The following is a 230,686-nucleotide window of genomic DNA, read 5'->3' on the forward strand; positions in this document are numbered from 1 at the left end:
TGATAATGCTTCAATGGAGAATTTTTTTGGAATTATGAAACAAGAAATGTATCATGGTGAGACATTAGTTTCTTATACAGAACTGAAACAAAAAATTAAGGGGTACATTGATTACTATAATAACGACCGAATAAAAGTAAAATTGGCTGGCTTAAGTCCAGTACAATACCGAACTCAAACCAACCTAATAGCAGTATAACTAAAACTCTAACTTTCAGGGGTCACTACCCGATTGGCAGATTTTTTTATTTTCGTCATTTTAAGGGGTTTGAAAAAATTCTACCAGTTAAAGATATACAGATTGTCAAATGCCTTCTAAGCTCTTAAAAGAGTGACTATATGTCTTCATTCAATTGTAAAGTATGGACAGCGGGGGAAAAGGAACTTTTTCAAGCGAAGATTAAGGTGCACACCAATATTTTTAGCTAGCCTTTTAACGTTTTTGAAAGAGGTCTTAAAAAAGAAATAACAACAATAAGCATTTACGTAAGGAATAATTATAGAGTAAGATTATTGATGGGGAATTTACTGTTAAAGGTCATTCTATTCCGTCATGGGAGGTATTTATTATTGAATGGCTTCATAATGGAAAAATATATTATTCTTGCTTATAGATAAAAAAAACCCTAGAAACGATGTTATATACGTTTCTAGGGTCCTTATCATCGCTATTTATTAAGCGATTTAATTAACGAGAGTAGAACTCAACGATAAGTGCTTCGTTAATTTCAGCTGGAAGTTCAGAACGCTCTGGTAAGCGGTTGAATGTTCCTTCTAGCTTGTCAGCGTCGAATGTTAAGAAGTCTGGTACGAAGTTACTTGCTTCGATAGCTTCTTTAACAATGCTAAGGTTACGTGATTTTTCACGTACACCAATTGTTTGACCAGCTTGTAAACGATATGATGGAATATCTACACGGCTTCCATCTACAGTGATGTGACCATGATTTACAAGTTGACGAGCTTGACGACGAGTACGAGCTAAACCAAGACGATAAACAACGTTATCAAGGCGAGATTCAAGTAAAATCATGAAGTTTTCACCATGTTTACCTTGGAATTTAGCAGCGATGTCAAATAAATTACGGAATTGACGCTCAGTTACACCGTACATATGACGAAGCTTTTGTTTCTCTTGTAGTTGAAGACCAAACTCAGAGATTTTTTTACGTTGATTAGGACCGTGTTGTCCTGGAGCGTAAGGACGCTTTTCTAATTCTTTTCCTGAACCGCTTAGTGAAATACCAAGACGACGGGATAATTTCCAACTTGGACCAGTATATCGAGCCATGAATGACTCCTCCTTTAATGTTTTTATTTTGTTGTAAAATAAAAACAGGTATGAACAGCATTTATGTGCATTATATTTTCATGTACCATCGCCCTTGCAGCAAAGGGTTACTCGATACACCTCAAATGAGGAATAAAATACGAACATAAGGTATTCATATAGGCTGCATTATTTTACACAAAGAACATTATATGATTTATGACAATAAGAGTCAAGTGTCATTTGATTTTAATGTTAGGAATTTGCTGTAAATGAAAGCTGTTTTTTAACATTAGCAATGGAATATTATTATTTATACAGAAATTTTTTACTGTGATATAATTTATTGTAAGGATAAATTATGTTTTTTAAGATAATGAAAAAGAGTGATAATGTTGCAAGAATCAAGACGAGAGAGGAATATTCGATATAGTCTAGTTAGCTTTTTTTTAGTGATAACGTTTATAGGATTTACCTGGAACAGTAGGACCGATTCTATTCATTCTTTGGATAAACAATCACTTCAAGTACTGGTATTAAGTGAAGGGAACAAAGATGAAAACCCTACTGTAGTAGTAGCTCGCGAAAATGAAGCGGAAAATTATTTAATTATATACGAAGTAGATACTCAAGACCGTTTTCGTTTTCTTGTAAAAGAGCAAATGATTGTGAATGGAACTGTTTCTGCTTTAAAGAAGCAAAACAGTAAGGAGAATGGCTTTTGGGCACTTATAAATGGTGATTGGACGTTTTATAATTCCTCGATGGCGAAGAAGAGTGTTCACTTCCAAGGTGAAGATGGTTTAAATGGAAGTGATGTACCATTTGAGATGATAAATGACGAGGTTAGCCTCATTAATGAAGAAGTCTCCTTTTCAAATGTGAATATGGAAAAGCTTCAGTCGATTCACCTATTAGATGAAAACCAAGCAGCATGGCTCATTGTGTATGAACAAAAATTTGAAGTAGCCAAGAAGTAAGCCTCTATGGGGTTAGGATTATACGTTAGATGTAGGTGGTAAAAATGGTCATAAGAGGAATTGAAGTTCTACAGAAATATAAATCTGAACTTTTTGACCTTATAAACGAATTTGAATATAAAGAATATAAAAATACCGATTGGTTAACGAAATGGACCTTGATTATCCAAGAAGTATTCAATATGAAAGGTGTTACCTTCTACCTTAGAAAAGAGAAAATATTCAAAGAAATGAGACCTTTACATAGTAACAAAGAAAAAACGGTGACGTTACAAGAGGTAATGGAGTTATTTCCTGATGACTCTTTAATTAATACAGAAAATTTGGATAAATATAGTCAATTCTCCTCTTTTTCGCAAGTGATTCTACTGCGTTCAATGACAAATGAACCTATTGCTCTTTTATGCTTCAAGGAGCGATGGGAAGCAATAGGAGAAATTAATCTTTCGAATTTTGTAGCGGAATTTTGTCACAGTTCAAGCGGGTTAATGAATAAATTGTTGACAATAACGGAAATTATCGAAGAGGAAGAACGCTATCGTGAATTGTTTAAGGTAACAGAGACTTTTCATTCTTCTATGGAAGTAGATACACTACTAGATGAAATTATCACAACGCTTCATAAAGTATTTCCATCGTATTCGTCCAAATTACTTTTATCAAATGATCACCAACATTATGCAGATGTTAGAATTCAAAATTTTAATTTTGACACTGCTACCTCTGCAGCAATGGAAAGTTTTGTGAACGGGGTCATACAGGTAGAGAGTAATCTAAATTCAGGAAATACTGTTTTTTACGCACCTTTAAGAGGGAAGCAAGGGATATATGGTGTGATGCAAGTTAGTTCACAACATGAGAAGTTGTTTCAAAAAAAAGAGATAGAATTCATAAAGTTATTAGCTTACACAGCAGGAAGCGCATTAGAAAACGCGAAGCTATATCAGCAGTCCAAGCAATTAATTTCAGATTTGCAATTAATAAATGAGACATCTCACCGTTTAAATTTAAATCTAAGGCTTTCTGAAACTTTAGCATTTTTAAACACTCAAATTCAGAAGTCTTTTAAAACTTCGGACATAGGGTTTGTCTTTTTAAAGGACAGCAAGGAGCGCTTTAAAATCTTACCGGGAAGCAGTGATTTGTTTAGAACAGGGAATGGGATAGAGTATATTCATTTAGTTGAAGCTCGAATGTCAAAAGGAAATGACCCTCTGTTTATCGGTGATTTAAAAGGAAAATATGGTCAAAGTAATTTGGTATTTCGTTCTATTATGGCTGTTCCGATGGTGCAGCATAGCGAAATGATTGGTTTTTGTCTCGTTTTGCATCAGGAACCTTATTTTTTCTCGTATGATATGTTTAAGCTATTACAATCATTTATTCACCATTCAACATTAGCGTTAACAAACTCGATGTTAAGAGAAAAACTAGAAGAGATGGTCATTACAGACTACCTTACTCAGTTATACTCACGCTATCATTTGGATGAATTTATTGAACGTTCTATAAGAGAAGATACAAGAGGTGTTTTGCTATTAATAGATATAGATGATTTTAAACATGTAAATGATACATATGGTCATCATATTGGTGACAAGGTCCTTATTCAAGTAGCAAAACTGTTGAAAGAAACCGTGACAGGTAAAGGTCTAGGAGCAAGGTGGGGTGGCGAAGAAATGGCTGTTTATTTTCCACAATCTCGAATTAATGATGTGATTCAAATTGCTCAAGATATTGTGGAGGAAGCTTCGCGGAAAACCCAGCCCCCAATCACGGTTTCTTGTGGCTTAGCAGGATGGGATTGTGGTCATCCAGTTTCATCTATGAATTTATTCATGCAAGCGGACGAAGCTTTGTATGAGGCAAAAAGGGAAGGGAAAAACCAAGTAATAATTAGAGGATAATAAAAGGTTTGATAGTGAAATCACTTATGTTTAGTGTATTTTATTTTCACTATTTTTCCTTTTTTTGTGATAGAATGAAAACGGTTACAAAAAATAGGGGGAATACGATGACAAAGGGGAAGCGAAAATTCGAAACAGCAGTCATTCATCACGGTTATTCATCTGAGAATCACAGCGATAGTTTAGCACCACCGCTATATCAAACGTCGACATTTACTTTTGATAGTGCAGAGCAAGGAGCAAGACGCTTTGCTGGTGAAGAGGAAGGCTATATTTACTCAAGACTTTCAAATCCTACGGTAAATATGCTAGAAGAAAGACTAGCTTTGCTAGAAAGAGGAGAGAAAGCTTTAGCTTTCAGCTCAGGTATGGCAGCGGTATCAGCTGTGTTATTGACGTTAACAAAGGCCTCTGACCATATTGTTTGTTCACAAGGAGTCTATGGATGTACATTTGGATTATTACAAATGATGGAAGAGAAATATAATATTACTCATGATTTTTCTAATATGAGTACAAGAGAAGAGATAGAAAGCGTTATTCAACCAAACACAGCCTGTATTTATGTAGAGACACCTATCAATCCTACAATGAAACTCATTGATCTTTCTTTAATTGTAGAGGTAGCAAAGGAAAGAGGAATTCCCGTTATTGTGGATAATACGTTTTGCTCGCCATATTTACAAAACCCTTTGGAAATTGGTTGCGATATAGTTGTTCATAGCGCTACCAAATACATTGGAGGGCATGGGGATGTGATTGCTGGAATACTTGTTGGGAAAACAGATAGGATGATAGATATTCAGTCGACCACTCAAAAAGATATCGGTGGAGTTATCTCTCCGTTTGATGCCTGGTTGCTATTAAGAGGGTTAAAAACGTTGCCGATAAGGATGGATCGTCACTGTGAAAATGCTGAAGTCATCTTTGCATACTTGAAATCACACCCACTCGTAGAGCAAGTTTATTATCCAGGGGACCCTGATTCTGAAGACTATAGTATAATGAAAGCACAAATGAGAAAAGCAGGTGGACTTATTTCTTTTGAAATAAAAGGTGGAAAAGAGACCGCACAACAATTTATGAACTCCCTAAAGTTAATAAAAATAGCGGTTAGCTTAGGGGACGCGGAATCATTGATACAGCATCCAGCTACTATGACACATGCGGTTGTCCCTTCGGAAGAGCGAGAAAAAATGGGTATTTCCGATCGTTTATTAAGATTGTCCGTTGGGTTGGAAGCGACGGATGATATTATAAATGATCTTGATAGAGCATTTAGTACTGTATTAACAATGCAAGAGTGCTGACTGACGAAAACAACATATTACATAGCCAATACTGCTCAATACATCACTATAAAAAGTGATGTATTTTTTTATAGTACAGAGTGAAAATTAATTATTCTCTTAAATTAGAGTTTTGGGGGAAGGTGTAGGAAATAGGATAAAAAAAGATAGTACAACTATACTCATTGCACTATCTATGACAATTCAGTTAGTTAGATTCGAGACGATTCCATCTATAGGAGCTCTTCTAAGGCTTTAACGAACTCTTTCAACATTTTTTCATCAATCTCATCAAAGCGGTCTGTTATAGGTGAGTCGATATCTAATACGCCAAATACTTTACCGTCTTTGTATATTGGTAGAACAATTTCGGAATGAGTTGCTGCATCACATGCAATATGACCGGGGAATTGATGAACATCCGATACACGATAAGTTTTTTGTTCTTTTGCTGCCGATCCACAAACACCTTTTCCTAGCGGAATTCGGATGCAGGCAGGTAGTCCTTGGAACGGTCCTAAAACAAGCTGCTCATCTTCTAAAAGATAAAACCCTACCCAGTTGACCTCTTGTAAAAATTGGTTAAGAAGGGCGGATGCATTACTTAAGTTTGCTACAACATTTTTTTCGCCAGCTAACAAGGCTTGTAGCTGCTTAATCACCAATACATAATTCTCTTCTTTAGTACCTGAATAATTTTCTACGTTAAACATGCTAAAACCTCGCTTTTCAACAATTTTCATACATTATATGCTCATTTTAGTCCGTTGTTAAGGGAATTGTCGAGCAATTGATAAAGGAATAAGACAAGTGGGAAAAGAAGTTATTTTTAATTAAGGATGATTTGTTTCGATAATCAAAATACCTTTCAGATAGTTTTAGCACACGAATCAACAATAATCAACTAAATAGCATGAAATGGGGAAAAAGAAATGAATAAGGTTGTATCGAGTACAAGAGAGAAAATAATGACAGCTGCTATCTATCTTTTTAATACAAAAGGGTATCATGGAACATCTGTCCGTGATATTAGCTCGAGAGCAAATGTAAATGTAGCGAACGTATCTTATTATTTCAAAGGAAAACAAGGTCTATTAGAAGAGTGTTTTACTCGTTTTTTTGAACCATATTTGCTGATTATTGAAAAGGTAATAAAAAAGATTGATGAGGAGCGAGCTGATAGATTATTGCTAGAAGCGATAAAAAATATTTTGACTTTTCAAAGTCAGCATCATCATTTGTCTCGTCTAGTGTTGCGGGAGATAACAGTTGATTCACAAGTAACGAGAGAAATTTGTTCGTCTTACTTAATGAAAGAGCGTTATTACTTAAAATTATTTTTTGAAAAAGGAATTCAACAAGGTGTTTTCTCACCCTTTCCAATTTCATTTGCAGTCGTCCATTTGAAATCGCTATTGTCGATGCCGTTTATTAATAAGCAATATATGGAAGAAGTGTGGAACTTATATCCCCATGATAAACTCTTTACGGATCGATACTTTTTATCTATTCAAATGTGGATTAATAAAGTTCTCCTTAAATCGAATATCGTCCATCAGGAGCCATTGTCGGCAATAGTCAACCAATAACAACATACGAAATAATTTGAAAGTTTGGTATTTTGACCCGTTATGGAGGATACCAAACTTTTTTATTGTGCATTATTTAAGTGATTTTTTCAGAATCAAATTGACTATTTTACTATTATCTAATTTCTTTTATGGTCTTAACAAGTTATAATATAAAGATGTCATTATTTTCGTAGATTTAAAGTGAAAGTAAGAAAGACTTCAAAAAATTAGAATTTATTCGTCAAAAATTGGCATGAACATGGTATCATTAAACAATAATATACAATTTTAGATCGTGTTTAATATAAATGAACAAGCGAGAACAGGAGGCTTATGATGGGACTACTTATTGCCAGCATCTTATTCATTATTATCATCTTTAGTATAAGCACTTTCTTACGTAGAAAGCATTATCAGGAAGTAGACGCTCTAGAAGGTTGGAAGGTAGACATCATGAATCGGCCTGTACTGGAGGAATTGTCGAAGGTTAAACAGCTAAATATGACAGGAGAAACCGAAGAATTATTTGAAAAGTGGCGTCAACAATGGGAGGAAATCTTATCAGTTTCGCTACCAAATGTTGAAGAGTTCTTATTTGACGCGGAGGAGCATGCGGATAAATTTCGTTTAAAGAAAGCCAAACTTTCTACAACTAATGCAAGTATTTTACTACAAAGGATCGAGAAAGAAATAGAAAATATTCTGGAAGAGCTTTCTGAGTTGGTAGGAAGTGAAGAGAAAAACCGTGTTGAAATCGAAGAACTTAACCTCCAATTCCAAGAGTGTCGAAAACAGTTACTTGCCCATCGCCATCAGTTTGGTGAAGCAGCTTCATCTTTAGAAACCGAATTAATGGAAATTAAGCAAGTATTTGATTCTTTTCAAGAACTTACAAATGCAGGAAACTACCTTGAAGCACGAGAACTCTTACATACATTACAGCAACAATATGAGAGCGTGGCATTAAAAATAGAAAAAACCCCAGATTTATTAGCTCAATGTCAAACTATTTTACCTTCACAATTAGATGAGATTCAGAATGGGTACATAGAAATGAAGGAACAGGGGTATACGTTAGATCACCTTGAAATTGAGCAAGAGGTTCAAAAATACATAGATGAATTGAAAAAAATGAGAGCAAAGGTGTCAGACTTTGATGTTATAAAGGTTGAGGAAACGATCACAACGATAAAAGAAAAAATCCAATCCTTATACGACCTTTTAGAACAAGAGGTTAATAGTAAACATTATGTTGTGCAAAATGAGCCTGAAATTAAGCAATTGCTTGATGAGTTACGAATCGAGAATGATGTATTAAAAACGGAAACAGATTTTGTTCAACAAGGTTATCGATTAGAGTCTGAGGATCTAGATACACCAAGAAAATTGGAAAAACAGCTTCATATAATCTTGAACCGTTACAACAAATTCGTGAGCGGTGTGTCTGAGCATGATGTTGCCTTTTCATTTATTAGTGATGAGCTAAAAAAGATAAAGGAAGAACTGAATCAAATACGTGAAAATCAAACGGAATTTGCACAGCACCTTCAAAATTTAAGAAAAGATGAAATGGATGCAAGAAATAGTATTTCTGAATTAAAGATAAAGTTAAGTAAGGCCATTAGAATGATTTCAAAAAGCAATGTACCTGGACTGCCTGAAGAATATGAATTGCTATTAGACCAGGCTAAAGAGCATGTAGAAAATGCTGTTCAGTCTTTAAATGAAAAGCCGCTGAACATGAAAAATATTCAGGCCTTTTTAACTGAAGCATCTGACTCGATTACAGATTTTTATGAGAAAACAGAGGAGTTAGTAGAAAAAGTATTACTTGCTGAAAAGGTAATCCAATACGGTAATCGATACCGAAGTCGGTATAGTACTGTTGAAGAAGGCTTAAATTCAGCTGAAGCTTCCTTTAGAAGCTATCAGTATCAAACTGCGTTAGAACAGGCAGCAGCTACTGTTGAAGAAGTTGAACCTGGTGCTCTAAAGAAAATTGAGTCATGGGGAAGCGAGGGAGTATCATGAGAAAGGGCATCCTATTAATGGGAGCTACTAGTTTCGTTGTATGGATGGCAGTGCTTTTTATAATGCTTTTTCCACCTAGAGAAATTGAAGTGTCTTCCACAGCAGCGTCGGCTAGTCAAAGTGAAAATATATCAAAGGCAGCAATAGAGGGTCAATTAGAGAAAGACAGCGTGAGTGAAAACGCTGAAGAAGCTTTGCAATTTGTGGATATTTCCCCTTTAGTAGAAACAAATGGAAAAATTAGCATAGATCAGTTAATCCAATATGTAAATGAAAGAAAAAACTAGCTTACTTGCTAGTTTTTTCTAATTTCAACCCCTTAATAGAGATCCATTATGTGAAAACCCAACTATCTATATTAAAGTTGACTACTATAGTTCGACTTGGTAAATATGCATGGGTTTCTTTAAGTAGAAAACAAAATCTGCATATGATAGGATTAAATGACCATAAAAATGTTCGATAAAATGGTGGTGAATGAATTGATTTATCTTGATAATAGTGCAACAACAAAACCTTACGAGGAAGTATTAGAGACATTTTTAAAGGTAAGTAGTAGCTATTTTGGAAATCCCTCCTCTTTGCATTCTCTAGGTGGAAACATAGAAAAATTACTTGAGCAAGCAAGAAAGCAATCGGCTTCTTTACTTGGAGTAAAGGGAAATGAAATATTCTATACTTCTGGTGGAACAGAGTCCAATAATTTAGCGTTAAAAGGAGTGGCACTTCACTATCAAAAACGTGGGAAACATATTATTACTTCCTCTATTGAGCATCCCTCAATCAAGGAGACGTGTCAACAATTAGAAGAACACGGTTTTGACATTACATATTTGCCTGTGAATTCTTTTGGTAGAATAAATCCTGATGATGTTGAAGCAGCCTTACGGAATGATACGATATTAGTCTCTATTATGCATGTTAATAATGAAGTTGGCACTGTTCAACCTATTAAACGAATTGGAGAGTTACTTGCAGATAGACCGAGGACACTCTTTCATGTTGATCATGTACAAGGGGTAGGGAAGGTACCGTTGGACTTTTATGAATGTCATATCGATTTATGCTCCTTGTCCGCACATAAGTTTCATGGTCTTAAGGGAACAGGCCTATTATTTGTTAAAGAAGGCCTTAAGCTATCGCCACTTCATTCAGGTGGGGAACAAGAAAGAAGGCTCAGAAGCGGTACAGAGAATACGGGAGGAATAGTAAGTTCAGCTAAGGCTCTTCGATTATATTTACAAGAAGCAAACGAAGGAAGAGAAAGATTACGTCAATTAAATAGTTATGTGAGAAAACAACTAAGTGAGATGGAAGGAATAGAAATTCATTCTCCAGATGAAAACATTGCACCACATATTGTGAATTTTTCGCTCCTTGGTTTAAAGGGAGAGGTTCTGGTTCATGCATTTGAGGAAAATGATATATATATTTCTACTACAAGTGCTTGTTCATCAAAACAAAAAAAACCTAGTTCTACATTATTGGCAATGGGGAAAAGTATAGAAAAGGCAGATAGCGCAGTGCGAGTAAGTTTATCCTTTCACAACACCCAAAAGGAAATGGATACGTTTATTAATGTACTTCGCCATATTCAGATGAAATACGCTAATGTTATAAGGAGAGCTAAATAGATGAATTATGAACGTATACTGATTCGTTACGGTGAAATATCAACAAAAGGTAGAAATAGAAATCAATTTGTAAGTAAGTTGAAGGGAAATATTGTTCGACTGTTTAAAGATATGCCTAACCTTCATGTGCAATCCACACGAGATCGGATGCATATATTATTGAACGGAGAAAACGGTGAAGAAGTAATGAAACGCCTTCGGACAGTTTTTGGTATTCAATCTTTTTCTCCTGTTATTAAAACAACTCAAAGCCTAGAAGAGATTCAATTAGCGGCTCTTGAACTAATGAAGAAAGCCTACCAGGAAGGGTGTACTTTTAAAGTATCCGTCAAAAGAGCAGATAAATCATTCTCATATGATACGAATGAACTAAATCATTTAGTAGGTGGCTTTATTTTACCTAAAATTGAGGGACTCACCGTTAATGTAAAACAACCTGATATTAAACTTCATATTGAGATAAGAAAAGAAGGTGTGTATCTTTCAAATGAAGTGATAGAAGGTGCAGGTGGGATGCCAGTAGGAACAAGTGGAAAGGCGATGCTCATGTTATCTGGTGGTCTTGATAGTCCTGTTGCTGGCTATATGACGATGAAAAGAGGAGTCGAACTTGAAGCAGTTCATTTTCATAGTCCTCCGTTTACGTCTGAGAGGGCCAAAGAAAAAGTGGTGGAATTAGCTCGTCAGTTATCTCCTTTTAGTGGGAGCATCAAGCTTCATATTGTCCCTTTTACGGAAATTCAACAAACCATTCATGCACAAGTACCAGAAAACTATACGATGACGTCTACGCGTAGAATGATGTTGATGATTACCGATGAAATTCGGAAACAACAAAACGGCTTAGCTATTGTAACAGGAGAAAGTCTAGGTCAAGTTGCTAGTCAAACGTTAGATAGTATGTTTGCAATAAATGATGTTACGTCAACACCTATCATTCGTCCACTGGTTACCTTCGACAAAACGGAGATTATTAACATAGCACAGGATATAGGAACGTATGAAACATCCATTTTACCTTACGAGGACTGCTGTACCATTTTTACACCACCTTCTCCTAAGACAAAACCGAAAAAAGAAAAAGTGGAATATTACGAGAGCTTTGTTGATTTTGCTACGCTTATAAGTGAAGCTGTTAAAGAAACAGAGACAGTCACATTAAGTGTGAAAAGAAATGATGTTACTGAAAATGTACTAAATGATTTATTGTAATCCCTTATAAAGAATGGAAAAAGGTAAAGTAGGAACAATTACCAATTTATTATTCGAATGAAGTCATGTGTTTTCGCACATTCTATACTCACAAGGAGGTGAAAACACATGGCATACAACAATAATTCAAATCAATTAGTTACTCCACAAGCTCAACAAGCGATTGACCAAATGAAATATGAAATTGCGTCTGAGTTTGGCGTTCAATTAGGTCCTGATGCAACATCACGCGCTAACGGTTCTGTTGGTGGTGAGATTACAAAGCGCCTAGTTCAAATGGCTGAGCAACAAATTGGTGGAGGATACCAACAACAATAAGGTAAGAAAGAAATTAAATAATATGGCTACAGGAAGCGGGAAATTCCCGCTTCTTTTTGTTTTACATACTTAGTAGTTTTTGCAAGTGTCACCGTAATATTTTAAAAGAGGTGGGAATGAGTGATAAAATTAGCTGCTTTGAAATACTAGAAGATAAACTGTATGCGCAGCTTTAATCCTCACCTGAATTTCGCTACAATAGAGGAAAAGAGAACAGACAGTAGTACTGCCTGTATATTTCATATGTGAGGGATTTAGATGGGAACTTTATGGTACAACGGAAATATTTATACAATGAAAAAAGAAGGAGAAAAGGTAGAAGCCGTTTTTACCAAAAATGGAAAAGTGATAGAAACTGGCTCACTTCATGTATTGAAAGAGAAATATCAAAGTCATCGTTTTAAGCAAGAGGATTTAAAAGGAGCTACGATGATTCCTGGTTTAGTTGATAGCCATATGCATCTCATTGGTTATGGTGAAAAGCTACTTCGTTTAGACCTGTCTAAAATGACTTCTAAACAGCAGGTACTAGATGCTATAAAAGAAAGAGCTGAAATAACTTCAACAAATGAGTGGATAATAGGAGAAGGTTGGAATGAAAATTTATGGAGCCCACCCGAGGTTATTGTAAGGGAGGAGCTTGATGCGATTGCCCCAAATCATGCTGTTTTACTAAAGCGAACATGTCGGCATGCATTAGTCGTAAACTCGAAAGCATTAACTCATGCCAGTATTAATGAGGAAATTCAATCTCCCGTTGGTGGAGTAGTAGGTCGTGATGATCATGACAAACTAAATGGTGTATTTAAAGACAAGGCACAAGACTTAATATTCGATGCACTTCCTCCCGTTTCTAAAAACTACTTAGAAAAAGCTTTAAAAAAGGCTATCGACAGTTGTTGGAGTCTCGGCCTAGTCGGTGTCCACACAGAAGATATGAGCTATTATGGGGGCTTGCAACAAACTTATGATGCATTTAATCAAGTTATTAATAAAGAAGGTCGCCCTTTCAAGGCTCATTTGCTCGTGCATCATGAAGTTATTGATGAATGGAAATCTGCTGGACATTCATTTTTATCTGGAGAAAAATATCTCGAGTGGGGAGCGATGAAAATATTTGCCGATGGTGCCCTTGGAGGGAGAACGGCCCTATTAAGCCATCCCTATAATGATGATCCAACCACCAATGGTGTTGCCATACATTCACAAGAGGAGCTAACCAATTTAGTGAAAAAGGCAAGATCTATAAAATTACCGGTAGCAGTTCATGTCATTGGTGATTTAGCCTTTCAATATACTTTGAATGCAGTTAAGAAACATCCAACGACCGAATTAAGGAGAGATCGTTTTATTCATGGGCAAATCTTGCGTAAGGAATTAATTAATGAGGCGAAGGGTCTTCCTATGATTATTGATATTCAACCTCAATTTGTCACTTCAGACTTTCCGTGGGTGATAGACCGCATTGGGGAAGAAAATATGACCTATAACTATGCTTGGAAAACATTATTATCAGAAGGAATCGTTTGTGCAGGAGGGTCTGACTCTCCGATTGAGGAAGTGAATCCTCTATTAGGGATTTATGCAGCAGTTAGCCGTCAGGTGAAAGTAAACGGGGACTTTGTTACGTTTCAACCAGAAGAGAGACTTTCTCGCTTTGAGGCGATTAGCCTTTATACAAAAGGGAGTGCAATTGCTGCTCACCATGAATTGAATAGAGGAATAATCGAAGAAGGGTATGAGGCAGACTTTACAATATTTGTTGAAGATCCATTCACAGTGAACGTGAACGACCTCCCTCAATTAACGGTTTTCATGACAGTTGTTGATGAGGAAATTGTCTTTAGGAAAAATTAATGTTCTTACTGATCGTATACTTAGGAGGAAAGTACGGTCAGACTTAATTATTTCTTTACTCTTTCATTGAAATTGAAGCTGGTAGTTATCATGTAATAATTGGTTCGGCTTGATATTACTCTTTGAAGAAATGATGGAATAAGGTCCTTGGCAGGTGGGTACAAGACGAAGGTGAAAGGTTCGTGCATGCCCCCACCTGGAAAGGACTTCTTTAAGGTGGAAATATACTAGACAATGGTTCATGTAACGATAATCAAATTTTCGTCAAACTCATCAGTTCAACTCTTTCTGAGCTTATTAGGTATTCTGCTTTTTTGGCACTGTTATCGTTGTTCCATTTATAAAAATGTTCTCTTCACTTTTTCCCAGAATGAATTGTCTTTAAGCTTAACGGTTTTAATTACTTTACCACTTAATCCTATTTGAATGTCTTGTACATGCTGAATACTTAATGCTTCGTTATCCATGCCCATTGTAGGGTAATCGTTTCCATCTTGAACGACTTGAAGGGATAGACTTCGTTGTCCACTTAAAATAAAGGAGGATCCAAGCGTTCGATACCGGTTATTATTTAAGGATGCTAACTCACTTACTTGAATACATGGAAGCATTGGGTCTACAACAGAGCCATTCACAGACTTATTATAGGCGGTGCTTCCTGTGGGAGTCGCAATTAACATTCCATCTCCGCGGAATGTTTCAAAATGTATATCGTCAATAAATACATCAATAACGAACGTTTTAATAATACCTGAACGAAGGCTAAATTCATTTAAACAATAGAAGGATGTTTGGTCATTAACTTTTACTTCAATGGTAGGGTAACGTCGGATTTCGATTTCTTCAGCTAACATTGCTTGAATCATTTTTTGCTGATCATCTAATTGAAAGTCACAGTACATACTTAAGCTCCCTGTTGAAGAGATTCCAGCATACAAACAGTCTTCTCTAAAGCCTGTTTTTCGAACCGCTTGTAAAAAGGTCCCGTCTCCACCAACACTAACGATAATGTTGGCTTTATCAGGAGAATCTAATATATTAAAATTGTACTTTCTAGCTAAATCTTTTAGACCGTTAAGATGTTGTAAGGTTTCCTGATCACTTCTTGTATAAAAGTACATATTTCTTCGATCTGCCATTTTTTACCCCTCCGAATGTAAGTTATCTTTCAAAAAAAGGATTAAATTTGATAGAATATTGTAGTAGTTCTAGAAAATAGGTGAAATAATGTTAATTAATGTCCCTATATAATAATCTTACCATGAAAATGAAACTCATTCGTAAGCGAAACGTATTTATAGGTGACTTATTTAAGGAGGATATTATTGATGAATGGAAAGCGCTGGTTGGCATTAGCCTTAGCTGCAGGATTATTTTTCGTATCTATTGGAGTTAATTTTGTTTCTTCACTACTATTTGGAGACATTTTTTCCGGTTTGGATGTTGAAGAGACGTTCGGAGAAGAGATGCTCGGAGAAGATGTTATTGAAGATGGTAATCCGCTAAGTAAAATAGCGGTGTTAGAAGTTGATGGTGTCATCCAAGATGGGGGAGATGCATCCTCCTTTTTTGAAAGCGTAGGTTATAATCATCAATTTTTTATGGAACAACTTAAGTCGGTGAAAGAGGATTCATCTGTTAAAGGAATTATTTTAAGTGTTAACACGCCAGGTGGCGGGACAGCAGAGAGTGCCCAAATTCATGAGATGTTAGTGAAAATAAAAGAGGAAACAGAGAAACCATTGTATGTTTCCATGGGATCAATGGCTGCATCAGGAGGTTATTATATTTCTGCACCTGCGGATAAAATTTTTGCAAGCCGTGAAACGATGACAGGGTCACTTGGCGTTATTTTACAAAGCATCAATTATTCTGGATTAGCAGAAAAGTATGGAGTCGAATTTGTAACAATCAAGAGTGGACCTTATAAAGATATATTGAGTCCAAGTCGCCCGGTATCCGATGAAGAGAAAAAGATATTGCAAGATATGATAGATAATTCTTATGAGGCCTTTGTTGATGTAATTGCTGAAGGTCGAGGGATGGATGAAAAGAAAGTAAGGGAATTAGCGGACGGTCGCATTTATGATGGACTTCAAGCGAGAGAAGTCGGTTTAATTGATGAATTTGGTTATTTGGACGATGTTATTAACGCTATGCGTAATGACCATAATTTAGAAGGAGCACAAGTTATTCGTTATGAAGACAGCGTTGGGTTCGGGTTAGGCTCACTATTTGAATTGTCAGCTCAGAAATTCATTGGACAGGATTTTGAAGCGACGGCTTTAATGAAAATATTAGGTAACCCTAATTCACCTAGACTATTGTATTTATATTCAGAATAAGGAGGAATGAGTAATGTCAGACAACCAACTATATGAATCTCATCCTCCCGAGGAACGAATTGAGGAGCAGATTGAAATACTTAAGAAACATGAGACATTCGTGTATGCTGGCTTTTGGATGAGATTGTGGGCATACGTGATCGATTTAATCGTAATATGGAGTATTAATGGTTTAGTTATTTATCCAATTTTTAGGCTATTTAATTTATCACTTGATAATACTAGTTTTTTTTCAGCGATTACAATTACAACGACCATTACGTTTTATGCGTATTTTGTGTTGATGACAAAGTTTTTTCAACAAACGCTTGGGAAGATTATCTTTGGCTTAAAAGTAGAAACGATTGAAAGAAATAAGCTAGATTGGGCCACCGTATTATTTCGCGAGGTTTTTGGTCGCTACCTCTCGGTGACCATTTGGTTGCTGTATATTGTGATTGCTTTTACGAAGAGGAAGCAAGGAGTTCACGATCTGTTAGCAGATACAACAGTAGTTCATGAAAGAAATGCGTACTTAATTCAAAAGCAAGCATAATTGTATGAGAAGCAGTGTCAATTTTCAAGCAATGAAGGTAGAATAATACACTAATAAATAGCATTATGGTGGATAAAATGAAAAATAATTGAGATTGTAGATATTTATGAAAGCACCTTTGTAGAAAGGTGCTTTCATTGTTGTTTTTATTGAGTATTTACCACGGGGCTTTTCATTTATAATTAATGATTCCACTTTTTCTCCTTCTAAAGTAAATCTCATTTTACTATAAACTATTTTTTATTGAAGTGAGAGGAAGTTCAATTTGTCGACACTTCTTGAAAAGGCTTTCTCCTTTTCAAACTTCATCGTGTAAAGTAGGGGGAATATATACAAATCAATAGAGGTCAACCCTTCGTTTATGCACCCTCCATGAAATATTTATTTTCGCTCAACATCTTCAAGTGTTTCATCCGGCTATTTTCATAAATCTGAAATAAAACCTTCCTGTTGTCATTCTGAATTAAAACTATGCACATTTGCCTACTGTCCAATTGAAACATACACCTGAATAGAAGAACTTTTGAACCCTTCTATTATTAAGCAATGGATTTTTCATAAAGAAAGGTTTATTTGGATACTTATTCGTTCATAATGCTAGTTGAAGGAGGAGAATCTCATGGTTTGGATAGTCGGGATTGTGACATTCATTTTTTTAGTTATTTTCGCGATCATTATGACAAAATTAACGATTTATATTTCCTTTTATCATGGGAATGATAATGATCATTTTTCCTTAACATTTCAAGCATGGGGTGGATTAATTCGTTATAAAATCAATGTCCCACTCATTAAAATAGACGAGGATTCGGCCTCCATTGTTTTAAAAGAAGAAGTGGAAAATGAGAGTGGTAACGGTGATCAAACAAAAAATGAAGAAACAAATAAAATTACCCTAAAGGATTTTTTAGCAAGTTTCCACGATATGAAAGCCATATTAGAACATGTGATTGGTTTTAATAAAATTGTAAAGTCGTTTTTAGCTAAAGTAAGGGTAAAAAATATAGAATGGCAGACTGTCATAGGGACAGGTGATGCTTCATCAACAGGTGTTGTGGTTGGAGGCATATGGAGTATGAAAAGTATCATTGTAAGCATAATTAGTAAGGCAATGAAACTACAATCCATGCCTATCATGACCGTTCACCCTTCTTTTCAAAGAATGATCATCCAAACGAAGTTTTCATGTATGATTCAATTTAGAATCGGACAAGCTATATTTGGAGGAATGAAGATTATTCGATATTGGAGAGGCGGAAAGGTACGGTTCAAGTCAAAGTCTTTGTCTATGCTTTCTGGGGAAAAGCATTCAGTATGAGTAAGGAGGAAGAACAATGTCTGATCATCCAATTGAAGGGTTAATGACCACAGCAATGGAAAGCTTAAAAGAGATGATCGATGTAAATACTATTATTGGAGACCCTGTTGAAACTCCAGATGGTAGTGTGATTTTGACTGTCTCAAAAGTCGGGTTTGGTTTTGCTGCTGGTGGAAGTGAATTTATAATTGATAGTAAAGGGGATAATAGTGGCCAAAGTAGTACTAAGCAGCCATTTGGTGGTGGAAGTGGAGGAGGAGTATCAATTACTCCAATTGCTTTTTTAATTGTAAACGCTAATGGAGTTCAAATGCTACACCTCGATGAAAACACTCATTTATTAGAAAGAATTTTAGACTTAGCTCCTGGAGTAGTTGAAAAGATTCAGGGAATGATGTCGAAAGACGATGGAAAGAAAAAGCAACATGATGAAAAAAAGCAAGATATTGATTTATAAAGCCAATGGGTTCTCGTATGATAAGAGAACCTTTTTTATGGGTAAAAGTTAAAAGGTGAAATAAATTGTATAGTCTACCTAATGTCGTATTCAACATCTGTACGGTTTTTGTTCAAAATATTTGCAGAATGATATTTCTTTTCAGTAATATAGGAGGTGAACAAAAAACAAGGAGGTTTTTTTATGGCGAATATTACGTTTAAAGGAAATCAAGTTACATTACTTGGAAATGAAGTGAAAGTAGGAGACAAAGCTCCGAATTTTACAGTTTTAGCGAATGATTTATCTCCCGTTACTTTAAGTGATTCAAACGGAAAAACTCGAATTATTTCTGTTATTCCATCTATCGATACAGGGGTTTGTGATGCTCAAACACGTCGATTTAATGAAGAAGCATCAAAACTTGAAAATGTTCAAGTATTAACCATTTCAATGGATTTGCCTTTTGCCCAAAAACGTTGGTGTGCTGCGAATGGACTTGAAAATGTTCAAGTGCTGTCCGACCACAGGGAAGTTTCTTTTGGGGAAGCTTACGGCGTACACATAAAAGAGCTTCGTTTATTAGCTAGAGCAGTGTTTGTCATTGATGAAAAGGATGTCGTTCAATACGTCGAATATGTTAGTGAAGCAACAGACCATCCAAAGTATGATGCAGCCATTCAAGTAGCAAAAAGTACGATCTAATAATTTTCTACATAATGAAAATGTCATCATTCCTAAAACTCCGGCTTGTACGGGGTTTTTCTTTGACTATTTTAAGATGACATGTAAAATAATAGTTTAGAATGAGAATGGAAAAGAGGGGAAGATAATGACATCTTCATCAGTGGAATCATTATTTAATGTTTTAGACGAAACGGCACTTATCTTACAGGAAGAGCTGTCGATAACATATTTAGAAGCAATTGCTGAAACAGCAGAAAACCTATTTCAAGACGGGATTCTTCAAGATGAATTAAGTGACATTTCGAAAAAAAGAATAACAAAGAAATATCAAGAAGTAAATTTAGAAAAATTTCATACAGAGGAAATTAGAAAAGCCTATCAACTTTCAATTCTAAAAGGCATGAAAGAAAATGTTCAACAGAATCATCAAATGACACCAGATTCAATTGGTTTAATGATGAGTTACTTAATCGGAAAATTTTTAAGTGAACATCGTTCTTTTTCCGTTCTTGACCCTGCTGTAGGAACTGGAAATTTACTTTCAACTATTATAAATGGTTTATCACCAAAGGAAATATCGGCAATTGGTATTGATGTCGATGATTTATTAATTAAACTAGCTTTTTCTGGTGCAAACTTGCAAAAGCAGCAAGTACAGTTTTTTAATCAGGATTCACTAGAAGCGCTATTTGTTGACCCTGTAAATGCGGTTGTATGTGACTTACCGGTAGGATATTATCCAAATGATATTCGTGCATCTGAATATGAACTAGGTTTGAAAAGTGGTCATTCTTATGCCCACCATTTATTCATTGAACAAAGTGTTCAGCACACGTTACCAGGAGGCTATTTGTTTTTCTTAATTCCTAACGGACTATTCTCCTCGCAATATTCAGAACAGCTACACACATATTTACAAAAGCATGTACATATACAAGGGGTTTTACAACTCCCTCTTTCAATGTTTAAAAGTGAACAAACGGCAAAGAGTATTCTTATCATGCAAAAGAAAGCAGAGGGTGTGAAGCCCCCTAAACAAATACTTCTAGTCGATCTTCCAAAACTATCTAACCATCAAGCGATGGAAAATATTCTTGTGAAAATTGATCAATGGTTCAAGGAGTATAAATAAGCAGGAAAATAATGAAAAAACTACTCAATAGGGATGAGTAGTTTTTTTGTTGAAAATAGAAAAAAAGGAAAAAAATATCATTCTTAATAATCTGAATACATTTTATTTTTAATTGAAAACGATACCAAACAAAGTAGTAGTTGAAAATGAGCGTATACAGTGATTAAATGAAAAATTGAGAGATAGAATTGTGCAGGAATGAACAGACTATTCGAGAATACGTTAGTTATAAATAGAAGGAGCGGAATTACACATGGCAAAGGTTATTGCAATCAATGCAGGAAGTTCATCTTTAAAATTCCAATTATTTGAAATGCCTGAAGAAAAGGTTATTACAAAAGGAATCATAGAACGTATTGGATTAAAAGATTCCATTTTTACAATTTCCGTTAATGAAGAAAAGCAAAAAGAAGTAACAGATATTCCAAACCATGAAGTAGCAGTTAAAATGCTATTAAATAAATTAACAAGTACTGGAATTATTGAGTCGCTTGATGAGATAGAAGGGATTGGACATCGTGTAGTACACGGAGGAGAAGTATTTAGTGATTCTGCCATCATTACAGACGAAGTGTTAATGAAAATTGAAGAATTATCTGATTTGGCTCCTTTACACAATCCAGCAAACATTACAGGTATTCGGGCCTTCCAACAAGTATTACCTAATGTCCCTGCAGTAGCAGTATTTGATACAGCATTTCACCAAACAATGCCAGAAAGCTCGTATTTATATAGTCTCCCTTACGAATATTACAAAGAATTTGGTATTCGTAAGTATGGTTTCCACGGAACGTCTCATAAATATGTTTCGCAACGTGCAGCTGAAATGCTAGGTCGTCCAATTGAACAACTTCGCTTAATTTCTTGTCACCTTGGAAATGGGGCAAGTATTGCAGCCATTGAAGGTGGAAAATCGATTGATACATCTATGGGATTCACTCCACTTGCTGGAGTAACAATGGGAACGCGCTCAGGGAATATTGACCCTGCTTTAATTCCATTTATTATGGATAAAACAGGGAAGTCAGCAGATGAAGTATTAGATGTATTAAATAAAAAATCTGGAATGCTAGGAGTTTCTGGATTTTCTAGTGATTTACGTGATATTGAAGTAGAATCTGAGCAAGGAAATGAGCGTGCCGAGCTTGCTTTAGAGGTATTTGGAAATCGTATCCATAAATATATTGGTTCTTATGCTGCTAGAATGTACGGAGTAGATGCGATTATTTTCACAGCAGGAATTGGAGAAAATAGTGATGTAATTCGTGAACGTGTATTAAAAGGACTAGAGTTTATGGGCGTATATTGGGATCCATCTCGTAATAAGGTCCGCGGTGCGGAAACTTTTATTAACTATCCTCACTCACCTGTTAAAGTTTTAATTATTCCAACCGATGAAGAAGTAATGATAGCGCGTGATGTTACACGTTTATCTCACTAATTGACAAAACCTTCTCTTTATTATTTAGGGAAGGTTTTATTTTTGACTGAATTGTTTAATAGGGTGAAGTACATAGATATGGTATACTTTACAGTAAATAATAGGAATGGGGGAGTTGGTTTGAGTTATTCGGAACGTGAAGAAAGCATACTAGAAGAGTTAGAACGTTGGAAATCTAAGCTTTATAGTTATGAAACAAATGATTTAGAGAATACATACGATAAGTGGATCGAAGCTGCTTTTTCTTCATTGCCTGACGAAGTCAATGAAAAGATTTTTCAAAATTTAGATACTTTTCTTTTTCATCTTCACTCCCTTTTGCAAGGATCTCAAATGCAAAATGATGCAAGAGAAAGCATTCTTGCAACTGCGAGAGTTTTTCAAGATAACATTGCGGTAGTTGAAGACTTGCGAAATTTAACGATTGACCAGCTCCATTATATAGCTGAACAGCATGCAGGAAGGCATCGAATGTATTCCTTTATTCAGGGAGGAATAACTGGAACTGGAGGCTTCGTAGCGCTTGGAGCAGATTTTCCTGCGATAGCTGTTATCAACCTTCGAAGTATCCAGCTTATATCAATGTCCTACGGGTATGATGTACAAACCCCTTATGAAATGATGACATCACTAAAAGTGTTTCATGCAGCAACCCTTCCTAGTCGTTTAAAAGCCTATGGCTGGGAGGAATTAATTACTGATTTGAATAAAAAAGAAACATACTTTTTTGAAGAAAATGATACGCTAACAGATCATTCTTGGCTTGAAGGGCCTATAAAGCAGTTAATGAAAGGGTTAGCTATTTCTATGTTTCGGAAGAAAAGGTGGTCAGGATTGCCTTTACTGAGTATGGCAATCGGAGCGGGCGTTAATTACCAATTAAGCCGTAAGGTGACAGATTTTGCAGAAAAATATTATCAATATCGCTATTTGCATGAAAAACAAATGGTATTGAACAACTCAGTAGAAGAATAACGTTTTATAATAAGGAGATTGAGTGATATAAGAATAATGGAATTTTTCCTAATTCAGGTTGGAGTATTCGGGGTATATCTTATTCCATGAATTCGGCAGCTACTCTTTCTTGTTTTAATAAAATTATGGAAAAAGTGAAAAGTTGAACTTTTCAAGTTTAAATAGATGAAATCAGCCAAGATTCCATCATTGGAAATTGGCTGTTTTTATTTATCTGTTATAAGTGGTTGGGTTCTATACCATAGCCATAAATCATTAATTTTAGAAGCTAGTTCTGCAATCTCCTCGTTAAGTTGACATGATTTTTCGAATTCATCTTCGTTTGATAGAGCTTCTTGCTTTTCATTAATGTTTATTTCAATCGCTTTAATTAATTCCGGTATATTTCCACGACACTTCTCCCAAAAACTTAAAATACTTTGCTGCTCTTTAGATGAATAGTGTGAAAGGATAATTTCTTGATTAGGAAGATTTATTTTTAAGCGAGGGTTGTAAGTAAATAGAAAAGATATATTCATTCTTATCGCCTCCTTCTTTATTGTAAATCAGCCCTCATGTAAGAGACAATAAAAAGATGTTAACTTAAGTAGTTTTGGAAAAGAAAGCGACTTAATAAGTTTTTACATAATTGGAATTAGGTAAGGTAAAGAAGGTAATCTCCTTAAGGAGATTACCTTCTTTATATCATAATTAATCCTTTTTAGTTCGAACGACAAGCACATCGCATGTTGCAGAGCGGGTAATATGCTCGGACACACTACCGATGAAAAACCGTTCTACTGCATTCAAACCTGTTGCGCCACAAACGATTAAGTCAGCTTCTACTTTTTTTGTTGCATCTCTAGAAATAATAACTTTTGGGGAACCATAGTCAATTAAGGTGTGAACTTTTCTAACTCCTGCTTCGTTCGCCTCATTTTCGTATTCACCTAACAATTCTTGTGCAAATCTCTCAGCTCTTTGTCCTACAGTTTGATCATAAGCTTCTACTGTAGCAAAACTCCTTGTGTCAATGACATGAATTAAAGTCAAGCTTGCATCGTTGCGCTTGGCAATTTCAATACTTTTTTTAAATGCCCACTCAGCTTCTTGTGAACCGTCAACAGCTACTAAAATATTTTCGTATGATAAGTTCATTCTTTACCTCCCCCTTTGCTTTCATTTTACTATATTTTACCTAGAATATCTGTTAACAAATTTCGAAAAATAAATACTGTTCTTCACATTGATTAAGGGAGGAAAATGTCAATGAAAAAAGATCGAAAAGATAACATTACATTTGAAGAAAATGCTGTCAATCAAGTGAGCCAGCAAATTATGAATTCTTATACGAGTGGGGCAGTAGGCGGACCTATTGTAAACCTAGAACAAGATAGTCAAGATGAGATAGAGGATGGAGAAAAATACGAATAATTAGTCCCTTTGGAAAACATCATGCCAATAAGGCATGATGTTTTTTGAATATAATAAAATTATTTTAAAAAATATCCTTGTTTTTAACATAAAAGAAGAATTTTGAAAACTATATCCTCATATCGCATATAATATATTGATCTAAACAACATCGATGACAAAGTAAAGTTTCTCTCTGAAAATTTATTAAGTGAATAATAAAATTAGCTCATTAATAAAGATATTTTTTGTGGAATTTGTTAAAATGTAAGTGCTTACATTTTTAGAAGTAAATTAATATTCCAATCTTTAAACCATAATGGTATAGTAATTATGGAATTTTCCGTTTTTGAAGACAGATAGAATATTAGGAGGTTACGTGTATGCGTGTCGGTGTACCGAAGGAAATTAAAAATAACGAGAACCGTGTAGCGATGACACCATCAGGAGTGGTGAATTTAATCCAATCCGGTCATGAAGTATATATTGAGACAGAGGCAGGTTTAGGGTCTGGGTTTACTGATGACGTTTATGTACAAGCTGGGGCTACTATCGTATCATCTGCTAAAGAAGCATGGTCGATGGACATGGTGATGAAAGTAAAAGAACCACTACCGAGCGAATATGTTTTTTTTCGTGAAGGGTTAATTCTTTTTACATATCTTCATCTAGCACCAGAGCCTGAACTAACAAAAGCATTAATTGAAAACAAGGTAGTTGGAATTGCGTATGAAACGGTTCAACTTCCTAATCGTTCACTTCCATTATTAACACCAATGAGTGAAGTAGCTGGTAGAATGTCTACTCAAATTGGTGCGCAATTTTTAGAAAAAATTCATGGTGGTAAAGGAATACTTCTATCTGGGGTACCAGGTGTGCAAAGAGGCAAGGTGACGATCATTGGTGGTGGAGTGGCTGGAACTAATGCCGCTAAAATGGCTATTGGCCTTGGAGCACAAGTTTGTATCATTGACCTTAATCCTGACCGTCTTCGCCAATTAGATGATATTTTTGGAAATGATGTTACAACGTTAATGTCTAACCCTTATAATATTGAGCAAGCTTTAATGGATTCAGATCTTGTGATTGGAGCTGTCCTTATCCCAGGAGCAAAAGCACCAAAGCTTGTAACGGAAGATATGATTAAAAAGATGACTCCTGGTTCTGTCGTTGTTGATATTGCGATTGATCAAGGTGGTATCTTCGAAACAACTGATCGTATTACTACACATGATGATCCAACGTATTTGAAGCATGATGTGTTGCACTATGCAGTAGCGAATATGCCAGGTGCAGTTCCGAGAACATCTACCATTGCTTTAACAAATGTAACGGTACCATATGCCGTCCAAATCGCGAATAAAGGGTACAAGAAAGCTTGTTTAGATAATGAAGCTCTTCGAAAAGGAATCAATACACTGGGTGGATATGTAACATACCAAGCTGTTGCTGAAGCTCATGATTTGTTGTATTCCGATGTCATGACCCTTTTAGAACAGCAATAAAGGAACACGTCATGTATAAATAGGTAAAAAATAAAAGAGGGAGCTTCTACTTATGTAGGCTCGCTCTTTTTTTATGTTTCATGGTACCTTTACTGATATAAACATGTATTCCACTATAAAATAATTCAAACGATATACGATTTTAATTTACTGTAGATTATGAGATAGACAAAATGATAAGAACGGTTCTGTTGCAGGATTTTTATTATACAACTAGAAGTTATTGGACGTAACTAAAAAAGGAGGAGAATAGATGGATATTTCTTATCACGGTCATTCTGTAGTCAAAATTATTTCCGGGGGAAAAGTAATTTTAATTGATCCATTCATAAAGGGGAATGAACTTACAGATTTAAAAGTAGAGGAAGAAGCTCCAGACGTCATTATTTTAACACACGGTCATAACGATCATGTAGGTGACACAATTGAGCTTGCCAAAAAGAAATCTGCTCTTGTCATAGCAAATTTTGAAATAGCGACCTATTTAAGCTGGCAAGGACTTCAAACTCATGGTATGCACATAGGTGGAGCACATACGTTTAGTTTTGGAACGGTTAAGTTAACACAAGCTTTTCATGGTTCTTCTTTTATAACCGATAAAAAAGAAATGATCTATATGGGAATGGCAGCTGGCATATTATTTAAAGCAGAGGGAAAAACGATTTATCATGCAGGAGACACGTCATTGTTTACTGATATGAAGTTAATTGGAGAATACAATGATATTGATGTTGCGTTTTTACCGATTGGTGATAATTTTACTATGGGTCCCGAGGATGCTGCGATAGCGTCAGAATTTCTTCGAGCTAAAACAGTAGTACCGATGCATTATAATACTTTCCCACCGATCAAACAAAATCCACAATCATTTATTGAGCGTTTACCAAGTGGAAATGGTGTCATTATGAAGGCTGGGGATGAAATAAAGTTATAAACGTTGGAGAGTTCCTTTGAAGAGGGACTCTCCTTCTTTTTAATCTAAAGGAAAAAAAGAGAAAGACAAGCATACATATTAAACAATGAGGAAAGGGGGAGATATGATGAAGCAACGATATTTATTATGTTTTTTATTAGCAGGAGCGATGTTGTATTATGCTGCTCCAAGGTTAACGCTTTCCATTAGTGGTATTGAAGGTTATTTTTCAATAGCATGGTTAGCATTTGCTTTCATTGTTTTAGCAGGAAATCTTACTGCTATGCTTTTTACTAAGCCTGTCAAAACAAAAAGTAGTAAGAAGCGAGCTAAGACACTCCAAAGGAATAAGATGAAATCATTGGGCATGTAACCATAAATTGAATCTACGAGCTTTTCACCTTATAATAGAGTTAACTTATAAGCTCGGTTTGGAAGGTGAAAAGCTTGGCAACAAAACATGAACAGATTTTATTGTATATTGACTCATTACCGGTTGGAGAAAAAATCTCCGTTAGACAAATTGCAAAGGAATTAACGGTGAGTGAGGGAACAGCGTACCGGGCCATTAAAGACGCAGAAACAAAAGGCTATGTAAGCACGATTGAACGAGTAGGAACGATTCGTATAGAACGTAAGAAAAAAGAAAATATTGAAAAACTCACGTATGCAGAAGTCATTAACATTGTAGATGGTCAAGTACTTGGGGGAAGGGCAGGCTTACACAAGACGTTAAATAAATTCGTAATCGGTGCGATGAAATTAGATGCTATGATGCGTTATACAGGAGCAGATAATCTTTTAATTATTGGAAACCGAACGAAAGCGCATGAACAAGCATTACGAGCAGGTGCTGCTGTATTAATTACAGGTGGATTTGATACAGATGACGAGGTTAAGCAGCTAGCAGATGAACTTGAGTTACCAGTTATCTCTACAAGCTATGATACGTTTACTGTCGCTACTATGATTAATCGAGCGATTTATGACCAGTTAATTAAAAAAGAAATAGTTCTAGTAGAAGACATTTTAACACCTCTTGAAAATACAGTGTTTCTATCACTAGAAGATGAGATCGCACGATGGCATGAACAAAAAAATACAACCTCCCATAGTCGCTTTCCGGTTGTAGATGAGAATATGAAGATTCAAGGAATCGTCACATCAAAGGATATTTTAGGGAAAAGCCACGACTTGATGATTGAAAAGGTGATGACGAAAAATCCAATTACGATGCATTTAAAAACGAGTGTTGCCTCAACCGCACATATGATGATATGGGAAGGAATTGAAGTATTGCCTGTCGTTAATGATCAGTATAAACTTCAAGGAATTATTAGTCGCCAAGATGTTCTAAAAGCGCTTCAGGTGATCCAACGCCAACCACAAGTTGGTGAGACTATAGATGATACGGTGACGAATTCTATACGTGTTATGGAGAACAAACGTGGGGAAAAGCTTTATCAATTCCACGTGTCGCCGCAAATGACAAACGGCCTTGGAACGATTTCATATGGGGTGTTAACGACTCTTATGACAGAAGCAGCTAACAGAGCACTAAAGTCATTGAAAAAAGGCGACTTGGTTGTAGAGAATATGACGGTCTATTTTATCAAACCCGTCCAAATAGAAAGTAATATTGAAATATATCCAAACGTATTGGAAGCAGGCAGGAAATTCGGAAAGGTAGACGTAGAAGTCTATAATGAAGGAAGCATTGTAGGGAAAGCACTAATGACATGTCAACTAATCGATAGAAGCTGACTCGATTTGGCGTTGTGATGGGGATGGTAGTAAATAGAAAAAAGAAGACAATCTTAAGATTGTCCCCTGCTGTTCGTTCTTCTGTTATCTTCGAATTCTTGTAAGTAGAGAGGTAAATAGTGTTGGTAAACTTTCCAACCACCATAAATACTACTTAGACCTGTAAGCATAAATATAGCTGCAATGATATACGTAAAAGTAGTTTGATAAAGGAATATTTGATTTAATCCGAATGTAGAAATAAATAATCCAAGAGCCATACTCGACTTACCATTCAGGAATTTCTTTTCTAATGGTAATTTAGAACGGAACCTCTTAATTATATAAAATACATAAAAAGATAATGAAAAAATAGTTAAAATAACCAGTACTTGCATTCAGTTGACCTCCAATTTTACACAGCTGTTCGTACCTATTGTAACCTTTTAACGACAGAAATCCAAACAGTAACTAGAATGATAAAGGAGAAAAATCAATGAAAACTCAAATATTAGAGACGATTAAACGTTATGACACGATTATTGTTCACAGGCATGTCCGACCAGATCCTGATGCTTACGGTTCCCAAGGAGGGCTTGTAGAAATATTAAAAGCATCTTTTCCTAATAAATTTATCTATGCAGTGGGAAAGGAAGAAGCATCGTTACATTATATGAACCGACTTGATGTAATAGATGATGAAGTTTATTCTGGTGCATTGGTCATCGTTTGTGATACGGCGAATGAAGAGCGTGTTTGTGATACCCGTTATACGTTAGGAGATCAATTAATAAAAATTGATCATCATCCAAATGAGGATCCTTATGGAGACTTATTATGGGTGGACACTTCTGCAAGCTCGTGTAGTGAAATGATCTATGATTTTTATTTAGCTGGGAAAGACGATGGACTTGTAATGACTGATGATGCGGCTAGATTACTTTTTGCAGGTATTGTGGGAGATACAGGACGATTTTTATACCCTAGTACAACACAAAAAACGTTTGATATCGCAGGGGAACTGATTCGCTACGACTTCAATCGAAACGAGCTGTTTAATGAAATGTATGAAGTGGATGCAAAAGTGTTAAAACTTCAGGGGTACATTCTTCAAAACTTTGAAATGAAACAGAACAACATTGGCTCCGTAAAGTTAACGAAGGATTTATTGCAGGAATTTAGGGTGCTTCCAGCAGAGGCTTCACTCCTGATTGGCTCATTAGGCAGTGTGAAAGGTATCAGTGCTTGGGTGTGCTTTATTGAAGAAGATGATCAAATTCGTGTAAGGCTACGCTCAAAAGGTCCTGTTATTAACAAAGTCGCAAAAAAATATAATGGGGGAGGCCACCCTCTAGCAGCTGGTGCATCCATTTATTCTTGGAGTGAGGCTGATCACGTTATTCAAGACTTAGAAGATGCCGTTATCCACTATAAACAAGAGTAAGCTTTTAAAACAAGACCAAGCCCATTATTAAGAGGCTTGGTCTTATTTTAACTATAAGTAATCATTTTTTTATCGAAAAAGGAATGATAAAAAAATGATTACAATTCTTCAATCTAGTCGCAATTCAATGAAGACTTCAATCGTTGTGAAATAGTAGATTTCCTTTATTACTAGCCGGTAGCGTTTGTCATTGATTTTTAAGATTTTATTTTCAAGCATCTTTTTAAGTACTTGTTTTGATTCGAAAACGGTTTCAAGTTTCTTGGCAACAAGGGAGTGCAAATCTTCTTTTATCGCTTGTTCAGCCTGATCGATGGTTAGTGATTCGTTAATAAAACCATATTTAGGACCATTCGTAATGGTAACGTTCACTTCTTGAACGGTTAGAATATCTTGATTTAGCTCATTAAGTTTTTTGACATCCTCTTGCCAAATTTTTATGTCTCCCTCTAACTCTTTAATTGTTCTCTCTTGTTCAATAATCTTTTTAGATTGCTTTTCCTGCATAGTGCCAAACATGAATAAAAAAATTAACCAACTTATAATGCCACCAATGACGACGCCAGAAAAAAACTTCTGCCATAGTGGTGAGCGATAATAGGGTGGAATACGCATTAGGAAATATGTTCCTGTGTTAGCCATTCAATAATCGTCGCTCCTGCCTGTGCCCCACCTAAAGCAGATAAAATTAATAAAAATTGTTTGAATAAATCTAGTGTTTTCCCATCCAAAAGTCCTCTTTCAAAACTGTACAGAGTGTCAAATGTTCCTCCGATTGCTGCGATAATCGCCCATATTCGTAATATTTTCGAGAGTCTGTCCATTTCTATTAATGCCGGCTGCCCCATTAAAAAAGAACTAAATGCCCCTAAAAAAGACCCTCCTAATAGAACGCCGAATGCAATGAAAAAGCTCTTGAAAAATTCAGGGAAAAAAGCTTCTGTCATAAACATCATCCTTTTTTCGTGATACTACAATATATGGGACTAGGTTCATAATTATGATGTGTGTGAAAAGGAGAACATATTTTCTTTTTTTCTTCCAATTGCCTATAATAAAATTAAAATACTAAAAAGGATGAGAGTGATCATGTCATTTGTTCACTTACAAGTGGCAAGCGCTTATAGCTTGCTGACGAGTACGATTGATATACATAAGTTAGTGTTAAAAGCGAAGAACTTGGGATTTAAGGCGCTAGCTTTAACAGATCGTAATGTTATGTATGGTGCAGTACCATTTTATAAAGAATGCCAAAAGCATGGAATAAAACCGATCATAGGATTAACAGCAGATGTCAAAATAAATGAAACAGATCGTGCCTTTCCGCTTGTCCTTCTAGCAAAATCAAATACAGGCTATCAAAATTTATTAAAAATATCTTCTGTGATTGGAACAAAATCTCAGGAGGGTATATCGGCACGCTGGCTCAAAGGGTATGGAAAAGGACTCTATGTCTATACCCCTGGTCTTGATGGCAAGATTGAACAGTTACTACTACAGAATCAAATGGAGGAAGCGGAAGAAACGGTAGTTCAATATAAGCAATTATTTGAACCTAATTCATTTTTTCTTTCCTTACAACATTATGAAAAAGAGGAAGAACGGAATGTCCTTCCATTGTTAAAACAGCTAGGACAAAAAACACGAACACCTTTACTCGTTACGAATCCTGTAAAGTTTTTAGAAAAAGAGGATTCTTTTGCTTATGAATGCTTATTAGCCATTGGGGAAGGTGTAAAGCTTTCAGATGAAAATCGTTCGAAAGTGTCTTCCGAAGAACACTATTTAAAAACAACAGAGGAAATGGTAGAGCTATTTCATGATGAAGTAGATGCACTTGAAAATACGATGACCATTGCCAATGTATGTGACGTCACCATGGAATTTGGTCAATCATTATTACCGACGTACCCTTTGCCAGATAACGTAAAGGCAAAGAATGAGCTGAAGAGACTTTGTGAAGAGGGATTACAGAAGCGAAAACCGAATAGTACAGAAGAGTATAAGGGTCGATTGCAATATGAATTGGATATCATCGATAAAATGGGTTTTTCTGATTATTTTCTTATCGTATGGGACTTTATGGAGTTTGCACGGAGGAAAAGGATTATAACTGGTCCAGGTCGTGGTTCTTCAGCAGGCTCCTTAGTTGCTTACTCATTGTTTATAACAGATGTAGATCCGTTGCAATACAACTTATTATTCGAACGATTTTTAAATCCTGAGCGTGTGACAATGCCAGATATAGATATAGATTTTCCAGACCATCGCCGTGATGAGGTTATATCATATGTTGTTCAAAAGTATGGGAAACTTCATGCCAGTCAAATTATTACGTTTGGTACGTTTGGTACAAAAGCTTCTCTGCGAGATACTGCTCGTATTTTTGGACTAAATTCGAAAGAACAGGAGCGTTTGTCTCGACTAATCCCGTCAAGGATGGGCATAACTTTGAGAGAGGCTTATCAGGAATCTACAGGCTTGCAGAAATTTGTAGATGAATCCTTACATCATAAGCGACTGTTTCATACTGCCTTAAAGCTTGAAGGGTTACCTCGGCATACGTCGACTCACGCTGCTGGTGTCATAATTAGTGATGTCCCCTTAGTTCAGCTCGTCCCACTCCAGGAAGGGACGAATGGTGTCTATTTAACACAGTATCCAATGGATATTTTAGAAAGCATTGGATTATTAAAAATGGATTTTCTAGGATTACGAAATTTGACGTTGCTAGAAAGAATTGTGGATCTTATTCATAAGGCATCAGGAGAAAAAGTGGATTTGAACGGGATTCCTTATCAAGATAAAAAAACATTTTCGTTATTGTGTAGAGGAGAAACAACTGGGATTTTTCAACTTGAATCTGATGGAATGCGAAATGTCTTAAAAAATTTGCGGCCTAACTCCTTTGAGGATATAGTGGCGGTAAACGCATTGTATCGACCAGGTCCGATGGAAAATATTCCGCTGTATATTAGAAGGAAGTATGGAGAAGAGGCAACAATCTTTCCTCACCCTGACTTAAAGCCTATATTACAAAATACGTATGGTGTTATTGTTTATCAAGAGCAAATTATGCAAATTGCATCTAAGATGGCGGGTTTTACATTAGGAGAAGCAGATATACTTCGGCGTGCCGTTAGTAAAAAGAAAAAGGAAGTACTGGATGAGCAAAGGCAGTATTTTGTCTCAGGTGCTTTAAAGAAAGGGTATTCAGAAAATATAGCTCATGTGATCTATGATCTAATCGTAAAGTTTGCTAACTATGGTTTTCCTCGCAGTCATGCAGTTGCCTATAGTATGATAGCTTATCAACTAGCATACTTAAAAGCTCATTATCCAGCCTATTTTATGGCTGCATTATTAACATCTGCGATTGGGAATGATGATAAAATCGTGAATTATATTCACGAAACGAGGCAAATGGGGATTTCCATATTACCCCCTTCTATTAACAAGGGTAGCTTTCCGTTTACGGTAGAAAAGGAAGGATTGAGATTTAGTTTAGCGGCCATTAAAGGAGTGGGGCGCAGCGCTTTGCAAGCAATTGTAAGCGCTAGGAAAGAACAACCGTTTCAGGACCTATTTGATTTTTGTTTAAGAGTATCTGGAAAAGCAGTAAACAGAAAAGTACTAGAATCCCTTATCTTTGCAGGTGCACTGGACGATTTTGGACAAGATCGTGCAGTATTGTTAGCAACGCTTGATGTGGCTCTTGATCATGCTGAGCTTATTAAGCCAAAAGATGGTGAATTTGTTTTATTTGATGATGAGGATTCACTGTTACTGAAGCCTAAATATGTTGAAGTAGAGTCAATGAAATTAGAAGATAAATTATCGTTTGAAAGTCAATCTACGGGACTATTTTTATCAGCACACCCAGTGTCTATGTTTAATCATCTGATAAGTCGTCTCAACGCCGTACATATAGTCGATATACCACTTGGTAAAAAAGAGGTCGGGGTCATTATTTATATTAATGATATTAAAACAATCCGGACGAAAAAAGGGGATGTTATGGCTTTTATGACGGGAAGTGATCATACAGGTCAAATGGAAGGGGTTGTTTTTCCAGATACATACCGTAAATTCGGAAAGCTATTAATGCAAGGGGCTTCCCTTTACATTACTGGACATATGGAGGAGAGAAAAGGCAAGCGGCAATTTATTGTGAAAAGCACAACGAGCATAGAGCAAGCAGAGGAGCTTGTAAAGCAGCATCAAAAGTTATATATAAAACTTCCAGTCGAACTGAATGAGGTAGAGGTAATGGAAGAGATTCAAGTAGCCCTCCTGAAGTATAAAGGAACTACTCCAGTTGTTGTCTATTTTGAAAAAGAGAAACGATCAATTCAGCTTGCATCACAATATTTCGTAAGTGTTAATTCAAATTTATTAGAAGAAATAAGAAGAATAATTGGACAGAATAATTTAGTAATTAAATAAATTTTTCTTTACTTGTTGTCATCTTTTGATATACTTTGATAGTGAATCATGTGGTCTGACCACTATAGAAATGTATATACATCTCTGTCTTTAATTAAAGGAGTGAACGTTTTGTCATTAAGAGAAGAAGCGCTGCATATGCACAGAGTGAACCAAGGAAAACTTGAATCCAAGTCAAAAGTGGAAGTGAAAAATGCAAAGGATTTAAGTTTAGCATACTCACCCGGTGTAGCAGAGCCATGTAAAGTAATATATGATAAGCCAGAAACAGTATATGAATATACTATGAAAGGTAATATGGTTGCCGTTGTTTCAGATGGAACTGCTGTTTTAGGCCTTGGGAATATTGGACCGGCAGCTGCCCTTCCCGTAATGGAAGGAAAAGCCGTTTTATTTAAAAGCTTTGCAGGCGTTGACGCTTTTCCGATTTGTTTAAACACAACAGATGTAGACAAAATTATTGATACAGTGAAATTAATGGAGCCAAACTTTGGTGGCGTCAATTTGGAAGACATTGCTGCTCCAAATTGCTTTGTGATTGAGGAGCGTTTAAAAAAGGAAACAAACATTCCAATATTTCATGATGATCAACACGGAACAGCGATTGTGACAGTAGCAGGTCTTATGAATGCATTAAAACTAGTTGACAAGAAAATGTCTGAAATTAAAGTGGTTGCTAATGGAGCAGGTGCGGCTGGAATAGCGATTATTAAATTGCTTTACGCATATGGTGTCAGAGATATTGTAATGTGCGACTCTAAAGGAGCTATTTATGCAGGCAGACCAAATGGAATGAATTCAATTAAAGAAGAGGTAGCCAGGTTTACGAACCGAGAAAAACAAGCGGGGTCGTTATCAGATGTTATTAAAGAGGCGGATGTCTTTATTGGAGTATCTGTAGCAGGAGCTTTAACAAAAGAAATGGTTCAAAGTATGAACCGGGATTCAATTATTTTTGCAATGGCTAACCCTGTTCCAGAGATTATGCCTGCAGAGGCAATGGAAGCCGGTGCGAAAGTGGTAGGAACAGGTCGCTCTGATTTTGCGAACCAAGTAAATAATGTGCTTGCATTCCCAGGAATTTTTAGGGGAGCTTTAGACGTGAGAGCTACTCATATTAATGAAAAAATGAAGCAAGCGGCGGTGGAAGCAATTGCCAACCTTATTACAGCAGAAGAGCTGACCAGTGAATACGTTATTCCTGCTCCATTTGATGCGAGAGTAGCCCCTGCAGTTGCAGCAGCGGTTGCAAAAGCAGCAATGGAAACGGGAGTAGCTCGAATGAAAGTAAACCCTGAGGATGTATATAATCGAACAAAGAGCTTAGCGGTTATTGGCAAAGTGGAGTAGTATTTTGACTAATAAAGTATATTTAAGTATCGTAAGGAAAATAAGGGAAATCATTGCTGAAGAGGGTTATAAACCTGGCGATAAACTACCTTCAGAAAGAGTTCTCACTGAGCGTCTTCAAGTTGGACGTTCGTCTGTAAGAGAGGCTTTACGAGCGTTAGAACTATTAGGTTTAATTGAAACGAGAAGAGGCGAAGGAACATTCTTAAGAGACTTTCGAGATCATCAATTAGTAGAGTTACTAGGAATGTTTATTTTACAAAATACGCAAGCTCAAAGGGATGTTCAACAAACCAAAGTTTTTTTAGAACAAGAGTGCATACGTTCATTCTGTACTAATGTGGACCATGCTTCAGTTTGTGATAAGCTAAGGAATTTGCAATCTGCTCTAAATCAGGATGAAATAGATGGTTATCAAGTAATGCAACAGCTATTTGCGATACATCCCAATCGTCTAATCTGTAAAATATGGACAATATTACATGATTTTGCTGTGAACGATAAGGGGAATAAAGAAAAGCTGGAAAAGCTAGAGAAGGCTAAATGGATAACGATACTACAAGCCTTAATTGATGAAGATGTTACTCTTGCAGTAAAAACTTTTAATTCAATAAAAATGTCGATAACTTCATGACAAATTATAACATCTTTTTTACTCTGTTTCCGTTACATTGGTGAACAAGCCTAAATTAATAGTAGTTTGACGAGAAACTAATCAAGTATAAAATGAAGGTTCGATATTACTGGACAAGGAGGATTTCATAGTGCTAAAGGAGATATTTGCTAAAGGCAAAAAAAAGAAATATGCAACCATTCCTTCGGAAGCGTCTAAACAAGATGTCCCTGAAGGAATTATGACGAAATGTCCTAAGTGTCGGAAGATAATGTATACAAAGGAATTACAAAAAAATAGCAAAGTTTGTTTACATTGCCAGTACCATCATCCAATGAGTAGTGATGAAAGAATCAAAAGCTTTATAGATGAGGGTTCATTTCATTCACTAGACAATGAATTAATATCTGAAAACCCTTTACAGTTTCCAGATTATATAGAAAAGCTTGAAAAAGATCGAGAAAAAACAAAAATTAATGAAGCGGTTGTAACGGGATTTGGTAAAGTGAATGGGTATGAGGTTGTCGTAGCAATTATGGATTCCCGCTTTAGAATGGGAAGCATGGGTTCTGTAGTTGGAGAAAAAATTACTAGAGCGATTGAAGAAGCTAGTCAGCGCAATTGTCCGTTTATTATTTTTACAGCTAGTGGTGGAGCCCGTATGCAAGAAGGGGTTCTTTCATTGATGCAAATGGCTAAAACCAGTGCAGCCCTGAAACAATTTAGTGATAAGGGTGGATTGTATATTTCAATTATGACACACCCAACAACGGGCGGTGTATCTGCTAGTTTTGCCTCACTCGGTGATTATAACTTTGCCGAACCAGGTGCTTTAATAGGGTTTGCGGGTAGACGAATTATTGAACAAACGATCCGTGAAGAACTTCCAGAGGACTTTCAAACAGCTGAGTTTTTATTAGAACACGGTCAACTTGATGATGTGATTTCAAGACTAGAGCTGAAGGAAAAGATGACTACTTTATTAGATATTCATTGTTCAGGGAGGGATGAAAGTTGGCAAATGAATTAGAATTTGAAAAACCCGTCTTGGAACTAAGAAAGAAAATACAAGAGCTAAAAGAATTTACTAATCAGTCAGATGTCGATTTTACGACTGAAATTGAAAAGCTTGAAGCTAGATTGAAAAATCTAGAAAGTGAAGTATATTCGAATATGAAACCGTGGGAACGAGTTCAAGTTGCACGTCATCCAAACCGCCCCACAACTCTAGATTATATTAAACAATTATTTAGTGACTTTTTAGAGATGCATGGAGACCGCTATTATGGGGATGATGAAGCAATTGTAGGTGGGATAGCCAAATTTAATGGTTTACCTGTAACGGTAATAGGGCATCAGCGTGGGAAAGATACGAAGGAAAATATCCGTCGTAATTTTGGGTGTCCACATCCTGAAGGTTATCGCAAGGCGTTAAGGCTAATGAAGCAAGCTGAGAAATTCGGACGTCCGATCGTATGCTTTATTGATACGAAAGGAGCATACCCAGGAAAAGCTGCTGAAGAAAGAGGACAGAGTGAAGCGATTGCTCGAAATCTATTTGAGATGGCAGGGTTAACAGTCCCAATTGTATGTATTGTAATTGGCGAAGGTGGAAGCGGGGGCGCCCTAGCTCTTGGACTAGGTGATCGAATCCACATGTTGGAGAATTCGACTTATTCCGTTATCTCACCTGAAGGGGCTGCTGCTCTTCTATGGAAGGATGCTTCCCAAGCAAAGCGAGCGGCTGAAACGATGAAAATTACAGCTCCAGACTTAAAAGAACTAGGTGTCATTGATGAGATTATTTCTGAAGTGCAAGGTGGAGCACATAAAAATGTTGAAGAACAAGCAGGGTATATTAAAGACATTTTAGAAAAATCTTTAAAGGAATTATTGCCATTGGATTCACTGAACTTAATTCAACAAAGATATGATAAATATAAAGCAATTGGTGAATTTACTGTTTTAAATGATTTGTCTAGGGTAAACTGAAAACGTGCATGAATGGCACGTTTTTTTACTGTTTAAATAGTGTAAATTAGAGAAGGAAAACGGATATTACCTAATTTTGTCTATATAAAACGCTTTCATTTAACGAACTATTTCGTCTTTTTAATTTAGACACGCTCATGTATTGAGAACGTTGAGTCTTCATGTTATTTTAGAAATAAATAATACTTAATTTGACCATAATATTATTGTAATAGTCATTATCATTAATTAATAAGTTTGCATTTCGTTTATTTTGTGAAAACGGTAACATGGTCATTTTCAAGCTACATATTAAGATCTAGTTGAGGTGAGTTCCTTTGAAGAAAATTGGTGTATTAACAAGTGGAGGAGATGCTCCGGGTATGAATGCCGCGGTGCGAGCGGTTGTACGTAAAGCCATTTATCACAATTTGGAAGTTTATGGGGTATATCAAGGGTACAATGGATTAATACAAGGAAACATAAAAAAATTAGAGCTTGGCTCTGTAGGCGATATAATTCATCGAGGTGGAACAACTCTTTATACAGCTCGTTGTGAGGAATTTAAAACAAAAGAAGGTCAACAAAAGGGAATAGAGCAGTTAAAAGCGCTAGGAATTGAAGGACTAGTAGTAATTGGCGGCGATGGTTCTTATAGAGGAGCAAAAGCATTAACTGAACAAGGATATCCATGTGTTGGCGTTCCAGGAACGATTGATAACGATATTCCAGGAACAGAGCTTACAATTGGGTTTGATACGGCATTGAATACTGTGATTGATGCTGTAGACAAAATTCGTGATACTGCTACTTCGCATGAAAGAACATTTATCATTGAAGTCATGGGCCGAAATGCAGGAGATATAGCGCTATGGTCAGGGTTAGCAGGCGGTGCAGAAACGATTTTAATTCCTGAAGATCCATTTGATATGGATGATATTTGCGAGCGTCTAAGGAAAGGTCAGCAACGTGGTAAAAAGCATAGTATTATTATCGTTGCAGAAGGAGTCATGTCAGGTAATGAGTTAGCAGCTAGACTAAAGGAAGAGTCTAATTTAGAAACACGAGTTTCTGTGTTAGGTCATATTCAGCGTGGAGGAAGTCCTACTGCAGCTGACCGGGTTCTAGCAAGCCGATTAGGCTCAAGAGCGGTAGAGCTTTTAATGGAGAATATCGGTGGTAGAGCAGTTGGAATTGAGAAAAATGAATTAGTGGATTATGACATTATCGAAGCTCTTGCTAAACCACACGCAGTTGATTTGAAGATGTGTCAATTATCAAAAGAACTGTCTATTTAAGCCAGTTTTGATCTATTTTGGAGGGAAAATGATGAGAAAAACAAAAATCGTTTGTACGATTGGTCCAGCTAGTGAGAGTGTAGAAATGTTAACGAAATTAGTCAATGCAGGTTTAAATGTAACTCGTTTAAACTTTTCGCATGGTGATTTTGAAGAGCATGGAGCGCGTATTAAAAACATTCGTGAAGTATCAGAGACTACAGGGAAGACGATCGGAATTCTTTTGGATACGAAAGGTCCAGAAATTCGCACACATACGATGGAAGACGGAGCGATTGAGCTAGTAGCAGGGAATGAGATTATCCTCTCAATGAGTGAAGTGATTGGTACGACTGAAAAGTTCTCCATTACGTATGAAGGGTTAATTGAAGATGTAAGTGTTGGTTCAAAAATTTTGTTAGATGATGGATTAATTGGATTAGAAGTAATAGAGATTAACAAAGCTGCTAAAGAAATTCGTACGATGATTTTAAACAGTGGAACACTGAAAAATAAAAAAGGTGTTAATGTCCCTGGTGTTTCTGTGAAACTTCCTGGAATCACAGATAAGGATGCAAGTGATATTCGTTTCGGTATTGAACAAGGTGTTGATTATATCGCCGCTTCGTTTGTGCGTAGAGCTTCAGACGTATTAGAGATTCGTCAACTATTAGAAGAAAATAATGCTCCACATATTCAAATCATCCCGAAAATCGAAAACCAAGAAGGTGTCGATAATATTGATGAAATCTTGGAAGTATCTGATGGTTTAATGGTTGCTCGTGGTGATTTAGGGGTTGAAATTCCGGCAGAAGAAGTTCCATTAGTACAAAAAAACCTTATTAGAAAATGTAATAATTTAGGGAAACCAGTTATTACGGCGACACAGATGTTAGATTCTATGCAAAGAAATCCACGCCCAACAAGAGCAGAGGCTAGTGATGTAGCAAATGCCATCTTTGATGGAACAGATGCAATCATGCTTTCAGGTGAAACGGCTGCAGGTAGTTATCCAGAAGAGGCCGTACAAACGATGCATAACATTGCTTCTCGTGCTGAACAAGTATTAGATTGTAATGCCATCCTTTCGAACCTTGGAAAACACTCTGGTCACAATATGACAGATGCTATAGGTCAATCCGTTGCCCATACAGCGATAAATTTAGATGTGAATGCCATCATTGCACCAACGGAAAGTGGTCACACTGCTAAAATGATTTCTAAATACCGCCCTAAAGCACCGATTGTTGCGGTGACGGGTGATGCGGCAGTATCCAGACGTTTAGCACTTGTTTGGGGAGTAAATCCAATTGTGGGTTCAACCGTTACGACAACAGATGAGATGCTTGATATGGCTGTGGGTACTTCTTTAAAGCATAATATGGTGAAGCAAGGAGATCTTGTTGTGATAACAGCAGGAGTTCCAGTAGGTGAAGCTGGTACGACAAACTTGATGAAAATTCATGTTGTAGGTGATGTGCTTGCAAAAGGACAAGGCATTGGTCGCAAATCAGCATATGGAAAAGCAGTCATTGCCAAAAATGCTACTGAGGCATTAAATAAAATTGAAGAGGGCTCTGTCCTTGTAACAGTAGGTTCTGATAAAGAAATGGTACCTGCTATTGAAAAATGTGCGGCTCTAATTACAGAAGAAGGCGGATTAACAAGCCATGCTGCTGTAGTCGGTATTTCGCTTGGCAAACCGGTTATAGTAGGAGTAGAGAATGCTACATCACTGCTTCAAGATGGACAAGAACTTACAATTGATGCTACACGTGGTGTTATATATAACGGTCACGCTTCCGTCCTATAATGTTCAAAAGACTGCGGTTTATTCCGCAGTCTTTTTTTGAGTGTGCCCGGCATGGGTGTAATCTTTAGGGTGAAAGTCCCGAACCGTGAAGGCAGAAGTAACGGTTAGCTTAACGCAAGGGTGTCTGTGGTGACGCGGAATCTGAAGGAAGCGAGCGGCAAACTTCCGGTCTGAGGAACACGAACTTCATACAAGGCTAGGTATCATTGGATGAGTTTGCTCAACAAAACAAAGTCCTTTCTGTCAAAGGTGATACTTAGTAAATGAAGCAGATAGGTGGAAGGAAAGATTATACCCTTACCCGGGGAGGTCTGATGAATACGTGAAGTACACTTCATAACCTACTTAGTGATAAGTAGCTGAATCATCAGAAGTCAGCAGAGGTCATAGTACGAATCGGGCTAGAACGGTTCGGAAGGACTGAACAATTAAGAGAGAATAGCCCCTGGCATGCAGTATGTCATGATGAACACAGAAAACGCAATACCTCACTTGAGGAAGGAAACGGTGAATCCCGCGGGGTACCTCTTGGAGGGTGGAGTGACAACTGTTATAGAAGAACAGCTATTCACGGAAGGAAGATTAACGATGCTTATGAATCAAATCCTATCACGGGAGAATATGCTTCTAGCACTAAAACGAGTAGAACAGAATAAAGGAAGTCATGGAGTAGATATGATGCCCGTACAAATCCTACGAAAGCAAATAGTCGAAAACTGGCATTCCATTCGAGAGGCAATTTTCAAAGGTACCTATGAGCCAATGGCTGTCCGAAGAGTCGAAATCCCGAAGCCTGATGGCGGTATTCGATTATTGGGTATTCCAACTGTGACAGATCGTTTGATTCAACAAGCAATTGCCCAAGTTATATCGAAGATATATGACCCATTGTTCTCCGAACATAGTTATGGTTTTCGACCTTATCGAAGTGCACATGACGCAGTAAAGAAAGCAAAAGGATATATCAAAGAAGGATATAGATGGGTCGTAGACATGGACTTAGAGAAGTTCTTTGACAAGGTAAACCACGATAAGCTTATGAGCACATTAGCGAAAAGAATCAACGATAAACCACTTCTAACACTCATCCGAAAATATCTACAAGCTGGTGTCATGATAAATGGCGTAGTTTCGAGTACAGAACAAGGAACACCACAGGGTGGTCCTCTCAGTCCACTTCTATCAAACATTGTGCTAGATGAACTAGATAAGGTGTTAGAAGCTAGAGGACACAAATTCGTTCGTTACGCAGATGACAGTAATATCTATGTGAAATCGAAACGGGCGGGAAGCCGAACAATGGCAAGTATTCGACGGTTCATAATTGAACCGCCATATACCGAACGGTACGTATTGGTGGTGTGAGAGGACGGGAGGTAATCACTCCCTCCTACTCGATTAATAGAGGATAGCTGGTTGATATGCTATACTAGGCTAAACAGCTGGTAAGGGGGGCACGAGAATGATGCGCTATTTAATGTTATTTTTAATAATTGTACCTGCGTTAGAAATTGGTTTGCTCATTTATTCTGGACAAGCATTAGGAGCACCCACAACCATTTTATTAATTATTGCGACAGGAGTTATCGGTGCTTATCTTGCGAAAAAACAAGGAATACAAACAGTAAAAAATGCTCAAAATCAACTTCAATACGGACAGGCACCGGGAGATGCGATTGTAGATGGTTTATGTATTTTAGTTGGTGGTGTTGTCTTGTTAACACCGGGATTCATTACAGATGCGATTGGATTTTTTCTATTGATCCCTGTAACAAGAAAGCTGATCAAACCATTCATACTGAAATTATTTAAGCGCTGGATAAACAATCGTAACGTAATTATCCATAGGTAAACACGTACCATTTTGAAATATACGATGGTGGTATTAAGTAATGGGGGTGGTGATACTCCATTTACTTAATACTTTTTTTATTTTGTCATTTAAAGAATTCACTTAGTAAGACAGCTGCTAGCTATTTTTATACACTTATAAATTTGTTTAGGATGGGGGCGTATTTCCTTTAATATAAATCCAGACATCATGAAACACTCCAGCCTTTCTTAAGGCGGTAATCATGACAAGTGTTATAGGACCAATGATCAAGCCTAAAAAGCCGATTAATTTAAAGCCTACAAATAAAGAGAGTAAGGTAGCTAATGGATCTAGTCCGATAGATGATGAAAGAACTTTAGGTTCCATAATTTGTCTTTGTATGGCGACAATCATATATAAAATAGCGAGCCCGATTCCAAGCTTAATATCTCCACTTAATAGTTCATAAAGCATCCATGGTATTAAAACAGCTGCTGTCCCAAGGTAAGGTAATAAATCAACTAATCCAATTAGAAGGGCAATAGTAATGGAATATTTGACACGTAAAATGAGCAAACCAATAAAGATTACGACCATTGTGAGAGAAATGAGCGTTAGCTGCGCTTTGAAAAAGCCAAAAAGTGCTTTCTTTAAATCAATATAAACGGTTCTTCCGCTTGATTTTGCTTTCTTTGGAACGTGTTTAGCAATTAATGCAGTGAGTCTATACCAGTCTTTACTAATAAAAAAGGTAGCTAGTATAGTAAAAATAATCGCGGTTGCAGTGTTTGGAATCCAAGTGATGAGGTTTGGCAGTAGTTGAAAGAAATTTTGAAGAAACTCCCCTGCATTACTCGCAATTTCTTCGCCAGCTGCTTGGATGTTAGCAATAATCGTTTCTTGTTGAACAGATTCTAAATTATTAAAGATTGATGCAAGGTGTTCATATATTGGTATAACATATGCAGTAATCGAGTTTTCTGCAAATTGTATAAATGTTTCAATATGGTCAGGTAATACGTTTGAAAGGTATTCAGCCCCTTCTACTATTTCAGCAATAAGCAAAGTGATTACTCCAACGAAGAGAGCGAATAGTAATAGAATAGAAATAAATACGGCAAAGGGTCTTGGAATCCTTGCTTTATCTTCTAGAATATTAACAAGAGGATTTATTAAAAAGGCAAGAAGAATGGCAAAAATAAATGGATACGTTAAGGTCGATACATAAAAAGCTGTAATAAAAAAGAGAATGACAGACAAAATAACAACTAAAAATCGCAAAAACCGATGGAAATATACAATATTCAACTAAGCTACCCCCTCATTAATAGGCTAGTCCATGGTAAATATAATTTTCTTCTAAACTTTCATTCAAAACAATCCGCAATTTTCTCTATTTATAGGCAGCTAGAGTGGTCAAGCTATCTATAAAGTTCAAGCATATTAGAAGTCAGTTTTCTTGTATTTTACCTTTTTATAACAAAAAAAGAAATTCGTTTTTTCCAATAAAGCATTTATGTTGACGACAGGAGATAGGCTGATGAACAAAAAAAGGTGAAAAATAGGGGGAAGAGATTAAAATCTATTTATTATATGATGTACTCCGTTCAAATTATGATATATAGTAGACTATTATTTTGATTTGGCAATGCTTTTTTAGAAAAATATTTGTCTAAATTGAGGTGTTTCCATTCACAAAAGTCAGATAATTGTTTATAATAGGAAATGTAAGCGCATCCTAAAAGGACGTGTTTAAGTAACCTTTTTGAAAAGGAGTCGAGCGTTCGCTCGATTCAGTGTCTTTCTATTGGAAGTGGGTATTATAAATAGACAAGCCGAAGGGCATAATTGCTCAAATATAACTGAGTAAAAGGATTTTTTTAGGTAAAGGAGAGATATATATGACAACAACACGTGGATTAGAAGGAATTGTTGCAACGACTTCTTCTATCAGCTCTATTATTGACGACACACTTACATATGTAGGGTATAACATTGATGATCTTACAAATTATGCATCTTTTGAGGAGGTAATCTATTTACTTTGGCATTTAAGACTACCTAATCAAGCTGAGTTGGAAGAATTCAGAAATCAACTAGCAGATGAGTATGAATTGCCGACACAAGTTTTAGAACATTTTAAAACATACCCAATTGATTCGGTGCACCCAATGGGAGCTCTTCGAACAGCTGTTTCTCTACTAGGATTGTTTGATGATGAGGCAGATGTGATGGACGATGAGGCGAATTATCGTAAGGCTATTCGTTTACAAGCAAAAATGCCAGCATTAGTGACAGCGTTTGCGCGAATTAGAAATGGACAAGACCCGGTTTCACCAAGAAAAGACCTTAGCTTCGCTGCAAATTTCTTGTACATGTTAACAGGAGAAGAGCCTAAAGATATTCAAGTAGAAGCGTTTAATAAAGCATTAGTTCTTCACGCTGACCATGAATTAAATGCATCTACTTTCACGGGTCGTGTATGTGTAGCAACGCTTTCAGATGTTTATTCGGGTGTAACTGCTGCGATTGGTGCCTTGAAAGGGCCACTACATGGTGGGGCAAACGAACAAGTAATGAAAATGTTAACAGACATTGATTCGGTTGAGAATGTAGACCAAATTATACATGAAAAGCTAGATCGTAAAGAAAAAATTATGGGATTTGGCCACCGTGTATATCGTGAAGGTGATCCTCGAGCAAAGCATCTTCGGGAAATGTCAAAGAAATTAACGGAACTAAGTGGAGAGACAAAGTGGTATGAAATGTCAATGAAGATTGAAGAGATTGTGACATCGGAGAAGAACCTACCACCAAATGTTGATTTCTATTCAGCGTCCGTATACCATAGTTTAAACATTGATCATGATCTATTTACACCGATCTTTGCGGTAAGTCGAGTATCAGGGTGGTTAGCTCACATCCTTGAGCAATACTCTAATAATCGCCTGATTCGTCCTCGTGCGGAATATACAGGTCCAGGAAAGCAACAATTTATCCCGATTGATCAAAGAGGGTAAGTTATATTTTACAAATGGTGAAAAAATTGGTGTAATGTAAAGGATGAATGCTAAAAGGTTAGAGGGAACTCTTCTAGCCTTTATCATTTGCTATAACGAAGAGCAGTTGAATCAGGATGTCACTTAAATTTTTATAAGAGAATGCTTCGACTGTATAGAGTTAGAAGGATCTACTTCTAACTTTTTATAATGAACTTGGAGGGAAAGTGTATGACACAAGGTGAAAAAATTACTGTAGAAAATGGAGTACTTAATGTACCAAATAACCCAATTGTTCCATTCATTGAAGGAGACGGAACGGGACCAGATATTTGGGCTGCAGCATCACGTGTTCTAGACGCGGCTGTTGAAAAAGCGTATAAAGGTAAGCGTAAAATTGAGTGGAAAGAAGTTTATGCAGGAGAAAAAGCGTTTAATAAAACAGGAGAATGGCTACCTTCAGAAACACTTGATGCCATCCGTGAGTATTTTATTGCTATTAAAGGACCATTAACGACGCCTATTGGTGGAGGAATTCGTTCACTAAATGTTGCATTACGTCAAGAATTAGACCTCTTCGTGTGTCTACGTCCAGTAAGGTATTTCGATGGAGTACCTTCACCAGTAAGACGTCCTGAAGATACAGATATGGTTATTTTCCGTGAAAACACAGAAGATATCTATGCTGGTATTGAGTATGCGAAGGGATCAGATGAAGTGAAAAAGCTTATTCATTTCCTTCAAACGGAAATGGGAGCTAATAAAATTCGTTTCCCAGAAACTTCTGGTATCGGTATTAAGCCTGTATCTGAAGAGGGAACAAGCAGATTAGTCCGTGCAGCGATTAACTATGCTATTAAAGAAGGCCGTAAATCAGTAACGCTAGTTCATAAAGGAAATATTATGAAGTTCACAGAAGGAGCTTTCAAAAACTGGGGCTATGAGCTTGCTGAAAAAGAGTTCGGAGACAAGGTCTTTACATGGGCTCAATATGACAAAATCAAAGAAGAACAAGGAGTAGACGCTGCAAATAAAGCTCAAACAGAAGCAGAAGCAGCTGGGAAAATCATTGTGAAGGATGCTATTGCAGATATCTTCCTACAACAAATCTTAACCCGTCCGAAAGAATTTGATGTAGTTGCGACGATGAACTTAAACGGTGATTATATTTCTGATGCTCTTGCTGCTCAAGTAGGTGGAATCGGTATTGCTCCTGGAGCAAACATCAATTATGAAACGGGCCACGCAATTTTTGAAGCAACTCATGGTACAGCTCCTAAATACGCAGGCCTAGATAAAGTAAATCCTTCTTCCGTCATCCTTTCCGGTGTACTACTTCTTGAACACCTTGGCTGGACAGAAGCAGCGAATTTAATTATGACCTCTATTGAAAAAACGATTGCTTCTAAAGTCGTGACATATGATTTTGCACGTTTAATGGATGGAGCAACAGAAGTAAAGGCATCTGAATTTGGTACAGCGTTAATCGATAATATGTAATAATTATGAGCTGTTCTGTGCTTGAATAGCCTGCAATAAATATTACTGGAAAATGAGGGGGAAGGACTTATGTCAATCAAACGCAAAAAGGTTTCTGTAATTGGTGGAGGTTTCACTGGAGCTACAACTGCTTTCTTACTAGGGCAGAAGGAACTAGGAGATGTTGTCTTAGTTGATATTCCACAAATGGAGAACCCAACAAAGGGTAAAGCTTTAGATATGTTAGAAGCTAGTCCAGTACAAGGTTTCGATGCTAATATTATTGGTACTTCTAACTATGAAGATACGAAGGACTCTGATATTGTTGTCATTACGGCAGGTATTGCTCGTAAACCAGGTATGAGCCGAGATGATCTTGTACAAACGAATCAAAAGATTATGCGCTCTGTTACACAAGAGGTCGTTAAATATTCTCCAAATTGCTATATTATAGTATTAACGAACCCGGTTGATGCGATGACTTATACAGTATTCCAAGAGTCTGGCTTCCCGAAACACCGAGTGATTGGACAATCAGGTGTACTTGATACAGCCCGCTTCCGTACGTTTGTTGCACAAGAATTAAACCTTTCTGTGAAAGACGTTACTGGTTTTGTTCTAGGTGGACACGGTGATGATATGGTACCACTTGTACGTTACTCCTATGCAGGAGGAATTCCTTTAGAAAAACTTATTTCAGAAGATCGTCTAAATGCTATCGTCGAACGGACAAGAAAAGGCGGCGGAGAAATTGTAAGTTTACTTGGGAATGGAAGTGCATACTATGCACCAGCAGCGTCCCTAGTAGAAATGTGTGAAGCAATTTTAAAGGATCAACGTCGTGTAATTCCGACAATTGCCTACTTAGAGGGTGAATATGGATTCGAGGGAATTTACTTAGGAGTTCCAACTATTTTAGGTGGAAATGGCCTAGAGGAAATTATCGAATTAGAACTGACGGATGAAGAAAAAAGCGCCTTACAACGTTCGGCAGATTCTGTAAAAAATGTAATGGCAACATTAGCTTAATAAAAAGACAAAAACAAGCAGTTCAACCTAAAGGAAGGACTGCTTGTTTTCTACTCTAAAGGAAGCTAGCTTTTTAGAGTGAGAAGTAATGTTTAGTATTTATAAGTTCCAATAATTACTCGTTTGGTAAAGAACGAAATCTATACATTTTTTTGAATATTCAAGATTGTATAGAAGGTAGGCATTGCGTTCAACCTAAATTAGTAGGAATACATTTATTGTGATAGGGATGAAATAATGGTATAATAACGAAAAGTCAGATAATACTGATATTTCATTATTTTTATTTTGAAAACGTTTACATAATGTTAGGGGTGTGTTTATTTGTTATTGGGTAAAAAGCGAAAGCTAGGAAGAATGATTGGAGAAATAAGTGTAGGAGAAAAATTAACACTTACTGAGAAAATAGAAGATAAGGATTTACTTTTATATCTTGGGCTAACAAATGATGCTAATCCATTATATATTCAACATGATTATGCTTCTCAAACGCCGTTTAAAAAACCAATAGTTCCAACTGTCATGTTAAATGGAATCATTCACTCTGCAGTTTCAAAATACATGCCGGGACCTGGTGCTCACGTAATTGGTATGCAAGTCGACTATCCAAAGCCGGTTTATCATTATGATACAGTTCATTTTTTATTTACAATAATAGCTGTGGATACAGACACACATGTCATTACGATTAATGTTCAGGGATCGAATGAAGAAGGTGAGACAGTTGTAAAAGGGGATATACAAGTTTGTCCACCACATAAGAAACAAAAAATGGAAGGTCATACTTTAGAAAATTTTTAAGAATACTCATGTGAGTATTCTTTTCATTGTTTATAAAGAGAAGTATGGAAATGAGAGCAAAGTGAGGGAAGAAAGTGACAATGACAAATCTAAATGAAATTTACGGAGAAACATTAGTAAAATCATTAAAAGGAGAACGTGGACATATTCCGATAGAGCGTGCTTTATCAGATATTGATTTTGAGCTTGCAGGAAAACGGATAAATGAGTTACCCTATACGATTTATGAACAAGTAAATCATATGCTGTATTGGCAGGATAAATTTTTAGAGTTTCTTCAAGGTCGACAGCCAGACATGCCTACAAGCGTTAAAGAAACTTGGCCAGAAGAAGATAAACCGCAAAATCAAGAAGAATGGGAAACAATCATCAATCGATTATTGTTAGGTGTAGAAAAAGCATGTGAAATAGCTATGACGGTCAAACTTAATGAACCTTTGGAAAAATGGCCAACTGAACATAAAGCAGGAATTTTAAGGAATATGGCCTCTCATAATTCTTATCATTTAGGAGAGATTGTTTTAATGCGTAGGTTATTTCGCGCATGGCCGCCTCCTGGTGGAGGATATCCAGCGTAAATAGAATGAAAAAATTGGTCGAGATTATCTGAAGTTCCTCTATAGCGTCACTGGGGATAGACTTATATAAGCTGAATATAGTGAAGACGTAATCTATCATTAGATTACGTCTTCACTGTTTTTAGAGGCTTATTTTGTATGAACAATAGTACACTCACTAAATAAAGTTTGCTTAACTCAAAATGACATGAAAAATAGAAATTTTAAGTAGGTGCTGGATAGCCACATAAATTATGATAATATGTAGTTAGGCTCGTTCATACTAGGGGTAAGGGGTTAATACAAATCATTTGGGAGGACCATATGGCGAGAAAAGTACTAGTTGTAGATGATGAGCAATCGATTGTTACCCTGTTAAAATACAATCTAGAGCAAGCAGGTTTTGAAGTGATAACAGCAAATGATGGGGAAGTTGGAATGAATAAGGCAATTGATGAAAAGCCGGATATCATTGTTCTCGATTTAATGCTGCCATCAATGGATGGAATTGAAGTTTGTAAACAACTTCGACAAGTTAAGGTGATGACACCTATCTTGATGTTAACAGCAAAGGACGATGAATTTGATAAAGTGTTGGGCCTAGAGCTCGGTGCGGATGATTATATGACCAAACCATTTAGCCCTCGTGAAGTGGTTGCTAGAGTAAAAGCCATTTTACGCAGAAGCCAAGCAGTTGTCGTTGAAGTACAGAAACCAGAAGAACAGAAGGATTACCTTCATGTTGGAGATCTTAAAGTATTCGCTGAACAATATGAAGCTTATTTTCAAGAAACGTTATTAGAACTTACTCCAAAAGAATTTGAATTATTACTTTACCTTTGTGAAAATAAAGGGCGGGTGTTAACAAGAGATCAGTTACTAAGTGCAGTTTGGAAGTATGACTTTGCTGGGGATACACGTATAGTAGACGTTCATATTAGTCACTTACGTGAGAAAATTGAAATGAATACAAAAAAACCAATCTATATAAAAACCATCCGTGGTTTAGGCTATAAATTAGAGGAACCAAAAACATTATGACAAAGTTTCGCTCTCGATTATTATTTGCCCTCATCACCTTGATTATGGTGGTATTGATAGCGGTTGGCGTTTTATTAGGGCAAGTGTTTAAAAGCTATCATTTAAACACGTTTAATTCTCGAATCGATATTGAAGGAGAATGGCTTGTTTCAGAGATTGAAGAAGCAGGAGGGTTAGAAAACCTCCGTGATATTCCACTTGAAGAGAGGAGTAATCTTCTTGAGGTGAGAATATCTATTCTTAACGCAAGTGGAGAAATAGTATTTGATGAAGGGGATTCACAAATCTCCACTCATCAAAAAGATATTGAAGAAATCTTCGCTAGTTGGAAGCGAACGGAAGATTCTTTTGAACTGAACAGAGATGACCTTGATGTCCGTTATTATGTAAAGGCGATTAAAAGTCCTGACGGCACTTCTGAAGGGTTATTAGTTTTTAGTACGTCAGTTGATATGCTGAAAGCTGCCTATCGTCAAATCTGGCAGGTATTAGCCATTTCACTTGGCTTGTCACTAATTGTGATTATCTATTTAGCTAGTAAAATAACGGCACAATACACGAAGCCAATCGAATCAGCAACAAATGTCGCGATTGAACTAGCGAAAGGAAATTATCGTGCAAGAACGTTTGAAGACCGAATTGACGAAACGAGTATGCTTAGTACTTCAATTAATATACTAGCACGTAATTTGCAAGAAATGGTTTCTGCACAAGAAATGCAGCAAGACAGAATCATGACCTTAATTGAGAATATGGGAAGTGGATTACTCCTAATTGATCCTAAAGGGTACATTGTATTAATAAATAAAGCATTTAAAGAACAATTTCACATCAATCCAACGGAATTATTAAGAAAGAGATACCATGAAGCCATTACCCACATCGATATTATAAAATTGGTTGAAGAAGTTTTTATGACTGAACAAAAAGTCAGAAAACCACTTTTACTTCAAGTGAATATAGAAATGCGCCACTTTGAAGTATACGGTGCGCCAATAATTGGAATGGGCGATGAATGGAAAGGGATATTGCTCGTATTTCACGATATTACAGAAATGAAAAAGCTAGAGCAAATGCGAAAAGATTTCGTAGATAATGTCTCACATGAATTAAAAACACCTATAACGTCCATTAAGGGCTTTTCTGAAACACTATTAGATGGTGCGATGAATGATAAAGAAGTTCTACAATCCTTTTTACATATTATTCTAAAAGAAAGTGACCGCTTGCAATCGCTCATTCAGGATTTATTAGATTTATCCAAAATGGAGAAGCAGGACTTTCAATTATCGTGTGAGAAGGTAAATCTAAATGAATTAATACGAGATGTCGTCATGATGCTTCAAAGCAAAGCGGATAAAAAGGCAATTCAACTTCTGTTGGATGGGGATGAAGAGGCAGTTATTGAAGGAGATTTGTACCGACTAAAACAAGTGTTTATAAATTTAATTAGTAACGGAATTTCCTATACACCTGAGAACGGAACGGTAGAGGTAATGATTAAGCCGATGGATGAAATAGTGAATGTAACTGTAAAAGATACTGGGGTTGGTATATCTTCTTCAGAAATACCACGTATCTTTGAACGGTTTTATCGAGTCGATAGGGCAAGAAGTCGAAATTCTGGTGGAACTGGTTTAGGGTTAGCGATTGTAAAACATTTAGTTGAAGCACATCATGGAAAGATTGAAGTAATGAGTGAAGAAGGAAAAGGAACGACCTTTACAATTACTCTCCATCGAGAACTGATTCAATTTATTAACAAAGAACGGATGAATTAACACTACTTTTACATTTGTTTAATTTTTCCTTAATAATGCATTGCTACAATCATAAATGAAAACCCCTTCATCCAAGGAGCCAAAAAAGGCGAGAACTGACCCCGTTCTCGCCTTTTTTATGTGCTTTAACAGTGGACATTAATTATGTAATTAATATCCACCTTAAACAAACAAATCAGTTGTGCTGTTGCTTTTTCCTTTCCTTAGAGGACATGTTAAAATAAAGAAAAAGACAACAGCTTTTTTATGTGTTATAACGGTGGCTTATTATTGGGAGGTTTATAAATGAAAAAGAAATTAGTCCTAATTGATGGTAATAGTATTGCATATCGAGCTTTTTTTGCTTTACCACTACTAAATAATAACAAAGGAATACATACAAATGCCGTGTATGGTTTTACAACAATGCTCATGAAGATATTAGAAGAAGAAAAACCATCACATATTTTGGTTGCATTTGACGCTGGAAAAACGACTTTCCGTCATTCAACATTTAAAGAATACAAGGGAGGGCGACAAAAAACTCCACCGGAATTATCCGAACAATTTCCTTTTATTCGAGAACTATTAGATGCATACGGTATTTCACGATATGAGTTAGAAAATTATGAGGCAGATGACATTATAGGTACACTCTCTCTTGAAGCAGAAAAGAATCAATTTGATGTGAAAATTATTTCTGGTGATAAAGACTTAACACAGCTTAGCTCTGAACAGACAACAGTAATGATTACTAAAAAAGGTATCACGGAGATGGAGGAATACACCCCAGTTCATATTAAGGAAAAATACGGATTATCTGTTGAGCAAATTGTGGATATGAAAGGCTTAATGGGAGATAGTTCCGATAATATTCCAGGTGTACCTGGTGTAGGTGAAAAAACGGCAATAAAATTATTAAAGCAATTTCAAACGGTTGAAGAATTATTGAACTCTATTGATCAAGTAAGTGGGAAAAAGTTGAAGGAAAAGTTAGAAGATAATAAACAGCAAGCCTTAATGAGTAAAGAGCTAGCCACGATCATTCGAGATGCGCCTGTAGAAGTAGGCGTGAAGAACCTTTCTTATGAAGGGGTCAATGCTGAAAAACTTAGTGAACTATTTAAAGATCTGGGCTTCCATTCTTTATTAGACAAATTAGATGTAGAAGATAATGAAGAAGAAGTGTTAGATGAAATTAACGTCCAAACGTTGACAGAAATAAAAAGAGAGCATTTAACATCACCTTCATACTTATACGTTGAAATGCTTGAAGAGAATTACCATAAAGGTGAAATACTAGGGATTGGATTACACAATCAAACAGGCACTTATTTTATTCCTTCTGAAGTGGCGTTTTCTTCCGATTTGTTCAAGGATTGGGTAGAAAATGAATCGGAGAGAAAAATAGTTTATGATACAAAACAAACCATCGTGTCGTTCAGACGTAGTGGTTTTACTATTAAAGGAATTGATTTTGATGTATTAATTTCTGCATATATTATTAACCCTTCTGCTAATCATGATGATTTCGCTTCATTAGCAAAAAGTCAAGGAGTATTGGCGATAAAGACAGATGAAGCTGTTTATGGTAAGGGAGCAAAGAAAGCGGCCCCAGCTCAAGAAATAATAGGAGAACATGTTGGTCGGAAAGTATCAACACTAGAGCAATTAAGTAATACTCTCCAACGTGAACTTGAGACAAATAATCAATTTTCACTGTTAGAAGAACTTGAATTACCTTTAGCATTTATTCTAGCGGAGATGGAATTAAAAGGGGTAAAAGTAAATAGAGAACGACTCCAACGAATGGGTGAAGAATTAAATGATCAACTAAGAGCCATTGAAGGGAAAATCTATGAATTAGCAGGTGAAACTTTTAATATTAATTCGCCAAAACAACTTGGAGTTATTTTATTTGAAAAGCTAGAACTTCCCGTTATAAAAAAGACGAAAACAGGCTATTCTACTTCAGCTGACGTATTAGAAAAGCTTCAGTCAAAACATGAGATTATTGACTTTATACTTCATTACCGTCAATTAGGCAAATTGAATTCAACTTACATTGAAGGTTTATTAAAAGTAGTAAATCAAGACACAAATAAAATCCATACCCGTTTTAATCAAGTATTAACTCAAACAGGAAGGTTAAGTTCAATAGATCCTAATTTACAAAACATACCGATTCGATTGGAAGAAGGGAGAAGAATTCGTCAAGCATTTGTGCCTTCAAAACCAGGATGGTTAATGTTTGCTGCTGACTATTCACAAATTGAGCTCCGCGTTTTAGCCCATATTGCTAATGATGAAAAATTAATTCAAGCGTTCAAAGAAGGATTAGACATTCATACGAAAACGGCAATGGATGTGTTTGGTGTAAAGCAAGAAGAAGTGACATCAAATATGAGACGTCATGCGAAAGCTGTCAATTTTGGAATTGTTTATGGTATTAGTGATTATGGGTTGTCACAAAGCTTAAATATTACGCGAAAAGAAGCTGGGAAGTTTATTGAAACGTATTTAAATAGCTTCCCTGGGGTTAAAGATTATATGGATAGTATTGTTTTAGATGCAAAGCAGAGAGGGTATGTTACGACTTTACTAAATCGCAGACGTTATATACCTGAAATAACTAGCCGAAACTTTAATTTAAAAAGCTTTGGAGAACGTACAGCGATGAATACCCCTATTCAAGGAAGCGCTGCAGACATCATAAAAAAAGCGATGATTCATATGGCTGAAGGGTTAAAGGAAAAGGGTTTACAAACTCGTCTTCTTCTTCAAGTACATGATGAACTGATTTTTGAAGCGCCAAAAGAAGAAATTGAAACATTAATACAGCTTGTTCCTGAAATAATGGAAAATGCAATTGAATTGTCCGTTCCGCTCAAGGTAGATTATTCATATGGTGAAACGTGGTATGATGCAAAATAGTTCGTTGAGGTGATAAAAATGCCTGAATTACCGGAGGTTGAAACCGTAAAAAGAACGCTAAACGAATTAATTACGGAGAAAACGATTAAATCTGTTTCTGTATATTGGTCCAAAATAATAAAAAAGCCAGAGGAAATAGAGCAGTTTCAAGATGCGCTTATCGGTGAAAAAATTGAGAAAGTTCGTAGGCGTGGAAAGTTCCTTATTATTGACACCACCCACTATTCTTTAGTTTCACATTTGAGAATGGAGGGGAAATATGGTTTATATAATGAAAAAGATGAACTTGCTCCACATACTCATGTAATTTTTCATTTCGTTGATGAATCGGCATTAAGGTACCGAGATGTAAGAAAGTTTGGTACGATGCATTTGTTTCCTAAAGGAAAGGAAGAAGAAAGTCCCCCATTATCACGACTTGGTCCAGAACCATTTTCAGAGAAGTTCAGTCCAACTTTCCTTAAAGAGAAGTTAAACAAAACTGAAAGAGCGGTCAAAGCAGCTCTTCTTGACCAATCATTATTAGTGGGTTTAGGTAATATTTATGTCGATGAAGTGTTATTTAAAGCTGGTGTTCATCCAGATAGAAAAGGAAAATCACTAAAAGAAGATGAAATTAACTTGCTTCATTCAGCCATACATAAAACGCTTAATGAAGCCGTCGAAAAGGGTGGTAGTACCATTCGCTCATATATCAATAGTCAAGGGAAAATCGGTACATTTCAAGACTCATTATACGTGTATGGTCGAAAGGACAAACCTTGTAAGCAATGTGGAAACCCAATTAGTAAAAAGGTAACTGCTGGTCGTGGGACACATTATTGTGCTCATTGTCAGTCATAAATACAGAATTTCTTTAACATGAAATTAGCTCCTTCCATATACTATCGTAGCATTTTTTATGGAAGGGGCTTTTTGTATGAACAGTGATATTTCTTTATTATTACTTGCTTTTGCTGTTAGTTTAGATAGCTTTAGCACTGGTCTCACATACGGACTACGAAAAATGGGGATGCCCTTAAAGTCAATTTTGATCATTTCTTTCTGTTCAGCAGGCTCCCTCTTGGCTGCAATGTCATTAGGTCAAATGCTGCAAAATATATTGTCAGCAGATTGGGCTAGTCGAATCGGTGGACTCATTTTGGTTATGTTGGGACTATGGGTTCTCTACCAATTCTTTCAACCAGAAAAGCAAGTGGAGCAAGATGGGACCATTTTAAATGTTGAAATTAAGTCTTTAGGTGTTGTAGTTCAAATTTTAAAAAGACCTCTTTCTGCTGACATTGACCGGTCTGGGACGATTACTGGAATTGAAGCCTTGCTACTCGGTGTCGCCCTATCGTTAGATGCTTTTGGAGCAGGAATAGGAGCAGCATTGCTTGGCTTTTCCCCGTTTTTTCTAGCTGTGTGTGTAGTATTAATGAGCTTTGCCTTTTTATCATCAGGATTGAAGTTAGGACAGCTTTTTTCTCATCTTCAATGGGTTCAAAGAGTATCCTTTTTGCCAGGAATCATATTAATTTTTATCGGAATTTTACGTTTCTAGTATCGAAGAAAGGGAGCAAATGAAATGGTCTTAATTATTGGGTTAACAGGTGGAATTGCTAGTGGAAAGAGTACAGTGTCTTCTCTGTTGAAGAAGAGAGGGTTCACAATCATAGACGCAGATATTGCAGCTAGAAAGGTTGTGCAACCTGGAGAAGAAGCTTATAAACAAATTATTAAAGAATTTGGTGAAGAAATTATTTTACCCAATAATGAAATTAACCGGCAAATGCTTGGCGAAATAATTTTCCATCAAGAGGGGAAACGAAAAAAATTAAATGGTATCGTTCATCCGGCAGTCCGAAAGACAATGATGGCTCAAAAAGAAGAAGCGATAGCAAACGGGAAAAAGACAATCTTTATGGATATCCCCTTGCTGTTTGAAAGTGACTTAGTGTGGATGGTCGACAAGATTCTGGTTGTCTACGTGGACCCTGCCACACAGCTATCTCGTTTAATGGAACGTAATCAGCTATTAGAAAGAGAGGCGATGGCGAGAATTTCCTCACAAATGTCATTAGAGGAAAAAGTGGACAGAGCCTCTGCTGTTGTTAATAATAATTCAACCATTGAAAATACAGATGAACAGCTAGAAGCACTATTAACGACCTGGAACCTACAGCCGTAATGACTATTACGATTGAGTACTGTTTCGTACCTTGAACCAAATAAAAATAGCTCCTTAATGTGATTGTTATTTTCAATAAGAAACATAATTGAGCTCGTGTGTATGAATGTGTTTTGTTTAGTTTGACTTCGGGTAGTTATTCAGAATTATTAAACATTTATAAAGAAGAAAAATAAATCACCTGCCTATCGGTTAATATGTTATACTAATTACAAGAATACCACTTAAAAGTATAACACTTATATTAGGGGGCGCCGAGATGAAGGCAAAAGTTGCGATTAATGGGTTTGGCCGTATAGGTAGAATGGTTTTCCGAAAGGCTATGGAGGATAAAGAGTTAAATATAGCGGCTATAAATGCAAGTTATCCTGCTGAAACGTTAGCACATTTAATTAAATATGATACGACTCATGGTACTTTTGATGGTGAAGTTTTAGTAGAAGACAATAAGCTAGTTGTAAATGGACATAGAGTGCTACTTTTAAATAATCGTGACCCTGAACAATTACCATGGAAAGACTTAGCTATTGATATTGTTATTGAAGCAACAGGAAAATTTAACTCTAAAGATAAAGCGGCATTACATGTCAAAGCTGGAGCAAAAAAAGTGATTTTAACTGCACCAGGGAAACAAGAAGATATCACCATTGTGATGGGCGTAAATGAAAGCGCATTAAATATTGAAAAACATACAATCATCTCAAATGCATCTTGCACAACAAATTGCTTAGCTCCTGTTGTAAAAGTCTTGGATGATCAATTTGGAATTGAGAACGGTCTAATGACCACCATACATGCGTATACAAATGATCAAAATAATATCGATAACCCTCATAAAGACTTACGCAGAGCAAGAGGGTGCGCACAGTCTATTATTCCAACGACGACAGGTGCTGCTAAAGCACTTTCACTTGTCTTACCACATTTGAATGGGAAGCTACATGGAATGGCATTACGCGTACCGACTCCGAATGTATCACTTGTAGATCTAGTAGTGGATTTAAAGCAAGATGTCACAGTAGATACGATTAATCATGCTTTTCAAACAGCAGCAAAGGGATCGTTTGATGGAATCATTCAATATACAACTGAGCCACTTGTATCGGTTGATTTTAACACGAATCCACATTCGGCAATTATAGATGGATTATCTACAATGGTCATGGAAAATCGGAAAGTGAAAGTTCTTGCTTGGTATGATAATGAGTGGGGATATTCATGTAGAGTTGTAGACTTAACAAAGCATGTAGCAAGTTTGATGAATCAAGAGGTACAAATGAAGATAAGCTAAACATTATATATTTATGAAAAAGCCTGTGTTGTACAGGCTTTTTCGTTTTGTCAAAATGTTTATCACTCATGTAATTTAATGCAATCTTTAAAGTAGTAGAATGTTTTCTACCTAGTAAAGGAAGAGTCATTCAATATACATACTAAATTCAAAATCAATAGCTAGTGCGCAAAATATTTAAAAAGGTTATTGCAAAATGAAAATAAACAAAGTATACTATTTTTCGTGAACTTCTTGATTGCAAAAAGTACTTATATGGCTACTTAAAGGGTTAGGACCTCTTCGGACTAACTTTCCCCCGTGGTAGTTATATTACTGCGTTAGAGTTGAGTTCATTTTGACAAAAAAAATCGATGTCAAAGGGGGAAGCGACTAATGGAAACAATGGGTCGTCATGTAATTTCAGAATTATGGGGCTGTGACTTTGAAAAGCTAAATAATATGGAAAAAATAGAGCAAATTTTTGTAGATGCTGCATTAAAATCAGGTGCTGAAGTAAGAGAGGTTGCCTTTCATAAATTTGCACCACAAGGTGTGAGTGGAGTAGTGATAATTTCTGAATCTCACTTAACTATTCATAGTTTCCCAGAACATGGTTATGCTAGTATAGATGTATATACATGTGGGGATATGGATCCGAATATTGCCGCAAATCATATTGCAGATGCATTAAATGCACAAACACGTGAAAATATTGAAATTCCACGAGGAATGGGTCCTGTTCAAATGAAACGACCGGAAGTAAAAGCGCTATAATGCTGATAAATACAAAAGAGGTGTATGTCAACATACACCTCTTTTCGTTATATTACTGTCAGATCATTTGACATTAAACTGATTTTACATAAGGAGGAGTAAAAAATGGCTGGTCTAAAAACACTTTTTATTCGTTTTAGTCAGGAATGTGAAACATCGGATATGCATCAAGACCAAGAGCTACAAACACAATATTATAAAGCATCTTTTGACAAAGTAATGTCAATCGTTGAGGAATTATTTTCCTCAAAAGAATACAAAATTCAATCTGTGTCCAAAGATCATGGGGAAATTTCAGTAGGAAAAAGTGGGAAACTTTTTATAGTAGCTACTGTTTTAACAGTTCAGCCTTTTGAAACGGCTGTAGATTTTAAAGTAACTGCTGATAAAACAGTCATCACAGGGGCATACCCTAGATTAAAAACAGAAATCCTTTCCTACTACAGAAAACTGAATCAACAATTAACTCCTGTAAAAAAATAAGGCGATTGGCCTTATTTTTTTATTTTTTCAGAGTAGAGCAAAAGATTCTACCCTATCACGTTCCTTCTTCACTTGTGTAATAGACGTCTTTTCTATAAGATAAAAGAAATAGATATTTGTTTGAGCGGAGTTGATGAAATGAAATGTCCATCTTGCCATACGAATGCAACGAGAGTTGTCGATTCACGTCCAGTTGATGATGGCCGTTCGATTAGAAGAAGAAGAGAATGTGAAGAATGTACTCATCGATTTACGACATTTGAAAAGATTGAAGAACTTCCGTTGATTGTCGTTAAAAAGGAAGGTACAAGGGAAGAATTTAGTCGGGAAAAAATGTTGAGAGGGCTCATAAAAGCATGCGAGAAACGTCCAGTTGCATTAGAAGAATTGGAACAAATTACGTCCTCTATTGAAAAGGAGCTTCGAAGAGAAGGTAGTTCAGAAATTCATTCGGAAATAATCGGCGAGAAAATCATGGATCGATTAGCAAAAGTGGATGAAGTTGCATACGTACGATTTGCATCCGTATATAGGCAGTTTAAAGATATAAATGTATTCCTTGATGAATTAAAAGAATTAATAAAAAAAGAGCAATCATGAGCTAAAGGAGTTTGTTTTAGCTCTTTTCTCTATTTATTATGAAATAGACGTAAAGAAAGGTTGAAGGGGTATGAACAAACACTGGAAAGAACTCCAACCAGTGGATATGTATCAAATAAAGGTGAATGGTATTTTGCATGAATATCATCGACAGGTGTTGACGTTTTTATATCAGCCCTTAATCGGGACAGAATGCTACAGTTTTTATATGACATTATGGGCTGAAGTGGAAAGGCAATCACAATTGTCGGAGTCTAACTCACATTATCACCTCATGAATTTTTTATCCTTTAACATTCAGGAAATTTATGAAGCTCGCTTGAAGCTGGAGGGGATGGGGTTGTTGAAAACGTACGTAAATCGCTCTGATGATTTGCGTCATTTCATATATGAAATTCAGCCTCCACTGTCACCAAATGCATTTTTTACTGATGGCATGCTTAATGTTTACTTATATCGGAAAATTGGGAAGTCACATTTTTTAAAGTTGAAGGACTTCTTTTCATCAAATAGTATAAGCCATAATGATTACATTGACGTAACACGTTCGTTTCAAGATATCTTTTTATCGTCTCATACCATTTCATTGCTTGATCAAGAAGCAGAGCAACATAGCCAAGTAGATGATACGAAAGAATTACTTGAAGAAAAGCAAAATAAAGGTTTACAGCTAGATTCCCATCATTTTGATATGGATCTATTATTAGCTGGCTTATCAGAATCTATGGTTCCTAGAAGGGCATTTACACACAAGGTAAAAGAAGTCATAGGAAAGCTCTCTTATTTATATGGCATAAACGCTGTGCAAATGAAGAATATTGTGCTGCAAGCCATGGTTGCAGAGGATGAAATTGATGTTGATTCGCTGCGGAAAGCTGCGCGCGATTGGTTTCAAGTTCAACATGGCGAGGTATTTCCTCATTTAGCAATGAAAGTGAGCCATAAACAAACGGTTACGGATCCGAAAACACAAGAAGAGAAGTTAATCTATTATTTAGAGAATACGTCACCGAAAGAACTACTTTCTGATCTGTCAAACGGGGCAGAACCAACATCAGGTGATATGAAGATAATAGAAGGAGTCATCTTTAATCAAAAATTACCATTAGGGGTAATCAATGTTCTCATTCATTATGTAATGTTGCGCACGGATATGAAGCTAACGAAGGGATACGTTGAGAAAATCGCTTCTCATTGGGCAAGAAAGAACATAACCAACGTCAAAGATGCTATGGCGGTAGCGAAACAAGAGCATCGACAATATCTAGACTGGGCAGATGGTAAAAAAGAGAAGAAGACGACTAGGAAAAATACGATTAGAACTGAAAAATTGCCTGAGTGGTTTGAAGAATCTAGTGTGATGAAAAAAACAGAAGAACCGAATGAAGAACTATATGATTTTGAAGCAGAAAAGAAGAAGTTAGAAGAGAAGCTTAAGAAGTATAAAAAGTAGGAGGCTGTTATGGAACCAATCAATAAAACGCTAAAAAAAATAGCATCATCGCCAAAATTTCAACAAACATACAATGAAATGAAAAATGAAATTTTATCAGATGAGAATGTCCAGCGCTTTCTTCAGCAACATTCAGCAGAATTAGCTTCTAACTCTATTGAAACAGGCTTGATGAAGTTATATGAATACAGCTCACAAAAAAAGCAATGTAAAGGATGTCCTAGCCTAGAGGGTTGTAGGAACATGATGAAAGGCTTTGAACCAGAGTTGTTTATGAGAGGAAGTGTGATTGATATTAACTATCGACCATGTCCTAGTAAAATCCTTCATGATGAACGTAGTTATCTAGAAGAGTTGATTCAAAGTATATATGTTCCAAAAGATATATTACATGCGACATTTGCTGATATTGCACTTGATACGCCTTCCCGTATGAGAGCGGTGAAAGCCTCGGAAGAGTTTGTAGAAGCTTATTCTGCTGATAAGAAAGTGAAGGGTTTATACTTGTTTGGAAAATTTGGTGTGGGAAAATCGTATTTATTAGGAGCAATTGCGAATGGATTAGCAGAAAAGAAAGTTCCTTCTTTGATCGTCTATGTGCCGGAATTTTTCCGCGAAATGAAGCAATCCTTACAAGATAAAAGCTTAAATGATAAATTGAAGAAAATTAAAACAGCTCCTGTTTTAATGCTTGATGATATAGGAGCAGAATCGATGTCTAGTTGGATTCGTGATGATGTTTTAGGGACGATTTTACAGTATCGAATGCTCGAAGATCTACCGACTTTCTTTTCTTCAAACTTTGATTTTGAAGGCCTTCTACACCACCTAACATACTCGCAAAGAGGCGAGGAAGAAAAAATGAAGGCAGCTCGTATAATGGAACGAATGAAATATTTAGCAACCCCAATTAATTTGGACGGTCCGAATCGTCGTGATTTATAGGCTATCATTTGATAGTCTTTTTTTTATCAGAAATAACACCCTGTTTAAGTAAATACTCTATATTGACGTATAATTTATAGATTGTTTTGTAAAAAATAACACTTCCTGTTGTTTGGTTTTGACGGAAATGAATTTAGGTCTTAACCACTTTCTTTTCGTTTTCATAAATTCACTTCTAAAATAACCAAGCTATCCATATATATATACCAGTGAAATGGCGATTAAAGGAGGGAAGGAAATGTTTGAAATTCTCTTCAAACAAGAAAGTGATGGAGAGTATCTTCAGCAATGCTTAAAAATGCACGGAATATCTTCTGGGCTACATAAAACCACCTTTCAAAATCAATTGTTTTATCAAGTATCTTTCAAAGAAGCAGTGATGGGAAAAATACAAGATGTAGTAAAAGAACTAATTATAAATAAAAAGCGAAAAGAATGGGCTTCTTACTATTTATTTGATTATTTTTATTATGATGATGAAGGTGAACACGAGCATGTATTGCAAATTGTTTTAGAGATGTTCTTAGGTGAGAGAGAAGAGCTTGTGTCTTTATTAAACCAGTGGGATGAGGATAGTTTTATTCAAGGTGCAATTGAGGGGTTGATAGGAGGAAATGGACCTATATCGTTCGATTCTTTTGTGAAGTTTCGTTTAAAGGAATACCAAAATCGGATTATTCAATATGTAGAGATAGCTATTGATGAATACAAAATGGAGCAAGACTACCAAATGTTTATTCAAACTCTACGTGAATACATTTTTGAAAAAGAAGGTAAAATCAAAAGTGTACATGTATATCTTTTAGATCATAAGTCAATTTTTTATTCGGATGAACTGAAAGAAATGAAACGAGATGAACTTATTTCCAAGCTAGATAAAAGGTTGTTTATTAACCATCCGTTATATATTGATTCAGTCACTATCGCACCTTTACTTTCTTTAGCGCCGAAAAAGATATATCTATATACGAGTAAAGAGGAAAATGGATTAGTTCGAACGATAAAAAATATTTTTGAAGAAAGGGTCGAGATATTACCTGGACCATATTTACTTGAAAAATTAAAGGAGTCAACAAAAGATGTAGTAAATGAGTAAGGCAATAAGGCCTCTGAAAAGATTTTTTGAATTATCTTGATTTCTTCATCATAACCGAATATAATAACCTACATATTATAATAGTACAGGTTATGATGAGGACATGGGTGATTGTGTGCGATTCTCAGAGAGGGAAGACTAGGCTGGAATCTTCCTAATTCGGCTCAACTACTTACCACCTCTAAACTTCAACCTTGAACGGGAGAAAGTGAGCTTTCTAACTATTAATGGTTGACGGTCGCAGCCGTTATCTGATCTGGAGATGTCGTTCTGTTATATCTTTAATAGAACACGTAAAGTAGGGTGGAACCACGAATTACTTATTGAGAAGATAAGCCTCGTCCCTTCATGTATACATGAAGGAACGAGGCTTTTTATATTTATTTTTTAAGGAGTGAAGAAAATATGTCAGATTTCGTGAAAATTGCATTTCCTGACGGAGCCGTTAAGGAGTATCCGAAAGGTATATCAACTGAAGACATTGCGGCTTCAATTAGCCCAGGGTTAAAAAAGAAGTCGATTGCAGGTAAACTAAACAATGAATTAATTGATTTGCGCACACCGATTCAAACAGATGGGTCAATTGAAATTGTAACAGTTGGATCAGAAGATGCGTTAGAAGTGCTACGTCATAGTACAGCTCACTTAATGGCACAGGCGATTAAACGCTTATTCGGAAACGTTCAACTAGGTGTTGGTCCAGTAATTGAAGGGGGTTTCTATTATGATATTGATGCAGAAGAAACCTTAACAAGTGATGATTTAGAAAAAATAGAAAAAGAAATGAAAAAAATTGTAAACGAAAACCTTGAAATCGTTCGTGAAGAGGTTTCACGCGATGAAGCAAAAGCGATGTTTGAAGGAATCAATGATCAATATAAGCTTGAGCTATTAGAAGCAATCCCAGCTGATGAAGAGGTTTCAATTTATAAGCAAGGAGAGTTCTTCGATTTATGTCGTGGAATTCACGTTCCATCAACTGGTAAAATTAAGGAATTTAAACTGTTAAGTCTTGCAGGTGCATACTGGCGTGGCGATAGTAATAATCAAATGCTACAACGTATTTATGGCACAGCCTTTTTCAAGAAGGAAGAATTAAAAGAGCATTTGCGCCTTCTAGAAGAAGCAAAAGAACGAGATCACCGCAAGCTTGGAAAAGAGTTAAATCTGTTTACCAATTCTCAAAAAGTAGGACAGGGCTTTCCACTTTGGTTACCTAAAGGAGCAACCGTCCGTCGTATGATCGAACGTTATATCGTCGATAAAGAAGAAAGGCTTGGCTATGACCATGTCTATACTCCTGTCCTTGGAAGTGTGGAACTTTATAAAACGAGTGGGCATTGGGATCATTATCAAGAAAATATGTTTCCTGTAATGGATATGGATAATGAGCAACTTGTGCTACGCCCAATGAACTGTCCTCATCACATGATGATCTATAAAAATGGCATTCACAGTTATCGTGAATTACCTATAAGGATTGCAGAATTAGGAACAATGCACCGCTATGAAATGTCTGGAGCACTCTCTGGTTTGCAGCGTGTACGTGGTATGACATTAAATGATGCTCACCTCTTTGTACGCCCAGATCAAATTAAGGAAGAATTCAAACGGGTCGTCCTATTAATTATGGAAGTATATAAAGATTTTGATTTAAATGATTACTCTTTCCGTCTTTCTTATCGTGATCCTGAAGACAAAGAAAAATATTTTGATGATGATGACATGTGGAATAAAGCGCAAGCGATGCTTAAGGAAGCGATGGATGAGCTTGACCTTCAGTACTTTGAAGCGGATGGAGAAGCAGCATTCTATGGCCCTAAACTTGATGTTCAAGTAAAAACGGCTCTCGGAAAAGAAGAAACTTTATCCACTGTCCAACTAGATTTCTTATTGCCGGAACGCTTTGATTTAACATACGTAGGTGAAGATGGAAAGCACCATCGCCCTGTTGTTATTCACCGTGGGGTTGTCTCTACAATGGAACGTTTTGTCGCCTTCCTCATTGAAGAATACAAAGGCGCTTTCCCAACTTGGTTAGCACCTGTTCAAGTACAAGTAATTCCTGTATCTCCAGAAGTTCATTTCGAGTATGCAAAAGAAGTTCAGGAACAGCTACAGGCTCAAGGAATACGTGCAGAATTGGATAGCCGTGATGAAAAAATTGGCTATAAAATTCGCGAAGCGCAAGTTCAAAAAGTTCCTTATATGCTCGTTGTAGGCGATAATGAAATTCAAGATAAAGCGGTAAATGTTCGTAAATATGGTGAGAAAAAATCAGAAACAGTACCATTAGATAGCTTTATCAAAAACATTACGACTGAGGTTGCAAAATAATAAAACAAGCTGGGAGTATCAAGCTCCTAGCTTGTTTTATTGTTAACCGGAGCTATGTAGGAAGGGAAATGTTTGAAATGACAAATACTGACCTGAAAAGAGCGGTCGGTTAGAAATGATTAGTTCAATGAAATTAAAAAGATGTTGCGAAAATATTAATTGTCTGTTAAGATAAAAGACGTTGTGATTTTAATGAGCGATTATTTGACAGCTTAGATAGGCTTATGATATAGTTATCAAGGTAAATTGAATACATGATGTGGAGAAGAAGAAGCAACCCGCTTCTCACCTGATTGACGCAGTAAGCAGTTAGCAGGTTTTGTGAATTTAAACGATAGCGTTTTGTACGCTTTGCTTTTAATGCGGGTGATTTCTTTCACGCGTATTTTTTTGTGTGTAAAGCCTGCAGTCGGGACTAACAACTACTTCAACACAAAACAGTATTCAGGACAATACTTTGGAGGTGGCTCATTATTAGCAAAGATATGATGGTAAACGATGGCATTCGTGCCCGTGAAGTTCGTCTTATTGGTCAAAATGGTGACCAGCTTGGAATTAAATCTAAGCGTGACGCTCTCGAAATTGCTGAACGTGCAAATTTGGATCTTGTATTAGTTGCACCAAACGCGAAACCACCAGTAGCTCGTATCATGGACTACGGTAAATTTAAGTTTGAACAACAAAAGAAAGACAAAGAAGCTCGTAAAAATCAAAAGGTTATTAACCTTAAAGAAGTGCGTCTAAGCCCAACGATTGATGAACATGACTTTAACACGAAGCTTCGTAACGCTCGTAAGTTCCTTGAAAAAGGGGACAAGGTTAAAGCATCAATTCGATTTAAAGGTCGTGCAATCACTCATAAAGAAATTGGTCAACGAGTTCTTGACCGTTTTGCTGAGGCTTGTAAGGATGTTGCAACTATTGAATCCAAACCAAAAATGGATGGACGCAGCATGTTCTTACTCTTAGCACCTATTAACGAAAAGTAACGTACCCGAGGAGGAATACCAAATGCCAAAAATGAAAACTCACCGCGGCTCTGCAAAACGTTTCAAAAAGACAGGTTCTGGTAAACTTAAACGTTCTCATGCTTATACAAGCCACTTATTCGCTAACAAATCTACGAAACAAAAGCGTAAGCTACGTAAAAGCGCAGTTGTTTCAAAAGGTGATTTCAAACGCATTCGTCATATGCTAGACAACTTGTAAACACAGATTTTGAAGGAAAACTAGGAGGGAAATATTATGCCACGCGTAAAAGGCGGAACAGTTACACGCAGACGTCGTAAAAAAGTTATTAAATTAGCTAAAGGTTATTTCGGTTCTAAACACACTTTATATAAAGTTGCCAATCAACAAGTAATGAAATCTTACATGTATGCTTACCGCGATCGTCGCCAGAAAAAGCGCGACTTCCGTAAGTTATGGATTACTCGTATCAATGCAGCATCTCGTATGAATGGTCTTTCTTACAGCCGTTTAATGCACGGACTAAAGCTTGCTGGTATTGAAGTAAACCGCAAGATGCTTGCTGAGCTTGCTATTTCTGATGAAAAAGCATTTGCTCAATTAGCTGATGCTGCAAAAGCTCAACTAAACAAGTAAGTTGATAAAGGTCGTTCTCTTTTTGAGAATGACCTTTTTACATATGTATTGAATTGAAGGCTATGTGCTGCTGAGCAAGCCGACTCCGCAAGGCCTACAGGAAGTAGGACATGAAGGCGTTGCGACAGGACGTCGTGAACTTAGCCTTCGTTCCTTAATAGACTCAAGTTTATACGTCGCTGAACGGCCGACTCCGCATTTCTTTGTTGTCCAGTTGCGGCGGCTTGTGGCTCGGGGTCAACTGCCACCTCACTCCGAAGGTCAGGACCTTCTGCGTGATGCGTCAGTTGCCTGTCGCCCCAGAAAGAGCCGCCTCCGCATTTCGTGTTGTCCAGCTTCGTCGGGTAGCAGCTCGGGGTCATTTGTCAAACCACTCCGGAAATCAGGATTTCCTACGTGCTTCGCCAAATGCCTGTCGCTGCTGAGCAACCCGACTCCGCAAGGCCTACAGGAAGTAGGTCATGAAGGCGTTGCGACAGGACGTCGCGAACTAAGCCTTCGTACCTACCTTAAAGGTGTCCAGCTCCGTCGGCCAGCGCCTAGTAAACTTGCCCTCTCCTCCTTACGATAAGTCAACATCGAATTGCTTTGCAATTCGTGTTTCCTTTATCTCATGCGGAGCGGTACAAGTTTATACGTCGCTGAACGTCCGACTCCGCATTTCAAATTGAGGTGATGATTTGGTACTGTTGTTATTTATTTATATTGTTATGGTTAATGTTGTAATGCTTATTTTAATGAGAATGGATAAGAGACGTGCACAAAAGGGTGCCAATCGAATTAGGGAAAAGACATTATGGAAAGGGAGTTTCCTTGGTGGCGGCTTGGGAGCTTTTGTTGGGATGAAAACATACAGACATAAAACTAAACATAAGTCTTTTTCATGGGGGCTCCCAATATTGACGATTTTTCAGCTTATGCTTTTTAGTTTCCTGTTCATATTGTTATCATAGGGTTCAATTTTCGGAATAAGATAGATAGTAGTTGAAGGAATGTGTATATGGAAGCGGAAAGAAGGTGAGCGGGATGGATAGTAAGACGATGTTACTATTCTCTTTTGTAGAAACCTGGGGAATCCTTGCACCATTAGCCTTTATTCTTTTTCATGTTCTTCGTCAATTTCTGTTCATACCTGTTATTTTAGTTTGTATGGCAGGTGGCGTTCTATTTGGAAGTTTACTCGGTACTTTGTATTCCATTATTGGCTTAACGTTATTATCTAGTTTATTTTTTATAGGTATTCATAAATTTCCGAAGTTTTATGAAAAGCTTCTTTTAATGAAAAATAAATGGTTTGGGCCGCATGCTCGTTTAACCGTTGGACAAATCACTGTTCTTCGACTTATTCCCTTTGTTCATTACCAGCTGTTAAATGTATGTTTAATGGAACGAAGAAAAGGTTTTAAAGAGTACGTTAAGAGCTCGTTTCTTACGAATTTACCATTGGCATTTTTCTATACTGTTTTTGGAGAATTTATCTCTGAGTTCACGCCATCGATGATAGTTCTAATCTTGCTTGCATTAGGTGTCTTATTATATGTTCTGAGAGAAAAGGTAACGGTAATGAAATGGAAGGAATTTTTTCAACCAATGAACTAACACAGTCAAGCTCAAATAGAGGTTGACTTTTTTGTGCTGGATGGGAAGGGGATTTGAAGGAGTAAGTAGCTGTTTATCATACAACCATGGAAGAATGTTTGCTATAATTTTAATCATTATGATTGCAAATCTTGAAAGGAGCTACTATGAATATCCAATCACTATATACGATGCAAAAGTCATTAGATACTTATATAGAAAAAACACAAAAGGTCGAGGATGAAGATCTCTTTTCTCGCAAGCTACTTGCATTATTAGTTGAAGTAAGCGAGCTTGCAAATGAAACACGATGTTTTAAATTTTGGAGTCAAAAAGGACCCTCTGAACGAAGTATTATTTTAGAGGAGTTTGTCGATGGTGTGCATTTTATTTTATCGCTAGGAATTGAGATTGGAATCGAGGAGTTTACCATTCAGACAAACGGAACGGAACGACAATTAACAAATCAATTTTTGAATGTGATGAATGCCGCTCATATATTTGGAGTTTCCCGATCTGATGAAGATTACAGTACTCTTATTCATCACTATTTTTATCTTGGTCAGTTATTAGGTTTCTCCGAAAGAGATATTGTACAAGCCTATCACAAGAAAAATGAAGTGAATTATCAAAGACAACAAGAAGGATATTAGTCTTCATTTTTTGATTGACTGAAATGGTTTTAGTATAATAAGTTTATCTTATTGTATTTGTTGATTGGCGATAATGATTCACAATTCGACTAATCAAGGAAGAACAATCTGCTACTATATGTCTCCAAGTTTAGTGTCTATAAGTTGATACATATGATTATTGTGAATGGAAGGAGTTTTACTTTGAAGAATTTAGACGCAACATTAACTATGTTAAAGGATTTAACCGATGCAAGAGGGGTTCCGGGTAACGAGAGCGAAGTTCGAAAAGTAATGAAAGAATACATTGAACCATATGCTGACGAGATTACAACAGATGGGTTAGGAAGTTTAATTGCGAAAAAAGTTGGCGATGAAAAGGGCCCGAAGATTATGGTTGCGGGACACTTAGATGAAGTGGGATTTATGGTTACTCGGATTGACGACAAAGGATTTTTACGCTTCCAAACAGTAGGAGGCTGGTGGTCTCAAGTCATGCTTGCACAACGTGTAACGATTGTCACAAGAAAAGGGGACGTAACAGGGGTAATTGGCTCAAAACCACCTCATATATTACCCCCAGAAGCTCGTAAAAAGCCAGTCGATATAAAAGATATGTTTATTGATATTGGTGCTTCAAGTAAAGAAGAAGCGATGGAGTGGGGTATTCTTCCAGGAGATATGGTTGTTCCTTATTTTGAGTTTACAGTCATGAATAATGAAAAAATGTTACTTGCTAAAGCGTGGGATAATCGTATTGGCTGCGCGATTGCCATTGATGTACTTAAAAACTTAAAAGGGGAAGAGCACCCGAATGTTGTTTACGGTGTAGGTACAGTTCAAGAGGAAGTAGGCTTGCGCGGAGCTCGTACTTCAGCTCAAACGATTAAACCAGATATTGCCTTTGCAGTGGACGTAGGAATTGCAGGGGATACACCTGGAATTTCCAAAAAGGATGCTTCTAGCAAGATGGGGGATGGACCGCAAATTATCCTTTATGATGCATCAATGGTTTCGCACAAAGGACTTCGCGATTTTGTAACAAATACGGCAGATGAATTAGAAATCCCATACCAATTTGATGCAATAGCGGGTGGAGGAACTGATTCAGGTGCGATTCATTTAACAGCAAATGGTGTCCCTGCGTTATCGATTACCATCGCCACACGCTATATTCATTCTCATGCAGCTATGCTTCATCGTGATGATTATGAAAATGCTGTTAAGCTAATTACGGAAGTAATTAAACGTCTTGATAAAGATACAGTAGCTAATATTACATTTGATTAATAAAAAAGGAGAGCGAGGGATATTCCCTAGCTCTCCTACTTTTATTTAAGCACATTTTCTAGTTTTTCTAATACGACTGACTGTTCTTGTGGAGAAGCATTTTGCCAGTACACTTCAAACAGTACCCCTAGCCCTGGAAGCATTTTTTCTTCTCCACTTTGAATGGCATCTACAATCGTATCTTTGAATTCTTCTTGCGAATTTCCTGATACATTGTGAATGATGGCATTACGAAGGTTTAAGCCCATTACACATTACGCTCCTTTAAAAGTAATCTTGTTTATCATTTGTTCAGTGTTCATTTATTATGTGCAAAAGTTCATGTATAATGTAAAAACTGAAGAAACTTTAGGGAGCGATGGGCTTGAAAGTTGTGGAATCTGTTAAAAATCCAAAAGTGAAACAATGGAAAAAATTACTAACAAGAAAAGAACGAGACAAAACCGGTATGTTTATCGTGGAAGGGTTTCATTTAGTAGAAGAAGCATTGAAGGAACAAGGTCAAGCTCTTGAAATTATGATGAGTGAAGACATTACACTACCTACTAATTGGAATGTGGATAACATTTCTATAACTCGCTTATCCAGGGAGGTGGCAAAGGCCATATCGGATACGGAGAACGAACAAGGGATTTTTGCTGTCTGCGTCCAACAACAGGCTGAAGATAAGTTTGAAGGAACCTCTTTTTTACTTCTTGATTCCGTACAAGATCCTGGGAATCTCGGCACGATGATTCGGACGGCAGACGCTGCTGGAATGGATGCTGTCATTCTTGGGGATGGAACGGTTGATCCATATAATCCAAAAGTAATTCGTTCTGCTCAAGGCAGCCATTTTCACCTTCCTATATATCGTCAAAACTTAAACGATACGCTTACTACCCTGCAACAACAAGGTGTGAAGGTATATGGGACAGCGCTTGAAAATGGGGTGGATTATTCAACCGTAACAATAAACGAGCCATTTGCAATTGTAGTTGGGAATGAAGGAAGTGGTATAACAAAGGAGTTATTAGCTAGAACCGATCAAAATCTTTACATACCAATACATGGGAAGAGTGAATCCTTAAATGTAGCGGTAGCAGCTGGAATATTAATGTATTATGGTCGAATTGGAAAATAAGGGTGGGCTTGAAATTTAGTTGTGACCTATACTATAATAGATTTCATATGATAAAGTACATATGAAAAAAACGATGATAGAGAAAAGTAGCTTGCTTCTTTTTTTTCAGGGAGAAATGCCTTGACTGGAAGCATTTTAAGAAAGTGCAAGCGAAGTTCACCTCTGTAGTTGGCGTTAGGACCATTTTTTAAAATGTAAAGACGTTCCGGATAGAAATCCGTTATCTCAATGAAGCTAGCATAGAATATTTGTGCTCAGTAGGGTGGTACCGCGAATGTAACCTCGTCCCTTCTATAGGGATGAGGTTTTTTTATTTTTTAGATTAAAAGGAGGAAGTAATATGGAGTCAAGATTAAAGGAACTTCAATTAGAAGCTCTTAAGAAAATAGACGAAGCAATTGATTTAAAGCAATTAAATGAAGTCCGCGTAGCCTACTTAGGAAAAAAAGGACCAATTACAGAAGTATTACGTGGAATGGGAAAGTTGTCAGCAGAAGAACGTCCTAAAATGGGTGCGTTGGCAAACGAAGTGCGAGGTGAAATCGGACAGTCCCTTGAGAAAAAACAAAGTAAGCTTGAGCGGGATGCGGTTGAAAAGCAGTTAGCTTCTGAAACCATCGATGTGACGCTACCAGGGAGTCCTGTAAAGGAAGGGAATCACCATCCGTTAACAAGAGTAATCGAAGAGATTGAAGATCTATTTATCGGTATGGGCTACCAAGTTGCTGAAGGTCCAGAAGTGGAAAAGGACTATTATAACTTTGAGGCTTTGAATTTACCAAAAGGTCACCCAGCACGTGATATGCAGGATTCGTTTTATATAACGGAAGAAATTTTATTGCGTACTCATACTTCTCCTGTTCAGGCAAGAACAATGGAGAAACATGCAGGAGAAGGGCCTGTAAAAATCATTTGTCCAGGAAAAGTGTACCGTCGTGATTCTGATGATGCGACACATTCTCATCAATTTATGCAAATAGAAGGATTAGTGATTGATGAAAATATTTCGATGAGTGACTTAAAGGGAACTTTACAAGTATTTGCTAAAAAGATCTTCGGTGAAGAGCGTGAAATTCGTTTACGTCCAAGCTTTTTCCCATTTACAGAGCCTTCTGTTGAGATGGATATTTCTTGTAAAATGTGTGATGGAAAAGGCTGCTCAGTATGTAAAAGAACGGGTTGGATTGAGATTTTAGGAGCGGGCATGGTGCATCCTAATGTATTGGAAATGGCAGGTTTCGATTCAAAGAAATATTCAGGTTTTGCGTTTGGAATGGGTCCTGAGCGTATTGCGATGCTAAAATATGGTGTCGATGATATTCGTCATTTCTATACAAATGATATTCGTTTCTTAAAACAGTTTCATGAGCATGAGTAAAATTAAAGGAGGGTATATACATGTTTGTTTCATATAAATGGTTACAAGAGTACGTAGATTTATCTGGAGTGACTCCTGAAGAGCTTGCGGAGAAAATTACTCGCAGTGGTATTGAGGTAGAAGGAGTAGAACGTAAAAGCGAAGGCGTTAGTGGAGTGGTTATCGGATATGTTATGGAACGAGAACAACATCCTAATGCAGATAAATTAAGCAAATGTTTAGTTGATATTGGGGCAGAAGAGCCTGTTCAGATTATTTGTGGAGCGCCGAATGTTGCACAAGGACAAAAGGTACCAGTTGCAACAGTAGGTGCAGTATTACCAGGTAACTTCAAAATCAAAAAAGCAAAACTACGCGGCGAAGCTTCCCACGGCATGATTTGTTCCCTGAAGGAGCTAGGGATTGATAGTAAGCTTGTGTCTAAAGATTATAGTGAAGGGATTTTCGTCTTCCCGACGGACGTTGAAGTAGGAACAAATGCTTTAGAAGCACTTGATTTAGATGATGCTATTTTAGAATTGGGCTTAACGCCAAACCGTTCGGATTGCTTAAGTATGTTAGGGGTAGCATATGAAGTTGCGGCAATATTGGGAAGAGATGTTCAACTACCGAAAATTGAAGTGGCTTCAACTTCAGAAAAAACGGAAGACTATATATCCATTAACGTTGAAGCAAAGGAAGACAATCCATTATATGTAGCGAAAGTGATGAAGAATGTAAAAGTTGCGCCATCTCCACTTTGGCTACAAAACCGTTTAATGACTGCAGGTATTCGTCCTCATAATAATGTAGTGGATATTACGAATTTCGTACTTTTAGAATACGGCCAGCCTTTACATGCTTTTGACTATGATCAATTTGGAAGTCAAGAAATTGTCGTGCGTAAGGCACGTAGTGGAGAAGAATTGGTCACTCTAGATGATGCCAAACGCACTCTTACTGATTCTCATCTTGTCATTACAAATGGGTCAGAGCCTGTAGCATTAGCCGGTGTTATGGGGGGAGCGGATTCGGAAGTAACGGAAGATACGACTACGGTTTTATTAGAATCTGCTTACTTTGCACCACAAACGGTTCGACAAGCTTCTAAGGATCATGGATTAAGAAGTGAAGCTAGTACACGTTTTGAAAAAGGGGTTGACCCTAATCGGGTTGTACTTGCTGCAGATAGAGCAGCTGAGCTTCTTGTTCAATTTGCAGGTGCAGAAATGTTAGAGGGGGACGTTGTCGCTAATACATTAACGATAGAGCCCTCCACTGTTCGTATTACGCTAGATAAAATTAATGCTTCACTAGGAACAAGTATTACAGTTGAAGAAGTAATCAACATTTTTGAACGACTTCAATTCCAAGTAAATGTAACGGGAACTACGTTCGAAGTGATTGCGCCAACGCGTAGAGGTGACATTTCTATTGAGGCTGATTTAGTTGAGGAAGTTGCACGTTTGTACGGTTATGATCGTATTCCATTGACCTTACCTGCTGGAGAAAGCCAGCCTGGTGGCTTATCCCCTTATCAATTGAAGCGTCGCATTTCAAGAAAGACTCTTGAAGGAGCAGGGCTTAATCAGGCGATTACGTATTCTTTAACTAATGATGTGAAGGCTACTCAATACGCATTAGTTAAACGTGACCCAGTAAAATTAATTATGCCAATGAGTGAAGAACGTAGTAATCTTCGGTTGAGCATTGTTCCACAGCTGTTAGAATCTGTTTCGTATAATGTGGCGCGACAAAATGATTCAATCGCTTTTTATGAGATTGGCTCAGTATTTTTAAAAGAAGAAGGGCAAGAGTTACCTTATGAAATCGAGCATATTGCCGGGGCACTAACAGGTTTATGGATGCATCACCCTTGGCAAGGAGAGAAAAAGGCAGTTGATTTCTTCGTAGCAAAAGGGATTTTAGAAGAGCTGTTTGCAAAGCTAGGTGTAAGTAAGAACATTCAGTATAAGCCGGTACAATTAGATGGAATGCACCCTGGTCGTACGGCAGAGATTCTTTTAAAGGATGAAGTACTTGGATTTGTAGGTCAAATTCACCCTGAAGTACAAAAAGAATTGGATTTAAAAGAAACATATGTATTCGAATTAAACGCAGGTACGCTGTTCGGTGAAGAAAAATTACCACTTCAATATAATAGCATTCCACGCTTTCCATCTATCACACGTGACATTGCGCTAGTAGTAAACTCGAGCGTATTGGCAGGAGATATCGAGCGTACTATTGAAGAAGCTGGTGGCTCTTTATTGAAAGAAGTAGCAGTGTTTGACCTTTACGAAGGGGAGCATATGGAAGAAGGGAAAAAATCGGTTGCCTTCTCACTTAAATATTTTGATCCAAACCGCACGCTAACGGATGAAGAAGTCGTTAAAGCACATGATAAAGTATTAGCAGCTGTAAAAGAAAAAGTCGGTGCGGAACTTAGAGGATAACGAAAAAGCACGAGATTTCTGCTGAAATCTCGTGCTTTTTTTATTTTGAATGATTCGTGTATATCAATTTACATCCTACTCTTTAATTTGTACGACTAAGATGTGAGCATCTTCAAGCGCGTGTAAACTATGTTTTTCTAACGGTTTTAAATAAATAAAGTTTTCACTCATTAGTTCGACCTGTTCTTCACCTACATGGAAAAGAACCTTCCCTTTTCTAACAATCACCATTACATGTTCTGGTGCATCATGAACGGGTATGCTTTCGCCTCTAGCTAGCTGAAGATTCAATACTTTGTTTCCATTAAACGTTAATACTTTCTCCACATGCTTTGTCTTTTTATCTAATTGATCGATATTAACGATGAATTCCATAGTAAATCCTCCTGTTTCTTGTGTTTTAAGCGAAAAGTCAGTGCCATACAACCGAAATTCTATTTAAAAAAAGTTGATACGATAGAGCGGAGGCTAACTGAACTTCTCCTCAATGAATAGTATAACGAAATGATTGGAGTAAATTTGTGATTAAAATCACATTAAGGCCTATTAGGGTAATAAATAGATTTGAAGCCGGTAAATTATATTGTTAAACAGGGCTCTTAATTGGGGGAGAGGAGGTTATTTTATGATGGCGATGAGAGCAACAAAGTAGTTCCTCGAAGGAAATAGAAGCGGCGAGTATCCTTCTGTCGATTGGTATATCATTAATTATCTCTTTAAGAAAGCTTATATGATAAGAAATTATTTACAATACAGGGAATGCATGCTCTAGCGCCACAGAACGTAAAAAAATCCAGCTGAAGTTTCTTACTGAAGTACTTCAACTGGAAATTGAACAGTTTATGCATGGAAAAACGACTATCTAATCGAGTTTTCCTATCGTTTGAAGTAAGATTAAGCATAGGTGAAATTTTAATGGTAGAGTACCATGCTATATTCTAAGCGTACTAAGGCTGATACCCGGTACACGCCCTTTAATGATTGACTACTTAGTTAGTTTTTAACCACCAACGATATAGATAAATAGATAATATAAGGAATATTGCTCCGAGTGTGTGCCCTGCAATAACGTCTGTAGGGTAATGAGCGGATAGTGCAACACGGCTTATACCGATTAAAATGATTAGAGTCACGCCAACTATACTGATCAAATACTTTTCTTTTAGTTTCGTTCTATTACGTGTAAGTAAATAAGTAGCTAGTCCGTATGCTACTAGACTAATGAATGCCCCACTACTAGGAAAACTATAATCCAACTCATCTAGAGGTATGATAGGCCTTTCTCGTTGAAACAATGCTTTTAATGCTTTGCTTAAAAAATTGGTTAACATGACCATCACCACGAAGACGATGGCTCCCTTATAATCACGATACTTCCAGATAAGTAATACCACCATAATGAATAGTAATGTAATAATACCAGTTGTTGACCCAAACCAGGCTATCCCTTTAAATATCGTAAATAAAAATGATTGCTCTTCTAATACAAATATATTCCTAAGTACTGTATCTATCTTAATTGGGTCGCCTTTTTTTACTAAATTTGCCAGAAAAAGAAATAGGATAAATAATGCTGAAATAATGGCTACTACGCCAATATGGAAGCGAGGAAGTTCCGTTCTTTTTGTTGTATTTTTCATTTTCTTTCGTTCGCACAGCCCCCTTTTACTTCAAATGTAGCTTAGCATTAGAAGGGGAGGAATAGACGTTGGCGAAAACCGAACATCCTTCATGTGCTACTCTCCTTTCTTGGTTCAAAAATAATTTTGGTTAGTGTTAACTAACAATTAATATAATACACGATTATTATAGAATATCAAATACTTGAACTCTAAATACGCATTACGTTAAATTGGGATTGAAACCAGCTGTCTTATCTATTATAAAACCCTTACTTTTGGACCATGAGCTTTACTAAAGTTTTATCAGAAAAACTTTTTTGCTAAAAAAGAGGTTGATCAAAATGGTTTCTTTTCCTGATGATTTAGTATGAATTTCTATATAAAATCCCATCACTTTCTACCGCTGTTGTTCTACAATCCCACCCAACTAAAATTCGAGACAAATTATCTATCTTCGTTAAACTAAAGCCCGCGTTTGTAGAAGGTGACGGTGAAGCTTGGATTGATTCCTTAATTTGTTGAACTAATGCATCTATTACGAAATGGTTTTCCTTCATAAATGTAATCCTAAAAAAACAAGGAAATGAACTCTCCATTTTTATAGGACATTTACGAAATTTTATTCAGTCTTTAATAGATAATTACTGCATTAAAAAAGGACAGCTTTACTCGGAGGTGAAGTCTGTCCAAAATGAAATTGAATTAGAACCATTCATTGTTTGCGGTTAGATTGAAAATAGGGAATCTATTTCTCTATTAAAAACCATTAAAGTAATCATAGAGAGGAAGAGAAAATAAGTGAAATTATCAACCATAACTTCCTATAGTATTAGCGTAATCTTTTTCTAATAACTATAGAAAATTAATACATCAATTATTCTTCAATAAGCTTGGCTTTCGATGCATACACCGAGTCTGTTGTTCCATTATAAACACTTGGCCAAATTACAGCCGTTATCCCATCATTTGTAGAAAACGGTTGGTCCGATGTTACGGAGAAATACTGCCATTCAGTTGTAACATCGACTTTTAATCCTGTTGATTCAGTATTGTGACGATTTTGAATCTTTATCTGTGCTTGGTGAGGCTCATCTGCTTTCAACCAAACGCCAAATGTATATTTCTTGCCTTCTGAAGCGATATTTACATATTGCTGTACAGAACCGTTAACCTCTGTTTGGGTTAATTTTTGTGCTAGTTCACCATCAGGGGTTGTTTCTGAGCTAAAGCTTATGTTAAGCTTATTTTCATTTCTATTCCATCCAGAGTCTGTAAAGTCATTTATTGAAGATGGTTCTAATAGATTTTGTTCTTGTTCCTTTTCTACAGCAAATAGCCCAGCTTCATAGACAACTGGAGATTGGAACGCTCCCTCCCATTTCAACGTACTAGTGCCAAGACCTTTACTATCTAGCGATCTCTTAAGACTCGAAGCTGATCTCTTTACAGCATCATTAGGTTCAAAAGAATATTCCATTACAAGCTGATAGAGAGTAAAATCGACTGAGCCTCCATTATAATTATATTGATAACTGGTTGATAAATCGTCCCTAGGAAGAATGATTTCATATCCAAAAACACTAGATAATGTTTCATTATACCCATAATCAAAATGATTTGTATCCAAACCAACTGAAGAAGTAAAAACATTTATTTCAGAAGAAGGGATTCCTACCTCGACCTCAGGGAGTAACATTACTGGAAAACCAAAGTTTGAAGCTCCATTCAGACTAAATGTCTCTTCAACTTTTTTATAATACATATCTAATTGGCCATTCACAGGGGTGAATTCGCCCCAATCGAAGAGAAGCGTGCCGTAGTATTGGTTTTCAGGAACATGTCCTTCTCCAGAACTAAATTCTATGCTTAAAATATCCGACAGTACTTTTCTGAACTCATTTTTTGCTTCTCTAATGTACTCTTCTAAAAAAATAGAGCGTGGGCTAATGTCTGAATAAAAATCATAAAATTTTCCATCTGGTGAAATATATCCAGCGATAAATTTATAGGAATCACTAATCGAATCTACTAAAGACCATACTTCACCTTGTGTATCAATAGAATCGTTATAAATACCAAGAGGTTGAAATAAATGACCTTGACCTTGATGAGTCACCTGTCCTCCTTCTAAATCTTTTGTAGATTCAGGGAATACTTCATAAGTATTCTGTAAAGCTTCAGATAAATTAGGTATAGCTAGTTCAGGATATTCCGATATTCCCTCATAGTAGCTATGAAAGGGAGTTACTAATGGTTGACTATCTAATACACTGTCAGTTGCATTTTGACTTGAAGCAAGAACATTAGTAGGATTTATTGTACTCATGCCTATTATTGTTGCCAGTGTTGTTGTTGAAGCTGCTTTAATAAATTTTTTCATTTCTAATACGCTCCTGTCCAGTAAAATTAATATTGAAGTAAAAACCTTATTAGGTTATTAGCCTAATATCACACCCAAATAAATTAATTTTATCCATCTCTAGTTATTGTCAAAAAGTTATCCTATGAATTATAAAGGTCATCAGAGATAGAAAAATTGCTAATTTAACCTATCGATGCTCCCTACATCTAATGAATGGAATTTTTCCACAAATAAAAGATAGTTTATGAACAATAAATTAGAGTGTTTACTCAAATATCTAATCCTTTGTTGTAAATGGTGTAACCCAAAAGTAGTCTACTTTTTAGTTGGTTCACTTTTTTCGGCACTCTAAAATTGAGAGGAGACTTCTTGACCAAGGTAACCTTATCGATGGCTTTTTTTCTTTTAGAATGAAACTAGGAAAACTCAAAGTTTCATTAATGTACCCTCTACATCACAACCACCTCCCCTAATAATTGCTTTATTCAACTTTCGAAAAACAATCTATTTATTTTGTAATGGTATGTCATCGTAAACGTAATCTGGTTCTTAAATAATAGTTCTATGTCACAATTTTTAGTTCATTGACTAGCACTTTCATACGCCATTTTGTGTTACACTCAGGTATTTTTTCCAAGATGCAAGATCATTAAAATCCGTCACAAGGTACTCTGGATAACGCGATATACCTCAGGAAACAACTTTTCACGTCTTATGACTCTATTTCAATATTGACAAAACATATAAAAAAACTCGGAATTAAATTTTTTTTGAATGGCTTTCTATATATAGAAAGCCATTGTATTTTGAAAAGACATTATCCTTTATCGAATTTGTTATTTTTACGTTTTCCAAATTAGTAGCTGAGTTTGTGCGCACTGCCTTTATCATTTAATTTGGTTATTCGTAATTTTTTAAAACTTAACTTTGCTAGTGGTTACAAGAAGACTGATATTAGTATTGGTTCAAGAAATTATTTTGCGGTCAGTAACAGCAACCCTATTACTAGGACTAATGAGACTTGTTGACCAAGCTAATCTTATCGATGTCTTCTTTATTGTATAGGGTTTCAAATAAAGAATGAAGGCGCTAATACAGGTTTAAATCGTTCTCTTTTACCGTTAGAATCAAAAAATCTTAGGTAAAGACACCACTCCATGTATTCATCTTTCTGAATCGTAATAAACAGCCTGCTTTATATAATCGAATTCAAATAAAAGTTGAATTACTATTTTTAGTAAAACATAAGATCGAAAACGAAAGCATCCTACGAAAATCTGATTTTTCTGATTATAATGACCATTACTTCCCCTTTTTATATAATATTTTTCTTGTTTATTAGTTAGTATTTACTAACTTCCCTATTCAATAATGTAATAAATAGTAATATATTCATATAAAACCTATTCGGAAGAGTGGATATGTTTTTTAATATGTTAGTTTGGAATAAAGTTCAATCAAAAATATCGTACATAGTAAAAAGAAGCTATTTTGAAAAGAGATTGATTAATATGCTTCTGAGATTTCCCAAATTCGAGAGTGTCTTTCTTTCAATAAATAGCCTATACCCTTTTACGCCACTAGTATAGCTAGCTTTGTTATTCGTGATAGTAATAGAAGTATCTGAAAGATAATACTAAAAGCAGCAATCTAAAAGAAATTGGACTATATATTAGTCAATATGGCATTTATAAATGAAGAGAAAATTCAGTTGTTATTACAATTCGATGAATAGGTTTACATAATTACAAGATTAAACAATGCGCTAGATTCTATTAATACACTGAACGCTATTTTCCAAAGTGTGATTTTAGTCACACTTTGGTAATAACATATGTTCTACACTCAGAGTATAAAATAAAGAAAGAAGGGGTCATCATGAAGAATCATCTACTAAAAAAACAACCATCTTTTGTGTTGACAATAGAAACATCAAGCTTAATTGTTAGCTTTATGGTTTGGGTCATTCTTTCATCTTTAATGCCTTTTATCTCAAAAGATATTGAGTTATCTGCCAACCAAATTGCATGGGTAACTGCAGCACCAGTTATTGTAGGGTCACTCCTACGAATTCCAGTTGGCTACTTTACTGGCTCTCTTGGGGCAAGAAAACTATTTATTATTAATTTCCTTTTTTTACTAATTCCTGTCTTTTTTATAAGCCGAGCTACGTCTTTCATTGAGCTTTTCTTTTTTGGGCTTCTTTTAGGAATAAGTGGAGCTACATTTTCTATTGGAGTTACGTCGCTTCCGAAATATTTTCCAAAAAATCGATTAGGTTTTGTGAATGGGTTATATGGGATGGGGAATATGGGGACAGCCTTTACATCATTCCTTGCCCCGGTAGTAGCAAATTCATTCGGTTGGAGACTAACGATCCAATTTTACTTAATTTTAATTATCCTTTTTGTTGTGGTTAACTACTTTTTAGGTGATAGAGAAGAACAAACAATCAAACCTCAAAAAGTTCGTCTCTTAAAATATATAGCTGAACATAAACAAATATTGAAATTATCTATTTTTTATTTCTTAACCTTTGGGGTGTTTGTCTCATTCACTGTGATTATGCCGATTTTCTTAGTTAATATATACGAGGTTTCAAAAGTAAATGCCGGAATTATTACAGGTAGCTTTATTATGATAGCCACATTAATCCGTCCGATTGGAGGATATTTAGCGGATCGTTTTAATGCCTACCGGTTATTATTAATCGTATTTTCCATTATTACAGTAAGTGGTGTTTGCCTATCCTTTTCCTTATCGCTTCCACTATTTGTAACGACCTTAATGGTAATTAGTTCAATGTCTGGAATTGGAAATGGTGTTGTGTTTAAGATTGTTCCTGAAGTAGCAGGTAAGCAAGCTGGAATTGGAAATGGAGTTGTAGCAGCTATAGGAAGTTTCGGAGGATTTTTCCCACCGCTCGTGGCAGCCGCCATCCTTACCGCTACTGGCTCTTATTCCATGAGCTTTTTGCTATTATCACTGTTAGCAATCTTCTGTATTCTCCTTGTATTTGGAAATGTTCGAAAGAAAGCTTAACTATCATTACGATTCATGATGAGCAAAACAGAGTGCGTGTTTGGAACATGATTGGAGTGAATGCAAGGCCTTTTATTGAAAAGGGCCTTGTTTTCTTAGATTGATACAAAACTATGAGGTAAATTTATCCTTACATCTGTCGACTTATACGTTAAGTTAACTATTATCAAAAACTACAATTAAATGAGCCTAGATGTTACAAAATGAATGGGATTAAACAAAAATAATGATTTTTCTTCTTAAAGGTACTGGCTATGACACTCTTTCGATGATTAGATTGGTATGCATTAGTCAATAAAATAGGAGCTATTCTTTATACAACTCTAATTCTTATCATATAACCCATTAAACTATGAATAATTCCCCTACCTCAGTTACATGATAAATTCAGACAGACGCCATGTTATTCGTGACGGAATAAGGGGGAGTTGAAGAAAGTCAACGATACTGTTCAAGAAACAGACACAATTTGCGTGATTAAAATCACACTCCACTAAGATTCTATTTCCTATAATTGTAGATGTAAGATACAAATTGAATTGAAAAAAGTTAGTTGCAGAATAGAAAGGAGAATCATTATGCTTTCTCAAGACACAATTGCTATTATTAAATCAACCGTTCCGGTATTAGAAACACATGGAACAAAAATCACAAAAAGATTTTATCAAATAATGTTTGACTCACACCCGGAGTTATTAGATATTTTTAACCATGCCAATCAAAAACAAGGTCGTCAACAAACGGCATTAGCTAACGCTGTTTATGCTGCAGCAGCAAACATTGATCAATTGGAAAAAATCCTACCGGTTGTTAAACAAATTGGACATAAACATAGAGGCCTAGGAATTAAACCAGAGCAATACCCTATTGTTGGCTCTTGTCTTTTACAAGCAATCAAAGAAGTATTAGGTGATGCAGCAACAGATGAAATCATCAATGCATGGGGAGAAGCTTATGGTGTCATTGCAGATGCATTTATTGGTGTTGAAGATGAAATGTACAAAGCAGCGGAACAACAAAAAGGTGGCTGGTCTGACTTTAGAGAATTTTATATTGATCAAAAAATTAAAGAAAGCGATGTTATTACATCCTTCTATTTAAAACCAGTAGACAAAGGAGACATTTCATCCTTCCTACCAGGTCAATATATAACAATTAAAGTAAAGCCTAAAGACCAAAAACATACTCAACTTCGTCAATATAGCTTATCAGATGCACCTGGAAAAGATTACTACCGTATTAGTGTTAAACGCGAAGATGAAGTGGGAGAGAAAGCAGCAGGAGTTGTGTCGAATTATCTTCATCATGAAGCAAATGAGGGAGATACTATTCTATTAAGTGCTCCAGCAGGTGACTTTGCTCTAGATACAAAGAAAGAAGCTCCTATTGTCCTATTGAGCGGGGGAGTTGGTCTAACTCCTATGATTAGTATGTTAAATACAGTTATTGAGAAGCAACCAAATCGTGATGTTACATTTATTCATGCCGCTTTAAACAGTGACGTTCATGCTATGGCAGAACATGTGAATAACATTGCAAAACAACATAACAACGTAAAGAAATACGTTGCTTACTCTGATCCTACTACTAGTGATCGTGCTGAAAAGAACTATGATAAAGAAGGGTTCGTAACATTAGATACGCTTAAAGATCTCGTTCACGATAACCAATCAGAATTCTATTTCTGCGGCCCTGTTCCATTTATGAAAGCCATATATCGAAACATCAAGGAACTAGGTATACCACAAGAACAAATTCATTATGAATTCTTCGGTCCAGCTGGGGAACTAGAAGAATAATCATTATAACTTGTATAACGTTCTAGAAGAAAGAGGAGAAAGCAAATCGTTTTCTCCTCTTTCGTTTTTACATAAACTTTACAGTTATATTCATCGCTCATCTGCTTCTAATTGTTATGGACCTTTCATGTTTGCATTATTGCTAAAAGAATACTATAGTATATAAGATCCCAAAATAGGGGGAAATTCTCCATCTGTTCATAAAGGAGGAATATTATGAACGAAGAAAATATTTCTCAACTCCTTTCTACATTCCCAATTTTTAAAGATTTACAACAAGAAGAAATTGAAAAAGTTGTGAAAATTTCATTCTCTAGAACCTTCATAAAAGGAAGCCACGTATTCTTACAGGAGGATCCACTCGAAAACGTCTACTTTATTTATAAAGGTCGGATAAAAATTTATAAAAGTGAACTGAATGGAAAGGAACAAATCGTCTCAATCTTAAAGGAAGGAGATATGTTTCCTCATGTCGGTTTCTTTCGTAAAGGGAACTACCCTGCATTTTCAGAGGTGCTCGATAATGCAGAATTAGTCGTTGTTCCAATCGAACAATTTGAACAAATACTAATCGAAAACCCTAAATTATGTATTAGAATCTTTAATATACTTGGAAGTAAAATAGTTGATCTCCAGGAACGTCTTCAAGTACAACTATTAAATAATACCCATGATCAAGTAATCAAATTATTAATTAGAATCTCGAAAACTCATGGAGAGCATATCCAAGGCGATACTTACGCATTAAAAGTGGCGTTTAGTAATAGTGAACTTGCTAGTATGATTGGGCTAACAAGAGAAACCATTAGTCGAACCTTGTCAAAACTAAGAAAAGCAAAGGTTATTCATGTAGACGAACATGGTCATCTTTACTTTAGTATCCAAGATTTAGTGGATAATCTTGAAAATTTATAAGGATCTACCTATACATTCAATTGAGCCATTAAGCACGAGAAAAAGTCACGATAAACCGGTTTCAATAAAATAGCATTATAGAACTGATTGTTCCATTGAACTTCCAATAATCGAAGGTGACACGATGACTAATCTCTACACTACCTAAATAAAAACTAGATATTATTATAAATAACCCACTCAATTAAGTGGGTTATTTCGTTTAATAAACTAATTATTGATCACTGTATAATTCTATATTACTGTTGATCTGATATAAAGAAGTACCGCCTCCCTTAGTTTTATATAGTTTGTTCTACTAAAGTTTAAATAGATCTAGCAGCATCATCTATGCGAGATATGAAAATTTAATTTATGTATATCATCAGTTTCAAAAGTTTAAAAATTCTGATAAAATAGCATAATAGTCTAACTTGGGAAGGGGCATTACTATGATAATTATTTCGTTCGCAAATTTGGAATTTACTCATGCAAAGTCTTGTATTAGAAATTAATACTTCGCATGAAGTGAAAAATAAAATCACTGCTGCTTTGTATTTCCATTTCTGATGTATGGCTTTGCACCTTATTTATAGGAATTAATGACGAATAAGGGGCTGCAGAAATGAGTTATATAAATGCAAACAAAATTCTACCTGAAAAACTTCTAAAAGAACTTCAACAATATGTTCAAGGGGAAACAATATATATTCCTAAAACGAAGAATAATTTTCAAAAATGGGGTACATGTTCTGGTGGAAGGCAAAAAATCAATGAAAGAAATACTTCTATGAAAAATGATTTTAAAAATGGAAAGACTGTTTATCAATTAGCTGAACAACATTTCCTTTCAATTGAAACTGTAAAAAAAATAATTTATACAAAGAATTAATGACATTAGAACTGATCATCTAGCAAAATAGATGATCAGTTTTTTTATGGTGACTTTGATTACTAATAATTCTTGTTATTTATTTGTGGTTCATCATCAATTAGTCTTAATAGTAAGAATTACGAATAAAAAAGCTTGCAATTTGAAAGGGTGTATATAATATGGCATACGAACAAAATAGCCCATTATCCAAAAAAGAAGCTTTACAAAAGGTAGCTGAACTTTCGGCAGAAAGATATCATCTACAAGTAAAGCAATTAGAATTTTTGAGTGACGAGACCAACTTTTTATACAAGGTTATCGATAGCTTTGGCGACGTATATGCGTTAAAGATTTTTGAAGAGGAATATAGTTCTCTTGAAGATAACCTTACTGAAATATTTTTTATGGACATTGTAAATAAAACAAACCACATTTCAGCACCAAGAATGATCCCTGGTAAAGATGGTGAGAAATTACAAGTTATTTCATCAGATTATACTTCTACACCGAAATATGTTTCCGTTTATAGTTGGTTGGATGGTGAAGAGTTAGAAGGAAATGAAAATGATAAGCGGCTTGTGCAATTAGGTGAGCTAACTGCTCATTTGCATAACGCAACATACGGGATTTCAGTCCCTACAGAACTTACCCCAAAAATGTGGAATGAAGTGTTTTATTTTAAGGGAGAACAAGCCATATATAAGCAAGAAGAATTTCAGAAACATTTGTCAAAGGAATACCATCAAATAATGGACAGTATTATCCCTTATTTAAATAATAAATTATCTTCTTTCTATAAAAATAATATTGAAGACATTCAATTAATACATGGTGACCTAAATCCATTTAATATTAAGGTACAAGATGAACAAATGCACATTATTGATTTTGCAGACTCTATGCTTGGTTTACCTATACACGATTTATCAATAATGTTGTATTACTACAAGTATAATGAATCTCTAAAGTTTGACGAAGTTAAAAAACTTTATTTTGAAGGTTATAGAAAGATTCGTGATTTGCCTGAAGTAACTGACTATGAGCTAGATTTATTTATGACAGCTAGAAGAGTAAGTTTCCTGAATTATATATTGGAGGTTAGTGAAGATCCAACAAACTTTATAGAAAGAAATATATCTAGAGTGAAAGATTTCTTGAAAAAATATAACATCAAGTTATAATCGAATGATCTCTATGTGATTGTATTGGATTGCTTGTATTTTCGATAATAATCCGATTCTTTTACAAATCAAAGAAGGCTGGACCGGCTACACATAGTTAGACAGAAAGTTTAAGGTCAAGTCGAATAAACTTACTATCTGAATAATGAAGAGAATTTACATGACAAAAGAGCGTTCCGTACATTTACTTAAGAAGATAAATGGATTAAACAGTATAAGAAATCAAGGTTATTCAAAGAGAAGACCAACCTAACTCCTGAACAAAAGAAGCTGTTAATACTCCTATGGAATGATCAGAAGATTGTTTATTAATGACAGAAAGAAGAGCAAAAAAGAACATCATAGTCTAAAACGTATCTCTAATTGAGCTGAAATTTTAAAAATCATACATCCGCACCAATTAAGGACAGTTAGCGCCCCTCAATGATTAATAACGGAGGTCCATCTGAAGTGATTCAAAGCCTACTCGAACATCAAAAAAGTGAAACCATGATTATATATGCTAAGCTCAGAGAAAAGTTAATGCATTAGATACAGGTTAGCGCGTTTTCCAGAACGCGCCCCTTTTTTGTTTACTATTTAGTCGGAAAAGCGCCATTTTCAGGAGAAACGTATTGTGAATAAGTATACTGGCAGTACTACTATAATAAGCTGTTATATACATTTATCAACAAAGTTAGGAGTCAGGAATTTGGTGAAATGTGACAAAATTATGGAATCATAACAAGATTAATTTACAGAGTGCTAAGGAAAATTTACACTTACAGTAATAGGTAACTAAGGACGTTATTTGTGAAAGGTGAAGTATGTTTTATGTTCAATTATATCGCTAGGGGGCAATATGATGGATACTCAGATGCTCATTACAATGGTTATAATGGTAGTCTTATTTGAAGGCTTTCTACTATTTCTCTATGTGAAGTATAAGCAAGGAAAAATAGATAGAAATCCTTTTTTGACTATTATCATTAAAGAATGGAAAATTATTTATTATGCTATCTTTCATTGGCGAAAGCATAATAGATCTTCACCATTTTCTTTACATGAAAAATCGATGTACTTTTGGTTATTTTTAGCACTTTTGCATGAACAAATCATTGAAATGTTTGTTTTTCACATTTACTTTAAAAAAGAAGAACCGTCTATTGCTTACATCATGTCAGGCCTTCACATTTACAGCATTATTTACATAATAGGAGACTACAATTGGGTTAGAAACACGCCAGTCCTTGTAAAAGACAATAAAGTCGTGATGAAAATTGGGGCAAGACGAGAATTGATGTTTCATATCGAGGACATTGAGCGTATTCAAGCTACCTCCATACAGTATAAACAAAGCGGAGAAATGATTCATGAACAAAATGTATTTCATGTTACAGCTTTTCCTAGGGTGTTAACGAGGATATTTGGTATAAGTGATGAATTAAAGTATGAAATTATTTTCAAAAGTCCGATTGCTTCAACAGGGTATTTCGGGATGAAAAAAAAGGTGTCGAAAGCACTCATATATATCCATCAATCAGATAATTTAGTGGAATACTTTCAAGACAATAAAATAAACGTAGAGAAAGGGCTAAAGGAAACTGTAATGGTGAATTGAAGTTAAATCGTATCTTTAATAAAATTACATTTTGCTCTTTGGATCTATACTAAAGAGCTTTTTTACGATGAAAAAAGTCGAATAACTATAGCGTGATTCAACAAATGGTCAAACAGTAAATGGAATATATGCTATCATTATGAATAAATTGTTAATTAAAACATCCAACTTACAATGTAGCCTTTTTATTCTGTCGGATATGAAAATGAGAAGAGATGTTAATGAGGCAATTAATAGAAAGCACTGGTGTTATTTTCAGTTCATACAAGGGATGATCAAATTGATACAAAAAGTATTATGTTGGATGGGCTTTTTATTGTTTGCTGTAGGTGCTCTATTTTTGGCAGTTATAAATAATGATTTAAACAGTATTAACATTACTTTTTTTATAATTGCTACAATTGGATTATTTTTAATGGGTGTTTTTAAAATCACGAAGAATTGGCTAACATCATCAAGGGAGCGTTAGTTTGATAAGGAACGGATGATAGTATATAGTCGGGCAAGCTTGTGTGAAATAATCAGAATACTCTTTATTTTTTAAGGTTTAATAATAAAGAGTTCTTAATTCTATAGCCGTTGTGTATAAGTTGATCTTTATTCATTCCAGCACAGAAAGAGAGGATTTTAAATGAAATTTATTAATATTCTTTTAGGTGTATTACTAACTGTAGCTGGTGTCTCTTTCTTTTTTTATGACGGGCAAAAAATAGTTGGCACTTTTTTAATACTTGGAGGAATTTCGTTTATTTCAGAAAAGTTATTTTTCTACGGTCAAGATGATAAGAGGAGAGAGAAGATAATAGTCAATGCAGGATATTCATCTTATTTATTTAGCCTTCTATGGACTAGTATCATTTTAGTTCTCTTTCATTATGGGGTAGTGGATAATCCATTAAATGGCTTTTTATTGATTTTAATAGGAAACGTACTTGTATTCCAAATTATGGCTTATTACTATATCAAGACACAACCATAGATCAAAACGGACTAGAGTATGCTTGTATATCTTTGTACTAAAATTTCATTTGGATTGAATTTTTTTCATTTCTTTTTACCTCAGTGAATCAGCCAAGCGTAAAAAAACTTGGCTGATTCTCGTATTGTTGATGAGTTGCGAATTATTCGAGTTTGAAGTTCGCTTCAACAAACACGATAGAATTCTTACTGCATATACATTGGGAGCACTAAAGAAGAATCCTGTTATAGGAAAAGGAATTGCATTGGAAATCATTGGTGAAAATTTTTAGAACCTCCTTACATCGCGAGGCTAGGCTGTTGGTGTTCATAATATGGATTCATTTCTAAGTATACTCTTCAATTTGTTTAAGATGGTTATTATGCTACTCCCTATCGTGAATAGAGCGAATTTTCTCTTAAACGATAAGAGTAGGAATGAAGGCCTCTGGAATAGAGAAGAAATCGACTGAAGAAAATTACAAAAATGGGTTGAAAAATCGATTTCCATCATAAAAGGTGACAGAAAGTGATAATATCAATAAACCTCCTACTAAAAGAAGAGCTATGTAATCTCTTCTTTGGAATGGTCGTGAACTGTACCATGTCCGGTTTTTCTTTTTTCCAAACCCACGTAAGTCCATTACATTTGATACGGTTTCGATTCGCTCTAAGCTTGAAAATATAAGTGGAATGATAATAGCTATTGCATTTTTGATTCGTTTTGGAAGCTTTTCCTTACGTGACAAATCGAGACCTCTGGCTTGTTGCGCACGTGCTATTGTAATATAATCCTTTTGAACATCAGGAATATAACGAAGAGCAATTGAAACAGCATAGGCAATTCGATAGTTCACTCCGATACGGTGTAAAGAGGATGCAAATTCACTTGGATGAGTGGTAACAATAAATAGAAGAGCAGCTGGGATAACCGTTAAGTATTTCAATGTAATATTGAATTGATAAAAAAGTTGCTCTGCAGTTAGTTGATATCTCCCGACTCCTTCTAGTAATACGTGCTTTGTTCCATAAATCATGGCACCTTCCTGAGGGGAAAACAAATAAATAGCAATATGATTAATAAAAAGAAAGAATACAATAAATAGGAGTACAAAAGATACTTCTTGCCATTCTACCTTTGATAATCTAAATACAAAAATGCTCACAACAAATAACAGGAATAAAATTCGAGTATCATAGGTTACCATAGTTGCAAAAGACCACATAACGAAACAGAGTAGCTTTGTTGCACCGGTCAGTTGATGAATGGAAGATGATTTTTCTTGATATGTTAACATCTTTACCGCCATTTCCGCCCCTCCTTGCGCTCATGAGCGATAAAACGACGAACAAACTCAGTTGGATCAGATATCCCAGATTTCAGTGCCAACTCATATAAAGAAGTTTCTTTTAATGAGGCCTTTTTAATAACAGCAGGATTTGTTAAAACCTCTTCTGGTGGTGCGTCCATTAACACTCGTCCTTCATTTAACACAATTGACCTTGAGGTATATTCAAGCATTAAGTGCATATCATGCGTTATGATTACAACAATCACTCCACGCTTGTTTAACTCTACTAAAAACTCCATCACCTCAGTATAGTGATAATAATCCTGACCAGCCGTCGGTTCATCTAAAATTAATATTTCCGGTTCTAGTACCAACATTGAAGCTATAGTTACTCGTTTTTTTTGTCCGTAACTAAGCGCTGAAATTGGCCAATTTCGAAAAGGGTACAACCCACATACCTTTAGTACTTTGTCCACTCTCTCCTTAATTTCTTCCTCTTTGAATCCCCGAACGTAAAGACCTAATGCAACTTCGTCATAAATATAATGCTTAGAAATCATCTGATTCGGGTTTTGGAGAACCAAGCCAATGCGCTTGGCCCGTTCTTTTATCGTATCATCAGTCATAGCTAGACCATTAACCCTCATTTCACCACTAATTGGTTTTTCAAATCCACACAATACACTTGACAAAGTTGATTTCCCTGCTCCATTTTCTCCAACAATGCTAACCATCTCACCTTTTTGAAGAGAAAAGGTCAAATTTATTAATACCGGTTTGTTACGGTCATAAGAAAAAGTAAGGTCTTCGATTTCTAGTACTGGTTTCTGTTTTACATGAACAACTCCTTCTGGTCTTGACTGAAACCAATTTCTTAAGTGCTCCTTACATGCTTTTAATTCAATCGTGTCAATATGCTCTGGTTTCATTGTTGGTGTGATTGTACAACCTGCATACTTTAATGCTTTCAAATATAATGGTTCTCGAATATTTGTCTTTTCTAAAATAGAAGTAGCTAACAATTCATTTGGGGGAAGGTCTGCCACAATTTCCCCAGCATTCATGACTATAATTCGATCAACATGACGGTAAAGGACATCCTCTAATCGATGCTCAATGATAATTACGGTTTTATTCGATTCTTTTTGGATGTCATCAATAAGAGTAACAGCATATTTTCCAGCAGCTGGGTCTAAATTTGCTAATGGTTCATCAAATAAAAGAATATCAACTTCATTAACCATTACCCCACCTAATGCAACACGTTGTTTTTGTCCCCCTGAGAGCTCCTTTACCGAGTGAGATAGGTAAGGTTCCATTTCAATTAGTTCCGCCACACCTTCCACCCGACGTTGCATCTCTTCTTGTTCGGTTGCATTATTCTCTAGGGAAAAAGCAATATCCTCTCCGACAGATAAACCAATAAACTGACCATCCGAATCTTGTAAAACCGTTCCAACTAATCCGGATCGTTCGAAAAGGGCTTGGCTATTGACCTCTTTGCCCTTAATCTCCAAACTTCCCTCGGTTTCTCCTTTGTATGAAAACGGAACAAGCCCATTTAAACAATGCCCAATTGTACTTTTCCCTGACCCTGATGGTCCAACTATGAGTACTTTCTCTCCTTCATAAATTGTTAACTCAATATTTTTTAATGTTGGCTGAGCTTGGGTACGATATTTAAATCCAAACTGTTCAAACTTAATAATCGTTTTTTTCATATTTATCACCTAGCTTATAAAATAATGGGCCCCCCTTTGCAAAAAACAAAGAGGGATCCTAACAGTAAGCTCTTCTTTTATTTCTCTCCCCTATACTTCTCTTAAAAAGTCTCCTCTTTTTCGAGGGTTCCTGATGCAGTCCGAGTTTTCGCATACATAATAAGTAAAAACGTACCGATTAGCCCGATGGTCACCATATTAGCAACTCCAGCTACAAGGCCCTGAACAAATACTTTATTAACAGGTTCTGCGTAAATTAATATATCTAATAAAGGGGCAATGAGCACCCATCCGATGGCTTGAACAATGACTTGAACGAGATTAAATGAAATGATTTGTTTCAACCCAAATGAACCTTCTTCGATATTGATTCGCTTGGAGAGCAAACCGATGAAAATACCAATAATTCCTGATACAAGTACCCAACTCCACCATGGAGAACCATAGAAAATAGCATCCTTTAATGCGTGACCGATTAAACCAATTAAACCTCCTGCTACCGGACCAAATATCACTGCCATTAGAGCTAGAAAAGCATAGGATGTTTCAATCGTTGTATTAGGAATCCCAGTGGGTAGCGCTACAAACCGCCCCAATATAACAAACACAGCGGTACCAATCCCAATTGCCACAATCGTCTTAGTCGTTAACTTTTGCATTTTCATCAAACTCCTTTAGATTTAATTTTGATTCTCCAATTAGGACCCGTGCCAATATTAAATGTCTCGGCAAAGGACCCTTGATTAATCGCTAGCCCAATAGAATCGAGCGAATTAACATATAAGATGGGTTGATCAATTTCCTCAACGGCAAAGGACCGGCCGTATACTACATTGCTCTTATACACGTTTTGTGAGTGTTTCTGAATGGTTACTTCCAATTCATCTCCAAACGTAAAGCCAAATTGTTCAATTAATTCACGAGAAATATTCGTCCATAAATTACCGAATCGAACGTCTAACACTTCCACCATACCCGTAATTTCATGGTCGGATCTGATGGCCCTATTTAGCGGAAGCATGACCAAATCTTCAAGTGGTAGTTTCGGACCAACTGCTTCAAAATCAATCGAACCCGCCGCTAACCTTGCCCCTGTATAAGCATAGACGTCACGTCCATGAAACGTATGGGACTTTTCTGAATTCGGTAGACGATGAATACTCTCATCAATCAACCTTACCTCCTCAACCCCGCAAAAATGATGAATATGCATAAGTGTTCCATTATCCGGTGTGATAATATAATGTCCTTGTATGGTTCTAGCTGCAACGCTTTTTCGTTCCGATCCAACACCAGGATCGACTACTGAAACAAATACAGTATTCCTCGGCCAAAAGGAAGCCGCTTGATTTAAACGATAGGAAGCCTCCCAAATATTATATGGAGGAATATCATGAGTACTATCGAATATCTGTATGTTTGGATCAACAGAATGAGCAACGCCGTACATCGCGCATACTGCCCCATCACTCCTGCCAAAATCTGATTGAAATACTATTGCTTTACTCATCAAGCTCTCTCCTTTTCTTTCTATATTAATTACGCCACTTCACTAACTAAGATGTCTTCACCTCTCTTTTAAAACATAAAAAACACCACATCCCTTCTTAAAAAAGATAAGGACGTGGTGTTATACCCGTGTTACCACCTTACTTCGCTATATTGTCGCCAATATAGCCTCGACAAGTGCGGAGTATTATAAACTCTTACACTGTGATTAGGGTAACGAGTATCAACACTCGTCGTACCCTACTAGGAAAATTCCTTTCAGGCACGAAACTCAGAGGCCATTGTTCAAATCTGGATTTTAGCTTCTTTTCAGCTCCCGAAGCTCTCTGTATAAAATACCTCGATTCTACTTTTCCTCTTCAACGCTTTTGTCAGATAAATTATAAAATTTAAAATTATTTTACATGAATCTCTTCTTTAACGCAATAAATTTTTTTATGAATTTATAAGAAAATTATTTCACTTTTTTCAATGATTGGTAACATGATTTCTTACTTAGATGGTATGTAGTGTTTCCTTTTCATTGGTTAAGGAGGGAGAAGAACAGGGAGACAAGTTTTTTAAGCCAGAACATTGATAATGAGTTGGGTTCTTTTAAGAAGATATTAGTAGTCCAGTTAAAATATGCTATGTCTTAATTTGAACGAGTTACTGACGATTCTTTTGCCGAAATAAATAGTTTTATACGTTTAACCATAAAATACGAAAGGCTTGTCTGTAAACGGCAAGTTTTTTAGTTGACGAAGTTATGAAACGAGGGTACAATAAGAAAATCATTTAGTTCGCTAATATATTAGCGAACTAAAGTATTCAGGAAGATTCAGAAAGGTGATCAGCATTGAGTCAATTATTTATGTTTGAGAAACCATTAGGTTTGAGAGATACATTGCCAGATTTATATGAGACAAAGGCCCAAGTACAGTCAACCATTGCAAAGGAAATAAAGAGGTGGGGGTATCAATTTATTGAGACTCCGGCTTTAGAATATTATGAAACAATCGGAACAGCATCGGCTATTCTCGATTGGCAACTTTTTAAATTATTAGATCATGAAGGTCATACCCTCGTTTTACGACCGGAAATGACTGCTCCAATTGCTCGTGTGGCAGCATCAAAATTGTTAAATGAGGATCAGCCACTAAGACTAGCTTACTCAGCTAACGTTTATCGTGCTCAACAAAAAGAGGGTGGAAGACCTGCTGAATTCAAACAAATTGGTGTTGAGTGCATTGCTGATGACACTGTCAGTGCAGATGGAGAAGTGATTGCTCTCTTAATTTCTGCTTTAAAAGAAACAGGTATCGATACATTTCAAATTTCAATTGGACATATTAGGTTTGTCCAGGAATTTTTCCTGCAAATTTTAGGGACGGAGGAGCGGGCAAATGAATTAACGAAATTTTTATACAAAAAAAATTATGTTGGTTATCGAGAGCATGTAAACTCTCTGTCACTTTCCTCGATTGACAAACAGCGACTATTAGATTTTTTAAAGCTGCGTGGTAGTGAAGAAGTGATTGAGAACGCTTTTGCATTGATAGAAAATGAGAAGGGGAAAGAATCAATCCTTCAATTGAAGAATCTATGGAAAACAATGGTTGATTATGGTATGGAAAAAACACTTAAATTTGATTTGACACTTGTTAGTCATATGAGCTACTACACAGGAATATTATTTGAAGTCTATTCAGATCAAGTTGGCTCTCCGATCGGGAATGGTGGTCGATATGATTTACTTCTTCAAAAATTCGGGAAAAATACAGGAGCGACAGGTTTTGCTCTTCGATTAGACCGTTTATTGGAGGCAATAGGTCATACGGCAAATAGTAAACCAGCACTATGCATTTTATTTAGTGAAGAAAGACGCAGAGAAGCGTATCAATTAGGGAAGGAAAAACGTAAACAAGGATTAAATGTCGTTTTACAAGATATAAATGGAGTGAAGCAAATCGATGCTTGTACGAGCCAGTATGAAGATATTACCTTCTTAATTGGAAAGGCTGGAAGGGAGTCTGACAAATGAGCGATTATATAACGATAGCAATGCCGAAGGGTCGTATTTTTAAAGATGCAGTAGACCTTCTTTTTCAGGCAGGCTATAGTCTCCCTCCTGAAGTTGAGGACTCACGAAAGTTAATTATTGATGTTGAAAAAGAGAAATTCCGTATGATATTAGCAAAACCAATGGATGTCCCTACTTATGTTGAGCACGGCGTTGCTGATTTAGGGATCGCTGGAAAGGATGTAATGCTCGAAGAAGAACGAGATATTTACGAGTTGTTAGATTTAAAAATCAGTGATTGCTATTTAGCGGTAGCGGGCCTCCCAAATACAAAAATGGATGATGTGACGCCCAAAATAGCGACAAAGTACCCTAATATGGCTGCTACTTACTTCCGAGAACAAGGTGAACAAGTAGAAATTATTAAGTTAAATGGTTCAATCGAATTGGCTCCAATAATAGGGTTATCTGACCGAATCGTAGATATCGTTTCGACTGGAAGAACACTTAAAGAAAATGGGTTAATTGAATATGAGCGTATTGTGAATATTACATCCCGTTTAATTGTGAATCCTGTCAGTTACCGAATGCAGGATCATCGAATTAGCGATATGGTGGAACGATTAAATCAGGTCATTAACAAAGAACGATTCATGGAGTCATAAGCTGAGGTGAGAAAAATGAAAATAATGAAGGTTACTGATACGGTCTCTATTAAAAGATCGGTTGAACAAGGGACAGAGGAACAGCTAATTGCTGTAAAAAGAATTATTGATAATGTGAGGAAACGTGGGTATGAGGCGGTGAAAGAATATACAGAGAGATTCGATCAAGCATCCCTTACATCATTCGCTGTTACGCAAAATGAAATAGAAGAGGCCTATAGGGAAATCGATCAAAAAATTGTTTCCGTTATTCAAGAAGCAGCTGAGAATATTCGATCTTATCATGTAAAACAACTTCGAGCATCTTGGATGACGACGGAAGAGAATGGAACTATGCTTGGACAGAAAGTAACTCCAATTCATTCCGTTGGGGTATATGTTCCTGGAGGGACAGCTGCATACCCATCTTCTGTATTAATGAATGTGATTCCTGCGAAGGTGGCCGGTGTTGATCGTATCGTAATGGTATCACCTCCAGGAATAGATGGAAAGCTCCCTCCGGCAGTACTTGTAGCTGCAAATGAAGCAGGAGTAGAAGAAATATATAAAATAGGTGGAGCTCAGGCGGTTGCTGCCCTTGCCTATGGAATCGAATCTATTCAGCCAGTCGACAAAATTGTTGGACCCGGAAATATTTATGTTGCTTTGGCGAAGAGAGAAGTATTTGGTGACGTTGATATTGATATGATTGCTGGTCCAAGTGAAATTGTCGTTTTAGCAGATGAAAGCGCGCGGGCGAATGAAGTGGCTGCTGATCTCTTATCACAGGCAGAACATGATGAAAGGTCTTCAAGCGTACTCGTTACTCCTTCAGAATTGTTTGCGACTGCAGTAAACGATGAAATAAAAAAACAGTTAGCTACGCTTCCTAGAAGGAATATTGCGGAAAAATCAATTAATGATTTCGGGGCTATATACATTACTAATGCGATTGAGGAGGCCATTGCCGTAGTAAATCAATTGGCACCAGAACATCTTGAAATCATGACAGAGAAACCGATGGAGCATCTAGAGGGAATAAAGCATGCAGGTGCGATTTTCATAGGAAGGTTCAGTTCAGAACCAGTTGGAGATTACTTTGCAGGAACCAATCATGTTTTGCCGACAAACGGAACAGCGCGCTTTTCAAGTCCGTTAAATATAGATGATTTCCAAAAGAAATCAAGTGTGATTATTTATAGTGAAAAAGCCTTCAATACGAATGCACATAAAATCGCTTCCTTCGCCCGACTAGAAGGTTTGGAAGCTCACGCGAGAGCGATTGAAGAAAGATTGAAGTGAAGTTAAACAAAAGGTGAAATTGAAGAGAATGACTGGAGGAACAAACATGTATAGAACCTCAAGTGTCACGAGAAAAACGAGCGAAACAAACATTGAATTATCCTTAACAATTGAGGGAGAAGGTCAAGCAAAACTGGAAACCGGGGTTCCATTTTTAAACCATATGTTAGATTTGTTTGCAAAGCATGGTCAGTTTGATTTATCGGTAGACGCCAAAGGTGATATCGAAGTAGATGATCATCATACTACAGAAGATATTGGGATTTGCTTAGGGCAAGCTCTTCGCGAGGCTCTTGGCGATAAAAAGGGTATAAAACGCTATGGGAACGCATTTGTACCAATGGATGAGACATTGGCACAGGTTGTTGTTGATTTGAGTAATCGTCCTCATTTAGAAATGCGCGCACACTTTCCCAACCAAAAAGTAGGAAGCTTTGATACAGAATTAGTACATGAATTCATGTGGAAGCTTGCTTTAGAAGCGCGTATGAACCTTCATATTATCGTCCATTACGGACAAAATACACACCATATCATTGAAGCCATTTTCAAAGCACTTGCAAGGGCTCTTGATGAAGCGACTACTGTCGATTCTAGAATTAAGGGCGTTCCATCAACGAAAGGAATGTTATAAAGTGATTGGCATCATCGACTATGGAATGGGAAATTTATTTAGTGTAAGTAAGGCGCTTGAAAGATTAAATGTTCCATATTTTATTTCGGATGAAAAAGAACGATTAATGAATGCGTCGGGGCTAATCCTTCCTGGAGTTGGGTCCTTTAAGGATGCAATGGTTCAGTTAAACGAATCGGGTCTAGCAGAGATGATTAAACAATATGCCAAAACCGGAAAACCGCTATTGGGTATTTGTTTAGGTATGCAACTACTATTCGAAGACAGTGAAGAGAATGGACGATCAAAAGGGTTATGTCTACTACCAGGTCATGTAAATAGGTTTTCAGGACAAACGAAAGATGGAGTAGCTTATAAAGTGCCACATATGGGCTGGAATAAACTTCATTTTACTCGTTCTTCCAGTATTTTAAATTTGTTAGTAGAGGATTATGTCTATTTTGTCCATTCCTATTATGTGAATGTCAGTGACGCTGAAGTGATTATTGCAAATTGCTATTATGATGTGGAAGTCCCAGCAGTTGTAGGGAAAAGAAATATATTTGGAATGCAGTTTCATCCAGAAAAGAGTGGTCAGCTTGGAATGGAGCTATTACGAAATTTTACAGAAATGATTAGGAAAGGTTGACGGTGTTATGAGTTTTATCATTTACCCTGCGATTGATATGAGAGGGGGAAAATGTGTACGTCTTTTACAAGGGGACTACGCTAAGGAAACGGTATACGGGGATTCTCCTTTTGAAATGGCTAAACAATTTGTGAGTCAAGGTGCAGAATGGATCCATATGGTTGATTTAGATGGAGCTAAAGATGGAAACAGGGTCAACGATACATTTGTAATTCAAGCTGCTAAGGAACTGAATGTGAAAATTCAAATCGGCGGTGGAGTTCGTTGTGAGGAGGATATCATTCGCTATCTGGATAATGGAATCGAACGGGTCATTATTGGTAGTGTTGCCGTTTCAAATCCTGATTTCACGATTGAAATGATTCAAAAATACGGGAAGAAAATCGCGATAGGTATTGATGCGAAGGATGGTTATGTTGCGACGCATGGTTGGTTAAATACTTCTGATCTAATGGCAGTAGAATTAGGTAAACGATTTGCAGCTGCTGGTGCCGAAACGTTTATCTTTACAGATATTGCTACTGATGGAATGCTCTCTGGACCAAATCTTAAAGCCATTGAACGGATAGCTAAGGAAACCGGGAAACAGGTGATTGCTTCAGGTGGTGTAAGTAAATTGAATGACTTAAAAGCGTTAAAGGGATTAATGAATCTGGGGGTTTCAGGTGCAATTGTTGGAAAAGCAATCTATGAAGGCAGGTTTTCAGTAGCAGAAGCCTTAAAAGAGGTGGAAATGTAATATGCTTACAAAAAGAATTATCCCCTGTCTTGATGTAAAAGAGGGACGGGTTGTAAAAGGAGTACAGTTTGTCGAGCTTCGTGATGCAGGAGACCCAGTTGAACTGGCAAGGTTTTATGATGAGCAAGGGGCGGATGAACTTGTTTTTTTAGATATTTCAGCTTCCCAAGAAGGTAGAAGAACAATGGTTGATGTTGTAAAGTCAGTTGCTTCGGAACTTGCGATTCCCTTTACTGTAGGAGGGGGGATAAATTCAATGGAGGATATGAAGAGCGTTCTAAGAGCTGGAGCGGATAAAGTATCCCTGAATACAGCGGCTGTAAACAACCCGTCCCTCATTTCAGAAGGTGCAAGCTTTTTTGGCACACAATGTATTGTGGTTGCCATCGATGCAAAGTTCGATGAAACATTAGGTACTTGGAAAGTCTATACACATGGTGGAAGGAACCCGACTGATTTAGAAGTTATTCAATGGGCCAAAGAAGCAGTAAGACGAGGCGCTGGAGAAATTTTATTAACTAGTATGGATCGAGACGGAGAGAAAAAAGGGTTTGATGTCGAATTAACAAAAGCTGTTAGTGAAGCCATCACCGTGCCCGTGATTGCTTCAGGTGGAGCAGGGAATGCGGATCATTTTAAAATCGCTTTCTCGATGGGACAAGCAGATGCTGCACTAGCTGCTTCTATTTTTCATTATAAGGAAACATCAGTTGAAGAAGTGAAGGCCTATTTAAGAGAAGAAGGAGTTCATGTCAGATGAACATAAAAGAGATTAAATTTAATGAAAAGGGATTAATTCCTGCCATTGTGCAAGATTTCTTTACGAAGGAAGTGTTAACCCTTGCTTACATGAATTCTGTTTCGTTAACAAAATCAATTGAAACAAAGGAAACGTGGTTTTTTAGTCGATCTAGACAGGAAATTTGGCATAAAGGGGCAACGAGTGGGAATACACAGCAGATAGTAGATATGAAATATGATTGTGATAAGGATGCTTTAGTTGTGCTCGTAAAACCAGCTGGGCCAGCTTGTCATAATGGTACGACAAGTTGTTTTACTGAGAGTATTTTTGTTGAAGAAACAGAATCATCATCAATCAACAGTCTGAAAGACTACAATATTCTATTTAATCTTGAAAACCTTATAAAAAAGCGTCAACTAGAAAGACCTGAAGGGGCGTATACTACTTATTTATTTGAAAAAGGATTAGATAAGATATTGAAAAAGGTAGGAGAAGAGGCTTCTGAGGTTATTATAGCTGCGAAGAACCGTGATGATGAGGAATTAAAATGGGAAGCTGCTGACCTCATCTATCATTTGCTTGTTTTACTAGAAGAACAAAACCTTCCCTTTAAAGAAGTGCTATCCGTTTTGGAAAAACGCAACCAAAATCCTTAAACAAGATATAGAAGGGTTATTGAAAAATCTAATTGCATAAATGTCTTCCCATTTAGCGAACATCTTTCCTTAGGGGGAATTTACTTGAATAACCAAAATATCAAAAGTCTAACTCGTCCAGAGATAAATAAAATGAAAGAATATTCACCTGGAAAACCGATTTGGGAGGTTCAACAGGAATTAGGCATTCAAGAAGTAGTCAAGCTTTCATCAAATGAAAACTCTTTAGGTGTCTCGCCACTCGCGAAGAAAGCAATTGCGAAGTATACTTCTGAACTTCATAGATATCCAGATGCAAATACAACGAATCTTAGAGAAGCGATTAGTTCCCATTATGATATTCATAATGATCAGGTTGTAATTGGGAATGGTGCTGATGAATTGATTACGTTAATTTCAGAGACATTTTTAGAAGCGGGAGATGAAATAATAGTACCCTCCCCTTCATTTAGTGAATATGAGTTTGGAGCAAATTTAATGGGTGCTAACATCGTAAGGGTACCGCTAACGAATCATTTCCATTATGATTTACGTTTAATTATTAATACTATTACGGACAAAACAAAAATCATTTATTTATGTTCTCCGAACAACCCTACGGGCACATACATTAAAAAGGATGATTTAGATACCTTTTTTCAAAAGCTCCCACAAAATGTACTTGTCGTGTTTGATGGAGCATACTCTCAATATGCTACTAGTGAAGATTATTCAAATGGAATAGAGTACGTTAAGAGTGGTAAGCAGCTTATTATTATTCAAACCTTTTCAAAGATATACGGTCTAGCAGGGATTCGGGTAGGTTTTGGCATTTCTTCATCAGAAATCATTAACTGTATTCATAAAGTTAGAGAACCCTTTAATGTAAATACATTAGCACAAGTTGCTGCTGAAGCGGCGATAAATGATATCAAACACGTAGATGATTCAAGGAGGGTAAATGAAGAAGGGCGTAATTACTTATATAATGCTTTCCGGGAAATGGGTATTACCTATGTAAAGACGATGAGTAATTTTATCCTAGTGGATTTTAAAGTGGATTCTCTTTCTATATACGAACAGTTATTAAAAAAAGGAATCATCGTTCGGTACGGTGGTGTTTGGGGATTGCCTAACTACTTAAGAGTAACCATTGGAATGGAAGCTGAAAATCGAGCTCTTATTACGGCACTGAAAGAAATAATAGAGTAAGAAAGGGGTGGTCGATGTTGAGGAAGGATGGCCATATCCATAGTCCATATTGTCCACATGGTACAAGCGATAAAATAATAGAGTATGTTGAGAGAGCCATTAAATTAGGGTATGAAGAGATATCATTTACTGAGCATGCACCCTTACCAGATGGATTTGTAGATCCAACACCATATGAGGATAGTGCTATGAAATATGAATCTCTAGAAAACTACTTCGAAGAGGTTGATAAGATTAAATATGAATACCGTAAGAAACTAAAGATAAACGTAGGTTTAGAAGTGGATTATATTGAAGGGTTTGAAGAGGAAACAAAGAATTTCTTAAACGAGGTTGGCCCAAGATTAGATGATGCGATTTTATCTGTCCATTTCCTTAAAAAAGGCTCACACTATAACTGTTTGGATTATAGTCCTGATGAATTTGAAAAAATGATAAGGGCATACGGGTCTGTCGACAATATTCATCGTTATTATTTTAATACGTTAAAACTCTCTTTACATTCAAATTTAGGGGATTATAAACCAAAGAGAATTGGTCATATGACACTAATAAGAAAATTCCATAAAAGATATCCTTCGAATCAACGATTTGAACGAGAAATCCTGGATATTTTAAACATTATGAAAGAAAAAAATTATGAACTGGATTGGAATGGAGCAGGTACTGCAAAGCCATTATGTCGAGAACCCTATCCTCCTAGTTGGGTAATAGCAGAAGCGATAAAACGAGAAATCCCACTTGTATATGGATCGGATGCTCATCAAGTTAAAGAATTAAACCAAGGGAATGCTACTCTAATACAAATAAAAAATGGCATGTAAAGTGACCCCTGTTCTTATCCTCGTTTTAAAATAGCGTTTCACCTTGTTCCTCCCTTCAACACTAATGCCGTAATTCTCTCCCATTTGCTAGTAACCTGTTTATTTTCCTCTAAAGTGTGCGGATGATAATGGAAAGGGCGAAATTGTTCAAGCATTATGATCATAATTAATAATAAAAAGAAGCCATTTTGATCGATCCTTTTTCAAAATGGCTTCTTTTTGATCAAATTTTTTCCACCATTATGATTTTTCTTGACCACATTAACAGTATTGATTATTAGGTGAACGTGAATGTTAGAACAGACTACAATTAAAACAATTAGAAATAAAAAGGAAACGGAAGTCTGTTTGTGGAAATAGGTATTTTGCAGAAACTTACAAACCAAATTTTAACTGGAGGAGATAAAGAGATGGAAAAAGTGAATCCCATCACAATAAAAGGTGTAAAAGAACTTGGGGAAAAGAAATTAGTTGGCTTTCGTGTCGTTTGCGAAGATATGGAAGGATATGGACAAGAGATTCCAAAAGCATCTATGTTATTAGCTCGTCGCAAAGATGAGATAAAGCATTTAGTGGAGCCTGTTAAGCTCATCGGTGCATTTAAAGTCGCAGGGACATCAAAAGATGACGATGGCTACTGGGTTTGTCATGAGGTCTATGACTTTGAGGATATTCCGGAAGGGATGGTAAGCCTTATTGTCCCTGCACAAAAGTATGGAATCCTCCATTTTAATGGACATGCATCTGAAATTTATCATGTGCATACTCATTTGCATCAATGGATTGACGAGAATGGACATAAGAGATTGCTAGAAAAATGGTCTTTGGAAATCTATTCTAAATGGACTGAGACTGAAGATAGTGTGGATTTATGTGACCCAATCTTATAATTGATTTAGATAGATGGAGTTGATAAAGGATTAACATTTATATTTTAATAGGTTTGTGCAATTCTTATTAGTAAAACTCCAATAAAGGAGAATTTTGATAGAGATCGTTGTTGTCTTTTAATGATATCTCGTATTGATTCTCCAATAAAGGATGGTAAACCCTTATAGGACAATGGCTTTCAAGTAGGTTCCTAAAATAACAAAGAGCAGTTCCGTTTAAATGCAGAACGAAACTGTTCTTTCGATTTGCTTTTGTTGAACTAACGCACACCATACATGAAGTGAAATGGACTTTTAAATATTGCCAGTGTCTTTTACAAACTTTTCGTATGCTTTTGTATTGATCATTGAGATCAAATAAGCACTTATGAACGAAGCGACAACTACGAAAAGTAAATGGTCAATTGTAACAGACTGAGGACTACCCACAACGAAAAAAATCGTAATGAACAAGGAAAGTCCGGTTGCTTTTATGAAATGTTTATATTTAGTACTCATAAATATCCTCCCTGATTGCCTCGACAGTTACATAGTATATGTTTTATTTTAATATAAAATCCTATATATACCTTATTAACGTCATAACCGTCAATTGTTTAGTTGGTTACAGAACAAGGTAGAAAATTAAATTAGTATTCATCATAAAATTCTGTACAACTTAATACACGACAAGTCTAGTCTTATCCAACCTTCAACAGCAGTACTATGTGACCTTCCCTTGAACCTGTAATCTCCGATAATAAAGGGCGAGTGCCGAATCAAGATTAAATGGCTATATGTTACATCGATAAAAGTCACTTCATTAAGGAAAGCAAGCATCGAGCAGCTATAACCGAAAAGAGCGTATTCTTATGTATACTAGAAGCATAGATATGTAAGGTAAGATTAATGAATGAAGCATGGAGATAAAGGGAGGGTATACAATGACAGTTCCTGTTATTTGGAATAATGTTGATCTTTATTTTCAGAACAATCTCCAACAAGAGGATCCAGTGATGAAATCAGTTCTTAAAGCGAATGAAGAGGCGGGACTTCCTGCAATTGATGTATCGCCAAATCAAGGGAAAATGCTTTACTTGCTTGCAAAGCTTAAAAAGGCAAACAACATTTTAGAAATAGGAACTCTTGGCGGCTACAGTAGTATTTGGCTAGCTAGAGCGTTACCAAATGATGGTCAGATCATGTCGTTAGAATATAGTGAAAAGCATGCGAGTGTCGCAAGGCAAAATATTCGTAATGCGGGTTTAAAGGATAAGGTAACGATTTTGGTCGGCCCTGCACTTGAAACATTGCCAACTATAGAAGAGAAGGGCTATCATCATTTTGATTTCATTTTTATTGACGCAGATAAACAGAACAATGCGAATTATGTGCAGTGGGGGCTAAAGCTATGTAAACCTGGTGCTGTGATTATTGTGGATAATGTCGTCAGAAATGGCCAGGTCTTGAAAGAAGATGAGCATGACCCAAACATACAAGGAGTGCGTGATTGTATTGAATTGTTCTCGAGTGAGCCACGAATAGATGCTACGGCTATTCAAACCGTTGGTTCTAAAGGGTATGATGGGTTTTTACTAGGGATAGTAGAGTAATCTCTTCTATCTTCTCAATTATTTTCAACGGTATGAAACTGAAGTCGATTTCCTGTTTCCTAAGGAATCGACTTTTTTTACTTGTTAAATTATCTACTTTACAACCAGCCTGTTCCTATTTTTCGAGCAATCCTATTTGTAGTGTTATAAAAATATTATTTACGACATAATCCTACATTAATTGCTGTTTACTCTCGTAGAGCTTTGTTCTAGTATTAACATTATAGGAAGTGTAGGCGCCAGCACTCTCTATTTATGCTTTGTTATGTGATGCTATAAGATATTCTAATTAACTGGAAATCTATCTTTATCAAGATGTAAGCTTAATTATTCCATCACGTTCAGCATTACATATACCTCTTGAATATTCTAAATATTCAATCTTTACCTCTTTGCTAGCACATTACTACAAACAACAGCGTACGACTATCTTTGTAAACAATCATTTTTATAAATCATAGCCAACACATAAAGCTGCCTATCAAAAATACAAAGGATTTATATTAAACATGTTAGTTATAAAAATCCTATATTAAAAGGGAGAGGTCGATATATGTTTAAAGCTTCGTCTATTTCATCTCTTATTTTGCTCGTATGTATACTGTTCGTTACGATTGTACCTCCTGTTGCAAAAGCCGAAAGTGAATCCGGAACATTTTCTTTGTTGACCTATAATGTTGCTGGATTATGGGACCCTGTTTCCTCCTCAAACCCAGCTACGAATACGAAACTAATTAGTCCTAAGTTAAATGACTATGACCTTGTCTTAGTTCAAGAAGATTTCAATTACCATAGTGATCTCATTTCTAAAGTAGACCATGATTACCTTTCTTCTCACTCTGGTATTATGGGATTTGGAGATGGATTAAATCGCATGTCCATCTTTCCATTTGAAGGGTTTAAACGTGAGGATTGGAATGATTGCCATGGGGTATTTAGTGATGGTTCTGACTGCTTAACGCCTAAAGGTTTTTCATATGCACGACATGAAGTGTCAGATGGCGTATTTATTGACGTATATAATTTGCATGCAGATGCGGGTGGCGATGATTCTGATTATACGGTCAGAAAAAAGAATTTCCAGCAGGTTTTATCAAAAATTGACCAATGGTCAAAGGATCATGCAGTTATTGTGACCGGGGATTTTAATAGCCATTGGAAAGATAAGGATGGTGTGCGTCAATTCGTAGAAGTTGGCTTTTCTGATGCTTGGGCAGAAAGATCGAATAATGGAGAAATACCTGATATCGGCGAATCAGGTGGACGAATCGATAAAATATTATTCAGAGGTAGTGATGGGTTAGACCTGAATGTGACAAAATATAAAGTTCCTAATAGCGACTTTTTAGATGCTAATGGAAATAAATTGTCTGATCATAAACCAGTGGCTGCCGAATTTGAATATAGCCTTAGAAATTTATGGAATCAACCACTGAACATGTTGAACCCAGACTCATGGTATAAAGGGAAGGATACCACTTATAGCATTGATGAGAATGAATCTTTTCTAAATGGGGATTCAACCGCCAAGTTAACTGCTAATCAGTCATCAGGGTATGTCAATAATACAATATACCTCGACCCTAACAACAACACTTATACGTTTAGCGTTTGGTTAAAATCAGAAGAAACGAGAGAAGCGACCATTCGACTACGAAGTCAAGACAATTTAAATGGTGGAAATGGAGATAATGATACAATTAAGACTGTTCAGCTTCAGGCGAATGAGTGGCAAAAAGTTGAAGTGACAGAAACCTTTGACGAGGAGGCGGAATGGATAAGAACAACCATTTATCCTGCTGGGTATCGCTCTGATAACACTGGTTCCATTCATATGTGGGGGCCAAAATTAATTGGAACGAAAAACAGTATAGTGGAAGACGTTATTGATGATGAAAGTGGAGAAGAGGTGATGAAGTTAACCTCTACTTCTAAATCAGGATATATTAATAATACCCTTGACTTGAATCCGAAAGGACATACCTACACCTTTAGTATGCTCGTAAAAACTGAAAAAGAGCAGCAAGTAAGCTTGCGTTTACGGGCAGACGGATATTCCTCCAATAACGGAAATAATGACCGAGTCAAAACCTTCACCGTTAGCCCTGGTGAATGGCGTCAAGTCAAAGTGACTCAGTCATTTGATTCAAATGTAGATTGGGCAAGAGCAACCATCTATCCAGCTGGATTTAAAATAGAGGATACAGGATCTATCTATGTAAAAGATATAAAAATAGAAGAAGGTTATTAGAAATAGTGATGTAAACTCCAATCATATTATGATTGGAGTTTAGTTTGTAATAATAATGATATAAAAGAATAGGTGTTTCTGATCTTTTGGATTAAATGTAATATTTATGTCCTCCCTTACTACTTTAGAAAAAAGAAAACATGTAATGGAGATATCAGAGTGGGATTAATGAAATAGTTAGTAAATTAATGAATTTTTTAGATGCCCTTATTGAAAAAGAGCTACTAAGTTGGTTAAGACCAAGTTCTTTTAAGTTGAGTTAAAATTGCAAACATTTAGCATAATAGTAAATTTACACATGCTATCAAACCTAATGAAACGGGAGATTTTTCTTATGGATGAAATTCTATACTGTTAGGCAACTAATGGGTAACTTTATAAACAAAAGAATAAGTAATAAAACCGAAATGTTAGAAGGATTTTGAAAATTAGTTGAGCAAGCGGGATTATTCTGCTTGCTCTTTCAGTGTTTTTGGAAAATTTAATTGTAATTGTTAAATTTTAGTTTAGAATTATTAGTAAATCAAATGTAAGGTGAGGTCATGGTTTTTTTAAAATTGCTTCGAATTTTACTGCATGAGCTACAATTGGTCGATTATGTCCAGGCAAAAGGGTTCAGGGGCAAGAAACAGCAGATTGGTGAACAGGCTCAGGCAGGATGCGTTCATTGATGAGCTGCAAGTTTCCTATAAAAAAGCTTTTTTATAGGGAGCGATTCCTAACCATCAGCCGAAGGAAAACGCTCTGCAAGAGCTGGATTCGATTATCGGACTAGAGGAAGTAAAAACATTTGTGCGGGCGATATCAGCTCAGGTCGAAGTGGCGAATTAAAGGAAAGCAACTTGTAGAAATCAGCACACGTCTGTTGAAGCCGATGGGGTACGAATTGAGCACTCATGGAGCAAATGTGCTTCAAGAAATATATGCTAGAACCGAGGGGAATGCTTCGGCTGGTAATGGCCGTCTGGCAAGGAATATTTGTGAAGCTGTAATCCGAGCGCATGCATTGAGGCTGAGCAAAATCGACCAACCAACATTAGAAGATTTGACCCTGCTTACGCAGAGGATTTTTTACAGGCCGGTGGTGTTGTTAGATGAAAAAAATCATAAAATTTTTATGGTCTTTGCTTTTTTACATTTTGCCATTTCCATTCACTGTGTTTATCATCGTTTTTGCGCCTTTGATGAGCTTGTATCTCCTTGAGGTTTATAAACTGGAAGCGCCAAGGCTTGGGATAGGCTTTAATGTTATTGCTCTTCTGGGTTTCATTCTCTTTTTATCGATGAAGTACTACTCTCTAAACTGGATCTATCGCAAGTTCCCTGTGTTGCTACCGTTTTTCCAGATGTGCTTTGTCGCCTTAATCGTCATAGATCTCAGTCTGATGTTCGCCAATCTTTGGGCAGACGGAATGGTTATCGGAAAGGCTGTTGCGATAGGCTTATCTGTACTAACAATCTTGCTAGGAAGAGCGTTTTTATCGTATTGGTACTTTAAGTACCCGATTAGTAATAAGATGGTGCGTTATAAGCTGGACAATCCAACAGAGTTGGATGAGGAAGAACAGCATCCCGAGGTCATCTACCATGAACATAGCCATAGAAAGTTGGTTTTCTTTGGAACTATTTTAGCGTTGTTTTTGAGTCCGAGCTTATATATGATTATAGGCAGCTACTCCTCAGAAGGTAATGCGGAGGAAGTGGTCGCCAATCGAATCAGCAAGTCAACGCTGGCTGGAGAAATCCCATTTAGGGATGATGAAACCAACGCAGGAATTACCGCGAGGGATTTCGAAGTGACTGTAGGGGATTCCGGCGGGGATGCGAAAATCCTGATATGGGATTTTAATAGTGAAGATAGTGATGAAGTCCAAATCCTTGTAAACGGGGAGCCGTTGAAAGAGAAGCTCATTCTCGCAAACAATCCGGCAGCTTTCTCGATTCCGGTTCCAAGCATGGTGACCGTCATGGGGCTGAAGGATAATGGAGGCGGCATTTCTTACGCTGTCAAATTTCCGAATGATAAAATAACTTACTATAATGTCGTAAGTGTGAAAGCGGGGAATACATATACTGTTAAACCGCTATAGAGGACAAGAGGGACGATTCAGTTGGAGCGTCCTTTTTAAATAATTCTATGTATTCTTTCCCCGGAATGGGGAGGTCAAATGTTTCAAAGTTCGTAAACCGCCATTCTTTCCTGAAATTAAAATAGAAAATTTATTCTTACCTTTATCTTGTCAATGATGGACGAAAGACTATCATCATTCCTCCAATTAGAGCCGAAAGTGATTCTCATTAAGTAAAAATAATGAAAGCCTCGTTATGCGGATTTTACCTCAATCGGCTTCTCCCCCTAAGAGCCAAACGAAGAATTAAAAGAAAAAATTAACTATATTGAGTTTACTAGAGACAATAGTTCTGGAAGATTTGTTTTTTATAATAAAAAACCAAAATAATTTGTTCAATAGCCGTGCACTGTAGGATTTGAATGTAAAACGCGCTTAGTTCAACGCATATAACGTGATCTCCACTACCACTGACGTAAGTAAACAAATTAAATTTAAGAAGCAAATAACCATAACCTGTTAATTTAAGGATGTGGTTATTTTTAGGGGAGGGCCTTATAATACAAAGGGTGCATTTGTGGAAGAGCGGAATCATGAAATAATTGGGATTGTCCTATTTATACACCTCTTCTGACAAAGATAAGGTTATCATTGGGGTTTTTTGTACTTTTTATTTTTTGGATAATCCGGAATATATAAGGAATATTTTTTGAAAATAGTAAAATGTTGGGATTTAATGTAGTTCTCTCTCATTATTTAACAATAGAATTCATTTAAAAATGACTGTTTCCCTTCTGTTATTCCTAATATTTACAAAAAGATAACTGTTTTAATAGGTATGGAGTATTAGAAGTGGAAAATGAGAAAAAAGCCTGTTTCTCGTTATGATTTTTACCAGTATGATGAATTGAAATAAAGAGTTAATAGTATGTTTTAAAAGAGAAAAATTTTTTCACTTAAAAAAGCGCTATATTGCAAACCTAATTAATGGGTGTCTCGTCTAATACAGTGGAAGGAGGCAAACAGATGGAGGAAGTAAGTATCGAAGGCTATGAGGCGGAAGAAAAAGAGGCTTTGTTTAATGAATTATTAACTAAACATGGACAAGAAATTTTACAGCTTTGTTATTCTTACGTAAAAGACCCATCAATAGCGGAAGACTTAACACAAGATATTTTTGTAAAGTGTTATAAATCGCTACATACATATAGTGGAAAGTCAAAGCTACGAACGTGGCTATGGAGAATTGCCATCAATCATTGCAAGGACTATTTAAAAAGCTGGTACCATAAAAATGTAGTCATGACAGAAAAGGAATCCTTTATCAAGTCAAGTTCCAATCGAGATGTTGAAGATTTGGTTGTTCAAAAAGATGAAGATACTCGACTAGCTTCAGCGGTTATGAATCTTCCGGTGACGTATCGAGAAATTATATATTTATTTTATTTTGAAGAATTATCGATTAAAGAAATAAGCTTTGTTATCAAAAAAAACGAAAATACAGTGAAAACAAGGTTAAGAAGGGCAAAAAAGCTACTAAAAAAAAGATTGGAGGAATAAAAAATGGAAAATCGATTGAGAAACCTTCGCAAGGCGATGGAAAGGTCGACTTTTAATAATTTACACTTTTCCGAAAATCTAAAACACGACATTCAAAAAGAAGTTAGTCACCAACATGAAAGCTCAGAAGAAATTGTGAAAGCGTTATTACAACTACTTGTAAATGAGAAAAATGGTTACGAGTTAGTAAAGCTATTAAGAGCGCGTGGTATTAAAAAGTTTGAAGAAAATGAAGGATCTTTATATACATTGTTACATCGTTTAGAAGTAAAAGGTTGTTTAATGACGAGATGGGATAAGCAGTCAGCAAAATACTATCAACTTACTAAAAAAGGTAAGAAGCTTATTCATTCGTCAGAACGTAAAAGTTCACAACCAATAATTCAGTTATCGGAATTGCTTGAGGGGTAACTATTAATGGAAAAAGAGAAATATGCCTATTTAGCGGAAGTTACGGAGCAAATTCGTTCAAAGGAAGCGAAGGAATTTGTATCAGCTGAACTTGAACATCATCTCCAAAATGCAAAAAAAGCATGGTTAGAAAAAGGTGTTGGGGAAGAAGAAGCAGAGGCAAAAGCTGTAGAACAGATGGGAAACCCAAGGATGCTTGGTCAACAATTAAATCAACTTCATCGACCTAAAATCGATTGGTGGATGATGGTTTTATTTATATCCATACTAGGGATAAGTATTTTGCCGATGATGATAAGCGGAGGCGTTATGGAAAGTGGTTCATATACAAAAAGAAAGATATTTTACAATATCATTGGCTTTCTTACCATTATCAGCTTAATGTATATGGATTATCGAAAATTACGAAAATATGGACGGTATTTTGGAGGGATTGGAGTTGTCATTTTACTCGCGATTTCCTTTTTCCCTACTACATTAATAAATGGATCTCCATTCTTAGTCATAGGTTCGCTGACAGTATCTAGTTATTATGCACTTCCTTTCTTATTCCTTTTTTGGTCAGCTTACTTAAATGATAAGAATGTGAAGATATGGAAATGTTTAATGATATTTATTAGTACATTGCTCTTATTTTTTTTACAAGCAAGTGAAGTGGGAGCTTTCCTTTATGCTGTGATGGTTTTTGGAATGGTTTGGTTTAGTGACTTAAATAAGAGAAAATTAATTGGTGTTACAATTGCCTTTTTTGTCACAACGACTAGCTGTTTCTTTCTATTTTGGTTTTATTCTGCGGGGTACCATCAAAGGTTACAAGCATTTTTAAATCCTGAGAGGTACCAAGAAAATGAAGGGTATATGTACATACTCGTACAGGGAATGATGAAAAACGCAGGTTGGTTTGGAAGTAATGCGACCAATGTTCCCCAACGTAGTAGTCATACAGACTTAGTTTTTGTTAACTTTACTTATTATTATGGGTGGTTGTTTGCAGCTGTTCTTGCGGCAATGCTACTATTGCTGTTCGGAAGGATGCTATTAATCTTTAACAAAATACATGATCCTTTCGGTCGAATGCTAATTGTAGGAGGAGCCGTATTATTTTCAGAACAAGTCCTATATAATTTTTCGATGACTATAGGGGTGTTACCAATCATTTCGATTTGGTTACCATTTATAAGCTATGGGTTTATTCCTACGCTATTAAACTCGTTTATAGTAGGGATCATTTTAAGTATATATAGGAGAAAGGATATTATGGCTGTCAGTCAGTCTTAACTGAAAACCGTGAAAGGATAAAACTTAATTATAAGGAAAATATTTCAAAAATGGGAGATAACTCCTATGATTGTGCTTCTATGTAAGAAATTGTTTTATTGAAGCTCTATATTACAGGATCATCCTGAGTAAATTGGAATAATGGTTGTTAGAGGTCAGGGATGATTCGAGAGAGTATAGATAAGCTGCTTTAAGAGAATTCAGGAGAGATTGGTAAGGGCCATCAGTAATAGAATAGGCTCTTTGGTAGATATATTCTGTGATTTATAGGTGATTTTAATGCAACAGAAAAAGAAAAGTTATTTTGATGTTAGTTTACTTATTACAATTATATTCATTATGATTTTAAGCTTGATTGCTATTTCAGGTGCTTTAGAAATTAAACCAGATGCACCAAATTATTTTAAACAGCAAATTGTATGGTTTATTTTAGGGTCAATCGTTATGATAGCTGTTTTCATATTTGATTTTGAACAAATTGAAAAGCTTACTCCATATATTTATGGATTTGGGATTATCTTATTAATTATATTGTTGATTATTCCCATGATTGCTCCCGATTCTGATTTTGTTCCAGATATAAATGGTGCCAGGTCTTGGTTTGTATTCCCTGGAGGCTCCATTCAACCTTCAGAATTTATGAAAATCTTTTTAGTCCTTATGCTAGCTTTCATTACATCGAAGCATCGTAAAAATTATACAATGGGGAAAATATCGAATGATTTAATTTATCTCATTAAAGTGGCAGTTATAGCTGGACTCCCTATTATATTAACTAATGAACAAAACGATTTTGGAACATCACTCGTAATGATAGTGATTACACTTTCAATAATATTCATATCTGGTATCAATTGGATGATTATTATTGTCCTAATTTGTATAGTGTTACTTATGATAAGCTCATTAGTCCTGATATTTATTTATAAAACAGAATGGTTACTATACTTTATAGATCCATTTCAACTGGATAGAATTTATGCATGGCTTAAACCTTTCCACTATGGTTCCGATATAAGCTTTCAACTACAACAATCTATTTTAGCTGTTGGTTCTGGTACGAGTGTTGGGAATGATATAAATGTGTATATTCCTGAAGCACATTCTGATTTTATTTTCTCTATGATTGGAGAAGACTATGGCTTTTTAGGAGCTAGTCTAATAGTTTGTTTATATTTTATTCTGATTTATAGAATTCTTGTTATCGGAATTAGGCAAATTAATGAAAATATATTTGAAGTATTTATTTGTGCTGGCATAATTGGCATGTTAATGTTTCATGTATTTCAAAATATAGGTATGGTTATTGGATTAATTCCTATTACAGGTATACCTCTTCCTTTATTAAGTTATGGAGGAAGCTCAGTATTAGCAACCATGCTTGGATTAGGGTTAGTTTTGAATATATCTTTTCAAAAGAAGCATTACATGTTTACAAGCGATGATGATTACTGAAACAAAATGAACATAAGATATATATGTGAAGTTTCTATAAAGGAAGGTTGCTATCATTTACCTATACTTGAATTTGATTGGGTGTGATTTCAATGCTTGCAACAAATTTAATTATTTTACTTTGAAGAAATTAGAAGCAGAAGTATAAAAGTATGAAACCTATACCCGAAGAAATGTTATAAGGGTAGCACAAAAGGGAACAACAATAGTTGTTCCCTTTTGTGCTATACTTACGCCTGTGTCGGAAGTTAAGCGTTTTACAATATAGCAAACTGTTCATTTAGATCATTAATGTAACATAATAATGAATCATGTTTTTCCAATCATTAAGGAGGAATAGACAATGTTGAATTTTGCAAAACCTGAAGTGGAACAATTTTTTCAAACATACGGAATTGAGACGTTTGCTGTAAGTCCTGATGAGACCCAGCTGGTCTACAGTACAAATATAAGTGGAAAATATAATTTGTGGGCCATGGACCTCCCTCGCACATTTCCTTATCCTTTAACGTTTCATAATCAAAGTTGTCAGAAGCTTATATATGATAAGAATGGTCATTTTATCGTCACCGTGAGTGATCACAATGGAGATGAAAATGGACAAATATATGCAATTCCACCTCAAGGAGGGCATTTAAAGGAGGTACGAAAGGTCACCGGAGCTAAACACGAACATCCTTTCCTTTCAAAAAATGGGAAACGCCTTTACTACACATCTAACAAAGATGATGAAACATTTATGAAAGGGTATGTGTATGATCTAGAAACAGGGAAAGAAGATATAGTCATTCATGGGCAAGACGCTTTCACCATTATGTTTGATATAAGTCCAGAAGAGAACAGTTTCCTTATTTTAAAATTTTTCTCAAATACATATACCCTTGCTTATGCGAAGTGTAATAATGAAGAAATTCTTCTTACACCAGATAAGGAAGTTCAACATACAGTTTCTGAAGCTGTTTATGTCTCCGAAACAGAAATATATTTACTGACGAACTATGATAGTGATTTCTCTTATTTGGCGAAATTTGACCTTAAGAGCAAAGAATTCCATAAGGTGTTATCAATAGAAAAAGAAGACTTCGCTCAAATGAATTATGATAAAACCACTCAAATGTTATATCTTGTTAGTAAAAAAGGTGTACATGATAATCTATATACCTACGAGATTACCAGCGATAGGTTAGAAAAAATCCATACGCCGGTCAGTATTATTGACCAGTTTGTCATAGCTAGGTCGGGAAATATATATGTACAAGGGAGCTCTTCGACGTCCCCTATGAATATATATAAGAAAACAAGTGAAGGGTGGAATTCCCTTACTAACTACGGCGTGCCGGGAGTGAAACGAGAGGAAATGGTAGAACCAGAGGTTGTCACTTATCAATCGTTTGACGACCTGCCTATAGAGGCTTTATTGTTCCGTCCTAAACCGGAAAATGACAATGGACACGTAATTTTATTCCCTCATGGGGGACCACAAAAAGCAGTACGAATTTCTTTCTCATCTTTGATTTCCTTTCTCGTTTACCGTGGTTATAGCATATTCGCACCAAACTTTCGAGGGTCTCCAGGCTATGGCTCAGAATTTAAGAAAATGGTTGAGGGGGACTGGGGTTACGGTCCCCGCTTGGACAATATTAAGGGGCTAGAATGGCTAATTGAAAGGGGATATGCTTCACGTGATAGGGTTTTCTTAATGGGTGGAAGTTATGGTGGATATATGTCTTTACTTCTACACGGAAGACACTCTGAATACTTTAAGGCGGTTGTAGACATATTCGGCCCTAGCAACCTATTTAGCTTCATTCATTCAGTACCTGATCATTGGAAACCTGTGATGAAACAACTTATTGGTGACCCTGTAAAAGATCAAGAAAAGATGAAAGAAGATTCACCAATAACGTATTTAGAGGAAATGACAAAACCGATGCTCATTATTCAGGGAGCCCAGGATTCACGTGTCGTGAAAGCAGAGTCCGATCAAATTGTGGAAGCTTTGAGAAAGATAAATAGAGATGTAGACTACATTGTGTTAGAGAATGAAGGACATGGATTTTCGAAGAAATCGAATGAAATTCATGTTTACCGTAAAGTATTAGAATTTTTTGATCGTTATTTATAAATTAATGTAACCGACAAGTCATCCAAGTACAGGGTGGTCCCGTCTACTTATCGATTACTTGTTTTCGTTTTGAAACGCACTCTTTATTGAATAGTAAGCTAACGTCTAAAGGCTGCCAACTTTGTTGGCAGCCTTTAGACGTTAAATTATTGCCACACTGATATCAAAATGATTAGCGTCTAAGTTTAGTACTGCTATTTAATGAACAAATCTAATGTCATCGGGAAAATACACTGAGCATTTATACTATACCTCTTCACATTTCTTCTTCTGTAACCCCCTTTCCACACTCAAGTATGGTGGGGTCCTTTAGGTAAAAATGGAAGGAATTATGCTAAAATATTCTTAAAGTACCAAAAATTATAATATGAGGATTTGAAAATGGGAGAAATATTACAATTAAAAAAACAGCTTAAACAATTAAAAGAAGAGAATAATCGTTCGTATGCTGAAAATGAACTGAATGAGTTGCTTGATAAAATGTTAACGAATATTGGTTGCGTTGATTCAGAACTAAGAGATCATCTTATTTATGGGATGTTTTGCAAACTTATTATGGGGGACAATCTTAATTCTGAACAATTAAATTATATTTTGGAGACATGTCTTGGAGAGAATTATCTATTATATAAGATTGGTGAAAAACAGGGTGATTCTGTTTTTACCCGATCGTTCTCTTCTTTAGTTATCGCTTTACTACTTGAAAAAGATCGCCTCAGCCCATTTCTTTCTGAAGGGATAGGAAGAAAAGCGATTCATGAAAGTATTGCTTATTTAATGAAAGAAAAGGATATTCGTGGGTATGTAGAAGAAAAAGGCTGGGCTCATAGTGTGGCCCATGGAGCAGATTTATTACAGCAAGCTATATTACATCCATTATTTGACTTAAATAAATCTAGTGATTGCTTTTACGCTATTGAAACTTGCTTATTGAAGCCAAATGTTTACACAGATGATGAAGATGAAAGGTTGATTTTTGTCATTGAAGCAATGCTTGAAAAAGGGGTAAGTGAAAATTCTTTACAATATTGGATTTCAAGCCTTTCAGAAATTTTAGAGGAAATACATGTAAATGAAGACTATTTATCTTTCTATAAGAAAAAGGTCAATGTTATATCCTTTATGAAATCACTTTATTTTCGATTAAATAGAAGGAACTTCTCAAATAAGACACTACAAATTATTGAAGAAGTGATCGAAACATGGCATCAAAAATGTTATCAATAAAATGTCCAGGTTGGTGGGAGCTATGCATCAAAATCGAGTAAACGAATTACTCCATTTAGTTAAACAAGAAAGTGTACAACAATTCAAAGTGAAGTCGATTGTTCCATTAGCAAGTGGAGTGGAGAATTGTGTGTTTAAGGCGAAAACAGAAGAGTGGGGAGAGGTAGTGATAAGGGTGCCTTGGATAAAAAACAATGAATCTAGGAAAGGGCTTCAAAAAGAATACATGCTTAGTAATCATTGTGCTAAACAGGGAATCCCCATCCCCTCGATTTTTCTATTTTATCAGAGTGAACAGGTTGATTTTCTTGTTCAGCGATTTGTTTCTGGAGAACTACCCGAAATGGCTGAGGGAAAAATGGGAGAATTAGTAAACCAACTTCATCATATTGAAATCGTATCGAATCATGAGATTTTGTACGAGGATTGCCACGCTTTTCTTTCAGAGAGAATCGTAAAAAATAACAATCTAGCTATGAGGAAAGGGAACATACATATACCACTCCCCTCTGTTGAGGAACTATACGCAATTTTTCAATCGTTTCCATTAAAAAAACGATTTCTACATATGGATATCCGTAAGGAAAATATGATTTATGATGCTGATCAAATTGTCGCATTATTTGATTGGACCAATGCAATTATGGGAGATCCAGTGCTGGAATTAATGCGTATTGATGAATATGGACTGTTAAATGAAGATTTTATCAATGGGTATCAAAATTTTGAAAGGGAAATGGCAAGGGTCCCAACAATTGTACAGTTATTGTATCGTTACCATACAGTTGCCATGTTGACCAATTTATTTTGTTTTGAGTTAAAGGACTTACATCAAGGTGAAAAAACGATGAAGAGACTATATGAGCTTCGTAATCAAGTGAATCAAGAATTTAGCTGGTAAAGGAGATTGTAACGATGGAAGTGGTGACACGTGACGAATTGACATAATTTATTGATACAGATAAAGATAAAGATGAACCTGAAGTGCCCTGCTTGTATCTTTATGGAGGCCCAGGGTATTGGAGGAAGTCTCCTTTCAGAGCCTTGTAGACCCTCTTGTAAAGGACGTAAAAATGGTTTATTTAGATCAACGAGGCTGTGGGAGATCACAACATGACCCTCAACGAAATTATTCATTACCTAGACTCATAGAAGATATGGAGGAAGTGAGAGAACAGCTTCAAATTGATAAATGGTTTGTCATGGGGCATTCATTTGGTGGCATTCTTGCGACCAATTATGCTTACCGTTATCCAGAAAGAACGAAAGGGTTAATATTAATAAATGCGACATTGAATATGAAAGCTTCGTTTCAGCATTTAATTAACAAAGGCTTAGACCAATTAGGGAAGAGGAACGAGGAGCTCGTTCAAGAAGACAGTACGAAGGCAATTGTAGAAAATGCGAATAAGGTAATTAGAACATTAATAGAAAGAAAAAAATATGATCAATTGCAATTTGTTAATGAAAAAAATAAACAGAATGTAGATCAATTAGATGTGGGTATTCAGTCTGACCCTCATTTTCAAAGTACTGTCTTTTCATCGGAGGAGTACTTTCAAAATTTCACTCAATTGACAGCAAAAATCAATCACCCGACGTTAATTATCTCAGGAGAGTATGATGATGCTATTGGACCGCACCATTATCAAGCATTCCAGTTTAAACATGCGGTCGTTCATCAACTAAAAAGTGCTCATCATCCCTATTTAGAAAACCAAGAAGAATTTCAAAACATTATAAACCAATACTTTAAAGAACACGCCTAGTAGTAAGGAACCTAGACAGCTTTATCAACAAGTACTGTCAAGTAGTAGTAGTATATTTCCAATTGCATCTTTCATTTTTGACATTCGTTCTCCCTTTCGGCAAAATGAAAGTATTCATTTTGTCTTCTAAGGAGAGAGTAACGATCATGTTAGAGTGGTTAAGTGAACTGAATCCAACTGTACAAGCACTCTTTGGTGGGTTGTTAACATGGGGTTTAACGGCACTAGGAGCCGCATCAGTTTTTTTCTTTAAACGAATCGAAAAGCACACATTAAATATGATGTTAGGATTTGCAGCTGGAGTGATGATTGCTGCCTCGTTTTGGTCTTTATTAGCCCCGTCCATTGAATTTAGTGAGCAAAACGGACAGATACCATGGGTAGCTCCTGCAATAGGGTTTTTGTTAGGTGGGTTTTTTATCAGGTTGTTAGATTATGTTGTCCCTCATTTACATTTAGGAGAAACAAAAGAAAAGGCAGAAGGGCCTGAAACTAGTTTAAATAAATCAACCCTCTTATTTTTAGCGATTACTTTACACAATATTCCTGAAGGGCTAGCGATTGGAGTTGCCTTTGGGGCTGCTTCTTTAGGTATTGGTGATGCTACGTTAGTTGGAGCCATTGGGCTTGCCATTGGGATTGGTATTCAAAATATGCCAGAAGGGGCAGCTCTCTCTGTCCCTTTACGTGGAGAAGGGATGTCAAGGTGGAAAGCCTTCCATTATGGGCAGCTCTCTGCTATTGTTGAGCCGATTGCTGCTGTGATTGGCGCAGCAGCCGTCCTATTGATTCAACCCCTTCTTCCTTACGCATTGGCATTTGCAGCGGGAGCGATGATTTTCGTCGTTGTGGAAGAGTTAATACCCGAATCACAATCTTCAGGTAGTAAAGATTTAGCTACATTAGGCTTAATGGTTGGCTTTGTCGTTATGATGATATTGGATGTATCACTGGGGTAAAGAAAAAGCATGGTAATCCATGCTTTTTTTAATTCCCATATACCTTTCATTCATCCCTATTTTTATGAAAGAAGGAATAACTAGCGAGTAATCCGCTGAAAAATAGAGCAAGGGCAAAATAAGCAGGCAGTAAATGAATAAAGCTAGTATATCCGATAGCGAAATGAATATAGATTGCAGTGAAAAAGGCCGGCAGTCCACCGATAAAGAATGTCCACCACACCCACTTCTTCCCTTGCTGAAAGCCCCAAAGCGCAAGCATTAATACAAGAAGTCCTACGCTTAATAAAGCACTACCAAATCCAGCACGGTCATGGGCTATTACTGGAATCAACCGTTCGTTAAAGGATTGTAGCTGTTCGGGTGACATGCAAATATATAAGAGGTCCGTTGGGACAAAGATTGCTGTCACACCGTAAAGGGAGATAACAATTCCCCCAATGACAAAGGAAAAGCCTAATACGACAAAGAAAAACTGCCCGTACAATGCTCTTCGCCAAATAGTGTGATTTTTTCGATTCGGAGAAGTAGGAGTTCCCGTTATGCCTTTTGTTTTGTAAAAGCCATAAAGAAAAAATGGCAAAAGCACTAGCCAAAATAGTAAGTGCAACCAATCAAAGTATCCGTAGCCAATAAATAAAAAGATGCCTAAAAAACCAACAATGGCTGCAGTATCGGTAGCTTGCTTTGCCCATTTTAGCCCTTCTTTAATTCCGTATTTTGCAAGCGTCATATACACAATGCCACCAGAAATCATTGTCCCCGCTAACGTCATACGGTCGTGTGCCATAAACAACATGACTCTATTATTAAATTTCCAGATTGCTTCCTTTTTCATCTTTAAGAACGCTTCGTCATATGGAAGGATAATCGTGGTGAGACTAAATAAGAAGGCAAGTATTCCGCCAAGCAAGATAAATAGTCCGAAGAGCCAATAAGCGAGCCATCCTTCTTGTTTAAATAATGGCTGTTCCATTCTGTCTAATAACGCTTCATTAATCCGCTTCGTTAATCCAGGTCCTGAAAAGACATACCCATCTGAGAGCATAACTAAATCTGCTCCTGAATCAAGTAAGCCCAACGCTTGTTCTGGTTCTTCAATTGCACCAGAAGTAATAATCGATTTAGAAAACCCTATACTTCTTAATTGATGAATATTTCGTATAAGTTGATCCCCCTCATTATGGGTGGTGTTCAATACAATACCAGAGAAATAGTGAGGGATTTCTGTAAGGTTTTTTACTTTCTCACAGGAGAGTGTAAGATAAATTGGCTTGGAGGATTGTGAGGCAAAGGTAGCGTCAATTGCTTCAACAATGTACTCATCTGCATACGGATCAAGTTGATCCATCATGGTGGAAATCTCATCTATCGTTCCTGATAGTTTTAGCAATAGTGGTTGCTTCTTTTTTACCTTCATTATCGTTTGAATCGTTGCATCAATTCCAATGGACTCAGGTTTCGCTGGAAAGGAAATCAAATGCTTTTCGCGGTTAATGGTTGGAAGTTGTGCATCGACTCTTGGCTTCAATGTAATGGGACCTAATTCTAGGAAGCCAAAGCCTAAGTTGGAAAATGCTTTCGTACCAGATAATAAGGGATCGATTTTCCCAGAAAGTCCTACAGGGTTTTTGAATTCGATTCCACCCAGGTCTTGACGAAGCTTAGGAGAACATTCTTCTCTTCCTAGAAAATGTATAATCTGTGATCCGAATGGGAGAGAGGCAATGGTGTTCATTCGTCTGTGAATGAACTCTCTTGATGAATAAGGAGAGAGCTTCGTTAAAATGGGTTGAAATAGTACGTGATAGGACCAATCTGGCATACTAAATCCCTCGCAATCTATCGTTAATAATGATAGTTTATCATGGAATTGCCGCAAGCCACGAGAATAATTCAGAGAAGGGTTTTAACAGTTAGATTAGTGCGTAGGCTCGTCCATGTTAACAGTTGCATTCCCTATGAACTCCTTTAATACAATTAGAAAAAATAAGCTAGTAAATAGAAAAATAACTAAGAAAATTTAAACGGGAAGAGGCTAATAAAATATAGGATGGGTTTAGGTAAGAAGGTTAAGGGTTCCATTCGTAATAATCAGAACATCCGTCATGTTTGTTCATATTTTAATAAGGAGTTAAATGAATGAAAGGGGGTAAATGAATGACGAATCCAACGTCGGGATACATTACTGATAATCGGAACTTAACAGGAAAAGGGACGCCAAACTTATTTTTTGATATAGAAAAAAGTATTTTATTTGAACGTAATCCAGAAAATATTGCTTTTCTCTTAAGCTCCACCCAAATGCCAGCCATGATTGGAGGGTCGATAGCAGATCTTCGGTTGTCAAAAGGATTCATTCGTGAGCCACATTGGCATACAAATGCGTGGGAATTAGTTTATCTTATATCAGGTGCAGCAACCGTTAGTGTTTTAGATCCAACAACAAATAAAAGGCAGACGTTAAAGCTTGCGAAAAGGGGAGAGACAGTATTCATTCCAATGGGATATTGGCACTGGATTGTAGCAGATGAGGATAACACGAATCTACTCTTATTTTTTAACAATGATCAGATTCAAACTCAAGAAGGCTCTACAATGCTCACAAGAACTCCCCTCGAAGTTTATGAAAATGCATATAATATTAACCCGAAAAAAATGGAAAAAGCACTCAAACCAATAGAGGGAACAGAGGGTGTTATTATTGGACCGCCTGATAAAAATACGTAAAACATAAGGCGATGAACAGGTGTCAAGTTATCATGAGCGTTACTTCGTGCGTGTCGACTTGACTCCTCCATTGAAATATTTATAAAGGAAAAAACATCCAACCAACAGAAAGTTCAATGCTATAATGGAACCGTGAACGTTATGAAGTATGTCTGATTTACATAAGAATTATTGGCTAGAAGAGAGGAAGCAATCTATAGGTATTGAAGAGAATCGACGTTTGTAAAACGTAAGATTCAAAAAGGATTCCTTGTAATAGTTGAAGAGAGAAATGATCGATGTTTCATCGTTACCATTTAATAAATGAAGGGGGTAATATAGATGGGGTACATAGAAGAGTTAAGAGCAGTGGTTGGAACACGACCACTTATTTTTGTGGGGGCTGTTGCTATTCTCATAAATGAAGAAGGAAAGATTCTTTTACAACAGCGAAGACATCCAAACGGTGCTTGGGGGATTCCAGGAGGCCTAATGGAACTAGGTGAATCCACTGAGGAAGTCGCCATTCGTGAAATATTTGAAGAAACGGGACTCGCCGTTCGAGATTTACAGTTAATCAATGTTTATTCTGGTTCAGATCAGTTTATCGTGGCTGAAAATGGGGATGAATTTTATGTTGTGACAGTGGCTTATTACTCTAATGAATTTGAGGGAAGCTTACAAGTTGATTCTTCTGAATCAATTGCGATGGCGTTTTATGCTCCTGAAGAGCTACCAAATTCTATCGTAAAAAGTCACCGACTTATATTGAATGAATTTTTTAAGAAATATTATAATGAATTACCAGTTCAAATGAAAAAATAAAAGGATTAAATGAAATCGTATAGAAAAAATAAAGTGCTAGACTGCAAGAAGGGAGGAGCTTTTTTATGATCCTGTCGGACGCAACAACATATATTAAGGCGGTTCAGTTGAAAAAGGAAGCTATTCATTCGTATGACGAATTTCCACTCAATTTACCTGTGATTCAAACATTTGAAGAAATCACCTTTCACCCAAATGTTACATTTATTATTGGAGAGAATGGGATGGGGAAATCAACCTTTTTAGAGGGTATTGCACTTTCATTAGGATTTAATCCTGAAGGGGGCTCACGTAATTTTAATTTCTCTAGCTATGACTCTCATTCTAACTTAGAAGATTTTCTTCGAATAGCAAAGGGAGTAAATCGTCCAAAAGATAGTTTCTTTTTCCGAGCAGAATCCTTTTACAATGTCGCGACGAATATAGAAGAGCTAGATAAAGAGGTATTTGGGCCTAAAATTATTGATGCTTTTGGTGGGAAATCGCTTCATGAACAATCGCATGGCGAATCCTTTTTTGCTACGTTTATTGATCGATTTCAAGGGGAAGGATTATATATTTTAGATGAACCTGAAGCTGCACTTTCCCCATTAAGACAAGTCTCATTGCTTGCAAGAATCGACGAGCTAGTAAAGGAAGGTTCACAGTTAATCATCTCAACGCATTCACCTATCGTAATGGCCTATCCTAATGCAAAAATTCTCCAAATTACGGAGGATAGTATGAAGGAAGTAGCATTAGAAGAAACGAGCCATTATGTGCTGATGAAGCAATTTTTTGACGATCGTGAACGGCTATTGTATCACCTCTTTCAATCGAAGTAGTGAAGGTGATGGATGGAAGAGGTTGTTGATGTGAGGCAATAGTTGTTTGATTTATTTGCGTGCTCTATTAAGACATCAGTGAGATAAGTGTGGAAAAAATAAAGATGCACTAGCTCACTTTACTGCGCATTAGGAATTTTGACAGCTAGAAAAGGGAAAAGCCGCACTGAAGTGTTAATAAGTGTTGCGGCTTCTTTATTTTGAATTTTACTCGATGTTAGCTATGTAGGCAGTTAAAGAAGTCTCTTTGCCTTTTCGGTATTAGCAAAATGAACCTTCGTATACTCCCAAAGTGCTTGCTCGCCTTTTGCTCGAATAAGCCGGGCTGCTGCTTTATCGACAATTGGCCCTGCTCCTTTAGGTAACGTAAACCCTATTTTTGCGGATAACTTATCCCATTCTTTCAAAAAGGCGTACCGAGCAAGAATGGAAGCAGCAGCTACTGCTAAATGGACACTTTCACCCTTTGTACTAAAGTATACGTCTTCCTTGCACACCTCCTTTTGCCCTTTAAGGTGACGGAAATATACCTCTTTTTGTGCGAATTGATCAATTAATATCGCATCAGGTCTTACGGGGTCTATTTTTCTTTGTAAATTTAGGAGTGCCTTATTATGAAGAATGGCTTTCATCTTTCCTTGTGTCATTCCTTTCTTTTGTAGCTCATTGTATTTTGGGTTCGGTAAAATGAGTAATGAGTACGGGATGACGTGAAGGATGTCTTGAGCAATTTTGACAATTCGCTCGTCCTTCAAATTTTTAGAATCTTGAACGCCTAATTCTTTAATTAATGGAATATTCTCTTTCGATACATAGGCACTGACGACGGTCATAGGACCAAAAAAATCTCCTGTCCCTACTTCATCGGACCCGATTACGGATAAAGTGGAGAAGTTTTGCGGGAGAGCAGTGGAAGCTTTTGGGGTGGACGACCCTTTTGTAGGTTGAAGAGCATCCCCCCATTTTGCTGCCTCCTCTGTATGATGGCCACCTTGAAACAGAACCTTTCCAGATTGATAAGCAGTAATGGTACAACCATTTATTTTAGCCATAAACAACGTATTCGGTGGCTGTTTTTCCGTCAGGTGAGGTTGATAGGCTACTTTTAGTTTGTGAAGAGTAGCGGTATCACATTTAATCACTGTATTACTCAATTAAATCGCTCCTTTTCGTTATACGACTCTATCAGACAAAAATCTTTTCCAAATCTCTTATTTTCATGGTATCATATTGTTTAGGATTCTGTAGATTGGAGGGCTATTAAATTGTCGGAACAACAAAAAAACCGCACAACAGTTGATATTTATGGAACCCAGTATGTCATTGTAGGTACTGAATCTACAAGTCATGTTCGTTTAGTTGCGTCAATGGTGGACGACAAAATGAGAGAGATTAGCTCTAAGAATCCTTCGTTAGACATCAACAAGTTAGCAGTCCTCACTGCTGTAAACGCTGTACATGATTATCTTAAATTAAAAGAACAGATAGAACAATTAGAGGAAGAAGTAAAAAAAATAAAGGACTGAAGAAGTCATGTTGGATTTAATTTTACTAATTATTTTTGTGATATCATTTTTAATTGGTTTGCGTCGTGGTTTCATTTTACAGCTTATACATATGACTGGGTTCATCGTTGCGTTTGTAATTGCCTATATATATCACGGAGACCTGGCGCCTAAATTAACACTATGGATCCCTTACCCCGCGTTAGATGATCAATCAACATTAAAAATGATTTTTGATACAACAAATTTAGATGGAGCTTATTATCGAGCAATTGCTTTTGCCCTTATCTTTTTTTCGGTGAAAATAGTGATGCAGATTATCGGTTCCATGCTTGATTTTTTAGCACATTTTCCGTTGTTGAAACAATTTAATTCTTTAGCAGGTGCTATACTGGGCTTTTTGGAAATATACTTAATTGTCTTTATTCTATTATATATTTCAGCACTTTTACCGATTGGGTTGATTCAGACGGCAATCAATGAATCTTTTATAGCCGAAATGATGATAAAACATACGCCAATTTTTTCTGACCAATTTAAAGAATGGTGGATTGAATACGTCTCGGCCCCTTAACTTCTCTATTATAATAGAGAAGTTTTTCTTTTGTTTTCTCTTTCTGATACTATAGATAAGAGAAGAAGTTCAGCGATAGGAGTGAAAATCGTGAGCGTGAATAAAAAGAGCATCATTCGTCTGTTAGAACAAATTGCTATTTATATGGAATTAAAAGGAGAAAATCCTTTTAAAATATCCGCTTTTAGAAAAGCGGCGGCATCCTTAGAAAACGATGACAGGTCGCTAAGTGAAATAAAGGATTTTACGAAAATAAGCGGGATTGGAAAAGGGACAGCTGCTGTTATTAGCGAATACATACAAGAAGGTACGTCATCAGTTTTACTAGAATTACAGCAGGAAGTCCCAAAAGGATTAGTCCCATTACTTCAGCTTCAAGGTTTGGGTGGAAAGAAGATAGCTAAGCTCTACAAAGAGCTTGGGGTGGAAAACATTGAGGATTTAAAGAGGGTATGTGAAGAAGGAAGGGTTCAAACTCTTTCTGGATTTGGAAAAAAAACTGAAGAAAAAATACTAGCTGCCATTGAAAAAGTAGGCTCACGCCCAGAACGACTCCCAATCGCTTATGTAACCCCTATTGCGGAGAAGCTGGAACGAAAGCTTAACGAAGTGAAGAGTATTCAAACCTTCTCGCGTGCAGGAAGCTTTAGACGTCTTAGGGAAACCGTTAAAGACTTAGATTATATTATTGCAACCGAACAACCTCAAGAAGTGAGGAACGAATTACTTTCATTTGAAGCAGTAAAAGAATCGATTTCAAACGGAGATACAAAGATCTCTTTAGTGTTTGACTTTGACTACGAAGTATCAGTGGATTTTAGACTTGTGAAACCAGAAGAATTCGCAACGGCCCTTCACCATTTTACTGGATCGAAGGATCATAACGTTCGAATGAGACAACTCGCGAAGGAAAGAGGAGAGAAAATTAGTGAATATGGAGTGGAAATCATCGAGACAGGTGAGATTCTTACCTTTGCAGAAGAAGCTGATTTTTTCGCACACTTTGATCTTCCGTGGATTCCACCAGAACTTCGTGAAGATGGAACGGAAATAGATGAAACCGCTAAATGGGAAGGCTTAATTCATTCAGGTGACATTAAGGGCGATCTTCACATGCACTCGACGTGGTCGGATGGCGCCTACTCCATTGAAGAAATGGTGAATGAATGCAGAAGACTTGGCTATCAATATATGGCCATTACCGACCACTCTCACTATTTAAAAGTAGCAAACGGATTATCACCAGAGCGGGTTCGTCAGCAAATAACAGAAATTCGAAGGCTGAATGATAAATACGAAGATATTTTAATATTGGCAGGAATAGAGATGGATATTCTGCCAGATGGAACATTGGATTATGATGATGAATTATTAAATGAATTAGATATTGTAATAGCCTCCATTCATTCAAGCTTTTCACAACCACGAGAAACAATCATGAAACGACTAACGACAGCGCTTGAAAATGCTCACGTCGATATCATTGCGCACCCAACAGGACGATTAATCGGACGTAGAGAAGGTTATGATGTCGATATGGATATGCTTATTGAGCTTGCAAAGAAAACCAATACCGCTTTAGAACTTAATGCGAATCCGAATCGACTTGATTTATCGGCCAAAAATATACAAAAGGCTCAAGAGGCTGGTGTGAAGCTAGTGATTAATACTGATGCTCATAGTACAGAGCATTTTGCGTTTATGGAATTAGGCATTAAAACAGCGAAAAAGGGCTGGGTGTTATCAAAGAATGTCCTAAATGCTAGCTCGCCAAAGGAGCTCCTTGCATTCTTAAATAGAAATAACGACAGATAATAGGAGAAGGAAAACTGAAATGAATAAAAAGGTTTTAAGAACATTAGAATTTGATAAAGTAAAAGAACAACTCTTGGCGTTTGCCTCTTCCTCTCTTGGAAAAGAAAAAGTTGAGAATTTATTGCCTTCCTCTTCGTTAGAGGAGGTACAGAAGTGGCAAGCAGAGACAGATGAAGCCGCGACTGTCCTTCGCCTTAAAGGGCATATTCCATTAGGTGGGATTTTCAATATTCGTCCACATGTTAAACGAGCAGAGATTGGTGGAGTGTTAAGCCCACAAGAACTAGTCGAAACAGCGAGTACGATTTATGCGAGCAGAATGATCAGACAATTTATTGATCAGCTAGTAGAAGATGGAGAAGTTTTGCCTATCCTTGAGGAAAAAATACAAGGAATGGCGATTTTAACGCCACTTGAGAAGGAAATTAAAGAATCAATCGATGAAAATGGAGCAGTATTAGATAGTGCGAGCTCAAATTTAAAAAGTATACGCACACAATTACGTATGACAGAAAGTAGAATTCGTGAAAAACTTGAAGGAATGGTCCGTTCAAAAAATGCCCAAACGATGCTGTCAGACGCGATCATTACCATTCGTAATGACCGGTTTGTCCTTCCAGTTAAACAAGAATATCGAGGGCATTACGGCGGGATTATTCATGACCAGTCAGCCTCAGGACAAACCTTGTTTATTGAACCAGAAGCCATTGTTCAATTAAACAATAGCTTGCGCGAATGGAAACTAAAAGAGCAAGAAGAAATTGAAAAAATCTTATTAGAGTTAACGCTTAAAGTAAGTGACCATGCAGTGGAGCTTATCGAAGTGGTGAAGGTGCTCGCAGAGATTGACTTTATGTTCACAAAAGCAAAGTATGGGAAAACAATTAAAGGAACAAAGCCTATTATGAATGCCTCCGGTATAATAAAGCTTCATAAAGCTCGTCACCCACTGTTACCAATCGATGAGGCAGTTCCGAATGATATATACTTAGGGGAAGAATTTACGTCCATTGTGATTACTGGACCGAATACCGGTGGTAAAACGGTGACATTAAAAACAATGGGCCTTTGTACATTGCTTGCTCAAGCTGGCTTACAAGTGCCTGCACTTGATGGTTCTAGGCTAGCTGTGTTTTCAAACGTATTTGCAGATATTGGTGATGAGCAGTCAATTGAGCAAAGCTTATCTACCTTTTCTTCTCACATGGTTAATATTGTTCAAATACTCAAAGAAGTTACACATGATAGTTTAGTTTTATTTGATGAACTCGGAGCGGGAACAGACCCTCAAGAAGGTGCAGCATTAGCCATTTCTATTCTTGACACCGTGTATAGTAAAGGGGCACGGGTTGTTGCAACGACTCATTACCCTGAATTAAAAGCGTACGGTTATAATCGTGAAGGCGTTGTAAACGCTAGTGTAGAGTTTAGTATTGAAACGTTAAGTCCAACGTACCGATTATTAATTGGGGTGCCTGGGAGAAGTAACGCTTTTGAAATTTCTAATCGCCTTGGTTTACCTGAAGACGTGATTACCCACGCAAAAGGTCATATTGGTACAGATAGTAAACAAGTTGAAAGTATGATTGCATCTTTGCAGGATTCTAAACGAAATGCCGAAAAAGAAGAAAAAGAAGCAAGAGAGCTGATGCGTCAAGCAGAAAAGCTGCATAAAGATTTACAGAAGCAAATGATTCAGTATTATGAAAAAGAAGACGAACTGAATGAAAAGGCGAAAATCAAGGCAACTCAAATTGTTGAGAAGGCAAAAGAAGAAGCGGAAGAAATTGTTCGTGAACTTCGTCAGCTTCGCATTCAAAAAGGTGCTGAAGTGAAGGAGCATGAATTGATTTCAGCGAAGAAACGGTTGGAGGATGCTACACCACAAATTCAGAAAAAAGTGAAGGCAAAATCGTCACAAAAAACGGCACGAACGTTAAAGCCTGGAGATGAAGTAAAAGTACATTCATTTAACCAAAAAGGATCTTTACTTAAAAAGGTTTCTGATACGGAATGGCAAGTGCAAATGGGTATTATGAAAATGAAAGTGAAAGAATCAGATTTAGAATTTATTAAAGGTGAAAAAGTAGTTGAATCAAAACCACTGGCCACTGTTAAAGGGAAGGACTTCCATGTAGGGCTGGAGTTGGATTTACGTGGTGAGCGATTTGAAAATGCTCTAGTTCGTGTTGAAAAATATCTTGATGATGCTTTGCTAGCAGGATATCCTAAGGTATCCATTATTCACGGAAAAGGAACCGGTGCACTTAGGCATGGAGTGCAGGAATTCCTTAAAAATCATCGGTCTGTTAAACGAGTTCGACTCGGAGAAGCAGGTGAAGGTGGATCTGGAGTATCGGTGATTGAGTTTAAATAAGTCATAAGGAGAAAGAATGATGAAAATTTCATTTTGGGAAAATGGGTTGGTTCAAACGGCGGGATATTTTTCTGTCGTCATCTTATGCTTAGTCTTATTTTTGACGATTTTTGAAATCGTGACAAAATATCGAAACTGGGAAGAAATTAAAAAAGGGAATATGGCTGTTGCGATGGCAACAGGTGGTAAAATCTTTGGGATAGCGAATATCTTTTCTCACTCTATCGCTCAACATGACGGTTTTTTTAAAATGATTGGGTGGGGAGTATATGGCTTTTTCCTATTAATCATTAGTTATTTTATCTATGAATTTTTAACACCAAGATTTAAAATTGATGATGAAATTGCCAAGGATAATCGAGCAGTTGGATTTATATCATTAGTCATATCCGTTGGCTTATCTTATGTTATAGGAGCAGGAATTTCCTAAGGAGAGAAGAATATGGAAACATTGGCAAAAGTGTTAATTGCATTATGCGGTGTATTTATTGCAGTGGGAATTATTTATCTACTCTTTTTTGTATAGGGTTGAAAGAGTGTTCTTTCAGGCTGTCGACAAAGTCGGCAGCCTTTTTCATGGTTTAAAAAAATAACGGAATAATTAACGATTTTATTTTTATCATTTATATCTTCCGTATAGTTTATTCCATTCCAATGTTGGCTCTACTCAAAATACAAAGTTACATTAATCGATGGAAATATTCACTACATCATCAAGATATTTTGTTTGGATATACCTATTAATCTTTAGTTTTTTTGGAATGAATGACTCATCAGAATTATCATACGTGTAGTTTATTTCATGGCGTGTAGGAATAAATCTAAGTTTAAAAAACGTGTCAAAATCGTACGTAATTTCATCCTCTTCATATTTGTTTCCGTTTTTATCGTAATACGAATATTCCCAATTTGATAATTCCGTCCTAAAGTTATTTTTCTCATTTTCCGGTGTGATTTCAAAATCCAATTGATCATAGGTTCTACTTTCAGAAAACTCCTCAGTTATAATGATTTCTGTTGGATTCCCTACTGTAATCCTTTCAATAGAGATGTTGTTCCCTAAATATTGAAAGCTTTGAGGAAAGCCTTCTGATACATCAATCTCAAATGATTTGAAATGATCTGTAGATGACTGCATTGAGAAAAAATGAACGTTAAGTTCATGTAGTTTATCAAAATAAAGGGGCTCAAAGCTTGCTTGTGCAGTCATTCTATCTCCATTAAAAAGATTTGATGAAATATCCCCGTTAAATTGTGCATTCTTTTTCTTTGACTCAAGTCTATCAAATTGAATACCTTGAATTCTCATGTTTTCTTCACCACTGTGAAGGCTATACTCTAATAGTGTAATGGTTGGAGCAATGGTTAGTTTCTCAAATTTTATTGGAGTGCCGTCAATCTCTACTTCTTGATCTAATTTGTGTTCAATGGAAGAATGTTTTTTTACAGGAATGTTGAAATGCCAGTCCCCACTAGTGTAGTCCATCTCCGCGTATGCTCCTATCCCAATTGAGGAGTCATCAACGACCTTCTGAAGCTGAGTAACCCTCACTTCTAAAGTCTCTTGATCCGAAACAATTGGGGATAAACTAATGGTTCCTTTGTATACCTGTTTATTTTTGTTTTTTTCTTTTTCCCTCAATATATTTATAAAATACTGGTGAATCAGATCACTGTTTGTTAACTTATGTTGATTCTCAATCGTAATACCATCATTATAAGGATTCATCATATATTGATTTTCTCCTGTAGTATCTTCAATTTCATAATAGATAAGTGTCTGAAATTCATCAGCTATGGCGCTTTTAATCGTTACTTTTACCCCATTGCTTTCTTTTTCTAGGTTAAGCCGTTCACCTAAACCACTTTTATAATATTCGCGTAATAGTTCATCTTCTTGTTGTTGCCAGTCTTCCCAAGCATAATATACGCTTGTAAAACCATTTGTAACAAAACCTAGGAAAATCATAAGACAAGCAAAGGAGGAGGCCACAACCATCCATTTTGTCTTTTTCCTTTTTAAATTTTCTTTTCTTCTTTCCGTTTCAGCCACCTTATTTTTAACTTTCTCTATTAAATTATCAGGAATCGTGATGTCATCTGTTTTATTAGATAGAGAAAGGATTGTATCTTGAAAGGCAGACAATTCATGTCGACACCCTTCACACGTATGTAAATGGATTTCTAATTCAACCTTTTCTGGTCTTGGTAAGTTTTTTCCTAAATAATCGATAAATGTTCCTTGAACATTGGTACAGCTTTCTGAGGATTCTTTTTGAAGTAAATGTATTCCTGTAAACAGACGAGATTTTACCGTTTCAATCGAAACTTGAAGAATATGACTGACTTCATCTAGCGTAAAACCAAGTATATAGGCTAGCACAATGTGCTCTTTGTAGTGACTTTCTAGTTTACTTAATGAATGAATGATAGATTGTGAAGGCTCTGAAATGAGCAAGCTATTTTCCAGCCCATCTTTTGAAATACTTTGACATTCCTTTATGAAAATGGAGGCCATCCATGCTTCTAAATAGCGATCTTTTTTTTGACGATGAACCTTATTATGTACGGTTACAATCGCTTGATAAAAAGCTTCTTCCATTTCCTGAGTATTGCTCAAAAAAACGAATCCCGTATTATAAAATAGATGTTTTCGCTGTTCAAACCATGTAATAATTGCGTCCATATTCTTCTTTCTTATGTTTCCTAATAATATAGCATCTGCTTGCTCTACGATCATAATTACTGTCGCTCCTTTTAAAAATATGAAAACGTTGATTATGCATAGAAGGTTTATTCTTGAAAAAGGCCTCTTTTCTTTGGAAATGGTCTGGTAACTTAATTCTACAAGAAAAGGTCTTCCTTTTTCTACGTATTCATCCACAGAAAAGCTTCTTCCATAGTTGACAAGTAATCAATATAGTTTTTGGAAGCTATAAATAGAAAAATAGCCACTTTGATTCAAGAGTAATCAAAATGGCTAATTATCCATAGAAAATTTTTTTACTATTAGAGTATTTATGTCCTTTAAATAGTTAATTTCCTTTAAATAATAGCATGTATTTTAAGTAATAGTAGGCAATTTAATCTATGGAAATATTCACTACGTCATCAAGAAATTCTGAAGTACTATAGCCATAAATAATTATTTCTTCTGGAATAAATTGTTTGTCAGAAGATTTAGGGTATGAATATGTTAAATTGTGAGTTGTTGAAAGAAACCGAAGTTGAGAGAACGTCTCAGAATCGTATGATATTTCATCTTTTTCGTATTTGTTCCCATTTTTATCAAAATAAAATCCTTCCACCTCATGTTCAATGCTAAATCTCCCATCTGCCTCCTGTTCTGGTGGCTTTATATAAAAACCCAACCCATTATACGCTCTGCTTTCAGGTGGTGCATCTGTTAGAACGATTTCTGTTGGATTTCCTACTGTTACCTTGTCAATGGAAATGGTGTTCCCTAAGTATTGAAAGGTTTGTGGGAAGTCCTTTGAAACATCGATAGGGAATGTTTCTGAATGATCTGTATGGGTACCCATTACTAAGAAAGGAATTTTTAGGTCAGTTAGCTCTTCAAAATAAATTGTTTCAAAACTTGCTTGTGAAGAGGTACTATCTCCATTTAAATAGTTTTTTAAATGGTTCCCTTTAAATTGCGCTTTCTTTTTCCTTGATTCAAGGCTTCCAAATGTAAACTCCTTCCTTTTATTGTTTTCGTCAACATCAAAGCTATAGTCTAATAGCGTCACGGTTGGAGCTATAGTAAGTGTATCAAATGTAAATGGGATTCCGTTTATCTCCGTTTCTATATCTAATTCATGTGCAATGGAAGAGTGTTTTTTTACAGGAATGTCAAAACGCCAGTCACCCTGCGTAAATTCACTTTCCTCGTATGTATTCCTCCAAGCTTCAACTGCATTAGAGGATTGTACCACTTTCATAAGTTGAGTAAGTCTTAATTCCAACGTCTCATTGTCGGAAATAATTGGGTATAAACTAATGATTCCGTTGTATACGTTTTTATTTTGGTTTTTTTCTATTTCTTCAAAATGATTAGGGGGAAATATTTTCAATACATTTGTGTTCATTATCTCCTGTTCATTTTCAATCGTAACACCGTCATCATAATGGGGCACCACATATTGATTTTCACCTGTAGTATCCTCAATTTCATAATAGATAAGTGTCTGAAATTCATCAGCTATGGCGCTTTTAATCGTTACTTTTACCCCATTGCTTTCTTTTTCTAGGTTAAGCCGTTCACCTAAACCACTTTTATAATATTCGCGTAATAGTTCATCTTCTTGTTGTTGCCAGTCTTCCCAAGCATAATATACGCTTGTAAAACCATTTGTAACAAAACCTAGGAAAATCAAAAGACAAGCAAAGGAGGAGGCCACAACCATCCATTTTGTCTTTTTCCTTTTCAATTTTTCTTTTCTTCTTTCCGTTTCAGTCACCTTATTTTTAATATTCTCTATTAAACTAGCAGGTATCTGGATATCATCCGTTTTACTAGATAGTGAGAGGATTGTATCTTGAAAGGCAGCTAATTCATGCCTGCACCCCTCACACGTTTGTAAATGAATTTCTAATTCAATCTTTTCTGCTCTAGGTAAGCTTCTTCCTAAATAGTCGATAAATTTTCCATGAACATCTATACAGCTTTTTGGGGATTCTTTTTGAAGTAAGCGTATTCCTGTAAACAAACGGGATTTTAGCGTTTCTATTGACACTTGGAGGATATGAGCGACTTCATCCAGCGTTAAACCAAGTAAATAAGCTAGCACAATCGGCTCTTTAAAATGACTTTCAAGCTTACTTAATGCATGAATGAAGGATTGTGAAGTCTTACTTTCTTCCTCTGAAATTAGCACGCTATTTTCCGACTTTGTAATGCTTTGACATTCCTTTATGAAAATGGAGGTCATCCATGCTTCTAGGTAGTTATCCTTTTTTTGACGATGAACTTGACCATATACGGTTACGATGGATTGATAGAAAGCTTCTTCCACCTCCTGAGTGTTCCTCAAAAAAACGAAGCCCGTTTTATAGAATAGATGTTTTCGCTGATCAAACCATGTAATAATTGCGTCCATATTCTTCTTTCTTATGTTTCCTAATAACATAGCATCTGCTTGCTCTATGATCATAATTACTGTCGCTCCTTTGTAAACTATCAACATTCTCAATCAATCATGCAAAATAGGTGTATTTATTCATTTTCCATGGAAAAGGCTCTTTATTTTACTACAGTTATTCTCATCGATTTAGACGGAATAATATGGTCTATTAATGTAATGTTAATTATTTCAAAATGCTAAAAAATGTACAAGAAATAATTTCATTAACTAGAAGATAATATCAACCAGAGTATATATTTCTAGAAATGTTTAATAAATAAAATGGAAAATTTTTATAAAAAAGTTAATTTAATCTTGAACTATTTTAATAATGTTATATTATGATATATATTGATATGATTACCCTTTTATTATTGTGTATACATTAAATATATTTTCTTTCTTGATATAATGTGGACGCTAATGGAAGAAAGTTAAAAATTATCATAGTAGTAATGCCAAGGTTCTATGTCTTCTAATAAAGGTGTAATCAAAGGTTTTCACAAGTAAAATACAAAGCATATAAAGATATACCATTAATGGTTGATAGGCATCAGGGATTGATTATTCAGGCACCTGCTACCTTCAATATAAGGTGGGTGCTTTTCTTGCCGTTAATGAATTGAATTTATTATGAATGAGGGGGAATAGAGTTGGTTCAACAGGCTTTTAATAATAGAATATCGTTGCCTGCTTTAAAAATGATTTTATCAATGATCATTTTTGGTTCAGTGGGATTTTTCTCTGTACAAACAAATTTACCCTCAATTGAATTGGTATTTGTTCGGTGTATTTTTGCAACCGTCTTTCTAAGTTTATGTTGGCTAATAACGGGACAATACAAACAAGATAAATGGGAAATAAAAGAAGTTATTCAAATCCTAGTGTGTGGCTTTTTCTTAGTGTTTAATTGGGTATTTCTATTTAAATCCTTTGAAAACACTTCTATTACAATTGCGATATCAATTTACCACCTTGCTCCAATTATCGTACTTATAATTGGGAGTATTGTCTTTAAAGAAAAATTGACTATATTCTCTGTCGTGTCTATTATTATCTGTTTCGTAGGGGTTCTATTAATTGCTGGTATAGACAAAGATTTCTCATCCGGTTCATTACTTTCTTCCGGGATGATATGGGGGCTTTTGGCAGCACTATTTTATGCATTCACAACATTGTTTGGAAAAGGAATCAAAAACATGAGTGCTTATGCAGTGACCTTTTTGCAAACATTTTTAGGTATATTTCTTTTGTTACCTTTCATCGATTTTGCTGCATTTGAGGGGTTAACGCAAATAAATTGGACATACATTATTGCAACTGGGTTAATTCACACAGGTATCGTGTATTACCTATTTTTTGATAGTTTACGTGATTTGTCTACAAAATTAATTTCAATATTGGTATTTTTAGATCCAGCTGTTGCCATTTTGTTAGACATTCTCCTAATTGGATTTCGTCCTACTTTCATGCAAGTCACTGGCGTTACATTTATTTTTATCGGTATGGCTATATCCTTAAAAAAATCCAAAGGAGAAACCTCTAAAGTAAAAGAACAACGTATTGAAGAGGATGCTGGTGTATTATAATCATGAAGCAAAACCCCTTTACTTTTCTTGTCCTTCTATCCTGAACAGAATCAGTAAAAACACAGGGGGACAAGTTTCTTCTGTATGTTCTTTCCCTACAACAATGAAAGATTTATGTAAATCTAATGATTTATTTTGGGTTAATCTACTATTGATAGTAAACCATCTTTACGTCTTCTTTTATGTTAGGATCGCTACTTTGTGAGTCTTGCTCTAAGCTTTTTTGACGAAATCTTCAAGGGATTTAGTATCGAAATTATTTGTAAATCCTCACTGAATAGTTGTCTATCACTCTTTTAGTTTTGGGTTCGAGTCTATCTTAGGATATGGAGCATGGAAGATTTTAGCCAATCTTATTGATAGATTAAAGAGTCAATTCCTCAAACATTACTAAATGACTAGCGGTTTTATTTCAGAGAATTTTGAAGTATTTATTGCCGCATTCTGGCCGCCCTTAATATGGAAGGAAGTTCCTTCTTCGTTTTTAAGTTATTTGTCCTACTCATCAATCTAGACAAATAGAAACTCCTTTTGCCAAAGAAATATTTAATGTGCTAATTGGCTTTCGCTACGATTCTTCTTTAATCAATACGGACTCCTCACTAAACATGGCTAAGCATTTCTATTTATTTATTCGTTTATTTTGAAGGGAAAGATAATATTTGGAGGGTTTTTAGGTATATTTTCATAGGCCAAACATAATTGTACAGCTTAATAAGTTATACTATAATTAAAGGAAGAATATAAATATTCAAATTTTTTAAAAATTATAGGGGAGGATTTTGATATGGAAAAAATATGGTTAAAGCATTACCCGGAAGAAATTCCTGAGCATTTGGAATATCGTAATCAACCGGTGCAAGCTTATTTAACAGAAGCGGCAAAAAAATACTCACAAAACAAAGCCATTCATTTTATGGGGAAAGAGCTCACATATGAGTCGGTGCATGAAGCTGCATTAAAATTTGCAAATTATTTAAAGCATTTAGGTGTGGAAAAAGGCGATCGTGTCGCCATCATGCTGCCTAATACTCCTCAATCTGTTATTAGCTATTATGGGATCTTATATGCAGGTGGAATTGTTGTGCAAATGAATCCACTTTATATGGAAAGAGAAATTGAATATCAATTGCAGGACTCTGGAGCAAAAATCATATTAACTTTAGATATATTGTATCCGAGAGTCGCTAAAGTAAAAAATAACACAAATCTTGAACATATTATTGTAACCGCTATCAAGGATTTTCTTCCATTTCCAAAAAACCTTGTGTATCCATTTATCCAAAAGAAACAGTACGGTATTTCTGTTAAGGTAGAGCATGGGGGAAATGTACACTTACTAACTGAAATATTAAAAACAGCGGAAGCAAGAGAATTATCGATTCCATTTGATTTTGAAGAAGACTTAGCTATTTTGTGTTATACAGGTGGCACGACAGGATTTCCAAAGGGAGTTATGCTGACCCATAAAAACTTAATAGCAAATTCATCAATGAGTGATGCTTGGGTTTACAAGTGTAAAAAAGGAGAGGAAAGAATTTTAGGTATTCTGCCTTTCTTTCACGTATTTGGTATGACAGCGGTCATGATTTTATCCGTAATGCAAGGTTATAAAATGATCTTGCTGCCTAAATTTGATGCCGAAACGACATTGAAGACGATTCATAAACAACAACCTACAATGTTTCCTGGAGCTCCGACGGTGTACATTGGTTTATTGAACCACCCTGACATACAAAAATATGATCTATCGTCCATTCACGCATGCATAAGTGGTTCTGCTCCTCTTCCTGTAGAAATTCAGCAACAATTTGAAAAGATAACGGGAGGAAAAGTAGTAGAAGCATATGGATTAACGGAGACCTCTCCTGGAACGCATTGTAATTTTTTATGGGATCATCCGTATGTTAAGGGAAGTATTGGCGTACCTTGGCCGGATACTGAAGCAGCTATTTTTTCAATGGAGACAGGAGAACCATTACCACCTAATGAAATCGGAGAAATCGCCATTAAAGGTCCACAAGTCATGAAGGGATATTGGAATCGTCCGGAGGAAACAGATCAATGCTTACGTGATGGGTGGTTTTTTACTGGGGATCTTGGTTATATGAATGAGGACGGATATTTCTTTATTGTTGATCGTAAAAAAGATATGATTATTGCTGGAGGCTTTAATATTTATCCTCGTGAAATTGAAGAAGTTATTTATGAACACTCTGCTGTGCAAGAAGCAGTCGTTGTCGGAATTCCAGATCCATATCGAGGAGAAACGGTGAAAGCGTATGTCGTATTAAAAGAAAATAGTACAACAACAGAAAAAGAATTAAATGAATTTATGAGAAAACATTTAGCTGCCTATAAGGTACCACGGGTTTATGAATTTAGAAAGGAACTCCCTAAAACAGCCGTTGGGAAAATCCTAAGAAGAGCCCTTGTGGATGAAGAACGTAAAAAAATAGAAGAAGAAAATAAAATAGGGTAAAATGTAGTAACCGGTCGTTTTTTTTAGGGAAAAAGGAGCCAAGCTGTCGAATATTCAGCTTGACAATTAATGAGTAAAATTTTATTATTAAATTATGAATGAACCATCATTCATTATTCACAACAAGGAAGGTGATAGCCTTTTGAAAAAGAATAAGCCAAAATATAAGCAGATTATTGATGCAGCCGTTATTGTTATTGCTGAAAATGGCTATCATCAAGCACAAGTTTCGAAAATTGCCAAACAGGCTGGAGTAGCAGACGGTACAATTTATCTTTATTTTAAAAATAAAGAAGATATTCTCATATCCTTATTTGAAGAGAAAATGGGTCTGTTTGTAGAAAAAACAAAAGAAGTCATTGCAGGAAAACATTCTGCAAAAGAGAAGTTATTAGTAATGATTGAAAATCATTTTAGATTGCTTTCTGAAGATCATCATTTGGCGATTGTCACACAGCTCGAGCTTCGTCAATCAAATAAAGACCTTCGATTAAAAATCAATGCTGTATTAAAAGAATATTTGATGCTAGTAGACGCCGTTTTACGCGAAGGGATAGAACTTAAAGAATTTGCTGAGGATCTGGATGTAAGAATGGCGAGGCAAATGATTTTTGGAACGATTGACGAGTCTGTTACAACATGGGTGATGAATGAACAAAAATATGATCTCATTGCTCTTGCACCAACGGTACATCATTTAATAACAAATGGTTGCGGAGCAAAATTATAACTTCTTTAAAGGAGAAGGTGTCGTGGACTTTTTAACTTGTCGAATTGAAAACCAGGTGGCGTATATTACGATACAACGTCCACCAGCTAATGCATTATCTAGTGGACTTATCAGGGAATTATCTCAAGTTTTAGATGAAGTGGAATTTGACAATCGCGTCCGTGTGCTTTTGCTTCATGGTGAGGGAAGATTTTTCTCAGCTGGCGCGGATATTAAGGAATTTACAACGGTTCAAAGCGGAAAAGAGTTTGAACAGCTAGCTAAAAAAGGTCAGGAGCTATTCGGAAGAATGGAAAACTTCTCGAAGCCGATTGTAGCTTCTATACACGGCGCAGCATTAGGTGGAGGTTTAGAGCTTGCGATGGGATGCCACATTCGTTATGTAAGTCACAACGCAAAGCTTGGTTTACCTGAGTTGCAATTAGGGTTAGTTCCAGGATTTGCTGGTTCCCAACGGTTACCTAGATTAGTAGGAAGAGCGAAGGCGACCGAGATGCTGTTAACAAGCGACTCTATTTCTGGTGAGGAAGCAGTAAAATGGGGACTAGCGAATGCTTCCTTTACAGAAGAAGAAGTTTTTAAAAAAGCTGAGGAATTATGTTTGAAATTGACTAAGAAAAGCCCTGTTTCTGTCAAGGCTGCTCTTGAGCTACTTTCGTATACAAATACGGATAACTTCTACGAAGGTGTAGATCGTGAGGCTGTATTATTTGGTGAAGTTTTTATGTCAGAAGACGGAAAAGAAGGTATACAGGCTTTCATTGAGAAAAGAGCGCCTGAATTTACAGGAAAATAGTTTGAATGTAAGTCCCTGTTTATTGGGAAATCAGTAAAATGGTTGATTAGTAGAGTAAAAAATTTTGGCTTAAAAGTGGGAACAAGGGATAAAATGTGTGAAACGCATTCTCCCTCCCTCTTAAAAATTTTTTATGCTGAATTATCTTAAAATTTCTAAAGAAATGAATGTTTGAATTTTAGGAGGGAATAGAATGAACATCTACGTATTATTAAAAAGAACTTTTGATACAGAAGAAAAGATTGCCCTATCAAACGGAATGATTAATGAAGATGGAGCTGAATTCATCATTAATCCATACGATGAATATGCAGTAGAAGAAGCGATTACAGTTAGAGACGAACATGGTGGAGATGTGACTGTAGTATCAGTTGGGTCAGAAGAAGCAGAAAAACAACTTCGAACAGCGTTAGCAATGGGTGCTGATAAAGCGGTATTAATTAATATTGAAGATGATATTGAAAATGGAGACCAGTTTACAACGTCGACCATCCTTTCTCAATACTTAAAAGAACAAGAAGTAGATCTTATTATCGCAGGAAACGTTGCGATTGACGGCGGATCAGGTCAAGTTGGGCCACGTGTTGCAGAACAATTAAACATTCCTTACATCACAACGATTACTGAATTAAACATTGACGGTGATAATGTGACCGTTACGCGTGATGTCGAGGGAGATTCTGAAGTAATTGAAACTACATTACCATTATTGGTAACGGCTCAACAAGGTTTGAATGAGCCACGCTACCCATCTCTTCCAGGAATTATGAAGGCAAAGAAAAAGCCGCTTGATGAACTGGAAATTGACGACTTAGATCTTGATGAAGATGATGTAGAAGCAAAAACAAAAACGATTGAAATTTTTCTACCACCTAAAAAGGAAGCTGGAAAAGTGTTAGAGGGAGAAATTAGCAACCAAGTACAGGAGTTAGTGAAGCTTCTTCATACAGAAGCGAAGGTAATTTAATATAAAGAGATTGACTCATATATAGCGGTCGTTCCGTTGAACGTAATGAAATAGCATATTTTCAATCAGGAGGTAAATAAACATGGCGAGAAAAGTTGTAGTATTAGGAGAAGCTCGTGACGGTTCTTTACGAAATGTATCTTTTGAAGCGGTGGCAGCTGGGAAGACAGTAGCAGAAGGCGGAGAAGTAGTTGCTGTTTTAATCGGCAATTCTGTAAGCGCTTTAGGAATGGAATTAGTACACTATGGTGCAGATCGAGTTGTCGTTGTCGAAGACGAGAAATTAGCTCAGTACACATCTGATGGATATGCTCAAGCACTTATGGCTGTTATTGATCAGGAGCAGCCAGAAGGGATTGTTGTAGGTCACACTGCACTTGGAAAAGATTTATCACCTAGGATTGCTAGTAAATTAAGCACTGGTTTAGTTTCAGATGCAACTGCTCTAGAGGTTACTGGTGGAAATCTTGTATTTACTCGTCCAATTTATTCAGGAAAAGCGTTTGAAAAGAAAATCGTAACAGATGGCATTATTTTTGCAACGATTCGTCCTAATAATATTGAGCCACTTGCAAAAGACGAATCTCGTTCGGGAGATGTCTCTTCTTTATCAGTCGAGATTAAAGACTTACGTTCGATCATTAAAGAGGTTGTTCGTAAGGCAAGTGAAGGAGTAGACTTATCGGAAGCAAAAGTAATCGTAGCTGGTGGCCGTGGGGTGAAAAGTGAAGATGGCTTTAATCCGTTAACAGAGCTAGCTGATGTTCTTGGAGGAGCAGTAGGAGCGTCTCGTGGAGCATGTGATGCAGAGTACTGTGACTACTCATTACAAATTGGTCAAACTGGAAAAGTGGTAACACCTGATTTATATATCGCATGCGGTATTTCTGGTGCCATACAGCATTTAGCTGGAATGTCTAACTCAAAAGTCATTGTGGCCATCAATAAGGATCCAGAGGCAAATATTTTTAACGTAGCAGATTACGGTATAGTTGGAGACTTATTTGAAGTCGTACCTATGCTTACCGACGAGTTTAAAAAGTTAAAAGTAGCTTCGTCTTAAGATAAAAAGAATGGTAAAGCGGCTGCTATTGTAGCCGCTTTACTGTGAGGAATAAATCTATTTATATACGGGGAAATTACCCTTGAGCAAAATAATGGCATGGTAATAAAAAGGATGGTATACTCTGACCATAGGAAATGACATAAGGAGGCAATATATAATGGCAATTTCACATGTAACAGACCAAACTTTTTCAACAGAAACTAACGAAGGTCTAGTATTAGTAGACTTTTGGGCACCTTGGTGTGGACCTTGTAAAATGATCGCACCTGTATTAGAAGAGCTAGATGCCGAAATGAGTGACAGCGTTAAAATCACTAAAATTGATGTGGATGATAACCCTGAGACAGCTGGAAAATTTGGCGTAATGAGCATCCCAACGCTACTTCTTTTCAAAGATGGAGAAGTAGTAGATAAAGTAGTCGGGTTCCAACCAAAAGAAGCATTAGCAGAGCTTGTTAAAAAGCATGCTTAATGATTAATAGAGAAAAACCGAGCTAATAATGCTCGGTTTTTGTTTGTTATGAGGTAGGGAATATTACGATTTAATCTACATACTTCTCTTTTACTTCTTCTCTAAATAAATCTTCCACCACCTCCCTTTCTGACATATAGGCTTTCCTCTCATGGAAGGAAAGTTCATTTAAATATTGACGATTTCGCTCCAATTATATAAAATTCTTTGTAAGCGATACCATTTATTAATGTTAACGTTAACAATAAGTGGTGTGTTATTGAGGGAGGGACAACATTGAAGAAAACGTATATATTCGCCATTTTTTTTATTTTTTTAGTAGGAATAGGATTATTTTTTGGGAAAGATTTATTGATAAAGAAAAATGCTGGTCCAGCAGAGGCTTGGCTAACTTCAGGAGACCAAAGTACATTATTAGAGAAGCAAGATGATTTAGTATGGGGTGAAGAGCTTTCTTCTGAAGAGAGTATCACAAAAATAGAGGTTGACGATAGAAAGAAATTCCGTGAGTTTTACGGGTACGGTGCTGGATTATCTCATAGCTCCGCATATAACATTTTCAATTCTCCTTCACGCAATGAAATTTTGGAGAGTCTTTTTTCTATTGAAAATGGAATTGGATTGTCTGTCGTTCGTGTTCCGATGGGTTCGAGTGATTTTGTCGGTCCAGTAAATGGTGAGATTAGACATTATACCTATGATGATTTAGAGGATTCTTATGAGACAGATGAAGATTTGAAATTTTTTTCTATTGACCCTGATCGAGAGTTTATCATTCCAATTTTAAAACAGATAAAAGAGATAAATCCGAGGGTGAAAATAGTGTCCGTACCTTGGAGTGCGCCTGCATGGATGAAAACAACTCATTCGTTATATGGAGGAGCTTTCGTAACAGATTTTAATGAAGTATACGCGAATTATTTTGTAAAGTACGTTCAAGCATATGCTGATGAAGGGTTAACGATTGATTATGTTTCTGTACAAAATGAATCGCATTTTATGCATGGAGATTATCCTACGATGTATATGGAGCATTTTGAACAGGCTGATTTTGTAGGAAACTATTTAGGTCCAGCGTTTGAAGAAAATAAGATAAATACTAAGATTATGGGATGGGACCATAACTTTACTGACAATAATACTCGTGCAGAAGAAGATATAGCCAAATACGGGACAATTCTTCTAGAAGATAAACAAGCACAAAATTATTTATCAGGAATCGCGTTTCATGGATACGAAGCAGATGGTATTAAAGACTTTGGAAAAGCGTTTGATAAAATAAGCGAGCAATTTCCAAATGCAGAACTGTATATGACAGAAATATCAGGTGGTGGTTGGGCTACTGACTTTAGTGATAATTTACTTTGGAATATGGAAAACATTATTATTGGTACTCCTCTGCACAATGCACAAATGGTACTGCTATGGAACCTAGCTTTGGATGAGCAATCAGGGCCTCATTTAGGGGGATGTTCGAACTGTCGTGGTGTATATACGGTTGATAATGATGAAAACGTAGTAAGAAAAGAGGTTGAATATTATGCACTAGGACAACTAAGTAAATTTGTTCATCCAACGAATGAAGGAAATCCAATACGGATAAATGTAAAACATGATAATCCTTCACTTGATGTCGTTGCTTTTTTGAACCCTGACCAATCCATTGTTGTTGCGGTATCTAATAGAAATGAGACGAACAATGAAAGGATCCGTATTGAATGGAGCGGAAATAAAGGGGAATATGAAATTCCTGCAGCAAGTGTAATGACGTTTAAATGGTCATTCTAAGCGCCTTCATTTATCCTTATAGTCACAAATATTTTATATAATCGTAAGAAAAACGGTAAAATGGATTGACGTCGAATTATGTCGAGAGTATAATAACGGTGTAAACGTTAACATTCAGGGGGAAGAAATGGCTACAATGAAAGAGGTGGCGAAAGCCGCAGGTGTCTCGATTATCACGGTTTCTAGGGTAATTAATACTCCTGAAAAAGTGAAGAAAGAGACGAGGGAAAAGGTCTTAAAGTATATGCAAGAGCTTGATTTTAAAACGAATCAAACAGCGAAGGCATTAGTATCAAATCGAACAAAGGTTATTCATGTTTATATCCCAAACGGACTTGAAGCAGCTAACCCTTTTGTCATGAATGTCATTGCAGGGATAAGTGAGGAGCTAAGTAAGTCCTATTATTCCCTTTTCCTTAGAAGGGATAGAGATATCCCACTAAAAAGCGACGGAATTATTGCAATGGGACTTAATAAGTCAGATGATGAATGGCTAGCAAACATTAATGAAACCCCTATTGTGCTTTTTGGTCACACGGATCTTCCAATTGATTGGTTAGATGTTGATAACAAGCAAGGTGCTTATAAGATGACAGACTATATTATTAAACAAGGTCATCGTAAGATTGGTTTCATTGGAATTGATGAAAATAAACGATTTGCTACGGATCGATTGCAAGGTTATTGTGAAGCATTACATGACCATGAAATGAAAGTAGAGAATAAGTTTATTCGCTTTACAGCCAATGAAGAGATATATGGTTACGAGAAGACACTTGATTTACTTACGAAGGAAGATGTAAGCGCACTTTTTTGTTCAAGTGATGTGTTGGCATTGGGGGCTTTAAGAGCTGCAAGGACATTAAGACGGAAGGTTCCTGAAGAACTATCTATCGCTGGATTTGATGGATTTGGATTAGATTTATTAGCTTATCCTGCCTTAACGACCATGACGCAGCCTGTATATGAAGCAGGAAAACAGCTGGCCATGATGATTCTTGATAGGATTGAGAACCCTAACCATGCTGTAAATCAAAAAATGGTGAAGACCTCGCTTACAATTCGTAAATCTGTTCGTAATTTGAAAGCGGACACAGAAGAGTAAAACGATTTTTTTAAAAATTAAAATGAACTTCCACTACTAATCCTATTAGGTTGGGAGTAGTGCCCTCTAAAATGATAACGTTAACATCAAATGGATAAGTATAATACAATTTTTGTATTTGGGGAAACGTAAGATCAGATACTTACTTTATTTAAAATAAGCTTCAAAGATGAAGAGCGAGTAATCAATACTTAAAGGAGGAAATACAAATGATTAAATTGAAAAAAATGATTCCGTTTGCAGCTGCAGCAGCTTTAACACTTGGGTTAGCTGGTTGTGGTACTGACAATGAAAAGGCTGAAGGTGGCGAAGATACAATTGATTTTTGGGTATTTGAGCCAGGTCTTAAAGAACATAAAGACAATCTTAATGCATTAGTTGATGAATACGAGGAAGCAAATGATGTGACAGTCAAAACAACATTTGTTCCAAAGGATGACTTTAATACAAAATTAAATAGTGCCATTGCAGTTGGACAAAACCCTGATGTATCTTACCTAGATCAACCATTAGTACCTAAATTTGCTGGAGATGGTACCCTACTTGAATTAGATGAGTATGCAGATGGTGAAAATGGAATTGATCGTACAAAGTACTTCAAAGGTGCGTTTGAAACAAACATTGTAGATGGAAAATTATATGGGTTACCATTAAATCAATCGACAGTAGCTCTTTTCTACAACAAAGATCTAGTTGCTACTCCTCCAACAACTTGGGAAGAATGGATAGCGATGGCGGAAGATGTTTATAAGAAAGATGAAATTGCTGCTTTTGAAGGAATTGGCACTGGTGGCTGGGCAGCTTGGTTGTTCCCTGCATTTGTCCATAGTGGAGGCGGAAGCATGGTGAATGCTGACGAAACTCAAGCTACGTTTGGTGAAAAAGAAGGTATAGAAGCAGCTGAACTATTAGAGAAATTATACGAGTACTCTGATTTAGCAGTTCGTGATAGCCAAGATGCATTTGGAAATGGAAAGCTAGCAACAAAAATTAGTGGTGCATGGGAAATTGATGCATTCCAAACGAACTTCCCAGATTTAAACTTTGGTGTAGCGTTAATTCCGGCTAAAGAAGGCGTTCAATCGTATTCTAATATTGGTGGAGAAGACCTAGTTGTTTACGAAAATACAAAAAATGCAGATGCAGCATGGGGATTAGTGAAATTTTTGACTTCAGCTGAAAATTCGATTGCAATAGCGGATATTACAGGAAACTTCCCAGTTCAAGTAGAGGCTGCAGAAGATCCAAAATATGCTGAGGATGAATATTTAAGTGTATTTTTACAACAAATGGAAACAGCGGTAGCACGCCCTCGCTTAACAGATTGGTTAAAAGTAAATGATGAAGTAATTGGGAATGCTCTAGAAGAAATCACTTTAAGTAATAAAGATGCGAAAGAAACGTTAGAAAAAGCACAAGACAGAGCAGATGAAATTTTATTTGGTCAGTAATAGGTAACCTATCTCTCGCTTATACTTGTAAGTCTCTCAATAAGTAAAATGGCTTGGTCATTAGCGGTATGTACGAAATTCTTCGTAAAGAGCAACAGAAATATCCAAGCATCCATTAATAAAGAAAGTGGCTTAACATGAGCCGCTTTCTTTAAAAATGGTTTAGGAAGCAGTACATTCTAACCTGTTTCTAAAATGGAACGATATAAGTATCCCAATAATTGCTTTTGTGGCTACTTGAGATGAAAAAGAGGTGAATAAAGGTTATGAGTCTGTCAAAAGAAAAAAACATGAAAAATAAGAAAAGAAAACGTATTAGAAAAGGCTCGCTTAATGATCAAACGAAAATAGGATATTTATTCATATTACCGATGCTGATCTACTTTGCGGTATTTCTATTACTCCCAATTGTTCTCTCCTTTGTTTTAAGTTTTACTGAGTGGAATATGAGATCAACGCCTATATTCGTAGGGCTTGATAACTATAAAAATTTACTATTTGACTCAGTCAAGTATCCAAACTTTTGGCCGTCTTTATGGGTGACTTTAAAGTATATTGTTTTTAGTTTACCTATCGGCATTCTGCTTGCATTAATTTTAGCATCTGCCTTAAATGCAAATGTAAAAGGCGAAGGCTTCTTTAAAACAGCTTATTATATTCCAAATGTAACATCTTTTGTTGCGGTAGCAGCATTGTGGGTGTTTTTATTAGATCCTTTAATTGGACTCGTCAATCAACTACTGGGAATTAGTCATAGTTGGTTAGGAAGTGTAACAACGGCATTACCAGCATTAGCTGTAATGGGGATATGGACTGGATTAGGTTACAATATTTTAATTCTTATTTCTTCGATGAAGGGAATTCCTGATAGTGTGTATGAAGCAGCGAAAATGGACGGTGCTAACCCGATTCAACGCTTTTTCTATATCACGTTGCCAATGATTCAGCCAACAATTTTCTTTTTAATCATTACAGGATTAATCGCAAGTTTCCAAGTTTTCGATCCGATGTTCTTAATGACAAAGGGAGGTCCCGATGGGTCCACACTCTCTTACATGCTAAGCTTGTACAATCATGCCTTCCGCTATTTTGAAATGGGTACAGCTTCAGCGATGTCATACATTTTATTAGTTATTATTTTAATCGTAACATGGATTAACTTTAAGTTTGTTCCAGAAAAGATGGATGAGTAGGTGAATCTGATGAAAATAAAGTTCGATCGAATCTTTTTATATGTTTTCTTGTCCATATTTGTAGTGATTCTTGTAGGACCATTCATTTGGTTAGCCTCCTCTTCATTTAAGGAAAGTAAAGATATTTTTTCTTCAACTTTTTCACTTTTACCAAGACGCGAGGATGGAAGTATTTATTTTAGTTTAGACAACTACAGATATGCTTACGAGTATTTAAATTTAGGAACGTTATTCTTTAACACTCTTTTCGTAGCCGTTATTGCTACTGTTGTCAATCTCTTTTTAAATTCGTTAGCTGGGTTTGCTTTTGCCCGCTTTAACTTTAGAGGACGAGACTTCATCTTTAAAATGCTGATTGTTTCAATGATGATTCCAGGAACTGTCTTACTAGTACCGAATATGATTATCATCAATGAATTAGGTTTATATGATACCTTATGGGCATTAATTTTACCGTTTACGATGAGTGTTTATAATGTATTTTTAATGCGCCAGCACTTCTTTAGTTTATCGAAAGAATTGGAAGAGGCAGCGATTATTGATGGAGCAAACTGGTTTACGATATTCTGGAAAATTGCGTTACCACTTGCAAAACCAATCCTTGTGATTTTAGGTATATTTACTTTTATGTGGAATTACAACAACTACATGTGGCCACTTGTCGTGATTACAACACCTGAAAACTATACACTTTCCCTTGGGCTAGGAGCGCTTATCAGTGCAGCAGATAAAAATGCGGAATTATATCCTGTCATGATTGCTGGGTCAGTATTAGTAGCACTACCTCTTATTATTCTTTTCTTAGTTCTACAGAAACATATTATGAAGGGAATTAATATCGGAGGAGTCAAAGGGTAATGAAATTGAAGATAAAAAGGTAGGTTTATTATGCATCTAGATACCACATTATTGTTTAAAGAAGTAAACAATGAAAATGTACCATTTCAAAATGGAAACGTGTTGCCTTCATTTGACCCACAAAAGAGACTATCCGTTTCCTTGGGAGGCAACTGGAAAAAGAAAAGATTTCAAGCTGACCATGAGCAAACGATGGAAGAGCGGACAAAAAACTGGATTGAAAAGGTAGAAAAAGAAGGGCAAGGAATAACTGGCCTTCACTACGATGATGAGCAGTTAATCACTCATTCTATTCCGTTGCCAGAAAACAAGATGACAGGTGAAGCAAGTACAAACGGAGTTGAAACATATGAGGATGGTGTATGGTACCGACGGAAATTCAAGGTTCCATCTGATTGGACTAGTAAGCAAATTGCGTTAAAAGCATATGCCATCAGTTATATTGCAGATATTTGGGTTAATGGACAATATGTTGGAGTTCATGAAGGAGGATATACACCATTTTCCTTCAACATTACGAATTTTGTACAGCTTGGTGAAGAAAATGTCATTGTTATCCGAGTAGACAATCCACCTTGGGGCAGCCGAAATGATATTATTCCAGCAACAGTAGGAACGGATTTCTTTAATTACACAGGGATCATTCATGATTTATTTATTGAAGCAACACCTGCTATTCAAATTAGTCGATGTGACATTGTACCTGTTGATACAACTGGTCAAGTAAGGTTGAAATTAGTGGTTGAAAACCGCAGTGAATTGCCTGAAAAGGTAATGGTTAAAGTGAATTTATATGAGGGGGATCAGGAATCCCCTCAGTTTCTTCAGTCACCTTATGCAGAAGATATAATTGGGGAGAAAAGGACTTATTCCGGACGGGGTGAGCAAGAGGTCCAGGTCGATGCAAATGATCTATCGATATGGACAACAACGATTCAAATTGATGACCCAAAGCTGTGGGAGGTTAGGAACCCAAACTTGTATGTTTGTGGAGTAGAGCTTGTGCAGGGAGAGGACACAGTTGATCGATTTTTTTCTCAGTTTGGTATTCGAACAGTGGCAACTGAAGGAACGAAAATCACGTTAAATAATGAACCCATTTTTCTTGTAGGTTTAGCCAGACATGAAGAATGGCCGAATTTTGGAAGAACGGCGACTTTTGACCGTATCGTAACAGATTTATTACAGATGAGGGATTTATCCATTAATTTTGTGAGAACATCCCATTATCCAAACCATATATATACGTATATTATTCTTGATCGATTAGGACTTACTGCGAAATGTGAAATTCCATTATGGCAATTTGAGCGCGAGCATTATGAAGCGGAAGAAACCCGTTTACATGCACAGCAAATGTGGCGAGAAATGATTCTTTCAAACTTTAATCGACCTTCTATTATCTTATGGAGTACACAAAATGAATCGGTTGAGGTTGCATTACGTAAAAGACATAATGAGCGATTAGTCAATGATTTACGTGGAAAATATAATGATGGTAGGCTCATTACTCAAAGTGCTGCGGCAGATCAACCAGGTTATTGGGATGAATCGATGGAGCCACTCGATGTTGCAGGCTGGACAATGTATTTCGGTGTGTTTCACGGAAGTACCCCATATGAAGGAACAAAACAGTTTCTCGAAAATGCTCATAAAGCTTGGCCAAATAAGCCTATCTTAAATACAGAATATGGTTACTGGTCTAGAGAAGATGGTGGCGAAGAAGAAAAGCAAGTTTATATTTATTCAGAGACCCAAAGAGCTTTGCTAGAAAAAGCAACGGTATCACCAGACGGTCAAGTGAATGAAGAAGGGTATTTGGCTGGGATAAACTATTGGTCTGTCTATGACTGGTATATTAATCATAATGAATTTTATCAAACAATGGGTTTATTTCAAATGGACCGTAAAACAACAAAGCCAGTATTCGAACTGTTAAAAAGAGATTATCGAAAGCTGACGAATTTGACATAAGTACACTAGATAGGAGAGAGCAAAGATGTTAAAAAGTTCAACAGGACGTCGACTATACTTCATAGCGGATATGTTGTTACAGTTCATCGTACTAAATTTACTTTGGCTAGTATTCACAGTTGTTGGATTCATTGTGTTTGGTATTTTTCCAGCATCCATAGCCGCATGTTACATCATGAGAAAACGAATTGTTGAGCAAGAAGACATTCCTATTTTCTCATCATTTTGGGAAGTATATAAACAAAGCTTTGTTCGTGGGAATGTGCTTTTTAGTATGGTCATTGCTCTCTCACTAATATTGTATATTGATTTTTCTGCTATTACTTATTTCGACTCTATGATGAGTACAATTGTAGGAGTAGGATTAATTATCATCGTTTTTTTCCTATTAATAATGGTCTTTTATTCACTTCCTTTGCTATCTATAACAAGTGATCGATCATTCAAAGTAATGAAAAATGGGTTATTAATGGGACTGGCAAACCCGCTAGCAACAATGGTTGTGTTTATTATAATTTTAGCTATTCGAGTAGTTTATGGCTATTTACCAACACTGTTACCTTTGTTCGGCATTATGCCACTTTTACTAGCTTGTACGGTAGCTTTTCAAAAAAGCTTCAAAAAATTAGGACAACCATTATAGAATGGAGGCAATACACTTATGATTAATGTGAAAGATGGAATATTGTATCGTGATGGGAAACCATTCGTATTTATTTCTGCTGATTATCCATATTATCGTGATTATCCCGAGAATTGGTCTGATCGGTTAGATAAATTAAAAGATGCAGGGATAGAAGTTGTTACGTTTTATGTTCCTTGGAGACATCATCATTTAAAGATTGATGGACAAGATGTACTTGATTTTTCTGGAGACACACAAGGGAATCGTGATGTACTCTCCTTCATTAAATTAGTTGAAGAAAAAAATATGTTTGCTGTTGTGAAACCAGGTCCTTTCATACATGCTGAAACGGATTTTGGAGGATTACCAGATTTCGTAGAAGGTGGAAAAGAATACGAAGCAATGCTTGATAATGAAGGGAATGAGCGTAAATGGCATCGTAACCTTCCAGCACCATTTGACGAATCCTTTACGACTGCTGTTCAAGATTGGTACAAGGTTTGTGATGAAACGGTTATCAAACCATTTACTTACCCGAATGGTCCTGTCATTGCCCTGCAAATTTTAAATGAAGGATTATATTCTGATGGTCAGCATAGTGTGTTAGCATACGATTATTCCCAAAGTGGATTAGACTATCATACTGAGAGATTACAGAAACAGTTCGGTCCTATTGAACAATATAATGAGACATTTGGAACGAGCTATGCTTCACATAGCGAAATTCCTGTACCTAGAGCCTTTGATATTCATACAAAAGATAATGTTAAGCAAGTGCTGCCTTATTTACAATGGGCAGAGACTCAAAATCGTTATCTAGGTGATTTGTATACAAATTGGGGCAATGCCATTGATTCAACATTACCTGTCTTCAATAATATAAACCCTCCATTAAATGAAGCGAAGGGCTTTGACTTTTGGTTAACAAGAGTTGTCCCTGAACATTGGGACGTTAGCTACGGTTTCACGAATTGGATTGGCGTTGTTTCTCATGATGAAACGGCATTTTTACGCTATTTGCTTCTAGTTAAGCGCGATCGTGGAATTAACCTTGAAGAGAATTGGGGCTTTTCAGATCCATTGTATGATTGGCGCTATATTTATCATCATGTTCCGTTTTATCAAACCGTATTGGCAATGGGATTAGGGGCAACAGGATTTAATGTTTATACAGGCATTTCAACTGACGGATGGACTGATGAACTTGATTCCATTCATGCACGTCCATACCCTGACTGTTCACCAATCACAGAAAAAGGTGAAACAGGTGAAAAATTCGAAGCACTAAAAGTCCTAGTTTCCTATTTAAAGGAAAACGAACAGTTAATTACTGAAGGAAAACGACCAAATGAAAACGCTTGGGGATTATATGCTCCATATAGCTATTTAGCCTCATTTGGTATAGAGGATCGTGATTTTGAGAAAATGGGAGTAAAAGCTCCACATTCAGGCTATAAAGGGCTTGAATCGTTTATGCTTACAATGTTAAAGGAACAGCGTGAATTTGGTATTGTTAACATTGAGACAGCATCGATTGAAGAACTACAACAACAACAAGCAATATCTGTTGTAGGTGGATTCTTTATGCATCGTGAAGTTCAAGAGAAGTTGCTTCAATACGTTACTGCGGGAGGCAAACTCTTCTTCTTTGGTGAAGTCCCTACCTATGATGAAACAATGGAAAAATGCTCGATTTTAAATCATGTGATTTCAAATTCAAAACGTTATAATACAGTCAATCACGGTAATGGAACGATTATATACTATCCAGAAAACCCATTCTCATCATGTGGTATTTCACCAACGTTTGCTCATCTCATGAATATTCACATTGACAAGTCACGTATTGTTGGCGATGAGTGCTATACATTTATGTATGAGCTTGAAGGAGAAAAGTCCATTTACTTATTAAGTAATTCTCAAATTTCTAAGGAGCATAAACTTTCTGTTGACGGGGAAGAGTTAACGGTTTCACTACCAGCTAAAGGGTGTGCGATTATAACGATAGGAAATGAAGAAATTACTTCTTGTGTTGTCAAAGGAATTAATGATTATGATGAATCATTTGTAGCGCCAGCTGTATCTTATAAAGGTCAAACAATTAAAGCTGAGGCACCGTGTGATTTCTATTACAGTAAAAACAAAGAAATCCATGCAGAAGTAAATGTAAAGAACTAATTTAAAAAGAGGAGAACTCCATTAATAATGGAGTTCTCCCCTTTTATTAAGTAAAAAGAGAATTATTCAACAGTGCCAGTTTGGAAATATGACTTAACAACGGTTCGGTAGAATTTCTCACCATTCTCTTTCGTGCCTATTATTTCATACGTGACATTGTTCGTTTCTGACTCAATAATGTTGAGAGAGCCTGAACCTACTCCAGCACCATTTTTAAGCCTTGGTTTCGTTTTTTTCACTTTTGTCTCCAATTTTATCTTTGACGAACCTTTTTGTTTCTTGTCTTTTGCTTTTTTTTCTATTTGAGACCATTTCATATTCAAGGCATTTGACCCTTGGAAATTGGTAACGATAAAATAGGCATCTTCATGGTTACTATTCATTACCATCTGCCATTCTCCAGCTTCAGGATTATTAATCGTAAAAGTTTGAGTATAGGCATTGTTAAAATAATTTTTGTCAATATAATCATTGTGTTGTTTTGACCTTTTGGTGTATTGTTTCCCTTTTGGTGAAGTAAGTACTACATTTACATCCTCTCCACTTGTCATCACTTGGAATGTAATTTGATTGTTACCAGATTCTACAGGTATTAATTCGGTAACAGCTGTATTGGAAGGTATTTTATTTCCACGTAACAATTGCTCAGGAACGTATTGTTCGTTGGATGGTTGAGGGGACAAAGTCGGTATTACGTTTATGCTGTCGTTACGAAGGACAGAATTTATTTGTTTAAACGAACTTGATCCCGTACGAATGTTATCGTGATCTATATCATCTCCCCCACTAAAGAAGTGTGTACTATAGGGAAGCTTCGTACTCCAAACGGGGACAAGACCATCATTATCTCCACCTAAGTATAAGCCTCCAAACCAAAGTGCAGAGAAGATTGGACCCCACCCAGTACCTGATGCGGTGAAATAATCATTTTTGAATACGCTTTCATTTCGGTCGATTAGAAAACGGAATTTTTCCATTTCTCCAGTTTGCATTGAATATGTTCCGTCATCAGTACGTTTAATTAAATCAGCTAACCACCCAGCATACCAACTGTAGGCTAAATCAGCTAATGGAGAGCCGTAGTGAGGGGAGGAAAGGGTAATAACGTCATTGACATAAGGCCATGCCTCATACTGGACAAGCGCAGCTTGTGTATCAACCCCACCTTTACTGTGAGCCACGATGTTCACCTTTTCCCCAAAAAAGTGATAGATCTCCTCTAACATTTCGGCAAGCATTTTTCCATTGTGCCACACATCTGCTGCGTCTCCCCCAGTAGCATCTTCTAGTTGTACAAAAGCGGTACGGAAACCATTTAAATAAGCATGTTGATACATATCATTATCTCCGTAGTAAACGGTATTCTCCCACCAATCTCTTGCATTTCCATGTAGACCTTGTACGAAAACTATAGGGGGTTGATTATGATCAACGTTGTCAGGTATAGCTCCCGTGAACCAAGTTCCTGGTGTATCGGATACTCCAACTGGATTAGGAACAATAGTAGTAACATTAGCACTTGCTTCCCGTTCTACCGGACTTACAATGAATACCAATAGAAAGAAGGGGAGAAGTCGTTTTAATGCTTTCATTCATTCAACTCCTTTAAAAGATTTAAATTCATTTATAGTAAATGATATCTTCTTAGTAAATATGACAAAATTAACATTCATCATTCACTTGATTGATAAAATAATAGAATAGTCCTACAATTTAACTAATGTAAAATTGTGTTAGTATCTATAAAATAGAAGAAGTACATATCTTTTAAAGGGTAGAAAAATTTAGCGTAATGGTAGATTACTATTATCCGAGACTTTTGATGGAGGTGAGTTTATGGGGGAATTATTCCTTTCTGGGGGTGGAAATGAGCAGCAAACACTGTTAATCGATAAAAGGTTTGCTGAGAGCATTAATCATGAGCAGCCATTATTGTATATTCCGATTGCTATGGATGGCCAAACAATATCATATGAGTCTTGTTTTGAGTGGATCAATCGTGTTTTTAACCCTTTAGGTATTCATAATATTACTATGTGGACCGATATTAACAAAAAGTGTCTAGCTGATTTACAATTATTTTCAGCAGTCTATATTGGGGGAGGAAATACTTTTCGTTTACTGAATGACCTAGTCCACTCTGGTTTCATAAAGGTTTTAAAGCAATATGTAAAGAGTGGAGGGATTATTTACGGAGGAAGTGCAGGAGCAATCATTTTCGGTCATAATATCGAAACATCCTCTTATATGGATGCTAATAATGTAGGCCTTCGTGAATTTGCTGGCTTAAATTTGGTGAAAGGTTACCAATATGGTGTCACTATAACAAGAAAGATGACATTTTAATCAGAAAATATGGTTTGGAAAATAAGACGGATGTCCTTGCTTTACCAGAAGAAACAGGGATTCATTTGAGTGATGCTGGAATATATGTATTGGGAACACAACCTGCTACCTTGTTTGAAGGGGAGTCTAAGCGAGAAGTTCATCCGATGAAGTTTATATGAATAAAGAACCGAAAATTTAAAAGCCAATCAGATACATATTCACTCTTGTTTCGTGTAAAAAAGATGGAGGGAAAAGGAGTCATATATGACTAAATGCCCATTATGCAATAAAGACAACCATTGCGCAATAAATGAAGGAAAAAAGGCCGAGACCTGCTGGTGCATGAAAGTATCCATTTCAAAAGAACTGCTCCAAAGCATAGGTCATAGAAACCAATGTATATGTTATGAGTGTTTAGAAGGGGATAGAAACATAATCGTTAAAGATGAGGGCAAATGATAATTGTACATTCTGTCAATAGTCTAATAAGTTTGTCGGTCTCAGACTAGATGGAGATAAAAAAGTTGAGGAAGGATGAAAGATTTATTCAAGCTTCTTCAACTTTTTTATACTATGTAGGATTTTACTTTTGAAAACTGAATCATGATGTATCCTCTTCAACTATTTTAGTCTAATACTCTATTATTAATAGAATAGACGGTTTAAAGTTGTTTAAAACTCGTAATCCATGAAAGGATAGATTACCACGTTAATGCTGGTAAGGAATCGTCAATCGCTTTAAGCTCATACCCTTCTTCAAGTAAGAATGTAATAACATCTTCCATCTGTTCAAGGGTAGCCTTTGAATCATGAAATAATATCACTGGATTTTGTTGTTCAGCCTCAAGCTCTTGGACTGATGAGATAACGATATCTACCATAGTTCTATTAGGATATTTCCAATCTTCACTATCTACATTCCAATCCCAAATTTTATACCCTTCCGCTTGAATCGATTTTTTCCATTCAGCACTTAAAAATGGCCTACTGCCATAAGGGGTACGAATAATTTGCGTGTCAGTTCCTGTAATACGTTGAACGATTTCTCTCTCTGCATCCATTTCACCTAGAACATTAGAAAGAGAGTCATAAATTTTTTTGGAATCATGTGATATCCCGTGAAGGCCAATCCCAAACCCTTTTTCACTCATTTCCTTCACTGAATTAGGATATCTTTCTATACTTGGACCAAGCATAAAGAAGGTTGCTTTTACATTATGTTTTTCAAATAAGTCTATGAATGACTCTGTGTAGGCAGAGGGTCCATCATCAACTGTGATATAGGCTACTTTTCCTTTAGTTTGGTCCAAGATATCGTTTTCAGGTAATGATGGATTGTCTTCCACAGTTGGCTCAATGTCGATGCCACCTTCGTCTTCTGAACTACTATTCTCTTGATCTACTTCTGAATTCTCTTGCTCACTCACTGTTTTTTCTTTCTCATTTTTAGTTGATTTTACTACTTCTTCCGCTTTAGTGGTCGTGGTCTCTCCAGCTTCGGTACGATTATTTTCAGTAGAGATATAGTTAAATGTAAAAATGGCTATTGCTACAGCAACGATTAAGGTATAAAATCGGGCATTTGGCTTAGGGAATTTGTGAGTGGATCGTTTTCTTCTCATTTTATCTTTCTCCTAAAGTATATAATTTTCAAAAATTATCAAGTAAATATTCTATTAAACAAGTATTCCATTATTTATCTATTTTCTTATTCCTTTGTCGACAATGATATCATGTTATTGATTCCATATAAAGACAATTTTCTGTTAATTCATGTAAAAAGATTGTCGAAGAAAGTGACATCTGATCACTCTCTGTGTAGCCTTTGTTTTTAACATGGTAATTATTTGATATATTCATGACTAACCAATAGGTCACTTATAACATCAGTGGGGATAATAAATTCAACTCTTCCCATAACGCCAGCTGCTACTTCGTATTTATTATAGGAAATAACTAATTTCCCTTCCGAATTAATATAAAAATTGTCAAGTTTTCTTATTGTTTCGATTGAATCTTCAGCATTAAAATAATAACTATGCTCAGACTCTTCTTCCTGCTGTTTCATTTGTTGTATAATATTTTGACTAATGACATCGATATAGCGATCATCTTTAAACAACATCGGTAAAGTAATGAGGAGTTTATTTTTTTTATCAATCGTATCGAATGACATTTCTTTATTAGATGAGCCTGCCTGTGTAAAACGGACAACTTCTCGACCAAGTGATAAAATCGTTTCATTATCTGTCTTAATTTCAAAATTACTATGGATAACAGAAAGGCTTGAGTTTATATCACCAATCGAGTTTATTAATTCATCGTATAGCTGCTTGCCTTCTTCTAGGTATTTTTGATTGAGTGTACTTTCTAACGATGGATCGTCAAGGTTTTGTATCGTTGGTACATCAATGTCAGCGTGATGACGTTCACCTTTAAATGTGAATTCACGGAAGGTAAGAACTTGGATGATATCACTGACGACGGGTATACCGGTCGTAGCCTTTGCAATAAATGGACTTGTATTAATAAAGGATACAAACATAACAGCAGCAGCTCCAAAGCCAATAAGCCAATTGTATCGAGCTACGTTTCGTTTCTTTTTCTTCAATGCCTTCTCTACAACAAATTCAAGCTCGTCTGGAATTGGGGTTTCTAAATATTCACGTTTTAATTGCTCCATTTTTTTGTCCATTTTATTTTCCCTCCTCCTCAGAATCCTCTATTCTACTGCGTAGATGTCCGATAACCCTATATAGTCTTGTCTTTACTGTGTTCACATTTAAATCTAAGGTTGCTGCGATTTCTGATAGTTTAAAATCTTTATAATATCTTAGGATAATGAGCACTCTGTCTTCCGTAGGTAAATCATGTAAAGCTCTATTTAGGTCAACGTCTTGATAAACATCATTTTCTCCAGAAGAAAGATAAGTTAACGTCTCTTCATCTGTTACTTGAAGTTTCTTCTTTTTACGAATAACATCAAGTGCTGTATTTGTAACAATGCGGTAAAACCATGTTTTTATCGCTTTGGCGTCTTTTAATGTATTTATTTTCATTAATGCTTTCTGGATAGACTCTTGCACGATATCCAGTGCATCATCCTTATTTTTTACATAACTAAATGCATACCTATATATATCTTCTTGGTTTTTAATAACAAAAGAAGTAAGTTGTTTCTTCAAGCTTTTCTCCCGCATACTCATGCCACCTTTATTGCAGTATTCCCTATAGTTACAAGACGTAGTAGTGGAGAAAAAAGTTTTGTGAAATTCATGGAAATTTTTTTTTAGATGACAGAATTGTCTACTGTTTGCCTCCCTCGACGCTTAAATGCTGATTATTCATGAATTTTGCCATAATTCCTATAGATACAAGACGTAGTAATGGAGAAAAAAGTATTGAGTAATTAAATAGAAGAGAGTCAGCAATTTGTCACCCTCAACGCTTAAATACTGATACTTTCTCTAACCACTAGAGCAAAAATTGATTTTCTACAGTTACAAGACGTAGTAGTAGAGAAAAAAGTTTTGAGAAATTAAATAAAAGATCGTCAGCAATTTGTCCCTTAACTCTAAAACATTAATTTTTCTTCGAAGCAATAATGCCGCATTTCCTATAGTTATAAGAAGTCGTATTGGGAAATACCAGTTAATGGTTGGAGAAAAGATTAATCTCCTCGTAACTTTATTAATAGAATCATTGAGTTCAGGCGGTTATAAATAAGGAAATAAATAAATGACGACTATGGTAAAATATTAAAAAAAATAGTAGTTGACGCTGATAATCATTCTCGATATAATACTATTTGTTAATGAAAATCATTATCAATCAACTTAGTTATATATTCTAGGAGGTACATAGAAAATGAAAAAGCGTCAATTAAAGCAAATATTTGCAAGCTTTTTAATATCAGGAGCTGTTCTTGCCGGATGTAGTTCGGATGATGAGCCTAAAGAAGTAGAAAACGAAATGGTAGAAAAAGAAGAAGAGAAAGAGATGGAAGAGACTCCTGAACTAAAAGCAGAAGCAGAAATAGCAGCTTTCACTTCAATGAAAGAAGAACTGAATAAAGCAAAAGAGAATCAAGAGGTAGATTGGAGCGTTGTTTCTACATCTTATGAAGAGCATTTAAAAGGAAGTATTGATAATGTTGATGGAGAGATTGGAACGGCGATTGAAGCAGCGATTGAAGGTGGAAGCACTGGAGATCTTGATGCCAATGTAGCTCGTCAACTAGTGGATAAATTAACACAATCTTATTTCTATAAAGTGCAAAAAGGGTTACAAAAAGAAGTTGCAGCAGAGTTAGAAGCAGGTAATAAAGAAAATGCAAACACATTATTTTCTGAAATAAGTGTAATTGCAGAGCAGATTTTTCTTCCGACAGCAGAAAAACGTGATGGCTATTATGAACTATCAGGTGAATTTTCTATGGTAGAAAACATTAATAATGGTTTAACTGTTCAACAAGAAGCAATTGATAATGAAAAAGCGGATGATTATAAGATTTACGCTCAACTAACAGATAAGTCAATCTATAAAAGCTATTATTTAGCTGCTAATTCCTATGCAGAAAAAATTGGAGCAGCAATTGAAGAAGGAAAAGAAGAAATTGAACTTCAAATCATGCAGGCAGAAGGATATGGATTCCTTCAGGCGATTGTTGGCTCACTTTCAGGTGGGGATGAAGAAGCTGCAACAAAATTAAATGAATTATTCTCACTTAGTACGGATGTTTCTACACTAGAAAATGCTGAAATTTCTAGTCTATTTGTAAATGCTATTGCTGGAAAAGCGAAAATTTACCATGAAAAAGTAGTTGAAGCACTTGAAGCAGGAGAAGAAACGGAAGCAAAAGTAGAAGCAATGGAAGGAAATATGTTCCTGAACATGCTACAAGTACAAATTACAGAACAGCTTGGAGAAGAGCAAACGGCAGAAGTAATGGGGCAAGCACAAAGCTGGTTTGACGCTGTAAATAGCGGTGATAAGGAAGCTGCGCAAAAGCATAGTGATGCGATTGTAACGGTGTTAGACCAACTTCAATAATAGAAGTCGTTTAGCATTATAATAAAAGAAGGAAGCTGCAATCTGTGGCTTCTTCTTTTTCTGTATTATGATAAAATGGAGTGCAGTCAAGATTTAGGAATAAAGTAGGCGAGGAAATGAAACATAAATTGAAGTGGATTAGGTGGGGGATTGGGGCTGTTTTAATTGTAATTTTTTTTCTATTGTTATGGAAGTTTGGAGAGAAAGAACTATGGAAAAATACGTTTCTGTTTCTCCTACAGCATCCTGTTCAACTTATTCTCGGTTTCTTTGTCTATTTTCTTTCTTTTGTCCTTAAGGCAATTGCATGGACATGGACTTTACAATCAAAAATATCCATAAAAACGGCCATTGTTGGTATATGGTATAGCTTATTTTTTAATCACCTCCTTCCGGTTAAAGGGGGAGAAGTAGCTCGAATTTATGTCGGGTACAATAGAAGACGGAAAGGATCGTTATCAGAAATTATTCAATCGGTTGCACTATTACGCTTATTTGATCTATTTTCGCTACTATGCCTATCCTTATTCTTTGGATTTGCGGTGATTTCAAAATTATCTTCATATTGGATTTTGGTTGTAGTGGGGGGAATATTGGTAGTTCTTGTGTCATTACCATTAATGCTTAAATGGCCTTCTGTTTTTCAGCGACAGTGGCTCATTTTTAGACAGTTATTTTTTAGAAGGCAAATTATTTTTGTATTTGCTTTAGTTTTTACAAGCTGGATATTAGAAGGAAGTATTTTATTTTCTGTCATGTATGCCATCATGCCAGACTTTACTTTTTGGAATGCTGTCGTCACGAATAGTGTGACGGTTCTGGGACAAATATTTCAAATAACCCCAGGTGGAATTGCCAATTATGAAACCGTCATGAGTGTAACACTGCGTACATATGGAATCTTATTTGAAATCGGGTTGTTCGCTGCGATTATTACGCATGGAATGAAGTTTTTATTTTCCTACTTAGTTGGAGGAATTGCATGGTATCTCGACCCGATTTCATATAAACAAATTAAATCTTTTTCATTGACAGACGAGGAGAGAAACGGATGAAAAGTGCTTCAAAATTTGAAAAAGTGGCAGCTAGGTGCTGGAATTTATTAAACGAAGGGAAACCATTTACGCCCATTTTTGTTGTTGGGACGATGATGATGTATCTCTTAGTTCAAGGTGAAATCGGAACTAATTGGGCGCCAATGCTCCAAAGTTTTTTCATTGTTCTACCATTTTTTGTTTTGTATTACCATTATGATTTCCCGCTTTTTTTACGTAATTATTTATGGATACCGCTCTTAGTATTTTTAGTTGCTGGAGGAGAATTCTTCATTGGGATAAGTGTGTTCGCAATCGCGTTGTATTTTTTCTTTACCGTCTTTTTTTGGGGTACATTTTATTACCATTTGCGAATTGGAACCTCATGGTTGAATTTCACTCGTTTTTGGAAGCTCGTAATGAAAAATAGTGACTCTACAAGTGGAAATGCTCAAGAACAGCTACCCAAAATACTATTACTACTAAATATGTGGCTGTTAACATTCAATGGAATGAAAGGTATAACTACTCATTCGTTTTATTGGTACTTAGGCTTTTTTGCTTCAGTGTGGCTTTTTTCCTTTGTTCTTCATCGCTATTTGTTTGATTGGAAACCAAAGTATTATGAAGAGAAAGCGAGTGTCCCTCAAGATCTAGAAGAATATGAAGTAGAGAGTGATCGTGTTATTGTTATCGTCATCGATGGAATGAGAAAAGAGCGGTTTCAAGAAGCAAACACCCCCTTTCTTGATTCATTAAAAGCAAATGGAACTGAATACACGAATATGGAAACGGTTTATCCTGCTCGTACAGTAGTGTGTTTTAGTTCAATGTTTACAGGAACCTACCCTTTTGAGCACGGCATCCAATCTAATATGGTGTGGCGCTTAGGGATAAAAGTAGAGAGTATTTTTGATTCTTTGCGAAAGATAGGGAAAAAGGGAAAATTGCTAGGTATTGCTCATTTAGTGGATAGTATGGGAGATGATGTCGAGACAGTGACGGCTGTCATGAAAAATGATGTTGCCGATACGAATATTATGAAACGAGCAAAGCACATTATGAAGGAACAGGATCCGGATTTGTTTATCGTTCAACTAATTGGAACTGACCAAACAGGTCATAGTAGAGGGGTTTTATATGATGAATACTTACAAAAAATCTCTGAAGCTGATGCCCTAGTTGAAGATTTTGTTAACTGGCTTCAAAAAGAAGGGAAGATGAACAATACGACTTTAATGATTTGTGCTGATCATGGTCAAGCTGATGGAATAGGTGGTCACGGACATTTAGATGAGGGAGAACGTTTTGTTCCATTTTTTATGCACGGCCCTACGATTCGTCCTAATCAGAAAATTGAGGATAAACATAGTCTAGTGTCACTTGCTTCGACTATTGCAACAATGCTTGGAGCGCCATTCCCAAGCCATGCGAGAGGACCAGTCTTAAAGGATGCATTTAAACGAAAGGAAAAATCATCATGAACAAACAAACAGTGATTGTATTTATGCCAGCATTTAATGAAGAAGAATCTATCGGGACTGTGATTGAAAACGTAAAGCGAGATATCTCCCCATTTCTTGATGTAAAGATACTTGTCATTAATGACGGATCGACAGATAATACCGTCCAAGTAGCCGAAGAGGCGGGAGCGGATTATATTATTCACCTTGAAGAGAACAGAGGTCTTGGCACTGCCGTTCGAACAGGACTGTCTCAATCTTTAAAGCTTGGGGCAGATATTTCAGTTATGATTGATGCTGATGGTGAGTACCCTGCTGAGCAAATTTCTGAGCTCATAGATCCCATCTTAAAAGGTGAAGCAGATTATGTAATGGGATCCCGTTTTATGGGCACGATTAATGGAATGCAAATTCATCGTCGGATAGGAAACTATTGTTTTACACTTCTGCAGTCAGTGTTGCTACGGAGATGGATTTATGATGGACAGTCAGGAATGCGTGCATTTTCAAAACAGGTTACGGAAAACGCAGAAATTATTCATGATTATAATTATGCTCAAGTGCTTACTTTAAATATTGTACGTAAAGGATTTCGAATGAAGGAAATTCCGATAAATTATCGAGTGCGCACAACGGGAACATCATTTATTAAATTTAAAGACTATATGAAAAATGTGTTACCTGCGATATATAAAGAAATATCGCGTCCTGTTGAAAAAGTGACAGTCAATAAAAATGCTCATGTTACAGCAAAAATTTCGCCTGTAGAGCATTGACAACATCAATGATAATCATTATCATTGAGAGTGTGGGAGGATAACAGATGAAGAAGTTACTTTTTTTTAGCCTAACAGTGATATTAATTCTCAATTACATACTTTTACCTAGTCAGGTCTCAGCTTATTCCTATGGAGACCCTGGGGAAGAACAAATTGCAGAAGCGTATAAAGAACTAGAAAATCATTTAGAGCAAGACGATTGGGAGAAAGCTAAAGCAGTCTATTCCTCCTATGAAAAGGATTTTAACCTTTATTTTACGAAAACGCAGCCGGATATTGATATGGCATTTGAAACAAATGATAAGCAGCTCCTTCTTCGAAGCTGGCAAGCCGCATTACGCTTAAATATTGAAAGGCGACTTCATTTTGCCGAAGACCAATTCGAGGACTATGGTCAAGCGAAGTTATTACTTGCCAAAGCAAGAGGTACATTTTCGGTATTAGAATCGTTAGTAATCGAAAAGGTCGGTCAAGAGAAGACGGATGAAATATATGTTGCTTTCGATGAATCATTAAAAGCTTTAGGAAACCCGGGATTGTTTGGAATCGGAAGTAAAGGAAATGACAAGGAAACATTCTTGAACAATGTAACCTATATTGAGACAGAGCTACGCCCATTATTTCCAATCGTAGCAGAACTCGATGAAGGAGAAAGCCACTTAACAGAAGAAAATTTGGACTTAAAGACCGGCGCAGACGAAATAGGTAGCTCATCTTTCTGGTTATGGTTCTCTGTAGGTCTTATAGTTTTACTAGGTATTTTGATCATAATAAATAAAAGAAAAGGGAAGAACTAACTTCTCGGTGAATGAAGGGGGATTTCACCATGGATTTTCAGGCATTTTTAATAACACTCCGTGAAGCTTTGGAAGCAGTTTTAATTGTAGGGCTCATATTATCGTATTTAACAAGGCTTAACGCAAAGAAATATCGAAAATGGGTTTTTGTCGGGGTACTATTAGCACTCATCACTTCATTTTTATTGGCACTCTTATTCCAAGTAGTGTTTACCGGATTTGCAAGCTTTGGATCAGAAGTTTACTTAAAGGTGACCATTATGTTTGCTTCTGTCTTTTTATTAAGCCATATGGTGTTTTGGATGAAAAAGCAATCAAAAGGTGTTAACACGGAAATGGAGAAGAAAATCAATGCTGCTTTATCGGCTGGTAGCATATCTGCAATGATTATTCATTCCTATTTAATTGTTGTGCGTGAAGGAGTCGAGACCGTATTCTTCTTTGCTGCAATTAGTAATGGAGACGTGACAAAAGTTTTCACAAGTTTTGGTGCATTAAGCGGGCTATTGCTAGCACTTGTCATAGGCTATCTATTTTTCTCTGGAACAATGAAGATTTCGTTAAAAGCATTTTTCAATGTAACGGGTGTACTTGTTTTATTCATTGCTGCAGGTTTGTTAGTACAAGGAATCGGTGTGCTACAAGATATTGGTCAAATGGGCTCTTTATACACAACAGCTGAAGGAAAGCCGGCTGAAGTTTATAATATTATTGAAATAATGCCTGAACATTACCAAGATGAATATCACTATCAACGCGATACAGGAAATGATGTATTAATTAACGGACAGGTAGGCCTTTTCTTTGCAGCAATGTTTGGCTATAGTCATAATCCATCATTAGAACAAATTTTAGCTTACTGGTCATACTTCCTCTTTGCGTTCTTGTGGGTGTACTTTATTAACTCGGGTAGACTGAAGGGACTATTTTCTAAATCAGTACCTGTTGCTACGTCAGCGAACCAGCAACGAAATACGATAAATGACGGAGCAATTAAAAACAATTAAATCTTAATGATGGAATCCATTTAGACCCTTTTAGTGAAAGACTCGTGAATGCGAGTCTTTTTTTGAAGAAAAGAAAGGTGCGGGGAGAGAATATATTTATTAGCTTATTTTCAATACAGCTTCTTGTGTTTCCTATTTCTCATACGGAGAGAAGCAAGTAAATACGGCGCTAATCAAGCCGCCTGCGCCTTTGGGACTATAATAGAAATGTAAATGAAAAAGGATGCTTTTATGAAAACAAAAGGATTAATCGGTGTATTAGTTATTTATTGGATAATGCGCTTAAGCTTATTATCACCATTGCCTGCAACTTGGGATGAGGTTGATTTTGTCCTAGGAGTTGTTGAGTATGATCTCTTAAAAATGCAGCCACACTTTCCAGGATATCCTTTTTTCATTTTAGGTGGAATGGTGATGTCCTATATTATAGAGTCACCGGAATGGGCTCTTCTTTTATTTATACAAATTCTTTGTATCAGTACGATTGTTCCACAGTATAAAATGGCTTCATTATTTTTATCTAAAGAAAAAAGCTGGCTCCTTACAGTAGCAGTACAAACTTTAGCTTACCCAACATTGATGATGAGCTTACCGATGAGTGAAGGTGCTGCCATAAGTATTCTGTGGTGGTATATTTGGTTCCTTTTTAAAGCACTTGAGGAGAACAACCGCCAGGCAGTTGTTTGGTCCATTGTCCTTTATAGTATTCTCCTTGGTACTCGTTTATCCTACATACCGTTTGGGATAGGATTAATTTATTTGTTTTACCGACGTTATATAGAGAATAAGTCTATTTCAGAATTAGCTTTTTACGGACTAATAGCATGTATTTCTCAACTTGTTTGGGTAACGGCTCTGATTGCAAATGTGGGGAGTATTAAAAGCTTCTTGGATGTTGCTACTGGTTTTACGAGTGGTCACTTTCAAGACTGGGGCGGTGCTGTAAGTGCAGATACGAATATAGTCATTCGATTTCTCTGGTATGTATTTCATAATATCATTTGGAATGGATTATTTTCTACCTCGCTAATACTAGCTGGAGTTTCACTTGTGGCGTTCATTTTTGTAAGAAAAAGAAAACCGTTTTTGATTGGACCAGCAGTACTTCTTTTCGTGGCATTGTATAGTTGCTATTTTCTCTGGGGGTTTTTTGCGCAAAACATTGATAAACCACGCCACATTCTCCCGCTCATAGTCTTGGGGGTATTCGGACTTCATGTATTATTATTAAAGTTTGGAACGAAAAGAATGACTACGATCCTAGTCTTTCAATTAGTTTTACAAGGTATAATAGGTATAGGACAGTTGGTGGAAAATAAGAATTCCAAACCGGCAGTCTATCAGGTTGCTAATACGCTTGAGAAGAAAGATGTTCCGACTTTGTTGTATACTTGGGAAGAAACAAGGGTTTTTGAGTATATAGATGTAACCTTTGAGCATAAAAGAGTATTTACGTACTCTCAATTTTTACAAGATAGTAAAAGATACCCTAATCACGATATTTATGTAACAAATGCAGTAATAAATGGATTTGAACAGCAAGGTGTGACTCAATTAGATCTTCAGTTTGAGCGTATCGAACATTTTTCTTCCTTTTCTTTACGAGACCCTATCTATTCTGAAATTACGCTATATCAGTTGAAGGAGAAAAGAGGTGACGATAGTTGAATGACCTATTACAACACAAGCTTACATTATTGCCAGACCAACCTGGCTGTTATTTAATGAAAGACCGTCAAGGTACGATTATCTATGTAGGAAAGGCAAAAGTCTTGAGAAACCGTGTTCGCTCCTACTTTACAGGATCGCATGACGGAAAAACGCAGAGACTAGTGGGAGAAATTGAGGATTTTGAATATATTGTTACTTCCTCTAACATTGAAGCATTAATTCTTGAGCTGAATCTAATAAAAAAACATGACCCTAAATACAACGTTATGTTAAAGGATGATAAAAGCTATCCTTTTATTAAACTAACAGCAGAACGTCATCCTCGTCTAATTATTACAAGAAAGGTGAAAAAAGATAAAGGGAAATATTTCGGCCCTTATCCGAACGTAGGAGCGGCAAATGAGACGAAAAAATTATTAGACCGCATTTATCCATTACGAAAATGTAGCACCTTGCCTGATCGGGTATGTTTGTATTACCACTTGGGACAATGTTTAGCTCCGTGTGTAAAGGAAGTTGAAGAAGAGACGTATCGTAAAATGAAAGAGGATATTACAAAGTTTCTCAATGGGGGCTTTAAAGAGATAAAAAAAGAATTAACAGAAAAAATGGAGGAAGCAGCTGTAAATCTTGAGTTTGAACGAGCGACAGAATACCGTGACAAAATTATTCATATCGAAGCCACGATGGAAAAGCAGAAAATGACCATGACGGATTTTACAGATCGAGATATTTTTGGTTATGCGGTTGATAAAGGCTGGATGTGTGTGCAAGTATTCTTTGTGCGTCAAGGTAAAATGATTGAACGAGATGTATCAACTTTTCCTATTTATGATGAACCTAGAGAAGAGTTCTTAACCTTTCTTGGGCAGTTTTATCAAAAATCGAGTCATCTTAAGCCGAAGGAGATTTTTTTACCTGAACGTATAGATGGAGAGATGGTGCAAAAACTACTGAACGTTAAAATTATTCAACCAAAAATAGGAAAAAAGAAAGAATTAGTTAAGCTTGCAGAGAAAAATGCTTCCATTGCCTTAAATGAGAAATTTGCCTTAATAGAACGAGATGAAGAAAGAACTATTAAAGCGGTAGAAAACTTAGGAAAAGCGATGAATATATACCCTCCACTTAGAATTGAAGCTTTTGATAATTCTAATATTCAAGGAACGAATGCGGTCTCAGCACTCGTTGTCTTTATTGATGGAAAGCCGGCTAAAAATGAATATCGTAAATACAAGTTAGGTACCGTAACAGGGCCTGATGATTACGAATCAATGAGAGAGGTTGTTCGGAGACGATATACTAGAGTCCTTAGAGAAAATTTGCCGCTGCCTGATTTAATTATTATTGATGGAGGAAAAGGGCAAATCGAAGCTGCTAGAGAGATATTAGAAGATGAATTAAACCTTGATATTCCACTAGCTGGACTTGCTAAAGATGATAAACATAAAACATCACAATTACTTTATGGAAATCCATTGTGTGAGGTTCCGCTGAAAAGAACCTCACAAGAATTTTATTTATTACAAAGAATTCAAGACGAAGTTCATCGGTTTGCGATTACATTCCATCGTCAGCAACGAGGAAAATCATTGTTCCAGTCAGTATTAGATGATATTTCAGGAATTGGACCGAAACGAAAAAAGCAGCTCCTTCGTCACTTCGGCTCACTGAAAAAAATGAAGGGGGCTACCATTGAGGAATTAATTGAAGCTGGCATTCCAAAAAATGTAGCTAAAACAATAATTGAAAAATTGAACGAATAGCATTGTTCACGTTCACAATCTATGCTATAATTACCACAACTTTATATCATTATCACTTTTACAAGTGGTGATAGAGGTGCGAACTTTAAGAGTAGAAGTCTAGAAGAGGTAGAGCTCTAATGAAAGGCTTTGAAAGGGAAGCGTCGCCGAAGTTGAGTAAGTCTCTATACTTATTTGACTGGTTCTGTATTGAATAAATCCAGAATTGTCAGGATGTAATCATCTTGGAGAGCTATCTCACATCGTATAAACGGTGTTTTATCTTCGTCTATACAAGCAATGAGATATGCTATCTCATTGCTTTTTTATTTTTTTCAGCTCTAATGACCAAGATGTTTATGTTGATTTTTTTGAAAAGGGAAGGCGATATCGTGGGAATTATAGTACAAAAATTTGGAGGAACTTCTGTTGGGAGTGTCGAACGAATACAGACAGTAGCTGATCGGGTAATCGATGAATACCACAATGGGAATAAGGTTGTAGTCGTAGTATCCGCAATGGGGAAGGCAACCGATCAGTTAGTTTCCCTTGGTCAAGGGGTAACAAAAAATCCTCCTCAACGGGAATTAGATATGTTATTAACGACAGGTGAACAAGTCACCATTGCCCTTCTTTCGATGGCGTTACATCAAAAAGGGTTTGAAGCTCAATCGTTTACAGGTTGGCAAGCTGGAATCAAAACAGAAAAAGTATTTGGGAATTCACGTATTACGTCCATTGACACAAAGAAAGTTGAAGAAGCCTTATCATCAAATAAAATTGTTGTCGTTGCAGGGTTTCAGGGGATTACAGAGGATGGTGAAATTACCACTTTAGGTAGAGGTGGATCTGATACGACCGCTGTAGCGCTTGCATCTGCTTTAGATGCAGAAAGGTGCGACATTTATACAGATGTAGATGGTGTTTATACCTCGGACCCTCGTTATATTGAAAGAGCCATGAAACTTTCAACTATATCCTATGATGAAATGTTAGAATTAGCGAACTTAGGAGCAGGGGTATTACATCCACGAGCGGTAGAGTTTGCAAAAAATTATTCGTTGCCTTTAGAAGTCCGCTCTAGTATGGAACGAGCAAAGGGTACAAGAATTGAGGAGGAACTAGAAATGGAAAATAGCTTAGTTGTTCGTGGAGTAGCGTTTGAAAAAGAGATTATCCGTATAACTGTGTTTGGTTTAACCAATGAAGTGACAGGGTTGTCGGCTATCTTTTCAGCATTAGCCCTCAACAAAATTGATGTAGATATTATTATTCAAAGTCAACTCGGGGACGGGACAATGAATTTATCTTTTTCAATAAAAGAAAAAGACCTTGAACGTACGCTACAAGTGCTACATTCAAAAAAAGAGTCATTGTTGTTTGATCGGATTGAATCCGAAGACAGTTTAGCAAAGGTGTCCATTGTAGGGTCTGGGATGATATCTAATCCAGGAGTAGCAGCTAAAATGTTTGATACTTTAACAAGAGAAAATATTGCGATTAAAATGGTAAGCACATCGGAGATTAAAGTGTCAGTTGTAGTTGAAAACAACAATATGCTTGCGGCATCAAGAGCTTTGCATACAGCGTTTGAATTAGATACACAAAATGTTCCTATATAAGGGAAAAAGCTGAGGAGATTTCCTCAGCTTTTATGTTATAACACTTGCGTTTTTTACATTCAGATTTTCCGAAGGATGAAGCCTTTTCCTACTTACAGATTATTTTTCGATCTCAATCGGTATTGAACTATCCCATTGAACAATGAGTTCGACGATAGAAGAACGCTTATGTATTTCATTAGTTGCTTCGGTTAACACTTTGTTTTGTCTTTCAAATTGTTGGGCAAGAAACCCTGCTTCTAATTTAAAACATGCATCTTCGTCCATTTCTAGCCGTTTCTCTACGATAGGGCCTGATAAGCGATATACTTTTCTATTCTTTTTTTCAGATGATAAAGTGATTGACCCCCAGCAGGCTTCATAAAAAAAGGTAGTAATTTCTTCAAAGTTATTAAGCGGGAAACGTCTTGCAAGGTGTTTTCCTGCCCAATAGGTTAACTCAGAAGTGTGTTTTCCTAATAGTTCTGGAATCAGTGTATCTCTTAGTAGTTCATAGCCAAAGGAAGGCACAAGTTCATCTTTAATGATTTCTTTATTAATATTTTCCAACTTTCAATCCCCACTTTCTATTCTTTATTATATACAGGTTAATGAGAAATTTCACACACTGTCTAAATTAAAGCGAATTTTTAATTTTTTAAGATAACTTTTTCCATTAAAATCCTGCTTAATATTGGGGTCCAATAAGCAAATTGTATATTTTGCTTGCGTTCATATTTTATTTAAATATTTTTGTAATATTAAGCAATTAAATGTATCCGTTTTCTTGACGCTGTCCACACATGGGAGTAAAATGAACATGTCACATAATTGTTAAAATATGAACTTTTGCATGACTCTATTAAACTCCGTTTAACTAGGGATGAGTGCTGTGAAAATTCATAATTAAGGGGGTATATCATGGCTGGAAACCGCGAGTTTTATTACCGCAGACTTCATTCATTACTAGGTGTAATCCCAGTTGGATTATTTTTAATACAGCATTTAGTAGTGAACAACTTCGCTGTGAAGGGAGAAGACTCATTTAACAAGGCAGCTCATTTTATGGAAAGTTTGCCGTTTCGTTATGCATTAGAAGTTTTTGTTATCTTTCTTCCATTATTATTCCATGCAATTTATGGGTTATATATTGCATTTACAGCGAAAAACAATGCAACAAAATATGGATTTTTCCGAAATTGGATGTTTGTATTGCAACGTATCACAGGTGTATTTACACTAATTTTTATTGCTTGGCATGTATGGGAAACAAGAGTTCAAGCAGCATTTGGTGCAGAGGTTAACTTTCAAATGATGGAAAATATTTTAGCTGATCCGCTAATGATGGCATTTTATATTGCCGGAGTTGTATCTACTATTTTCCACTTTGCAAATGGTTTATGGTCCTTCTTTGTTAGCTGGGGAATTGTTGTTTCACCTCGCTCTCAAGTTATTGCTACCTATGTAACAATTGCAATTTTTGTCGTACTTTCTTACATAGGAATTTCTACATTATTCGCATTTGCTGCATAGTGAATAACAAAATTTAAGTTGATCGGTAAAGGAAAAGGAGTGAGTCACGATGAGCAAAGGAAAAATCATCGTAGTCGGTGGAGGTTTAGCTGGATTAATGGCAGCCATTAAAGCAGCTGAAGCAGGTTCGCCAGTTGAATTATTTTCACTAGTACCAGTAAAGCGTTCTCACTCTGTTTGTGCTCAGGGTGGAATAAACGGAGCAGTAAACACAAAAGGGGAAGGGGACTCTCCTTGGGAACACTTTGATGATACTGTGTATGGTGGAGATTTCTTAGCAAATCAACCACCAGTAAAAGCAATGACAGAAGCAGCACCAGGTATTATTCATTTATTAGATCGTATGGGAGTCATGTTTAATCGTACTCCGGAAGGATTACTCGATTTCCGTCGTTTTGGTGGTACTCAACATCACCGTACAGCATTTGCTGGAGCAACAACTGGTCAGCAATTACTGTATGCTTTAGATGAGCAGGTTCGTCGCCACGAAGTTGATGGACTTGTTACAAAGTACGAAGGTTGGGAATTTTTAGGTGTAGTTTTGGATGATGATGGTGTTACAAGAGGAATTGTAGCGCAAAATCTACAAACGATGGAGATTAAATCGTTTGCAGGGGATGCTGTCATCATGGCAACAGGTGGACCAGGGATTATTTTTGGAAAATCGACAAACTCTGTCATCAATACTGGTTCAGCGGCTTCTATTGTATATCAACAGGGAGCATATTATTCAAACGGTGAATTTATTCAAATCCACCCAACAGCGATTCCAGGAGATGATAAACTTCGCTTAATGAGTGAATCAGCTCGTGGAGAAGGTGGACGAGTTTGGACATATAAAGATGGTAAACCATGGTATTTCTTAGAAGAGAAATATCCAGCTTACGGTAATTTAGTTCCTCGTGATATTGCGACACGTGAAATTTTTGATGTCTGTGTTAACCAAAAGCTTGGTATTAATGGTGAAAACATGGTATACCTAGATCTTTCTCATAAAGATCCGAAAGAGTTAGACATTAAACTTGGTGGAATTATCGAAATTTATGAGAAATTTATGGGAGATGATCCTCGTAAAGTACCAATGAAAATCTTCCCTGCCGTCCATTATTCAATGGGAGGACTGTGGGTCGATTATGACCAAATGACGAATATTCCTGGTTTATTTGCTGCAGGAGAATGTGATTACTCTCAGCACGGTGGTAACCGTCTTGGAGCAAACTCACTCCTTTCAGCAATTTATGGTGGAATGGTTGCAGGACCAAATGCAATTCGTTATATAAACGGTCTTGAAAAACGAGCAGAAGATATTCCATCAAGTGTGTTTGAAGCACATGTAGCGAAAGAACAAGAAAAATGGGATAATATCATGTCAATGGATGGTACTGAAAATGCGTATGTTCTCCATAAAGAGCTTGGTGAATGGATGACAGATAACGTAACGGTTGTACGCTACAACGACAAGCTAAAGCAAACAGATGAAAAGATACTGGAGCTAATGGAGCGTTATAAAAACATTAATATTCATGATACAGCAAAATGGAGCAATCAAGGTGCAGTCTTTACACGCCAATTACAAAATATGCTTCAATTAGCACGTGTTATTACAATTGGTGCGTTAAAGCGTGATGAGAGTCGTGGTGCACACTATAAACCAGATTTCCCTGACCGTAATGATGAGGAATTCTTAAAGACAACGATGACAAAATACAATTCTGAGACGAATGAACCTGAATTCCATTACGAAGAGGTTGATACATCTCTCATTCCTCCTCGTAAACGTGATTACACGAAAAAGAAAGGGGGAAAATAATCGATGAGTAACAAGACGGTACGTTTTAAAATTACTCGTCAAGATGGTCCTAATTCTGAACCTTATGTCGAAGAGTTCGAATTAAATTATCGCCCTAATATGAACGTTATTTCGGCTCTAATGGAAATACGTCGTAACCCTGTAAATGCCAAAGGAGAAGCGACGACACCTATCAACTGGGATATGAATTGCCTAGAAGAAGTATGTGGAGCTTGTTCAATGGTCATTAATGGGAAACCTCAACAATCTTGTACAGCATTAGTAGATAAATTGGATCAGCCAATTCATTTAGAACCAATGCGAACGTTCCCTGTTGTACGGGATTTACAAGTAGACAGAAGTCGTATGTTTGATTCGCTGAAAAAGGTAAAAGCTTGGATTCCGATTGACGGCACATATGATTTAGGACCAGGACCTCGGATGCCAGAGAAAAAGCGTCAATGGGCATATGAATTATCTAAATGTATGACATGCGGTGTCTGCTTAGAAGCATGTCCTAACGTAAACAGCAAATCTAATTTTATCGGCCCTGCACCACTTTCTCAGGCTCGTCTTTTTAATGCTCATCCAACAGGAGCAATGAATAAAGATGAACGCTTAGATGCCTTAATGGGTGAAGGTGGACTTGCTAATTGTGGAAACTCCCAAAACTGTGTTCAATCATGTCCAAAAGGAATTCCACTAACGACATCAATTGCAGCGTTAAACCGTGATACAACATTCCAAATGTTTAAAAACTTCTTCGGAAGCGACAATATGGTATAAACAAAGAAAGATAATTGAAAACACATTAGAATTCGCCACAGAATTCTAATGTGTTTTTTTGTTATCGATCTATTTCAACTAACACTACTTGATAATGCAAGTAATATGGAAAAGTGATGTGAATAGAATTTGAGTTAGAATCTTCTTCGGTATTAGAAATATAGGGTTCTCCGTCTAATAGAAATTCATAAGTAACTCCTTCTTCTGGCCTTGCCAATGCTAATTCTGCCTCTTGAAAATACGAGTTTTCTGGATCTAAATAGAATATAGGTTCAAGTGGTGGTTCATTATCAATTTCAAAAGAAAGTAGTTTGTTTTCTTTATACCACCATTTTTTCGCCTCGATTTCTAATTCATAGGCACCATTTTCTGTGACTGTATGTCCAGGCTGAATTTCTTCTTCGTTAAGCCTTATCGTAAATTGTCCGGCTAACTCTTCATCAATTTGGATGGTTTGTTCTGTCGTATAGATTTTCTTATCTTCTACTCCATCAACTTCAATGGAAGGTTTAAGTGAGCAACCAGTTAGGAAAAGAAACAAGAAGAGTAAGAGCATTTTTTTCATGAGTTTACACTCCCTTTTAGTCTAGAATTATTTTTATAACATGTGGGATTCAAATTATTAGAGAAATAGTCCATTCATAGAATTTTAAGTAGTAAAGAGTAGAATAGCAAATAAAAATAGGAAGAACGAACTATTTTACCGTATAAGCCTTTTGTTAATAAAAGTTTAATAAAGATATTTTCATTAAAGGAACAACCAAACCGAAAATTCTCAGTGAAAATAGGGAAGTACGATTATGGAGACATGAAAAAGGGTAAGAAACTTAAAATTTTACAGTACTAGAGGTCAAATAACTTTAGTAGATTTGAAATGAAGTTTGTTCAATCATTTACTTCGTACGGTATAATTCTGATGTGTTTTTTATTGAGGAAGGCATGATTGGGGAATGATGGCTTTAATTCTTAAGAAAAACTCAATGCGATACACAAAAAGTCCGCCACAAAGGTTGCGGCGGGTCTCCCTATGAGAATAATACCTATTCATAAGGTACATGTTACGTTATTTAATAACTTGAAAAGCAAATTTTGAACGATTCTATATTGAAGAGAGTTTTTTAGAAAAATTGGTTAACTCTCCTCAGTGAAATTTCTATATTTAAATGAATGATCTTATTAGAGAAAAGGAATTTATCTTTTACTCGTCTTCTATTATTCTATGCTTAATTGCTTTTTCAATACGAGTTTCATTCATACCAAGTCTGATTTCACCTAGATATAGGATTTCAATCATTTTCTTATATTCATCACTTAGCTCGATTTTGTCGGTAGAATTAGGAGTAATGATGCTTTCTGAATCATCTTCATCAAAACGGTTTGGAATTCCTAGGGAGTATAAAAGTAAATTTAAAATTGTTAATTTACGGTCTCTTTCCTCCTCTTCTATTCCAACAATAATATCGGATCGACCAAATCCTTCTCCTGTATAATAAGGATAATAGCTTGTAAATCCGGTGATACCTGATATATCTTCATCCCACCCCAAATCATAAAATTGATTCTTCGGTACAAAATAGATGTCTATTCTGTTTTGAGGGCTCCTTCCTGCCTCGTTATCTACTAGAATTAAATCAATTGGTAGGATTACATTTACTTGTTCTAAATAGGATTCTAAGGCTTCCAAATCTTCATCTGTAGGAGTGCCGTGTACTTGCACGTTAGTATCGCTCAACCACTTCCCTAGCATATAGTCATCCTCTTCGGTCTTAAACATTATCTCATAAAAAAGATCAATCTCTTCTCGTGAAAACATCGTGTTGTTCATAGAAAAGGGAATAGTGGTTTCCGAAGTAAGGCCGTTCTTCTTCTTCGCTATTATGTTAAATGTATGGTCACCCTCTTCCGCATATATGATCAAGCTAGAATCTTGCTCTGTCGCCGTATCCATATAAGGCTCTCCATCTAATAGAAACTCGTATGTAACATCTTCTACCCTTTTTAATCTTAATTTTGCTTTTTTAAAATACCTATCTAATGGAGCATCGTGGAAAGAGGGTTCATTTGGAGGCTGATCGTCAATTTCAAAGGAAATCGTTTTGGTTTCTTTAATCCCCCATTTTTTCGCCTCGATTTCTAATTTATAGGCACCATTTTCTTTGATTGTATGTCCAGGTTGAATGTCTTCTTCGTTAAGCTTCATCGTAAATTGTCCAGCTAACTTTTCATCAATTTGGACGGTTTGTTCTGTCGTATAGATTTTCTTATCTTCTACTCCTTCAACTTCAATGGAAGGTTTAAGTGAGCAACCAGTTAGGAAAAGAAACAAGAAGAGTAAGAGCATTTTTTTCATGAATTTACACTCCCTTTTAGTCTATAATTATTTTGAATAATATGTGCGATGAAATAGTCAATCTATATTATTTTAAGTAGGAAAGAGTAGAATAGCAAATGAAAATAGGAAAGATGATTTATTATTGCGCTTGAGTCATTTATTATTAAAAATTTACAAGTTATTATTTTGTATTACTAGTAAACAATTAACAATGTCTCTTCATTAACATCAATCAAACCAGAACTTCTACAATGATGAAGACATGAAAAAGAGTAAGAAACTTAAAATTATACAGTACTAGAGGTCAAATAACACTAGGTAGGGTAGTTTTCAATCTAGCTGATTAAAGTTATAATAGGAGAATAAAAATGAATGAATAACCATTCAGTAGGGGTGTTTTAAATGAAAAAAATATCATATATTGACAATATAATAGAATGGAGAAATGAATTTGAGTTTTTTAAACCCGTAACAGTTCGATTTTCTGAAACGGATATGTTTGGGCATATGAATAACACTGTTCCATTTGTTTATTTTGAGCAAGCCCGTATCGAATATTTAAAGAGCTTACATTTTATGCAAGAGTGGATAAAGCCAACAAATGACACAATTCCAGTTGTGGCAGATTTACAATGTGATTTTCTCCAGCAAGTATTTTTTGGAGACGAGTTAAATATTTTCGTAAAGGCCTCAAAAATAGGCACATCTTCTGTAGATTTGCATTATATGTCAGTAAATAGAAAAAATGAAATATGTTTTGTTGGAAGAGGAACAATTGTACAAATATCTAAAAAGACAGGGACAGCCATTCCTTGGACTGAGGAAATGAAAGAGAAAATGAGGGGATCTTATCATCGTTCCCCAACAATTCCATTATAATATTTCCTTATGTTTGGATGTCACTCTCAATGCCTGTATCACATAGAATAACACGACGACCATTATACCCATCCCCACGTGGTTAAAGCTGGCGAAGGCAAGGAGGGTTACAATAATTGAAGGACAATGATTTTGCACACAAACCATTACTCACCAAAAGGGAAAGAGAGGTTTTTGAACTGTTAGTACAGGATAAGACAACGAAAGAAATTGCAAGTGAGTTGTTTATCAGTGAAAAAACAGTTCGGAATCATATTTCCAATGCCATGCAAAAGCTTGGAGTGAAGGGGCGTTCACAAGCTGTGGTAGAACTTCTTCGTATGGGGGAGTTAGAGCTTTAATGTTTAACCGGTTCCGACTCGAGAGGGACCGGTTTGCTATTATTTATTGAATTACATAAATGGGAAAGCAGTTGATTCTTGAATTTTTTCAAGAAAAAAGAGAAAATAACATTAGAAAGTTTTTTTAAGAAGGATTGAGGAGTGCTTTATGAATGAAGAATGAAGGAGTTATGACAGACGAAAGAATGAGTGTTGTTTCTGATATAGAAAAAGATTTACGTTATATTTCCGGTATAATTAAGCAAAAGGGACGTGAGATTTTAAGTCAGTATACGATTACGCTCCCTCAATTTATTGGACTTCAATGGTTATTAGAGGAAGGAGACATGACAATTGGAGAGCTGTCGAATAAAATGTCTTTAGCCTGTAGTACAACAACTGATTTAATCGATCGATTGGAGAAAAATCAACTCGTAAAGAGGGTAAGGGCTGAACATGACCGAAGAGTGGTTCGAATTCACCTTCAAGATGAAGGGAAGAGGATTATTGCCGATGTAATTAAAAAAAGACAACAATACCTTCAAGGTGTTTTAAATGGCTTTTCAGAACAGGACATAACTCTATTGAAGAATCAACTAGGTAAACTACATCAAGAAATGAAATTAGAATAGAGGAACAAGGATTGAAAAAACCGATAGGAATAATTGATTCAGGTGTAGGGGGGTTAACTGTCGCAAAGGAAGTTATGCGACAGCTTCCAAATGAAACGATTTATTATGTTGGAGATACGGCTCGCTGTCCCTACGGCCCACGATCAAGCGAAGAAGTAGCTCGTTTTACTTGGGATATGACGGAGTACTTAATTCAGTATGATATAAAAATGTTGATTATTGCTTGCAATACGGCAACAGCAGTGGTGCTAAATGAAATTAAAGAAACATTGTCTATACCTGTTTTAGGTGTAATACTTCCAGGCGCCAGAGCAGCATTAAAACACTCTCATTCTGGTAAAATCGGAGTGCTCGGGACGGTAGGAACGATTAGGAGTAATGCGTACAGTAAAGCCTTGAAATCGATTAACCAGGATGTGAAAGTATCTGCACTGGCTTGTCCAAAGTTTGTTCCGCTTGTGGAAAGCGGGGAATATGAAGGTGATTTCGCAAGAAGAATCGTTAGCAAAACCCTTCAACAAATGAAAGCGGATCGATTAGATACATTAATTTTAGGATGCACGCATTATCCATTATTGGAGCCAATTATTCAAGAAGTGATAGGGGCTGAAGTAAAGGTAATCAGTTCAGGTGAAGAAACAGCTAGAGAAGCTAGTACAATACTTGATTATAATGAGTCCCTTGCTGTAGGAGACCACACACCTCACCATCGTTTCTTTACGACGGGATCTAGTAAGATCTTTGCTCAACTAGCGTCAAAATGGCTTCAACAAGATCATCTTATCGTCGAGACAATTGATTTATAAGGATAGGACCTTTGCACTCAGGCAAAGGTCTTTTTTTTACGTTTATGGATAATCTTTGGAATCTACGTTTACATAAAATCAATTTCAAGCATTTTTTTATAAGCTTCGGTCTATTTTATAAAAGTGCTCGTATACATATAGTACAAACTGTCTTAGGAGGGGTTAGCTATGTCGAAGCGCTTTAAGGCAACAATGGTGTTTGTCCTTACTTTAACCTTATATTTGTCAGGCTGTGGATTATTTGGTGAAGATGAGAAAAAGAAGCTAGATCCGCCAGAAGAGGTATCACAATTAGAAGAAGGAGAAAGTGTCGAAACAAGTGATTCTACTGATGATGATTCAGTCACGAGTTCTATGGATGAATCGAGTGAGAAGGTTATGACAGAACTGTATTTAATAGACGAAAATGGTTATGTTGTGTCACAAACATTACCATTACCTAAAACAGAAAGTGTTGCCAAGCAAGCGGTAGAACATTTAGTTACGAATGGACCAGTTTCCAATATTCTACCGAATGGCTTTAGAGCGGTACTGCCTGCTGATACGACGGTTGATGTGAACATAAAAACGGAGGACAAAATGGCTGTTGTTGATTTTTCTACTGAGTTTGGAAATTATGAGGCAGAAGATGAAGAAAAAATACTTCAAGCTGTTACGTGGACGCTAACCCAATTTGAGAATGTTGAAAAAGTTGAGTTTAGAGTAAACGGCTATCCTTTAACAGAGATGCCGGTAAACGGTACAAAGATAAGCCCTGATGGTTTATCAAGGTCAATGGGGATTAACATTGATCCTGAAGGTGTGATTGATATTTCAAACTCTCGGCAACTAACTGTCTATTACTTAGCACAAAATGAAGGTTCCATGTATTATGTACCAGTTACTAAACGTGTAAGTAATATTGAAGGGAGTAATATAAATGCCGTTGTCGCTGAGCTTATCAAGGGACCTAGTTATTCTTCTAATTTAGTTAGTGAGTTCTTTCCAGATGTTGAACTTTTAGACACTCCAACGGTTAAAGATGGAGAGGTAACGTTAAACTTTAATGAGGCGATATATGGAAGTTTTGAAGAAAAGATGATTTCCACTGAGTTATTAAACTCTCTTGTTCTTTCCTTGACAGAGCAAACAAACATTAAAAAAGTTTCAGTTCTTGTTAATGGAGAAGGGGAAATTGTGAATGAGCAAGGTGAATCATTAAGTGAACCTGTTACTCGCCCTGAAAAAGTAAATACCGTCAGTTTTTAAAAAAGTATATTTTGTTATACTATATAGATGATGAGTGTAAGAGGTAGGCAGGTAAAAATGCCACCTCTTCTCTTTTTGAAAAAGAGTGTAACAAATGGAGGGACTATTTATGCGAGTAGATGGTAGACAGGCGAGACAACTGAGAAACATACATATTGACACAGAATATTTAAAACACCCAGAAGGATCTGTTCTTATAACCGTTGGAGATACGAAGGTAATTTGCACAGCAAGTATCGAGGAACGAGTACCTCCTTTTATGCGGGGAGAGGGGAAAGGTTGGGTATCAGCAGAATATGCCATGTTACCTCGTGCGACGGAATCTAGAAATATCCGTGAATCGTCTAAAGGGAAAGTTTCAGGGAGAACGATGGAAATTCAGCGTCTCATCGGACGAGCTTTACGTGCTGTTGTAGACCTCGAAGCTTTAGGAGAAAGAACTATATGGATTGACTGTGATGTTATACAAGCAGATGGAGGGACGAGAACTGCGTCCATTACAGGTGCCTTTGTTGCAACTGCCTTTGCATTAGCTAAGTTGCAAGATGAGAAAAAGCTACCACAATTTCCTTTGAAAGATTATTTAGCTGCTACAAGTGTAGGGGTTGTAAAGGAGAAAGGTGTAATCTTAGATTTAAATTATATTGAGGACTCTAGTGCTCTTGTTGATATGAATGTCATTATGACGGGTTCAGGAGAATTTGTTGAGCTCCAAGGAACTGGAGAAGAATCTACCTTTTCCATGAAAGAACTTCAGGAGTTATTAGCTGCGGCGGAGAAAGGAATAGTGGAACTTTTTGAACTTCAAAAAAATGCACTTGGTGAGATTGCTAATCGTTTAAATCTATAAATGATAGGAGGAGAAATGGTGGAAAGGAACGTGTTAATTGCTACCAAAAATAAAGGGAAAGCAAAAGAATTTGAGCGAATGTTTGCGCCCTACGGCTTTCAAGTCACTACTCTATTAGATATTGAGAATGCGATTGATATTGAAGAAACGGGAACCAGCTTTGTAGAAAATGCTCTTCTAAAAGCAGAAACGGCTGCAAAAGAATATCAAACGATGGTTATTGCAGATGATTCTGGGTTAGCTGTTGATGCACTAAATGGGGAACCAGGAGTGTATTCCGCTCGCTATGCAGGTAGTGAGAAAAGTGATGAAGCCAATATAGAGAAAGTATTGGAGCAGCTAGAAGGAATGAATAAAGAGAAACGAACGGCTCATTTTTGCTGTACGTTAGCTGTTGCCGCCCCTGGGAAGCAATCGGTTACTGTCGAAGGGAAATGTGAAGGCATCATTACAGAGGAAAAACGAGGAGAGAATGGCTTTGGTTATGACCCCATCTTCTTTGTTCCTTCGCTTGGAAAGACAATGGCTGAAATGTCACCGTTAGAGAAGAATCAAATTAGTCACCGTGGTAACGCTTTAAAGAAGCTTGAATCCATTCTTCCTACAATTATTAATGAGGCTAACACCCGATGAAAGTATTGGTTGTAAGTGATAGTCATGGGTCACGAAAAGCACTACTTGATATTCAGAAACACTATGGAGGGGAGCTTAACGCAATGTTTCATTGCGGAGACTCTGAACTTCATGAAAATGACGATGCACTAAAAGGCTTTCAAGTCGTAAAAGGGAACTGTGATTGGAACGGCCAATTTCCAGAAGAAATCGTACAGCAAGTTGGAAGCGATGTCTTCTTTATCACACATGGGCATCTCTATAATGTGAAAATGACATTAATGAATGTAAGTTATAAGGCAAGGGAGCATAATGCTACTATTGTTCTATTCGGTCACTCACATATAGTAGGAGCTGAATTAATCCATGGAATGCTTTTTATCAATCCTGGCAGTATAGCACTACCACGTAATCGCAAAGAGAAAACGTATTGTTTAATAGAAAGAAAAGAAAAGATGGTCATTGTTTCGTTTTTTGATGAAAATCATGACGAACTTATTGATTTAAGACAAGAATTCTTTATATAATAAGCGAGGAAGGAATTTTTTTCTTCCTCCAACATTTTTTTAAAAAAGTTATTGACTTTATTACGATGCAACCATATAATAATAAATGTCCTTAACAAATATGTCCCAGTAGCTCAGCTGGATAGAGCAACGGCCTTCTAAGCCGTCGGTCGGGAGTTCGAATCTCTCCTGGGACGTCCAAAACGGTTAGCCAAAACGGCTAGAAACCGCATGAAATCAACCTTCTAATACGTTCAGTTGAAACGGTCAATGTATCGGTCAACTAGCGAATTAGGAGGTTTTTTTCATGACGAAAAGAAAAGCGTCATTAGTAGTCAACACGGATTTATCGAATGTTTTTAACGAAAAGCCAATACGGAAAAAAGTGAATGGTTTTCCGATAGAAAAAGCGTTGTCAACGGTATTACGTCAAATGAAAGCGGCTGGACTTCGTGACCGAACGATTATGGATTATAAACTGCACGTTAATCATTTCGTTAAAGTTACCGAGGTAGAGGTTATTGAGGAATTAAACGCGGATCATATTTACGAATGGCTGTCGTCGATGGAAGTTAGTAACCAAACGAAATTAACTCGTCTGAAGTGTATAAAGGCATTTTTAGGGCGTTGTTTCGATAACGGATGGTTAGAGATAAATTTTTGGCGAAATATTAGAATTAAGGTCAATAACCCGGTTAAAGAAGGAGCGACAGACCAGGATATCAAAACGCTCCTAACACTACTGGATTTAACACGTTTCGTAGAGTTAAGGGATGCGGCAGCTATTTTAATTATGTACCAGACCGGCATACGCGTCGGTACACTATCGCAATTAAAGAGTAAGCACGTCAACCTCGATGAGAAGATGTTAAAAATTGATGGGGGAATAATTAAGAATCATGAATCGATCTATCTACCGTTTGACGAAGTTCTTGCACGGTTGTTAGAAGCGTTGATTCAGCAAAATGAAATAGTACGTAAAGAAAATAATGTTCACAACGATTTGCTTTTCATTACAAAAAACGGCGGGCCTGTTGCGACAAGTCCGACGAATAATAACATTATTAAACGACTTAGCAGATATGGGAAAGACTTTGGGTTGAAAAATGTTACACCGCACGCTTTACGCAGAGGGTTCGCTAAAAAATTACTTGATAAGGGCGCTAATATTGCTCTTATATCTAAGGCTTTGGGGCACAGCGATATAGCGGTAACAACGAGGTATTTACATTTGGATAAGGAGGAAGTAGCAGAAAATTTACGGGACTTCTTATAATTGATTACAGCGTCAGTTCTTCGGAACTGGCGTTTTTTTTTGCGAAAAAGTGTGACAAAACGAAATTCAACTCCATTATAGAATAGAGGGCGAAAAAATTCGGAATGTTTGCGCCAGTTGTATATTCCGAATCGTATTATGGAATGTAAAAGTTTTTGAGAAAATGTGCGAAAGTGGAATCTCACGGGGCAAAAACTACGCTGTAGAATATTTTCATTACGGAGGGGAAATCGATGGCACAAGCGTACATTCGAACGGGCAACACACGGACTGGCTTCAGCATTGTATTTCATGAATTATTCGACCTATATCATCCGTACATAGGCGATAAGGCAACGATGTATTATCTGTACTTGCTACGTTTTCGAAATAATGAGCGAGGGGGACAGGCCGAAGGAAAGTCGTGGAAAGGTCGAAATAGTGTGGTCGAAAAGTTTCAACTATCGTTTTCAACGCTGCCACTACTCGACGAAATTTTAGAAGCAAGCGGATTGGTGACGATTGAAAGAAAGCCGGTTGGTCGCGGAAAAGATAAAATTTATTACATCGTGCATGATCCGTCAAGCCGGGAGAAATTTCGTGAAAGTGAGGGTGATATGAGAGAAAGCCTATCGAAATTAATAGACGAAGATAGACCTATTAAAAACCTTCTCGGTAAAGAAGAGGGAGCTAAACTTACGCTAGAGAAGGGATAAATCTTCGTCACAGTAGATTATAATCTCTTCTAGCGTTAATGAAAAAGAAGTACTTAAAATGAACTAATTAAAAAGAATAAATACTTTCCGGCTCATAAATTCGCCGGGGTAACTATCGATCTAATGCATTTATCGAAAAGAACTTATCGATAAGAAAATAAAGGGAGGAATCGCAGTGAAAAACACGTGCCACATGGCGGTCCATAAAACGACAGGAGAATTTTTCGGAGGTAAGAAAAACGGAACTCATATCGGCTACCCTAAACGCCAATTCTTAAAAAGCGCTATGACGAACGCAGATATTAAACATGCCGAATATCATTTCGTATCGCTATCATTTGACGAAAATTTCACGCCAACACTAGCGAAGGAGGAAAGCGAACAGAACAATGCGCCAGTAAGCCAGCAACAAAGGCGTGATGAGATCGTCGAACAGGCGAAACAATATGTCGCTGAGGCACTTTCGGATTTAGACGTTGAATTTATCGTCAATATAGAGAAACGTACAGTTGTAGCATTGTATCGTGAGACTTATCTTTTCCCGGACCGAAGAATTATTCGAGGAAGGGGAATCGCTAAATGTGACCCGAATGACTGTTTCAACGTTCACCTCGGAAAGGCTATTGCGTTGCGTCGAGCGTAGCCAAGAAAAATAAAAACGATATAAGCGAATCGAAAGCGAATAGTCAATTTCGATTTAATTTAACAGTGGGTGCGATACTGACGATTACGGGGTTTCTCGTGACGATCGGTGTCGCTATTTTTAAATAACACGAAAAAGGGAGCGATTTTTATGAACCGATTTAAAAATTACGCATTATGGGCGGCAGTGCTGGCGTTTGTGCCATTACTGGCAGATAGTTTACAAGTTTACGATATCAGCGTTATCTTGCCGGGCAACTACGACAACTTGGTGATTTCGTTTCTCGGAATACTTGTGTTAGCGGGGGTAATCAATAACCCGACTAGCGGAAAAGGGTTGAAAGACGACGAATAAAAAAAATTCTAAGGGAGCGGTTTATATGAGATTTGTATTTGAAGCAGGACACGGACTAAGCACAGCGGGAAAACGTACTCCGGATGGCGAAAAAGAATGGAGTTTTAACAATAAGCAACTTCTCGCTTGTCAAAACTTCCTAAAAAACTATGAGGGCGTACAAATTCTACGTGTAGACGATCCGTCCGGAAAGCGTGACGTACCATTAAAAGAGCGAACGGACAAGAGTAATCGTTTCGGTGCCGATGCTTATGTGTCTTTTCACAACAACGCAGTAAGCGGTGCTAAATATGGCGACCACGAGGGAATGGAGACATACTCCTACATGGGTAGAAATCCCAAGAGCGAAAAACTACAAAAGGCTATTCACAAACACTTAATTAAGGCTACGAAAAATAAAGACCGAGGTAGAAAAGAAGCAAATTTTCATGTACTCCGAGAGACAAAATGCGCGGCTGTTCTAACAGAATCATTCTTCATGGATTCTAAAAATGATATTAAAAAATTACGTGATGATTCTTATCTTAAAGCAACCGGAGAGGCTATCGCAAAAGGAATCGTAGAGTGTTACGAGTTAAAAAAGAAGTCCAAAAAGCCTAAACCTGACTATGTAGGAAAACGTGCTGAGAGTATCTACAAAGGATCGGATGGATTAAATTTTTACTCGAAGGCGACGTTTAACAAAAAATACCGAGCTGGCGTGCTAAAATATCAATACGGATTTCCAAAAATCTTGAGAAAGCTGAAGGTAGAAGGGGCTAATATGTTCGAAGTTAAAAACTCAAAAGGAAAAACGTATTATATTACAGCAAGCGAAAAATATATCCGTGTAGAATAATTTAATGATGAAATAATCAAAATAATATTACTCCTACGATTAAACATCAAAAAATACCCCCTTTTTATAGTAAAGAAATAGGGGGTATTTTTCATTATTTATTAGTAATGGATGTAAATATTACCAGAGTATGCAGTTCCATGATTTACTACGAAATCTTTTTCTAAAACATATGCAAGACGATATGTTCCTGAAGATCCGAAGTGCTTATCAATATTTATTTGTATCGTTGGAGAACGAAAGGCGAACTCCCCCAGTGAACAGTTCCTTTGTCTACCCATTTTCCGGATTGATATTTTTCGACACGAATGTTATATGGAATTGTACCTCCACATGAAGTAGAAGGTTTTTTAGCATAAACATCAACGGTTTTCGCTCCTGGTTGATAATAATTGTATGCATCAGCCTATACATCTACTTGACAAGGTCCATTAGATCCTGAATGCCATGCAGCACTAGCTTCAGTAGTTGATACTAAAAACAGACAAATTACTAATAATGGAAAAATTAAAAATCATTTCTTTAATTGTTTCATTGTTTTTCACTCCGATTAGATTAATTTTGCGCAAAGATAAAGTATAGTATAAAAGTTTAATAGTGTGAATAAAATTAACCGGGTTCCTAAATAAGAACCCGGTTAATTTTCATTAAATCCTAATAATGAATATAAATATCGTGTGACTCTACTTCTCCGTCTGCTATCTGTTGTCCATTGTGCATTAATATATTTATTCTATACGTCCCCGATGATCCAAAGTATTTGTCTATGTCAATTTGTTTGGTTGGTGTGCGAAATGCAAACTCACCATTTAAAGGCACGTTTAAAGTTGTAAATTGCCAACCGAAACTATACTTTTTTTCTATACGAACATCATAATATACAGAACCATCGCATGATGAAGACGGCTTTGAGACATAAAAGTCAACAGTTTTTGCACCAGGCATGTAATAGTTAGTGTAATCTGTCCACACTTTTGCTCCACAATCACCTTCAGGTCCAGTTCCAGCACTAACTTCATTTGTGGAGATAAAAAATAATCCCATTACTAAAAAAGGAATAGATAGAAATAATTTCTTTAATTGTTTCACTTAAATTCACTCCTATTATGTAAAAATTCACTAGCAATGAGAAATTATAGTATAGAAGTTTAATAATGTAAAGGGAAAATTGAATAATAGTAGCACCTTTGGTTATATTTGTATTGTTACCTTCAAACCGAAAGTAGTTATCATCTTTCGGTTTAATTTAAACAAAAAATTACGAATCTTCCAACGAATTATTGCGTATATACAATTAGATAAGGTAAAATTAAACGAAAAAGGGATCGATTTACAATGCCCACTACGTTAAAGTTTTCGGGCTATCTAACTGTAGTTTGTGCGGTTATTACGGCTCTTTACGTTTTGAATATCGAATATCTCGAATACAAGGGTATATATGCGATCAGTATAGTTGTTGCAAGCTTTCCTATAGGTTTAGGTGCTGTATTAATAGCTAAAATATACGAAAAATTAACGGAAGGTGAAAGCGGTGGGGGAGTTCTTTCCGATATGAATTATATTCGAGAAAGAAATAAACAGCGTCGTAAATTTTTTTAATAGGAGTACATACCAATAGCCCTCGCTCACTAGCGGGGGCCTTTTATATTTGCCGAAAAACTCCGAGAAAAAGCCTTTACCGTGTTCCACTTACATATTGAAAAAATCATTCCTATCAACAGTGTAGCCTTTTCTTTCTAATGCCCTTTGAACTTTAACCCACGTTGCAATTCGAGGACTATAATCTTCATCATTACACATATTAGAGATGGTTGTTCTTCCGACCTTCGAACATTTTGCAACCTCGTCTTGCGTAAGCCCCTTTTTATCTAACCACCGACCGAATGTACTTCTCTTCTTACCAAGTCCAAACATAACATTCCATCCTTTTCGTTTTTACCTAGTCTCGTCTATGTTTCCCGAATTTAAACCTAGGGAAAAAAAGTGGAATATCGGACAAACCTACGAGCGTACGCTTTACCAAACAGCAAAATTTCCGTTTGAATTGCCGAATACATTTCCGTTTAGCTTTCCGATTGTTTTTCCGTGGCGGAAATTTAAACGGAAATTAAAAACGTAATAATGTCAGCGTTCAATACGGATTTTTCTTTTCCGTTTAAGAGGGACTATTCCTTTAGAATACAGTGGATTTCTTTCATATTTAACGGAGGTGAGAGCATGATTTTCGAAATTGCTTCAACCGTGGTTATGGGCGGTATACTAGGCACAACGTTTTATCATCAGCAGGGTGGAGGCGGAAACGATCATTCGAAAATCGAAAACATAGCGAAAAATTGCGGGCTTGTCTCGAAAGATGGAAAAGCGATTCGCATTCTCCGCAAAAGCAAGCACGCTGGCTACACCGAATATGTGTATCAGATTCCGCAAGGCTTGTCGTTTAAGGATTTCAAATTGAAGCTCGACCACTTTCAAGACGGACTAAACGCCAAGAAAACGGTATTCGATTTTTCGTTAAGCGACATAAAAGAAATCGATTGGAAACGAAACGTACTGCAACAAATACGGGATATAATCGAAAAGAAAACGAAACAACGAAAGTCTATCGAAATGGAATACGACGGGGCTTTAAAGATTTTCGTTTATGAAACCGAACTAACAAAGAAATATGTATTAGATGAAGTGAATCTCGATAAGTTTAGCGGTTGGAAGGTACCCGTTGGCATGAGTCGAAAGGGCGCGTTAATACACGACTTTGAGCAGCGACCTCACATGATTGTGGCCGGCGCAACAGGCTTCGGAAAATCCGAATTCATAAAAATGCTCATTACGGTACTAACGCATAGCCAGTCGGACAACGCTCGCTTTCACCTTATCGACCTTAAAGGCGGGCTCGAACTCGGTCGTTTTAAAAACATGCGACAAGTTGAAACGTTTGGGCGAAATCCTGACGAAGCAAGGATAATTCTCGATAACATTCAAGCTGACATGAGCGCCAAGCTCGACGATTTATTCGCGCAAGGCTATAAGGACATAGCCGAAGCGGGACAGAAGGAACGTTACTTTGTTTTTATCGACGAAGCTGCCGACATAGCGGACGATAAGCAATGCATGGCGATTACAACAGACATAGCACGGCGAGGCAGAGCGGCAGGGTATCGACTGATTTACTCGACACAGTACCCAACGAATGAAACATTGCCGAGTCAAGTGCGTGCGAACATTGGTGCTAGGGTTTGCTTCCGATTGGAAACAAACGTACAGAGTCGCGCAGTGCTCGACGAAGGAGGAGCCGAGGAATTGCCGGAAATTCAAGGGCGAGCAATCTTTCGCCGAGTATCGAATCACATTGTTCAAACGCCATACATTGAGCGAAAGACAATCGAAAAAGTAATCGGGCCAAATATCGTAATCAAATCACGAAAGGAGGCCGACTATGAACACTCGAGTTATAAAACGCCAACAAAGGGAGGAAGCGATACTCTTATCGTTGAAGAAACTGAATTATCTTAGTCGATCGCAGATTCAGCGTTTACACCGGTTAGGCAGCGACAGGAATGCGCGGATTGTATTGAAAAGCATGACGGAATATCTGTCGTACACTCGTGAAGGAGAAAAGGTTTATTATCTGAATAAAGAGGGACGCGATCGAGTGCAAGCGCAGAAGGTTTGTAAAAAAACGATACAAATTCACCATTATTTAATGCGAAACGAAGCCTTCATTGCCTTGGGGCAACCGGCCACCTGGAAAAACGAAGTGAAATTCGGTATGAAAGGCGTGGGGTCCATCGTAGCAGATGCGGTGTTTCAACGCGGCGACCTATATACAGCGATTGAAATCGACTATTCGCAAAAGATGACGATTAACAAATCGAAAGTAGAAACGTATCGGGCGCTAATGAGGAAAAATCGATTTAATCTCATATGGGTGACGACGACAGAGTATCGACGAAAGCAACTGGCGAAGTTATGCGAGGGAATGTCGGTGAAAATATATACGATTAATGACTTCAAATAAAGGAGCGATGAAAATGTTTTTTCAACCGAAAGTGCAAACGGTAGGTAGTATATCGGACTTTCTTAGCGGGCGACATAGCAAGCAATCTAGCAGACGCGCGGTTAGCAAAAGAGTCAGGTCGTCTGTGGCAACAGTAGCGACCGGCACTGCGGCGGCAAGTTTGACGAATACGCTTTTCACTACGCACGCCTATGCGCAAGGACCGGCCGATTATGTCAAGGGCCAAGCGAAAGAGAAAATAGTCGAGGCCTTTATGCCGTTAGTCGAGATGATACAGGCGTTGAGTTATCCGATTGCGTTGGTTATGCTGACGGGTGGAGCGCTCATGTTTATGATAAATCAAAAAGAAAAAGGCATTTCGCTCATACAAAACGCCTCGATCGGTTATATTCTCGTTCAACTCATGCCGTTGATGATGCAGTTGCTTGTCGGAATAGGGAATACAGTGGGTTAGAAACATAAGGACGCGTCGAGTTGACTCGTTTAGGTACACAAGCCAGGCGGGTCACTATTACCGCATTTGTTGCCATCGAAGGTGTTGTTGGGTGGTTCTGCACCTGGTCCTGCTTCGATGTCAAATTCGAAGTTATTTCTCGCTTTGTTGAAGCGGATGGTGTTGCCAGTTCTTCCAGTAGGAATTAGGATACCTGCATCAGTATCATCTGTTCCATTGTTACGAACAATATTTGAATCAATTACATTTAAACCAGGCCCAACAAAGGTCTGGACAATTATCCCACTATTGACATTGTTACACACATTATTCTTGATAACTTGATTACTGGTTGAATTAAATTCAATTTGTACTCCGAACTGGTTTCTAATAGATGTATTACTCCATACGCTATTCAAAGTTCCAAACAAGAAAAATCCAGCATTCACATTATCTTTAGCAATGTTATGAATGAAAAAGTTGATTCTTCCATTAACCGAAAAACCTCTTAAAAAGTTTTGACTACTTTCGTTACGAATTAAACAACTCATCCGTCCGCTATCAAGGAACTCAAATCCATGTCCGCCGTTAATCGAAGCTACACACTTAATAATTAAATTATTTTCTCCGTTGTTTGTAAATCCATTATTTGAGGCTGTAGATTCGATAGATTTTAGTATGTTATTATTCGAATTCACCTCAACACCACTAGCTTGAAATCCTTGCACGGTAAACCCTTGCAATATTGTTCGATCAGCACTCACTACCACACCGTCACTGGTTCCCTGCGCAGGAGCACCCGCAATAATCGTCCGACCTATCCCGCAACCGAATATTTTCAAGTTTTCCACGTCTACCTCAAACCCATCGAATGTCCCAGCTAAAATCTTTATACTATCGCCCGGACTTGATGCAACAATCGCATCCTGTACCGTTAAGAAATCGGTAGGTACAATTCGTAATGCCATATCTTTTACCTCCCTTCATAATAAGCGTTACTAGAGTATATGAAAGGAGCGCTTTAACGGCTTGTACTATGCGGATAATTGTACGTTTAACTATTGATGTTGATTCGTTTTTTATACGCTAATAAGGCGGTGAACATCGGATTGAATAGTATATCTGTTTCGATTGTTTCAAGCGCAATCATTTACGGAGTTTGTGAATTCGTTGCAGCGGGAACAGCCGAAGAAGGTGCAGGTGAGTAGTGGCGGAATAAAGGTGCGAATAGGGTGAAGGGCGCGTCAAGCGTTTAGGTACACAGTCCAGGCGGGTCACTATTGCCGCACTGGTTTCCGTCGAATGTATTAGCAGTATCAGCAGGCGGAATGGCTTCGATGTCAAATTCGAAGTTATTTCTCGCTTTGTTAAAGCGAATGGTGTTGTCTTCAGCTGAAGAATCAACAAAGATACCTGAACCGCCAGTAACATCATTTCCGTTATTTTTAACAATATTAGAGTCAACAGCATTAAAATCTGCATTATTATCCAATAAAATACCGCTTTCAAAGTTGTCACATACACTATTACCAATAATATTGTGATTATCGTCATCAATTTGGATTCCACAGTTATTCCCCAAAAATTTATTCTGTAAAATGGTCGTGAAAGGTTCATCTAAGTCTAACCCGTCACTGGTATTGTTCTTAGCTAAATTAAATAATAATTTACTTCGTTCATCCGATATTGAATAACCATCATTAGAGTTTTGAGAACTTTCACAGTTAATAATGCAGTTATTTGTTCCATTAGAATCAAATCCATCGCTATTTAGTGATGTTTTACATTTTATGAATAAATTATTTTCTCCAACATTAAAAATACCGTCGCCACTGTTTAACTTTGTCTCGATCTCTTTTATCAAGTTAGTATTAGATGATATAAAAGTACCGTCATCTGCAAAACCTTGCACCGTAAATCCCTGCAAAGTTGTTCGGTTAGCACTTACCACTACGCCGTCATTACTTCCCTGCGCAGGAGCACCCGCAATTATCGTCCGATCTATTCCACAGCCGAAGATTTTCAAGTTTTCCACGTCTACCTCAAACCCGTCAAACGTCCCAGCTAAAATTTTAATGCTATCGCCCGGACTCGACGCATCAATCGCATCCTGTACCGTTGGTTCGTCCGTTGGTACAATACGTAATACCATATCTCGTAAACCTCCCTTCATAATCAGCGTTACTAGAGTATATGAAAGGAGTACTATAACGGCTGTTACTATGCGGGAAATTGTACGTTTAACTACTCATACTTAATTGCTTTTTATACGCTAATAACGCAGCAATCATCGGATCAGAGTGTTTTGCGGTGACAACAGAACAGCCGAAATAATGGAACGCTTCGTATCTATTTTTATCGTTATCTCGAATAATTTCGATAGTTATATTCGGTTGGCCTGGTACGTATAAATAGAGTACTTCTTCGTTCATGATCGACCTCCTTTTCGATATATTTCGAACAATTCCTGTTTCCTTGACTAACTTTATATAAAATAGTAGAATTTCCTAAAACGGTCAGTTGACCGCCTCAATGACCGATTCAACTTGCGTATTACCAACGGTTTAACACATGCGAGCTTTGACGGGTCGGGAGTTCGAATCTCTCCTGGGGCGTCCAAAACGGTTAGAAGCGCTATGACGACGTTTATGGCCCGATGAATCAATCGGTGGCATAACGTTGGCATAGCGCTTTTTTATTGTGTCCGTCGGAATCTCGTTGGTGTGTACATCGGTCAAAACGAGCGACCTGCGAGGAGGATTTTCGAAATGACAAAGCGATTTATTGGCGAAAGTGGGCAACGGCCTACCTAAAAGACCTACGGACTGGCCGTGTCCGACGGTCTGTTTCAGCTCGAAGAAGTTACGATTGATGAAGCGCTAGATATTTTTATTGCAGCAAAAGAAGCGGAAGGGGTTCGACCGCAAACAGTGAATGACTATCGTGTTCATATTCGCTATTTAAAGCAGTTCATTGGTAATGAAATGTTCTATATTCGTGAATTAACAGCGGAACAGATTCGTGAGTACATCAACTATTTACGGAGGGATAGACGGGCGTTTGAGGGCGATGAAACGCGTGTGAAAGTTGTCAAAGGGCTTTCCGTCAAAGAGCTAATCGTCGTGCGATTGGCAGAAAAGTCAGGTCGTCTGTGACAACCGTAGCGACTGGCACAGCGGCGGCGAGTTTGACAATTACTTTATATACTACGCATGCCTACTCAAGTGCCGGTCGATTACGTGAAAGGGCAGGTAAAAGAGAAAATAGTTGAGGCCTTTATGCCGTTAGTCGAGATGATACAGGCGTTGAGTTATCCGATTGCGTTGGTGAGGCTGACGGGCGGAGCGTTCATGTTTATGATTAACCAAAAAGAAAAAGGCATTTCGCTTATACAAAACGCCTCGATTGGGTATATACTTGTTCAACTTATGCAGTTGATGATACAGTTGCTTGTCGGAATAGGGAATACGGTGAGTTAGAAACAAGTAGAGCGTGTCGTGATGACACGCCTTTAACTCGTTTAGGTACATAGCCCAGGCGGCGAGCTATTTCCGCATTTGTTTCCGTCGAAGGTGTTGTTTGGTGGTTCTGCGCCTGGTTCAGCTTCGATGTCAAATTCGACATTATTTCTCGCTTTATTGAAACGGATAGTGTTGTCGGTTGCTCCTGAATCAACGAGAATTCCTGCGTCCGTCATATCTGTACCGTTGTTTCGTACGATATTGGAGTCGACGACGTTTTCGAAGTTAATTACAAAAACTCCACTACCTTCATTGTCACATATTGAATTGTCTATAGTCATATTGTTACTAGTTATAAAAATCCCCAAGTTACCATTTTTTTTAATTTGGTTGTTGAGTAAGGTGTTAAAAGTTGAGCTTATGCCAAATCCAATGTCATTATTATTAATAATATTTTTAATTAATACGTTATTATCACTAAAAATTGGAAATCCTGTAAAACTATTACTCGAACTTTCACAATGAATAACACAATTATGCATTCCTTCCCAATCGAAACCAGTGCTATTAAATGAAGAGACACAATCAACAATTAGATTATTATTACCAATAGCAGTTGTGCTTATACCGTCATTACCATTGAATATCATTTCAATTTCTTTCACCACATTGTGAGAGGAATTCACTATAATTCCATCTTCTTCAAACCCTTGCACGGTAAACCTTTGCAATGTTGTTCGATCAGCATTCACTAATATTCCGTTATCCGCAAATCCTGGGTTTCCTTCAATAATCGTCCGACCAATTCCACAACCGAAAATTTTTAAGTTTTCCACGTCTACCTCAAACCCATCGAACTTTCCAGCGAGGATATGTATACTATCCCCCGGGCTTGAAGCATCAATCGCCGCCTGTACCGTTAGAAAATCCGTTGGTACAAGTCGTAATACCATATCGTATACCTCCCTTCATCATCAGCGTTACTAGAATTATATGAAAGGAGCGCAATGACTGCTTGTACTATGCGGATAATTGTGTGTTTATCTACTATTATTGACTCGTTTTTTATACGCTAAAAACGCAGCAATCATTGGATAGCAGTGCTTGGCGCTGACAACAGAACGCTCACAATAGTTAAATGCTTCTTATCTATTTTTATCGTTATCTCGAATTATTTCGATAGTTATATTTGGTTGACCTGGTACGTATAAATAGAATACTTCTTCGTTCATGATCGACCTCCTTTTCGATATATTTCGAACAATTCCTGTTTCCTTGACTAACTTTATATAAAATAGTAGATTTTCCTAAAATGGTCAGTTGACCGCCTCAATGACCGATTCAACTTGCGTATTACCAACGGTTTAACACATGCGAGCTTTGACGGGTCGGGAGTTCGAATCTCTCCTGTGACGTCCTAGACAAATTAAAGCGCTATGACAATATTTATGATCCGATGAACACTCGGTGACATAACGTTGGCATAGCGCTTTTATTTTTATTTGTAAACAGACGGAAACGATTGTATATGCAGAATTTAACGGACAATGAGCAAGAGTTTATTCGTCAGAAAGAAACAGAGCTTAAAGGAAAGTATTCGCCTGTACCTTACTCTAACTAAAGGGGGTTACTGCCAGACAAAGGCGAAGTATGACGGCCGCCAAACGGCACGTGATTGCTTAGCGTTGTATATGTACGTTCATGCCTATATGAATGGGCAAAGCGAGGGTGTGATGAGAACGAAGAAAATTTCGTGGTATGGACAAACGAAGAAAATGTACATTTTGTTGTATGAACGTAGGGAAATGCGTTATTGATTAAACCAATTCCCTTCAATTGGATTTAATCAATCTTCACTAACGAGAAAATAACAATAACGAATTAATAATAATCAACATTCTTATACACAAGGACCTACCGATTGCGTTAGTGATGCTGACGGGTAGAGCGTTAATGTTCATGATAAATCAAAAAGAAAAAGGCATTTCGCTAATACAAAACGCCTCGATTGGGTATATTCTTGTGCAGCTTATGCCGTTAATGATGCAGTTGCTTGTCGGAATAGAGAATACGGTGAGTTAGAAACAAGTGGGCGTTTCGAGTTGATACGCCTAGTGATTGTTTAGGTACACAATCCAGGTGGGTCACTATTTTCGCATTTGTTGCCGTCAAAGGTGTTATCTGTATCAGCAGGCGGGATAGCTTCGATGTCAAATTCGACGTTATTTCGCGCTTTGTTGAAACGGATAGTGTTGTCGGCTGAGCCTGGATCGACGAGAATACCTGCGTCAGTGATATCAGTACCGTTGTTTCGAGCGATGTTAGAGTCGATGGCGTTCTCGTCACTAAACACAGTTAATTCAATTCCACTTTCTTCATTATTACACACCTTATTATCAATTATATTATTTAAATCAGAGGCTATAGTTATTCCTGACCCGTTATTTTTAAGAGTCTCATTAGCTAAAATTGTAGATCTAGTATCAACGCTAATACCATTATTATTTTCATTTGCACTACTGTTAATTAATTTACCAAATCGAAGAAAATAGCCATCCCCTAAATTTTGAGTACTAATGCAGTTAATAACGTAAGAAGAAGTAAAAGCGAATATCTCAATTCCTGAACCATTAACTGATGTATTGTTTGAAGCAATACAGTTAATGATTAGATTAGAATTTCCAACGCCCAAAATACCCATTAAAGTATTAAACTTAACTTCAACTTCTTTAAGTACGCTAGAAGATGAAGAAATGAAAATTCCATTACCTATAAACCCCTGCACTGTAAACCCTTGTAATGTTGTTCGTTCTGCACTCACAAAGACACCGTCACTGGTTCCCTGCGCTGGAGCTCCCGCAATAATCGTCCGACCTATTCCACAACCGAAGATTTTTAAGTTTTCCACGTCTACCCTAAAACCATCGAACTTTCCAGCGAGAATCTGTATACTATCCCCCGGTATTGACACATCAATCGCATCCTGTACCATTAGGAAATCCGTTGGTACAATTCGTAATACCATACTCATTACCTCCCTTCATCATCAGCGTTACTAGAATTATATGAAAGGAGCGCAATGACTGCTTGTACTATGCGGATAATTGTGTGTTTATCTACTATTATTGACTCGTTTTTTATACGCTAATAATGCAGCAATCATCAGATCAGAATGCTTTACGGTGACAACAGTATGCTAGAAATAATGGAACTCTTCGTATCTATTTTTATCGTTATCTTGAATAAGTTAGATAGTTATATTCGGTTGGCTGAGTACGTATAAATAGAATACTTCTTCGTTCATAAACCCTCATTTTGCTAAACGCACAATCATATAAATTATTAAAAGTTCTATACTCTTAACGAAAGAAGGGATTGTGTGTGAGAAACTTTATATTTTGCTGTTTTGCCTCAGCTTTAGCAATTCTGGTGCTAATATTATTTCCAATTGGAATTGGTAAAATTGCTGAAAGTGTTTTTAGTGTTGAAGTCCTACTTCAAACTAGCCCACCTTTACTTGCTGCTACAATAATAATTGCTGATATTGTTCTTGTACTCATTGTTGTATTAGTCTTTCTTATTGCTCTTGTGTTTTCAAGGCGATTAAAATTTGATGCTTGTTGTTTAGCTGCATCAATAGCATTATTCACTTTGCTTTTATTCCCAATCGGAATGTCAACGTTATTAGATGCTGGTATTCGAGCACTCGTACAAATTGATATGGGACTCTCCAGTATAGTAAATATTGTAACGATAATCACAATCATCGTAATCATTACTCTAATTCCTCTTTTTACGTTTATTATCTCCTTTGTCATTATCAAAAAAAAGAAGTGATTTTAGAGATTAGAGAAGTGTTGGTAAATTGAAGAGAAGACGTTATGGAATCGACGTCGAATATCTAATTCGATTGTTTCAAGTGCAATTGTTTGTGGGGTTTGTGTATTCGGTGAAGGGGAATAGTCGTATGTAGTTCAGAGGGAGAGCTATTTGTTATCATCGTTTGTATTATTCGTTATAAGATTCATCCGCTTCCGTTACTCACTCAATTTTTTTGAACTCAGTGTGTAATGGTCACGAAGCTAATTGTCAACACTATTATTTTAAAATATGAACCAAAATAAGATTTTGATAGTAAAATAAAATATATTAGAATATGCATACGATAAAAACTTAAATTTAACCATTGTTGAAGAAGAGGAGAAGTATTCGCTCAATATAGCAGCAGAAGAGGGGGAACATAGATTAAATATTGTTGCTAAAAAGAACATTGGACTGATGCCTGAAACTTATGTAGATTTTTCTATAAATAACAAAACCTATTAACATGAGGATATCGAATTATTTTTAGTTATATTTTTAATTATGGAGATAATTATTATGATGAAACTAAGTATAAATGGATGAATGATGTTGCAATTCGGGGTTAAAGGTAGCCCTACAACTGAGGGTTTACGCATGTTAGAATTTCATGTTGAACAATTAAATGCTGTTCTATCTATTGGTTGAATAACGTTTACACCAATCGGATAACAATCCGATTGGCTTTTTGTATTTCTTTAAAACGAAAGGCGTGCGTCCAAACCCTATATCTACGGTCAATGCCTGATGGTGATGAATGCCAATAGTGTAGGTAAATTAGGAGTGTCGAGTGGACACGTATATTGTTCGTATAGGTACACAGTCCAGGAGGGTCACTATTACCTTATTTGTTGCTGTCGAAAGTATTGTTTGGTGGTTCAGCATCGATATCAAACTTCGTTATTTCTCAATTTGTAAGTGGATGGTGTTGTTGACTACGTCTGAATCGCCTGCGTTAATAACATCAGAGCCGTTGTTACAAACTGTGTTTGCAATGAAATTTATGTTAATAGATACCGCATTTATTTCAATTCCTTCATACTTATTTTTAAGAGAAGTGTTACCACCCTTGATATGTGCAAAGCTATCTTTGTTGCGCTTCAAGATTTTCGCCGAATGTGCGGTCGTGGTGACACGTCTAGTGTCCTATTCAGGGACAAATTCCAGGTGGCAAGCTATTACTTACTACATTGCGATGGGCAGGTGGTAGAAAAAAACCACCTTCTATATAAAAGAAAGTGAGTTTTAGAGGATAGTTAATAATGGATTTGGAATTCGCCAGAATATGCTGTTCCCACCCGTTCAGAGCCTAAATATAAACCAGCTTCCATTCTATACTTACCAGGTCCACTAAAATGTTCATCGATGTTTATTCCTCTTGTTGGTGATTGGTAAGAAAATTCTCCATTTAAATAATCAAGACGAGCCCAAGTTGGTTTCCACTCGGTGGTTAATGGATCCTGTTTTTCAATAGCATATTGGAAACCTATATCTTTACATGACATTGTTCCAACTTGTTTTAAAAAAACATCAACAGTTTGAGCGCCAGGCTGATAGTAGTTGTATGCATCAACCCAAAATTCTACTTCACAAGGGCCATAACTACCACCATAATGCCAAGTAGCACTCACTTTATTTGATGATACTGTAAATAACCCAACTACTAATAAAGGAATAATTAAAAATAGTTTTTTAAATCGTTTCATTGGTATACACTCCTATTATATTTATTATTTTCCAATAAAGTAAATTATAGTATTAAAACTTAATAGTGTAAATAGAAAAATAAAAAGGGATGTATGAAAACGCAAGGTACCACTGACAAGCACGAGCCCCAGTTGAAACCCATCGATTCATAAATCTCCAACAAATAAGAGGCATATAAGGTGGGGAAGGTAAGCAAAAGGACGTCATGACTTACAGCGTAGATATGCGTAACCTGCTGAGTATACAATGTACTCACAACCGCACAAAGTAAACAGATTTACGAATCAGAGATGTGAAAACTAGTTTTGTTGAATAGTTTCTGAGAAGAAAAAAAACGCCCAATCTCCAAGGAGAAAGGATGTTATACGGCATGAAAGGGTTTTTTATCATGGGGGTGTTACTAGTATGAGTGTTTAAATTTTATTTTACACTTAATTTTTTGCCCTATTCAGGGGCAAGTCTCCAAAGTGCAGATTTATAACGTTTAGAAGCAATGCAAATAGAAATCTATATATTAACAATGATAAGAGGGTCTAGACAAGACAAAAAAATGATTAGACTCTATTGAGACATAGAGTATGTCACTGATAACTGAAGCTTTTCCCTTTCCATTTTCCTGAAATTTTTCCCCATAGACCATGATATAATTTAGATATAGGTAACATTTAGGAAATGTGGAATTCATAAAAATACATACAAGGGGAGATAGGGTGTGAAAAAAAGAAGGATCAAACTTTTGATAGGAATTATAATAAGCATTGTTTTAATTGGGGGAGTTGGATATTATATAAAAATTAATACAGAATATACCGTTGATATAGCTTCTAACAATCTAAAGAGTCAAATATCTAAATGGTTGGGCGGTAGAAGCTTGGAAGTCAATGAAATTCATAAATTAGGATCAAGCAATACTACAATAGTCTCTATTTCATTTCAAAGTGGTGCAGAAGGAATTGTTGTGATGAAACAAGGGGAAAATGGAAGATATAAAATTACAAAGTCATCAAGTAGGAAAAGGGATAGTGGACTATGGGTCAGTGTTGAAAATGTAAATACAAATAAAGAGACCTACGCCGTTTTTTATGGGAAGAATAGTGGAGACGTTAAGTCTTTAGTTGGCGAAATTAGTGTAAAAAATGAAGACTTAAATAAATGGATTAATTCTGAAAGAGTCATTACTATTAAACTTCCAAATAGAGATTTAATTATGGAGACTACTAAAATTCCAACTAATAATGATCAGGAAACTGTAGTAAATAATTACCCTTCCTTATTGAATACGGAGGGTGTAAGGATAAATTAGAAAATTATAATTTGGAAAGCCCCTTATATATAATGGCCTTTATTATAATTGTTCATGGAGTATTAATGTGACAAGTTCGTCTTTGCAAACGATTATATACTGCGCTTGTATTAAGTTGGCAATTTATCTACGTACGAAACTATGAACGTTTCCATTAAATCCTAACGTTCATCAAGTTACATTTTGATGTAGCGCAACATTTTGTCAAGGTCTTTTGCGTTTCTTAACAGTATTGAACATATTTAACTTTGCAAAATAGATAGAACTTTGACTTCTTACAATTTTCGATGGATTATTCAAATTCGCTAAATTTTTAATCACCGTAGGAAGAATTGACCAAAATTAGGTCGACTTATTAGAGAGAAGGGATATTATATAATTATATCTAATTTATATAAATGTTAATAAAAACCAAATGAGGTGGAATTATGAAAAAAGATTCTTGTGTCATATTTTTTGTTGATTGTAAGCTTAATATATTTAATATACTGCATAACAGAAAAAACGCTTGATCTTGTAGAGATGTCAATTAGAGCAAAGAACCCTGTTTCTTTTAACTGGCTGAGTATTAATATAGATACTAAATTTATTCAAAACTCCAGTAAAGCTGTGTATGAGTTTTCACTCCTACCAATTTATGTGATGGTTATTATTTCTATATTTTTATTAATTCTTCACTTAAAAGAAAGGAGTAAATAACACATATCAAACTATTTTTTGTGTTTTTCTGAGAACTAACGAAAGCAATAAACAATGCCAGAAGCTTTGATAATAGGAGTACACACGATTTGCGCCCTCGCTCACATGAGTGGGCTTTTTCTTATTTACCAAACAATTTCGCGAAAAATGAAGCATGGTGGTAAAGGAATGGCAGAACCGATGTGTGCTCAGAGTTTCGTATAAAAAAGCTATGAAAAGGGTATTTTTTATATCAATATTTATAAAATTGGCATTCATGATAGTTTGGTGCCTCATGTGTTGGTGATTGCCAAATATCCGCTTCGTTTGTTTCAAGCGTCTTCGTAGGAGTTTGTTCTTTCGCTATAGCAAGAAAAGCCGAGAAAAGGTGCAGGCATAGGTAGGCGGGATTAAAGATAGAATACGATGAGCGATAAAAAACGAATAGGCGCGTCAAGTTGACACGCCTAGTGTTCGTTTAGATACACAGTCCAGGCGGGTCACTATTTCCACATTTGTTGCCGTCGAAAGTGTTAGCAAAATTAGCAGGTGGTATTGCTTCGATATCAAAAATGACGTTATTTCTCGCTCTGTTAAAACGGATGGTGTTGTTAGCTACGCCTGAATTAACGAGGATACCTGCGTCTGTCATATCTGTACCGTTGTTTCGTACCGTGTTAGAGTCGATGGCGTTTCTAAAAGATCCATTTACAATTTCAATTCCACTGCTACTGTTATTGCAAATTAAATTCTTAACAATATTATTATCATCGGCAACAGCCCCAACTAGAATACCTCTGGTTTTATTTTGATTTGATATGTTTTGGAAAATTGTATTAGGTGAACTATTAATAAAGAAACCATCATTTGAATTTTCGCTAGCTGTATTTAATAGAAGTTTATTATTAGTATTCGTTCCAATGATTGAATAACCATAATTGTTATTTTTATTACATTCACATTTTAATATACAGTTGTTTTGCCCAAGAGAGATATCAATTCCATTAAGTTGATTCATCAAGGTGGAACATTCTGTAATGAAATTGTTGTTTCCAATTACCAATATGCCGGTAGATGAAATACCTATATTAAGTTTTGACTCAATTTTCTTTAAAACATTGGAATTAGAAACGACACGAACTCCGTCATCTGGAAACCTTGCACCGTAAATCCTTGTAAGCTGGTTTGATCCGCACTTACCACAACGCCGTCGTCACCTCCTTGCGCTGGAGCACCCTCAATAATCGTCCGACCTACCCCACAACCGAAAATTTTTAAATTATCCTTACCAGCCGTCACTGCAAACCCATCGAACTTTCCAGCGAGAATCTTAATGCTATCACCAGAACTTGAATCATCAATTGCAGCCTGCACGGTTGAATACATAACCGAAGGTACAACTCTTAATACCATATCGTAAACCTCCCTTCATAAATAGCGCTACTAGATTATATGAAAGGAGCGTTAAAACGGCTTGTACTATGGGAATAAATGTGCGTCTAACTTTTGACCTTGACGCGCTTTATATGCGCTTGTAAGGCGGCAATTATCGGTCGGAGTGTTTTGCGGTGACAACAGTATTCCCGAAATAATGGAATGCTTCTAATCTATTTTTATCGTTATCTCAAATAATTTCGACCGTTATATTCGGTTGACCTAGTACGTCTAAATCAAAGAAATGCGCTATGGAGACGTTTATGGTCCGATAATCAATCGATGGCATATCGTAGGCATAGCACTTTTTTGTTGTGTTCGTCAAAATATCTTTGGTGTGTGCATCGGTTATAACGGGAAGCGGTAAGTTGAACCAACTTTGGCCAATCTCACTACATTGATTCAAAGTCTAGCGAATTAGGGTTATGGCTTGGCAAGTGTAAGAAGTTAGAGTTTTACTATTTTGAAAAGTTAAACATTTGCAATGTGTGCTCAATTATGTCGAATTGCTACCGTAGTGAACAAATGAGGTGGTTTCGTATGCAAATTCAATTTGTAAGTTACCAAGTGATGGGCAGGTGGATGCATAAAAAAAACCACCTTCTATATAAAAGAAAGTGAGTTTTATAGGAGAATTCGGCAACAATGCTGGAAGCTTTTTTAATAGGAGCACATACGATTAACCCTCGCTCACATCAGAGGGCTTCTTCTTATTTACAGAGCAATTTAGAGAAGAAAGAAGCATTGGCAGTAAGGGAATGGCAGAACAGACGTGCACTCAGTGTTATTGAACTCCATTCTTTAAAGTTCAAAAAAGCATCTTCTTGAAAAAGCGATGAAAAGAGATAGGATGAATTGGAAGTGTGCCCATGCTTGTTTAGGTACAGATTCCGGGAAAATTACTATTTTCGCATTTGTTGCCGTTGTATATGTTGTCCGTAACAAGGCCTTCTATTTCGATGTCGAAAGGTGTATTATTTCTTAGTTTATTAAAGCGAACGGGATTGTTTTCAGTTGAAGAATCTACAAAGATACCTGAACCGCCACTAACATCATTTCCGTTATTTTTAACAATATTAGAGTCAACAACGTTGAAATCTGCATTATTATCCAATAAGATGCCACTGTCAATATTGTTACAAACGATATTACCTATGACATTGTTGTTCTCATCATCAATTTTTATTCCACAACCATTTCCCAAAAATTTATTCTGAAAAATAGTATTGAAATCATCATCTAAATCTAACCCGATAGATCTATTATTCTTGGCTAAACTGAATAATAGTTTGCATTGAACATCTTGGAATGAATAACCAAAAAAATCGTTTTGAGTACTTACGCAACTGATAACACAGTTATTCTCATCATTAATTTCAATTCCACTGTTATTAAATGAAGTTTTACAGTTTGATATTAAATTATTTTCTCCTATTATTAATATACCCTCATCAGAGTTTAACGTTGATTCAATTTGTTTCATTACATTGTTATTAGATGGTACAAAAATTCCGATATTACTAAACCCCTGCACAGTAAACCCTTGTAATATAGTACGATTCGCATTTACAACCACACCGTCATTACTTCCTTGAGCAGAAGCACCGGCAATTATTGTTCGACCAATCCCACAGCCGAAAATTTTTAAATTATCCTTGCCAACTGTCACCTCAAATCCATCAAACGTTCCAGCTAAAATCTTTAGACTGTCACCTGAGCTCGAATCATCAATCGCAGCCTGCACGGTTGAATACATAACCGAAGGTACAACTCTTAATACCATATCGTAAACCTCCCTTCATAAATAGCGCTACTAGATTATATGAAAGGAGTGCTAAAACAGCTTGTACTATGCGGATAAATGTGCGTCTAACTAACTCATATTCTTTAAGAAAGCAAAGCAGGAATTATGAGGTCGGAGTACTTGGATGGTGGCACCGGCACAACCATTATTTCGAATAAATTTAATCGTTATCTTTATTGGATATAAACTTTGACTAGTTGGAATTAATATAATAGTAAGATAATTTTGTTCGTTTTGTAGGACATGATGACACACCTTTAGGACAGTTAAACGAGTCCACTCAGCATTGGCATATGTGTGTCCATCGATTATAGATTTTAAGTGGTTGATCAAGAGGATTGCTTGTACTATGCTAGCAATGATGCGGTTGACTTACCTTCCCCTATTATTTCCTGTAGGTATAAATTAACAGCTATTAAAAATCCCCTCCATAGTAGACAAATGATAGGGCTTTCTTGCTTCTGTCTACTATGTGGGGAAAAACCTTATAGTATGGTTAGGGCTATATAAAGATATTATAATCAAGTAAAATCATTCAACTCGGTTCGTCTACATTATTACTTCGGGAATATTTGAAGATAGGTATTCATTGGACGATCATATACTTCAGGCCTATTAACTCGGAAGTAGAATTGTAAACCACGAACACTTATACCGAACTTAAGTTTAATATCATTAAACCTCTTGATTTTATGATTAAAACCACCGGTTACTTCAAGAGTTTTCGTGTTGAAGTCGGGGCCTTTTACTATAATACCCTCTAAGGAATGGGATAAATACTTGACTTTATATTTATCTTGTTTACCATCAATAGAATAATCATCTTTTAAGTTTTGAGAAAGTATAACTTCATCACTTGTTATGTTAAAGTGTTCTTTATCGTCATCCATTGTATAATTGTACAGATATTTTCTCAGGTCGTTTGTTTTGGAATTTGAGCTTTCAGCCTCCACATATTGATACCCATATAAAGAACTCTCATCTATAACATAATTAGTAATCCCATATTTGCTTCCTGAATAAACATTAAACAAAATACGATCTTCTAATCGATATTTGGGAATTTCATTCCATTCAAGTTGTACATGTACTTTAAAGGAATTGTTATTTAATTGCCAAACTTTAGTAGTTATTTTTTTATAATCTGTTGGAATAGTGACCTTATCATAAAGTTTTTTTGGAATTTCTATGGTAGTAGAATCTTTATCGTTTTTTATATATTCTATATTTGTAATCTCTTCTCCAAGGTTGTAACTTTTTGATTCTTGTAGCATATCATCAGTCAATTTATAAAGTATGTATTCGTCACTGAAAAAATCTCTTAGTCTGTCAAGTTCTTCAGGTGTTATAAATACTCCGTTTTCATTCATAAACCCTTTTGAAGTTAAGAGGTCAGCAATTTCTTTCTTTACTTCAAACCCTTTCATATCCTCGAACTCTTCTTCTGTTAGGCTTTTCTTTATATATTTTTCAGAATAGCCAATTTCGATTAAATTTTCTAGTTCATCTTTTTCGATTATTACCCCTTGCTTATTTATAAATGTTTTTGCTTCCTGGGCGTGAACCTTATTTGCTTCATCTACAATTAGAATAAATAGTAAAGATAAGATTGCTAGCGTATAAGTTGCAAAGTATTTCATCCAAAATCAATCCTTTTCTATAATTGTGAAGACAAGTTCTATTTTAAACTGTTATGGTGATATATCAATTACTTTTTGTTCTAAACAGTAAATGGCGGAATTTCTACGATACCGGATAAGGGTTCTAACGTATTTTTAGAAAGGACATGAAAAGCTTATCCTACTTGAAAGCCACTTCCGTTTTTATTGAAATTTCCCTTGAACTCCTTCCTCTTACATACATTCAAAAAACAATCGCGTAAATTAGATGAATTAATAATTGTATCTATACTGCCAAATACAGCGCTCATATATAAAGATTAAGTTAAGAGGAAAGTGGCTGCTGCTATTATTTCCCCTGTTGTCATTTTCGTATTTATCATGGTCATATTATTTCTAGGTGGAAGATATGAGAAATTCATTAAAATGAGCATAGCATCGGTTATAGTGATCTTTAACTTGTTTTTATTTCCAATCGGACTGTCTCCAATTTTAGATGGCAGTATAAGGACACTTAGTCAATTCAATCAAGATTTAGCTGTTACTTTATGCATCATTACGTTAATAAATATTATTATCATAGTGGTGATAATTTTCATTTTAACTGTAACATCCTCAATTTTAGTATAAAGGGAAAAGAAGAGGTAATGGAGCGGAGAGAAGGGTGTTAGTCGGTTGTACAGCACCTCTTCTATTATTTCATCTTAATAGGAAGCTCTTCCTCGCTGTTATTGATGATTACTATTTTTTCATCTTACAATATTGCCCAATCTTCTATAAATATCTATGCATATAGTGTAAAGAAATAGCTTAATAGTTAAAAAGGTGTTTTTAATGGTGAAACAAAAATGTAAAATCCTTTTAGCAGTTTTTATCCTTTTAGGTACAGGTGTTCCGATGTTAGCTTTTATTGGTATTGGTCAAGGACTTGGAATAACTGCAAGTATAGCTCGTCATCATGATGAAAACTCTCTGGGCTAATCTACTAGAGCTATTTCTCTCATTTCTCGTATTTACTGTAGCCACTTTAATGATATTAGTCGTTAGGAAAAGAGGATAAACTATAAAATATCAGTAATATTGCCGATTTGTACACTCTAAATAAAGAATTATACAAATGAAAAATTTGGCTTTTTGATGTGAGAATACGAGTTAACCAATGTTTTGATCTTGCCCTCCTCCAGTATGTATATTTCTAAGGGGAAATTTTCTTGTGCAGTGCTTTTGGTTTATGTATCTAATGAATAGAGCGATTTCTACTGTTGATAAACGAGGTCAAAATGTACTGGTGTTCATATAGAGTGGGACGTATTATGTTTGGTTTTCTTATTTTCACATGCTAAACTGGAAAATGACATAGAGTAAGAAGGACGGTAGAAAGATGAAGAAGAAGGGAAGAACTCTGAAAAAAAATGGGAATGTTGTTTATTTTCCTCATATAAAGGAAAGGTTGATGGAGAAAGGTCTCGATTCTCTCCAACAAAAGAAATATAAGGAATCGGCTGAATTATTAAAGGAGGCACTACAACTAGGTTATGACCAACCGGAACTATATATGGCGCTGATATTAGCATTATATGAAAGTGGGCAATATGATCAAGCCAGGTTGTATTGTAAAAATCTTCTTCAAGAAGGAAAAGGAGATTACTATGAGGTCATTGAATTATATATAATGATTCTTATTCAGTTGAATGAACACGAAGAAGTAGTCTTGATGTTAAATGCCTTATTCGAAGAGCAAAACGTTCCGCTTCATAAAGAAGACCACTTTAAACAGCTCCTGTCTATTAGTCAAAAAATTGTCAGTGGAGAACAACTAAAAACTGCTCAAGAAGAACAAGTTCAAGAAGAGAAAGGAAAACTTCCGTTGTTTAGTGGAAGTTTCCAAGAGCAGCTTGTAAGAATTGGAGAACTAGCAGAGCGCAATATCGTTCCATTTCGTAACGAGTTAATCTCTTATTTAAGTGAGGAGAAGGCTCATCCCATCCTTCAAACGATGGTGCTAAACGTATTACGTGAACATCAAGTGAATGAAGAAGTACAGGTTGTAAAGTTGGGAGAGAGTAAAAAGGTTAACCCAGCAAACCTAACGGACGTTTTTGATAGTTCGTTTTACAAACAATTACTATTCTTCGCAGAAGAAATGGTTGAACAGCAAAATCCTACTCTTTTTGAATTAATGAAGGACGTCATTGATCGCCACTCATTTTTAATGTATCCATTTCCCGTTTTACTCCCTTTAGAGGAAGTGGCGTTTGCTTATTATGTTTACGCGTCGGAATTAATTGGGGAAAACGGTAATATTGGAGAGCATACAAATGTTAGCGAAGAGGTTCTTTCGACACATTTGAGAAGAATAAGAGAATTAGAAGAAATTTCTTCTCCCAATATTTAATAGCTATCTGTTGAAAGAAAAGGCTCGTGTGTTATAATAAAATGGTTGTAAAGTGAACACTATCTCTATATTGAAACGGGATGGAGTTACATATTAAGAAGGAATTCTTAGTCTTGTTCAATGTTAGAAGTTGATCAATTATAGATTGTTGGAGGGAATTAGTATGTCTGCAAAATGGGAAAAATTAGAAGGGAACCAGGGAGTTCTTACGGTTGAAGTTGATGTTGACACAGTTAACAAAGGCTTAGACGAAGCGTTCAAGAAGGTAGTTAAACAAGTTAACGTACCTGGATTCCGTAAAGGAAAAATGCCTCGTGGCATGTTTGAAAAGCGTTTTGGAGTGGAATCACTTTATCAAGATGCTATTGATTTCATTCTTCCAGAAGCATATGCAAAAGCGGTGGAAGAAACGAATATTGATCCAGTAGATCGTCCTGAAATTGATGTTACTCAAATGGAAAAGGGTAAAGAGCTTATTTTCACTGCTAAAGTAACGGTAAAACCTGAAGTGAAACTTGGTGAATACAAAGGCTTAGAAGTTGAAAAAATCGATACTGACATTACAGAAGCTGACGTAGAAGCTGAGCTTGTATCACTTCAAGAACGTCATGCGGAGCTTGTAGTAAAAGAAGATGGAACGGTTGAAACAGGCGACACAGCTGTCATCGATTTTGAAGGATTTGTTGACGGTGAAGCGTTTGAAGGTGGGAAGGGTGAAAATTACTCACTAGAAATCGGTTCTGGTTCTTTCATTCCTGGCTTTGAAGAAAAACTAGTAGGAGCAGCAGCTGGCGAAGAGAAAGACGTTGAAGTAACATTCCCAGAAGAATATCATGCAGAAGATCTTGCAGGAAAACCAGCTACATTTAAAGTGAAGGTTCACGAAATTAAAACGAAGGAACTTCCTGAATTAGATGATGAACTTGCAAAAGAAATCGACGAAGAAGTTGCGACTTTGGCAGAATTGAAAGAGAAAACGCAAAAGCGTCTAGAAGAAACAAAAACTTCAGAAGCTGAAACAGCAGTTCGTGAAGGTCTGATTGAAAAAGCAACAGAAGCGTCTGAAGTTGATATTCCAGAAATTATGGTGGAAAATGAACTTAATCGCATGATGCAAGAATTTGAGCAACGTCTTCAAATGCAAGGAATGAACTTAGAGTTGTACTCCCAATTCTCTGGTCAGGACGAAGAAGCTCTTCGCAGTCAAATGAAAGAAGATGCTGGAAAACGAGTTCGTACAAATTTAACACTTGAAGCAATTGCAATTGCTGAAAACTTAGAAGTTTCTGATGAAGATGCAGAAAAAGAAGTTAGTGTAATGGCTGAGCAATATAATATGAGCCCAGACAACATTAAGCAAGCAATTGGTGGATTAGAAAGTCTTAAAGGCGATTTAAAAATTCGTAAAGCAATTGAATTTCTTGTAGAAAATAGCAAAACTGTTGCATAATAATATATAGAGAAACAAGGCACGACTTGCTCGTGTCTTGTTTTATACAAAATTCCATACATATTAGAATAGAATTAGCGTTAATTGGGTAAAAATTATTAAATAGGTCATTCACAAATTGTTGGGTAGGCGTATAAGTTCCTTTTCGTTCTCTTTTTTGTTAAAATGCAATACATAACTGGAAGTAGTAATATAATGTAAAATTAAGGTGCGTAACCAAGAAACATTTAATAATGTAAAGGCTAAACGTACCATTCACTAGTCTTTATTAAGGGGTGAGCGTCATTGTTTAAATTTAACGATGAAAAAGGACAGCTCAAGTGCTCATTCTGTGGTAAAACACAGGATCAAGTTCGAAAGCTTGTTGCTGGTCCAGGAGTTTATATATGTGATGAATGTATTGAATTGTGTACAGAAATTGTGGAGGAAGAGCTAGGTACAGAGGAAGAAGTCGAATTTAAAGACGTACCAAAGCCAATGGAAATTCGTGAAATCCTTGATGAATATGTAATTGGTCAAGATCAAGCGAAGAAGTCACTTGCAGTAGCTGTTTACAATCATTACAAACGTATTAACTCCAATAACAAAGTTGATGATGTAGAGTTAGCAAAAAGTAATATTAGTTTAATCGGACCAACAGGTAGTGGGAAAACGTTACTTGCACAAACGTTGGCGCGTATTTTAAATGTCCCGTTTGCCATTGCTGATGCAACATCTCTTACAGAGGCTGGTTACGTTGGGGAGGATGTTGAAAACATCCTATTAAAACTAATTCAAGCTGCTGATTATGATGTAGAAAGAGCAGAAAAGGGAATTATCTATATTGATGAAATTGATAAAGTAGCTCGGAAGTCTGAGAACCCTTCTATTACTCGCGATGTGTCTGGTGAAGGGGTACAACAGGCACTATTGAAAATCTTAGAAGGTACGACGGCAAGTGTGCCTCCACAAGGTGGCCGAAAGCATCCTCATCAAGAGTTCATTCAAATAGACACAAGTAATATTCTATTTATTTGTGGTGGAGCCTTTGATGGAATTGAACAAATTATTAAGCGCCGCTTAGGACAGAAAGTAATCGGTTTTGGATCCGAGTCTAAAAATGCTGAAGTAGATGAAAAGGCCCTGCTTTCTAAAGTAGTTCCAGAAGACCTATTACGTTTTGGACTTATTCCAGAATTTATTGGGCGACTTCCTGTTATTGCAAGTTTAACTCCGTTAGATGAAGCGGCTTTAATTGAAATTCTAACGAAACCGAAGAATGCCTTAGTTAAACAATACCAAAAAATGCTTGAACTAGATGATGTTGAGCTAGTTTTTGAAGGTGATGCACTACAAGAGATTGCCAAAAAAGCAATTGAAAGAAAAACAGGTGCACGGGGTCTTCGCTCCATTATCGAAACAATCATGCTTGATGTAATGTTCGATTTACCATCAAGAGAAGACATAAAAAAATGTGTCATTACGAGCAGTACAGTTTTAGAAGGTGTAGCACCAAAACTTTTAACAGAAGATGGAACGGAACTCTCTTCTACAGATGAAACAAAAAATTCAGCATGATTTTGCGTTTCGTCATATTAAAAAAACCCAAGAGGTAATGGCCTTTTGGGTTTTTAATCTTTTATAAGTAAAATGTTCAAACTGGCCAACTGCTCCATTCCCCACCACCAATCTCATTTTCATTTTTAAAATGTGTAGATTATCGTTTTTATCCAGTTGAAGGAATTCATCTCTTCTTAATCATGATTCGTACCCTACCTTTTTGTTTATTCTCGTAATTCTGAGGAGATACTACCTAGTAACATCTTGGATAACTGGAGGGATTATATGAGTTGGACAGGTATCGCGTTATTAATTCAACTTTTCTTTGGGGTTATTATCGGATTATACTTTTGGAACTTGCTGAAGAATCAACGTACTCAAAAGGTATCCATTGATCGTGAATCTAAAAAAGAAATGGAACAACTAAAACAGTTACGTTTAATCAAATTAACAGAGCCTTTATCTGAAAAAGTAAGACCAACAAGTTTTAAGGATGTAATCGGACAACAGGACGGTATTCAGGCATTGCGTGCGGCACTTTGTGGACCAAACCCTCAGCATGTAATTATTTATGGACCACCTGGTGTCGGAAAGACAGCGGCAGCCAGGCTTGTACTAGAAGAAGCTAAAAAACAACCGACTACACCTTTTTCATCAAGCGCGACTTTTGTGGAACTAGACGCAACTACAGCAAGGTTCGATGAAAGGGGAATTGCTGACCCTTTAATCGGTTCTGTTCATGATCCAATCTATCAAGGAGCAGGAGCAATGGGGCAAGCTGGAATTCCTCAGCCAAAGCAAGGGGCAGTAACAAATGCTCACGGTGGTGTTTTATTTATTGATGAAATTGGGGAATTACATCCAGTCCAAATGAATAAATTGTTGAAAGTATTAGAGGATCGTAAAGTGTTTTTAGAAAGCGCCTATTATAGTGAAGAAAACCACCAAATCCCCCAGCATATTCATGACATCTTTAAAAACGGACTACCAGCAGATTTTCGCTTAATAGGGGCAACCACAAGAACACCTAATGAAATTCCTGCCGCTATTCGCTCACGGTGTATGGAAGTCTTTTTTAGAGAGCTTGATCGTGAGGAAGTGAAAGAAGTTGCCACGCAAGCAGTTAATAAAGTGGGACTTTCTATCACGGAGACAGGCTTGGATATTATATCCTCATTTGCTCGAAATGGTAGGGAAGCGGTGAATATGGTACAGATTGTCGCAGGGTTAGCTATTGTTAAGAAAAGTTCTTCCATATTAGATGAGGATATTGAATGGGTTGTTCATTCTAGTCAACAAACTCCTCGATTGGATAAGAAAGTTAAAGGAGAAGCTCAAATTGGTTTAGTGAATGGATTAGCTGTGACAGGACCTAATTCAGGAGCTTTATTAGATATAGAAGTAACCGTTATCCCTGCAATAGAAAAAGGAAGTATAAATATTACAGGAATTGTTGAAGAAGAAAGCATTGGAGGCCAAGGGAAATCTGTACGTAGAAAGAGTATGGCAAAGGGGTCTATTGAAAATGTTGTAACCGTTCTACGTTCGATGGGTGTCCCATCTGAACAATATGATATACATGTGAATTTTCCTGGAGGTATCCCTGTCGATGGGCCTTCTGCTGGAATTGCTATGGCAACAGGAATTTACTCAGCCATTTATCGAATACCAGTTCACCATGATGTCGCAATGACAGGTGAGATTAGTATTCATGGACTTGTTAAGCCGATTGGAGGGGTCTTAGCAAAAGTAAAAGCAGCAAAGTTGGCAGGTGCAACAAAAGTGATAATTCCTGATGATAATCAACCCGCACTTTTGAAAGAAATAAAAGGTATTACCATTATCCCGGTGAAAAGACTTGAAGAAGTTTTTGAACATGCACTAAACAAGGCGTTAAATGGGTTAGATGTTGAAAAAAGTCAAAGTATTAAATAGGAAGGGTGCAACAGGATTTTGTGCAAATTAACGGGGGCGAAATGAAGGAAGGTAATGGTAGTTATTGGCATAACAGACGCCTCCCTTGTAATACCTATACACACAAACAATAAAAGAAAAGGGAAGAATGAGACAGGCTATTGAATTGCTTATTCTTCGTTGTGCATGGGGTTAAGATGTAACTTTAAGGAATAGTCTCTGAATGGACACTACAAAGTAAATAGGTTAGAATTGTACAAAGATTAAGGTCTCAGGATTAAAAAGAACTGTAAGACCGAACATACATAAGGTTGACCGTACAGGTATCTTCTTGATTAACTTTACGGGTAACAAACTGAGCAAATGGATTATTGGAGGTGCTTTGCATATGACGGAAGAAGAAAAAGAGCGCATCGTCCCCCTCCTTCCCTTAAGAGGTCTGCTCGTATATCCAACAATGGTTCTCCATCTAGATGTAGGTAGAGACCGTTCTGTAGAAGCGTTGGAAAGAGCAATGATGGATGATCATTTAATTTTTTTATCAACTCAAAAAGACATAAATATTGATGAGCCAACAGAAGCTGATATTTATAAAATGGGTACGTTAACGAAAGTAAAGCAAATGCTGAAACTACCTAATGGGACGATTCGTGTGTTGGTTGAAGGGGTCAAGCGTGGTCAAATTGTTGATCTTCATGATCATGAAACGTATACAACCGTTTCGATTGAAACTAGTGAAGATGACCAAACAAAAACAGCAGAGCTCGAAGCGTTAATGAGAACACTATTAAATTATTTTGAACAGTACATAAAACTTTCAAAAAAAATTACTGCAGAAACTTACGCGACTGTCTCCGATATCGAAGAGCCGGGAAGGCTAGCGGATATTATTGCTTCTCATCTTCCTTTGAAATTGAAGGATAAGCAGGAAATTCTCGAAATGCTTAATATACATGAGCGTTTACAGCATGTGATTGAAATCATTCACAATGAAAAAGAAGTGTTGAATTTAGAAAAGAAGATTGGTCAACGAGTTAAACGTTCAATGGAACGTACGCAAAAGGAATATTATTTGAGAGAGCAATTAAAAGCTATACAGAAGGAACTTGGCGATAAAGAAGGAAAAACGGGTGAAGTATCTGAACTCACTAAAAAAATTGAAGAAGCAGGCATGCCACTGTCCGTTCAAACAACAGCCTTAAAAGAGTTAAGTCGATATGAGAAGATTCCTTCCAGCTCTGCTGAAAGTGCCGTCATCCGCAATTATATTGATTGGTTAATTTCGCTACCGTGGACGAATTCGACAGAAGATGATCTTAATATTGTGAAAGCCGAGAAGATATTAGATCGTGATCACTACGGTTTAGATAAGGTAAAAGAACGTGTATTGGAATATTTAGCAGTACAACAGCTTACTCAATCTTTGAAAGGCCCGATATTGTGTTTAGCAGGACCACCAGGAGTGGGAAAAACAAGTTTAGCACGATCAATTGCAGAATCATTAGGACGAAATTTCGTTCGGATCTCTTTAGGTGGGGTGAGAGATGAGTCGGAAATTCGTGGGCATCGCCGGACGTATGTTGGAGCTATGCCAGGAAGAATTATACAAGGAATGAAAAAAGCAGGTACGATTAATCCGGTTTTCCTTTTGGATGAAATTGACAAGATGTCAAATGATTTTAGAGGAGATCCTTCTTCGGCCATGCTTGAAGTACTGGATCCAGAGCAAAATCATAATTTTAGTGATCATTATATTGAAGAAACATATGACTTATCTAATGTCATGTTTATTGCCACTGCGAATAATTTAGCAACAATTCCTGGCCCTCTTCGTGATCGAATGGAGATTATATCAATTGCTGGCTATACGGAGGAAGAAAAGCTTCATATAGCAAAGGACCATTTACTGACAAAACAATTAAAAGGTCACGGTTTATCAAAAGGTCAGCTTCAAGTAAGAGAAGAAGCGATTCGAGATGTTGTCAGATACTATACTAGAGAAGCAGGTGTGCGTGGATTAGAGCGCCAACTTGCATCAATCTGTCGTAAAACAGCCAAAATTATCGTTTCAGGTGAGAAAAAACGTGTCATCATCACGGAAAAAAATCTGGAAGAATTTTTAGGGAAGAAAATCTTCCGCTATGGCCAAGCTGAATCAGAGGATACTGTTGGAGTAGCAACTGGACTAGCTTATACGACTGTTGGTGGAGATACATTACAAATTGAAGTAAGTCTCTCTCCTGGGAAAGGAAAGCTTGTTCTTACCGGTAAGCTAGGAGATGTAATGAAAGAGTCTGCTCAAACCGCTTTTAGTTACGTCCGTTCTAAAGCATCGGAGCTTGGGATTGAAAGTAATTTTCATGAGAAATATGATATTCATATTCATGTTCCAGAGGGTGCTGTTCCAAAAGACGGTCCTTCAGCTGGTATTACCATCACGACAGCATTAGTGTCAGCATTATCAGGTAATGTCATTCGACGTGAGGTAGGAATGACAGGTGAAATGACACTTAGAGGAAGAGTGTTGCCTATCGGTGGAGTAAAAGAGAAGACTCTAAGCGCTCACCGTGCCGGATTAAGGACGATTATTCTTCCGCAAGATAATGAGAAGGATATAGACGATATTCCAGCAAGTGTTAGAAAGGAATTGCGATTTGTCTTAGTCTCACATATAGATGAGGTATTAGAAACAGCAGTAGTAGGTGCTAAAAATGAAAGTTAATACAGTAGAACTAGTTATTAGTGCGGTTAAGCCCGAGCAATATCCAGCGGAACCACTTGCTGAATTTGCTCTTGCGGGAAGATCTAATGTAGGAAAATCTTCTTTTATTAATAAAATGATTAACCGTAAAGCGTTAGCCAGAACGTCATCAAAACCTGGAAAAACGCAAACATTGAATTTTTATAAAATTGAAGAACAACTTTATTTTGTCGATGTCCCAGGATACGGCTTTGCTAAAGTATCCAAGAAAGAACGGGAAGCATGGGGGAAAATGATTGAAACGTATTTTACATCAAGGGAACAACTTGATGCGGTTCTTTTAATTGTCGACCTCCGCCATCCACCGACAAAGGACGATGTGATGATGTATGATTTTTTAAAGCACTATGATCTACCTTGCATTGTCATTGCAACAAAAGCAGATAAAATCCCAAAGGGAAAATGGCAAAAACATTTAAAAGTGACCAAAGAAACGTTAAACCTTGAAAAGGGTGATGAAGTCATTCTTTTTTCTGCTGAAACAGGAGAAGGAAAAGAGAAAATTTGGGGCGCGCTTAATAAATTTCGTTGAATAAGGTTGATCGTAAAAAGATGACTTCTGACTAGAAGTCATCTTTTTTATTTATTTTTCTCTCTTATAAAGAAAGCCTCTCTAATAAATTGCACAATTCACACATTCCCTTTTTATATAGATGGAAAATAGAAGTTCGTTTTTTACTAGAGCATTTTAATATATACACGTATAAAGAAAAAGTAGAAGTTATTTTTATTTGTAATTTTGAGAAAAGTTTGAATCTTTGGTAAGATTAAGGTGATTAATGAATAGAGTAGATTTACATTACATTAGAAAGGAAGGGAGTAGGATGAAGAATAGGATTTATGTTTTATTCGTAGTAGGATTAATAGCGATATTAAGTGCTTGTGGAAGCAAAACAACTGGTGAAGATGGTTCGGAATTAGTGAAGGATGGAAAGTTTATTTTTGCTGCATCTGGTGAGTTTGCTCCATTTAGTGAGACAAGCGATGACGGTTCTATGACGGGATTTGATATTGATGTGGCAGAAGCAATAGCTGAGAAGCTAGAGCTAGAGCCAGAACAAAAGAAGTTTAAATTTGCAGGAATCGTTGAAGGAGTAAAGTCCGGTCGATTTGATGCAGCCGTAGCAAGTCATACTATAACAGAAGAACGTTTAGAGCAAGTAAGTTTTACATCACCGTACTACTATTCAGGACCACAGCTATTTGTTCGACCTGAAAGTGGTGTGAAAACATTAGAAGAACTCGAAGGAAAGGAAATTGCCGTGTCAAAAGGGTCGACTTATGAAGAATTCGCGGCTGAAGTGACAGATAAAATCCAGCGTTACGACAGTGATGTGGTTGCACTTGAAGCATTAAATAAAGGAAAACATGATGCAGTTATAACAGATTTTATTACGGGGAAGGAAGCGATTGGGGCAGGGTTAGCGATCGAAGCACGTGAATTAATCGGTCGAAGTGAGCAAGGAATTGCCGTGAATAAGAAAAATAAAGAGCTTTTAGACAAGGTAAATAAAGCGTTGGAAGAGCTTCGTGATGAGGGAACTTTAAAAGAAATCAGTGAAAAGTATTTTGGCGTAGACATTACAATAGATCCTGAAAGTGAGTAATGTATCTAGGAGATGAATGGAGATACATTCGTCTCCTTATTTATGTCATATTTTATCGTTGGAGGGGGAGCATGGAATTTATTCAAACTTTTATTGAAACATCAGACACATTTCTTATTGGACTAAAATGGACGTTTCTTCTTACGGTCGTTGCAATCTTTATCGCGTTGTTTATAGGACTGTTTTTTGCACTTCTACGAATCTCAAAAATTAAACCTTTAGTTTGGATTGCAGACTTATATATTTTTGTTGTAAGAGGTACACCGCTAATTGTTCAAATCTTTATTTTCTACTTTGGTTTAACAACTTTTAATATTAGCGATTTTTGGGCGGTCGTACTAGGACTTGCCTTTCATAATGGTGCATACATAGCAGAAATCTTTCGAGGAGCCATTCAATCGATTGATCGAGGACAAATGGAAGCTGGTCGTTCGCTTGGTATGTCAATCTCCTTAACAATGCGAAGAATTATTTTACCTCAAGCATTCCGTAGAGCCTTACCCCCATTAGGGAATCAATTTATTATTGCATTAAAGGACTCCTCTTTAGCTTCGTTTATAGGGATGTTTGAACTTTTTAGTGTTGCGACGACTTTAGGGTCAAGTAGCTTCGATTCAATGACCTACTTATTAATTGTTTCTATCTACTATTTAGTACTCGTATTTATTCTTTCTACGGTGGTTCGAGTACTTGAGAATAAGCTAGCAGTAAGTGACTAATTTTTTAGGGGGGATAAGGTGAAAGAGAATGTTATTTTAGAAGTACAAAATTTAAATAAATCTTTTGGTGATTTACACGTATTAAAAAATATCGATTTAACTGTAAATGAAAGTGACGTTGTTTGTCTAATAGGAGCAAGTGGTTCGGGAAAGAGTACATTGTTGCGGTGCTTAAACTTTCTCGAAAAAAAAGACAGTGGGAACATTCTGTTAGAGGGCGAGAAGATTGATGAAACATCTCATGATGTAAATGGCATTCGTGGGAAAGTAGGGATGGTATTTCAACATTTCCACCTTTTTCCACATAAGACGGTCATTGAGAATATCGTTGAAGCTCCTATGTTTGTAAAAAAACTGCCTAAGCAACAAGCAATGAATGAAGCTCGTAAGCTACTAAAAAAAGTAGGATTAGAGGATAAAGAACAGGTGTATCCTTCAAAACTTTCAGGAGGGCAAAAACAAAGGGTAGCAATTGCTCGTGCATTAGCGATGAAACCCGATATTATGCTATTTGATGAGCCAACTTCAGCACTAGATCCTGAGCTTGTTGGAGAAGTGTTGAATACGATGAAGGAGCTTGCAAATGAAGGAATGACAATGGTCGTTGTGACACATGAGATGGGATTTGCGAGAGAGGTTGCTGATTGGGTCGTTTATATGCATGATGGAAAAATTGTGGAAGTGGGGGAACCGGTTAAATTGTTCCATTCTCCTAAAGCAGAGCGTACGAAGTTATTTTTGGATTCGGTTTTATAAACAAGGAGGGGGAATCCCTCCTTGTTTATTTTCGTTGAAAAAATAATAAATATACACCGATACCGATAAAAAAGAAGGGCCAGATTTTCCATATGTAAGGAACTATGTTTTCAAGAGACTGAAGAGATTCGGTGAGTGTTTCATTAAATAATAGAATAATAGACATAACTAAAAAGAGAAGTCCGTAAAACAAACCGGTTCCTGTTTTTTGATTTTGTAATAAAAAACCTAACGAAATGATTAAAATAAACACACCGATATGATCAGGCCAAATTTCCAATCGTTCAACGACATGAAAATGGAGACCAAATCCAGTTAAAATCACACCAGGGAATAGCGATTCATTATGTTTACCTATATACCCTTGTAGTAAAAAAGCAATACCTATAATGACAAATAACGTAGGCCAACGAAAAAAACCAGAAAATACATCAAATTGAGTTTCTTGTAAGTAGAAAAAAAAACCAAATCCGATCAGTACTGTAGAAGAGAATATTTGTTGCTTTTTCATCAGTTCCTCCATCTATCCGTTATGATACTTGAATATTTTACTTAGTTTTGTTACTCTGATTTAGGTGAGCATTTATAGAATATATTCATATTTATCGTATCATAGGATTCACTATCTGTTCACATTTTTTGAAAAATATTATTGTACAAGCATGATATACTAACAGTATTGACTTAGGGGGTGAATTTCTACATGCATACAATTGTTGTCGGTTTAAATTATAAAACAGCACCTGTCGAAATTCGCGAACGTCTATCTTTTAATGAAGCTGACTTAGCTAATGCTATGCTTGCTTTAAATAAAAAGAAGAGCTTATTAGAAAATGTAATTGTATCAACTTGCAACCGGACTGAGGTGTATGCAGTAGTTGATCAACTCCATACGGGACGTTATTATATAAAAGAGTTTCTTTCTGATTGGTTCAATATTGATAAAAGTGAATTTTCGCCTTTTTTATTTATATATGAAGGAGAAGGGGCCGTTGAACACCTTTTTAAAGTAACATGTGGCCTTAATTCAATGGTCCTAGGTGAAACACAGATTCTTGGTCAAATTCGAAATAGTTTCCTATTAGCGCAAGATGCTCAAGCGACAGGAACTGTTTTTAACCAATTATTTAAACAATCGCTTACTTTAGCGAAAAAGGCTCATTCTAAGACGGATATAGGGGCGAATGCGGTTAGCGTGAGCTATGCAGCGGTTGAGCTATCAAAAAAAGTATTTGGTTCCTTACATTCCAAGAAGGTTCTCATTCTAGGTGCGGGGAAAATGGGAGAGTTAGCCATTGAAAACCTGCAAGGATCTGGTGTAAAAGATGTTACCGTAATCAACCGTACGTACGAAAAAGCAGTCGCGCTTGCTTCTCGCTTCAACGGAAAAGCAAAAAGACTTCAAGAATTGCAATGTGCTTTAATAGAAGCTGATATTTTGATTAGTTCAACGGGTGCAAAGGATTTTGTCATTAATAAAGATTTAATGGCAGGGGTCGTTCGCTTACGGAAAGGCCGTCCACTATTTTTAATTGATATCGCGGTACCTCGTGATATTGACCCGACAATTGCTGATATCGAGAGCATGTTCCTCTATGATATTGACGATCTAGAGGGGATTGTTCAAGCCAACCTTGCTCAACGCCAAAAGGCAGCAGAGCAAATTTACTTGTTGATTGAAGAAGAAATCATCGGTTTTAATGAATGGTTAAAAATGTTAGGGGTTGTTCCTGTAATCTCTGCACTTCGTGAGAAGGCACTTACCATTCAGGCAGAAACAATGAATAGCATTGATCGTAAGCTACCACATTTAACAGAACGAGAGCGAAAGGTGCTAAACAAGCATACAAAATCGATTATTAACCAAATGATGAAGGATCCTATTCTTCAAGTGAAGGAATTAGCAGTAGAAAAGGATGCGAAAGAAAAATTAGCATTATTTATGAAAATTTTTAACATCGAGGAACAAGTCCAGCAAACGGAAATAGCAGAAAAGAAGCCATCTGCGGTTCTTCAACCACAGTCTTCTTTTCAGTCATAAGTGAGGATTTGTTAACATGTTTGAATACATGATGACAAGGCTACATGAATTAATGGTTGTTCTGTATGCTTTAAGTATATTGTTATATTTTATTGACTTTCTTCACAAAAACCAGAAGGCGAATCAATTTGCCTTCTGGATTCTTTCGATTGTTTGGGTGCTTCAAACAATCTTTTTATTTCTTTATATGTTTCGAACAGGACGATTTCCTGTCCTAACTATTTTTGAAGGGTTATATTTTTATGCATGGGTTTTGTTAACTCTTTCTCTTAGTATTAATCGTCTATTACGTACCGATTTTACTGTGTTTTTTACAAATGTTTTAGGATTTAGTATCATTGCGATTCATACATTCGCTCCTGTACAAATGGAATCTGAAGCATTAGCGGAACAATTGGTTTCAGAGCTACTATTTATACATATTACCATGGCGATTCTCTCGTATGCAGCGTTTACTCTTTCCTTTGTCTTTTCTTTATTATTTTTGCTTCAGCATAAATTATTAAAAGAGAAGAAGTGGGGGCACAGGTTATGGCGATTAGGGAATTTATCTCAGTTAGAGAAAATGAGTTATGTATTGAATGCGATAGGGGTGCCTATGCTGTTATTAAGCTTAATTCTAGGTGTTCAATGGGCTTATATTAAGCTTCCGAATGTGATATGGTATGACCCGAAAATTATTAGTTCATTTATTTTATTAGTGGTATACAGTGTTTTCTTATTTTTGCGTGTGCGAAAGGGTATGTACGGAAAATCTTTAGCAATTTTAAATACAGCCGCTTTTTTAATTGTATTAATTAATTTCTTTTTAGTAAGTCGATTATCGACATTTCATTTTTGGTACTAATGAAGGAGGACGTCATGAGAAAAATTGTAGTAGGCTCCCGTAGAAGTAAACTAGCATTAACCCAAACCAAATGGGTAATTGAACAACTGAAGAATCTAGGTGGTCCATTTGAATTTGAGATTAAAGAAATTGTTACAAAAGGGGACCGTATATTAGATGTCACCCTCTCAAAAGTGGGAGGGAAAGGCTTATTTGTTAAAGAAATTGAACAAGCCATGATTGACAAGGATATTGATATGGCTGTTCACAGCATGAAAGATATGCCTGCTGAATTGCCAACGGGGTTGACAATTGGATGTATACCACCTCGAGAAGATCATCGGGATGCCATCATCTCTAAAAATCATGTAGCACTAAGCGATTTGCCAAAAGGGGCTGTTATTGGAACAAGTTCCCTTCGCCGAGGCGCTCAATTACTAGCATTTCGACCTGATTTAGAGATTAAATGGATTCGAGGAAATATCGATACGAGAATAGCGAAATTAGAGACAGGTGAATATGATGCTATTATTTTAGCAGCTGCTGGATTGTCTCGAATGGGCTGGACGTCCGAAGTTGTTACAGAATTCCTTTCTACTGATATTTGCTTGCCAGCAGTGGGTCAAGGAGCTTTAGCAATAGAATGTCGTGAAGATGACACGGAATTACTTAGTTTATTTGATCAATTTACTTCAGAAAACGCAAAACTATCAGTTGAAGCTGAACGCGCTTTTCTTCGAAAAATGGAAGGTGGCTGTCAAGTGCCAATCGCGGGATTTGCGACTATTTTAGAAGACGAGACCCTTTCCTTTACAGGTCTAGTGGCTTCCCCAGATGGGAAAAAAATATATAAAGAAATACAAACAGGGAAAGATCCAGTTGCGTTAGGTGAGCAGGTTGCAGCTGTTTTAAGTGAGCAAGGTGCCAAACAATTGATTGAGCAGGTGAAAGAGGAGCTTGATCAATCATGACTTCCTCTTTACCCTTAAGTGGTAGAGACATTTTGATTACAAGAAGTGTTGAGCAATCTGTTTCCTTCGCCCAATATATTGAAAAGCAAGGGGGGATTGCACATGCAGTCCCCCTACTTGCTTTTCGTTCGAATAGAGATAGAAAAGAAAAAGTGACGATGGACCACATATTCCAATATGACTGGATGATTTTCACAAGTAAGAATGCTGTTGATTATTTTCAACAAACGCTTAGCCATTATTCTCTTTCTTTATCTAATTTACAAGCGAAAGTAGGTGCTGTTGGTAGCAAAACAGCAAGCTACTTACAGAGCAAGGGGATAAAGGTCGATTTTTGCCCGCAAAATTTTACAGCAGAAGATTTTGCCTATGAATTTGTACAACGTAATATGAAGCCAAATAAAGTATTAATTCCAAAAGGGTCTTTAGCAGGTCAAAGTATTCAAACCATTTTTCATGCACATCACATTTGTTGTGATGAGTTAATTGTGTATTGTACGTATACACCTGAGAATTCATTAGATGAGCTTCAGCATTTATTAACAAGCAAGAAGATTGATGCGATAACGTTTACAAGCTCTTCCGCCGTTCGTTTTTTTATGAAGGCACTCCAAAAACGTGGCTTAAGTATCCCAGAAACAGTTTACGCATGTATTGGTCCAAAGACAAAAGCGACAGCTGAAAGCTTAGGCTTAGTTGTGCAAATTTCTCCAAACATCTATACAATAGAAGAGATGATGAAAGCACTCGTAAATTATTATCAACATACATAGGAGGTAACAATATATGGATAACCTACAATTCCGTCGACATCGACGTTTACGAAAAAGTAATAATATGAGGGCGTTAGTGAGAGAAACTTTCTTAAGAACAGAAGATCTCATTTATCCTCTTTTTGTAGTAGAGGGGAACCATGTGAAAAATGAAGTTCCTTCCATGCCCGGAGTTTATCAAATTTCGCTAGATTATTTAGAAGCAGAGATGAAAGAAATCGTTTCATTAGGCATTAAATCGGTCATCGTTTTCGGGGTTCCTGCTGAGAAGGATGAAGTTGGTACTCAAGCGTATCATGACCATGGAATTGTTCAAGAGGCGATTCGCGCAATAAAAAAACAATTTTCTGAACTTATTGTGGTAGCAGATACATGCCTATGTCAATACACTTCTCACGGTCATTGTGGAATTATAGAAGAGGGTCAAATACTAAATGACCCAACCTTAAATCTCCTAGCGCAAACAGCGATTAGTCAGGCAAGGGCCGGTGCAGATATTATTGCACCAAGTAATATGATGGATGGTTTTGTTGCGGCCATTCGTAAAGGATTAGATGAAGCTGGTTTTGAAGATATTCCTATTATGTCTTATGCAGTTAAGTATGCTTCAAGTTACTATGGTCCTTTCCGAGATGCAGCCCATAGCTCTCCTCAATTTGGTGATCGAAAAACGTATCAGATGGATCCATCTAACCGACTGGAAGCATTAAGAGAAGCGCAATCTGATGTGGAGGAGGGTGCAGATTTTCTAATCGTAAAGCCAGCACTATCATATCTAGATATTATTCGAGATGTAAAAAATGAATTTAATACACCAATCGTTGCTTATAATGTAAGCGGTGAATATTCGATGATAAAAGCAGCTGCACTAAATGGCTGGGTGGATGAAAAATCTCTCGTTTTAGAGAAGCTAACCAGTATGAAAAGGGCTGGTGCTGACCTTATTATTACTTATGCAGCAAAGGATGCAGCAAGATGGTTACGAGAAGAATGAGCTACTAATTCATACTGATTGACTGGAGGAAATAAAATGCGTCAATATTCAAATTCAAAAGAAGCTTTTAAAGAAGCGATAGGTTTAATGCCAGGTGGAGTGAATAGTCCGGTTCGAGCATTTAAATCGGTTGAAATGGATCCGATTTTTATGGAACGAGGAAAAGGAAGTAAAATTTATGACATTGATGGCAATGAATATATCGATTATGTGTTGTCTTGGGGTC

The 230,686-nt window shown here is 36.5% G+C and carries 215 protein-coding genes, 1 tRNA gene, 2 pseudogenes, 1 riboswitch and 3 other annotated features (1 of these 222 cut by a window edge); of the genes and pseudogenes, 175 read left to right on the forward strand and 43 right to left on the reverse strand.

Going from position 1 to position 230,686, the window contains the following annotated elements:
• The coding region (locus tag WAK64_RS00005) for an integrase core domain-containing protein (RefSeq protein WP_336584870.1) at nt 1-199 on the forward strand (199 nt) is incomplete at its 5' end.
• A gap of 489 nt (nt 200-688) precedes the next feature.
• Here the strand turns inward: WAK64_RS00005 and rpsD are convergent.
• Nucleotides 689-1,291, reverse strand: coding sequence for a 30S ribosomal protein S4 (rpsD, locus tag WAK64_RS00010; RefSeq protein WP_336584871.1), 603 nt, complete (start codon nt 1,289-1,291; stop codon nt 689-691).
• A gap of 371 nt (nt 1,292-1,662) precedes the next feature.
• Between rpsD and WAK64_RS00015 the strand changes: the two genes are divergently transcribed.
• The 3 genes from WAK64_RS00015 (at nt 1,663) to megL (ending at nt 5,467) form a co-directional block, all read left to right on the forward strand.
• Nucleotides 1,663-2,250 (forward strand): hypothetical protein, encoded by a 588-nt coding sequence (locus tag WAK64_RS00015; RefSeq protein WP_336584872.1) that lies wholly within the window; start codon nt 1,663-1,665, stop codon nt 2,248-2,250.
• Nucleotides 2,251-2,294: 44 nt separating this feature from the next.
• Nucleotides 2,295-4,157 (forward strand): sensor domain-containing diguanylate cyclase, encoded by a 1,863-nt coding sequence (locus tag WAK64_RS00020; RefSeq protein ID WP_336584873.1) that lies wholly within the window; start codon nt 2,295-2,297, stop codon nt 4,155-4,157.
• 107 nt (nt 4,158-4,264) lie between these two features.
• Nucleotides 4,265-5,467 (forward strand): methionine gamma-lyase, encoded by a 1,203-nt coding sequence (gene megL, locus WAK64_RS00025; RefSeq protein ID WP_336584874.1) that lies wholly within the window; start codon nt 4,265-4,267, stop codon nt 5,465-5,467.
• Nucleotides 5,468-5,679: 212 nt separating this feature from the next.
• Here megL and WAK64_RS00030 read toward each other — a convergent pair whose 3' ends face one another.
• Nucleotides 5,680-6,159, reverse strand: a complete 480-nt coding sequence (locus WAK64_RS00030) for a GAF domain-containing protein (protein WP_336584875.1) — start codon at nt 6,157-6,159, stop codon at nt 5,680-5,682.
• 219 nt (nt 6,160-6,378) lie between these two features.
• Here WAK64_RS00030 and refZ point away from each other — a divergent pair, with 219 nt between their 5' ends.
• The 7 genes from refZ to WAK64_RS00065 all read left to right on the forward strand — a co-directional run bounded on the left by refZ (nt 6,379) and on the right by WAK64_RS00065 (nt 14,069).
• Nucleotides 6,379-7,035, forward strand: coding sequence for a forespore capture DNA-binding protein RefZ (gene refZ / locus WAK64_RS00035; protein WP_336584876.1), 657 nt, complete (start codon nt 6,379-6,381; stop codon nt 7,033-7,035).
• Between the two features lie 315 nt (nt 7,036-7,350).
• A complete protein-coding gene (gene ezrA / locus WAK64_RS00040; RefSeq protein ID WP_336584877.1) occupies nt 7,351-9,048 on the forward strand; it encodes a septation ring formation regulator EzrA in 1,698 nt (565 codons plus the stop codon).
• Nucleotides 9,045-9,335, forward strand: coding sequence for a hypothetical protein (locus tag WAK64_RS00045; protein WP_336584878.1), 291 nt, complete (start codon nt 9,045-9,047; stop codon nt 9,333-9,335). The genes ezrA and WAK64_RS00045 overlap by 4 nt, the downstream gene beginning before the upstream one ends.
• 195 nt (nt 9,336-9,530) lie before the next feature.
• Entirely contained in the window at nt 9,531-10,682 is a 1,152-nt protein-coding gene (locus WAK64_RS00050; RefSeq protein WP_336585273.1) for a cysteine desulfurase family protein, read from the forward strand.
• Complete coding sequence (thiI, locus tag WAK64_RS00055) at nt 10,683-11,894, forward strand: tRNA uracil 4-sulfurtransferase ThiI (RefSeq protein ID WP_336584879.1); 1,212 nt, start codon at nt 10,683-10,685, stop codon at nt 11,892-11,894. It abuts the gene before it with no gap.
• A gap of 108 nt (nt 11,895-12,002) precedes the next feature.
• Nucleotides 12,003-12,212 (forward strand): alpha/beta-type small acid-soluble spore protein, encoded by a 210-nt coding sequence (locus WAK64_RS00060; RefSeq protein ID WP_336584880.1) that lies wholly within the window; start codon nt 12,003-12,005, stop codon nt 12,210-12,212.
• A 258-nt stretch (nt 12,213-12,470) separates the two neighbouring features.
• Nucleotides 12,471-14,069, forward strand: coding sequence for an amidohydrolase (locus tag WAK64_RS00065; protein WP_336584881.1), 1,599 nt, complete (start codon nt 12,471-12,473; stop codon nt 14,067-14,069).
• 338 nt (nt 14,070-14,407) lie between these two features.
• Here the strand turns inward: WAK64_RS00065 and WAK64_RS00070 are convergent, their stop codons facing one another.
• Nucleotides 14,408-15,208, reverse strand: a complete 801-nt coding sequence (locus WAK64_RS00070) for an NAD kinase (protein WP_336584882.1) — start codon at nt 15,206-15,208, stop codon at nt 14,408-14,410.
• A 189-nt stretch (nt 15,209-15,397) separates the two neighbouring features.
• Here WAK64_RS00070 and sppA point away from each other — a divergent pair, with 189 nt between their 5' ends.
• From sppA to WAK64_RS00110, 8 genes are all read left to right on the forward strand, one after another.
• Nucleotides 15,398-16,414, forward strand: a complete 1,017-nt coding sequence (gene sppA, locus WAK64_RS00075) for a signal peptide peptidase SppA (RefSeq protein ID WP_336584883.1) — start codon at nt 15,398-15,400, stop codon at nt 16,412-16,414.
• Nucleotides 16,415-16,427: 13 nt separating this feature from the next.
• Entirely contained in the window at nt 16,428-16,949 is a 522-nt protein-coding gene (locus WAK64_RS00080; protein WP_336584884.1) for an RDD family protein, read from the forward strand.
• Between the two features lie 619 nt (nt 16,950-17,568).
• Nucleotides 17,569-18,267 (forward strand): DUF2953 domain-containing protein, encoded by a 699-nt coding sequence (locus WAK64_RS00085; RefSeq protein WP_336584885.1) that lies wholly within the window; start codon nt 17,569-17,571, stop codon nt 18,265-18,267.
• Between the two features lie 16 nt (nt 18,268-18,283).
• A complete protein-coding gene (gene ytfJ, locus WAK64_RS00090) occupies nt 18,284-18,724 on the forward strand; it encodes a GerW family sporulation protein (protein ID WP_336584886.1) in 441 nt (146 codons plus the stop codon).
• A gap of 183 nt (nt 18,725-18,907) precedes the next feature.
• Nucleotides 18,908-19,408 (forward strand): thiol peroxidase, encoded by a 501-nt coding sequence (gene tpx / locus WAK64_RS00095; protein WP_336584887.1) that lies wholly within the window; start codon nt 18,908-18,910, stop codon nt 19,406-19,408.
• Nucleotides 19,409-19,535: 127 nt separating this feature from the next.
• The gene (locus tag WAK64_RS00100) at nt 19,536-20,522 is read left to right on the forward strand and encodes a class I SAM-dependent methyltransferase (RefSeq protein WP_336584888.1); all 987 of its coding nucleotides are present in this window, start codon (nt 19,536-19,538) and stop codon (nt 20,520-20,522) included.
• 253 nt (nt 20,523-20,775) lie between these two features.
• On the forward strand, nt 20,776-21,963 hold the full coding sequence (locus tag WAK64_RS00105; protein WP_336584889.1) for an acetate kinase: 1,188 nt from the start codon (nt 20,776-20,778) through the stop codon (nt 21,961-21,963).
• 120 nt (nt 21,964-22,083) lie between these two features.
• Nucleotides 22,084-22,938 carry an EcsC family protein gene (locus WAK64_RS00110; protein ID WP_336584890.1) on the forward strand — a complete coding sequence of 285 codons (855 nt, stop codon included), beginning with the start codon at nt 22,084-22,086 and terminating at the stop codon, nt 22,936-22,938.
• A 206-nt stretch (nt 22,939-23,144) separates the two neighbouring features.
• Here WAK64_RS00110 and WAK64_RS00115 read toward each other — a convergent pair whose 3' ends face one another.
• The gene (locus WAK64_RS00115; protein ID WP_419465874.1) at nt 23,145-23,456 is read right to left on the reverse strand and encodes a hypothetical protein; all 312 of its coding nucleotides are present in this window, start codon (nt 23,454-23,456) and stop codon (nt 23,145-23,147) included.
• Between the two features lie 172 nt (nt 23,457-23,628).
• Nucleotides 23,629-24,075, reverse strand: coding sequence for a universal stress protein (locus tag WAK64_RS00120; RefSeq protein WP_336584891.1), 447 nt, complete (start codon nt 24,073-24,075; stop codon nt 23,629-23,631).
• Nucleotides 24,076-24,186: 111 nt separating this feature from the next.
• On the opposite strand from WAK64_RS00120, the gene WAK64_RS00125 reads away from it, so the two are divergent.
• The 5 genes from WAK64_RS00125 to WAK64_RS00145 all read left to right on the forward strand — a co-directional run bounded on the left by WAK64_RS00125 (nt 24,187) and on the right by WAK64_RS00145 (nt 28,512).
• A complete protein-coding gene (locus tag WAK64_RS00125; protein ID WP_336584892.1) occupies nt 24,187-24,351 on the forward strand; it encodes a hypothetical protein in 165 nt (54 codons plus the stop codon).
• 362 nt (nt 24,352-24,713) lie between these two features.
• A complete protein-coding gene (gene ald, locus WAK64_RS00130; protein ID WP_336584893.1) occupies nt 24,714-25,835 on the forward strand; it encodes an alanine dehydrogenase in 1,122 nt (373 codons plus the stop codon).
• A gap of 253 nt (nt 25,836-26,088) precedes the next feature.
• Nucleotides 26,089-26,769, forward strand: a complete 681-nt coding sequence (locus tag WAK64_RS00135; RefSeq protein ID WP_336584894.1) for a metal-dependent hydrolase — start codon at nt 26,089-26,091, stop codon at nt 26,767-26,769.
• A 103-nt stretch (nt 26,770-26,872) separates the two neighbouring features.
• Complete coding sequence (locus WAK64_RS00140) at nt 26,873-27,121, forward strand: hypothetical protein (protein WP_336584895.1); 249 nt, start codon at nt 26,873-26,875, stop codon at nt 27,119-27,121.
• 74 nt (nt 27,122-27,195) lie between these two features.
• A complete protein-coding gene (locus tag WAK64_RS00145) occupies nt 27,196-28,512 on the forward strand; it encodes a CBS domain-containing protein (RefSeq protein WP_336584896.1) in 1,317 nt (438 codons plus the stop codon).
• A 53-nt stretch (nt 28,513-28,565) separates the two neighbouring features.
• On the opposite strand, the gene WAK64_RS00150 is transcribed toward WAK64_RS00145, so the two are convergent.
• Nucleotides 28,566-28,889 carry a YtpI family protein gene (locus WAK64_RS00150; protein ID WP_336584897.1) on the reverse strand — a complete coding sequence of 108 codons (324 nt, stop codon included), beginning with the start codon at nt 28,887-28,889 and terminating at the stop codon, nt 28,566-28,568.
• A gap of 98 nt (nt 28,890-28,987) precedes the next feature.
• Here WAK64_RS00150 and WAK64_RS00155 point away from each other — a divergent pair, with 98 nt between their 5' ends.
• Complete coding sequence (locus WAK64_RS00155; RefSeq protein ID WP_336584898.1) at nt 28,988-29,935, forward strand: DHH family phosphoesterase; 948 nt, start codon at nt 28,988-28,990, stop codon at nt 29,933-29,935.
• 108 nt (nt 29,936-30,043) lie between these two features.
• Here the strand turns inward: WAK64_RS00155 and ytrI are convergent, their stop codons facing one another.
• Both ytrI and ytrH read right to left on the reverse strand, forming a co-directional pair.
• Complete coding sequence (gene ytrI / locus WAK64_RS00160; RefSeq protein ID WP_336584899.1) at nt 30,044-30,577, reverse strand: sporulation membrane protein YtrI; 534 nt, start codon at nt 30,575-30,577, stop codon at nt 30,044-30,046.
• Nucleotides 30,550-30,882: a sporulation membrane protein YtrH gene (gene ytrH, locus WAK64_RS00165; RefSeq protein ID WP_336584900.1), complete on the reverse strand. Its 333-nt coding sequence runs from the start codon at nt 30,880-30,882 to the stop codon at nt 30,550-30,552. Before ytrH ends, ytrI begins: the two co-directional genes overlap by 28 nt.
• Before the next feature lie 142 nt (nt 30,883-31,024).
• Between ytrH and dnaE the strand changes: the two genes are divergently transcribed.
• From dnaE to WAK64_RS00210, 9 genes and pseudogenes are all read left to right on the forward strand, one after another.
• Complete coding sequence (gene dnaE / locus WAK64_RS00170) at nt 31,025-34,381, forward strand: DNA polymerase III subunit alpha (protein ID WP_336584901.1); 3,357 nt, start codon at nt 31,025-31,027, stop codon at nt 34,379-34,381.
• Between the two features lie 111 nt (nt 34,382-34,492).
• Nucleotides 34,493-35,731, forward strand: a complete 1,239-nt coding sequence (ystJ, locus tag WAK64_RS00175; RefSeq protein WP_336584902.1) for an NADP-dependent malic enzyme — start codon at nt 34,493-34,495, stop codon at nt 35,729-35,731.
• A gap of 4 nt (nt 35,732-35,735) precedes the next feature.
• A complete protein-coding gene (locus WAK64_RS00180) occupies nt 35,736-36,365 on the forward strand; it encodes a FadR/GntR family transcriptional regulator (RefSeq protein ID WP_336584903.1) in 630 nt (209 codons plus the stop codon).
• Between the two features lie 130 nt (nt 36,366-36,495).
• Nucleotides 36,496-37,374, forward strand: a complete 879-nt coding sequence (gene accD, locus WAK64_RS00185) for an acetyl-CoA carboxylase, carboxyltransferase subunit beta (RefSeq protein WP_336584904.1) — start codon at nt 36,496-36,498, stop codon at nt 37,372-37,374.
• Nucleotides 37,359-38,336: an acetyl-CoA carboxylase carboxyl transferase subunit alpha gene (gene accA, locus WAK64_RS00190; protein WP_336584905.1), complete on the forward strand. Its 978-nt coding sequence runs from the start codon at nt 37,359-37,361 to the stop codon at nt 38,334-38,336. Before accD ends, accA begins: the two co-directional genes overlap by 16 nt.
• 317 nt (nt 38,337-38,653) lie before the next feature.
• Nucleotides 38,654-39,613, forward strand: a complete 960-nt coding sequence (gene pfkA, locus WAK64_RS00195) for a 6-phosphofructokinase (protein WP_336584906.1) — start codon at nt 38,654-38,656, stop codon at nt 39,611-39,613.
• A gap of 31 nt (nt 39,614-39,644) precedes the next feature.
• Entirely contained in the window at nt 39,645-41,405 is a 1,761-nt protein-coding gene (gene pyk, locus WAK64_RS00200) for a pyruvate kinase (RefSeq protein WP_336585275.1), read from the forward strand.
• Between the two features lie 588 nt (nt 41,406-41,993).
• Nucleotides 41,994-42,728 (forward strand): annotated as a pseudogene (gene ltrA / locus WAK64_RS00205) (group II intron reverse transcriptase/maturase); the annotation flags it as partial.
• A gap of 142 nt (nt 42,729-42,870) precedes the next feature.
• Nucleotides 42,871-43,257 carry an FxsA family protein gene (locus WAK64_RS00210; protein WP_336585276.1) on the forward strand — a complete coding sequence of 129 codons (387 nt, stop codon included), beginning with the start codon at nt 42,871-42,873 and terminating at the stop codon, nt 43,255-43,257.
• Between the two features lie 147 nt (nt 43,258-43,404).
• Here WAK64_RS00210 and ytvI read toward each other — a convergent pair whose 3' ends face one another.
• Nucleotides 43,405-44,526, reverse strand: a complete 1,122-nt coding sequence (gene ytvI / locus WAK64_RS00215) for a sporulation integral membrane protein YtvI (RefSeq protein ID WP_336584907.1) — start codon at nt 44,524-44,526, stop codon at nt 43,405-43,407.
• Between the two features lie 593 nt (nt 44,527-45,119).
• Here ytvI and citZ point away from each other — a divergent pair.
• From citZ to WAK64_RS00345, 26 genes are all read left to right on the forward strand, one after another.
• On the forward strand, nt 45,120-46,238 hold the full coding sequence (gene citZ / locus WAK64_RS00220; RefSeq protein WP_336584908.1) for a citrate synthase: 1,119 nt from the start codon (nt 45,120-45,122) through the stop codon (nt 46,236-46,238).
• A 210-nt stretch (nt 46,239-46,448) separates the two neighbouring features.
• A complete protein-coding gene (icd, locus tag WAK64_RS00225) occupies nt 46,449-47,717 on the forward strand; it encodes an NADP-dependent isocitrate dehydrogenase (RefSeq protein WP_336584909.1) in 1,269 nt (422 codons plus the stop codon).
• A gap of 69 nt (nt 47,718-47,786) precedes the next feature.
• Nucleotides 47,787-48,725: a malate dehydrogenase gene (gene mdh, locus WAK64_RS00230; RefSeq protein WP_336584910.1), complete on the forward strand. Its 939-nt coding sequence runs from the start codon at nt 47,787-47,789 to the stop codon at nt 48,723-48,725.
• Nucleotides 48,726-49,049: 324 nt separating this feature from the next.
• Nucleotides 49,050-49,526 carry a MaoC/PaaZ C-terminal domain-containing protein gene (locus tag WAK64_RS00235; protein ID WP_336584911.1) on the forward strand — a complete coding sequence of 159 codons (477 nt, stop codon included), beginning with the start codon at nt 49,050-49,052 and terminating at the stop codon, nt 49,524-49,526.
• An 80-nt stretch (nt 49,527-49,606) separates the two neighbouring features.
• Entirely contained in the window at nt 49,607-50,104 is a 498-nt protein-coding gene (locus WAK64_RS00240; protein WP_336584912.1) for a DinB family protein, read from the forward strand.
• Between the two features lie 303 nt (nt 50,105-50,407).
• Entirely contained in the window at nt 50,408-51,124 is a 717-nt protein-coding gene (locus tag WAK64_RS00245; RefSeq protein WP_336584913.1) for a response regulator transcription factor, read from the forward strand.
• Entirely contained in the window at nt 51,121-52,905 is a 1,785-nt protein-coding gene (gene pnpS, locus WAK64_RS00250) for a two-component system histidine kinase PnpS (protein ID WP_336584914.1), read from the forward strand. The genes WAK64_RS00245 and pnpS overlap by 4 nt, the downstream gene beginning before the upstream one ends.
• A 285-nt stretch (nt 52,906-53,190) precedes the next feature.
• A complete protein-coding gene (gene polA, locus WAK64_RS00255; RefSeq protein ID WP_336584915.1) occupies nt 53,191-55,818 on the forward strand; it encodes a DNA polymerase I in 2,628 nt (875 codons plus the stop codon).
• 18 nt (nt 55,819-55,836) lie between these two features.
• Nucleotides 55,837-56,661 (forward strand): DNA-formamidopyrimidine glycosylase, encoded by an 825-nt coding sequence (mutM, locus tag WAK64_RS00260; RefSeq protein WP_336584916.1) that lies wholly within the window; start codon nt 55,837-55,839, stop codon nt 56,659-56,661.
• Between the two features lie 76 nt (nt 56,662-56,737).
• Nucleotides 56,738-57,364: a sporulation membrane protein YtaF gene (gene ytaF / locus WAK64_RS00265; protein ID WP_336584917.1), complete on the forward strand. Its 627-nt coding sequence runs from the start codon at nt 56,738-56,740 to the stop codon at nt 57,362-57,364.
• Nucleotides 57,365-57,388: 24 nt separating this feature from the next.
• Entirely contained in the window at nt 57,389-57,991 is a 603-nt protein-coding gene (coaE, locus tag WAK64_RS00270; RefSeq protein WP_336584918.1) for a dephospho-CoA kinase, read from the forward strand.
• A gap of 259 nt (nt 57,992-58,250) precedes the next feature.
• Nucleotides 58,251-59,282 carry a glyceraldehyde-3-phosphate dehydrogenase gene (locus WAK64_RS00275; protein ID WP_336584919.1) on the forward strand — a complete coding sequence of 344 codons (1,032 nt, stop codon included), beginning with the start codon at nt 58,251-58,253 and terminating at the stop codon, nt 59,280-59,282.
• 375 nt (nt 59,283-59,657) lie between these two features.
• Entirely contained in the window at nt 59,658-60,038 is a 381-nt protein-coding gene (speD, locus tag WAK64_RS00280; protein ID WP_336584920.1) for an adenosylmethionine decarboxylase, read from the forward strand.
• 105 nt (nt 60,039-60,143) lie between these two features.
• Nucleotides 60,144-60,521, forward strand: coding sequence for a cytosolic protein (locus tag WAK64_RS00285; RefSeq protein WP_336584921.1), 378 nt, complete (start codon nt 60,144-60,146; stop codon nt 60,519-60,521).
• 138 nt (nt 60,522-60,659) lie between these two features.
• Nucleotides 60,660-61,121: a transcriptional regulator NrdR gene (gene nrdR, locus WAK64_RS00290; protein WP_336584922.1), complete on the forward strand. Its 462-nt coding sequence runs from the start codon at nt 60,660-60,662 to the stop codon at nt 61,119-61,121.
• A 70-nt stretch (nt 61,122-61,191) separates the two neighbouring features.
• Nucleotides 61,192-62,574 carry a replication initiation and membrane attachment family protein gene (locus WAK64_RS00295; RefSeq protein WP_336584923.1) on the forward strand — a complete coding sequence of 461 codons (1,383 nt, stop codon included), beginning with the start codon at nt 61,192-61,194 and terminating at the stop codon, nt 62,572-62,574.
• A 9-nt stretch (nt 62,575-62,583) separates the two neighbouring features.
• Nucleotides 62,584-63,519 carry a primosomal protein DnaI gene (dnaI, locus tag WAK64_RS00300; RefSeq protein ID WP_336584924.1) on the forward strand — a complete coding sequence of 312 codons (936 nt, stop codon included), beginning with the start codon at nt 62,584-62,586 and terminating at the stop codon, nt 63,517-63,519.
• A gap of 238 nt (nt 63,520-63,757) precedes the next feature.
• Complete coding sequence (locus WAK64_RS00305) at nt 63,758-64,615, forward strand: putative sporulation protein YtxC (protein WP_336584925.1); 858 nt, start codon at nt 63,758-63,760, stop codon at nt 64,613-64,615.
• 405 nt (nt 64,616-65,020) lie between these two features.
• Nucleotides 65,021-66,952: a threonine--tRNA ligase gene (gene thrS / locus WAK64_RS00310; RefSeq protein ID WP_336584926.1), complete on the forward strand. Its 1,932-nt coding sequence runs from the start codon at nt 65,021-65,023 to the stop codon at nt 66,950-66,952.
• A 259-nt stretch (nt 66,953-67,211) separates the two neighbouring features.
• Nucleotides 67,212-67,350: a sequence feature (ribosomal protein L20 leader region), on the forward strand.
• Between the two features lie 72 nt (nt 67,351-67,422).
• Nucleotides 67,423-67,941 carry a translation initiation factor IF-3 gene (gene infC / locus WAK64_RS00315; protein ID WP_336585277.1) on the forward strand — a complete coding sequence of 173 codons (519 nt, stop codon included), beginning with the start codon at nt 67,423-67,425 and terminating at the stop codon, nt 67,939-67,941.
• 22 nt (nt 67,942-67,963) lie between these two features.
• Complete coding sequence (rpmI, locus tag WAK64_RS00320) at nt 67,964-68,161, forward strand: 50S ribosomal protein L35 (protein WP_336584927.1); 198 nt, start codon at nt 67,964-67,966, stop codon at nt 68,159-68,161.
• A 36-nt stretch (nt 68,162-68,197) separates the two neighbouring features.
• Nucleotides 68,198-68,557, forward strand: coding sequence for a 50S ribosomal protein L20 (gene rplT / locus WAK64_RS00325; protein ID WP_336584928.1), 360 nt, complete (start codon nt 68,198-68,200; stop codon nt 68,555-68,557).
• Nucleotides 68,558-69,282: 725 nt separating this feature from the next.
• A complete protein-coding gene (locus WAK64_RS00330; RefSeq protein ID WP_336585278.1) occupies nt 69,283-69,510 on the forward strand; it encodes a DUF1294 domain-containing protein in 228 nt (75 codons plus the stop codon).
• Nucleotides 69,511-69,583: 73 nt separating this feature from the next.
• Nucleotides 69,584-70,156: a TVP38/TMEM64 family protein gene (locus WAK64_RS00335; protein WP_336584929.1), complete on the forward strand. Its 573-nt coding sequence runs from the start codon at nt 69,584-69,586 to the stop codon at nt 70,154-70,156.
• Between the two features lie 146 nt (nt 70,157-70,302).
• Nucleotides 70,303-70,788: a dUTP diphosphatase gene (locus WAK64_RS00340; protein WP_336584930.1), complete on the forward strand. Its 486-nt coding sequence runs from the start codon at nt 70,303-70,305 to the stop codon at nt 70,786-70,788.
• A gap of 183 nt (nt 70,789-70,971) precedes the next feature.
• Nucleotides 70,972-72,057, forward strand: coding sequence for a M42 family metallopeptidase (locus WAK64_RS00345; RefSeq protein ID WP_336584931.1), 1,086 nt, complete (start codon nt 70,972-70,974; stop codon nt 72,055-72,057).
• A 41-nt stretch (nt 72,058-72,098) separates the two neighbouring features.
• Here WAK64_RS00345 and sspI read toward each other — a convergent pair whose 3' ends face one another.
• The gene (gene sspI, locus WAK64_RS00350; RefSeq protein WP_336584932.1) at nt 72,099-72,305 is read right to left on the reverse strand and encodes a small acid-soluble spore protein SspI; all 207 of its coding nucleotides are present in this window, start codon (nt 72,303-72,305) and stop codon (nt 72,099-72,101) included.
• Nucleotides 72,306-72,421: 116 nt separating this feature from the next.
• Here sspI and WAK64_RS00355 point away from each other — a divergent pair, with 116 nt between their 5' ends.
• From WAK64_RS00355 to pheT, 3 genes are all read left to right on the forward strand, one after another.
• Nucleotides 72,422-73,180, forward strand: a complete 759-nt coding sequence (locus tag WAK64_RS00355; RefSeq protein WP_336584933.1) for a TrmH family RNA methyltransferase — start codon at nt 72,422-72,424, stop codon at nt 73,178-73,180.
• Nucleotides 73,181-73,244: 64 nt separating this feature from the next.
• Nucleotides 73,245-73,473: a binding site (T-box leader), on the forward strand.
• Between the two features lie 47 nt (nt 73,474-73,520).
• Nucleotides 73,521-74,558 (forward strand): phenylalanine--tRNA ligase subunit alpha, encoded by a 1,038-nt coding sequence (pheS, locus tag WAK64_RS00360; protein ID WP_336584934.1) that lies wholly within the window; start codon nt 73,521-73,523, stop codon nt 74,556-74,558.
• A gap of 20 nt (nt 74,559-74,578) precedes the next feature.
• Nucleotides 74,579-76,993 carry a phenylalanine--tRNA ligase subunit beta gene (gene pheT, locus WAK64_RS00365; protein WP_336584935.1) on the forward strand — a complete coding sequence of 805 codons (2,415 nt, stop codon included), beginning with the start codon at nt 74,579-74,581 and terminating at the stop codon, nt 76,991-76,993.
• Between the two features lie 75 nt (nt 76,994-77,068).
• Here the strand turns inward: pheT and WAK64_RS00370 are convergent, their stop codons facing one another.
• The 4 genes from WAK64_RS00370 to WAK64_RS00385 all read right to left on the reverse strand — a co-directional run bounded on the left by WAK64_RS00370 (nt 77,069) and on the right by WAK64_RS00385 (nt 80,995).
• A complete protein-coding gene (locus WAK64_RS00370) occupies nt 77,069-77,368 on the reverse strand; it encodes an AraC family ligand binding domain-containing protein (protein WP_336584936.1) in 300 nt (99 codons plus the stop codon).
• A gap of 614 nt (nt 77,369-77,982) precedes the next feature.
• Nucleotides 77,983-78,633 (reverse strand): phosphatase PAP2 family protein, encoded by a 651-nt coding sequence (locus WAK64_RS00375; RefSeq protein WP_336584937.1) that lies wholly within the window; start codon nt 78,631-78,633, stop codon nt 77,983-77,985.
• A gap of 344 nt (nt 78,634-78,977) precedes the next feature.
• Nucleotides 78,978-79,172, reverse strand: a complete 195-nt coding sequence (locus WAK64_RS00380) for a hypothetical protein (protein WP_336584938.1) — start codon at nt 79,170-79,172, stop codon at nt 78,978-78,980.
• Nucleotides 79,173-79,489: 317 nt separating this feature from the next.
• The gene (locus WAK64_RS00385) at nt 79,490-80,995 is read right to left on the reverse strand and encodes a phage head spike fiber domain-containing protein (protein WP_336584939.1); all 1,506 of its coding nucleotides are present in this window, start codon (nt 80,993-80,995) and stop codon (nt 79,490-79,492) included.
• 1,860 nt (nt 80,996-82,855) lie between these two features.
• Here WAK64_RS00385 and WAK64_RS00390 point away from each other — a divergent pair.
• From WAK64_RS00390 to WAK64_RS00420, 7 genes and pseudogenes are all read left to right on the forward strand, one after another.
• Nucleotides 82,856-84,027 (forward strand): annotated as a pseudogene (locus tag WAK64_RS00390) (nitrate/nitrite transporter); the annotation flags it as partial.
• Nucleotides 84,028-84,597: 570 nt separating this feature from the next.
• A complete protein-coding gene (hmpA, locus tag WAK64_RS00395; protein WP_336584940.1) occupies nt 84,598-85,818 on the forward strand; it encodes an NO-inducible flavohemoprotein in 1,221 nt (406 codons plus the stop codon).
• Between the two features lie 216 nt (nt 85,819-86,034).
• Nucleotides 86,035-86,733 (forward strand): Crp/Fnr family transcriptional regulator, encoded by a 699-nt coding sequence (locus WAK64_RS00400; protein WP_336584941.1) that lies wholly within the window; start codon nt 86,035-86,037, stop codon nt 86,731-86,733.
• Nucleotides 86,734-87,337: 604 nt separating this feature from the next.
• Complete coding sequence (locus tag WAK64_RS00405; protein WP_336584942.1) at nt 87,338-87,604, forward strand: CD3324 family protein; 267 nt, start codon at nt 87,338-87,340, stop codon at nt 87,602-87,604.
• A gap of 161 nt (nt 87,605-87,765) precedes the next feature.
• The gene (locus WAK64_RS00410; protein WP_336584943.1) at nt 87,766-88,767 is read left to right on the forward strand and encodes a phosphotransferase enzyme family protein; all 1,002 of its coding nucleotides are present in this window, start codon (nt 87,766-87,768) and stop codon (nt 88,765-88,767) included.
• 841 nt (nt 88,768-89,608) lie between these two features.
• On the forward strand, nt 89,609-90,367 hold the full coding sequence (locus WAK64_RS00415; RefSeq protein ID WP_336584944.1) for a hypothetical protein: 759 nt from the start codon (nt 89,609-89,611) through the stop codon (nt 90,365-90,367).
• 631 nt (nt 90,368-90,998) lie between these two features.
• Nucleotides 90,999-91,346, forward strand: coding sequence for a hypothetical protein (locus tag WAK64_RS00420; RefSeq protein WP_336584945.1), 348 nt, complete (start codon nt 90,999-91,001; stop codon nt 91,344-91,346).
• 457 nt (nt 91,347-91,803) lie between these two features.
• On the opposite strand, the gene WAK64_RS00425 is transcribed toward WAK64_RS00420, so the two are convergent.
• From WAK64_RS00425 to WAK64_RS00440, 4 genes are all read right to left on the reverse strand, one after another.
• Nucleotides 91,804-92,634 (reverse strand): energy-coupling factor transporter transmembrane component T family protein, encoded by an 831-nt coding sequence (locus tag WAK64_RS00425; protein WP_336584946.1) that lies wholly within the window; start codon nt 92,632-92,634, stop codon nt 91,804-91,806.
• Entirely contained in the window at nt 92,625-94,337 is a 1,713-nt protein-coding gene (locus WAK64_RS00430) for an ABC transporter ATP-binding protein (RefSeq protein ID WP_336584947.1), read from the reverse strand. The genes WAK64_RS00425 and WAK64_RS00430 overlap by 10 nt, the downstream gene beginning before the upstream one ends.
• 101 nt (nt 94,338-94,438) lie before the next feature.
• Nucleotides 94,439-95,002 (reverse strand): ECF-type riboflavin transporter substrate-binding protein, encoded by a 564-nt coding sequence (locus tag WAK64_RS00435; protein ID WP_336584948.1) that lies wholly within the window; start codon nt 95,000-95,002, stop codon nt 94,439-94,441.
• Entirely contained in the window at nt 95,002-95,847 is an 846-nt protein-coding gene (locus WAK64_RS00440; protein WP_336584949.1) for an SAM hydrolase/SAM-dependent halogenase family protein, read from the reverse strand. Before WAK64_RS00440 ends, WAK64_RS00435 begins: the two co-directional genes overlap by 1 nt.
• A gap of 105 nt (nt 95,848-95,952) precedes the next feature.
• Nucleotides 95,953-96,218 (reverse strand) — a binding site (T-box leader).
• Between the two features lie 466 nt (nt 96,219-96,684).
• On the opposite strand from WAK64_RS00440, the gene WAK64_RS00445 reads away from it, so the two are divergent.
• The 11 genes from WAK64_RS00445 to WAK64_RS00495 all read left to right on the forward strand — a co-directional run bounded on the left by WAK64_RS00445 (nt 96,685) and on the right by WAK64_RS00495 (nt 106,098).
• On the forward strand, nt 96,685-97,869 hold the full coding sequence (locus tag WAK64_RS00445; RefSeq protein ID WP_336584950.1) for an ATP phosphoribosyltransferase regulatory subunit: 1,185 nt from the start codon (nt 96,685-96,687) through the stop codon (nt 97,867-97,869).
• A complete protein-coding gene (gene hisG / locus WAK64_RS00450; RefSeq protein ID WP_336584951.1) occupies nt 97,866-98,513 on the forward strand; it encodes an ATP phosphoribosyltransferase in 648 nt (215 codons plus the stop codon). Before WAK64_RS00445 ends, hisG begins: the two co-directional genes overlap by 4 nt.
• A gap of 15 nt (nt 98,514-98,528) precedes the next feature.
• Nucleotides 98,529-99,794: a histidinol dehydrogenase gene (gene hisD, locus WAK64_RS00455; protein ID WP_336584952.1), complete on the forward strand. Its 1,266-nt coding sequence runs from the start codon at nt 98,529-98,531 to the stop codon at nt 99,792-99,794.
• 46 nt (nt 99,795-99,840) lie between these two features.
• Nucleotides 99,841-100,428, forward strand: coding sequence for an imidazoleglycerol-phosphate dehydratase HisB (gene hisB / locus WAK64_RS00460; protein ID WP_336584953.1), 588 nt, complete (start codon nt 99,841-99,843; stop codon nt 100,426-100,428).
• A 1-nt stretch (nt 100,429) separates the two neighbouring features.
• Entirely contained in the window at nt 100,430-101,056 is a 627-nt protein-coding gene (hisH, locus tag WAK64_RS00465; protein WP_336584954.1) for an imidazole glycerol phosphate synthase subunit HisH, read from the forward strand.
• A gap of 7 nt (nt 101,057-101,063) precedes the next feature.
• Nucleotides 101,064-101,795: a 1-(5-phosphoribosyl)-5-[(5-phosphoribosylamino)methylideneamino]imidazole-4-carboxamide isomerase gene (gene hisA / locus WAK64_RS00470; RefSeq protein WP_336584955.1), complete on the forward strand. Its 732-nt coding sequence runs from the start codon at nt 101,064-101,066 to the stop codon at nt 101,793-101,795.
• 1 nt (nt 101,796) lies between these two features.
• Complete coding sequence (hisF, locus tag WAK64_RS00475) at nt 101,797-102,555, forward strand: imidazole glycerol phosphate synthase subunit HisF (RefSeq protein WP_336584956.1); 759 nt, start codon at nt 101,797-101,799, stop codon at nt 102,553-102,555.
• A complete protein-coding gene (gene hisIE / locus WAK64_RS00480) occupies nt 102,552-103,193 on the forward strand; it encodes a bifunctional phosphoribosyl-AMP cyclohydrolase/phosphoribosyl-ATP diphosphatase HisIE (protein ID WP_336584957.1) in 642 nt (213 codons plus the stop codon). Before hisF ends, hisIE begins: the two co-directional genes overlap by 4 nt.
• An 84-nt stretch (nt 103,194-103,277) precedes the next feature.
• Nucleotides 103,278-104,384, forward strand: a complete 1,107-nt coding sequence (hisC, locus tag WAK64_RS00485; RefSeq protein ID WP_336584958.1) for a histidinol-phosphate transaminase — start codon at nt 103,278-103,280, stop codon at nt 104,382-104,384.
• 14 nt (nt 104,385-104,398) lie between these two features.
• Nucleotides 104,399-105,208, forward strand: coding sequence for a histidinol-phosphatase HisJ (gene hisJ, locus WAK64_RS00490; RefSeq protein ID WP_336584959.1), 810 nt, complete (start codon nt 104,399-104,401; stop codon nt 105,206-105,208).
• Between the two features lie 410 nt (nt 105,209-105,618).
• Complete coding sequence (locus WAK64_RS00495; RefSeq protein ID WP_336584960.1) at nt 105,619-106,098, forward strand: GyrI-like domain-containing protein; 480 nt, start codon at nt 105,619-105,621, stop codon at nt 106,096-106,098.
• 294 nt (nt 106,099-106,392) lie between these two features.
• On the opposite strand, the gene WAK64_RS00500 is transcribed toward WAK64_RS00495, so the two are convergent.
• Entirely contained in the window at nt 106,393-106,596 is a 204-nt protein-coding gene (locus tag WAK64_RS00500; RefSeq protein ID WP_336584961.1) for a hypothetical protein, read from the reverse strand.
• A gap of 425 nt (nt 106,597-107,021) precedes the next feature.
• On the opposite strand from WAK64_RS00500, the gene WAK64_RS00505 reads away from it, so the two are divergent.
• The 13 genes from WAK64_RS00505 to WAK64_RS00560 all read left to right on the forward strand — a co-directional run bounded on the left by WAK64_RS00505 (nt 107,022) and on the right by WAK64_RS00560 (nt 122,794).
• Nucleotides 107,022-107,690: an O-methyltransferase gene (locus tag WAK64_RS00505; RefSeq protein ID WP_336584962.1), complete on the forward strand. Its 669-nt coding sequence runs from the start codon at nt 107,022-107,024 to the stop codon at nt 107,688-107,690.
• Between the two features lie 553 nt (nt 107,691-108,243).
• Nucleotides 108,244-109,941 carry a phage head spike fiber domain-containing protein gene (locus tag WAK64_RS00510; protein WP_336584963.1) on the forward strand — a complete coding sequence of 566 codons (1,698 nt, stop codon included), beginning with the start codon at nt 108,244-108,246 and terminating at the stop codon, nt 109,939-109,941.
• 874 nt (nt 109,942-110,815) lie between these two features.
• Nucleotides 110,816-111,145 (forward strand): hypothetical protein, encoded by a 330-nt coding sequence (locus WAK64_RS22330; protein WP_419465878.1) that lies wholly within the window; start codon nt 110,816-110,818, stop codon nt 111,143-111,145.
• The gene (locus WAK64_RS00515) at nt 111,036-112,031 is read left to right on the forward strand and encodes a hypothetical protein (protein ID WP_336584964.1); all 996 of its coding nucleotides are present in this window, start codon (nt 111,036-111,038) and stop codon (nt 112,029-112,031) included. The genes WAK64_RS22330 and WAK64_RS00515 overlap by 110 nt, the downstream gene beginning before the upstream one ends.
• 1,005 nt (nt 112,032-113,036) lie before the next feature.
• Nucleotides 113,037-113,570 (forward strand): sigma-70 family RNA polymerase sigma factor, encoded by a 534-nt coding sequence (locus tag WAK64_RS00520; protein ID WP_336584965.1) that lies wholly within the window; start codon nt 113,037-113,039, stop codon nt 113,568-113,570.
• A 3-nt stretch (nt 113,571-113,573) separates the two neighbouring features.
• Entirely contained in the window at nt 113,574-113,981 is a 408-nt protein-coding gene (locus WAK64_RS00525; RefSeq protein WP_336584966.1) for a PadR family transcriptional regulator, read from the forward strand.
• 6 nt (nt 113,982-113,987) lie between these two features.
• Nucleotides 113,988-115,259, forward strand: coding sequence for an FtsW/RodA/SpoVE family cell cycle protein (locus WAK64_RS00530; protein ID WP_336584967.1), 1,272 nt, complete (start codon nt 113,988-113,990; stop codon nt 115,257-115,259).
• A gap of 279 nt (nt 115,260-115,538) precedes the next feature.
• On the forward strand, nt 115,539-116,714 hold the full coding sequence (locus WAK64_RS00535) for an FtsW/RodA/SpoVE family cell cycle protein (RefSeq protein ID WP_336584968.1): 1,176 nt from the start codon (nt 115,539-115,541) through the stop codon (nt 116,712-116,714).
• A 343-nt stretch (nt 116,715-117,057) separates the two neighbouring features.
• Nucleotides 117,058-118,839 (forward strand): S9 family peptidase, encoded by a 1,782-nt coding sequence (locus WAK64_RS00540; protein ID WP_336584969.1) that lies wholly within the window; start codon nt 117,058-117,060, stop codon nt 118,837-118,839.
• A 381-nt stretch (nt 118,840-119,220) separates the two neighbouring features.
• On the forward strand, nt 119,221-120,066 hold the full coding sequence (locus WAK64_RS00545; RefSeq protein ID WP_336584970.1) for a DUF2785 domain-containing protein: 846 nt from the start codon (nt 119,221-119,223) through the stop codon (nt 120,064-120,066).
• A gap of 22 nt (nt 120,067-120,088) precedes the next feature.
• Nucleotides 120,089-120,967: an aminoglycoside phosphotransferase family protein gene (locus WAK64_RS00550; RefSeq protein ID WP_336584971.1), complete on the forward strand. Its 879-nt coding sequence runs from the start codon at nt 120,089-120,091 to the stop codon at nt 120,965-120,967.
• A gap of 118 nt (nt 120,968-121,085) precedes the next feature.
• Nucleotides 121,086-121,835, forward strand: a complete 750-nt coding sequence (locus WAK64_RS00555; RefSeq protein ID WP_336584972.1) for an alpha/beta fold hydrolase — start codon at nt 121,086-121,088, stop codon at nt 121,833-121,835.
• A 146-nt stretch (nt 121,836-121,981) separates the two neighbouring features.
• Nucleotides 121,982-122,794 (forward strand): ZIP family metal transporter, encoded by an 813-nt coding sequence (locus WAK64_RS00560; RefSeq protein WP_336584973.1) that lies wholly within the window; start codon nt 121,982-121,984, stop codon nt 122,792-122,794.
• A gap of 46 nt (nt 122,795-122,840) precedes the next feature.
• On the opposite strand, the gene WAK64_RS00565 is transcribed toward WAK64_RS00560, so the two are convergent.
• On the reverse strand, nt 122,841-124,619 hold the full coding sequence (locus tag WAK64_RS00565) for a dihydroorotate dehydrogenase (RefSeq protein ID WP_336584974.1): 1,779 nt from the start codon (nt 124,617-124,619) through the stop codon (nt 122,841-122,843).
• A gap of 335 nt (nt 124,620-124,954) precedes the next feature.
• On the opposite strand from WAK64_RS00565, the gene WAK64_RS00570 reads away from it, so the two are divergent.
• From WAK64_RS00570 to WAK64_RS00580, 3 genes are all read left to right on the forward strand, one after another.
• Nucleotides 124,955-125,524, forward strand: a complete 570-nt coding sequence (locus tag WAK64_RS00570) for a cupin domain-containing protein (protein WP_336584975.1) — start codon at nt 124,955-124,957, stop codon at nt 125,522-125,524.
• A gap of 321 nt (nt 125,525-125,845) precedes the next feature.
• Nucleotides 125,846-126,328, forward strand: coding sequence for an NUDIX hydrolase (locus WAK64_RS00575; RefSeq protein ID WP_336584976.1), 483 nt, complete (start codon nt 125,846-125,848; stop codon nt 126,326-126,328).
• A gap of 65 nt (nt 126,329-126,393) precedes the next feature.
• Nucleotides 126,394-127,152, forward strand: coding sequence for an AAA family ATPase (locus WAK64_RS00580; RefSeq protein WP_336584977.1), 759 nt, complete (start codon nt 126,394-126,396; stop codon nt 127,150-127,152).
• 233 nt (nt 127,153-127,385) lie between these two features.
• Here WAK64_RS00580 and rnhC read toward each other — a convergent pair whose 3' ends face one another.
• Nucleotides 127,386-128,306, reverse strand: a complete 921-nt coding sequence (rnhC, locus tag WAK64_RS00585) for a ribonuclease HIII (protein ID WP_336584978.1) — start codon at nt 128,304-128,306, stop codon at nt 127,386-127,388.
• A 111-nt stretch (nt 128,307-128,417) separates the two neighbouring features.
• Between rnhC and zapA the strand changes: the two genes are divergently transcribed.
• The 5 genes from zapA to WAK64_RS00610 all read left to right on the forward strand — a co-directional run bounded on the left by zapA (nt 128,418) and on the right by WAK64_RS00610 (nt 133,853).
• The gene (gene zapA / locus WAK64_RS00590; RefSeq protein WP_336584979.1) at nt 128,418-128,678 is read left to right on the forward strand and encodes a cell division protein ZapA; all 261 of its coding nucleotides are present in this window, start codon (nt 128,418-128,420) and stop codon (nt 128,676-128,678) included.
• A gap of 7 nt (nt 128,679-128,685) precedes the next feature.
• On the forward strand, nt 128,686-129,231 hold the full coding sequence (locus WAK64_RS00595; RefSeq protein WP_336584980.1) for a CvpA family protein: 546 nt from the start codon (nt 128,686-128,688) through the stop codon (nt 129,229-129,231).
• 87 nt (nt 129,232-129,318) lie between these two features.
• Nucleotides 129,319-131,046 carry a DNA polymerase/3'-5' exonuclease PolX gene (gene polX, locus WAK64_RS00600; protein WP_336585279.1) on the forward strand — a complete coding sequence of 576 codons (1,728 nt, stop codon included), beginning with the start codon at nt 129,319-129,321 and terminating at the stop codon, nt 131,044-131,046.
• A 19-nt stretch (nt 131,047-131,065) separates the two neighbouring features.
• The gene (locus WAK64_RS00605) at nt 131,066-133,423 is read left to right on the forward strand and encodes an endonuclease MutS2 (RefSeq protein ID WP_336584981.1); all 2,358 of its coding nucleotides are present in this window, start codon (nt 131,066-131,068) and stop codon (nt 133,421-133,423) included.
• Nucleotides 133,424-133,439: 16 nt separating this feature from the next.
• Nucleotides 133,440-133,853, forward strand: coding sequence for a DUF350 domain-containing protein (locus WAK64_RS00610; protein WP_419465875.1), 414 nt, complete (start codon nt 133,440-133,442; stop codon nt 133,851-133,853).
• Between the two features lie 255 nt (nt 133,854-134,108).
• Here the strand turns inward: WAK64_RS00610 and WAK64_RS00615 are convergent, their stop codons facing one another.
• Both WAK64_RS00615 and WAK64_RS00620 read right to left on the reverse strand, forming a co-directional pair.
• Entirely contained in the window at nt 134,109-136,163 is a 2,055-nt protein-coding gene (locus tag WAK64_RS00615; protein WP_336584982.1) for a DUF4179 domain-containing protein, read from the reverse strand.
• A 343-nt stretch (nt 136,164-136,506) separates the two neighbouring features.
• The gene (locus WAK64_RS00620) at nt 136,507-138,579 is read right to left on the reverse strand and encodes a DUF4179 domain-containing protein (RefSeq protein WP_336584983.1); all 2,073 of its coding nucleotides are present in this window, start codon (nt 138,577-138,579) and stop codon (nt 136,507-136,509) included.
• Nucleotides 138,580-139,250: 671 nt separating this feature from the next.
• On the opposite strand from WAK64_RS00620, the gene WAK64_RS00625 reads away from it, so the two are divergent.
• The 15 genes from WAK64_RS00625 (at nt 139,251) to WAK64_RS00695 (ending at nt 157,823) form a co-directional block, all read left to right on the forward strand.
• Nucleotides 139,251-140,138, forward strand: coding sequence for a DMT family transporter (locus WAK64_RS00625; protein ID WP_419465879.1), 888 nt, complete (start codon nt 139,251-139,253; stop codon nt 140,136-140,138).
• A gap of 787 nt (nt 140,139-140,925) precedes the next feature.
• Nucleotides 140,926-142,620: a long-chain-fatty-acid--CoA ligase gene (locus tag WAK64_RS00630; protein ID WP_336584985.1), complete on the forward strand. Its 1,695-nt coding sequence runs from the start codon at nt 140,926-140,928 to the stop codon at nt 142,618-142,620.
• A gap of 142 nt (nt 142,621-142,762) precedes the next feature.
• Nucleotides 142,763-143,350 carry a TetR/AcrR family transcriptional regulator gene (locus WAK64_RS00635; RefSeq protein WP_336584986.1) on the forward strand — a complete coding sequence of 196 codons (588 nt, stop codon included), beginning with the start codon at nt 142,763-142,765 and terminating at the stop codon, nt 143,348-143,350.
• Nucleotides 143,351-143,372: 22 nt separating this feature from the next.
• Nucleotides 143,373-144,146: an enoyl-CoA hydratase gene (locus WAK64_RS00640; protein ID WP_336584987.1), complete on the forward strand. Its 774-nt coding sequence runs from the start codon at nt 143,373-143,375 to the stop codon at nt 144,144-144,146.
• A 193-nt stretch (nt 144,147-144,339) separates the two neighbouring features.
• Complete coding sequence (locus WAK64_RS00645) at nt 144,340-145,113, forward strand: electron transfer flavoprotein subunit beta/FixA family protein (protein WP_336584988.1); 774 nt, start codon at nt 144,340-144,342, stop codon at nt 145,111-145,113.
• An 82-nt stretch (nt 145,114-145,195) separates the two neighbouring features.
• Nucleotides 145,196-146,176 carry an electron transfer flavoprotein subunit alpha/FixB family protein gene (locus WAK64_RS00650; protein ID WP_336584989.1) on the forward strand — a complete coding sequence of 327 codons (981 nt, stop codon included), beginning with the start codon at nt 145,196-145,198 and terminating at the stop codon, nt 146,174-146,176.
• Between the two features lie 160 nt (nt 146,177-146,336).
• Nucleotides 146,337-146,651 carry a thioredoxin gene (trxA, locus tag WAK64_RS00655; RefSeq protein ID WP_336584990.1) on the forward strand — a complete coding sequence of 105 codons (315 nt, stop codon included), beginning with the start codon at nt 146,337-146,339 and terminating at the stop codon, nt 146,649-146,651.
• A gap of 276 nt (nt 146,652-146,927) precedes the next feature.
• Nucleotides 146,928-148,439 carry a glycoside hydrolase family 30 protein gene (locus WAK64_RS00660; RefSeq protein WP_336584991.1) on the forward strand — a complete coding sequence of 504 codons (1,512 nt, stop codon included), beginning with the start codon at nt 146,928-146,930 and terminating at the stop codon, nt 148,437-148,439.
• Nucleotides 148,440-148,566: 127 nt separating this feature from the next.
• Nucleotides 148,567-149,544: a LacI family DNA-binding transcriptional regulator gene (locus tag WAK64_RS00665; RefSeq protein ID WP_336584992.1), complete on the forward strand. Its 978-nt coding sequence runs from the start codon at nt 148,567-148,569 to the stop codon at nt 149,542-149,544.
• 209 nt (nt 149,545-149,753) lie between these two features.
• A complete protein-coding gene (locus WAK64_RS00670; RefSeq protein WP_336584993.1) occupies nt 149,754-150,995 on the forward strand; it encodes an ABC transporter substrate-binding protein in 1,242 nt (413 codons plus the stop codon).
• A gap of 266 nt (nt 150,996-151,261) precedes the next feature.
• Nucleotides 151,262-152,188: a carbohydrate ABC transporter permease gene (locus WAK64_RS00675; RefSeq protein WP_336584994.1), complete on the forward strand. Its 927-nt coding sequence runs from the start codon at nt 151,262-151,264 to the stop codon at nt 152,186-152,188.
• 9 nt (nt 152,189-152,197) lie between these two features.
• The gene (locus WAK64_RS00680) at nt 152,198-153,046 is read left to right on the forward strand and encodes a carbohydrate ABC transporter permease (protein WP_336584995.1); all 849 of its coding nucleotides are present in this window, start codon (nt 152,198-152,200) and stop codon (nt 153,044-153,046) included.
• Nucleotides 153,047-153,076: 30 nt separating this feature from the next.
• The gene (locus WAK64_RS00685) at nt 153,077-155,020 is read left to right on the forward strand and encodes a glycoside hydrolase family 2 TIM barrel-domain containing protein (RefSeq protein ID WP_336584996.1); all 1,944 of its coding nucleotides are present in this window, start codon (nt 153,077-153,079) and stop codon (nt 155,018-155,020) included.
• A gap of 25 nt (nt 155,021-155,045) precedes the next feature.
• A complete protein-coding gene (locus WAK64_RS00690; protein ID WP_336584997.1) occupies nt 155,046-155,663 on the forward strand; it encodes a YesL family protein in 618 nt (205 codons plus the stop codon).
• Nucleotides 155,664-155,681: 18 nt separating this feature from the next.
• Nucleotides 155,682-157,823, forward strand: coding sequence for a beta-galactosidase (locus WAK64_RS00695; RefSeq protein ID WP_336584998.1), 2,142 nt, complete (start codon nt 155,682-155,684; stop codon nt 157,821-157,823).
• 62 nt (nt 157,824-157,885) lie between these two features.
• Here the strand turns inward: WAK64_RS00695 and WAK64_RS00700 are convergent, their stop codons facing one another.
• Nucleotides 157,886-159,415, reverse strand: coding sequence for an esterase/lipase family protein (locus WAK64_RS00700; RefSeq protein WP_336584999.1), 1,530 nt, complete (start codon nt 159,413-159,415; stop codon nt 157,886-157,888).
• 244 nt (nt 159,416-159,659) lie between these two features.
• On the opposite strand from WAK64_RS00700, the gene WAK64_RS00705 reads away from it, so the two are divergent.
• The 3 genes from WAK64_RS00705 (at nt 159,660) to WAK64_RS22335 (ending at nt 160,610) form a co-directional block, all read left to right on the forward strand.
• Nucleotides 159,660-160,169, forward strand: a complete 510-nt coding sequence (locus tag WAK64_RS00705; protein WP_336585000.1) for a Type 1 glutamine amidotransferase-like domain-containing protein — start codon at nt 159,660-159,662, stop codon at nt 160,167-160,169.
• A 14-nt stretch (nt 160,170-160,183) separates the two neighbouring features.
• Nucleotides 160,184-160,330: a hypothetical protein gene (locus WAK64_RS00710; RefSeq protein ID WP_336585001.1), complete on the forward strand. Its 147-nt coding sequence runs from the start codon at nt 160,184-160,186 to the stop codon at nt 160,328-160,330.
• Nucleotides 160,331-160,415: 85 nt separating this feature from the next.
• On the forward strand, nt 160,416-160,610 hold the full coding sequence (locus tag WAK64_RS22335; protein WP_419465876.1) for a cysteine-rich CWC family protein: 195 nt from the start codon (nt 160,416-160,418) through the stop codon (nt 160,608-160,610).
• 242 nt (nt 160,611-160,852) lie between these two features.
• Here WAK64_RS22335 and WAK64_RS00715 read toward each other — a convergent pair whose 3' ends face one another.
• From WAK64_RS00715 to WAK64_RS00725, 3 genes are all read right to left on the reverse strand, one after another.
• Nucleotides 160,853-161,773, reverse strand: coding sequence for a polysaccharide deacetylase family protein (locus tag WAK64_RS00715; RefSeq protein ID WP_336585002.1), 921 nt, complete (start codon nt 161,771-161,773; stop codon nt 160,853-160,855).
• 221 nt (nt 161,774-161,994) lie between these two features.
• A complete protein-coding gene (gene rsiV / locus WAK64_RS00720; protein WP_336585003.1) occupies nt 161,995-162,846 on the reverse strand; it encodes an anti-sigma-V factor RsiV in 852 nt (283 codons plus the stop codon).
• Between the two features lies 1 nt (nt 162,847).
• On the reverse strand, nt 162,848-163,351 hold the full coding sequence (locus tag WAK64_RS00725) for an RNA polymerase sigma factor (RefSeq protein WP_336585004.1): 504 nt from the start codon (nt 163,349-163,351) through the stop codon (nt 162,848-162,850).
• Nucleotides 163,352-164,018: 667 nt separating this feature from the next.
• Here WAK64_RS00725 and WAK64_RS00730 point away from each other — a divergent pair.
• From WAK64_RS00730 to WAK64_RS00770, 9 genes are all read left to right on the forward strand, one after another.
• Nucleotides 164,019-165,203 (forward strand): hypothetical protein, encoded by a 1,185-nt coding sequence (locus tag WAK64_RS00730; RefSeq protein ID WP_336585005.1) that lies wholly within the window; start codon nt 164,019-164,021, stop codon nt 165,201-165,203.
• Nucleotides 165,204-165,319: 116 nt separating this feature from the next.
• Nucleotides 165,320-166,258, forward strand: a complete 939-nt coding sequence (locus WAK64_RS00735; RefSeq protein WP_336585006.1) for a lysylphosphatidylglycerol synthase transmembrane domain-containing protein — start codon at nt 165,320-165,322, stop codon at nt 166,256-166,258.
• The gene (locus WAK64_RS00740) at nt 166,255-167,721 is read left to right on the forward strand and encodes an alkaline phosphatase family protein (protein WP_336585007.1); all 1,467 of its coding nucleotides are present in this window, start codon (nt 166,255-166,257) and stop codon (nt 167,719-167,721) included. The genes WAK64_RS00735 and WAK64_RS00740 overlap by 4 nt, the downstream gene beginning before the upstream one ends.
• Complete coding sequence (locus tag WAK64_RS00745) at nt 167,718-168,476, forward strand: glycosyltransferase family 2 protein (protein ID WP_336585008.1); 759 nt, start codon at nt 167,718-167,720, stop codon at nt 168,474-168,476. Before WAK64_RS00740 ends, WAK64_RS00745 begins: the two co-directional genes overlap by 4 nt.
• Before the next feature lie 47 nt (nt 168,477-168,523).
• Nucleotides 168,524-169,276 carry a hypothetical protein gene (locus WAK64_RS00750; protein WP_336585009.1) on the forward strand — a complete coding sequence of 251 codons (753 nt, stop codon included), beginning with the start codon at nt 168,524-168,526 and terminating at the stop codon, nt 169,274-169,276.
• 29 nt (nt 169,277-169,305) lie between these two features.
• A complete protein-coding gene (locus WAK64_RS00755; RefSeq protein WP_336585010.1) occupies nt 169,306-170,283 on the forward strand; it encodes an FTR1 family iron permease in 978 nt (325 codons plus the stop codon).
• 231 nt (nt 170,284-170,514) lie between these two features.
• A complete protein-coding gene (locus tag WAK64_RS00760) occupies nt 170,515-171,951 on the forward strand; it encodes a nucleoporin-interacting protein (RefSeq protein WP_336585011.1) in 1,437 nt (478 codons plus the stop codon).
• Nucleotides 171,948-173,720 (forward strand): excinuclease ABC subunit UvrC, encoded by a 1,773-nt coding sequence (uvrC, locus tag WAK64_RS00765; RefSeq protein ID WP_336585012.1) that lies wholly within the window; start codon nt 171,948-171,950, stop codon nt 173,718-173,720. The genes WAK64_RS00760 and uvrC overlap by 4 nt, the downstream gene beginning before the upstream one ends.
• Nucleotides 173,721-173,783: 63 nt before the next feature.
• Nucleotides 173,784-173,963: riboswitch (Lysine riboswitch) on the forward strand.
• A 128-nt stretch (nt 173,964-174,091) separates the two neighbouring features.
• On the forward strand, nt 174,092-175,321 hold the full coding sequence (locus WAK64_RS00770) for an aspartate kinase (RefSeq protein WP_336585013.1): 1,230 nt from the start codon (nt 174,092-174,094) through the stop codon (nt 175,319-175,321).
• 99 nt (nt 175,322-175,420) lie between these two features.
• On the opposite strand, the gene WAK64_RS00775 is transcribed toward WAK64_RS00770, so the two are convergent.
• On the reverse strand, nt 175,421-175,870 hold the full coding sequence (locus WAK64_RS00775) for a YslB family protein (RefSeq protein ID WP_336585014.1): 450 nt from the start codon (nt 175,868-175,870) through the stop codon (nt 175,421-175,423).
• Between the two features lie 351 nt (nt 175,871-176,221).
• On the opposite strand from WAK64_RS00775, the gene WAK64_RS00780 reads away from it, so the two are divergent.
• From WAK64_RS00780 to sdhB, 3 genes are read left to right on the forward strand one after another with little or no spacing between them, the layout of a single operon-like run.
• A complete protein-coding gene (locus tag WAK64_RS00780; protein ID WP_336585015.1) occupies nt 176,222-176,833 on the forward strand; it encodes a succinate dehydrogenase cytochrome b558 subunit in 612 nt (203 codons plus the stop codon).
• 49 nt (nt 176,834-176,882) lie between these two features.
• Nucleotides 176,883-178,643, forward strand: a complete 1,761-nt coding sequence (sdhA, locus tag WAK64_RS00785; protein ID WP_336585016.1) for a succinate dehydrogenase flavoprotein subunit — start codon at nt 176,883-176,885, stop codon at nt 178,641-178,643.
• A 3-nt stretch (nt 178,644-178,646) separates the two neighbouring features.
• The gene (sdhB, locus tag WAK64_RS00790; RefSeq protein WP_336585017.1) at nt 178,647-179,408 is read left to right on the forward strand and encodes a succinate dehydrogenase iron-sulfur subunit; all 762 of its coding nucleotides are present in this window, start codon (nt 178,647-178,649) and stop codon (nt 179,406-179,408) included.
• Between the two features lie 61 nt (nt 179,409-179,469).
• Here sdhB and WAK64_RS00795 read toward each other — a convergent pair whose 3' ends face one another.
• A complete protein-coding gene (locus WAK64_RS00795) occupies nt 179,470-179,973 on the reverse strand; it encodes a hypothetical protein (protein ID WP_336585018.1) in 504 nt (167 codons plus the stop codon).
• 633 nt (nt 179,974-180,606) lie between these two features.
• Nucleotides 180,607-181,758, reverse strand: a complete 1,152-nt coding sequence (locus WAK64_RS00800; RefSeq protein WP_336585019.1) for a DUF2927 domain-containing protein — start codon at nt 181,756-181,758, stop codon at nt 180,607-180,609.
• Between the two features lie 384 nt (nt 181,759-182,142).
• Here WAK64_RS00800 and WAK64_RS00805 point away from each other — a divergent pair, with 384 nt between their 5' ends.
• The 14 genes from WAK64_RS00805 (at nt 182,143) to WAK64_RS00870 (ending at nt 191,399) form a co-directional block, all read left to right on the forward strand.
• A complete protein-coding gene (locus WAK64_RS00805; RefSeq protein WP_336585020.1) occupies nt 182,143-182,619 on the forward strand; it encodes an acyl-CoA thioesterase in 477 nt (158 codons plus the stop codon).
• A 116-nt stretch (nt 182,620-182,735) separates the two neighbouring features.
• Nucleotides 182,736-182,960: a helix-turn-helix domain-containing protein gene (locus WAK64_RS00810; protein ID WP_336585021.1), complete on the forward strand. Its 225-nt coding sequence runs from the start codon at nt 182,736-182,738 to the stop codon at nt 182,958-182,960.
• A gap of 152 nt (nt 182,961-183,112) precedes the next feature.
• The gene (locus WAK64_RS00815) at nt 183,113-183,571 is read left to right on the forward strand and encodes a MarR family winged helix-turn-helix transcriptional regulator (protein ID WP_336585022.1); all 459 of its coding nucleotides are present in this window, start codon (nt 183,113-183,115) and stop codon (nt 183,569-183,571) included.
• 11 nt (nt 183,572-183,582) lie between these two features.
• The gene (gene racE / locus WAK64_RS00820) at nt 183,583-184,377 is read left to right on the forward strand and encodes a glutamate racemase (RefSeq protein WP_336585023.1); all 795 of its coding nucleotides are present in this window, start codon (nt 183,583-183,585) and stop codon (nt 184,375-184,377) included.
• Between the two features lie 168 nt (nt 184,378-184,545).
• Nucleotides 184,546-185,625 carry a GerMN domain-containing protein gene (locus WAK64_RS00825; RefSeq protein ID WP_336585024.1) on the forward strand — a complete coding sequence of 360 codons (1,080 nt, stop codon included), beginning with the start codon at nt 184,546-184,548 and terminating at the stop codon, nt 185,623-185,625.
• 109 nt (nt 185,626-185,734) lie between these two features.
• The gene (rph, locus tag WAK64_RS00830) at nt 185,735-186,475 is read left to right on the forward strand and encodes a ribonuclease PH (protein WP_336585025.1); all 741 of its coding nucleotides are present in this window, start codon (nt 185,735-185,737) and stop codon (nt 186,473-186,475) included.
• Between the two features lie 15 nt (nt 186,476-186,490).
• On the forward strand, nt 186,491-187,108 hold the full coding sequence (locus WAK64_RS00835) for an XTP/dITP diphosphatase (protein WP_336585026.1): 618 nt from the start codon (nt 186,491-186,493) through the stop codon (nt 187,106-187,108).
• On the forward strand, nt 187,105-187,614 hold the full coding sequence (locus WAK64_RS00840; RefSeq protein WP_336585027.1) for a metallophosphoesterase: 510 nt from the start codon (nt 187,105-187,107) through the stop codon (nt 187,612-187,614). Before WAK64_RS00835 ends, WAK64_RS00840 begins: the two co-directional genes overlap by 4 nt.
• A 102-nt stretch (nt 187,615-187,716) precedes the next feature.
• Nucleotides 187,717-187,790 (forward strand) — tRNA-Arg (locus WAK64_RS00845).
• A gap of 110 nt (nt 187,791-187,900) precedes the next feature.
• Nucleotides 187,901-188,869 carry a tyrosine-type recombinase/integrase gene (locus WAK64_RS00850; protein WP_336585028.1) on the forward strand — a complete coding sequence of 323 codons (969 nt, stop codon included), beginning with the start codon at nt 187,901-187,903 and terminating at the stop codon, nt 188,867-188,869.
• Nucleotides 188,870-189,102: 233 nt separating this feature from the next.
• The gene (locus WAK64_RS00855; protein WP_336585029.1) at nt 189,103-189,564 is read left to right on the forward strand and encodes a hypothetical protein; all 462 of its coding nucleotides are present in this window, start codon (nt 189,103-189,105) and stop codon (nt 189,562-189,564) included.
• Nucleotides 189,565-189,739: 175 nt separating this feature from the next.
• Nucleotides 189,740-190,207 carry a hypothetical protein gene (locus tag WAK64_RS00860; protein WP_336585030.1) on the forward strand — a complete coding sequence of 156 codons (468 nt, stop codon included), beginning with the start codon at nt 189,740-189,742 and terminating at the stop codon, nt 190,205-190,207.
• Nucleotides 190,208-190,357: 150 nt separating this feature from the next.
• Nucleotides 190,358-190,561 (forward strand): phage holin, encoded by a 204-nt coding sequence (locus tag WAK64_RS00865; RefSeq protein ID WP_336585031.1) that lies wholly within the window; start codon nt 190,358-190,360, stop codon nt 190,559-190,561.
• Nucleotides 190,562-190,586: 25 nt separating this feature from the next.
• Complete coding sequence (locus WAK64_RS00870) at nt 190,587-191,399, forward strand: N-acetylmuramoyl-L-alanine amidase (RefSeq protein WP_336585032.1); 813 nt, start codon at nt 190,587-190,589, stop codon at nt 191,397-191,399.
• A gap of 654 nt (nt 191,400-192,053) precedes the next feature.
• Here WAK64_RS00870 and WAK64_RS00875 read toward each other — a convergent pair.
• Nucleotides 192,054-192,488: a hypothetical protein gene (locus WAK64_RS00875; RefSeq protein ID WP_336585033.1), complete on the reverse strand. Its 435-nt coding sequence runs from the start codon at nt 192,486-192,488 to the stop codon at nt 192,054-192,056.
• A gap of 246 nt (nt 192,489-192,734) precedes the next feature.
• Here WAK64_RS00875 and WAK64_RS00880 point away from each other — a divergent pair, with 246 nt between their 5' ends.
• On the forward strand, nt 192,735-192,998 hold the full coding sequence (locus WAK64_RS00880) for a hypothetical protein (RefSeq protein ID WP_336585034.1): 264 nt from the start codon (nt 192,735-192,737) through the stop codon (nt 192,996-192,998).
• Nucleotides 192,999-193,088: 90 nt separating this feature from the next.
• Here WAK64_RS00880 and WAK64_RS00885 read toward each other — a convergent pair whose 3' ends face one another.
• On the reverse strand, nt 193,089-193,313 hold the full coding sequence (locus WAK64_RS00885) for a helix-turn-helix domain-containing protein (protein ID WP_336585035.1): 225 nt from the start codon (nt 193,311-193,313) through the stop codon (nt 193,089-193,091).
• A 303-nt stretch (nt 193,314-193,616) separates the two neighbouring features.
• On the opposite strand from WAK64_RS00885, the gene WAK64_RS00890 reads away from it, so the two are divergent.
• From WAK64_RS00890 to WAK64_RS00900, 3 genes are all read left to right on the forward strand, one after another.
• Complete coding sequence (locus WAK64_RS00890; protein ID WP_336585036.1) at nt 193,617-194,909, forward strand: FtsK/SpoIIIE domain-containing protein; 1,293 nt, start codon at nt 193,617-193,619, stop codon at nt 194,907-194,909.
• Nucleotides 194,833-195,414: a replication-relaxation family protein gene (locus WAK64_RS00895; protein WP_336585037.1), complete on the forward strand. Its 582-nt coding sequence runs from the start codon at nt 194,833-194,835 to the stop codon at nt 195,412-195,414. Before WAK64_RS00890 ends, WAK64_RS00895 begins: the two co-directional genes overlap by 77 nt.
• Nucleotides 195,415-195,538: 124 nt before the next feature.
• Entirely contained in the window at nt 195,539-195,868 is a 330-nt protein-coding gene (locus WAK64_RS00900; RefSeq protein ID WP_336585038.1) for a hypothetical protein, read from the forward strand.
• A gap of 29 nt (nt 195,869-195,897) precedes the next feature.
• Here the strand turns inward: WAK64_RS00900 and WAK64_RS00905 are convergent, their stop codons facing one another.
• The 3 genes from WAK64_RS00905 to WAK64_RS00915 all read right to left on the reverse strand — a co-directional run bounded on the left by WAK64_RS00905 (nt 195,898) and on the right by WAK64_RS00915 (nt 198,279).
• Nucleotides 195,898-196,815 (reverse strand): right-handed parallel beta-helix repeat-containing protein, encoded by a 918-nt coding sequence (locus WAK64_RS00905; protein WP_336585039.1) that lies wholly within the window; start codon nt 196,813-196,815, stop codon nt 195,898-195,900.
• 284 nt (nt 196,816-197,099) lie between these two features.
• Complete coding sequence (locus WAK64_RS00910) at nt 197,100-197,999, reverse strand: right-handed parallel beta-helix repeat-containing protein (protein WP_336585040.1); 900 nt, start codon at nt 197,997-197,999, stop codon at nt 197,100-197,102.
• A gap of 88 nt (nt 198,000-198,087) precedes the next feature.
• Nucleotides 198,088-198,279: a hypothetical protein gene (locus WAK64_RS00915; RefSeq protein WP_336585041.1), complete on the reverse strand. Its 192-nt coding sequence runs from the start codon at nt 198,277-198,279 to the stop codon at nt 198,088-198,090.
• Between the two features lie 399 nt (nt 198,280-198,678).
• Here WAK64_RS00915 and WAK64_RS00920 point away from each other — a divergent pair, with 399 nt between their 5' ends.
• Both WAK64_RS00920 and WAK64_RS00925 read left to right on the forward strand, forming a co-directional pair.
• Nucleotides 198,679-199,002 carry a phage integrase SAM-like domain-containing protein gene (locus WAK64_RS00920; protein WP_336585042.1) on the forward strand — a complete coding sequence of 108 codons (324 nt, stop codon included), beginning with the start codon at nt 198,679-198,681 and terminating at the stop codon, nt 199,000-199,002.
• A gap of 123 nt (nt 199,003-199,125) precedes the next feature.
• On the forward strand, nt 199,126-199,326 hold the full coding sequence (locus WAK64_RS00925; protein WP_336585043.1) for a hypothetical protein: 201 nt from the start codon (nt 199,126-199,128) through the stop codon (nt 199,324-199,326).
• Nucleotides 199,327-199,367: 41 nt separating this feature from the next.
• On the opposite strand, the gene WAK64_RS00930 is transcribed toward WAK64_RS00925, so the two are convergent.
• Complete coding sequence (locus WAK64_RS00930) at nt 199,368-200,261, reverse strand: right-handed parallel beta-helix repeat-containing protein (RefSeq protein ID WP_336585044.1); 894 nt, start codon at nt 200,259-200,261, stop codon at nt 199,368-199,370.
• A 594-nt stretch (nt 200,262-200,855) separates the two neighbouring features.
• On the opposite strand from WAK64_RS00930, the gene WAK64_RS00935 reads away from it, so the two are divergent.
• Both WAK64_RS00935 and WAK64_RS00940 read left to right on the forward strand, forming a co-directional pair.
• A complete protein-coding gene (locus tag WAK64_RS00935; RefSeq protein WP_336585045.1) occupies nt 200,856-201,125 on the forward strand; it encodes a hypothetical protein in 270 nt (89 codons plus the stop codon).
• 136 nt (nt 201,126-201,261) lie between these two features.
• Complete coding sequence (locus WAK64_RS00940) at nt 201,262-201,390, forward strand: hypothetical protein (RefSeq protein ID WP_336585046.1); 129 nt, start codon at nt 201,262-201,264, stop codon at nt 201,388-201,390.
• A gap of 40 nt (nt 201,391-201,430) precedes the next feature.
• Here WAK64_RS00940 and WAK64_RS00945 read toward each other — a convergent pair whose 3' ends face one another.
• Nucleotides 201,431-202,333 carry a right-handed parallel beta-helix repeat-containing protein gene (locus tag WAK64_RS00945; protein ID WP_336585047.1) on the reverse strand — a complete coding sequence of 301 codons (903 nt, stop codon included), beginning with the start codon at nt 202,331-202,333 and terminating at the stop codon, nt 201,431-201,433.
• Nucleotides 202,334-202,689: 356 nt separating this feature from the next.
• Between WAK64_RS00945 and WAK64_RS00950 the strand changes: the two genes are divergently transcribed.
• Both WAK64_RS00950 and WAK64_RS00955 read left to right on the forward strand, forming a co-directional pair.
• Nucleotides 202,690-203,145, forward strand: a complete 456-nt coding sequence (locus tag WAK64_RS00950; protein WP_336585048.1) for a hypothetical protein — start codon at nt 202,690-202,692, stop codon at nt 203,143-203,145.
• A gap of 814 nt (nt 203,146-203,959) precedes the next feature.
• Entirely contained in the window at nt 203,960-204,379 is a 420-nt protein-coding gene (locus WAK64_RS00955) for a hypothetical protein (protein WP_336585049.1), read from the forward strand.
• Nucleotides 204,380-204,425: 46 nt separating this feature from the next.
• Here WAK64_RS00955 and WAK64_RS00960 read toward each other — a convergent pair whose 3' ends face one another.
• Complete coding sequence (locus tag WAK64_RS00960; RefSeq protein WP_336585050.1) at nt 204,426-204,875, reverse strand: hypothetical protein; 450 nt, start codon at nt 204,873-204,875, stop codon at nt 204,426-204,428.
• Nucleotides 204,876-205,588: 713 nt separating this feature from the next.
• Between WAK64_RS00960 and WAK64_RS00965 the strand changes: the two genes are divergently transcribed.
• Nucleotides 205,589-206,179: a hypothetical protein gene (locus WAK64_RS00965; RefSeq protein WP_336585051.1), complete on the forward strand. Its 591-nt coding sequence runs from the start codon at nt 205,589-205,591 to the stop codon at nt 206,177-206,179.
• A gap of 1,156 nt (nt 206,180-207,335) precedes the next feature.
• Here WAK64_RS00965 and WAK64_RS00970 read toward each other — a convergent pair.
• Nucleotides 207,336-208,028 carry a right-handed parallel beta-helix repeat-containing protein gene (locus tag WAK64_RS00970; RefSeq protein WP_336585281.1) on the reverse strand — a complete coding sequence of 231 codons (693 nt, stop codon included), beginning with the start codon at nt 208,026-208,028 and terminating at the stop codon, nt 207,336-207,338.
• Nucleotides 207,968-208,270, reverse strand: a complete 303-nt coding sequence (locus WAK64_RS00975; protein ID WP_336585052.1) for a hypothetical protein — start codon at nt 208,268-208,270, stop codon at nt 207,968-207,970. The genes WAK64_RS00970 and WAK64_RS00975 overlap by 61 nt, the downstream gene beginning before the upstream one ends.
• Before the next feature lie 666 nt (nt 208,271-208,936).
• On the opposite strand from WAK64_RS00975, the gene WAK64_RS00980 reads away from it, so the two are divergent.
• Nucleotides 208,937-209,119 (forward strand): hypothetical protein, encoded by a 183-nt coding sequence (locus WAK64_RS00980; protein WP_336585053.1) that lies wholly within the window; start codon nt 208,937-208,939, stop codon nt 209,117-209,119.
• Between the two features lie 49 nt (nt 209,120-209,168).
• On the opposite strand, the gene WAK64_RS00985 is transcribed toward WAK64_RS00980, so the two are convergent.
• Both WAK64_RS00985 and WAK64_RS00990 read right to left on the reverse strand, forming a co-directional pair.
• A complete protein-coding gene (locus WAK64_RS00985; RefSeq protein WP_336585054.1) occupies nt 209,169-210,074 on the reverse strand; it encodes a right-handed parallel beta-helix repeat-containing protein in 906 nt (301 codons plus the stop codon).
• 578 nt (nt 210,075-210,652) lie between these two features.
• Nucleotides 210,653-211,735 (reverse strand): hypothetical protein, encoded by a 1,083-nt coding sequence (locus tag WAK64_RS00990; RefSeq protein WP_336585055.1) that lies wholly within the window; start codon nt 211,733-211,735, stop codon nt 210,653-210,655.
• Nucleotides 211,736-212,050: 315 nt separating this feature from the next.
• Here WAK64_RS00990 and WAK64_RS00995 point away from each other — a divergent pair, with 315 nt between their 5' ends.
• From WAK64_RS00995 to WAK64_RS01045, 11 genes are all read left to right on the forward strand, one after another.
• Complete coding sequence (locus tag WAK64_RS00995; protein ID WP_336585056.1) at nt 212,051-212,344, forward strand: hypothetical protein; 294 nt, start codon at nt 212,051-212,053, stop codon at nt 212,342-212,344.
• 204 nt (nt 212,345-212,548) lie between these two features.
• The gene (locus WAK64_RS01000) at nt 212,549-212,695 is read left to right on the forward strand and encodes a hypothetical protein (protein WP_336585057.1); all 147 of its coding nucleotides are present in this window, start codon (nt 212,549-212,551) and stop codon (nt 212,693-212,695) included.
• A 400-nt stretch (nt 212,696-213,095) separates the two neighbouring features.
• The gene (locus tag WAK64_RS01005) at nt 213,096-214,109 is read left to right on the forward strand and encodes a tetratricopeptide repeat protein (RefSeq protein WP_336585058.1); all 1,014 of its coding nucleotides are present in this window, start codon (nt 213,096-213,098) and stop codon (nt 214,107-214,109) included.
• A 163-nt stretch (nt 214,110-214,272) separates the two neighbouring features.
• Nucleotides 214,273-215,559, forward strand: a complete 1,287-nt coding sequence (tig, locus tag WAK64_RS01010; RefSeq protein WP_336585059.1) for a trigger factor — start codon at nt 214,273-214,275, stop codon at nt 215,557-215,559.
• Nucleotides 215,560-215,844: 285 nt separating this feature from the next.
• On the forward strand, nt 215,845-217,116 hold the full coding sequence (clpX, locus tag WAK64_RS01015) for an ATP-dependent protease ATP-binding subunit ClpX (RefSeq protein ID WP_336585060.1): 1,272 nt from the start codon (nt 215,845-215,847) through the stop codon (nt 217,114-217,116).
• 267 nt (nt 217,117-217,383) lie between these two features.
• The gene (gene lonB, locus WAK64_RS01020; protein ID WP_336585061.1) at nt 217,384-219,033 is read left to right on the forward strand and encodes an ATP-dependent protease LonB; all 1,650 of its coding nucleotides are present in this window, start codon (nt 217,384-217,386) and stop codon (nt 219,031-219,033) included.
• 367 nt (nt 219,034-219,400) lie between these two features.
• Entirely contained in the window at nt 219,401-221,734 is a 2,334-nt protein-coding gene (lon, locus tag WAK64_RS01025; RefSeq protein ID WP_336585062.1) for an endopeptidase La, read from the forward strand.
• The gene (gene yihA / locus WAK64_RS01030; RefSeq protein ID WP_336585063.1) at nt 221,724-222,305 is read left to right on the forward strand and encodes a ribosome biogenesis GTP-binding protein YihA/YsxC; all 582 of its coding nucleotides are present in this window, start codon (nt 221,724-221,726) and stop codon (nt 222,303-222,305) included. Before lon ends, yihA begins: the two co-directional genes overlap by 11 nt.
• Before the next feature lie 292 nt (nt 222,306-222,597).
• Entirely contained in the window at nt 222,598-223,380 is a 783-nt protein-coding gene (locus WAK64_RS01035) for a transporter substrate-binding domain-containing protein (protein ID WP_336585064.1), read from the forward strand.
• A 71-nt stretch (nt 223,381-223,451) separates the two neighbouring features.
• Complete coding sequence (locus WAK64_RS01040) at nt 223,452-224,099, forward strand: amino acid ABC transporter permease (protein ID WP_336585065.1); 648 nt, start codon at nt 223,452-223,454, stop codon at nt 224,097-224,099.
• 18 nt (nt 224,100-224,117) lie between these two features.
• Entirely contained in the window at nt 224,118-224,855 is a 738-nt protein-coding gene (locus WAK64_RS01045) for an amino acid ABC transporter ATP-binding protein (protein ID WP_336585066.1), read from the forward strand.
• 25 nt (nt 224,856-224,880) lie between these two features.
• Here WAK64_RS01045 and WAK64_RS01050 read toward each other — a convergent pair whose 3' ends face one another.
• Nucleotides 224,881-225,366: a LiaI-LiaF-like domain-containing protein gene (locus WAK64_RS01050; RefSeq protein WP_336585067.1), complete on the reverse strand. Its 486-nt coding sequence runs from the start codon at nt 225,364-225,366 to the stop codon at nt 224,881-224,883.
• Nucleotides 225,367-225,558: 192 nt separating this feature from the next.
• Here WAK64_RS01050 and hemA point away from each other — a divergent pair, with 192 nt between their 5' ends.
• The 6 genes in view from hemA to hemL are tightly spaced (at most 36 nt apart) and all read left to right on the forward strand, a layout consistent with a single transcriptional unit that may run on beyond the window.
• On the forward strand, nt 225,559-226,896 hold the full coding sequence (hemA, locus tag WAK64_RS01055) for a glutamyl-tRNA reductase (RefSeq protein WP_336585068.1): 1,338 nt from the start codon (nt 225,559-225,561) through the stop codon (nt 226,894-226,896).
• A 16-nt stretch (nt 226,897-226,912) separates the two neighbouring features.
• Nucleotides 226,913-227,743, forward strand: coding sequence for a cytochrome C assembly family protein (locus WAK64_RS01060; RefSeq protein ID WP_336585069.1), 831 nt, complete (start codon nt 226,913-226,915; stop codon nt 227,741-227,743).
• Nucleotides 227,744-227,757: 14 nt separating this feature from the next.
• Nucleotides 227,758-228,693: a hydroxymethylbilane synthase gene (hemC, locus tag WAK64_RS01065; protein ID WP_336585070.1), complete on the forward strand. Its 936-nt coding sequence runs from the start codon at nt 227,758-227,760 to the stop codon at nt 228,691-228,693.
• Entirely contained in the window at nt 228,690-229,466 is a 777-nt protein-coding gene (locus tag WAK64_RS01070; RefSeq protein WP_336585071.1) for a uroporphyrinogen-III synthase, read from the forward strand. Before hemC ends, WAK64_RS01070 begins: the two co-directional genes overlap by 4 nt.
• A gap of 13 nt (nt 229,467-229,479) precedes the next feature.
• Entirely contained in the window at nt 229,480-230,460 is a 981-nt protein-coding gene (gene hemB, locus WAK64_RS01075; RefSeq protein ID WP_336585072.1) for a porphobilinogen synthase, read from the forward strand.
• A 36-nt stretch (nt 230,461-230,496) separates the two neighbouring features.
• Nucleotides 230,497-230,686 carry the 5' end (the start) of a glutamate-1-semialdehyde 2,1-aminomutase gene (gene hemL / locus WAK64_RS01080; protein WP_336585073.1) on the forward strand. The gene runs 1,100 nt beyond the window's last position, so only the first 190 of its 1,290 coding nucleotides appear in the window; it begins with the start codon at nt 230,497-230,499; its stop codon lies off the right edge, out of view.

Source organism: Bacillus spongiae (assembly GCF_037120725.1).
In the GTDB taxonomy this organism is placed as follows: Bacteria; Bacillota; Bacilli; order Bacillales; family Bacillaceae_K; genus Bacillus_CI; species Bacillus_CI spongiae.

Excerpts from the sequence above, each read along its gene's own strand:
- rpsD (WP_336584871.1), bottom strand. The coding sequence starts at position 1,291 with ATGGCTCGATATACTGGTCCAAGTTGGAAATTATCCCGTCGTCTTGGT.
- WAK64_RS00015 (WP_336584872.1), top strand. The coding sequence starts at position 1,663 with ATGTTGCAAGAATCAAGACGAGAGAGGAATATTCGATATAGTCTAGTT.
- WAK64_RS00020 (WP_336584873.1), top strand. The coding sequence starts at position 2,295 with ATGGTCATAAGAGGAATTGAAGTTCTACAGAAATATAAATCTGAACTT.
- megL (WP_336584874.1), top strand. The coding sequence starts at position 4,265 with ATGACAAAGGGGAAGCGAAAATTCGAAACAGCAGTCATTCATCACGGT.
- WAK64_RS00030 (WP_336584875.1), bottom strand. The coding sequence starts at position 6,159 with ATGTTTAACGTAGAAAATTATTCAGGTACTAAAGAAGAGAATTATGTA.
- refZ (WP_336584876.1), top strand. The coding sequence starts at position 6,379 with ATGAATAAGGTTGTATCGAGTACAAGAGAGAAAATAATGACAGCTGCT.
- ezrA (WP_336584877.1), top strand. The coding sequence starts at position 7,351 with ATGATGGGACTACTTATTGCCAGCATCTTATTCATTATTATCATCTTT.
- WAK64_RS00045 (WP_336584878.1), top strand. The coding sequence starts at position 9,045 with ATGAGAAAGGGCATCCTATTAATGGGAGCTACTAGTTTCGTTGTATGG.
- thiI (WP_336584879.1), top strand. The coding sequence starts at position 10,683 with ATGAATTATGAACGTATACTGATTCGTTACGGTGAAATATCAACAAAA.
- WAK64_RS00060 (WP_336584880.1), top strand. The coding sequence starts at position 12,003 with ATGGCATACAACAATAATTCAAATCAATTAGTTACTCCACAAGCTCAA.
- WAK64_RS00065 (WP_336584881.1), top strand. The coding sequence starts at position 12,471 with ATGGGAACTTTATGGTACAACGGAAATATTTATACAATGAAAAAAGAA.
- WAK64_RS00070 (WP_336584882.1), bottom strand. The coding sequence starts at position 15,208 with ATGGCAGATCGAAGAAATATGTACTTTTATACAAGAAGTGATCAGGAA.
- sppA (WP_336584883.1), top strand. The coding sequence starts at position 15,398 with ATGAATGGAAAGCGCTGGTTGGCATTAGCCTTAGCTGCAGGATTATTT.
- WAK64_RS00080 (WP_336584884.1), top strand. The coding sequence starts at position 16,428 with ATGTCAGACAACCAACTATATGAATCTCATCCTCCCGAGGAACGAATT.
- WAK64_RS00085 (WP_336584885.1), top strand. The coding sequence starts at position 17,569 with ATGGTTTGGATAGTCGGGATTGTGACATTCATTTTTTTAGTTATTTTC.
- ytfJ (WP_336584886.1), top strand. The coding sequence starts at position 18,284 with ATGTCTGATCATCCAATTGAAGGGTTAATGACCACAGCAATGGAAAGC.
- tpx (WP_336584887.1), top strand. The coding sequence starts at position 18,908 with ATGGCGAATATTACGTTTAAAGGAAATCAAGTTACATTACTTGGAAAT.
- WAK64_RS00100 (WP_336584888.1), top strand. The coding sequence starts at position 19,536 with ATGACATCTTCATCAGTGGAATCATTATTTAATGTTTTAGACGAAACG.
- WAK64_RS00105 (WP_336584889.1), top strand. The coding sequence starts at position 20,776 with ATGGCAAAGGTTATTGCAATCAATGCAGGAAGTTCATCTTTAAAATTC.
- WAK64_RS00115 (WP_419465874.1), bottom strand. The coding sequence starts at position 23,456 with ATGAATATATCTTTTCTATTTACTTACAACCCTCGCTTAAAAATAAAT.
- WAK64_RS00120 (WP_336584891.1), bottom strand. The coding sequence starts at position 24,075 with ATGAACTTATCATACGAAAATATTTTAGTAGCTGTTGACGGTTCACAA.
- WAK64_RS00125 (WP_336584892.1), top strand. The coding sequence starts at position 24,187 with ATGAAAAAAGATCGAAAAGATAACATTACATTTGAAGAAAATGCTGTC.
- ald (WP_336584893.1), top strand. The coding sequence starts at position 24,714 with ATGCGTGTCGGTGTACCGAAGGAAATTAAAAATAACGAGAACCGTGTA.
- WAK64_RS00135 (WP_336584894.1), top strand. The coding sequence starts at position 26,089 with ATGGATATTTCTTATCACGGTCATTCTGTAGTCAAAATTATTTCCGGG.
- WAK64_RS00140 (WP_336584895.1), top strand. The coding sequence starts at position 26,873 with ATGATGAAGCAACGATATTTATTATGTTTTTTATTAGCAGGAGCGATG.
- WAK64_RS00150 (WP_336584897.1), bottom strand. The coding sequence starts at position 28,889 with ATGCAAGTACTGGTTATTTTAACTATTTTTTCATTATCTTTTTATGTA.
- WAK64_RS00155 (WP_336584898.1), top strand. The coding sequence starts at position 28,988 with ATGAAAACTCAAATATTAGAGACGATTAAACGTTATGACACGATTATT.
- ytrI (WP_336584899.1), bottom strand. The coding sequence starts at position 30,577 with ATGGCTAACACAGGAACATATTTCCTAATGCGTATTCCACCCTATTAT.
- ytrH (WP_336584900.1), bottom strand. The coding sequence starts at position 30,882 with ATGACAGAAGCTTTTTTCCCTGAATTTTTCAAGAGCTTTTTCATTGCA.
- dnaE (WP_336584901.1), top strand. The coding sequence starts at position 31,025 with ATGTCATTTGTTCACTTACAAGTGGCAAGCGCTTATAGCTTGCTGACG.
- pyk (WP_336585275.1), top strand. The coding sequence starts at position 39,645 with ATGAGAAAAACAAAAATCGTTTGTACGATTGGTCCAGCTAGTGAGAGT.
- WAK64_RS00210 (WP_336585276.1), top strand. The coding sequence starts at position 42,871 with ATGCGCTATTTAATGTTATTTTTAATAATTGTACCTGCGTTAGAAATT.
- citZ (WP_336584908.1), top strand. The coding sequence starts at position 45,120 with ATGACAACAACACGTGGATTAGAAGGAATTGTTGCAACGACTTCTTCT.
- icd (WP_336584909.1), top strand. The coding sequence starts at position 46,449 with ATGACACAAGGTGAAAAAATTACTGTAGAAAATGGAGTACTTAATGTA.
- mdh (WP_336584910.1), top strand. The coding sequence starts at position 47,787 with ATGTCAATCAAACGCAAAAAGGTTTCTGTAATTGGTGGAGGTTTCACT.
- WAK64_RS00240 (WP_336584912.1), top strand. The coding sequence starts at position 49,607 with ATGACAAATCTAAATGAAATTTACGGAGAAACATTAGTAAAATCATTA.
- WAK64_RS00245 (WP_336584913.1), top strand. The coding sequence starts at position 50,408 with ATGGCGAGAAAAGTACTAGTTGTAGATGATGAGCAATCGATTGTTACC.
- pnpS (WP_336584914.1), top strand. The coding sequence starts at position 51,121 with ATGACAAAGTTTCGCTCTCGATTATTATTTGCCCTCATCACCTTGATT.
- polA (WP_336584915.1), top strand. The coding sequence starts at position 53,191 with ATGAAAAAGAAATTAGTCCTAATTGATGGTAATAGTATTGCATATCGA.
- mutM (WP_336584916.1), top strand. The coding sequence starts at position 55,837 with ATGCCTGAATTACCGGAGGTTGAAACCGTAAAAAGAACGCTAAACGAA.
- ytaF (WP_336584917.1), top strand. The coding sequence starts at position 56,738 with ATGAACAGTGATATTTCTTTATTATTACTTGCTTTTGCTGTTAGTTTA.
- coaE (WP_336584918.1), top strand. The coding sequence starts at position 57,389 with ATGGTCTTAATTATTGGGTTAACAGGTGGAATTGCTAGTGGAAAGAGT.
- WAK64_RS00275 (WP_336584919.1), top strand. The coding sequence starts at position 58,251 with ATGAAGGCAAAAGTTGCGATTAATGGGTTTGGCCGTATAGGTAGAATG.
- speD (WP_336584920.1), top strand. The coding sequence starts at position 59,658 with ATGGAAACAATGGGTCGTCATGTAATTTCAGAATTATGGGGCTGTGAC.
- WAK64_RS00285 (WP_336584921.1), top strand. The coding sequence starts at position 60,144 with ATGGCTGGTCTAAAAACACTTTTTATTCGTTTTAGTCAGGAATGTGAA.
- nrdR (WP_336584922.1), top strand. The coding sequence starts at position 60,660 with ATGAAATGTCCATCTTGCCATACGAATGCAACGAGAGTTGTCGATTCA.
- WAK64_RS00295 (WP_336584923.1), top strand. The coding sequence starts at position 61,192 with ATGAACAAACACTGGAAAGAACTCCAACCAGTGGATATGTATCAAATA.
- dnaI (WP_336584924.1), top strand. The coding sequence starts at position 62,584 with ATGGAACCAATCAATAAAACGCTAAAAAAAATAGCATCATCGCCAAAA.
- WAK64_RS00305 (WP_336584925.1), top strand. The coding sequence starts at position 63,758 with ATGTTTGAAATTCTCTTCAAACAAGAAAGTGATGGAGAGTATCTTCAG.
- thrS (WP_336584926.1), top strand. The coding sequence starts at position 65,021 with ATGTCAGATTTCGTGAAAATTGCATTTCCTGACGGAGCCGTTAAGGAG.
- rpmI (WP_336584927.1), top strand. The coding sequence starts at position 67,964 with ATGCCAAAAATGAAAACTCACCGCGGCTCTGCAAAACGTTTCAAAAAG.
- rplT (WP_336584928.1), top strand. The coding sequence starts at position 68,198 with ATGCCACGCGTAAAAGGCGGAACAGTTACACGCAGACGTCGTAAAAAA.
- WAK64_RS00330 (WP_336585278.1), top strand. The coding sequence starts at position 69,283 with ATGCTTATTTTAATGAGAATGGATAAGAGACGTGCACAAAAGGGTGCC.
- WAK64_RS00335 (WP_336584929.1), top strand. The coding sequence starts at position 69,584 with ATGGATAGTAAGACGATGTTACTATTCTCTTTTGTAGAAACCTGGGGA.
- WAK64_RS00340 (WP_336584930.1), top strand. The coding sequence starts at position 70,303 with ATGAATATCCAATCACTATATACGATGCAAAAGTCATTAGATACTTAT.
- sspI (WP_336584932.1), bottom strand. The coding sequence starts at position 72,305 with ATGGGCTTAAACCTTCGTAATGCCATCATTCACAATGTATCAGGAAAT.
- pheS (WP_336584934.1), top strand. The coding sequence starts at position 73,521 with ATGGAGTCAAGATTAAAGGAACTTCAATTAGAAGCTCTTAAGAAAATA.
- pheT (WP_336584935.1), top strand. The coding sequence starts at position 74,579 with ATGTTTGTTTCATATAAATGGTTACAAGAGTACGTAGATTTATCTGGA.
- WAK64_RS00370 (WP_336584936.1), bottom strand. The coding sequence starts at position 77,368 with ATGGAATTCATCGTTAATATCGATCAATTAGATAAAAAGACAAAGCAT.
- WAK64_RS00375 (WP_336584937.1), bottom strand. The coding sequence starts at position 78,633 with ATGAAAAATACAACAAAAAGAACGGAACTTCCTCGCTTCCATATTGGC.
- WAK64_RS00380 (WP_336584938.1), bottom strand. The coding sequence starts at position 79,172 with ATGAAGGAAAACCATTTCGTAATAGATGCATTAGTTCAACAAATTAAG.
- WAK64_RS00385 (WP_336584939.1), bottom strand. The coding sequence starts at position 80,995 with ATGAAAAAATTTATTAAAGCAGCTTCAACAACAACACTGGCAACAATA.
- hmpA (WP_336584940.1), top strand. The coding sequence starts at position 84,598 with ATGCTTTCTCAAGACACAATTGCTATTATTAAATCAACCGTTCCGGTA.
- WAK64_RS00400 (WP_336584941.1), top strand. The coding sequence starts at position 86,035 with ATGAACGAAGAAAATATTTCTCAACTCCTTTCTACATTCCCAATTTTT.
- WAK64_RS00405 (WP_336584942.1), top strand. The coding sequence starts at position 87,338 with ATGAGTTATATAAATGCAAACAAAATTCTACCTGAAAAACTTCTAAAA.
- WAK64_RS00410 (WP_336584943.1), top strand. The coding sequence starts at position 87,766 with ATGGCATACGAACAAAATAGCCCATTATCCAAAAAAGAAGCTTTACAA.
- WAK64_RS00415 (WP_336584944.1), top strand. The coding sequence starts at position 89,609 with ATGATGGATACTCAGATGCTCATTACAATGGTTATAATGGTAGTCTTA.
- WAK64_RS00420 (WP_336584945.1), top strand. The coding sequence starts at position 90,999 with ATGAAATTTATTAATATTCTTTTAGGTGTATTACTAACTGTAGCTGGT.
- WAK64_RS00425 (WP_336584946.1), bottom strand. The coding sequence starts at position 92,634 with ATGGCGGTAAAGATGTTAACATATCAAGAAAAATCATCTTCCATTCAT.
- WAK64_RS00430 (WP_336584947.1), bottom strand. The coding sequence starts at position 94,337 with ATGAAAAAAACGATTATTAAGTTTGAACAGTTTGGATTTAAATATCGT.
- WAK64_RS00435 (WP_336584948.1), bottom strand. The coding sequence starts at position 95,002 with ATGAAAATGCAAAAGTTAACGACTAAGACGATTGTGGCAATTGGGATT.
- WAK64_RS00440 (WP_336584949.1), bottom strand. The coding sequence starts at position 95,847 with ATGAGTAAAGCAATAGTATTTCAATCAGATTTTGGCAGGAGTGATGGG.
- hisG (WP_336584951.1), top strand. The coding sequence starts at position 97,866 with ATGAGCGATTATATAACGATAGCAATGCCGAAGGGTCGTATTTTTAAA.
- hisD (WP_336584952.1), top strand. The coding sequence starts at position 98,529 with ATGAAAATAATGAAGGTTACTGATACGGTCTCTATTAAAAGATCGGTT.
- hisB (WP_336584953.1), top strand. The coding sequence starts at position 99,841 with ATGTATAGAACCTCAAGTGTCACGAGAAAAACGAGCGAAACAAACATT.
- hisA (WP_336584955.1), top strand. The coding sequence starts at position 101,064 with ATGAGTTTTATCATTTACCCTGCGATTGATATGAGAGGGGGAAAATGT.
- hisF (WP_336584956.1), top strand. The coding sequence starts at position 101,797 with ATGCTTACAAAAAGAATTATCCCCTGTCTTGATGTAAAAGAGGGACGG.
- hisIE (WP_336584957.1), top strand. The coding sequence starts at position 102,552 with ATGAACATAAAAGAGATTAAATTTAATGAAAAGGGATTAATTCCTGCC.
- hisJ (WP_336584959.1), top strand. The coding sequence starts at position 104,399 with ATGTTGAGGAAGGATGGCCATATCCATAGTCCATATTGTCCACATGGT.
- WAK64_RS00495 (WP_336584960.1), top strand. The coding sequence starts at position 105,619 with ATGGAAAAAGTGAATCCCATCACAATAAAAGGTGTAAAAGAACTTGGG.
- WAK64_RS00500 (WP_336584961.1), bottom strand. The coding sequence starts at position 106,596 with ATGAGTACTAAATATAAACATTTCATAAAAGCAACCGGACTTTCCTTG.
- WAK64_RS00505 (WP_336584962.1), top strand. The coding sequence starts at position 107,022 with ATGACAGTTCCTGTTATTTGGAATAATGTTGATCTTTATTTTCAGAAC.
- WAK64_RS00510 (WP_336584963.1), top strand. The coding sequence starts at position 108,244 with ATGTTTAAAGCTTCGTCTATTTCATCTCTTATTTTGCTCGTATGTATA.
- WAK64_RS22330 (WP_419465878.1), top strand. The coding sequence starts at position 110,816 with ATGGGGTACGAATTGAGCACTCATGGAGCAAATGTGCTTCAAGAAATA.
- WAK64_RS00515 (WP_336584964.1), top strand. The coding sequence starts at position 111,036 with ATGAAAAAAATCATAAAATTTTTATGGTCTTTGCTTTTTTACATTTTG.
- WAK64_RS00520 (WP_336584965.1), top strand. The coding sequence starts at position 113,037 with ATGGAGGAAGTAAGTATCGAAGGCTATGAGGCGGAAGAAAAAGAGGCT.
- WAK64_RS00525 (WP_336584966.1), top strand. The coding sequence starts at position 113,574 with ATGGAAAATCGATTGAGAAACCTTCGCAAGGCGATGGAAAGGTCGACT.
- WAK64_RS00530 (WP_336584967.1), top strand. The coding sequence starts at position 113,988 with ATGGAAAAAGAGAAATATGCCTATTTAGCGGAAGTTACGGAGCAAATT.
- WAK64_RS00535 (WP_336584968.1), top strand. The coding sequence starts at position 115,539 with ATGCAACAGAAAAAGAAAAGTTATTTTGATGTTAGTTTACTTATTACA.
- WAK64_RS00540 (WP_336584969.1), top strand. The coding sequence starts at position 117,058 with ATGTTGAATTTTGCAAAACCTGAAGTGGAACAATTTTTTCAAACATAC.
- WAK64_RS00545 (WP_336584970.1), top strand. The coding sequence starts at position 119,221 with ATGGGAGAAATATTACAATTAAAAAAACAGCTTAAACAATTAAAAGAA.
- WAK64_RS00550 (WP_336584971.1), top strand. The coding sequence starts at position 120,089 with ATGCATCAAAATCGAGTAAACGAATTACTCCATTTAGTTAAACAAGAA.
- WAK64_RS00560 (WP_336584973.1), top strand. The coding sequence starts at position 121,982 with ATGTTAGAGTGGTTAAGTGAACTGAATCCAACTGTACAAGCACTCTTT.
- WAK64_RS00565 (WP_336584974.1), bottom strand. The coding sequence starts at position 124,619 with ATGCCAGATTGGTCCTATCACGTACTATTTCAACCCATTTTAACGAAG.
- WAK64_RS00570 (WP_336584975.1), top strand. The coding sequence starts at position 124,955 with ATGACGAATCCAACGTCGGGATACATTACTGATAATCGGAACTTAACA.
- WAK64_RS00575 (WP_336584976.1), top strand. The coding sequence starts at position 125,846 with ATGGGGTACATAGAAGAGTTAAGAGCAGTGGTTGGAACACGACCACTT.
- WAK64_RS00580 (WP_336584977.1), top strand. The coding sequence starts at position 126,394 with ATGATCCTGTCGGACGCAACAACATATATTAAGGCGGTTCAGTTGAAA.
- WAK64_RS00595 (WP_336584980.1), top strand. The coding sequence starts at position 128,686 with ATGTTGGATTTAATTTTACTAATTATTTTTGTGATATCATTTTTAATT.
- WAK64_RS00605 (WP_336584981.1), top strand. The coding sequence starts at position 131,066 with ATGAATAAAAAGGTTTTAAGAACATTAGAATTTGATAAAGTAAAAGAA.
- WAK64_RS00610 (WP_419465875.1), top strand. The coding sequence starts at position 133,440 with ATGATGAAAATTTCATTTTGGGAAAATGGGTTGGTTCAAACGGCGGGA.
- WAK64_RS00615 (WP_336584982.1), bottom strand. The coding sequence starts at position 136,163 with ATGATCGTAGAGCAAGCAGATGCTATATTATTAGGAAACATAAGAAAG.
- WAK64_RS00620 (WP_336584983.1), bottom strand. The coding sequence starts at position 138,579 with ATGATCATAGAGCAAGCAGATGCTATGTTATTAGGAAACATAAGAAAG.
- WAK64_RS00625 (WP_419465879.1), top strand. The coding sequence starts at position 139,251 with ATGATTTTATCAATGATCATTTTTGGTTCAGTGGGATTTTTCTCTGTA.
- WAK64_RS00630 (WP_336584985.1), top strand. The coding sequence starts at position 140,926 with ATGGAAAAAATATGGTTAAAGCATTACCCGGAAGAAATTCCTGAGCAT.
- WAK64_RS00645 (WP_336584988.1), top strand. The coding sequence starts at position 144,340 with ATGAACATCTACGTATTATTAAAAAGAACTTTTGATACAGAAGAAAAG.
- WAK64_RS00650 (WP_336584989.1), top strand. The coding sequence starts at position 145,196 with ATGGCGAGAAAAGTTGTAGTATTAGGAGAAGCTCGTGACGGTTCTTTA.
- trxA (WP_336584990.1), top strand. The coding sequence starts at position 146,337 with ATGGCAATTTCACATGTAACAGACCAAACTTTTTCAACAGAAACTAAC.
- WAK64_RS00665 (WP_336584992.1), top strand. The coding sequence starts at position 148,567 with ATGGCTACAATGAAAGAGGTGGCGAAAGCCGCAGGTGTCTCGATTATC.
- WAK64_RS00670 (WP_336584993.1), top strand. The coding sequence starts at position 149,754 with ATGATTAAATTGAAAAAAATGATTCCGTTTGCAGCTGCAGCAGCTTTA.
- WAK64_RS00675 (WP_336584994.1), top strand. The coding sequence starts at position 151,262 with ATGAGTCTGTCAAAAGAAAAAAACATGAAAAATAAGAAAAGAAAACGT.
- WAK64_RS00680 (WP_336584995.1), top strand. The coding sequence starts at position 152,198 with ATGAAAATAAAGTTCGATCGAATCTTTTTATATGTTTTCTTGTCCATA.
- WAK64_RS00685 (WP_336584996.1), top strand. The coding sequence starts at position 153,077 with ATGCATCTAGATACCACATTATTGTTTAAAGAAGTAAACAATGAAAAT.
- WAK64_RS00690 (WP_336584997.1), top strand. The coding sequence starts at position 155,046 with ATGTTAAAAAGTTCAACAGGACGTCGACTATACTTCATAGCGGATATG.
- WAK64_RS00695 (WP_336584998.1), top strand. The coding sequence starts at position 155,682 with ATGATTAATGTGAAAGATGGAATATTGTATCGTGATGGGAAACCATTC.
- WAK64_RS00700 (WP_336584999.1), bottom strand. The coding sequence starts at position 159,415 with ATGAAAGCATTAAAACGACTTCTCCCCTTCTTTCTATTGGTATTCATT.
- WAK64_RS00705 (WP_336585000.1), top strand. The coding sequence starts at position 159,660 with ATGGGGGAATTATTCCTTTCTGGGGGTGGAAATGAGCAGCAAACACTG.
- WAK64_RS22335 (WP_419465876.1), top strand. The coding sequence starts at position 160,416 with ATGACTAAATGCCCATTATGCAATAAAGACAACCATTGCGCAATAAAT.
- WAK64_RS00715 (WP_336585002.1), bottom strand. The coding sequence starts at position 161,773 with ATGAGAAGAAAACGATCCACTCACAAATTCCCTAAGCCAAATGCCCGA.
- rsiV (WP_336585003.1), bottom strand. The coding sequence starts at position 162,846 with ATGGACAAAAAAATGGAGCAATTAAAACGTGAATATTTAGAAACCCCA.
- WAK64_RS00725 (WP_336585004.1), bottom strand. The coding sequence starts at position 163,351 with ATGCGGGAGAAAAGCTTGAAGAAACAACTTACTTCTTTTGTTATTAAA.
- WAK64_RS00730 (WP_336585005.1), top strand. The coding sequence starts at position 164,019 with ATGAAAAAGCGTCAATTAAAGCAAATATTTGCAAGCTTTTTAATATCA.
- WAK64_RS00735 (WP_336585006.1), top strand. The coding sequence starts at position 165,320 with ATGAAACATAAATTGAAGTGGATTAGGTGGGGGATTGGGGCTGTTTTA.
- WAK64_RS00740 (WP_336585007.1), top strand. The coding sequence starts at position 166,255 with ATGAAAAGTGCTTCAAAATTTGAAAAAGTGGCAGCTAGGTGCTGGAAT.
- WAK64_RS00745 (WP_336585008.1), top strand. The coding sequence starts at position 167,718 with ATGAACAAACAAACAGTGATTGTATTTATGCCAGCATTTAATGAAGAA.
- WAK64_RS00750 (WP_336585009.1), top strand. The coding sequence starts at position 168,524 with ATGAAGAAGTTACTTTTTTTTAGCCTAACAGTGATATTAATTCTCAAT.
- WAK64_RS00755 (WP_336585010.1), top strand. The coding sequence starts at position 169,306 with ATGGATTTTCAGGCATTTTTAATAACACTCCGTGAAGCTTTGGAAGCA.
- WAK64_RS00760 (WP_336585011.1), top strand. The coding sequence starts at position 170,515 with ATGAAAACAAAAGGATTAATCGGTGTATTAGTTATTTATTGGATAATG.
- WAK64_RS00780 (WP_336585015.1), top strand. The coding sequence starts at position 176,222 with ATGGCTGGAAACCGCGAGTTTTATTACCGCAGACTTCATTCATTACTA.
- sdhA (WP_336585016.1), top strand. The coding sequence starts at position 176,883 with ATGAGCAAAGGAAAAATCATCGTAGTCGGTGGAGGTTTAGCTGGATTA.
- sdhB (WP_336585017.1), top strand. The coding sequence starts at position 178,647 with ATGAGTAACAAGACGGTACGTTTTAAAATTACTCGTCAAGATGGTCCT.
- WAK64_RS00795 (WP_336585018.1), bottom strand. The coding sequence starts at position 179,973 with ATGAAAAAAATGCTCTTACTCTTCTTGTTTCTTTTCCTAACTGGTTGC.
- WAK64_RS00800 (WP_336585019.1), bottom strand. The coding sequence starts at position 181,758 with ATGAAAAAAATGCTCTTACTCTTCTTGTTTCTTTTCCTAACTGGTTGC.
- WAK64_RS00805 (WP_336585020.1), top strand. The coding sequence starts at position 182,143 with ATGAAAAAAATATCATATATTGACAATATAATAGAATGGAGAAATGAA.
- WAK64_RS00815 (WP_336585022.1), top strand. The coding sequence starts at position 183,113 with ATGAAGAATGAAGGAGTTATGACAGACGAAAGAATGAGTGTTGTTTCT.
- WAK64_RS00825 (WP_336585024.1), top strand. The coding sequence starts at position 184,546 with ATGTCGAAGCGCTTTAAGGCAACAATGGTGTTTGTCCTTACTTTAACC.
- rph (WP_336585025.1), top strand. The coding sequence starts at position 185,735 with ATGCGAGTAGATGGTAGACAGGCGAGACAACTGAGAAACATACATATT.
- WAK64_RS00835 (WP_336585026.1), top strand. The coding sequence starts at position 186,491 with ATGGTGGAAAGGAACGTGTTAATTGCTACCAAAAATAAAGGGAAAGCA.
- WAK64_RS00840 (WP_336585027.1), top strand. The coding sequence starts at position 187,105 with ATGAAAGTATTGGTTGTAAGTGATAGTCATGGGTCACGAAAAGCACTA.
- WAK64_RS00850 (WP_336585028.1), top strand. The coding sequence starts at position 187,901 with ATGACGAAAAGAAAAGCGTCATTAGTAGTCAACACGGATTTATCGAAT.
- WAK64_RS00855 (WP_336585029.1), top strand. The coding sequence starts at position 189,103 with ATGGCACAAGCGTACATTCGAACGGGCAACACACGGACTGGCTTCAGC.
- WAK64_RS00865 (WP_336585031.1), top strand. The coding sequence starts at position 190,358 with ATGAACCGATTTAAAAATTACGCATTATGGGCGGCAGTGCTGGCGTTT.
- WAK64_RS00870 (WP_336585032.1), top strand. The coding sequence starts at position 190,587 with ATGAGATTTGTATTTGAAGCAGGACACGGACTAAGCACAGCGGGAAAA.
- WAK64_RS00880 (WP_336585034.1), top strand. The coding sequence starts at position 192,735 with ATGCCCACTACGTTAAAGTTTTCGGGCTATCTAACTGTAGTTTGTGCG.
- WAK64_RS00885 (WP_336585035.1), bottom strand. The coding sequence starts at position 193,313 with ATGTTTGGACTTGGTAAGAAGAGAAGTACATTCGGTCGGTGGTTAGAT.
- WAK64_RS00890 (WP_336585036.1), top strand. The coding sequence starts at position 193,617 with ATGATTTTCGAAATTGCTTCAACCGTGGTTATGGGCGGTATACTAGGC.
- WAK64_RS00895 (WP_336585037.1), top strand. The coding sequence starts at position 194,833 with ATGAACACTCGAGTTATAAAACGCCAACAAAGGGAGGAAGCGATACTC.
- WAK64_RS00905 (WP_336585039.1), bottom strand. The coding sequence starts at position 196,815 with ATGGCATTACGAATTGTACCTACCGATTTCTTAACGGTACAGGATGCG.
- WAK64_RS00910 (WP_336585040.1), bottom strand. The coding sequence starts at position 197,999 with ATGGTATTACGTATTGTACCAACGGACGAACCAACGGTACAGGATGCG.
- WAK64_RS00915 (WP_336585041.1), bottom strand. The coding sequence starts at position 198,279 with ATGAACGAAGAAGTACTCTATTTATACGTACCAGGCCAACCGAATATA.
- WAK64_RS00925 (WP_336585043.1), top strand. The coding sequence starts at position 199,126 with ATGCCGTTAGTCGAGATGATACAGGCGTTGAGTTATCCGATTGCGTTG.
- WAK64_RS00930 (WP_336585044.1), bottom strand. The coding sequence starts at position 200,261 with ATGGTATTACGACTTGTACCAACGGATTTTCTAACGGTACAGGCGGCG.
- WAK64_RS00935 (WP_336585045.1), top strand. The coding sequence starts at position 200,856 with ATGAGCAAGAGTTTATTCGTCAGAAAGAAACAGAGCTTAAAGGAAAGT.
- WAK64_RS00940 (WP_336585046.1), top strand. The coding sequence starts at position 201,262 with ATGTTCATGATAAATCAAAAAGAAAAAGGCATTTCGCTAATACAAAAC.
- WAK64_RS00945 (WP_336585047.1), bottom strand. The coding sequence starts at position 202,333 with ATGGTATTACGAATTGTACCAACGGATTTCCTAATGGTACAGGATGCG.
- WAK64_RS00960 (WP_336585050.1), bottom strand. The coding sequence starts at position 204,875 with ATGAAACGATTTAAAAAACTATTTTTAATTATTCCTTTATTAGTAGTT.
- WAK64_RS00975 (WP_336585052.1), bottom strand. The coding sequence starts at position 208,270 with ATGGTATTAAGAGTTGTACCTTCGGTTATGTATTCAACCGTGCAGGCT.
- WAK64_RS00980 (WP_336585053.1), top strand. The coding sequence starts at position 208,937 with ATGCTGGAAGCTTTTTTAATAGGAGCACATACGATTAACCCTCGCTCA.
- WAK64_RS00985 (WP_336585054.1), bottom strand. The coding sequence starts at position 210,074 with ATGGTATTAAGAGTTGTACCTTCGGTTATGTATTCAACCGTGCAGGCT.
- WAK64_RS00990 (WP_336585055.1), bottom strand. The coding sequence starts at position 211,735 with ATGAAATACTTTGCAACTTATACGCTAGCAATCTTATCTTTACTATTT.
- WAK64_RS01000 (WP_336585057.1), top strand. The coding sequence starts at position 212,549 with ATGGTGAAACAAAAATGTAAAATCCTTTTAGCAGTTTTTATCCTTTTA.
- WAK64_RS01005 (WP_336585058.1), top strand. The coding sequence starts at position 213,096 with ATGAAGAAGAAGGGAAGAACTCTGAAAAAAAATGGGAATGTTGTTTAT.
- tig (WP_336585059.1), top strand. The coding sequence starts at position 214,273 with ATGTCTGCAAAATGGGAAAAATTAGAAGGGAACCAGGGAGTTCTTACG.
- lonB (WP_336585061.1), top strand. The coding sequence starts at position 217,384 with ATGAGTTGGACAGGTATCGCGTTATTAATTCAACTTTTCTTTGGGGTT.
- lon (WP_336585062.1), top strand. The coding sequence starts at position 219,401 with ATGACGGAAGAAGAAAAAGAGCGCATCGTCCCCCTCCTTCCCTTAAGA.
- yihA (WP_336585063.1), top strand. The coding sequence starts at position 221,724 with ATGAAAGTTAATACAGTAGAACTAGTTATTAGTGCGGTTAAGCCCGAG.
- WAK64_RS01035 (WP_336585064.1), top strand. The coding sequence starts at position 222,598 with ATGAAGAATAGGATTTATGTTTTATTCGTAGTAGGATTAATAGCGATA.
- WAK64_RS01040 (WP_336585065.1), top strand. The coding sequence starts at position 223,452 with ATGGAATTTATTCAAACTTTTATTGAAACATCAGACACATTTCTTATT.
- WAK64_RS01050 (WP_336585067.1), bottom strand. The coding sequence starts at position 225,366 with ATGAAAAAGCAACAAATATTCTCTTCTACAGTACTGATCGGATTTGGT.
- hemA (WP_336585068.1), top strand. The coding sequence starts at position 225,559 with ATGCATACAATTGTTGTCGGTTTAAATTATAAAACAGCACCTGTCGAA.
- WAK64_RS01060 (WP_336585069.1), top strand. The coding sequence starts at position 226,913 with ATGTTTGAATACATGATGACAAGGCTACATGAATTAATGGTTGTTCTG.
- hemC (WP_336585070.1), top strand. The coding sequence starts at position 227,758 with ATGAGAAAAATTGTAGTAGGCTCCCGTAGAAGTAAACTAGCATTAACC.
- WAK64_RS01070 (WP_336585071.1), top strand. The coding sequence starts at position 228,690 with ATGACTTCCTCTTTACCCTTAAGTGGTAGAGACATTTTGATTACAAGA.
- hemB (WP_336585072.1), top strand. The coding sequence starts at position 229,480 with ATGGATAACCTACAATTCCGTCGACATCGACGTTTACGAAAAAGTAAT.